Source organism: Rhizobium sullae, assembly GCF_025200715.1.
In the GTDB taxonomy this organism is placed as follows: domain Bacteria; phylum Pseudomonadota; class Alphaproteobacteria; order Rhizobiales; family Rhizobiaceae; genus Rhizobium; species Rhizobium sullae.
Genome location: NZ_CP104144.1, coordinates 1,251,229 through 1,480,629 on the forward strand (window position 1 = coordinate 1,251,229; position 229,401 = coordinate 1,480,629).

Sequence of the window (229,401 nt, forward strand, 5' to 3'; positions counted from 1 at the left end):
TGGTGTCTGGAGAACTGCGCGCGCGTTAGCTCTGGCCGCCTGGAAGCATCATCAAACGGTGAACCAGATCTCCCATCTGTCAAATCGTACGCGCCGCGACATCGGTCTTCCGGAGGTTGACGACGCGCTCGGCGAGATCAGATTCTCCCCTTGGGGCACCCTGCCCTGACGTAAGATGACATCCAGGCCCGGCGGCTTGTTCGCCGGGCCTGGCATCTGCTGATCCTGAAGACCGCCGCGAACCGCTTTCCGGAAATGCTTTCCTGTGGCAATAAGAGAGATCACGCGTTTCGATTTGGGAGGAAGATCGCTGCCGATGAAGGGGATCCGACAGCTTGCCGAGCATCTGGACATATCGATCGGGACCGTTTCCCGCGCGCTGAACGGCAAGCCGGATGTCAACGAGGAAACGCGAAAGCGCGTGCTCGCTGCCGCCGAAGAGCTCGGCTATGTGGCAAACCAGTCTGGCCGCAGCCTCCGGCAAGGCACGACCAACGTCATCGGCTTGATGATCGAATCCAGCAAGGAAACGGTCGAAAACAGCGACAACTTCTTCCTCGGCCTGACTGGCGGTCTGCAGAGCGTGTTTGCGCGGCACAAACTTGACCTCGTGATGCTGCCGTGTCCCAGCGACGAAGATCCCTATGAATATCTGAAGCGCATGGTGGCGCGGCGCGTCGTCGATGCGATGATCATTTCGGCGACGCAGCGGATCGATAAACGCATCGACCTTCTGGTGAAGGCGAAGATTCCCTTCGTCGCGCTCGGACGCAGCTCGTCCGGTGGCAACTACACCTGGATCGACCTTGATTTCGAGGGCGTGGCCGCATCGGCGGTTGATCGACTGGTGGCCAAGGGACATCGCAGGATCGCAATCGCAGCACCCTCGAGCGATATCAATCTCGGCTACATCTTCATCGATGCCTACCGGCAGTCACTCCAGCGGCACGGCATCCCGTTTGATCCGAAGCTGGTCATCCGCGTCAAGTCGAGTGAGCAGGGCGGCTACCAGGCGGGCCACGAATTGCTGCTCTTGGACCACAAGCCGACAGCGATCATCCTGATCTACGAGTTGATGGCGATCGGTCTTTACAGAAAGCTGGTCGAGGCAGGCGTCGTTCCGGGGCGCGATCTGGCAGTGATCGGCTTCCGTGAGGAGCCGCGCGCAAAATTCCTGCAGCCGGCCCTCACCTGCTTTCGCATGTCGCTGCGCGATCTCGGCGTCGAGTTGGCCGAGACCCTGCTTGCGACCATGCCCGCCTATGCGAAATACTATCCGAAGGGCGCCCGCAACACGATCTGGCCGCTGGAGCTGGTCCCAGGTGAAAGCGACGCCTTTTCCCTCAAGTGACGAGAACGACCGCGCCCGACAAGGCCGCGGCCGGGATTGTTACTCGGCAGGAGCGGCGGCGGCGCGGCGGCCAAGTGTTGCCTGCGTCAGGATGAAGGCAAGCAGCGCGCAGGCCGCAATGCCTGCCGCCATTGGAACGGCCGTGCCGTCGGCAAACAGGCTCGATACCACCATTGCGACCGCCGCAATGACGAAGTGCAACGTCCCCATCAATGACGAAGCGGTGCCTGCGATCTCACCGTGATCCTCCAGAGCAAGAACCGCGCTCGTTGGAATGACAAGGCCGAGAAAGCCGTATCCGATGAAAAGGAAGACGGCCAGCACAGGAAGCTGGTTGATGCCCGCAGCCATGACGACTGCCAAGGCGACCATGACGAGGGAATAGGCGGTGACGGCTGTGCGCATGACGCGAACGAGTCCGAAACGCTCGCCGAGCCAGCCGGTCGCCTGCGATACCGCGAAGAAGGAGACGGCGTTGATCGAGAAGGCGAAGCTGTACTGTGTCGGCGTCAGGCCGTAGTGCTGGATGAGCACGAAGGGCGAGTTGGCGAGATAGACGAGGAAGCTTGAAATCCCGAGACCACCGATGAAGCTGAGCGTCAGGAAGTTTTTGTCGCGGAGCAGGAAGCCGTATGCCGACATCGCGCTGCCGAGGCTGCTTTCCTTGCGTTCCTTTGCCGGACGAGTTTCGTCGAGCTGCGTTGCAAGCAGGATGAGCCCGATGAAGGCTGCGATCATCACTGCCCAGAAGACGCCGCGCCAGCCGTAGAACTCTATGACCGCACTTCCGGCCAGCGGAGCGAGGATCGGCGAGATCGAAAAGACGAGCATGAGGAGCGACATCAGGCGGGCTGCCTGAACACCGGTATGCATGTCACGAACGACGGCCCGCGGGATGACCATGCCGGCCGCCCCGCCGATGCCCTGGATGAAGCGGAAGGTAATCAGGGTTTCGATGTTCTGCGCCAGCGCGCAGCCGATGCTGGCTGCGGTGAAGATGCCGATACCCAGATAAAGCGGCAGTTTCCGGCCCCACATGTCGGACAGCGGACCGTAAAGCAGTTGGGCAAGTGCAAAGGAAATGAAGAAGGAGAGAAGGCTCAACTGGGTTACGCTATTGTCGGAGCCCAAATCGGCGCCGATCGAAGGCAGCGCCGGAAGATACATGTCGATGGCAAAGGGGCCTATGGCCGATAAAAGGCCAAGGACGAGCGCAATGCGAAAGAATGAAGCGGTCATTTGGAGATCTTTCATAAAAGCGCAGCGAAGGAGGCAAAATATGTCTCTCCGCCGCATTGCTCTCGAGGGGATTCAAATGATGGTCGGCTGCAGCCACGACGCGCTTGGGAGAAGCGTCAACGAATGCGCACCAGTCCGTCAACTAATTTGGACACGGCTGTAAAATTAGACAGTGTTGTCTAAAAGGTCAAGACGCATTATCTTTAGCGGGATGAAAAACTTCGCGACACCCGAAAAGAGCGCGGACGGCCCGACGCAGCGCGGCCAGTTCAAGAAACGCGCTTCCATTCTGGAGGCGGCAGCCGATGTGTTTTGCCGCCAGGGCTTCGCAGGGGCTAGTATCGATGAGATCGCGGTCGAGGCCAACGTCTCGCGACAGACCATCTATAATCATTATTGCGAGAAAGAGACCCTTTTCGTCGCCGTTGTCGACGACGTGCTGAAGCGCGCCAATTCGATGCTTTTTTCGATGCTGGCAACATTTCCGGCAGATGCGGATAATCTGGAAGAAGATCTTGTCGCCTTTGCGATCCGCGTCAATAAGAACTGTATCTGCAATCAGGATGGAAAATTTCTGCGCCGGCTCGTCCAGAACGAGGGTGAGCGCTATCCGCACCTTTTCGAGACGTGGCGCCAGCAGGGTCCGGGCCGGATCGTTTCGGCGCTCGGCGCGCTGTTTGCGCGGCTGAGCGCCAGCGGTGCGCTGAAGATCGACGACTTCGATGTGGCGGCACGGCAATTTCTTGCGCTCGGGAACGCGGATCTGCAGGTCATGATGCTGTTCGGGCAGACGCCGACGGACGAGCAACTCGAAAGTGCCGCACGCAATGCGGTGCGGACGTTCCTTCGTGCCTATGGTACGGACAAACCGGCCGCGCGGCAAAAACTTGCAGCCCTCAGCGGCTGAGCCTCAGACGAAAGCCAACATCTGCGACGGCACGGCGGCAAGCGCGCCGTTGCGGCGTGCAACGGCATACTTCAGCGACTGTTCGATGACGGCCGGCTTGACCGGCTTCTTGACGACGCCGAGCGTCCCCTTGACGCCTCCGGCAATCATCTCCGGGTTGCCTGTCATGAAGACGACGGCAATGCCGTACTCTTCGGCGAGCCGCCGACCGATTTCCGGGCCGGTCGCGCCATCCGATAGGTTGACATCAACAAAGGCGACGTCCGCTGTCGAGGCAAGACGCAACGCCTGTTCCTTGTTTGCAGCGAGACCCGTCACTTCCACTCCCATGGCTTGAACGGTCGCTTCGAGGTCGAGGGCGATTAGAAACTCGTCTTCAACGATCAATACCCTGTAGTTCATTATGTCATCCCGTAGCCAACTACGAAAAACATTCGTGGCCATGACACCCTCTCCAGTTGACCTAGGCACGCGAAAGACTTCGTACCGAACGGCTTTTGCCGACCGAACTTGGCCAGATAACGGGTAGCGCCGGGATATGTTCCGGGCCGATACGCATGTTTTTTTGATTAACCCTTTGTTAACGCTAATAAAACACTAAGATCGGCATAAGCTTTGATAAAAAGCGGCGAATGCCGCCAGATTTCCGCCTCCGAAAAGTGCTGCTACTGATTGCAGAAACGGAGTTGCCTCGCCCCAGGTCCGGTGGGCCTTCGGCACGTGAGGCTCCCATCGGTCGTTCCGCTTGGTAGTGTGGTGTTGATCCAGATGTGAGGCGGCTCAATGGACTTCCACCCAGGGCGCAAAATACCATAGGCGCAATTCCACCTCCTCGGGTACAATTGCCCAATGGCCGAAGAACGCGTCCAGCGCCGTCTTGCAGCAATCGTCGTCGCTGACGTCGTTGGCTACTCGCGTTTGATGGAGGGCGACGAGGTTGCGACGCTGGCGGTGCTGAAGGAGCGCCGGGCGACAATTCTCCAGCCTATCGTGCGGGCGCATGGCGGCCGGATCGTTAAAGTGATGGGAGACGGGGTCCTCTTGGAGTTCGCAAGCGCGGTCAACGCCATGACCGGAGCGATCGAGTTGCAGCGGAAGATGGCGGATGCGAACGCCGCCCTGCCAGAGGCGCGCCGTATCGTCTTGAGGATCGGCATCAATCTCGGCGATGTCGTCGTAGATGGCGGTGACCTTTATGGCGACGGCGTCAACATAGCCGCACGGCTACAAAGCTTGGCCGAGCCGGGAGAAATCTATGTGTCGGCGGGCATCCGTGATCAGGTCAAACGCAAGCTTGCGTTTGACTTTGACGATCTTGGACCGAAATCTCTGAAAAACATCGCCGAACCGGTTCATGTCTATCGCCTACTCAATGAGCCCGTCGCCAAGGTCGGCCACGAGGGACAATCCGCGCTGCCGCTGCCTGCCAAGCCATCCATCGCCGTGTTGCCGTTCACCAACTTGAGCGGGGAAGCCGAGCAGAACGTTTTCACAGACGGGTTGACCGAAGACCTGATTACCGACCTTTCAAGAAATGCCGGCCTGTTTGTCATCGCGCACCATTCGACCTTTGCCTACAAGGGAAAATCGGCCGACGTTCGCTTGATCGCACGCGATTTGGGCGTCCGCTACATCCTGGAGGGCAGTGCGCGCCGCGCCGCCGGACGCGTGCGCATCAACGTTCAGCTCATCGACGCCGTGGGCGGAGATCACCTCTGGGCCGAACGCTTCGACCGAAACCTCGAAGACATATTCGGCGTACAGGACGAAGTCACAGATAAAATCGTCGAGGCCCTTGTCGGACGCTTGTCGGATTCACCGTCACGCAACCGTCCGAAGAGCCTCGAAGCTTATGACCTTTGTGTCCGCGGGCGAAGTCTGATCTCAGCGTTCAACAGTTCGCCAGAAGCGCTTCGCGAGGCCGAGATACTCTTGAACCAGGCAGTCTCCATGGATCCCGAATATGCGGAGGCATTTCGCTGGCTGGCTTTTGTTTACTGGCAATTGTGGGCGCAGAGCATCGAACCCACGGAAGAGAACCGATCACGAGCCCTTGAACTGGCCCGCAAGGCAGTAGCATTGGACGAGAACGACGCTGCCAGCCATTGGTTTTTTGGATTTTTGTTGGCCCATGAAAGACGCTGGCCCGAGTCCGATGAAGAGTTCGCCGCCGCCTTCACGCTGGAACCAAACAATGCGGATGCCTTAGCCATCTGTTCGGAGCTTGCGGCGTTCGCAGGTCGTGCATCGGAAGCGATCGAACTGACCCAAAGGGCGCTTCGACTGAATCCGCACCCGGCCGGGTGGTATTATTGGCAGCTTGGACTCGCGCATTACGCTGCCTGCCAATATGAAGAAGCCGTCAAGATTTTGCGCATGGAGGCGATCTACCGTAGCCCCTCGCGCCGCATACTGGCGGCTAGCCTTGCCCAACTTGGACGCACAGACGAGGCGATGCGTGAGGCAGCTCTTTTCATGGCGATGACCCCGAAATTCACCATCACTCACTGGGTCGCGGCACAACCCTCGCGCGATCCGGAGACAGTCCAGCGCTTCGTCGAAGGCTATCGCATGGCCGGATTGCCGGAATGAGTGGGAACAGCCTCGATCTGTGGAAATTGCGCTCCGTTGAGTGAGCACGCTCGCAAAGCTCTGCTCTAAATTGAGTGCGACGCCTCGTGCCACCAGTCGGCTCAGCGCTGACGGGATCGCGCCCAGAGCGGTCACGAACGCTCCAGAAATGTCCAAATCAGGCCGGCCACCTTTTCAGGATCTTCCCAATGAAGGTTATGGCCGTGGCCAGGAAGGGAAATGAACTCCGCGCCGACGATGCCATCCTTCATCTTCGCCTGGTGTTCCTCAGTCGCGATCACATCCTCCTCGCCCCGCAGGATGAGCGTCGGCGCGGAAATATCCTGCAGCAGCGGCGACGGATCATAGGCAAGCTGTTCGTAACAGATGGAATGCCAGATTCGTGACGGTATCGCGGCGGGCATGGGCCAGGAAACGCTCTTCAACCGGAACTGCGCTGGAACACCATTCCCGGATGAATGTGCTCTCTGGATCAATCGGATCCCGGAGCATCTGGATGTTCTCCCACAACCACCCCTGACGCTCGCGCAACGCGGCGGATGTGGACATAAGAACGACTTTGCCGACGATGCCGGGCCAGCGCTCAGCGATTGCCTGCGCAAGCCGTCCCCCAAGCGAATGGCCGACTACGTGCGTCGGCGCAGCGCCCAGAAGCTCTATCAGGAACCGGACATCATTCGCCATCTCGGGAATAGTGTAGCAACCCTCAGGCTTGTCGGAATTCCCGTGACCGCGCAGGTCTGGCGCTATGACGCGAAAGCCCGTTGCGAGATAAGGCGCGGTGAGGCTCCAGCTTCGGGCGCTGTCAGTAAATCCGTGTAGCAGGAGGATGGGCGCGCCGTTGGGGTCGCCCATCTCGACGTACGAGAGTCGTAGCCCGTTCGGCAGCATCGCGGTCCGCTTTAGCGCTAGAAAGTGCTCTTGGGAAATCGATTCAACCACCTGTTCACCTTCAATGCTGACTTTGTATTGTCATGACCGTCGCGATTGTAGCGTCCGCTTTGAGGCCACAAGGAGGCTCTAGGGGCTCGTCCCTCCCAAATTCGCCATTTGTGGCATTTGGGACATAACCCCATAAATTTGAAGTTGTATTGACAAGACTTCGCGGCCGCTGGAGAGTGCCCCAATCCAGCGCCAGCGACCGGGGGGAACCTATGTCTGTACGCTCGTTTTTCGCAATCGCCGCTATTGCCCTTTCCGCCATCGCGGCCAGCCTTCCCGCAACAGCTGCGGAGACGAAGCGCGATATTCAGACGATCAAGGACGCCGACTTCTTCGGCTTTGATCTGCGGACGGAACAGAATGTTTCCCTTGAGCAATGCAAGACGTCCTGCATCGGCGACAAGAGCTGCAAGGCCTTCACCTATAACCCAAAGGTGAAATGGTGTTTCCTGAAGTCCGACTTCAAGACCATGAACGCCTTTCCCGGCGCGATTGCCGGCCGGATCGTCGAAACGACGGCAGGGCCGCGGGAGCCCGATATCGGTGCGGCCCCTCGTCTCAGCTTTCTATCTGAAGACGTCATCCAACAAGCGCGCGACTTCAAGGCCAATCTGGCGCTTACCGATACTCAGCCGGGCCAGACCCTCGACAGTCTGACAGCGACGGCGCGCCTTGATCTCACCGCCAACAACCTCGCAAGTGCGATCGATGCGTTTCACCGTGCGCTGGCGCTGACGCCGGACGATGCCGATCTCTGGCTGGAAACAGCCCGCGCCGCAAATTCGCTCGGCGGCACCGGCAGCCAGGCCTTCGGCCAGGCTGTTCTCGATGCGTTGAACGCCTATGAACTGACGCGCACGACCTCGAAGCGTGCCGACGCTCTTGCCGTGCTTGCGGCCTCGCTTGCCAAGAACTCCAATTTCCGCGTGGCCCTCAACGCCTATAAGGCAAGCCTTGCGCTGGCGAGCTCCAGGGAAGTCCAGGCCGCCTATCTCAAGCTCAAGTCGGAACAGGGCTTCCGCATTACCGAACACAATATCGATGCCGACAGCGCAACGCCGCGGGCCTGCGTGACTTTCTCAGAATCGCTCGTCAAGACGGTCGACTATGCACCGTTTGTGACGCTGAACGGACAAGCGCCCAAGGCGCTCGAAGCCAAGGATAAGCAGATCTGCGTCGAGGGCCTGGTTCACGGCGAGAGCTACAAGATTAGTTTCCGCACTGGCCTGCCCTCGTCCGTCGATGAAGTGCTGGAGGCACCCGTCAGCCTAGATATTTACGTCAAGGACCGCAGCAAGGTCGTGCGGTTTACTGGCGACAGTTTCGTACTGCCTTCGTCGGCGCGCCGCGGCATTCCATTGGTCAGCGTCAACATCGAAGCGGCCGACCTCAAGCTCTACCGCATTGGCGATCGCGGCATCGCGCCGCTTCTCACCAGTTCCCAATTCCTGACGCAGCTCGATGGTTATAGTGCGCAGCGCATTCAGGACGAAAGCGGCGAGCTCGTTTGGCAAGGTTCGATCGGGATCGCCAACGACCTCAACAAGGATGTCGTCACCAGCTTCCCCGTCGATGAAGCCTTGCCCGAGCGCAAGCCCGGCATCTATGTGCTGATCGCCTCTCCTACCAATACGCCGGACAATGAATGGGATGCCAAGGCGACGCAGTGGTTCGTCGTTTCCGATATCGGTGTTACCACCTATGCCGGAACCGACGGGCTCAACGTGTTTACGCGCTCGCTCGCTTCTGCCAAGCCGATCGCCGGCGTCGAGCTGCAACTGCTTGCCAAGAACAACGAGGTTCTGGGCACCGCGACGACGGATGAAAACGGCCGAGCCATCTTCACCGCCGGCCTGCTGCGCGGCACGGCAGCACTCACACCCGCCGTCTTGGGGGCCAGGAACGGAGCGTCCGACTACGTCTTCCTCGACATGACACGCGCTGGATTCGATCTGTCCGACCGCGGCGTGACGGGACGGGCCTCGCCCGGTGCGATTGATGTTATGACCTGGACCGAGCGCGGAATCTATCGGGTGGGAGAAACGGTGCATGCCTCCGCCCTTGCCCGCGATACGGATGGCAAGGCGATCGAGAAGCTGCCGCTGACCTTCATCTTCATGCGCCCTGATGGCGTCGAGGACCGGCGCATCGTCAGGCAAAGCAGCGACGCTGGCGGCTATGTGATCGACCTTCCGATCCAGGAAAGCGCCATGCGCGGCAGCTGGACGATGAACGTCCATACCGATCCCAAAGGATCGCCGATCGGCACAAGAACCTTCCTCGTCGACGATTTCGCTCCCGATCGCACCGACATGGAGCTGAAGACCGAAGCCAAGGAAATCGGTCCCGACACGCCGGCAACGATCGCTATCAGCGGCCGGTATCTCTATGGCGCACCGGCGGCCGGCCTGACGCTCGAAGGCGACGTCGTCATCAAGCCGACGCGCGAAAGCCAGGCTTTTTCGGGTTACGTCTTTGGTCTTTCTGACGAGGAGGCGAACGAGGAAAGCCGCCAGGCGATCGAAGGCCTGCCGGAACTGGACGAGAACGGCCAAGCCACGACCGATCTCACGGTCGGCGACCTTCCCGCGACCACGCAATTGCTGAACGCGACGGTCTACATCCGCATGCAGGAAACGGGTGGCCGGGCGCTGGAGCGCTCACTGGTGATCCCGGTCAAAAGCGAGGGACCGATGATCGGCATCAAGCCTGAGTTTTCGGGCGATGCAGCCGAGAACTCGATCGCCGGCTTCAACGTGATCGGCGTCTCCGCAGACGGCCGGAAGCAAGAAATGAAGGGGCTGCGCTGGAAGCTTTCGCTCCTTGAGCGCGAATACCAATGGTATCGGGAAGGCACGGCATGGAAATACGAATCCGCCTTCCACGCACGCCAGGTTGCGAGCGGCACGGTTGATGCCGGCTTGGACGGCGGCAAGATAGCGTCCCAGGTAGGCTGGGGCCGCTACCGCCTTGAAGTAGAAAGCCCGGACGCGGATGGTCCGGTATCAAGCATCGAATTCGATGCCGGCTGGATGGTGGAGGCTGTCTCGACTGAAACGCCGGACGGGCTTGAAATCGCGCTTGACAAAGAAAGTTATAAGGTCGGTGAGACGGCGAAGCTGAAGGTTTCTTCCCGTTATGGCGGAGAGCTGATGGTGACTGCCGGGACGGAAAATCTCGTCGCCGTGCAGAATGCAACGATCGGCGAGACCGGGGGCGAAGTCGAGGTCCCGGTCACCGCCGAATGGGGCGCTGGCGCCTATGTGACAGCAACGCTCTTCCGCCCGGGCGACGCCCAGGACAGCCACATGCCGATGCGCTCGATCGGCATCAAATGGCTGAAGGTCGATCCCGAGCAGCGTGCGCTGCAGGTAAAGCTCGATGCACCGGAAAAGATGCTGCCGCGCGCACCGCTGAACATCAGTCTTGCGGTGACGGGGGCTGGCGCCGATGAGGACGCTTACGTCACGGTTGCCGCCGTAGATGTCGGCATTCTCAATCTGACGCGCTACGAGGCGCCCAATCCCGAGGAGTGGTATTTCGGCCAGCGCCAGCTCGGTCTTGAAATCCGCGATCTCTATGGCCGCCTGATTGATGGTTCGCTCGGCGCGACCGGCAAGCTTAGAACCGGCGGCGACGGCGGCGCGGTGGCGCTGCAGGGCAGCCCGCCGACGCAAAAACTCGTCGCCTTCTTCTCCGGTCCGATGAAACTTGACGCCGCCGGCAAGGCGAACGTCAGCTTCGACATTCCGCAATTCAACGGCACGGCGCGTGTCATGGCCGTTGCCTGGTCGAAGGACGGGGTGGGCCACGGCGTCAAGGACGTCGTCATCCGCGATCCGGTGGTCGTCACCGCCAGCCTGCCGAAGTTCCTGGCGCCTGGCGACAAGGCGGAACTGCGCCTCGACATTGCCAATACCGATGCGCCGGCCGGCGATTTCAAACTGCAGCTGACCGGCAACGAGGCCGTCGGCATCGAGGAAGCTGCAGCTTCCCGGACGATCCATCTGGATGCCGGTGCGAAATCCGATTTCACGCTATCTGTGATCGGCAAGCAGCCCGGCAACGGCGCTGTTTCGATCAACCTCTCGGATGCTGCTGGACTGTCGCTCGATCAGACGGTTGACGTACCGGTCCGCCCATCGTCACTGCCCGTGACCGAACGGCGCGTCATCGCCCTGAAACCGGGGGCGAAACTGAAGATTGACAAGGAACTTCTGGCAAACAGCGTGCTTCCGGGCGCCTCGGTCAGCGTCAACGTCACCCGTTCGGCCGCCTTCGACATTCCCGCACTGCTGATGTCGCTCGACCGTTATCCTTTCGGCTGCGCCGAACAGACGACCAGCCGCGCGCTGCCGCTTCTTTATCTCAGCGAGCTTTCGAAACAGAACGGCCTCGAAGACGATGCAGACGTCAAGAAGCGCGTGCAGGATGCGATCTTTCGCGTACTGTCCTATCAGGCATCGGCAGGCAGCTTCGGCCTTTGGGGACCGGATTCGGGCGACCTTTGGCTCGATTCCTATGTCACGGATTTCCTGACGCGGGCGCGTGAAGAGAAGTACGACGTGCCGGATCGTGCGCTGGTGCAGGCGCTCGAGAACCTCCAGAACGCGTTAAGCTATGACGTTAACGTCAAGACGCAGGGCGATGAAATTGCTTATGCAATCTATGTTCTTGCCCGCAACAGGAAAGCCTCGATCAGCGATCTGCGCTACTACGCCGATACGATGATCAACGACTTCCCGACGCCACTTGCCAAGGCGCATATCGCCGCGGCACTTGCCCTTTACGGAGATGCGACCCGCTCGAAGAATATCTTTGTCGATGCGCTGCAGATGACCGAGGATTCAATGGTTCATCGCGTCAATCTTTCGCGTACCGACTACGGCTCGATCCTGCGCGACGGCGCAGCCATTCTGGCACTTGCCGCCGAAAGCCGCCCTGTCCCGCCGGTCATTCCAGAACTGGCAAAGGCCGTCGGCAAGGAATGGGATCGCAGCAAGTGGACGAGCACGCAGGAGCAGGCCTGGACGCTGCTTGCGGCGCGCGCGATCCTGAGCGGCGATGATTCGCTGAAGGTGGACGTCAACGGTGCGCTGCACACGGGTGCCTACATGGCGAAGATGAGCGGCGACGCGCTGATGAACAATCCGCTGACGCTGACGAGCGCCATGGCCGATCCGGTATCGGCGGTCGTGACGACCGTTGCAGCACCCGTCACGCCGCTGCCTGCCGGCGGCAACGGTTTTGCCATCGAGCGCAGCTATTACACGCTTGATGGCGAGCCGGCGAATATCAGCGAAGCGCGGCAGAACGAGCGCTACGTGGTGGTGCTGCACGTGACCGAAACCAACGCCTGGCCGTCGCGTATTGTCATGACCGATCTGCTGCCGGCCGGCCTCCAGATCGACAATCCGAGCCTGGTCGACAGCGCGCAACTCACTAATTTCGACTGGATCGGCGAACAGACGGCGGCTCATACAGAGTTCCGCGACGACCGCTTTGTTGCGGCCTTCAACCGGACGTCGGACGACAATCGTGACATCAACGTCGCCTATGTCGTGCGGGCTGTCGCCCCAGGCGTTTATGATCACCCGGCGGCGACCGTGGAGGACATGTATCGTCCCGAATATTCGGCTCGCACGGCGACCGGCAAGATGGAGGTTGTCGCAGCACGATAATGCGGCTCTGGCACAAGGTCACGATTGGAACTACGGCCGGTATCCTTCTTGCCGGTGCAGTTTTCTTCGCGCTCGACACCGCCGACAGTGCTTTTCCGCCGCCGCTTGACAAGACCGGTGCGGTGTCGGCCGAAGTGCTGGATGCCGATGGTCAGCTGCTGCGGGCCTTTGCGACGCCGGAAGGCCGCTGGCGTCTGAAAACGACGGTCGCAGACGTCGACCCGCAATTCACGCGCATGCTGATCGCCTATGAGGACCGGCGCTTCTACGACCATCACGGCATCGATCCGCTGGCAATCGGGCGTGCGGGCCTGCAGCTGATCACCAACGGCCGCATCGTTTCCGGCGCCTCGACGCTTTCCATGCAGGTGGCACGGCTGATAGAACCGCGCGCGGGACGTTCGCTTTCGGCGAAATTCCTGCAAATGGTACGTGCCGTCCAGATCGAGCGGCGGCTTTCGAAGGAAGAGATCCTTGATCTCTATCTGACGCATGCGCCCTACGGCGGCAATCTGGAAGGCGTGCGCGCCGCAAGCCTTGCCTATTTCGGCAAAGAGCCGAAGCGGCTGACGGTGGCGCAGGCTGCCCTCCTCGTTGCCCTCCCTCAGCTTCCCGAGCGGCGCCGTCCCGACAGGAACCTGGCGGCGGCGGAAGCCGCGCGAAAACGCGTTCTGGAGCGCGCCGCCGTAGCCGACGCCATCGGCGAGGGAGAGGCCGACCGCGCCGAGGCGACACTCGTTCCGGCAGCGCGCATGCAGCTTCCGGCCCTTGCAGCACACGTTGCCGAAGCAGCGCTTCGCAGAAAACCGAAGGAGCGCGAGCATCGAACGACGCTCAAGAAGCAGGTGCAGGAAGGGCTCGAAGCAACGGCAAAGAATGCCGCCATGAAGCTTGGCCCGAAGCTTTCGCTGGCGATCGTGATGGCCGATGCGCGCAGCGGCGACATTGTTGGCGAAGTTGGTTCAGTGGACTATTTCGATGCCAGCCGCTCCGGCTGGATCGACATGACGCGGGTCAGCCGTTCGCCCGGCTCGACCCTGAAACCCTTCATTTACGGCCTTGCTTTCGAGCAGGGGCTGGTGAGCCAGGAAACGATCATCGAGGACCGACCGGCGGATTTCTTCGGTTACCGGCCGCGCAATTTCGACATGCGCTATCAAGGCGACGTGACGGTCCGTGAGGCATTGCAGCTTTCGTTGAACGTGCCGGCCGTCAGGCTGCTTGACGCCGTCAATCCGGCGCGGCTTCTGGTGCGCTTCCGTCGCGCCGGCGTCCGTCCCACCCTGCCACCGAACGAAACGCCGGGACTGGCGATCGGGCTCGGGGGCGTCGGCATCACATTGAAAGACCTTGTGCAGCTCTATACGGCGCTTGCCAACAAGGGCGAACCGGTTCGGATCGGCGACGGCGTGACGGGTGCGCCCGGCAAGATCGATGGCGAACCGTTGCTGGAGCCGGTCGCCGTCTGGAACGTTTCGGATATCCTTTCCGGCGTCGTCCCACCCACAGGCGCTCCGCAACGCGGCATCGCCTACAAGACGGGGACCAGCTACGGCTACCGCGACGCATGGTCGATCGGCTACGACGGGCGTTATGTGCTAGGTGTCTGGGTCGGAAGGCCGGACAATGGCGCGGTGCCGGGATTGACCGGTTACGGCACGGCAGCCCCCATCCTGTTTGAGGCTTTTGCAAAGTCGGGCATAGCGAACACGCCTCTGTCGCGCCCACCCTCCGGAGCAGTACGCGTCGCCCAGTCCGATCTGCCGGTGAGCCAGCGGCGTTTCTCGATAAATGCCAGCGGGTTGCTTTCCACCTCCAGCCGCGAACAGGCACCACAGATCGTCTATCCGCCGGAAGGTGCGCATGTCGATCTCGGGGCAAAGAGTGGTGACCTCTCGCCATTGATGTTGAAACTGCAGGGCGGCCGGGCGCCGTTCCGCTGGCTTGCAAACGGCAAGCCGCTGCCCGATCTTTCCCGCCGCCGCATCAACCAGTGGATGCCGGATGGCGCTGGTTATTCGAAACTGACGGTGATCGATGCGATGGGGCGTGCGGCGAGCGTCGGCGTCTTCATCGACTAAACCTTGGAATTGGGGGAACAAAGCGCCCGATGTCACCGTTTCGGGCCGTCTCCCTCCGAAGAGCGGGCGACATGACGCTTCCGACATCGACATACCGCATTCAATTCCGCAACGGCATGACGTTCGACCGGGCGATCGAATGTGTGCCGTATTTCAAAGCGCTTGGCATCAGCCATCTCTACGCTTCGCCGATCTTCGCCGCGACGACGGGTTCGACGCATGGCTATGACGTGACTGACGCCAATAAGATCGATCCGGCAATCGGCGGACGGGCGGGTTTTAACCGGTTGAGCAGTGCTTTGAAAGACGCCGGGCTCGGCCTCATCCTCGATATCGTGCCCAACCATATGGCCGCCTCGACGGAAAGCCCCTGGTGGCGGAGCGTGCTGAAGCTTGGGCAGGAAAGCCCCTATGCACGATATTTCGATATCGACTGGAGCGAACGGCTGACCCTGCCCATCCTCGGCAAGCCGTTCGAAGACACCCTGTCGGATGGCGAGCTGCGGCTTGAGCGCGATCCGGAAAATGGCGAACTGGTGCTTGGCTATTGCGACATGCTTTTGCCGTTGAACCCCGGCAGCGCCGAGCTTGTTCCAGCAAGCGCAGATGAGCCGGCGTGGCTTTCGAACGACAAAGAGCTGATCGCTCGCCTGCACGAGGCCCAGCACTGGCGATTGATCCATTGGAAAGAGGCGGCAAGACATCTGAGCTATCGGCGTTTTTTCGAGGTGACGGAGCTGGTCGGTCTGCGCGTCGAGGACGAGCAGGTTTTCGAAGATAGCCACCGGCTCATCCTCGAACTTGTGCGCTCCGGGCAGGTGCAAGGTTTGCGGCTCGACCATATCGACGGCTTGGCAGATCCGAAGCACTACCTGCAAAGACTCCGCGCCGAAGCAGGACCGGAAACCTATATCGTCGTCGAGAAAATCCTCGGTCGCGACGAAAAACTACCCGCAAGCTGGCCGATCGCCGGGACCACCGGCTACGAGTTCATTTCGGCGCTTGGCCATCTCTTCATCGACGGCGGTGGCCTGCAACAGCTTGGCACCGCCTATGCGAATATCGCCCCGGACATGGCCGATATTGCAGCCGGTCTTCGCGCAGCCAAGCAATTGATGGTGGAACGCAACTTCGAAGGCGAGACGACGCGGCTGGTGAAGATCGTCGATGGCCTTTATCCCGACCTTGAGCGCGCCGGGATTGCGGCAGCTATCCGCGAGTTGTTGATCGCCTTTCCCGTCTATCGCATCTATGGCAGCAAAGGTCGGCTTGACACGCGGGATGGGGACGTGCTCGGCAGGGTCGTTTCCAGCGCGGCAGAAAAGCTTGCCGACCAGCGGGCGATCGACGTCGTGGCAAGGCTCTTGAAAGGTGAGGTACGGGGAGCAGACGCGAAAGAATTCCGCCGCCGCTTCCAGCAGTTGAGCGGACCTGTCATGGCAAAGGCAATGGAGGACACGTTCTTTTATCGCTACAATCGGTTACTTGGCCTAAACGAAGTCGGCGGCGATCCGGCTATGACGCCGGGCGGCGTCGAGACTTTCCATACACTGATGCTTAAGCGCGCGCGGTTTATGCCGCACGGGCTTTCAGCGACATCGACACACGATACCAAGCGCGGCGAGGATGCCCGCGCAAGGCTCTATACCTTGAGCGAAGGAGCAGATGTCTGGGTGCAGGCGGTGGAGCGTTGGCGCGAGATGAACCGCGACCATCTGGTCGAATTGCCGAGCGGCTTGACGCCTGAACCGAACGTCGAATGGATGCTCTATCAGGCGCTTACCGGGATCTGGCCGGAGGATTTCTCAAATGGAGAGGCTGAAGCGCTGACAGGACGCTTCACCGCTTATGCGGAAAAGGCGATCCGTGAAGCAAAGCACGGCACGAGCTGGGATGAGCCTCATGCCGGATACGAGGCGGCGGTTAGAGCTTATGCAACAGCGTTGCTTTCATCGACCAACCTCGCCTTTCACGAGGATTTCGGAACGGTGATGCGGCCGTTCATCGAGGCCGGCTATCTGAACAGCCTGTCGCAGACGCTGATAAAGCTGACAGCACCCGGCATTCCCGATATTTATCAGGGCGCGGAGCTTTTCGATTTAAGCCTCGTCGACCCTGACAACCGCAGGCCTGTCGACATGACGGCCTTGTCTGCCAGCCTCTTGGAAGGAGTGCCGGTCGTAAGTCTGACTGTGCCTGCGCTGAAACAGCGCATCGTCGAAATCGGCCTTCATTTTCGAAAGCGGCAACCGGAGCTTTTTGCGAAAGGCGCCTACGTTCCGCTTAAGGTGTCCGGCAGCCGCAAGGATCATGTCGTTGCCTTTGCGCGAGAGTTGAACGGAACCTACGCGATGACCGTCGTTCCACGGTTGATGCTCGGCTGGCTGGATCCAGGCGTTCTGTTCGCCGGGCCGGAATTCTGGAACGATACGATGATCCAGGTGCCTGCCTCCTTCGATGGCCTCCGCTGCGATCTCTTGACCGGTAGGATGCTCGAGCCGGGAGGCGAGCTGTCGCTTTCGGCGCTACTCGGCAGCCAGCCTGTGGCTCTCATCGAGCCTTGGGAGGCCGATATCGAAGAGCATGAAATTATCACTTGACCTTCCAGTTGCTGGAAGGTGCATAAGCCTATCCACTGCCCGTCGGGACAAAGGAGAAGCCTATGAATACGCACGATCACCACCATCACGGCACCAGCAGTTGTTCCTGCGGGCACGGTAGCGCCGACACTGGCGGGGCCATATTTGCCCGCGATCCCGTCTGCGGCATGATGGTAGATCCGGATGCGGACAAGCCGACTCACAATTACCAGGGCCACACCTATCATTTCTGCTCCGACGGTTGCCGTAAGAAATTCGAAGCCAATCCGCAGGATTATCTCACGGCCAAGGATCCGGTTTGCGGCATGTCCGTCGATCGCGCGACCGCGCTGCATTTCCTGAAGTACAACGGCGAGAAATTCTACTTCTGCTCGGCGGGATGCAAGGCAAAGTTCGAGGCCGATCCGGAAACCTATCGCCACGGAAAACGGCTGGCACAAAAGCCTATGCCGAAGGGTACGCAATATACCTGCCCGATGCATCCGGAAGTCGTCAGCGATCATCCGGGCGACTGCCCGAAATGCGGCATGGCGTTGGAACCGATGGGTGTTCCGCCGGCAGACGAGGGCCCGAACCCGGAGCTTGCCGATTTCACGCGGAGGCTCTGGATAAGCGCCGCTTTGGCCATTCCGCTACTCGTTCTCGGCATGGGTCCGATGATCGGACTGCCGTTGCGCGATGCGATCGGCGAGCCACTGGCAAGCTGGATCGAACTTTTGCTCGCAACCCCTGTCGTGCTTTGGGCTGCCCTGCCCTTCTTTCGCCGGGCTTGGAACTCATTCCTCAACCGCAGCCCGAACATGTGGACGCTGATTGGCCTCGGCGTGGGCACCGCTTATGTCTACAGCGTGGTCGCTGTGCTTGCGCCCGGCCTTTTCCCCATGAGCTTCCGGGGGCATGGCGAGACTGCGCCCGTCTATTTCGAGGCGGCGTCCGTAATCGTGGCGCTCGTCTTCGTCGGCCAGGTGCTGGAATTGAAGGCGCGCGAGCGGACGGGCTCGGCCATACGGGCCTTGCTCGACCTTGCGCCGAAGACGGCACGCCGCATCGATGCAGACGGCAGCGAAACGGATATCGAGGTGGACGAGATCGCGAGCGGCGACCTGCTGCGGGTGCGGCCAGGCGAACGCGTTCCAGTCGACGGGTCGGTCATCGATGGGCAATCGACCATCGATGAATCCATGATTACCGGCGAACCGCTACCGGTCGAAAAGACGAAGGGCGATGCCGTCACCGGCGGGACGATCAACCGGAACGGCACTTTCGTGATGACGGCAGAGCGCGTAGGTGCGGAAACAACCTTGTCGCGCATCGTTGACATGGTCGCCAAGGCACAGCGGTCGCGGGCGCCGATCCAGGCCGCGGTTGACCGGGTTTCGGCCTTCTTCGTGCCTGCCGTTGTTGTAACGGCGATCGTCGCCTTCATCGCCTGGGCAATTTTCGGGCCGGTGCCGCCGATGGCACATGGCCTGCTTGCCGCGGTTGCCGTGCTCATCATCGCTTGCCCCTGCGCACTTGGCCTTGCAACCCCGATGTCGATCATGATCGCCACCGGGCGTGGCGCGCAGGAGGGCGTGCTGATCAAGGATGCCGAAGCGCTGGAACGTTTTTCGAAGGTCGATACGCTGATCGTCGATAAGACCGGCACTTTGACGGAAGGCAAGCCCCGCCTTACGGACGTCGTCCCGGTTGGCGGCACAGATGAAAAGAAGTTGCTCCTATTGGCGGCAAGTCTGGAACGCGGGTCAGAACATCCGCTTGCCGAGGCAATTGTCGCCGGTGCGGAAGAGCGCAAGATCAAGCCGATTGATGTCACGGGCTTCGAGGCTATCACCGGCAAAGGCGTGAAAGGCGATGTGGACAACACTGCCGTAGCGCTCGGCAATGCCGCGATGATGAACGATCTCGGCATTGATACCGCGCCGCTTGCCGAAAAGACCCGCGCCCTGCGCGACGAGGGCAAGACCGTGATGTTCGTCGTCATCGACGGCAGTCTTGCGGGTTTCGTTGCGGTTGCCGACCGGATCAAGGCGACGACCGCTGAGGCGATCCGCGCGCTGCACGAAAGCGGGCTGCGCATCATCATGGCGACTGGCGACAATGAGCGCACGGCAAACGCCGTCGCAAAAAGTCTCGGGATCGATGAGGTGCGCGCCGACGTTTTGCCGGAAGACAAGAAGGCGCTGATCGACGAACTGCATGCAAAGGGTGCGGTCGTTGCAATGGCCGGCGACGGCGTGAACGACGCTCCGGCACTTGCCGCCGCAGATGTCGGCATCGCCATGGGAACGGGGGCGGATGTGGCGATGGAAAGTGCCGGCATTACCTTGGTGAAGGGTGACCTCAACGGGATCGTGCGCGCCCGGCGGCTGGCGGAGGCGACGATGCGCAACATCCGCCAGAATCTCGGCTTCGCTTTCGGCTACAATGCTCTCGGTGTGCCGGTCGCCGCAGGCGTGCTCTACCCGGTCTTCGGCCTGCTGCTTTCGCCGATGATTGCGGCAGCGGCCATGAGCCTATCGTCTGTCTCCGTCATCGGCAACGCGCTGAGGCTGAGGCTCCAGAAACTCTGAAAGGACAAAAGAATGAACATCGGCGAAGCATCGGACCGCTCCGGTCTGCCACCCAAGACCATCCGCTACTACGAGGATATCGGTTTGATCCGCCCCGGAAGGGGCGGAAATGGCTATCGCGACTATGAGGCCACCGATGTTCACAAGTTGCGTTTCCTCCAGCGTTCCCGCGGGCTCGGCTTTTCTGTCGAGGAATGCCGGCAACTGCTGGCGCTTTACGAGGACAAAAGCCGGGCAAGCGCCGACGTGAAGGAGATCGCACAAGGCAAGCTCCATGAGATCGACCGGAAGATCCGGGAGATGTTGGAATTGCGGCGCACGCTGGAGCATCTTGTGCATGCCTGCCACGGCAACGACCGGCCAGACTGCCCGATACTGGAGGAGTTGTCGGATGGCAAAAACGTCTAGAAATCAGGGCCAATTGTTTTGAGATCGGTCAGCGTAAAACCGGCGTCCTTCGTTAGGATCGGCATCTTGCCCGCCTTTGCCGCCGCATAGTGAAAGCAATCTGCCAGATTGAGCGCACTGTTGCGACTAGCATCCGGATAACGATGGCGTCCATATTTTTCGAAGGCGCTTAGGGCAATGGTATTTTCAGTAAGCGTTATCGATACGACTGCAATCTCTGCAAGCCGCAGAAACTCCTGGACCTTTGCCTCGGCTTCAGCCATCGGAATCTGTTTCTTGCGATAGATAGCGGCTGCCGCCTCCCATACGGCAAGGACGGAAGTGACAAGCTCACCTCGAGGAACCTCATCGAGGGCTCTCGCAAAACTGTCCCATTTCTGCTCCTGCAAGAGCAGCGCGATGATGACCGACGCGTCGACGAACATCAGTATTCGCCGCTGAGATCGTCGAAGAATTTCTTATCGAGAACGACGTCGCTATCTCTGTAGGATGCGATCTTTTCTTGCAGCGGCCTTAACCGCTCACGAAAAGGCAGCTTTTCGTCTGTGCGGCGAAGCTCGTTTTCAAGCGCGAGCCGCACGGCCTCGGTCTTGTTGATGCGCTTCTTCGCAGCCAGCTGTTCAGCCAGCTGGTTCACAGTCTCGCTTCTTATATTGAGAGGCATGGCGCACGCTCCTGTGTAGACAATTTATAGATAGCGTCTACACAGATCAGAAGCAAGAACTTCATCAGCTTAAATATTTTGAAAAAAGCAGGAATAAAACATCATCGGCAATCGTATACTCAACCATGGAACGGAAAGAACGGCCCTTCGACGTCATCGGGCAGCTCGCGGCGCTCAGGCGCTATGCGCGTGCGCTGGTGCGCAATTCGGATGACGCTGAAGACCTTGTGCATGATGCGCTCGTGCGCGCCTTCGAGAAGCGGCAGAGCTTCCGGCGTGCCGGCAACCTGCGCACCTGGCTGCTTTCCATTTTGCACAACGCCCATATCGATCGGGTTCGTCAGAACCGGTCCGTAGCGCGCCGGCACGATGAAGCGGCTCTTGAGACGGACTCGTCGCTGCCGGCGGGACAGGAACATGCGGTGCGTCTTCAGCAGGTCCGTGACGCTTTCTTCGACCTGCCGGAAGAACAGCGCGAGGCACTGCATCTCGTTGCGATCGAGGATCTTTCCTATCAGGAAGCTGCAGCCTCGCTCGGCATCCCGGTCGGAACGCTGATGTCGCGGGTTTCACGCGCCCGCGCGCAGCTTCGCGAATTCGAGGCAGCAACGCCCCGCGCCTCGCACCTGAGGTTAATCGGAAGGAACGGCAATGAAAGCAGTTGATCCGATCATCGATACCGATCTCGACGCCTATGTGGATGGCGAGCTGGACGTGGCGCGTCGCATTCAGGTGGAATCCTATCTTTCCGAGAACCCGGCGATTGCTGCAAAGGTAATGGCCGATCTCAGCATGAAGGGCGAGCTGCGCCTGGCGCTTGCCGGCGAAAATGCCTTCGGCCGGATCGAGACTCGGGATGCCGCACGGCGTCTGGAGCGTGGTCTCTCTTACGGCCGTATCTTGCATGCGGTTCAGCGGGCCGCTGCCGTCAGCGTGCTCGTGATGGCAGGTTGGGTGGCACATACCTCCTTTGGCGCCTTTACGGCGACGGAGGTTGTCGCGTCCGTTCCAGCTCCGCCCTATGTCGAGGATGCGGTGCAGGCCTACCAGACGGCCAAACTTCGCGAAACGATGCCTTCGCAGACGGCTGCAAAATATAATCCTGACGAGATTCGCGCGGATACCGCGATCGTGATGCCGGAACTGCCGAAGGAGTGGGAGGTTTCCGATGTCCAGATTTTTCGGTCCGAATTCGGCCCGAGCGTCGAAATGGCAATCCGGGAACCGGACGGCAAGCGGCTTTCGCTTTTTGCCGTCCGGCCGGGCGCTTTTGCCGTTCAGCCGGTCAGCCATCTGGCGCTCGACAATGCCGAGGCCGCTTACTGGCAGATCGGCGAGGTCGCCTATGCACTGATCGCCAGCGACAGGGATCTTGAACTCGATCGGGCTGCCGAGGGGCTCGCCCGTTCGCTCTACTAGTTTGAACCAGAGGAGATCAAAATGAATCCGAACAATCCGCGTTACGGCTACGGCTCTGCCGCCAGCTCGCAGGTTCTCTTCGATGAGGGCCTCCGCAAGCACATGCTGCGCGTTTATAACTACATGGGTCTCGGTCTCGTCATCACCGGGATCGTCGCCTTCATCGTCGGCAGCACGCCGGCCCTTTACGTGCCGATCTTCCAGTCGCCGCTGAAGTGGGTAGTCATGCTGGCGCCGCTAGCCTTCGTCTTCTTCTTCTCGTTCCGCATCCAGACGATGTCGGCAAGTGCCGCGCAAATGACGTTCTGGGCGTTCTGCGCGGTCATGGGTCTATCGCTGGCCTCGGTATTCCTCGTCTTCACTGGCACGAGCATCGCGCGCACGTTCTTCATCGCCGCGACGATGTTCGGCGCGACCAGCCTCTATGGCTACGCGACCAAGCGTGATCTTTCCGGCTTCGGCTCGTTCCTGATCATGGGCCTGATCGGCGTCATCATTGCCAGCATCGTCAACCTCTTCCTGGGTTCGAGCGCGCTGCAGTTCGCCATCTCGGTGATAGGTATCCTCGTCTTCGTCGGCCTGACCGCCTGGGACACGCAGAATATCAAGGAACAGTTTTCGGAAAACCACGATCAGGAATCGAACCAGAAGCTTGCCGTCTTTGGCGCGCTCTCGCTCTACCTGAACTTCGTGAACATCTTCCAGCTCCTGCTCAACTTCACCGGCGAGCGGGAATAAAGACCGCGCTTCTGGGGGCAAAGGAAGCGCAAGAGCGCCCGGTCTGCAATCTGTGACAGGATGGCGAGCCGGGCGTTCACCTTAAAAAGACGGCCGGGCTTGATGTCCGGCCGTCTTTCTTTTGTGTCAGATAATGCCCCAGGCGCGGTAACGTCCGCGGCCGGTGATTTCGCGGATGCCGATCTCGTTCAGCAGATTGAGGGCACCCCGGCTCGTGACCTGCAATTGGCGGGCGACCATCGCCGAGGATACCATGGGGCGCGAAAGGACGAATTCCGCAAGCTGCGGCAGACTGCTGTTTGAGCGGCGATCCCGGAAGCGCAGTTCCATCTGGGTGCGGGCAAGAGATAAGCGATCCATCTCCTTAAGCCCGGTCGCAGCGCTCTCCGTCATGGCGTCCAGAAAAGCGAGCAAGCGAGTCAGGCGATCGCGCGAGCGGCGCTTCTCGTGGCGGATGGACTTCAAACCGGCATAGAAGGCAAAGAGATGCGAGGCGACCTTACCCCGGGACCGCAGATAGCCCGAAACAAGGAGGCCGCCCAGCCAGTGCTGACGTCTGACCGGCTCGGTTCGCTCCCAGGCCTCGAAAAGCACTGCGGCGGCCAAGGCAGGAGGCAACTCGTCGGCAAGCGGAATGAGCGCACGCCAATCGGATAGGCGCTGGGCCTCGTCCCATTCGTCGTCGCCGAAGAGGCCGAGCGGATCGGCGCGCGTCTCCTTCGGCCTTTCTTCCACCGCAGGAGCTCCGCCGAGATGGGTATCCAGTAATCGCTGAGAGCGGGCGAGTACGGCGTCGATCTCGGCAAGTTCCACCGATAGCAGCGCTTCGGCTTCCTCCTCCGCTTCATCGGGCGGCGCTATCGCCCCCTTCACTTCTGTTGCGCGCGCGGTTTCCTCCAGACCGGCGCCGGCAAGCGCATTCAATCCGGCAGCACTAAGCGCCCAAGTGGGGTCGGCCGTCCAGATGCGGCGACGCGCCCGCAGGACAGCATGGGCAATCGTCAGCTCGTGGCTCGGCGTCCGGCTGTCCATATGTGCATCATGCAGCACCAGGTCTTCGACATGTACGAGTTCTCCCGCAACCCAGAGGGCGCTTGCGGCATCGAAAAAGTGGCCGCGTTCGGCAAAACCGTCGCCGACAGGCGAACGGGCTGCTCTCTCATCCAGCCTGGCCAGCATATCTTCCGCCAGCGCGATTGCAGGCAGCAGGCTCTTCAGCATTGCGTTGTCGATTTCGTAGCGCATCTTTTATCGGCCGGAAGTCATCTCAACGTTTACTTCCGCTATTTGCAGCATGATTCGCAATAGACGTGCTGCGAATTCTCAGGAGGCCGGGCTGAAGCGCGCGACGAGCGCATGGCGGTCTCCGGGATAGGTAAAGCGCACATGCGTAACCGATCCGGCGCTGCTCCAGGTGCGACGCTCGATAACGAGGCAGGCTGTCGAACGGGCGATGCCGAGCGCTGCTGCTTCCTCAGCACCGGCCTCAAACGCGTAAATTTTGTGCTCCGCCGCACTCCACGGAACCTGTTTTAAGAGCCAGGCGCCAGGGGCGAGCGCGCTGAAGTCGGCATCGGCCGCTTCCGGGACTGCACTAAGATTGATCAGGCGCTGCTCCAGGCAGAAAGGCCGGGTCCCCGCGAAATGGACGCAAACGATCTCTTTCACGAGACCGCCCGCCGGAAGATCGAGGTTGTCTTCGGCCTTTATTTTGCGGCTCACACTTTTCGTGACCGAATAGGAGTAGGGCAAGTTCAGCGACTGAACTTCCGCCTTGATGTCGTGGATTTCCAGTACGGCCGACTGTGCCTGCGGCTGGGTGACGAAGCTGCCGGACTTCTTGCGGCGCTCGATCAGCCCGGCTTTTGCGAGTTGCGTCAGCACTTTGTTGACGGTCATTCGTGAGCATCCATATTGCATGGCGAGATCGACCTCAAAGGGGATGCGATAACCAGGCTGCCACTCGCCGGAGACGATCCGGCCCTCGATCTCGCTCAAGATGCGCTGATGCAGGGTCGCATCCTTGCTGCCGTTCATAACTCACTCCGCTTCGGGTCCGCTGCTCTAGTTGGAACGCAGCGGCAAGAAAAGACTTAGGCTGCGACCAGCTCGTGCATTGCTGCGAGGAAACGCCGATTGATCGCCTCGCGCTGCCGATGACGGCCGGCTTCGACCTGTTTGCGCCCAAGGGCCCAGACGCAATCGACAGCGACGCCGCCGGCAAAGATCCAGTGGTCGAGGATATGGTCATCGGTGAGATAAGGCACTGTGCCACAATCGAGCGCGACGATATCCGCATAGTTACCTTCAGCGAGACCCCCTGCAGCATCGAGAGCCGCACTGCCGCCCGCAAGTGCATTGTCCAGCAGTGCACGGCCCGTCGAGCTGCCGCTCTTGGCAATTACGTTGCGGGCGCGAAGCGCCAGCCGTTCGGAATATTCGAACTGGCGGAGCTCTCCAGGAAGCGAGATCTGCACATTCGAATCCGACCCGACGCCATATCGTCCGCCCTCTTCGAGGAAAAGCGGCGCCTGAAAGGTGCCGTCGCCGAGATTGGCCTCGGTGATCGGGCAGAGACCGGCGATCGCACCGCTTTTCGCCATGCGCCGGGTTTCATCGTCGGTCATGTGGGTGGCATGGATAAGGCACCAGCGGCGGTCGACGGGCGCATGCTCAAGAAGCCACTCGACGGGTCTTGCGCCTGACCATGCGATGCAATCGTCCACTTCTCTCACCTGTTCGGCGACGTGGATATGGATCGGTCCGCCTTCTGCAAGCGGCAGGAGCGTTGCCATCTCATCGGGTGTGACGGCGCGCAGGCTGTGAGGTGCCATACCAAGCTTTCCGCCTTCCAGCTTTTGCGTGACCGCGCGAGCCCGCTCCATCAATTTGCCGAAGCTCTCGAGCGAATTGATGAAGCGCCGCTGGCCCTCGACGGGCGCTGCACCGCCGAACCCGGAATGCGCGTAAAAGACCGGCAGCAATGTCAGGCTTATGCCTGCCGTCTTGCTCGCGGCGCCGATGCGTTCCGCCAGCTCCGCAATATTAGCGTAGGGGCTGCCGTCCTTGTCATGATGCAGATAATGGAATTCACCGACACGCGAAAAGCCGGCTTCAAGCATTTCCATGTAAAGCTGTGCGGCAACCGCCTCCACATGCTCCGGCGTCATCGAAAGCGCGAATCTGTACATGACCGTGCGCCAGCTCCAGAAGCTGTCATTTGCAGGGCCACGGACTTCGCCAAGGCCTGCCATGGCGCGCTGGAAGGCATGGCTGTGCAGGTTGGGCATCGCAGGAATAAGGAGGTGGTGGCGCTCGTCGCTCGCCTCGGCCTTCGCGCCGGCCTCGATCTTCGCGATACGGCCGCCTTCAAGCGACAGTCGTACGTCGCTTCGCCACCCCGCCGGCAAGAGTGCGGTCGCCGCATGAAGTGTCGTCATCGCCTTTTCCCTTCCTGTGAGCCTTCTATCTTTCTTTTCCATGGAAACGCCCAAATTTCCACTTGTCACCCGATTAATATGTATATACATGTTTCGGCATAAGGAAAGGCGTAAAGCTGATGAGCGGGAACAATCTTTTTACGAAGGAGCAGAGACCGAGCCTCTGGCGCAACGGCCGGCTCATGACGCTCGATCCGGGTAAGCCAGGCTTGGGCACCGTCGAAAAAGGCGCGATCGTTACCGATAACGGCCGCATTTCCTATGCCGGTCCGGAAGGCGAGCTGCCCGTTTCGGTCATAGAGCGTGCCGAAATCGTCGACCTTGAAGGCCGCTGGGTGACGCCGGGGCTTATCGATTGCCACACCCACATCGTTCACGGTGGCAACCGCGCGCGCGAATTCGAAATGCGGCTTGCGGGGGCATCCTATGAAGAGATTGCCCGCGCCGGCGGCGGCATCGTCTCCTCGGTCAGGGCGACGAATGCGCTTTCCGTCGAAGGCCTTGTGCAAGCTTCACTGCCCCGCCTCGATACGCTGCTTTCCGAAGGCGTGACGACGATCGAGATCAAGTCGGGCTACGGTCTTTGCATCGCTGGCGAAGTAAGGATGCTGGAGGCTGCCCGAGCGCTCGGCTATGCACGGCCTGTGCGCGTCAACACGAGCTATCTCGGTGCCCATGCGACCCCCACCGAATACAAGGGCCGCAACCGCGATTATATATCCGACATCGTGCTGCCCGCGCTCGAAGAGGCATATGGCAAAGGCCTTGTCGATGCGGTCGATGGTTTCTGCGAAGGCATTGCCTTCTCTGCGGAAGAGATTGGCCTTGTCTTTGATCGCGCCGAGGCGCTCGGCCTCCCCGTCAAGCTGCATGCCGAGCAGCTATCCAATCTGGGCGGCGCCGAGCTTGCCGCCGAGTATGGTGCGCTTTCGGCGGATCATCTCGAATATCTCGATGACGACGGCGTGGTCGCCATGGCGGCAGCCGGAACCGTCGCGGTGCTGCTGCCCGGCGCGTTTTACGCGATCAACGAAAAGCAGAAGCCGCCGGTAAACGCGCTACGTGCCGCCGGTGTTCCGATCGCCGTCGCGACGGATTGCAACCCAGGCACCTCGCCCCTCACCTCCCTGCTTCTGGCGATGAATATGTCGGCGACGCTGTTTGGCTTGACGGTTGAGGAATGTATCGCAGGCGCCACACGTGAAGGCGCTCGCGCACTCGGCCTTCTTGCCGAAACCGGCACGATCCAGGCCGGAAAATCGGCCGATCTTGCCATCTGGGATATCGAGAGCCCGGCCGAGCTTGTCTATCGCATCGGCTTCAACCCGCTTTTTGCGCGTGTCTTCAAGGGCGAAAGGATCGACCGTTGACCATCATCCTCCATCCAGGTTCCGTTTTTCTGAAACAGCTGGAAACGATCTACTGGACCGGCGAACCGGCAAAGCTCGATGCCACCTTCGACGCTGGAATTCAAAAGGCCGCAGCGCGCATCGCCGAGATCGCCGCCGGCAACGCCCCCGTCTACGGCATCAATACCGGCTTCGGAAAGCTCGCCTCGATCAAGATCGACAGCGCCGATGTCGCTACACTTCAGCGCAATCTCATCCTCTCGCACTGCTGCGGCGTCGGAGCACCGTTGCCGGAGAATGTCGTGCGCCTCGTCATGGCGCTGAAGCTCGTGTCACTTGGCCGCGGCGCTTCCGGTGTACGGCTGGAGCTGGTGCGGCTGATCGAGGGAATGCTCGACAAGGGCGTCATCCCGGTTATTCCGGAAAAAGGTTCCGTCGGGGCCTCGGGCGATCTTGCGCCGCTTGCCCATCTGGCGGCGGTGATGATGGGAGAGGCCGAAGCCCTCTTCAAAGGTGAGCGCCTTCCAGGCGGGGAGGCCTTGAATCGGGCTGGCCTCAAGCCGGTTGTTCTCGCCGCAAAGGAAGGCCTTGCACTGATCAATGGCACGCAAACCTCGACCGCGCTCGCGCTCGCCGGTCTCTTCCGCGCACATCGTGCCGCTCAGGCGGCCCTGATCACCGGTGCCATGTCGACCGATGCCGCGATGGGTTCGTCAGCACCATTCCATCCGGATATCCATACGCTGCGCGGTCATCGCGGCCAGATCGATACGGCAGCCGCACTTCGGACGCTACTTGAAAGCTCTGTCATTCGTGAAAGTCATGTCGAAGGCGACGAGCGTGTGCAGGATCCCTATTGCATCCGCTGCCAGCCGCAGGTCGACGGTGCATGTCTCGATCTCCTGCGTTCTGTTGCCCGCACGCTCGAAATCGAAGCCAATGCAGTGACCGACAATCCGCTGGTGCTTTCCGACAACTCCGTCGTTTCCGGCGGCAATTTTCATGCCGAGCCGGTCGCCTTCGCCGCCGATCAGATCGCGCTTGCGGTCTGCGAGATCGGCGCAATTTCGCAGCGTCGTATCGCGCTTCTGGTCGATCCGGCTCTCTCCTACGGGCTTCCGGCCTTTCTCGCCAAGAAGCCGGGGCTCAACTCCGGCCTGATGATCGCGGAAGTCACCTCTGCCGCGCTGATGTCCGAAAACAAACAGATGTCGCATCCGGCTTCCGTCGACTCGACGCCGACGTCGGCAAACCAGGAGGACCATGTTTCCATGGCCTGCCATGGTGCGCGCCGTCTGCTGCAGATGACCGAAAATCTCTTCGGCATCGTCGGTATCGAGGCGCTGACGGCCGCACAAGGCGTCGAATTGCGCGCGCCGCTTGCGACCAGCCCTGAATTGCAAAAGGCGATCGCTGTCATCCGCAACGTGGTGCCGACGCTGGAAGTCGATCGCTACATGGCGGACGATCTACGCGCCGTTAGCGAACTCGTTGCAACCGGCGCGTTGAATACGTCCGTTTCCGAACACATCCTTCCATCCCTGGAGATCTGAGATGAGCAATCCCCGTCACAACATCCGCGAGATCCGTTCACCTCGAGGGCTGGAACTCAATGCCAAGAGCTGGATGACTGAAGCGCCGCTTCGCATGCTGATGAACAACCTCGATCCGGACGTGGCCGAAAATCCGAACGAACTCGTCGTCTATGGCGGCATCGGCCGCGCCGCCCGCACCTGGGACGATTTCGACCGGATCGTCGCGACCTTGAAGACGCTCACCGAAGAAGAGACGCTTCTGGTGCAGTCCGGAAAGCCGGTCGGCGTCTTCCGCACGCATAAGGATGCGCCGCGCGTTCTGATTGCCAATTCCAACCTCGTGCCGCACTGGGCGACCTGGGACCACTTCAACGAGCTCGATAAGAAGGGCTTGGCGATGTACGGCCAGATGACGGCCGGCTCGTGGATCTATATCGGCACGCAGGGCATCGTGCAGGGCACTTACGAGACCTTCGTCGAGGCGGGCCGCCAGCATTATGGTGGCAACCTCAAGGGTAAATGGATTTTGACCGGCGGCCTTGGCGGCATGGGCGGCGCGCAGCCGCTGGCGGCCGTTATGGCGGGCGCCTGCTGCCTTGCGGTCGAGTGCAATCCGGATTCAATCGATTTCCGCCTGCGCACCCGCTATGTCGATGCCAGGGCCGAAACGCTGGACGAGGCGCTCGAGATGATCGGCCGCTGGACCAAGGCAGGCGAAGCCAAGTCGGTCGGCCTTCTCGGCAACGCCGCTGAAATCCTGCCCGAAATGGTTCGTCGCGGCATCCGTCCGGATATGGTCACCGACCAGACCTCTGCGCATGATCCGATTAACGGCTATCTTCCGAAAGGCTGGACGATCGCGCAATGGAAAGCGATGCGCGAAACCGATCCGAAGGCGGTCGAAAAGGCCGCCCGCGCCTCGATGCGCGAGCATGTCGAAGCAATGATCGCCTTCTGGGATGCAGGCATTCCGACGCTCGACTACGGCAACAATATCCGCCAGGTCGCCCAAGACGAGGGTCTCGAAAACGCCTTTGCCTTCCCCGGTTTCGTGCCGGCCTATATCCGCCCGCTTTTCTGCCGCGGCATCGGCCCGTTCCGCTGGGCAGCACTCTCCGGCGATCCGGAGGATATCTACAGGACCGACGCCAAGGTGAAGGAACTGTTGCCGGACAACAAACACCTGCACAACTGGCTGGACATGGCACGCGAGCGCATCTCCTTCCAGGGCCTGCCGGCGCGCATCTGCTGGGTCGGCCTGGGCGATCGGCACCGTCTGGGCCTTGCCTTCAACGAAATGGTGAAGAGCGGCGAACTCAAGGCTCCGATCGTCATCGGCCGCGACCACCTCGACTCCGGCTCGGTTGCATCGCCGAACCGCGAGACCGAAGCGATGAAAGACGGTTCCGACGCCGTCTCCGACTGGCCGCTGTTGAACGCCCTTCTCAACACTGCCTCAGGCGCAACCTGGGTCTCGCTGCATCACGGCGGTGGCGTCGGCATGGGTTACTCGCAGCATTCCGGCATGGTGATCTGCTGCGACGGGACCGATGACGCCGCCCGCCGCATCGAGCGCGTGCTCTGGAACGACCCGGCAACCGGCGTCATGCGTCATGCCGACGCGGGTTATGACATTGCAGTCGACTGCGCTGAGGAGAAAGGTTTGCGGCTGCCGGGGATTCTGGGAAATTGAACCAAGCAACGTCCTCAGAACGGCTTGAGGGCTGGATACTGCAAGACCATTTTGTCGACGGTGATGAGCGGAATACCTTCAATAATCGCCTGAGCAATCAGGATGCGATCGAAAGGATCTTTATGGAGGGTCGGAAGGCTGGCGATGGCGATTGCATGCTCGCTGTTTATCGGAAGCTCGCAATAGCCATTTTCGAGTAGACGGTGCCGCAGAATATAGGGATCGGCCTGAAAATCAGTCCGTCCCTGACCATGTTTCATGGCTGTTTCCCAAATACTTGCCGGGCTGAAGAGAAGTTCGTTTTGCTCCTCTTCAATGAGAGCTTTGATACGATTGGGGATTGCGCCGATATCACCCGCCGCCCAGATCAGAATATGAGTGTCGAGGAGAAATCTCATTTTGGAAAGATATCGCCGCCGTAAGACATCTCCTCGATTTCATCCGCCATCATCGTGTCGAAATCGTCAGGAACCTTTATGAGACCCTTCATGAAGCCGATCCGCCGCTTTTTGGGCGCATCGACATCATCGATTGGAACGACCTTGACCATCGGCTTACCGGCTTTGGCTATGATAAAGGGTTCTCCCTTCGCCGCCTTCTCGATCAGCCGCGAAAGGTGCGTCTTCGCCTCATGTATGTTCACGGTTTCCATAGTGACCTCCAGCGGACTTAGTCTATTAAACTTAGTCTATTTCATCTCCTGACAACAACGGATCATAGCCATGCCGCGTACGGCCATTCTCACCGCTGACACGCACCGGCGCATGCCGTGGAAGAACGGCGGTGGCGAGACGGTAGAGATCGCTGTTTCGCCGCATGGTGCAGCCCTCGACGATTTCGACTGGCGGGTCAGTATGGCCACCGTTGCTTCCGACGGACCATTTTCGATCTTTCCCGGTACTGACCGCACACTTTCAATCCTTGCCGGTAACGGAATGTCCTTGGAAATCGACGTCCATGCGCCGGTCGTGTTGACACAACAGAGCGAACCGTTCGCCTTTGCGGCTGACATTGCCGTCATGGCACGGTTACAGGCGGGACCGATCACCGACCTCAATGTCATGACGCGGCGAGACGGCTTTGTGCATAAGGTCGAACGGCTGCATATCGGACTGAATTGGAGAGGCACTCTACCGGCTGCACTATCGCTTGTGCTGTGTCACGACGGAAAAGCAGCATTCGAATTGGCCGGAGAACGCGGCTCACTTAAAACTGGCGACGTCTTGATGATCGAAGGTCATTGCGGCGCCGCTTTGACACTTGCCGGCGCCGCCCACTGTTATCTCATCGTCATCACGGCCATCTGAAGCAAAGGTGATCTCCTCGTGTTTTGTATAGACAAAAGAAAAGCAGCGTGCCTAGTATGTCCCAATAAACAGGCAAACGCCTTACGTGCCTAAACAAAGAGCAGGGAACTCAGACATGAAAAAAGCACCGATTATTGCCGCGGCCCTAGCCGCCCTTCTCGCTGGCAGCGCGGCGCACGCCGCCGACACCAAGGTCTCCATCGGCATTTCCGGTTGGACCGGTTTCGCGCCGTTGACGCTTGCCAAGGAGGCCGGCATCTTCAAGAAGCACGGTCTTGACGTCAACATCGTCAAGGTCCCGCAGGCAAGCCGTCATCTGGCGCTGGCATCTGGCGACATCCAATGCGCGGCGACCACCGTCGAAACCTGGATTGTCTGGAACGCAGCCGGCGTCGCGACCAAGCAGATTTTCCAGCTTGATGTCTCGCATGGCGCCGACGGCATTGCCGCCAAACCCGGTATCGAAAAGGTCTCCGACCTCAAGGGCAAGTCGGTCGCTGCGTCCGCGCCAGGTACCTCGCCCTATTTCCTGCTCGCCTTCATCCTTGCCAAGAACGGCCTCAGCATGAAGGACGTGACGATCGTCAACATGGAGCCAGGCCCGGCAGCACAGGCGCTGCTTGCCGGCCAGAACGACGCGGCCGTCACCTACGAGCCCTATCTTTCAAGCGTTCGCGCCGCTCCGGACAAGGGCAAGATCATCGCGACCACGGTCGAATATCCGGCCGTCATGGATACTTTCGGCTGCGCGACTGCCTTCCTGAAGGATAATCCGGAAGCCGCCAAGGCGCTTGCCGCGAGCTACTACGATGCGCTTGAGATGATCAAGACGGACAAGGAAAAGTCCTATGAGATCATGGGCAAGGACGTGAAACAGTCCGGCAAGGCATTCGGTGAATCTGCCGCCTATCTCGAATGGCAGGACAAGGCCGCGGCACAGAAGTTCTTCGAAACGACCTTCAAGAGCTTCAACGAGGAAGCCGCCGATCTTCTGCTTTCGGCCGGCGTCATTAAGGTGAAGCCTGATCTTTCGACTCTCGCCGACCCATCCTTCATCAAGTGATCCGCAGACATTCAAGGGAGCGCCGGGACGGCCCAGGCGCTCCCGTTATTCAGTAAGGGCGCGGCATGCATCCACTTCAACCCATCGGAGCCCGCAGTCGGGCGCTGTTCGGCCTGCTGTTCTTCGTGCTGTTCTTCGCGGGCTGGGGCTATGCGACGCTCGGCGGCTATGTGTCGAAAACCTTCCTCGCCGATCCGATCACCATGGTGCAGGACGGCTACGACCTTTTGGTCAACCAGGGCTTCCTCTTCGATATCGGCATGACGATCTGGCGCGTCGGCGGCGGCTTCATCCTGTCAGCCCTCGTAGCCGTTCCGCTCGGCATCATCATGGGCGCCTACAAACCGGTCGAGGCGCTGCTCGAACCTTTCGTCTCCTTCGCGCGCTACCTGCCCGCCTCGGCTTTCGTGCCGTTGCTGATCCTCTGGGCCGGGATCGGTGAGACGCAGAAATTGTTGGTCATCTTCATCGGCGCCGTGTTCCAGATCGTGCTGATGGTAGCGGTCTCGGTTTCCAATACCCGCCGCGATCTCGTCGAAGCAGCCTATACGCTCGGCGCCAAGGACAGCGGCGTTGTCCGCCGCGTGCTCATTCCCGCCAATGCACCCGACATTGCTGAAACACTGCGCCTCGTGCTCGGCTGGGCCTGGACTTATGTCATTGTCGCCGAACTGATCGGCGCCTCCTCAGGCATTGGCTACATGATCATCAACAGCCAGGCGCTGCTTGCGACCGGCCAAATCATCTTCGGCATCATCGTTATCGGCCTGATCGGCCTTGTCTCGGATTTCGCCTTCAAATGGCTGAACCGCTGGCTTTTTGCCTGGAGGCTCGCATGAGCGAACTCGTCATAAAGGGTCTCAGCCGCACCTTCCCCGGTGTTCGCGGCGGTCAGCCGACGCTTGCGTTGCAGCCGACCGATCTTAGTATTCCGCGCAACGACTTCGTCACCATCCTCGGACCGTCCGGCTGCGGAAAATCGACGCTCTTGCGCATCATCGCCGGTCTCGACCGGCCGACGGCCGGCACCGTCGCGCTTGAGGGCAAGGCAGTTAAAGGTCCAGGCGCCGATCGCGGCATGGTGTTCCAGTCCTACACGCTTTTCCCCTGGCTGACGGTGCGCGACAATGTCGGCTTCGGCCTGCGTGAGAAAGGCGTTCCGGAGACGGAAAAGAAGGAGATCGTCGACAGCTACATCGACAAGGTCGGCCTTCGCGGCTTCGAGCATCATTGGCCGAAGCAGCTGTCCGGCGGCATGCAGCAGCGCACGGCAATCGCCCGGGCGCTTGCCAACAATCCGAAAATCCTGCTACTCGACGAACCCTTCGGCGCGCTCGACAATCAGACGCGCGGCCTGATGCAGGAGCTGCTGCTTGGTATCTGGGAGCGTGAGCAGAAGACGGTCATCTTCGTGACGCACGATATCGAGGAAGCCGTCTTCATGGCCTCGCGCGTCGTCACAATGACGGCGCGGCCGGGCCGCATCAAGTCGATCACGCCGGTCGATCTGCCCCATCCGCGCCACTACACGGTCAAGGCCAGTTCTGAATTCTCGGCTCTCCGGCTGAAGCTGACGGAGGAGATCCGAAGCGAGGCGATCGCCGCCGCGACGCATGGATAGGAGGAAGTGTCTGTGGGGGAAATGCCGCTTCACTTGCGCATCCTGAACGATGTCGAAAAGCGGATCCTCTCCGGCGAATGGCCGCCGGGCCACCGCATTCCCTTCGAGCACGAGTTGACTGTGCAATACGGTTGCTCGCGCATGACAGTGAACAAGGCGCTGACGGATCTCGTCAAGAAGGGGCTGATCGAGAGGCGGCGGAAGGCTGGGACCCATGTGAGCTTCCCGCATGTCCAATTTGCCGTCATGGAGATCCATGATCTGCGACGCGAGGTACAAGCGCTCGGCCTCCCCTATCGCTACGAGATCGTCAGCCTCAAGCCCCGGCGTGCGCGGCGCGAGGACAATGCGAGGCTCGACCTTGCAGCCGGCGCCTCGGTGCTCGAAATCGTCTGCGATCACTTCGCCGGCGACCGGCCCTTCTGCCACGAAGAGAGGCTGATCAATCTTGCCGCCGTTCCCGAAGCGGCGAAGGAGACTTTCGAAGAAGGACCGCCCGGAACGTGGCTGCTTGGCAAGGTGCCGTGGAGCTCCGCAGAACACCGGATTCGTGCAGAGGCCGCAAAAGCGAAAATCGCTTCCGCTCTCTCAATCCCAACCGGGAGTGCCTGCCTCGTCGTCGAGCGTACAACCCATTACAGCGGCCTGCAGATCACCCATGTAATATTCACCTATCCCGGCGACAGGCACGAGCTCGTGGCCCAGTTCGCGCATGGCTAAGGGCAATCACGCGCCGCTCAATTCGCTGCGCAGGCGATGCAGGAAGATTTTCAGTTCCTCGTCGTCGATGCCGACGAGGTGGCGCTTTTCCGGATAGGTGCCGCTTTTGACATCTTCGGTGAACTCGGTGAAGGCTGCGATCCGCTCGCGCTGCAGCCGGTCATTTTCGGCGGCGAAATCGCGATAAACCTTGGCGTGGCGTGGGTAGTGGTTACGGTTTGCGCCAAGCACGTCGTCGGCGAAAAGATACTGCGCATCGCAGCCGCTGCCCGCGCCCATGGAAATCATCAGCATGGAGGTGTTTTGGCTGATCACCTTGGCGACATCGCCAGGTACCACCTCGATTTCGGCGGCAAAGGCGCCGGCCTCTTCCAACACTTTCGTCTGCCGCCAGATTTCAAACGCGCTTGCGGCTGTCTTGCCGACGGCGCGGAAGCCGCCGGTCCAGGTCGCCTTCGACGGGATCAGCCCAACATGGCCGCAGACCGGAATGCCCTCGTCGCGCATCCGCCGGATCGTCTGCAAGCTGGCCGCGCAATAGACGGCGTCGCCTCCCGCCTTCAACGCCTTGAAGGCCTCGCGCATATATTCCTCGGCTGAAACATAGTCGCCATATTCGAGCCCCGGTATGGCAAAAGAACTTGGGGCCGCCTCACGAAAGAGCGGACCGAGCAGTGCCGGTGGTACGGAGATGATGTCGATCTTCGCCTTTTCAGCAGCCTCTGCTTCCTCGAGCGTCGTCACGCGAAGCATGGTCAACTGCCGCCCGCCTTTCATCGAAAGCAGATCGGCAACGGTCGGCCGGTTGTGTTTTTTCATGGCGTTTCCTCTGAAAAGATCGACGGCCGTCAGGCGGCGAGAAGGGATTTGAGTTTCACATGACTTGTGGTGAGCGCTGCTGGATCGGGACATGCCCGCGCGGCAATCAGCATTTCCGCAAGCCGGATATCGCGGGCAACGGCATTGCCCGGCCCGATACCGCTTGCCGCAATCAACCGCCCTGTCTCATCCAGATGGAAGAGGATGAAAGCTCCGTCCCCGAGGTCGCGCCGCAGATGGGTGACTGCGCCCTCGGCAAGTCCGGCGATTTGCAAGGTCATGTCGTATTGATCGGACCAGAACCATGGAACAGCCGATACGGCTTCACCGGTGCCGAGCATATTGGCGGCAGCAAGGTTGCCTTGCTCCTGCGCGTTGCGCCAGGATTCGAGCCGTACGCGTATGCCGCTGTAAATATCAAGAGGGAACGAGCAGCAATCGCCCGCGGCAAAGACATCCAGCGCCGAGGTCTGCAGTTGGGCGTTGACAGCAATCCCGTTTTCGATCGCAATCCCCGCCTTTTCCGCGAGCTCGACATTCGGTCTTGCACCGATCCCCACAAGGACAAGATCGGCCTCGACCACGTCGCCGGCAGCAAGCGTGATCACCGCCTTTTCGTCGGCTTCATTCAGCGACTCGATGGAGACGCCGCAGCGAATGCGCACACCTTCGACGCGATGCCGCGCACAGACCGCATCGGCGATCACCTCCGGCACGCCGCGTTTCAATATGCGCTCCAGGCCCTCGAGAACGGTAACATCCGCTCCAAGCTTTCTAGCTGTCGCAGCGACCTCAAGCCCGATGAAGCCGCCGCCAATGATTGCAATGTGCCTGCCTGGCTTCAGCATATGATGCAATGCCATCGCATCGTGATGCGTTCTCAGCGAACGGATACAGGCGCTGCTTTCCGGCATCCCGGGAAAGGGTCGCGCTCTTGCGCCGGTCGCCAGCAACAGCTTGTCGTAGGCGATGATCGCGCCATCGGCGAGCGTGACTATCTTGTTCCTCACGTCGAGATTGATCGCCGTAGCGTCCGTCCGCAGATGGATGCTGCTTTCGGCATATCTCTCCGGCGCGGCGATGAATTTCGGTTGAAGCGCCCCGGCAAGGCCCGCCTTGGAAAGCGGCGGCCTTTCGTAAGGCGCAACCGGCTCGCTGCCGATCAGGGTGACTTCATCGCCAAAACCCTTCTCGCGCAGCCCAAAGGCTGCACGAGTGCCGCATTCGCCTGCTCCGATGATGACATAGTGAGCCACGGCGCACCCCCTAGATGGAAATGAAGACGGTGCCGCCTTCGACCTTGACGGGGTAGGTATTTAGGTTGACGCAGACCGGCGCACCCTTGGCCTCGCCCGTCTTGTAGTTGAAGCGCCCGTTGTGCTTTGGACATTCGATGATCTCGTCCATCACCAATCCATCGGCAAGATGGATGTGCTCATGCGTGCAGAGGCCATCGGTTGCGAAGAACTCGTCGTCGGGACTGCGATAGACGGCAAAGGTCTTGCCGTGATGGTCGAAACGCATGACATCCTCCTCGTCGATATCGCCAGTGGCGCACACTTCGATCCAGTTTCCGCTCATTTTCATCCTCCCAGAGGGCTGGTCTCATTGCGCAGCAGGCGCGAGCTCGTTGTGAAATTCCTCGCGATAGGGCCGCGCCGTCGGCGGCAGCTCACGCTTCAGGAAGTAGTCCTCATTGCGCAATTGGCGCAGAAAGGCCGGGGCCATTTCGCGATAACCCGACCAGATCGACGGGCTTGGCGCCGGCAGGTCGTGCTTGATCATCGCATGCAGCTGCGGCAGCGCATGGTAGGGAACCATCGGGAACATGTGATGCTCGACATGATAGTTCATGTTCCAGTAGATGAAGCGGCTGATGGCATTCATGTAGACCGTGCGGCTGTTCAGCCGATGGTCGATGACATTGTCAGCAAGCCCGCCATGCTGCAGCAGGCCGGTCAACACATGGTGCCAGGCGCCGTAAAGCCGCGGCAGGCCAATCAGCACCAGCGGCAGGAACGAACCCAAAGTGATCGCAAGCGCGACGGTTGCGCCGTAGATCGCCAGCCAGATACGGGCAATACGGATCGCCTTCGGCTGTTCCATCTCTGGAATGAACGTCTTTTCCTCGGCGCTGATCACGCCAAAACCGTTGCGGATCATATCGACCACGGCATGCCAAACGTCGAAAAGGCCAAAGAAATTAAGGATCAGCCGCATAAGATCCGGCGGGCGCATGACGGCAATTTCCGGATCGCGGCCGACGATGACCGTATCAGTATGATGGCGGGTGTGGCTCCAGCGCCAGGTTACCGGATTGCGCATGATCATGAAGCAGGCGATCTGATAGACGGCATCGTTCATCCAGCGCGTCTTGAAGGCGGTGCCATGCCCGCACTCATGCCAGCGGCTATCGGATGCCGAGCCGTAGAGCACGCCGTAAGCAAGGAGGAACGGCACACAAAGCCACGAGCCCCAGAAATAGATACCAAGCCCAGCAAAGGCTGCCATGGCGCCGAGCCAGATCGCCGTATCGCGAATTGCCGGCGCATCGGAACGCTGCATCAGCGCCTTCATATCCTTGCGCGGAATCTCGGTGTGGTACCACTCGGCCGCGGCCAACCCGATCTCAACCGCAGTGCGGCCGCTTTCGCCGAGCAGGCTGTAATCGCGCTTCGTCGCCTTCGTCGTCATGCTTTCCTCCCGGGCCTCCGCACCCATCGCTGATGGACGAGAATAAGTTGACTTTGAAAAGCACTCAATGCAGATTTGATATAATCTATCAAAGAACATCATGAGTGAATTGCATTCGTGATGGAATTCCATCAGGATTAAGCGTATGCGCCGACCGACCATCTCCGATCTCGCCCGCGCTTCCGGCGTCAGCGTTGCGACTGTCGACCGCGTGCTGAACGGTCGCCATCGTGTGCGTGAGGAAACGGCAAGACGTGTCTATGATGCGGCGGAGTCGATCGGCTATCACGCGCTCGGCCTCATCCGTCAGCGCGTCTTCGAAGACCTGCCGCAATACAAACTGGCTTTTCTACTGCAGAAGCCGATGCAATCCTTCTATCAGAATTTTGCAAGAGAGATTGAAACTGCAGCACGCGGGGTGGCGACGGCGCGCATTCAGACGCAGATCGATTTTCCCGCGGCGTCCACGCCCGCCGCGATCACCGAAAAGATAAAGGCGCTTGCAGCACGCAGTCACGCCATTGCCCTTGTCGGTCCGGATTATCCTGCTGTGGCAGGCGCAATCGACGAACTCAAAGAGAAGGGTGTACCAGTCTTCTCCCTTCTTTCAGATTTTGCCGCCGGCGTGCGCAAGGGCTATATCGGGCTCGACAACAGCAAGGTGGGCCGGACCGCTGCATGGGCAATCGCCAAAACGGCGCCGCACCCAGGAAAGGTTGCCTGCTTCGTCGGCAGCCATCGCTTTCACGGTCATGAACTGCGGGAAATGGGCTTCCGATCCTATCTTCGCGAGAATGCGCCGGAATTCGAGGTGGTCGAGACGCTTATTAATCTCGAGACTTCGGAAATAACCCATGAGGCGACTCTGACGCTTCTGCAAAAACACCCGGACCTCGTCGGGCTTTATGTCTGCGGTGGCGGGATGGAAGGTGCTATTTCGGCAATCCGCGAGGAAGGGTTCGTCGGCAAGATCGTGCTGATCGTCAACGAGCTGACGCCGGAAAGCAAGGCAGGGCTCGCCGATGATGTCGTCACGATGGCGATCTCAACGCCACTGCCCGCCTTGTGCAAGGAAATGATGACATTGATGACGACCGCCGTCGAAAACGGCGAGGCTGCCGTTCCCGGCCAAACCTTTTTGCCCCTCGAAATCTACATTTCAGAAAATATCTGAAGAATGATGGAATTCCATCATTTCTTTGGAAATTCTTGCATAAATGATGGAGTAACAGGCCCGATATGGCGTGGCTTGCGATAGGATTTCCATTAGAGATTGCCCTGACGAAACCATATAGGCTCATCAATTGATGTGCCTTGGGAGGAGAGACTGAAATGACATCCATCCCCTTTGCGCTGAACCATATGTCGGCGCCCGCGCTGAAGATCGGCGAATTTTTCGCGCTCGCAAAGCGGCTCGGCGTCGACGCCGTCGAAATCCGCAACGATCTGTCCGGCAATGCCATTCTCGACGGCACCAAACCGGAAGCGATCAAGCAGGCGGCGGCCAATCATGGGCTTTCGATCATCTCCATCAACGCGCTGCAGCGTTTCAACGAATGGAACGAGACGCGCGCGCACGAAGCTGCGGAACTGATCGGCTATGCAGCCGCCTGCGGGGCCGAAGCGCTTGTGCTTGTACCCAAGAATGACGGCACCGGCCGCGAAGATGGTGCGCGTCAGGCCATGCGCCAAGCGCTGCAAGCGCTAAAGCCGATGCTGGAGGCCGCCGGCATCATAGGCCTCGTCGAGCCGCTTGGTTTTGAAATCTGCTCGCTGCGCTCGAAAACAGAGGCAGCCGATGCGATCGAGGCGCTTTCGGCGCAATCGACGTTCAAATTAGTCCACGACACGTTCCATCATCACTTAGCCGGCGAGGAACCGATCTTCCCGCATCTGACCGGCCTCGTTCATATCTCCGGCGTCAGCGATCCGGACGTTTCCGTCAGCGACATGCGCGATCCGCACCGCGTTCTCGTCGACGCCTCCGACCGACTCGACAACGCCGGGCAGATGCGCACGCTCTTGCAGGCAGGCTACAAGGGTCGCTTCTCCTTCGAGCCCTTTGCGGACGAAGTGCATGGTTTGACAGATCTTGCGGCAGCCTTGAAGGCAAGCATGAACTATCTGTCGGCAGCGATCTGAGCGTTAATGACGAGCCGGCGATCCGGCTCGCTATTCTCTACCCCTGAACCGCCGCTGATAGGCGGGGTCGTAAAGCGCGCTTTCGCGAAAATCGCGGGCAGAAAGCGTCGGACCGACGAAGATGATCGCCGTGCGTTCAACCGGGTCGAGAGCGACTCTCGCCTCGATATCGGCAAGCGTGCCGTGCAGAATACGCTCGTCAGGCCAGGAAGCCTTGACGACGATGGCAACAGGGCAATCGGCGCCGTAAAGCGGCGTCAGTTCTTCGACGACCTGCCTGAGCGCATGAATTGCCAAATGGATCGCAAGAGTCGAGCCCGTCGCGCCGAATTTGGCAAGTGTTTCCTCATTCGGCATCGGCGAGGCGCGGCCTGAGACGCGGGTCAGCACCAGGCTCTGCGCAACAGCCGGAATCGTCAGTTCGCGGCCAAGTGCGGAGGCGGCCGCGGCAAAGGCCGGAACGCCCGGCGTCATCGTGTAGGCGATGCCCAGTTTTTCGAGGCGTCTTGTCTGCTCGGCAACCGCGCTCCACACGGAAAGATCGCCGGAATGCAGGCGCGCCACGTCCTCGCCGGCCTTGGCGGCACGCAGATACTCCGCCTCGATCTCATCGAGCGACATCGGCGCGGTATCGATGATGCGCGCATCCGGCGGGCAGTATTGCAGCAGTTCCGGGGATACGATCGATCCGGCATAGAGGCAGACCGGGCATCTGGAGATGAGGTCGCGCCCGCGAACGGTGATGAGATCGGCCGCACCCGGGCCTGCTCCGATAAAGTGAACCGTCATCCTTCAATCCTTGATCCAGCGCCATTGCACCACGGGCATTGCCGGGCGCCAGCCGCTCATTGCGCCGAGGGAGCCGGCGCGGGAAATCTCAATCCTTGTCAAAAGACCGCCGCGCCTTGCCTGTTCGGTAAGCAGCACGGCCTCCATTTCCAGCGTCACCGCGTTGGCGACGAGGCGTCCGCCGCTTTTGAGCGAGGCGATTGCTGCGTCCATGACGCCCGGCTCGCTGCCGCCTCCGCCGACAAAGATGGCGTCCGGTACCGGCAATCCGCCCAATGCCGCAGGTGCTGTTCCCTCGACAACAGCGAGCCCCGGCACGCCGAAAGCGAAAGCATTGCGGGCGATCCTTTCCGCGCGCTCGCGTGATTGCTCGATGGCGACTGCCTTCAGCGACGGATCGCTGAGCATCCACTCGATGCCGATCGAACCAGAGCCGGCTCCGATATCCCACAGCAGTTCCCCGTGGCGCGGCGCAAGCGCAGACTGTGTCAGAGCGCGGACTTCACGCTTGGTGATCTGCCCGTCATGCTCAAAGAGTTCGTCGTCCAGGCCGGCGGCAAAAGGCAGGATGCGAGCCCCTTTACCTGCCTTGACCTCGACACCGCAGACATTGAGAGGATCTATATCGGAAAGCCGGAAATCGTCTGCGGAGGTACTGAGGATACGCTCGCGCGCGCCGCCAAGCGCCTCCAGAACAATCATGCGAGAATGGCCGAAGCCGCTGTTTGACAGCAGCGCTGCCAGTTCCCCCGGCCCCCTCGCGTCGGAGGTCAGTGCAATGATGCGCCGCCCGGAATGCAGATGCGGGCGGACGAGATCGATGGAACGGCCATGAAGCGAGAGGCAGGCAGTTTCCTGCAAAGGCCAGCCGAGGCGCGACGCGGCCATGCTGAAGGCCGATGGAGCTGGAATGGTGAGCATCTCATCGGCGTTCACGTGCCGCGAGAGTGTCGCGCCGATACCATAAAGAAAGGGGTCACCGGAAGCCAGCACGACGACCGGTGAGCCCCGCCGGCTAAGGATTGCATTGATCGACTTTTCGAAGGGGCTTTGCCAGACAAGCCGCTCACCTGTAATCAGGCTCTCCATCAATGCATGATGCCGTTCGCCTCCGAAGACGGCAGGTGCCGCAGAAATCAGCCGCTTGGCGTGCTCGCCAAGTCCTTCTGGACCATCCTCGCCGATACCGATAATGACTAGCCAGGGTTTCGTGGTGTGACTAGGCATATCAGACATGGCAAAAATCCGCGGACTGATATTGGGCGGAACGACCGAAGCGCGTGCTTTGGCGCAGGCGCTCTCCAAGAAGGCCGGTTTTGACATCCTGCTGTCTCTTGCCGGCCGCACAGAAAAACCGTCCAATCAGTCTGTTCCTGTTCGCATTGGCGGTTTCGGCGGAGCCGACGGCCTCGCGTCTTTCCTGCGCGATGGAGGCTTTGACCTTCTCGTCGATGCGACACATCCCTTTGCCGCCCGCATCTCCGCCAACGCCGACGGCGCTGCACGTCTGTGCGGAATTGCGGCGCTTGCCCTTCGCCGGCCCGAATGGGTCCAGCAACCGGGTGATCAATGGATCGCGACTAGAAACATTCAGCAGGCGATTGGTGCGCTTGGCCCTGGCGCTCGCCGCGTCTTCCTGGCGACCGGACGCCAGGAGGCGCACTATGCAGAGGCGGCGGCGCATCATTTCTACCTTGTTCGCAGCGTCGATCCCGTCAATCCACCGCTCAATATTCCGAACGTGGAATATATTCTCGATCGTGGCCCCTTCGAAATCGACCGCGAGATCGGGCTTCTTGCGTCTCATCGCATTGATGCGGTCATTGCCAAGAATAGCGGCGGTGCGGCGACCTATGCGAAAATCGAGGCAGCACGCTATCTCGGCATCGAAGTCTTCATGATCGCCCGTGCGCCCGCGCCTGCCATGAGAGCGGTCGAAACCATCGAGGAAGCGCTCCGCGCGATCGATCACCTGTTTCCTCCCGCCATGGAACGGGGCGTGTAGACGAGCTCCGGCTTGCCGCCGCCAGAAATGATCCGCGTTTCCGGCGAGCCGATGATGATGCAGGTCGCCATATCCGCAACGGAGGCGTGGGCGTCGCCGAGCGGCTGAATGATGATCCGTTCATCGGGACGTCCGGCTGCGCGGCCGAAGATCACCGGTGTCTGCCGCGGCAGGTGCGCGCGCAGCACCTCGAAGGCCTTGCCGAGCTGCCAGGGTCGCGCCTTGCTGATCGGGTTGTAAAGGGCGATCACGAAGCCCGCCTTTGCAGCCAATGCCAGGCGTTTTTCGATGATATCCCAGGACTTCAGGTTATCCGAAAGCGAAATCGCGCAGAAATCGTGCCCGAGCGGGGCGCCGACGCGGGCTGCAACCGCAAGCATTGCAGTAATGCCCGGCACCACGACCAGCTCGACGGATCGCCATTCCGCCGGACCCGTATCGATTGCTTCGCAGACAGCCGCGGCCATAGCGAAAACGCCGGGATCGCCGCCGGAGACGATACAGACCTTGCGGCCGCTTGCCGCCATCGTCAAAGCGTCCCCTGCCCGTCTCATCTCCTCGCGGTTGTCGGAGGGATGGCGTTTTTGATGGGCGCTGAACTGCAGCCGGTCGAGATAAGGACCATAGCCGAAGAAGTCGGTCGATGCCGAAACCGCCGAATGCGCTTCCGGCGTCATCTGATTAGGGTTGCCAGGGCCGGTGCCAATGACAAACAGGATTCCACTCATCGGTTCGCCTCCCAGCCGGGCACAAGCACCAGCGAGAAATACGGCGCGTCGCCGTCCGGCCGTTCTGCAAGCTTCAGCATCGCGGAATTCGCCATCGTGCCGCGCTCGACATAGACTGCTTCGCCGAGCCGCCCCGCAGCTTCAAGCGCGCGGCGGATCTTCGCAAGATTGCGGCCGACCTTCATGATGACGGCTGCCTGGGTATCGCCCAGCCGTCGCGTCAGTTCTGCTTCCGTCATCGTGCCCGGCAGCACGGAAAGCACGTCGTCGCCCTGGACGATCGGCATGCCGGCAAGCGACCAGCAGCCGGACATGGCGCTGATGCCTGGGATCACCTCGACCGGGTAGCGATCGGCAAGGCGCACATGCAAGTGCATGTAGGATCCGTAGAACATCGGATCGCCTTCGCTGAGGACCGCGACCGTTTTTCCCGCATCGAGGCATGCTGCGACCACGGCTGCAGAACTATCATAGAAAGCGGTGATCTGGCTTTGATAGAGCGCTTCGCTCTTTTCGATTTCGGTGGTCACCGGATAATAGAGCGGCAGCAGTTCGGTTTCGGGTCCGATCAGGTGCTGCACGACAGCCCGGCCGTTGCCCGCCCTGCCCTGTTTGGCGAAATAGGCAATGACGTCCGCGGCTTCGATCGCCTTGATTGCCTTGATGGTCAGCAGATCCGGGTCGCCTGGCCCCGTGCCGACGCCGATGAGACGGCCGGGCCTGGTCATAGTCCGGACCTCGCCAGCGCGTTGATTGCGGCTGCCGTCATAGCACTGCCACCCAGGCGGCCTCGAACGATCGCGAAGGGCACGCCATAGGAATTTTCCGCCAACGCATCCTTGGATTCGGCAGCACCGACGAAGCCGACCGGCATACCGATGATCGCAGCAGGCTTCGGCGCGCCGCCACGCAGCAGTTCGAGAAGATGGAAGAGTGCCGTCGGGGCATTGCCTATCGCGACGACGCTGCCCGCCAGGCGATCGAGCCAAAGCCCGATGGCCGCCGCCGAGCGCGTGTTGCGGCTTGCTACAGCCAGTTCCGGGGTGCGGGGGTCGCGCAGCGTGCAGATCACGTCGTTTTCGGCCGGCAGCCTGGCACGCGTAATGCCATGCGCGACCATTTCTGCATCGCAGAAAATCGGAGCCCCCTTCTTGAGCGCGCCGCGCGCCGTGATCACGAAATCCGGCGAGAAGTTGAAATGCGCGGCGGCTTCGACCAGCCCGCAGGCATGAATCATGCGCACGGCAATCTCGGTTTCTTGCGGTGAAAAGCGCGAAAGATCGGCTTCGCTGCGGATGATTGCAAAGGAGCGTTCGTAGATCGCCTCGCCGCTGCGGATATAATCGTAATCTGGCATCCCTATTCCTGTTTCAGCGCGTTGGCGATCGCCTGGGGGCCGAGCCGCGTCAGGCAGGCAGCCGCCGATTCGCAAGGGCTCTTGTTCTTCCCGACAAGCCGGGCGAGCTTCTCTATAGCGGAATCGATCTCGCTGCCAGCAATCGTTACATCCGGCCTGTCGCCCGCCCGTCCGTTCAACACAATACCATAACCGCCGGGCATCCCAATGATTGTGAGAGCTTGCCGCGGATGAGCACATCCCTTGGCACAGCCGGAAAGGTGAACCGCCAGCGATCCGTCGAGAAGGGCCGATGCATGCTGCAGCAGATGCTCTGCCCGCACCTTCGTTTCATAAAAACCCGAGGCGCAGGCCCCCGCGCCAGCGCAAGCCGCAATCTTTGCAAACGAATCGTTTGGATCGGAGCTAAAGCCAAGATCCGTTGCTACCTCTTGCAACCGCTCTGCACTTTGTGGGTTCAAACCGGTCAAATAAAATAGCCGGCCCGGCGCCAGCCGAATTTCTGCTGCCGCGAAGCGCTCGGCCTCTCCCAGAAACATCGACAGATCGCTTGCATTGATCTGGCCGAAATGTGGCCTGAGGCCAAGGACAACGCTGCGATTGGCAAGCTGATGAACTCCGGGCCTTGGCGTTTCTGAATGAGGCGCGGTGACAAATTGCGCCTCCATTGCCGGAAACATGTCGCGCAAGGCAGCCGGTCCGATGTCGCGCGCTCGAAGATGCATGCCGATTTTCACGAGCATCGCCAGCAATTGCCCGATCGTCCGGACAGCGTCATCCGCCGAGCCGATGCAAACAGGCACGGCCGTTTTACCATCGCCGTCTATCGCAACCCGCCAGCGGCCTTCGCCCAGAGCGGCAACGCGGATATCGGCTGAAAGACCGGATAGACCGAAACGTCCTCCACCGTCGACGATGATGGAGAGCTTCGGGGCCAGAAGTGGTGAAGACAGCGCAATCCTTAGCTCATCACGCAGCCGCGCTTCGATGGCGGCGGGATTTCCTATCTCGCGCGGGTCGATGCCATGTAGGGGCGAAAGCTCGATCGACGGACCTGCCGGAACAAGAATTCCTGCCGCTTCGACATCAGCAGCAAGCCGATCGACAGTCTCCGGCCGCAGACCGCGGACTTGCAGACTTCCGCGCGCGGAAATTTCCAGAAGACCGTTGCCGTTTGCCGCTGCGGAGGCTGCAAGCATCTTGAATTGCGCAGGCGTCAGCGCGCCGCCGGCCGGCCGCAACCGCACGAGCAGGCCGTCGCCGGTCGCCATGGGTGCGGCAAGCGTCGGACAGGCGCCGCGGCGCGATTCTTGCGCGGCAACGACGTGCGCTTCCCTGTCGATCTTTCTTTCGCCGGCAAAGCCCATGGCTCGTCCTTTCATTCCTGCCCTTACAGGACGGCGGCCCCCCGGCAAAGCGCCGCGACTAGTTCTTAACGTCGCAGCCTTTGCGCAATAAGTAGATGTCCATGATCCAGCCATGCCGTTCGCGCGCTTCAGCGCGTGCCCTGACGATATCATCGGCGACATCGCCGAGGCGCCCGGCACGGACGATTTCGTCTTCCGTGCCAAGATAGGCTCCCCAGAAGATTTCCGTGTCCGGATCATCGACCGTCGTAAACGCCTGGATTCCATCGAGCATTACAACCGTACTTTCCGTCTTGAGCCCCTCTTCGGCAAGCCTACGGCCGGTCGTAATTTCCACCGGCTTGCCGACGAGATTGACGGGGATGCGGTGGCTCGCGGCGAGCGCTTGAATGCTGGTAATACCCGGGATGACGGTGATCTCAAATTCCACTTTATCCCGCACCCGCTCCAGGATGCGCAACGTGCTGTCGTAGAGGCTCGGATCGCCCCATACGAGAAAGGCGGCTGTGCCGTTTTCCGGCAGATCGCCGACCAACTGACGATAGGTTGCAGCGATTGTCTCATGCCACTCATCGACGCTCTGCCCATAACTGCGCTCCTTCGTCTCGCGACGAGGCACGGCGAATTCGATGATCTTGCTGTCCGCCTTGTTGAGATATCGCGCACAGATTTCGCGGCGTACATCTGCAAGCTCTTCTTTCTGTGCGCCCTTTGTGGGGATAAAGACGTGATCGGCAGCGTTCATGGCGTTGATCGCCTGGATGGTCATATGTTCCGGGTTTCCGGTGCCGATGCCGATGACGTAAATATTCTTCACTGAGCCTCCTTGCGGGGTTTGCGCCGCTTTTAACGGATCAGGAGCGCGGTGCCGAAAAGCCCGATCGCGAAAACGGTATGCGCGAGCAGATTGAGTGCACGTACCTTGTTCGGGTTTAGCGTCTTCGACGCGGCCCAGCCGATGCCGAGCCCCGGCTGCAGCAGAAACCAGCCGGCCCCGACGGTCACAATACCGAGGATCCAAGCGGGGATGAAAGTTGGCGCTGTCAGCCAGGATGGCCCCATGAGAACCGCAAGAACAAGGCCATAGACGATGCCGGTTGCATAATGCCCGATCCAGCCCAGCGCCAGTTCGTGCCTATAGGGCTCGGCATCGGCAATATTGTCGTGAAAAACCTTGCCGCGCCCGAGGTGCCAGAACCACCGTCCGACAGGCGCCCAGTTGGCAGGCGCCTGACCGAAGGCCCGGAAAAGGACGATTGCCCAAATATCCATGAGGATCGTCGCGCCGATCCCCATTGCTATGCCGCGCCATAAAATATCGAACATGATGACGATCCCGAATGGTAGAATTGCCGGACTGTCTTAAACACGGGCGGCAAACCCTGCAACATCGCTCTTACACTCAGGGGGCCGGTTCCGGTACTGCGCGAAATGACACCCCAAGCGCTTGCCTCAGTTGGCCACAGATATTCTCCGATCAGCAATGAAGGCTGAACCGGAGGCGAGAGGCTGACCCGGTCCGCACCTCGTAACTATCGAGAGGCAATGTGCCCAAGGGCGGCCCGTAGCGGCCCGTCCGAGACGTGGATGACACCGAGATACGGATGCGCCATGTCGATGACAAGGAAGACCCCTGCAGCGACCGACAGCGAGCAGACCAGCATGACGCCGATCACGGTCGGATTGGCCGGAGCCTGGAGCCCGAAGGTCAGGAACAGCCACGCGAGCCAAAAGACAAGAATGACGAGAAACGCGGTCGGCAACCCTTCCGAACTGCTTTCGACGAGCATCCAGTGGGCTTCGGCCAAGAGGCCGCTGACCTCGAGGGCGCGAGCCTGAAGCAGTCGCTGCGGCTCGGTCGCCGGAACGAGGTTGCGAAGTTCACCCTGTACAGGCTCGATGCCTTGGTTTTCATCATACGGTTCGATTCCCGCCTGCTCGGCCGCGGTGCCCCACCCCTGAACAAGTCTGTTCTCGACTAGACGATGCAGCCGGCTGCGTGCATCCGCCGTCTCTGGGCCGTACTGCGCCATTACCCGGTCAAGTAGCAGCAAGCGGGCAACCGAGGTCCGCAGTTCGGCTTCGGCGGTGTTGTAGACGGTGTTCGCGGACGCAATCAGCAGCCCGAGGGCAAGGGCAGACAACGTGCCGACGACCGCCGTCGACAAGCGGATCACGTCCTTGGATTCGGCATCCAGGTGATGGGCTGGCAGGCGGTTACGGACAAGGATGCCGATGAGCGATGCCCCGAACAGGCAGATGAAGACGAGCGTGCCAAGGGCGATCGAACTCAAACGGGCGCCTCCTGCTATCTCTGCGTCAGGCACGCCGGGGCGGTCGGCATCGCCGCGCAATTCTTGACCGCAACCTTCTGCCTTCCGCTGACTTGTCCGGTCAGGCCGCCGACATGATTGGCGTCGTTGCCGCGAGTATCGGCGTCAAACACCGCGACGGGGGCGGTCAGTACGAGGCCCGCGGCACTTCCGGCGGCAGCGGCCACCTCGGTTGTTCCGGCAAGGATGGTGTCGCCGAGACCGACCCGGCTGTCGGTCAGCGTCTGCCCTTCGGACAGCCGCGCGCCGATGAGCTGGACGACTTCCGGGGATTCCGCGAACTTGCTGTGATTGAGATCGTCGCTGACCTTGATCTTGGTGAGGTCGATCTCCGAAATCTTGTAGTCGGCAAGCTCCGCCTTGTACGGCGCGGTTTCGGGATCGATCGACCCCTGGCGCGGAATGTTGCCCCAGACCCGTCGCGAGAAAGCGAGCGCCTTGTCGTCACGGGAGACGAACAGAGTGAACTGCGGGTGCGGGTCGCCCATGTCCTCGATCTGCGCAAGATATGGAAGAAGTCGCCAAATACGACCAGCAGTCAACGAGTTAAACAAGCGCAAGTCATCCCCCATTAGCATTCCGACGTCGGCTCGCAGTCACATTCCCGAAATCAGACAGTAGTTTGTGGATGCGACAGACACTTGTGCTGTTCGCGTGACATGTTCCGTCGCCACATCAGGGGGCGAGGATCTTCTCAATCATTTACGTGGTGCTTCTGCCCATGAGACGGCGCGAGGCATAGTCTTCCACCTGCTTGTGTATCGCACTGACCCTGTCTGCGGTTGTCTGTCTAAAGCTGTCGTCGTCCGTCCTCAAATTTCATAGCACGTTATCGCGGCCAGACGTCACAGAAACCTGTGTTCTCGGTGCTGTCGGCACATGCCAGACTGCGGCGGCGTTCCGGCGAGGGAGGCCGCGCCTGCGATGCACGGGGGACTTCGGCCGGGGTCGGAGCGAGCATTGGTACGGCCACCATCATCAGGAGATCCGTAGCCGTGGTGGCGTTCTGAAAGTGCTTAATGAGCTTCACGTTCCGTCCTGTTTAAAGGCGCAGGTGAAACTTCACCTAGCGAATTCCTGAGAGGGCGCACCATGCCTCAATCATCGCGATTTCCTCAGTATGTTACTGGTGGTTACGGCGTAGCGACGGCGGCCGGGGCGGGCACGCCGAGACGGATTGCCTTCGAGAAGTTGGGCGATAATCCATCCGCCCGCGCCCGCTCGTCGATTTTCGAAATTTCTCGCAATCGGGCGAGCGGCATCGACGTGTCGATGGCTCCTCGGTCATAGGCGTAGTCGGGAAGATAACCGTTGACGATCAGCCGCCAGTCGAACGGCACCTTGTCTCCGGCGACACGCATCAGCTTGGCGACGGTCGTCGTGCAGTTCGTCGTGATCGAGTTGTAGAACTGCGGAGTCTGGGCAAGGGCGTTGGCCCCGGCGACGTATTCGAGAAGCAGATTTCGTGCCTGCTCGGGACTGGCTCTCAGCCGATAGATTTGCACGTCCTCGCCCCGCACATTGGAGCGGACGCCGACAACGTCACGTTCGTCCGCGGCAAGGATTACAAGTGGGTCGTTCTTGAAGAGATCGGCAAGGGGAGAAAACGCGCCACCGACCTTGTGGCGTACCTCGATCGACCAGGCGAGCTGCTCGCCGCCTTCGAAGCCGAAGCTGAAGATGACATGTGCGATCTTCGGCCCCGCCCAGTATGACATGAACAGGTCGACGGTCTTCACCTTGCTGACATCGTAGGTTCGTGTCGTCCAGCGCTCCGTGAAGTCGGAATTGCTTCGCCAGCCGAAGTCCCGGACATCAGTCAAGGTCAGCGAATTTCCGTCGACACGACCCGTGACCTGCCGGGCGACATCTGGTGCCCATGCAGCGTTCGCTTCCGGCTTGATCGAGTTCCACCAGAAGAGAACCGGGGCGAACACGACAGCGAACGAAAGGATGGCTCTCATGCGCAGCCGGCTGGCAAGCGCCGCTACAGTAAAGAGACCGAAGACGAGGAAGACGCCAGCGCCAATTGCCCGCCCGGCATCAGGCAGTGGCAGGCGATACCAGAGGGCCAGTGAACACCAGGCTGTCAAAGCCGCCATGATTACGGCGACCGCGAAGTTGAGGATGAGCGCCATCAGTCGAGGCATGTTATTCCTTTTCTGTAGCCGCGGCAGTGCTGCGACGATTCGGCGATCGCGCGTTCAACGGCGACACAGAATGGCACGACCTTGGCAAGATCCAGCATGGTGCGGATCTCTTTGCCGAGGCCATCTTTGAGGTCGAGCGCCTCGGCGTAACGTCCGTCTCGCTCCGGAGCCGTAGACGACTCCCACTCTCGCACGAGATGGTCCGCAATGGAAAAGTCGTTGTACGGTTCTCCGAATCTTCATTGCGGGAGGCAAGCGCGTCGATCTCCAGCGCCTGCTCGGAAAACCTGCGCTTGGTGACTCCGTGTCGTATCCATTCCTTCGCTCCCGGACAGGCAATGTGAGGGGGGCCCGCACATCGCGCAGTCGTCATGAATATGACACAGAATCCGACCGACACCATGTAGGTTACAGTAACACGGCGAGTTTCTTGCGGTGCGCGGCCACCGTGGCTTCAGGCCATCGCCGCAGCGGGAGCGACCGCATGGGGGTCCTGATGGCATCGGAACCTGCCGATCGGGTTGGGCAAGGGATCTCGCAAACCAAGCGACCGTAGGTCGTGTCATACGGATTCGTTGCCGGAAAGGATGCTCGGTATCCTTGCGACGCTCAGATCAGATCCTTGCTGTGAACATCACTGTCTGAATTGATTTCCAGGCCTGCAACCAAATTGCCGCAGCCCGGTTTGCTCGATTGAGAAAGACGGAAACGAGCGTATAGTGATTTCAGTAATTTCTGAAATCACAGGAACAACGGAAATTGGCATGAACCTTCCGCCGCTCGTTCAATCCTTCGTTCTGCATTTCGGTGAGATGGGCTCGCGTTGGGGCATCAATCGCACGGTCGGCCAGATTTATGCGCTTCTTTATGTCTCGCCGTCGCCGCTCTGCGCCGAAGAGATCGTCGACGCGCTCGGCATCTCGCGTTCCAACGTGTCGATGAGCCTGCGCGAACTGCAGGCCTGGAACCTCGTGCTTTTGAAACACAAGCCCGACGACCGCAGGGATTTCTTCACCACGCCTGACGATGTCTGGCTCATCCTGCGCACGCTCGCCGAAGAACGGAAGAAGCGCGAAGTCGATCCCACCCTTTCGGTTTTGCGCGAAATCCTCATGCAAAGGCCTGCCAGCGAAGCCGAACGCTTCGCCCAGCAGCGGATGAGCGAAATGCACGGCTTGATCGAACAACTGACACATTGGTATGAGGACGTAAAACAACTTGAAACAGAGCGCCTCGCAACGCTACTCTCTTTGGGAGCAAAGGTTACGAAGCTTCTGGAAGCCAAGGACCGGGTGGTATCGCTCGGCCGCGGGCGTCGGCCTGCGAACAAGAGCTAGCGCAATGGGGAGTGCTTTCTTCGACGAGGAAAAAGCGCGCGCAGCCGGAGCGCCAGCGATTGGCTCGCCGGTGCTTTCGTCCAAGCCTTCACGTCTTCGTCATGCCGCTACGGTTCAAACCGCTGCCGCCCTCTTGTGGATCCCGCAAGCTGGTCTACTTGCTTACGCCGTCGGCCGCACTGCGGATGGCGGCGGTCTTCGCGATGTCCTTTGGCCCGCCTTTTTTGTCTTGGTACTCGGCATTGCAAAGGCGCTGCTTGACGCGGCTGGCGGCCAGATCGCCTTCGACAGGGCGCGCACTGAACTGGGTTTGAGGAGACAGATTGCCGTTGCAGCGCTTGCCCGGCGATCGCCGATCGACGGCACGCGTCCTGCTTCCGGGCGGGTTGCGAGCATTCTCGGCGAGCAGGCGGAGCTGATCGTTCCCTACCTTTCGCGCTTCCTGCCGGCTCGCTTCAAAGCGAGCGCCATTCCTCCCATCATCCTCATCTGCATCTTGCCGATCTCCTGGGTCGCGGCACTTGCGCTGTTCATCGCAATGCCGCTTATTCCACTTTTCATGGCGCTCATCGGCTGGCGGGCGCAGGCAGCGAGCGAAAAGCAGCTCGCCGCAACAGGCAGCCTCAACGCATTTCTTCTCGATCGGCTCCGCGGACTGGCCACGATCCGGTCGCTTGATGCGGTCGGGCTGACTGCCACGCGGCTGCGGGCAGATGCAGAGGACCTCAAGACACGCACCTTGGCGGTGCTGAAAATCGCCTTTCTCTCCTCAGCCGTGCTGGAGCTCTTTGCAGCGCTCGGCGTTGCAATGGTCGCGGTCTATGTGGGCTTCAGTCTTCTCGGCGAACTCCGCTTCGGAACATGGTCGGGAAAGCTCAGCTTGACCGAAGGTCTTTTCATTCTCCTGCTTGCGCCCGCCTTTTTCGAGCCCTTGCGCGAACTTTCCTCAGTTTGGCACGACCGCGCCGCCGGAGAAGCGGCAGTGAAGGCGCTTGATAGCCTTTCCGATTGCGGCATGGAGATCGTCGAGTTGGAGACGGCCGGCTCGGCGCCGCGCACTTATCGGTTCGACATTGAGTTCAACGACGTCAGCTTCCGTTACGATCGCTCGCGGCCCTTCGCGCTTGCCGGCTTCAACTGTCTTTTCACAGAGGGCGAGCATGTCGCGCTTGCCGGTGCGAGCGGTGCGGGAAAATCCACGCTGCTTGCGCTGATCGCCGGTCTGGCACCACCTCTGACGGGTCAAGTCCTGATCGGCGGCCGGCCTGTCGATGCGGGCGCGCGAAGGGCCATGGCCTGGATCGGGCAGGCGCCACATATATTTGCCGGAAGCTTGGCCGGCAATGTCTTGCTGGGCAGGCATCGCGGCATTCTGCACGAGGCTTTGGCGCTTGCCAGGCTGGACGGCGTCGCGGCTGCCTATGGCAAGCGGCCGCTCGGCGAAAGCGGTACCGGCCTTTCGGGCGGCGAGGCGTTGCGGCTTGCGATCGCACGGGCGGCTGCCAATCCCGACATTCGCATCATCCTGGCGGACGAGCCGACGGCACATCTCGACGCGGTGACCGCAGCGGAGATCACGGAGAGCCTGCTTACGCTTGCCAGGGGCCGGACGCTCATTGTCGCGACACATGACCCGCGTTTTGCGGCACGCATGGGCCGCAGGATCGCCATCGGCACACAGTTCTTACAAGAGGCGGCTGAATGAGAAACCAGTTCCGGACCCTTGCGCCGATCCTTGAGCTTTTCTTCGCTGAAAGACCGCGCAGCCTGCTGACCGGTGCTTTGCTTTCGGCCGTCACGGTTATCGCCGGCCTTGCCCTGCTCGGCCTGTCAGGCTGGTTCATCACCGCCGCATCGATTGCCGGACTATCGGCGGCGGCGATCGCCTTCGACGTCTTTGCGCCAGCAGCTGCAATCCGCATGCTTGCGATCGGCCGCACGGCCGCGCGTTACGGCGAGCGGATAACGACGCATGACGCAACGCTGGGCATACTGGCAGCACTTCGCGAGAAGCTTTTTCGCGGCTGGGCTGGCCCAGGAGCAGCGCGCCATCTGCTCCGTCGGCCCTCCAGACTGCTTTTTCGCCTGACGGCCGATATCGATGCTCTGGATTCGCTCTACCTCAGAATTCTTGTTCCGATCGTTGCCGCGATAGGCGCTGCACTTGTCGCCGTCATCACGCTCGGCATCATGCACCCAGCATTCGGTCTCGCAGTCGGTGGGCTGTTGATCTGCTCCGGCATCGGTATTCCGCTCGTTGCCGGTTGTCTTGCCCGAAGGCCTGCCCGCCGGCGCGCCTATGGCATCGAGGCGCTTCGCTCACGCGCCATCGATTTGACCGCCGGCCAGACGGATCTCCTGATGGCATCGCGCATTCAAGCGCAATGCGCTGCCGTCATCGCAGCCGATGCTTACACGGCCAAGGCCGATCGTCACCTGAACCGGATCGAGACAGGTGTCATCTTGAGCTTCGGTCTCGTCACGGCGATCCTGCTCGCCGGCTCGCTTCTTGCGGTGGCAGCACTCACTGAAGCAAAGGCGATCACCGCGCCGGTTGCCGCATTGGGGCTATTGATCGCCTTTGCAGCAGTCGAACCCTTCACGGCCCTGCGGCGAGGCGCCTTGGAACTCGGGCGGATCCTTGTCGCCGCTAGGCGTATCGGTCCGCACCTTGCTGAAGAGCCGTTGCGGCCGAAAGGCCGTGCGGCTGAAGCCGGCATGGCTCTTTCGTTACAGGCCGCAGGCGTCAGGCATGATGGCTCCGCCAGAGATGCGCTGCATGCAATCAGCCTGGAATTGAAGCTGGGTGAGACTCTGGCCGTGATCGGCCCGAGTGGTGCCGGAAAATCGACCCTGCTGTCGGTTTTCGCGGGCGAAATCCAGCCCCGCTTCGGGACTGCCGCATGCATGGACGCGACGCGTCTGACGCAAAGGACCGAGCTCTTCCAGGATACGCTCGAGGGCAATTTGCGGCTTGCCAAGCCACAGGCGTCCGAAATGGAACTGCGCGAAGTGCTTGCCGCCGCGGGGCTGCTTTCAGATGTCGATGCTCTACCGAAAGGTCTTAGGACCCCTCTTGGCGAGGGCGGTTTCGGTCTGTCGGGCGGCCAATCCCGCCGTCTGGCGCTTGCGCGCCTCTTCCTTCGGGATACGCCGCTTTGGCTGCTCGATGAGCCGACGGAAGGTCTCGACAGCGCAACAGCACGTGACGTGGTGGCCCGTCTCAAGGCGAGGGCACATGGCCGGTCGCTCGTCATTGCAAGCCATACCCGCCGGGAGGCGGCGATCGCCGATCGGATCGCGATCATTGAAGGCGGCCGGATCACCGAAATCTCGCGCCGCGGAGAGGCGGCGTTCGAAAGCGCGCTCGAACGGCTGAGGCCGGATTGAGTGCTGTGCGTAACTGCGGACGCCGGCCGGCGCCCGTGGAATTCTCGACATCCCGTGGGACCGTGGGAGAAAGACAATGGAACTAGATATCGTCGCGCTATCGCGCTTCCAATTCGCGCTGACGGCACTTTACCACTTCCTGTTCGTGCCGCTGACGCTCGGTCTGTCGGTGCTGCTCGCGATCATGGAGACGACCTATGTGATGACCGGCCGCCAGATCTGGCGGCAGATGACGAAATTCTGGGGCACGCTCTTCGGCATCAATTTCGCACTGGGCGTGGCTACCGGCATCGTCATGGAATTCCAGTTCGGCATGAACTGGAGCTATTACAGCTATTATGTCGGCGACATCTTCGGCGCACCCCTGGCAATCGAAGGGCTCATGGCCTTCTTCCTGGAAGCGACCTTCGTCGGCCTCTTCTTCTTCGGCTGGGACAAGCTCTCGAAAGTCGGGCATCTGGTCGCAACCTGGGCCGTGGCGCTCGGCTCGAACTTCTCGGCACTGTGGATTTTAATTGCCAACGGCTGGATGCAGAACCCGGTCGGCTCGGCGCTCAATCCGCAGACCATGCGCATGGAGATCGTGAGCTTCTTCGACGTCGTCTTCAATCCCGTCGCGCAGGCGAAATTCGTTCATACCGTCTCGGCCGGTTATGTCTGTGCCTCGATCTTCGTGCTCGGCGTTTCGGCCTGGTATATCTTGAAGGGCCGCCATATCGAGCTTGCCAAGCGCTCGATGACGGTTGCCGCCTCCTTCGGCCTTGCCTCGGCTCTCTCGGTGGTCGTGCTCGGGGACGAGAGCGGTTATCTTGCGACGGAAAACCAGAAGATGAAGCTCGCGGCAATCGAGGCGATGTGGGAGACGGAACCGGCGCCGGCAGCCTTCACGGCCTTCGGCTTTCCGGATCAGCAAACCCGCGAAACGCATTTTGCCATCCATATCCCGTGGGTCATGGGCCTGATCGGCACGCGCTCGCTGACGACCGAAATTCCGGGCATCGACAAGCTGGAGAAGCAGGCCGAAACCCGTATCCGCGATGGCATCAAGGCTTACAATGCGCTGATGCAAATCCGCTCGGCCCCGACGCCGGACGGCATCGCGCAGGAGGTTCGCACCTCCTTCGAGGATCTCGGCCACCAACTCGGCTATGCACTTTTATTGAAGCGCTACGTCGACGACCCCCGTCAGGCAACGGAAGAACAGATCGCCCAGGCTGCACGGGACACGATCCCGCATGTGCCGACGCTTTTCTGGTCGTTCCGCATCATGGTCGGGCTCGGCATGTTCTTCATCGTCCTGACGGCAGTCTTCTTCTGGCTGTCGGCCCGCCGCCATCTCGACAAATATCCGTTGCTCTTGAAGATCGCCGTCTTTGCCATACCGCTTCCCTGGATTGCCATCGAGGCAGGCTGGATCGTCGCCGAGATCGGCCGCCAGCCCTGGGTCATCGAAGGGGTATTGCCGACGGCGATGGCGGTCTCCAGCCTGGGGGCAAGCACGGTGCTCATCACCATCATCGGTTTTGCCGCACTTTATACGACGCTGATCGTCGTCGAAATGAGCCTGATGCTAAAGGCGATCAGGCAAGGCCCGGAACCGGATGACGAGCCGGGCGCCGCCCTCATTTCCGAAACCCTCGCACCGGCAGCGGAGTGATCGCCATGATCCTTCATGAACTCATCGACTACGAAACCCTTCGTGTGATCTGGTGGCTGCTGCTCGGCGTGTTGCTGATCGGCTTTGCGGCAACCGACGGCTTCGACCTGGGTGTCGGCACGCTTTTGCCCTTCGTCGCGAAGACCGACACGGAGCGCCGTGTCGCTATCAACACGATCGGCCCGATATGGGAAGGCAACCAGGTCTGGCTCATCGTTGGCGGCGCCGCCACCTTCGCCGCCTGGCCGCCGCTCTATGCCGTTTCCTTCTCGGGCTTCTATCTTGCAATGTTTGCGGTCCTCTTGGCGCTCATCCTGCGCCCGGTCGGCTTCAAATACCGTTCGAAGCGTGAGAGCGCCCGCTGGCGCAACAATTGGGACTGGGCGCTCTTCATCGGCGGCTTCGTGCCGTCGCTGATCTTCGGCGTTGCCGTCGGCAATGTGTTGCAGGGCGTTCCCTTCCGTTTCGCCGACGACATGCGCATCTTCTATGAAGGCTCGTTCTTCGGCCTTCTCAATCCATATGCGCTGCTTTGCGGCTTGCTCTCGGTCGCCATGCTCGTCATGCACGGCGCATCCTGGCTGGTGCTGAAGGCGGGCGGCCCCGTTGCCGAGCGCGCCAGAAACTATGGAAGCATCGCTGCCCTTTGCGTTATCGTGCTCTTTGCGCTCGGCGGCCTCCTCCTGGCGCTTGGCATCGATGGCTATCGCATCACCAGTCCTATCAGTCCGGCCGGTCCGTCGAATCCGCTCTTGAAAACCGCGGAGCATGGCGGTTCATGGCTTGCGAACTACAGCACCCATCCCTGGCTGCTGATCATTCCGGCGTTCGGCTTTTCGGGCGCCGCACTTGCGTTTGCGGCAATGCGGGCCAGGCGGGAGGCCTCGACCCTGCTCTTCAGCAAGCTCTCGATCTTCGGCATCATCTCGACGGTCGGCGTCTCGATGTTTCCCTTCATCCTGCCCTCCTCGCTCGATCCACGCTCGAGCCTGACCGTCTGGGACGCGTCGTCGAGCCATATGACGCTCTTCATCATGCTCGTCGTGTCGCTGATCTTCCTGCCGATCATTTTTGCCTATACCGCCTGGGTCTACAAAGTGCTCTGGGGCAAGGTGGACGAGAAGAGCGTCACGGACAAAAGCGGCCACGCATACTGAAGGAGAAAAACAATGTGGTATTTTGCATGGATTCTGGGGCTCCCGCTCGCAGCCGCCTTCGCCGTCCTCAACGCCATGTGGTACGAACTGGTCGACGACGAAGCCAAGAAGAAGAAACAATAACGCACAAAAAGGTCAGGCCCTGCGGCCTGATCTTTTTGAATGCGTCCTGTCGAACCGCCGCTCACCAGCGCTGACGCGTTTTTGGTTAATCTGGCACAAGGATTGCCTCTTAATATCTATCGGAATATGGCGCGCCGGCAGGAGAGGATATCATGGTGTCAGTCACGGATATGATTGGTGCAACCTGGCGTCTCGAAGATGCGATCCGGGAAGTGATCGCCGACCCACAGGCTTTCTCCAATGAAACCAAACCCATGAAGCAAAAGGCTAAAGTTCTGCCGCACCTTCTGGTGCAGAAGTATCCGCATCTCTCCGATATTGAACACGAACTGCGCGGCGTTTTCGAAACCTGCCGCCTGGCCATTGATCACAAATCGATCAGTCCGGTCGTTGCGAAGGCAGCGGTTGCCATTGCCGACGAATATCGGGAGATCATCATCAAGTTGAAGCACTGAATTCGCCTGGACGCCCGCGCCCCTAAAACTTGGGGACAGGAACGTTTCCCACGCTGCATTTGCTTGACCTTGCGTTATTCATGGTTGACGCGGCGTTCCTGGGACACTAGCACGCTTCTCGAAGGCATTCTGGGGACGTTTCCATGGAAATCTTTACTGCTGCGGGCCTGACTGCACTCCTGCAAGTCATCGCGATCGATCTTGTTCTTGCCGGCGACAACGCCGTCGTCATTGGCCTTGCTGCAGCCGGGCTTCCCGCCGTGCAGCGCAAGAAGGCCATTCTGGTCGGTATTCTTGCCGCCACCGTTTTGCGTATTCTGTTTGCATCCGTGACGGTTCAGCTTTTAAGCATCGTCGGCCTGCTGCTTGCCGGTGGCCTGCTGCTGCTCTGGGTCTGCTGGAAGATGTGGCGCGAACTTCGCTTGCAGCATGCGAACGGTGGCGAGTTTGGTCAGGAAGGTGCTGCCTCCACCGGGCCCAAGAAGACCTTCATGCAGGCTGCAACCCAGATCGTGATCGCCGACGTGTCGATGTCGCTCGACAACGTGCTGGCGGTTGCCGGTGCTGCCCGCGAGCACCCGACCGTGCTGGTCCTGGGCCTTGCACTGTCGATCGCCATGATGGGCGTCGCGGCGGGCATCATCGCCCGGCTGCTCAACCGCCACCGCTGGATCGCCTATGTCGGCCTGCTGATCATCCTCTACGTCGCGCTCGACATGATCCATCGCGGCATCCTGGAAGTTTGGCCGCACCTGCAGCCCTAAGAGCTGACGCAATTGTGATTGAGGGCGGATCGGCGAAAGCCGGTCCGTTTTAATATTCCCAGAAGACAGCGATGCTCATGAGACTGGCGATAGCGATGTCGGTCCCAACGGAACCTTCACGTGTGTGATGACCGCCTGGGAACCGCTCTGCCTGGCAGTGCTATTTTCTGCCTTGGATGCCGGCCGAACGGGGCGAGGCCTGCTTCAGGTGCGGGCGATCGAAACAACAGGTGCCGGGCGCCGCGGGACGGCGCACAAAACTCGATGCCTACGGTCAGGGTCATCGTGCAGTGATCGAACGGACGCAATCGCGCTATGTTAGTTTGCCTTCAAACACCGCGCGCTCGCGGATGAGGCCCTCACCGACAATATCGAAAAACGCGCGCACGCGAGCAGTGCCCTTCAGGTCGGTATGGGTTACGATCCAGAGCTCGCCCGCCAGTTCCGCGATGGGGTCGGCGAGTGCGCGCGCCAGTTCAAGGTCGCTGTCGCCGAGATAACAGGGAAGCAGTGCAACGCCTATCCCGGCTTTGGCAGCTACCAGTTGATTGACCAGACTGCTCGTGCGATAGACAAAGGCGGCTGCCGGGGCGTGACGGCCGAGCCAGTCGGCAGCAGCGATCCCGGCCACATGTTCTTCCCAGCCAATCAACGGATTCCGGACGGCATCCGGCGCCCGCGTCAACGGCCCCCCGATGGCCTCGAGAACCATCGGTGATGCATAGAGCATCCAGCCGACATCGGCGAGTTTGCGTCCCCAAAGGTCACCTTCTCTCGGACGAACCGGACGGAGCGCGATGTCGGCCTCGCGGCGGGACAGGCTGAGCACGCGGTTATCGATCAAGAGCTCGACGACAATCCCCGGATGCACTTGGCGGAACGCAGCGAGGTGCCGTGTCAGCATGCTGTATGCAAGCGTTTCGGAGGAAGTGACGCGCAGCTTGCCGGAGAGCTGGTGATCGCGGCCCGCAATGTCACGATCGAGCGCAAGCGTCTCGTCTTCCATCCGCTCGGCAGCGGCGGCCATTCGTTCACCGGCCTGCGTCACCTGATATGATCCACCCGGAAGGCGTTCGAACAAACGCACGCCAAGTCTCTTTTCCAGCGCATTCAAGCGGCGAAACACGGTCGAATGATCGATAGAGAGCACGCTTGCCGCCGCTGTGAGACTGCCTGTCCTGTGCACGGCCAGGACGAGACGCAGTTCGTTCCAGTCTTCCATTCCAGCCTCCATTCGAGGTCGATAACATATCACGCGCTTGCAACTGTGCAAGCAGGGCTGGCAAAACTCCAACGAGCTTTGCGTTCGTACTGGGCCTATCCTTGCGCTTGTCGAATGACCCATGGGGTCTTCGTCGAACCGCGACAGCACTCGGCACAAGAAGTGACGATTAACCGAAAGGACCCGCCGTGAAGCTCTACTACGCCCCCGGAACCTGCGCGCTATCCCCGCACATCGTCGCCCTGGAAGCTGGAATTCCGATTGAACTCGAGCGGGTGGATATCCGCAAGACGCCACACCTGACCGAAGCGGGTGTGGATTTCGCTGTGATCAATCCCAATCTTTACGTACCGGCGCTAGAACTCGACGACGGCTCGGTGCTGACCGAAGGTACCGCCATCGTCCAGTTGATTGCCGACCTGAAGCCGGATGCCGGTCTGGTTCCGGCATTTGGTTCGCCGGAGCGATATCGCTTGCAGTCCTGGCTGAATTTCATCGCGACCGAACTACACAAAGTGTACAGCCCTTGGCTGTTCCACCCTGAATATGGAACCCAGGCGCAGGACGTGGCGCGCACGAAGATCACCGAGCGTCTTGAATTCGCCGAGGATCATCTCGCCAGGAGCGGGCCGTTTCTGATGGGCGATCGGTTTTCTGCTGCGGACGCCTATCTCTTCACAATCGTCGGCTGGTCCGAATTCGCGAAGATCGACCTTGCCGCTTTTCCCCACCTCCGCGACTTCATGAGCCGGGTCGGTGCGCGGCCGGCGGTTCGTGCGGCAATGGCGGCGGAAGGCATGAAGGTGGCGGCATGAGCAAGTTACAGTGGTTCAGCGCGGCTTTAAGTTCCAGTGTTGTCAAAGCAAAGCCGCGTAAGTGCTTTCAATGAAAGGAGACTTCCATGGGCGCTCCATCCCCCGAACTTTGCAATCTCTGGCTCGCCCGCGCCTTCAACGCTCACGATGTCGTAGCCGCGGCGGCAATGTATCATCCGGAAGCCTCGATCGTGCAGGTCGATGAGGTCCACGGCGGAACCACGATTGCCCGCGGGGCCGACGGCATCCGCCAAACCATGGCTGCCTATATCGGCCTCAAGCCGCACATGGATGTGGTCACCCATCACACCACGATCGCCGGAGACTTCGCCATGACCCGTTCGCAATGGTTAATCAACGGCATTGACGAGGACGGCCAACCAACTGAAGTGCATCATCATGGCATGGAAGTTCACCGCCGGTTGCCCGATGGAAGCTGGGTGTTTTACCTGGATCATCCATTTGGAGCTGATCCAAGTTGGGCTGTCGGCGCACCCCCGCATACCGAATAGCGATGCCGCCATCATCGACGCGCCTGCTGCCGCGTGAGCAGCCAAATCAGATACGGGCCGCCGATCAGCGCGGCAAAGAGCCCTACGGGAACCTGATAGGGATAGATGACGACACGCGAGAGCCAATCGGCGAAAATCAGAACGGCGGCACCGATAAGGATGCTTGCCGCAAGCTGATGCGCCTCTTTCTGGAAGCCCATCAATCTCGCAAGATGCGGGGCCATCAGACCCGTCAGGCTGAGAGGACCAACGAGGTAGGAAGCAATGGCCGTCATGAGTGCTGCGATCGTTGCAAGGACAAGGCGGCTTATGCTCACTGAAAGGCCGAAGGCGCGAGCCGCCGAACCGCCGAGCGGCAGGATGGTCAACCATCGGCTCAGGAAAGGTAGCGGCGCTGCCAGAACGGCCAAGGCGGCCACGGCGGTCCATGCGTCGAACGGTCCCGCCCGATTTGTCGAGCCCGAAAGCCAGGTCAGAAGGGTGTAGCCGCGCATGTCGCCCTGCGCGAGGACCATCGTCACGACCGCCATAGAAAAGGCGCTGATGGCGATGCCGGCAAGCAGCATGCGCTCCGGAGCAAACTGCGCGCGCGCCGCAATCGCGATCATGATGAGCAAGGAGGTAAACGCACCCAGCGCCATCGCGGTCAGCATGACTGTCGGCGACGGAAAGCCGAAAATGAAGAGGGCAACCGTGAGCCCTGCCCCGCCGCCGGCGCTGACGCCCGATACTTCCGGACTGGCAATCGGATTGCCGGTCACGCGCTGCATGATGAAACCTGCCGTTGCCAGCATCGCACCCGCACCGCCGGCGGCAGCCGTGCGCGGCAGGCGAAACGGCAGGAGGTCCGCGAAAAGCGCGCCGCTTGCGATGTGCCATCCGTCATCGGCGGGAGCCACCATCAATGCGAGCGCAATGACCCCCGTGAGTGCGACCAGCAGCACAACCAAGCCGGCGGAAGGCTTGCGGATGCGGCGAAAAGCAGAGGGAGACTGAGGTGCGACCGCCGAGAAGGAATGAATGCGCGGCAGCAGGTAAAGCAGCAGCGGACCGCCGAGAAGTGCCGTTGCTGCTCCCGCAGGCGCAAGATCGGTGAAGCCGGGGCCTAGCAGCTGCGTGATGCAGTCGGTAAAAAACAGCAACCCGGCGCCCGTCAGCGGCGCTGCTATCATGATTTGTCCGGTGGTTCGCGCGCCGGCGAGGCGCGCGATCGTCGGCGCCGCAAGCCCCATGAAGCCAATGATTCCCACACGAGCGGTGACCGAAGCCGAGAGCCAGACCGCCAAAGCCAGCACCGCAAAACGCGTCGCACGAAGAGCCACGCCGAGGCTTCTTGCTCCCGTATCATCCAGCGACAAAACTCTGAGTGGCCGAATAAGCAAGGCGGCGGCGGTGAAGCCGATCGCAAGCCGCGGCGCGAGCGAAATGACTCCGTCCCAGTCCTGCTGGCTGAGCGACCCGGCACCCCAGATGTAGATCGACATCGCATATTCGCCGCGGGCGAGGACGACGGCAACGCTGAGGGCCGACGCAATCAGCGTGATGATCATGCCCGATAGAGCGACGGTTACCGGATCGAGCCCGCGCCGCCAGCTCAAAGCCAGGACGATGGCGACGGCGGCAAGCCCGCCTGCAAAGGCCGCAAGCTCGCGCGAGATGCCCGGCAACGGGGGTGAAAAACTCATCGCCAGCGTGAGCGCCAGCTCAGCACCGGAAGCGATACCCAACGTCGAGGCGTCGGCGATCGGGTTGCGCAGAACTCTCTGCAGAAGCAGGCCGGAAAGCCCAAGAGCAGCGCCGGCGATCAGCGAAAGCACGGCGCGTGGCATCAAGCTCTGCCAGAGCAGGATTGAGTCAAGCGCTGCCTCATCGTCTGGAAGCCTGGGGCGAAGCAGGACGAGCAGCGCGAACGCGACAAGGCAAAGGCCCGCCAGCACGAAACCGGCTGCAAACGGCTGCCGGGTTTGGCATGCAGCAATCGTGCGGTCAGCCATTCCATGCATCGGAAAGCGCCTCCGCGAGAAGATCAGCAAAACGCATCGCTGCCGGTAGCGCGCCGTAGGGGTTGATGGAACCGAGCCTCATCACCCGGCCTTCACGAACGGCAGGAAGCGCGTTCCAGAAGGCGCTGGCGCTCAAAGTCGCCAGCGCATCTTCGGGGTGCGGCGGGATCAGGACGATCCAGGCATCCGGCATGGCGGCGAGCGTCTCGATCCCGACCGGCGCCGTGGCGGAATAGCTGGTCGCGCCCTGCCAGGCATTCGTCAGCCCTGTGCGGTTCAGGACGGCACCGAACATGCTGTCTGAACCGAAGACGCGATAGTGGCGCGAATCGCCGAGATTGATCGGGATGACGGGACGCCCGTCGCCTTGAGAAAAGATGGCGCGATAGCGCTGAAGTTTCGCAGCCAGTTCTTCCGTGAGCTGCCTTGCGGCCTCAAGCTGAAGCCGTTCACCGATTGCCAATGTCGTCTGCTGCGCAAGTGCGTATGGGTCTTCGCCCGGTTTGTAGATCGCGTGATTTTCAACCGATGCGATCGGGCTCATGCGTGCATCCGCCCAGGCATAGAAATTCGAGTTGAAGATCAGGTCGGGTCTGGCGAAACGCAGCACTTCGAAATTCGGTGTGCCCCGCAGTCCCAGGTCGGAAACAGATGCCGGAATCTCGGGCTTCACCACGACCTGGCGGAACTGACGGAGCTCGGTTCCGGCAACTACATTTGCGCCGATTGCAAGCAGCGTTTCGAGCAGCGCCCAGTCAAGCGTCGCGACCCGTGGCGCGTCAGCCGCCCTGACAAAAGGCGGCGTTGCGAGCACAGCTGTCAGCGCCATGAACTGCCTGCGGGTAAAGTGCGCTATGGCCGTCACAGCAGATAGCTGACGGGTTCGCCGCGTGCCGGATGCGAAAAAACGCCCATGCCGACGCCGAAAATCGCGTGCAGCAGGTCGGCGTGCATGATCTCAGCCGGCGTTCCCTGCGCGGTGATGCGCCCGCGGTTGAGCGCGATGATCTCGTCACAATAGCGCGCAGCAAGGTTGATGTCGTGCAGCACGATCACGACGCTCAATCCGCGCTCATGGCTCAGCGACTGGACGAGCGAAAGCACGGATGCCTGGTGCGCGAGGTCGAGCGCCGAGGTAGGCTCGTCAAGCAGTAGGCAGCGGGCGTTCTGCGCCAGCATCATGGCGATCCAGGCGCGCTGGCGCTCGCCGCCGGACATGTTCGCCACCATTCTGTCGCTGAATTCATCAAGATCCGTTCGTGATATGGCGTCATCGACCAAATCACGATCCACTTTTCCGAACCGGCCAAGCGTGCCATGCCATGGAAAGCGGCCGAGCGAAACAAGCTCGCGCACCGTCATGCCGTCGGTTGCCGGCGTGAATTGCGGCATATAGGCGATGTTGCGCGCAAAGGCGCGGCCGCCCCATTCCGCCGCCGCTCTGCCCGCAAGCGTGAGTGTGCCGGAGACGGGCGCGATCTGTCGGGCGATGATTTTCATGAGCGTGCTCTTGCCGGAGCCGTTCGGTCCGACGAGCCCGTAGATGCGCCCGTGCTGCAATGTCAGATCGATGCCCGAAAGGATCGTCCTTGCGCCCGCCGCATAGCCGATGCCCGACATCGTCAAAAAGGGTGTGGACACGATCAAAACCTCCGCTGCCGCATAAAAAAGCATTCGGGAGGGCAAATACCCTTCCGCCTCGCGTTTCCTGCAAAACTATACTTCGATTGTCAACTTACCACTTCTTGCTGAGTTTGAAGGTGATCGTGCGCGCATCGCCGTAGCCGCAGACCGTCAGCCCTCGGCAAGCCGTGACATATTCCTTGTCGAATATGTTGGCGACGTTGAGAGAGGCGCCCCAGTTTTCCTTCTCGTAGCGGATTGCTGCATCGAAGACCGTGGCGGCGGGGACCTTCTTGGTATTGGCTTCGTCTGCCCAGGACCAGCCCTGATAGCGGACACCTGCGCCAAAGCTCATGCCCTCGAAGACACCTGTCGTCAGCGTATAATCGACCCAGAGCGAAGCGGTAACCTTAGGCACGACATAGAGCGAGTTGCCGACGAGCGCCGGGTTGCCTGCATTTTCGAGGACTTCCGTGTCGGTATACGCGATGGAACCGAGCGCCTTCCAGTTCTGGTTGACGTTCACCTTGCCTTCGAGTTCGGCGCCGCGCGACTCGACCTTGCCGAGCTGGGTCTGAGCGAAGGTCACCGGATTGCTGACTGCGTTGTTCCGCTTGGTTATATGGAAGAGCGATGCAGTCAACGAGCCGTCAATGAACGTCGGATCGTATTTGATGCCACCCTCGAACTGCTGGCCTTCTTCCGGCTTGAGCGGCCCGGAAACGCCGGTGCCGATCAGCGGGTTGAAGAAAGTTGCCGCGCTGAAATAAGGTGTCAGACCGTTTTCGAATTCATAAGCAAGGCCTACGCGGCCGCTCACAGCGCTATCGTTCGAGGCATAGGTGGTTCCAACGACAGCATCCGAATTGGTATCGACGTAGTCATAGCGGCCATTGAGCGTCAGCAGCCAACCGTCGCCGAAATGGATGCGGTCCTGAGCATAGACGCCGATCTGCTTCTGAGTCACGACTTGATCGATCCCAACGCCATTTGCCGGCTGCGGCAGTCCGTAGATTGGGTCCGTCGCGCTGATCGGCGTTGCGGTGATCGGCCAGGTCGGCCACTTCTGAATATGATCCAACCTATAATATTTATAGTCGACGCCTGCGAGCAGATTGTGCGTCGCGCCGCCGAGTTCTGCTTCGCCCTCAAGCCGGTTGTCGATCGCAAAAGTATCGACGGCCGAGCGGCCTTCGAAGCCGATGCGGGCGAGCAGGTAGTTCGGCCCAGCCGGGACACCGCCGACCCAACCGTTGAGATACGGGCCGATTTCATGCTTATCGAGGTGGCCGTAACGGAAGTTCTGCGAGAATTTGACGCCGTTGTCGAATTCGTGCTCGAACTCGTAACCAATCATCTTCTGCACATAGCTGCCGTCGTCGATATCCGGCTCGCCGTAAAAAGCGTCACGGTCGATCTTGCCGAAGGGCGCGTCCTCAACGGTGCCGACATAAGGGAAGAAACCGTTACCGGTGTGCACTTGGTCGAGACCGGAAAGGTAGGCCCAGGCGGTAAAGCGAGTGGAAGCATCCGGCGAGACGGTGATCTGCGGCATGATGAAGCCGCGCAGGTCCTCCGAGAAATCCGAATAATTGTCGCCGCCGGCAACCTTGCCGGTGATGCGGTAGGTCATCGTCTCGCTCGAGCCGACCTTGTCGGAGACGTCGAAGCCTGTGAAGGCGTTGCCGTTACTGTTGATGCCGATGTCGGTATAAAAGAGCGGCTCGTCCAGCGGTCGCTTGCGGACCAGGTTGACGATGCCGCCGGGATTGGCACCTCCGTAAAGAACAGACGCCGGGCCTTTCAATACCTCGACGCGCTCCAGCATGAACGGATCGAGCTGAAATCCGCCGAAACCGTAACTGAAGAGCGTGAGGTTATCGAGGAAGACGCCCGTCTGTGTCGCGTCGAAGCCACGGATGTAGAACCAGTCGGTGTCGCCGTCGGTGCCGAAAGGTTGAGTGGTCACGCCCGGAGTATAGCGCAGTGCCTCATCCACCTTGTTCACGACACCGCGGTCATTCATCTCCTCAGCCCCGACAACCGAGACAGACTGCGGTATCTCATTCAAAGGCGTGTCCGACTTGGAACCCGTCGCAGAGCGCTTCGCCGCATAACTGTTCACCGGGCTCGTCGCGGTTGCCTCGGAGTCGCCACTTCCTGCCTCCCCCTGGATGACGACTGGTTTCAGTTCGGTTGTTTCCTGCGCCCCTGCCGGCATCGCGGCCGCCAGCCCGATGGCGGCAACACCGGTCAATAGTTGCGCCTGGAAGATAAGCCCCTTGGTTTGCCCACCCATATTCGTTTACCCCACTTGCACCGCGAAGCTTTGAATACCGCGGCCAATGCCCATTTTGATAAGATGAGCGTTTAACTCAAATTTAAGGGTGTGGATTGTCACATTCGGTGGAATTTGAATGTTTTTGGGCAAATTTTCGCACTGCACGCAAATGCTCGCAGGGCGTTGTTTTCAGGCAACGTGCGCCTTTTTCCAATGGGCCGGCGTGGTGCCCAAATTCTTGCGGAAGACACGTGTGAAATGCGCCTGATCGGAAAAGCCGGTCTCGGCGGCGATCGCCGGAAGCGTGAATTCGCCCCGTGAAAGCAGTTGTTTGGCCCTGTCTAGCCGCGCATTCGTCTGCCACTGGTGGGGCGCAATGCCGGTCGACGCTTTGAAGGCATGGCTAAAATGCGATTGCGACAGGCCGGTGAGATTTGCAAGCTCTTCCAGCCTGATATTGCGAAGGCAATTCTGTTCAATGAATTCCGTGACGCGGCGGAGCTGCCAGCTCGCAAGCTTGCTTCGTTTGCGGGCTGGCGCTTTCGTCAGCTTCATCACGTCGATGATCAGCGACAGGCAAAGCCCGTCGCCGTAAAGATCATGCAGCGGCTCGGGATTGATGCATTCGGCGGCAATCAGATTTGCCAGCGTCAGAACGCGCTCGTCGTGAAAAAGCAGCTGCGCGTCGTTCAAGCGCTTCGGATCGATATCTTCCATTAGCCGACGGCCGACGATCTCAGCGTCGAAATGGACGTCCAGATGCCGGACGAACTGCACATCGACGAGATCGGCCCAAAGCTCCATGCCTGCCGGAACATAAGAGATCGGCCGCCGCGCCGTATCCTGCACTGCGCCGCTGCTCTTCGGCGCCAGTTTGACCTTGGAATTGCCTGCACCGCGCAAGTCGAGAAGAATGAAAAGCCGTGGGTCGCTGGCGACATAATAGCCGCCCGCGTAAGGCGCACACTCGACATCCCACACGTCTGCGACGATGCCGTTCCAATTCCGGCGGTTCATCCCACCGACAACGGAAAAGCCTTCGATCCTGTTCTGCATCCGCGGTTGAAATGTCATATCCGATCCCGCGCCGGTGGGGTCACGATTAAACCTTCTTGCAATACTCAAGTTTCCGTACCGAAAACGGGAGCGATTAGCAAGAGGCAAACCGGGCACGGGAAGCCATCGCACCGCGAGATAAGCGTCATCTTCGAGCCTCTCAAAGCCCGTAGAAGCGCTCGCCGTTCGATGCCCAGATCTTTTGCTGGTCGGCGGGCGGCAGGTTCGTCATGGCATGGCCAAGCGTTTCGATCCAGCGGCTGTAGTCCGCGACCAGATTGACGACCGGCCAATCGCTGCCGAAAACGAGACGATCGGGACCGAAGATTTCGAAGACCGCCTCGAGATAGGGCTGAAGGCGTTCCGGCGTCCAATCCGGACCATCTTCGGTCACGATGCCGGAGATCTTGCAATGGACATGGCGAAGATCGCGGAAGCGTTCCATCTCCCGCAGCCAGGGCTCGAAGCTACCGCTTCCGATTTCAGGCTTGGCCATGTGGTCGACGATCACCGGCAGATCGGGGTAGCGCTCGATGAACCGGATCGTGTTGAGGATATGCCGCGGCTTGATCAAGGCGTCGAACCGGAGCCCGAGGTCGAGCATCGCTCGGACGGCCGGATCGAGCTCTTTCTTCAATATCCAATCGTCTTCGGGCAGATCCTGCAGATAGGGACGGATGCCCTTCAGCTTGGCAAATCGTGCCCAACAGGCAAGGTCGGCTGCGGCCGTCGGCGCAAGAAGATCGAGCCACGCAACGACGCCCTTGATGAAGTCCCGCCCGTCGGCAAGGCCGAGAAGGTAGCCGGTTTCATGAACGGAAGACGCTGCGGATACGACGACAACGCCCTCGACGTTGTTCTTCTCCATCAACGGAACCGCGTCGCGCGGCCCGTAGTCGCGATAAAGCACCTTGTCATCCGGCGACATCCAGAGCGAATAGTAAGGCTCCATGGCCAGTGTCCAGAAATGCATATGGCAATCGACGCGCCGCATCGTCTCCTCCTCAAACGTCTCTCCGCGCGACAAAGAAGGTCAGAAAAGCGTCGGGACGGCAAGTGCAGCGATACACGAAATCGGATTGAAATTCCTCAAGCATCGGATAGGGTTCGGAGGCTTTTTTCATAATCCCGATCTTCCTGGATAGCATACGCCCATGAGCTTCGAATCCGTCCGCGCGTTTTTCAGCGCACATGCACCTGACATCGAAATCGTCGAAACCGCCGAAAGTTCTTCGACGGTGGCACTTGCGGCCGAAGCGCACGGCGTCGAGCCGGCGCAGATCGCCAAGACGATCTGCCTCAGGGTCGGGAACGAAACCATGCTGGTTGTTGCAAGCGGCACTGCCCGCCTCGACAACCGGAAATTCAAGGATGCTTTCGGCGGCAAGGGCCGCATGCTCGGACCGGAGGAAGTCCTGGAGGTTACAGGCCATCCGGTCGGGGGCGTTTGCCCCTTTGGATTGCCCGCGCCGATCCCGGTGTATTGCGATGTTTCTCTGAAGCGTTTCGACGAAGTCGTGCCCGCCGCCGGTTCCACGAACTCGGCGGTGCGCATCCCGACGGAACGGCTGGCCGAACTTACCCGTGCCAAATGGGTCGATGTCTGCCAATAACTCGGCTCGCCAACTTCACATCATCAACAGAATACCTATATTACATCGCAAACATGCCGTGGTTGTGCATGACAGGAGATAAGATGCCGAGTGCCGTTTCGCGTTTTGCCAAGATAGCGGCGATAGCCGTTCTGACGAGCGCTTCCGTTTTTGCTGCCTATAGCGATGCCGAGGCGCGCCGCGCCGGAGGTTTCGGCGGATTCGGCAGCCGCGGAACGCGCACATTCGACGCGCCGCCGGTCACGCGCACCGCGCCTGCACCGGCCGCACCCATGGAACGGACGATGACGCCGCGCCAGCAGACGCCCGCTACCGCTCAGCAGCCTCTTAATGCCCAGCGTCCGGGCGGCCTCTTTGGCGGCTTTGGCCGTTCGATGATCGGCGGCCTGATTGCAGGCGGCCTGCTCGGCATGCTGCTCGGCCATGGCTTCGGCGGCGGCTTCGGTTTTCTTGGCATGCTGCTGCAGATCGCCCTGATTGGTGGCGCGGTCATGCTTGCCATGCGCTTCTTCGCCAATCGCCGCCAGCCGTCCTACGGTGCGGCAGGAGGCCGCGGTCAATCCTTTAACAACATGTCCAGCAACATGTCGTCAAACAGCAATTCGTCCAGCAATTCGTCGTTTCGCATTCCGGCGATCGGCTCAGGCACTGCGGGTTATCAACAGCAACAGCAGCCTCGCGCCGACCGGCCGAGCGACGAAATCGGGCTGGCACAGGCCGATCTCGACCAGTTCGAGGAACTGCTGACCAAGGTGCAGACCGCCTATGGCGCCGAGGACTATAATACGCTTCGCAAGCTGACGACGCCCGAAGCGATGTCCTATCTTGCCGAAGAACTTGGCGAGAATGCCACAAACGGCGTGCGCAACCGCGTCTCGGACGTCAAGCTTCTGCAGGGCGATATCGCCGAAGCCTGGCGCGAGAATGGTCAAGACTATGCAACGCTTGCCATGCGCTATTCGTCAATCGACGCAATGGTCGACCGTGACAGCGGCCATGTCGTTTCCGGTGACGATCGCCAGCCGAGCGAGAGCACCGAGATCTGGACCTTTGTGCGCAAGACCGGCAGCGACTGGAAGCTTGCCGCCATCCAGGGCACGGAGCAGCGTGCCGCCTGAGATATCAAGTCTTGAAGGTGTAGTCGGTGATCGACTGCGCCTTCATTTCAATCGAAAAACCTGGTTTTGACGGCGGCATATAGGCCGCGTCCCTGATCACGCACGGGTCGAGGAAGTGTTCGTGCAGATGGTCGACATATTCGATCACGCGCCCGTCCTTGGTCGCGGACACCGCGACATAGTCGATCATCGACAGGTGCTGTACATACTCGCAAAGACCGACGCCGCCGGCGTGCGGCCAGACTGGCAGACGGTATTTGGCGGCGAGCAGCAGCACGGCCAGAACCTCGTTCAGGCCGCCCATGCGGCAGGAATCGATCTGAACGATGTCGATCGCACCTTCGGCGATGAACTGCTTGAACATGATGCGGTTCTGGCACATCTCGCCGGTTGCCACCTTGACCGGGCCGATGGCATCGCGGATCTTCCGGTGTCCGGCGACGTCGTCGGGACTTGTCGGTTCCTCGATGAAATAGGGTTTGGCAAAAGCGAGTTCCTTCACCCAGCCGATCGCCTGCCCGACCTCCCAGACCTGATTGGCATCGATCATCAGGTAACGATCCGGGCCAATCACCTCGCGGGCAATGCGCAGCCGGCGGATATCGTCTTCAAGATCGCGGCCGACCTTCATCTTCACGTGGTTGAAGCCGGCATCGATTGCCTCCTGGCAAAGGCGGCGCAGCTTTGCGTCGTCATATCCGAGCCAGCCGGCAGACGTCGTATAGCAGGCGTAACCTTCCTTTTCGAGCGTCGCGATCCGTTCCGTCTTTCCGACCTCGGCACTCCTTAGGATCGTAACCGCCTCGTCGCGCGTCAGCACGTCGGTCAGGTAGCGATAGTCGACGATGTCAGCGATCTCCTCGGGGCTCATCTCCGCAACCAGCCGCCACACAGGCTTTCCCGCCTGCTTGGCGAGAAGATCCCAGACCGCGTTGACAACGGCGCCTGTCGCCAAATGGATGGCCCCCTTCTCCGGACCGATCCAGCGAAGCTGGCTGTCGCTCGTCAGATGCCGCCAGAATTTGCCCGGCTGGGCGAGGACGTCGGCAAGGTCCGCGCCGACAACCAGATGCGCCATCGCCTTTATCGCCATGCAGCAGATGTCGTTGCCGCGGCCGATCGTGAAGGTGAGCCCGTGGCCCGAAAGCCCTGGCTCATCCGTATCCAGAATGACGTAAGCCGCTGAATAATCGGGATCCGGGTTCATAGCATCGGAGCCGTCGAGGCTTTGCGAGGTCGGAAAACGAAGATCGGAAACACGAATGCCGGTTATGCGGGTCATGGGCTCCTCCCGAACTGGCCGGGCAGTCAGATCGTCCAGCCGCCGTCGATGGCGAAGGCCTGTCCGCTGGTATAGGTAGCACCGGCGAGATAGACGGCAAGATCGGCAATTTCTTCCGGCGTGCCGAGGCGGCCCATCGGCTGGCGGGAAATGAAGGCGGCCCGTGCTGCGTCGTAGTCCCCCTGCGCGCGCATGCGGTCCTGCAGCGAGGGGCTCTCGACGGTTCCGGGGCAAATGGCGTTGCAGCGGATGCCGTTCGAAACGTAATCGGCGGCAACCGATTTCGTAAGGCCGATCACCGCCGCCTTGGTGACGCCATAGGCAAAGCGGTTCGGCACGCCCTTGATGCTGGAGGCGACCGAAGCCATGTTGATGATTGAGCCGTCCTTCCGCTCCAGCATGCCGGGAAGCACAGCGCGGATCGTGCGGATCATCGCCTTGACGTTGAGGTCGAAAGCGAATTCCAGATCGGAATCCTTCATTTCCAGGATGGATCCGGCATGAACGAAACCGGCGCAGTTGAAGAGCACGTCGACCGCGCCGATTTCAGCGACCAATGCCTTCACGGCCTCCTCGTCGAGCACGTTCAGCTTGTGTGCCGACACCCCGGTCTCGGCGGCAAGAGTTGCCAGTGCATCCGTATTGATATCTGTCGCATGAACCGTGGCCCCGGCGTTCTGAAAGGCAATCGCGCTGGCACGCCCGATGCCTTGGGCCGCCGCTGTGACGAGAACGGTCTTGCCGGAAAGAGTGATGGTCATGTCTTGGCCTTTTCATGGTTTTTAATGCGTGAGGAAGCGCATTTGGCGCCCGGCTTCATCGGTGCAGAAACTGAACGGCGGCTCTTATGGTGTCAATCGAATAGTGAAATCCGCCAACGCGGGCTGTCTACCGCTGCCATTGACGCAACGCCACTAACCGTTTTCGCCCGGAACTTCTGTTTGCAGAGCAAGTTTGCACAAAAGGAGGCATTGGCAATGACAGTCGGCGCCGTTCAGTTTCTCGCCATTACCATTTCAGCGCTTGCACTTGTCCCGTCAGGAGCACATTTCGCGGCCCTGCCTAACAAGATCGCGCTGCCGCAATCCGAATATTTCACCGTTCAAACCATCTATTATGGATGGGCAATTTTGGGTTTGCTTTGGCCTGCTGCGCTCATCATGAATGCGCTGCTCGCTGTCGTTGTTCGTTCGCAGAAATGTCCATTCTGGCTTGCCGTGGCTGCCGCGCTCTGTTTTGCCCTCATGTTTGCGATATTCTTTCTTTGGACGCTTCCCGCCAATCAGGCGACGAACGATTGGACGACAGCTCCCGAAAACTGGGAAACGTTCAGGCGGCAGTGGGAGTATTCTCATGCCGCAAACACAATCATTGTGTTTGTCGCACTATGTTTCACGACCCTGTCGGCGCTTTCGTGGCGGGAGACAGGTTCGCCTTGAAGGCACTCCCGCTGTCGGACGGAGGCCAGCCTGAGAAGCTCATCGGCGAATAGCGCCGATCCGCGCAAGAACTTCGCCGGGAATCCCATACCGCGCGATGACGTCCCGGTTATTGCGGAGCCCGCAGACCTCCCGCTGAATGAACAATGCCCAGACCGCTTCCGAGGCCTCCTCAAGGAGGCTTTCCCGATCAGCTATGCGATGATCGTTCTCCGACGAGGCGGCAAGCTTCGCAAGTGCCGCTTCGACTTTGCGGCCTTGGCGGCCAAGTGCATCGGCCCGCTCCGAGGCGAGTTCGTACTCCAAGGGGTTGAGTGCAGTGCTCGGCCGATCCGAAAGCGATCGCGGCGGTCTGAAACTCACGAGGGCCTCTCAGGAAACAGAGGAACAGTTACGACCTATGGAAGTTTGGTTCTTTACGAAGCGGGATCAAGAGGAGGAGACCGTGTGGACAATCTTGATTGGTGCTATTTTCGTCATATGCGGCATACTTCTCCTGTGTCGGGAGGCACTCGGCCGGCGGCCCCTCAGCGATCCTCACCGATCACCCCTTAGCGAGCGGACATTGGAACCCAGGGGACAAGGCGTTCGATTTCTGGGACTGACGAGGAACTGGCTGGGTGTCGCCATGATCGCGGCCGGAGCAGCGCTTTTACTGCTGGTCTCATTCACGTAGCGCTCGCTTTCTTTGCCGCGGTCTCCCAGTTCTGGTAGGGGAGACGGAAGGTGGGAAGGCGATCTGCGACGCAGGCGAGCTTCTCGAAGGGCTTGTGAGGCTCTGCCTGGTACCAAAACGCGACCGAGGAAATATCGTCCGATCGGCGGTTTGCATGGCCGTGCGCGATGGTGACGCGAATGGTTTTTTGGAAAATCGCCGGATCTTCGATATGCCAGCGGTAGAGCGTGACGGGTTCGGTCCAGTTCGGCCCGCCGGCTGCGATGATACCGTGATAGGGCCGGCTGTATTCTTGCGTCGGGCACCAGGCGGTGTTGAAATAGTCTTCCGTGCCGGTCCCGTGCAGCGTCGCTGGCCAGGCATCGTTGGCGCCGGGCGTGCTTTCGCCGCGCGGCTCGATGAGTGCGGCCTTCGGCCCGATGCGCGGATCCGGCTTGCGCACGGTATCTGATACGGAGAGCCCCAGTTCGCCGTCGATGAAGATCATGTCGTCTCCTTCGCCGTACCAGTCCCAGACGCCGGAGCGCCGGCGGGAATAGACGCTGAAGAGAACGCCGACATAGTGCCCTTGCCCCTCGGCTTCCAGAATAGTGGAGTTCTTCCTTCCGTCGGTCGTCTCTCCGCCGAACAGGAACTGTTCGTTGGTGAGCCCATCCTCGCTCTCGGCATGCGCAGTTGAATTTGCACTGCGCTGCCACGAAAAGGCTGGCTTCGGATGTGAGAACATGCGCCGCGTCGAATTGCAGAATGGGGTCTACATTCTGCAATGGCTCGGGAGCAGCGCCATTTAATTGTCTTTCCGCTGCTTCAGGGCGCTCTAATTGCTTCGGCAAACCCATCAGCCGGTAAGAAATGGCAAACACCGCAGACAATTCAAAAGAAACTGGCAGCTCAAAGCAAACTGGTGATCGCACCGCCGCCGGATCTGCGCATCCGCCGAAGGTCGAAGGATTTCCGGCTGAGGGCGCTGAAGAAACAAGCGGCGATCACGAGGGTTCATCCGGATCATCATCATTGCCAGAACAGTCCGAAAGGACCGCGGCCCCTCCCTCGCCTTTTGGACAAAGCGCGCGAGCCATTCAGGACCTGATGGCCGCCCTCCGTCATGACTTCCGTGCTGCTTTGCGAAGCAGCCAGGCCTCGATCAGAAGTGGCATTGGAGCCATCATTGAAAGACACCAGACGCTTCGAGCTCGGACATCAAATAAGAGGATTCCGCGGGTGTCTGCATTTGCAGCGCTTTCTTCCAAAGCGCAGTCCCGCATGGCGGCGATCCGAGCGGGAAAGACCGGCAGAAGGCAGGTCATTCCCCTGAAACTGCGATCATGGAGGGTGCTGCTCGCACTCGTTCCGTTATTCGGCTTCCTGATCGTGGCCGGCGTTTTGACTTGGGCCTTGAAGGATGTGCCGTGGCAAGAGATCGCTGACGGTTCCATGAAGCCGGTCATCGTATTGGAAACGGCGGACGGCGGGCCTCTTGTCCGGCAGGGGCCGTATCAAGGACCTTATGCAGGTTACGAGCAATTCCCTCCACATCTTGTGAATGCCGTCCTTTCAATCGAGGACCGCCGGTTCATGGATCATCACGGCATCGACCCGAAAGGAATTGCGCGCGCTCTAATCCGGAACTTTGAGGCAGGCTCAATCGTCCAGGGGGGAAGCACGATCACACAGCAGTTGATCAAGCTGCAGTATCTCGAAAGCGACCGAACGCTGAAACGAAAGATCCAGGAACTGGTGATCGCCTTCTGGCTGGAATGGAAGCTCGGCAAGCAGGAGATCCTGACGCGGTACCTGAATTCGGTCTACCTCGGTTCCGGCGCTACGGGAATGCCGGCAGCAGCACGGATCTATTTCAACAAGGATATCGGTGCGCTCGATGTTCCAGAATCGGCGATGCTGGCAGGTCTGTTGAAGGCTCCGAGCCAGTTGAACCCAATCGACAATTTCGAGCCCGCACGTCAACGCACAGCAACGGTGCTCGACGCCATGGTCGCCAATGGCAAGCTTACGCAGCAGGAAGCCGATGCCGCCAAGAATGAATTCGCCGAACTGCACCCGACAACGCCGACGCCACGCTCAGGCAGTTGGTTCGCCGATTGGGTTTCGGCACAGGCGAGCGAGATCGCAGGCACTTCTCCGGGCTCGACGACAGTACGCACGACCTTGGTTCCGCGCCTGCAGGAAATTGCCGAACGGGTGGTGAAGCGGGTTCTCGATGAAGAAGGAAAGGCGCGCGGCGCATCGCAGGCAGCACTGGTCGCCATGACGCCCGATGGCGCGGTTGTCGCAATGGTCGGCGGGCGCGACTACAAGACCAGTCAGTTCAACCGAGCCGTCACGGCGATGCGTCAGCCCGGCTCCACATTCAAGCTGTTCGTTTATTACGCCGCGTTGAAAAAGGGCCTGGCCCTGTCGGATCAAGTGCTCGACGCACCTATCGAAATCAATGGGTGGTTGCCGCAAAACTCCGGGGGCGCTTACCGAGGTTGGGTGACGCTGGCGGAGGCTTTTGCTCGCTCGTTGAATGCCGCCACTGCTGCCCTTGCGCAGGAGGTGGGTTTGGACAGTGTCGCTGCGGCTGCCAAGGAGCTCGGCATCAACGCAACCCTGACGACGGCGCCCGCCTTGTCGCTTGGCGCCTCGGAGGTAAGCTTGCTCGATTTGACCGGCGCCTACGCATCGGTCCGCCTAGGGCGGGCGCCCGTTGAGCCGTGGGGCGTTATCGAATTTCAGGCATCGGGCCAGCCCAGAGGCTTCCGAGTGGGGCCGCAAGTGACGGCGTCTATCGACCTCTCGCAGTATCAGCCGGACCTTCTGGCGTTACTGCAGTTGGTGGTCGAGCGTGGGACTGGCCGCGACGCCGATCCCGGCATGTTTGCGGCCGGCAAGACAGGCACCAGTCAAGACAACCGCGACGCTTGGTTCGTCGGGTTTACAGAACCCTTGGTCGCCGGGGTCTGGGTCGGCAACGACGATGACGCGCCGATGAAGGGTGTCACGGGCGGGGCACTTCCGGCTCGCATCTGGCGGGAATTCATGCAGGCGGCCATGGCTGAGCCTGCACCGCAGATCGATCCAAATACGGGAATGATGACCAGCGAGGAGAACGCCGCTCCGTCCTGCAATATCACCGCATGCTCTCGCAGCTATCGTTCTTTCCGCGCTTCCGACTGTACGTACCAACCATATTATGGCGATCGGCGCCTGTGCGAGAAATAGCCGTACCACCTGTTGCCCGCTTCGATAAGGATTGGAAACCGAAGAGGGCCGATAGCGCGATGCACGAACGCGAGAAAGAAGCACGAGCTGGGGGTCACAGAAGGTATGCCAATGAACTCCTTAGTGAAAATGCTTCTCGCCTTCGAGGCCTTCCTGTTTACCGCCGCATCGCTGGTTCACGCGGGCCTCTCTTTGGCGGTTACGAGCACTGGCGGGCAGCGACAGCGGAGGGCGTGATCGCGGCGGTTTTGGTGTTTGGCCTATTCGCACGCCTCATCCGGCCGGCTTCAGCGCGCGTGACCGCCCGTGCCGTCCAGATCTTCGCGTTTTTGGGGACCTTGATCGGGGCCTTCACCATCGCCATTGGGATTGGCCCGCAAACAACAGTCGACCATGCGTTTCATCTTTTCTTGCTGGCGGTGCCGGCGTCGGGACTTGTTGCCATCTTCAGATCAAACAGGTGATGACGAACAATGGTTGGCGCTTCATCGCGAAGGACACCAAATCGCTACTGCCACAAGGCGGCCGGATGGCTGGAACATCCGCAGCGCGATTGGGTTCTCTTATCGAAGGAGGAGAATGAGATGCGGACCTATTACCGATACAAGGAAGGCGAGGCTGCCGCCGGTTCGATCGTCATCAAGTTCTACCGCTCCGGCGATCAAATCCGAGGGTTCATCAGAAAGGTTACGGAGCCCGGTCAGCACGACACGGTATTTTCAAGCGAAGAACTGCAGGTCAACAAGGCATTTCTCATAGCTGACAACAAGCATCGGGAGGCCCCGGACACACCCATCTTCGTCGAACTCACAGAAGGTGTCCGCTGGAATCCGGCTTGGGGGCAGTTGAACTAGCAAAACGGCATTTCTGCCGATCCGCAGCGACGGTTCTTCGCGTAGATAACAGATAAGAACGCGTGGCGCCGATGATTGGCCAGCCGTTTCCTTCTGGTCTTTGTGCGACCCCTGCTCGTCTTGCGCTACGAGACCGTGTTTTCGACCTTTGAAGCCGCAGTCGTTGTGCCGAAAAACGGCGCTTGCAATGTTTTTCGACCGGTTCATAATAATTTTTGTACACGTGCTCAATTTTGTCACTCGGTCGTTACGCAAGCCCCTTAGAGCGGGATCCGTTCGCGCTTTTCATGGGACCTCCGGGCGGCCGTCAGCAATGGTGATGGCCCACCAAGAGGCTCACATCTATCTCTGGGGAGATGAAGAGATGACTATTCTGCCGACATTGAAGTGCATGAGCGTCGCTGCCGCCATCCTGGCCTCGACCAGCGCCCTCTCCTTTGCCAAGGACCTGACCGTTACAGTCTGGGCCGGCGGCACAGGCCCGAATGACGTCTATCGCCTCGACGCGATCGACATTGCAGCCGAGCAGCTTCAGCGGGAAGCCGCAATCAAGGGCGAAGACCTTAAGATCAAGGTCGAAAAAAAGGCCTATAGCGGCTGGGAGGACTTCAAGCAGGCGATGACGCTTGCCGCCGAGGCCAAGACCGCTCCGAACATCGTCGTCACCGGCCACGAGGACATCGGCCCCTGGGCACAATCCGGCCTGGTTGTGCCGATCGAGGACTATGTTGACCTCGACTCGTGGCCGCTCAACAACATCTACGAAAACCTGATGGACATTGCCTCCTTCAACGGCATGGTCTACGGCATTCCGCAGGATGCCGAGTCCCGGCCGATGTTCTTCTGGAAGCCGCACATGAAGGCGATTGGCTATAGCGATGCTGATCTCGAGGCGCTACCCGAGAAGGTCCAGGACGGCAGCTACACGATGCAGAACCTGCTGCAAGACGCCAAGAAGATGCAGGACAAGGGCCTCGTGCAGGCCGGCTATGGCTTCTATCCCCGCTACACAAACGGTCCGGATTTCTGGCAGTTCTACACGAGCTTCGGCGGCACGATGGAAGAAGACGGCAAGCTAGTCTTCGACAAGGCTGCGATGCAGCGCGCGTACCAGTTCTTCGCCGACGCCGTGAAGCAGGGCGTTACCAAGAAGAACCATATCGGGATGCCGGCCGACCAGTGGTGGAAGGAAGTGGCGTCCGGCAAGGCCGGAATCTGGCACGGCGGTACCTGGCATTACGCCCGCTACGTCAACCAGGAAGGCCTGAAGGATTTCTTCGGCAACGTCGTTTTCACGCTGATCCCGGCCGGCGAAGGCGGCAAGGCCAACACGCTGACGCACCCGCTCGTCTATCTTATGACCTCTGGCCACGACAAAGACGACACCGAGATTGCTGCCCAGCTGATCAAGATTGCGTCTGAGCCGCGCATCAACGTGCTGCATGCGGTCAAGTCCGCCCATCTCGGCATTTCGAAGTCGGAAACCGAGATCGAGCTTTACTCATCGGACCGCTGGACGCGCGAAGCCACCGAACGTCTTCTGCCCTACGCCAACGCGATGCCAAACAATGCCGACTTCGGCACCTACTGGAACATCATGTGGAAGGGCCTTGAGGCCTCATGGACGGGTGCCAAGAGCGTCGATGCCGCCGTCAACGACGTCGAAGGCGAGCTGAAGAGCACGCTTGGCGACAAGATCGTCATCCGCTAAGCGCAGGCAAGCCTCCGGGCGGTCTTACCCGCCCGGACCTTTTGCGGAGACTTTCATGAGAACGTCGAGAACGCTCGGGCTCATAATGATCGCGCCTGCCGCGATCATGATCGTGCTGTTCTTCCTGATGCCGGTGGTGTTGACCGCCGTCTTTTCCTTCACGAGCATGTCGACCGCCACGGGCATTTCGGGCGGCGCCTACCAGATCGTCCCGAACGCGCTCATTGCGCTCAAGGAGGAAATGCCGGAGGTCGTGCAGCAGCTTACCGAACCCCGCTACGTGATCGACGAGGCGGGCATCAAGGGCGTCGAGCGCATCGAGCTTGAGCCCGGTATCGCCACGGAACTACGCGAAAACCATCTCGGTGAGGTCTTCCCTTCCCGCCGTGAAGCCGAGCGCGTGATCAAGGGGCTCAACGACCGGCCGTCGACCCGGGAGGTCAAGCAAATCTCCGAACAGTTCAACCGCTCCGTTGCCAATCTGCGCTTTTCGAGCAAGGAGGAGCTCTTCGCCTCGCTCGACAAGCTCGGCTTCAAGATAACGCCGGAACAGAAGGAAAGCCTCGCCGACGCGACCTATACCGGCTGGAGCTGGACGACAGAGAACTTCTCGCGCATCGCCTCTTCGCCTGACATGGCGCAGGTCCTTTTCAACACATTGCTCTACGTCGCCCTTGTCCTCATGCTTTTCAACACGAGCTACGCCATGCTGCTGGCGATCTGGACACACTACATGCCCGACGCGCCGGCAACGATTTTCCGGTCCATCTGGCTCCTGCCCCGCATCACGCCCGTCGTCATCTATGTGCTGATGTGGAAATGGCTCGCCTGGGATACCGGCTTCATCTCCACCTTTATGGGCAAGTTCGGCTACGCTCCGAAGAACTACCTTCTAGACAACGCCTACAACGCCTGGCTCTTCGTCGTGCTGATCAATGGCTTCATCGGCGCCTCGATGGGCATGCTGGTCTTTTCCTCGGCGCTGAGAGCGATCCCGAAAAGCCAGTTCTTCGCAAGCGAGGTGGATGGCGCCAGCCGCTGGCAGCAGATCCGCTACATCATCCTGCCGCAGATGCGCTGGCCGATCCTCTTCGTCACCTGTTATCAAACGCTATCATTGCTTGCCTCCTTCAACGAAATCCTGCTTTCGACCCGCGGCGGGCCGGGCAAGGCGACCGAAGTCTGGTCGCTTGCCGCCTATCACACGGCCCTCAACAACTATGCGGGCAATCTGGAGTATGGCCTCGGCGCCGCCATGGCGTTGGTCCTCGTGATCATCGGCATCATCCTGTCGCTCGCCTACCTGCGCGTCTTCAAATACGCCACGCTGGTTGCGCGGCCGCTCATCGAGGACTGATCATGGCGGAGAAATCGCAACCCTCGGCAAACTACCGCATCTGGCCGGTCATCCTGGCGCTCACTATCGTCAGCCTGCCGCTGGTGCTCATGTATGCCTATCTCTTCATCGATACGATCACCGACAAGCAACCGGCGGCTCTGATGCCGGATACGCTCACCCTGCGGCACTGGACATTCCTCTGGCAGACCCCGCCTGGAAAGCCGAATATCTGGCTGGTGACGCTGAACACGCTGATCTTCACGGTGAGCACGACCACGGTCGTACTCCTCGTCTCCTCCATGGCCGGCTATGTGCTGTCGCGGCTGAACGTGCCCGCCCGCGGCTTCTTCCTTGCGGGGGTCATGGTGCTGCACGCCTTCCCGTCGGTTACGCTCATCATCGCGATCTTCATCGTGCTGCAGATGGTCGGCCTCTATAATTCATTGATCGGTGTCATCCTTGTGAAGGCTGCGATCGACCTGCCGCTCGGCATATGGCTGATGAAAGGCTTCTACGACAGCGTGCCCTGGGAGATAGAGATGGCAGGCGTCGTCGACGGCGCCTCGCGCTTCCGCGTCTGGCGCAGCCTCGTGCTGCCGCAGGTGCGCCCCGCGATTATGGCGCTGGGGCTTTTCTCCTTCCTTTCGAGCTGGGGGGAATTCATCCTGCCGCAGGTCTTGGCGCCGGGCAGTCAGGTGCAGGTACTGTCGGTCTATCTTTCGGCGCTGATTGCCGACGACAACAATTTCGACTTCGGCACCTTTAAGGCTGTGGGCGTTTTCTACGTGATCCCGGTGCTTTTGCTTTACGGCTTCTTCCACAAATATCTCATGAATATCTACGGTGGCGGGAGCAAAGGCTGATGCGTATCCTCCTCGACAACTTCTCGAAGAGCTTCGGCGCTACCAAGGTTATCGAAAACATGAACCTGGAAGTGGCGCATGGCGAGATGCTGGCCCTGCTCGGCCCTTCGGGCTGCGGCAAGTCGACGACGCTTTTCGCCGTCTGCGGCATCCATCGCCCGACCGGCGGCCGCATCCTCTTCGGCGACCGCGATGTGACGGATCTCCCAAGCCAGGTGCGCAATGTTGGCGTCGTCTTCCAGTCCTACGCGCTCTATCCGCACATGACGGTTGCCGAAAACATCGGCTTTCCGCTGAAGGTCAAGGGAATGGCCTCGGCCGATATCGGCAGGGAAGCCGACCGCATCGCCGCTCTCGTGCAGATAGGAAACCTGATGGGCCGCCGCCCCTCCGAGCTTTCGGGGGGACAGCAGCAGCGCGTGGCACTCGCCCGGGCGTTGATCCGCAAGCCGGACGTCCTGCTTCTCGACGAACCGCTCGCCAATCTCGACGCAAAGCTGCGGCTGGAGATGCGTTCGGAAATCCGCCGCATCCAGCGCGAGACGGGCATCACCGCGATCCTGGTCACCCACGACCAGGTGGAAGCCATGAGCATGTGCGATCGCATCGCCATCATGAAAGAAGGTGAGATCGTACAGATCGCCACACCGGCGGAGATGTATAACGACCCGCGCACCGCCTTCGTCGCCAGCTTCCTTGGAAATCCGCCGATCACCTTCCTGCACGGCGTGGCGGCAGAAGGTTTCTTCTCCATCCCAGGCAGCCAAATCAGGATTCCGCTTCCCGTTTCGGCCGCCGCCGCCGACGGGACAAAGCTGATGCTCGGCGTGCGGCCGGAGCACTACAATCCGGCGGGTGACGTGCCGGTCATAGGCATCGTGAACTTCGCCGAAACGCAAGGCCGTGAAAACCTCTATGACGTACAGCTTGCCCAAGGACCGCTGCTGCGCTCCGTCCAGCCGGTCCGCCACGACATCAGGATCGGCGACGAGGTCACCTGGGCAATCGACAGCCGCAACGTGCTCGTTTTCGACGAAAGCGGACGGAGGCTCTGATGCAGCGCGACTTTACGTCCTTCTTCGAACGCTTCGGCTGGCCCAAAGACAAAGGCACCCTGCCCTTCTGCATCGGCCATCGCGGCGCAAGCGGGCATGCCCGCGAAAACACGCTTGCTGCCTTCCGGCTCGCGGCGGAACTCGGCGCGGAAATGTGGGAGCTTGACACGCAGTTGACCAAGGACGGCGTCGTCGTCGTCTCCCATGACGACCATCTCCAACGCGTCTTCGGCGTGGACAAGCGTATTTCGCAGATGACCGCGACCGAGCTTGCGGCGCTGGACGGCGTCGACGTACCGGCCATCGAGGAGGTCGCCGCCCTTGGCAGTGAGACCGGAACCGGGCTCTACATCGAATTGAAGGCTCCGGGAAGCGGCCTCCGCTGCTGGCAGCACCTGATGGAAAAGGGCGAGCGCTTCGCGTGCCTCGGCTCCTTCGACACCGCACAGGTCCGCGAGCTTCGCGAGGCGGGCTGCGACTACCCGCTCTCGGTGCTCGTTCGCGTCGGCGATAATCCAAATGCCGTCGGCGACGAGGCGGGTGCTGACATCCTGCACCTCTGCTGGGAGCGCGCCGGCGAGCGGCCACAGGATCTGGTCACGCCGGCGCTGATGGACCGCGCCTTCTCAGCAGGCCGCGAGATCGTTCTGTGGCATGAGGAAAGACGGCCGATCCTCGATGAGATAATGAAGCTACCGGTGCTCGGCATCTGCACGGATCTGCCGGACATGATGCGCACCATGTCTGGTGGGGAAGGAAAATTTGGCAGACAGAGATAAAGGACCAAGCAGAGTAACGTCCTTCGACGTGGCGCGCGTGGCCGGCGTCTCGCGCGCTGCCGTATCGCGCGCCTTCACGCCGGATGCGAGCGTCTCCCCGAAGACCCGCGAAAAGGTCTATCAGGCCGCCAAGGAGCTGGGCTACCGCGTCAACTATCTCGCGCGCGGCCTGACGAACAAGCGCTCCGATCTTGTCGGCGTCGTCGCGGCCGGGCTCGACAATCCGTTCCGCACCCTTCAGATCGAGCATCTCGCGCGCACGCTCATTTCCCGCAATTTCCGTCCAATCCTGCTGCCGACCTCGAAGGAGGCGGATACGTCGACCGTCATCGGCCACCTTCTGCATTATGCCGTCTCCGGCGTTATCGTGACATCGGACGCGCCACCGACGGAGATCTGCGAGCAGTGTGCCGCCGAGGGCGTACCGATCGTGTTGATTAACAAGGGCGACGACATTCCCTTCGTCGACCGTATCATTTCCGATGACCGCACCGCTGGACATCTGGCCGCCGACCACCTGATCGATCAAGGCGCCAAGCGCCTCGCCGCGATCGCCGCGTCCTCCGTCTCCTACACGGCACGCCGCCGCAGCGAGGCCTTTCTTGCGCGCTGCCGTGAGCGCGGCCTCGAGGCACAGCTATTCACAGTCGCCATGAATGACTATCGAAGCGGCTTCGAGGCGGCATCCGAGATTGCCTCCTTCGGTATCGACGGCGTCTTCTGCGCCAACGACTACATGGCCTGCGGCGTGATCGACCGGCTGATGTCGGGCCGTGGCCGCGAAGATGTGCCCGCCACGCGCGTGATCGGCCATGATGATATCCCCCAGGCGAGCTGGGCCGCCTATGAGCTCACCACCATCCGCCAGCCCTGCGACCTGCAGGCCGAACAGGCCATCGGCCTGCTGATCAGCCGGATGGCCAAGCCTGGCATGATGGCGCGCGTAGAATTCACGCCCGTTTCGCTGATCAAGAGAAGGACTGCCTGATGAGTTCCGCATTCGATTCCTCCGTCCTTGAGGCCCGTGCCGCGGCTGCGATAGAGATCGCCCGTCGCGTCGGCCGCGAGGCAGCCCGCTTCCGCACGGAAATGGGTTCGGGATTGAAGGTCGAGAATAAGGGCCTGCAGGATTTCGTCACCGTCGCCGACCGCAATGCCGAGCGGGCCATTCGCGACGGGCTGCTTGCGCGGTTTCCGCAGGACACCTTCATGGGGGAGGAAACCGGCGGCCGAGCCGGCAGCGCCGGAACCTGGGTGGTCGACCCGATCGACGGCACGACGAACTACATCCGCGGCTTCCGCCACTGGGGCGTATCGATCGCCTTCTGCGCCGAAGGCCGCCTGGAGATCGGCGTGGTTTACGACGCCGCCAAGGATTCCGTTGTCTCGGCGATCCGCGGCAGGGGCGCCTTTCGCGAGGGGGCGCTCATTCTTGCCGCAGCGACGAACGATCCGGCCAATGCCATTTGCATCCTCGGCCATTCGCGCAAGACAAGCTTCGACGAACACCTTGCCGTTTCCCGGCGCCTGCATGAGCGCGGCATGGATTACCGCCGCATGGGCGCGGCGGCGATCGACCTTCTGCGTGTCGCAGAGGGTGCTGCCGACCTCTATTACGAGCGGCATCTGAACGCATGGGACATGCTCGCGGGCGCGTTGATCGCTTCTGAAGCGGGCGCGAAGGTCGTCATGCCTGCATTGTCGGCGCTTCTGTCCGAAGGCGGCCCTGTCGTCGCCTATTCGCCAGGGCTTGCCCGGGAATTCGAATTCATCCTGGAGATCGAGGGCCTGGCGCCAATGGCGGACCGGTCAGACTTCTAGGCGCCGCGACAGGCGCGCCGACAGCACCTGTCGGTAGAGCGACCGCATAAGGGGAGACTGCCAATGAAGACCGTCTTTGTTCTCTTCGATTCCCTCAATCGCCATATGCTTGGCTGCTACGGCGGATCTCGAATACCAACGCCGAATTTTGATCGCCTCGCCGGACGCTCGATGGTCTATGACAAGCATTATGTGGGCTCGCTGCCCTGCATGCCCGCACGGCGGGATCTTCTGACAGGACGTCTGACTTTCCTGCATCGCAGTTGGGGGCCACTCGAACCGTTTGACAATGCCTTTCCCGAGCTTCTCAAGGAGAAGGGCGTGCATAGCCACCTGGTCACCGATCACTACCATTATTGGGAAGACGGCGGCGCGACTTATCATAATCGGTATTCGACGTTCGAGTTCGTGCGAGGTCAGGAGTCGGATCCGTGGAAGGCACTGGTGCAGCCTCATTGGGAGCGCCTTCGGGAGAAATATCACGAAGCACAGACCGGCGGCGGCCCGATCAGCAAGTATGGGCCGTACATGATCAATCGAGAGTTCATCAAGCAGGAAAAGGACTTTCCCTCCGTACAGTGCTTTGCGCATGGTTTGGAGTTTCTCGACCTCAATCGAAAGGCCGACGACTGGTTACTCCAGATCGAAACATTCGATCCGCACGAACCTTTTTTCGCGCCGGAGCGCTTCAAGGAACCCTTCAGAACCGGATGGAACGGGCCGATCCGTGACTGGCCTCGCTATGGACGACTTGAGGAGCTGCCGGAGGAAGCTGATGAACTGAGAGCAAACTACTACGCAATCGTGTCGCTATGCGACTTTCTGCTCGGCCAGTTGCTCGACGACTTCGATACGCACGATATGTGGAAAGACACGACCCTGATCGTCACAACCGATCACGGGTTTCTTCTCGGAGAGCACGATTTCTGGGCCAAGAACCGTATGAACATGTACCAAGAGATCGTACAAATCCCCTTGTTCATCCATGATCCGCGCAGACCTGGTGCTGGAAGGATCGACCGGCTAACCCAGTCGATCGACGTGGGGCCGACATTTCTCGATATCTTCGGTGTAGATGCCCCGCCTGAAACGGAAGGGGAGTCGCTGCTGAAGCCGAATTCCAAGGATGCCGTTATCTTTGGCTATTTTGGCGGCGCGGTCAACGTAACCGATGGCCGTTATACCTACCATAGGTTTCCAGCAGATCCTCTGAAACAGGATATCTATCAGTATACGGTTATGCCTACGCACATAACGAGACCATTCACGCCGGAAGAACTATCGCGGGCGACGTTAAGCAAGCCGTTTTCGTGGACCAAGGATGTTCCTCTGCTGCGGGTACCGGTGACCGAACGATCGCCGATGTTCAACAACTACGGGCCTGGAGCGCTGCTTGAGAAGCAAACGCGTCTCTATGATCTGGCGACCGATCCCGGACAAGAGGCGCCCCTTGAAGATCCAGCGCTGGAACTGCGGATGCTTGAGCTGATGAAGGCCCGGATGCGATCAAACGATGCGCCTGCCGAGGCTTTCAAGCGCCTCGAATTATAAGCGACCTCATCGCGCCAGCGCTGCCGTCTTCGCAACGAGCCTACCGCGGACTGGCGCCGCACGCGTTCCGCCGGCTTCATCTCTTTTCCGGAAGCTCAGCATTCACGCCAGCGGTCGGCGCAAGCGTTCGGCCGCGAAATGCACGAAGGCACGCACCCGAGCGGAAACGATGCGCCCTTCCACGCTCGTAATCCGCAAGCAGGCTCTTGAGCCGACCGGCGCCCAACCTCGTCCATACCGCTTCGACGCCCGATCACCCTTTCGAAAGGCCTCTTGAAGGAGCCGAACGCTACTGGCGTTTCCGTCCACGCCGCGTTATCTGGCGGGCCGACGCACTGCCGGTCCACTACGACTTTGCCGGATGGTTACCGTTCGCGCGCGCCACCGGCATCGCGTAACTGTTGCCAAGAAGGCGGGAGTGGGCAATCGGGATTGCCATCGCATCTTCATCTGAATCTATATCTAAAGCATTTGCTAATTTAGATGGTCGATTTCCTTGCGGTGCGGTAAAATTAAATGTCGGGCGCCCTAACCGGGAGGTGATCGCGCTCTGGGTTAGCGCTTCTCGCGGAAAAACGTCATTCTTGTTTAACGGCAAATGGTATGGAACAGAGACTAGCCGCGATCATGGCGGCCGACATGGCAGGCTACAGCCGGCTGATGGAGACCGATGAAGCCGGCACGCTCGCTCGCTTGAAAACCCATCGAATCGAGCTGATTGACCCCGCGATTGCCAAGAACAAGGGTCACATCATCAAGACGACGGGCGATGGCATGCTTGTCGAATTCCAGAGTGTCTCCGATGCAGTGAAGTGCGCCGTGGAAATCCAGCAGCGCATGAAGCGGCGCAATTCCGACGTGCCGCAAGATCGGCGGATCGAATTCAGGATCGGGATCAATCTCGGCGACATTATTTTTGACGATCAGGATGTTTTCGGCGACGGTGTGAATATTGCTTCTCGGATCGAGCAATTGGCCGACGTCGGCGGCGTCTGCATCACGGCGGCAGTAGCGACACAAATTGTTGACCGGCTTGAAGTTGCCATCGAGGATTTGGGAGAGAAGACGCTCAAGAACATAAGCCGTCCGGTTCATCTCTTTCGTGTCGGGCTCGAGGTATCTGCCCTGCCCGCTCAGTCGGATGACCCGGATGCGAAACGATATGTCGCGAAACCTTCAATCGCTGTGCTGCCATTTATCAACATGAGCGGTGATCCCGATCAGGAGTTTTTCGCCGACGGTCTCACTGAAGACATCATCACTGAACTTTCCCGCCGTCACGAGTTGTTCGTCATCTCGCGCAACTCGAGCTTCGTCTATAAAAACCACGCTGTGAACGCACGAGAAGTCGCGGAAAAGCTTGGCGCTCGGTACTTGGTGGAGGGAAGCGTTCGCAAGATAGGCGACAGGGTGCGTGTGACCGTCCAGCTCATCGATGCAGTCAACGATGCCCATATCTGGGCCGACAAGTACGATCGCAAGCTTGACGACATATTCGCCATACAGGACGAGGTGACCGGAGCGATCGTGGCCACTTTGCCCGGTCGCGTCGAAGCAGCCCAACGCGACCAGCTCGAACGAACAAAACCGGCGAACATGGCCGCGTACGAGTGCGCGCTTGCCGCCAAGGTGCTGCATCACAGGAGCACTACGTCGGACAACCAGCAGGCGCAGCTGCTCATAGACAGGGCGGTCACGCTTGACCCAGGTTATGCCCACGCCCATGCGTGGCGAGCATGCATTCTGGGCCAAGCTTGGGTCAACGGCTGGTGCGAAGACAAGGATGCTGTTTGGGATGAGATCGTTGCCGCGCTAGATCGGGCGCTGGCGCTGGATGACAACGACGCGGACGTCCACCGAATTTTAGCTGCGGTGAATGTGAACAACAATGCCCTGACCACAGCGCGGTATCACCAGGAGCGCGCGCTTTGCCTCAATCCGAATTATGACTTAGTCGTGGTTCAGCAAGGCGAGCTGTTGACGTGGCTAGGGCGGCCCGAAGAGGGGATAGAATGGATCCGCAAGGCAATGCGGCTCAATCCGCATCACCCCGAGCGGTTTTGGAGCCACCTCGCAAAATCACATTTTGCTGCGCATCAATACGGCGAGGCGATCGAAGCATTCATGCATCTCTCAGCTTTGGATCACGTCCAGCACGCATTCGTCGCTGCATGCTACGGCTGGCTCGGTGATGGACTCGCTGCGGCAGGTCATCTCAAGAAAGTTAGAGCGCTTGCCCCACAATTTGACATAGACGCATTTCTTGCAACGATGCACTATGCTCAGGAATCCGATGTTCAACATCTTCGCGAAGGCCTCGTCAAAGCGGAAGAGAACACAGACGACGGTCGCTAAGAAGACGAAACCGCAATCGGCGAATGCCATCCTCACCTCAAAAGTCCCCGGCCCATCAACGCTCACGACTGTCTTGCTTGCACGGTTCGCTGCAGCCGGATGGGCTTGCCGAACATGATGACGTTGCCGCCGAGCGCGAAGATGAGGCCGAGCACGGCCTCGGCGGTCCAGACATAGCCTTCGAAGACCGTCGAGACCGTCAAGGCGACGAGCGGAAACAGCACTGTCGCATAGGAGGCTCGCGCCGGGCCCCATTGGCCAACCAGCGCCAGATAGGCGAGGAAGCCGATGACACTTCCCGGAATGGCGAGATAGAGCAGCGCGGCCGTGTAGGCCGGCGATGGATCGAAGGTGAGAGGCAGCCCGCGGGCAAGCACGAGGACGCCCAGCGCCGCCACGCCGCAGACCATCGCATAGGCCGTCGTCGATGGGAGATCGAGACCCAGCGTCTGATGGCGAGCGGAGAGGAAATTTCCGAGCGAGAAGCAATAGGTGCCGGCAAGTGCCAGCAGCAGGCCAAGTCCGCCCTGAGGCGCAGTGCCAAGGGCGCGCAACTCGTCTGCAAAAAGAAGCATCAGGCCGAAAAGCCCAACCGCGCCTGCCAATATCACGCGTCCACTCGGGCGATTTCCGTGCAAGAGCCAACCATTCGCCGCGTTAAATAGGGTTGCCATCGCAAAAACGACTGAGACGATGCCACTCGGCAGCATGCCGGCGGCATAATAGAAGCAGAGAAAATTGCAGCAGAACAGGCAAAGGCCCTGAGCGCCGACCGTCAGCCAATGCTGAAATGGCGGTGGCGCCAGGCGCCGGCGAAGCGCCAGCAATCCAAGCAGCAGAATGGCTGCGAGCGCGAAACGGTAGAGGATCGAGACCTCGGCGGGCACGATGCCGACCTGCAGCTTGATCGCATACCAGGTCGTGCCCCAGATAAGAACGGTGAGAATGAAGAGAAGCGGCGCCATTCGTAGTCTTTCTATGTCGGAGGCATCAAATGGCGTCTTCTATGACACTGCACCACCCGCCGCTATCACCGGCTTGCGCGACTATCCAAATCTTGCGGTCTTCGGTAGTGGCCAGTTGCAGCAGATGCCTCCGCGGCCTTATGAGAAAGCATGCAAACGCGATCGATCTCATCCGCTTTGGAAGGTGTAGGCGCCAAGCTGCTGCGGCAGGTTGATCTCGGCGGCGGGCTGGCGATTGCGCAATGGCGAAACTTCGCCAACAGCCGCCTTTCCTATCGCGATCCCGGACACCACACGGTTAGCCTTTATCTCGATGGTAGCGTGCGCCGCATGGACAACGGGCAGACGGGGATAGGCTCGTCGGGAGCGCTCTGTCTGCTGCCGGCAGACGGCGACAGCGCCTGGCATGTCCTCCGCGACGTCTATTTCTGCCATATCTACATCTCTCAGAGCCGGTTCCAGCGGCTGGCCGGAGAAGTCTTCGATCGCGACAGCCGGACCTTGACGCTTCCCGACTTGAGCTTCTTTTCCGATGGTTTTGTGGCGGACATCATCAACCGGGCGATCCTGCCGAATAACTGGTCAGAAAGCGCCAATCGCCTTTTGCTTGCCCAAGCGGCTGATCTCATCTTGCTCGAAGTGCTGCGCAAGAACGGTCCGGTGCGATCCAGCAGCCTTCTGCTTCAGGGTGGGCTTTCGCCCCATGTCTTGAAACGTATTGTGCAATTGATCGATGCCGATCTTGCCGGCGACCTCAGCCTCGACCGGCTTGCCGCGGAGGCAGGGCTCAGCTCCTATCATTTCGCCCGGATGTTCAAAGCGACGACGGGCCAAACGCCACACCGCTTCGTGCAGGAGCGGCGGCTTGCGGTGGCCTACGAGTTTGTGCGGGCCGGCAAGGCCAGCATCACCGAAATCGCAGCCGCCTGCGGATTCTCCACACCGGCGCACTTCGCCGCAAGCTTCAAGGCAAAGTTCGGCACGAGTCCGTCGGCCATCCGCCTCTGACGGCACGGGAGAATGTCCCCGTTGAGATGCGAACGAAGCAGGCCGCTCCGTTTTATGTCGGTCGCTGAGCCGTCGGACGGCTGGCCCCTTGAACGACCGACTTTCCGATTTCCTTAAAGAAGCGCCCGCTCTTCGCCGTGCTGATGAGGACCATGGCGGTGGGTTCACATGGCTGTGGTCGCCCAGGCGCCAACGAAAGTCGCGGGCATGAAGCATGCCTGCCGTTCGACGGCTTCCCCGCGCAACCGTTCGGCCAGAGTGTCGATCTCAACCTCGGCGGCGGCCGTAACACCGACGCGTTCAGCGGCCGGCAGCAAGCTGCGTACAGTTTCTGCGATGTAGTTGTAGATCAGCGAATCCGGCCCGCCGCCGATGATGCCGGCGAAATTCATTTGCGGTGCGGGCAGCCCGGCAGCGGCAAAGGTCATCGGCAGCTTGCCACCCATATCGGTTTCGAAACCAGCCCGCTCGATGGTGCCGACGATCCAATCGCGGCATTGGCTGAAAAGCGGCCCCTCGGGAACACTGCGGGCGAGCGGCATCGCCAGTTCCTGGAAGGCGACAACGCCACCTGGCCGAAGAAACCTCGCGAGCCTGCGCAGGGTTGCAGCCGGATCGGGGAGATACATCAGGATCAATCGTCCGATCACCGCATCGAAGAGTTCGTCGCAGTAGAACGTGTCGAGCTCAGCCGTCGCAAAGCGTGTCCAGTAGCATTGCCCAGCTTCGGTCGCTCGCCGGTCTGCGATATCGATGGCATCTGCCGAACGGTCGATGCCGAGCACCAATCCCTTTGGGCCGACCAGCTTTCCGGCCAGTATGGACACGTCGCCGACGCCGCAGCCGATATCCAGTACGCGCATGCCGGGTCCTATCCCGGCGCAGCGCAGGACATCTTCCGTGAGCTCGTGAAGGAGCGCTCCCTGCAGCTCCAGCCGACTGAATTCGCGTTTCGTGTAGCCCAGTGCATAAGGGCGGGTATCCGCAATGCTCAGATCGCGGTTGATCGTCTGTGTCTGTTGGACAAGCGGATTGTACATTACCTAACTCCATGATCGATTGTCCGGCCGAGGCAGCCGTGCGACCGCCGCTGCCTGGACTGATACGATCGGAGATCGACGCTACAACGTGATTTCAGAAATCGGGAATTTCCGTTACGGCTGAAACACAGGCCGTTTGTGACAGGGTGGCGCCTGCATAGAGGGTGCCTATGACTTCGGCGCCCGCGGCTCGAACACGATATAGGGCGTCTTGGGTGGGTGGCCTGGCGGAGCATAGTCCGGGACAGGGTTGTCGTCTGCCGGCAGCGAGAGCACAAATCGATGGATGGCGCGCAGGTCGGCCTCTGTCATGGCACGCAAGTTAAACCATGGCATGGGGGGCCGTGTCTTGGTCGTTTGCGCGAGCTCGACCCAGTCGTCCTCGCTCATCGTGCGCAAAAGGCGGCGAAGATTCGACGGATAGGTGGTTCCCCACGGCCCGTTGAAGCCGAGGCGATCGCCAACCAGCCACCGATGCTCAGGCACGTCGCCGGCCTTTGCCAGATAGCCTGGCGTATGGCAGTCGTTGCAGCCGCCGATTTTGACCAAGTATCGGCCGCGCTCGATCGAGTCGTCGGCCGTGGCTGCGCCTACCCCTGCCCCGGTCCAGTGGAATGTCGTGATCGTCAGAATTCCGCCCAGGCTGAGGGCGGCAATTCCTATTGGAGCCCATCGTGTCATCAGCTTTTCCCTGTGCTCAGCCGCCATCGGCTACTTGATTCCCACGATCATCGAATGGGGGCCGGCGAGATGTTCGAAGCGCACGTCGGTAAAACCTGCCTCACGCATCCAGCCAATGCCGTTGGCGCGGGTGTAATCGAACCCGCCCCGCGTATTGACCAGCATATTGAGGCTCATCAGCAGCCCTGCGGCGTTCTGCCTTCGCTCGTCGTCGATGATCTGGTCGTGGACGATGAGCGCGCCGCGCTTCGGCAAGGCTGCGTAAGCCTTCGCCAGCAGCGTGCGCTTCACCTCAAGATTCCAGTCGTGAAGGATATGCCCCATCACCAGCACGTCGGCCGGAGGAAGCGGCTCCTTCAGGAAATCGCCGGGATGGAACCGGAGCCGGTCGGCAAGTCCGCGCCGCTCCGCATAGGCCTCGAATACCGGCCGCATCGGCGGCAGGTCGTAGCCGCCGCCTGTCAGGTGCGGATGGGCGCTGGCGATCTCGACGGGAACCCTGCCCTCGGCGGTGCCGATGTCGATAAAGGTGCGATAGTCTGTCCAGGGGAACCGCCGGGCAAGCGCCTCAGCGGCCTGAAGACTGCCGCCGGTCATCGCCTGCGCGAACATGACCAGATTGTCCGGATTGGAATAGAGCATGTCGAAGAGGTCTTCGTCGTCTTCGGTGCCGTTCTGCGGCTTGCCGGTCCTGAGCGCTTCGGTAAGCGAGGCCCAGTTGGCGTAGATCCGCGTGGCGGCCACGGCGAGCATTCCGCCCACATAGGTCGGCTTGCCGCGGTCGAGATAGCGGTCGGTCGCCGGGGTATTTCGATAGATGTCGCCCTCGCGCTCTAGCATGCCGAGCGCGACAAGCGCGTCGAGGAAATCCCGCGCTCCGCGCCGATGCAATCCAAGGCGCTTTTGCAAGGCTTCCCCATCAAGAGGTCCGGAGGCCAGCTCCGTGAAAAGCCCGAGTTCGACGGCGCTTAGCAACGTCTTCGATGCCCAGAAACCGAGACCGAGCTGCAGGATGCCTTCCGGCGAACAAGCTTCGCTCTCCGCAACTGTCATGTGATTAGCAGCTGTAGTGCTCATCGGTGCCTCCATGTCATGCGCGGCCGCGCGACAGGCCTGGCTGGACCGGTTGTCGCGTTCCGCAGATAGGCGAGGTGTTTTATCGAGCGACGCGGCGCCGATGGCGCCTTCTGAGTGAGGCGTCGAGTTTCTCGTGGAGAGGCTGCAGCCGCGACTGAATGTCAGGATCGGTCACACGCCTACCGGCCCTTCTTGCGGAAATCTCGATTCCCTTGATCTGCCCTTCAAGCGCTCTGCGCACTTCGTGCGGAAAGATGCCGTTTCGATACATTTTCACGCTCCTCGTTTGGAGTACGGAGCCCGATGATCGAACGATTGAGCTACGGGATGATTTCAATGGAATCGGAGTTTGATTACAGCTGTAATGGCGGGAGGCCCCTTGCGCCGCAATTGCGGCGCCCCGGTCTTAATGAAGATGGTGGGCGAGACAGTGCGCGATCGCGTTCGACAGCAGCGGCTTCCTGATGACCTCGCTTATGCCTGCCGCCTTGAGCTGACGCGAACTCAGCGGACGGCCGTATCCCGTCATCAGGACGATCGGCAGATCCTGCCGGATCTTGTGCAGTTGGCCGGAAAACTCGATGCCCGTCATCTCCGGCATGATCTCGTCCGTCAGCACCAGGTCGAAGCGTGCCGGATCGGTGCGGAATGCACTGAGAGCGGCAGGAGGCCGGTCGAAGCCGACCGGCTCGTAGCCGAGCGCGGCAAGCATCTCCTCGGCAAGCCGCACGAGCGGCGTATCGTCGTCCACGACAAGGATCGTCTCACCGTTGCCGTGGTGGACAGAAGTCTCGACGGTCTCGGCCTCATCTTCCTCCGGGGCGGCGCCTTCGATCCGCGGGAAATAGATCTCGAAGGTCGTGCCCTCGCCAATCTGGCTCTTCACGTCCACTGCGCCCCCGAGCGCGGCGATGATGCCGTGTACCGTCGAAAGGCCAAGCCCCGTGCCCTGCCCCGCCGGCTTGGTCGTGAAGAACGGCTCGAAGATGCGCTCCATGGTCGCTCGATCCATGCCGATGCCGGTATCCCTGACAGTCAGGCGAATGTAGTCGCCGGGAGGCATGTTGCCGTGCGACAGCGTCAAGGGCACTTCGGACTCCAGCGTACCGAGGTCGATCTCCAGCACACCGCGGTTGTTCATCGCCTGCGCTGCGTTCGTGCCGAGATTCATGACGACCTGCTGAAGCTCGGTCGGGTCGCCCATCATCGAGGCAGCCGCAGCCGCAAGACGTGTCTCCACCAAGAGTGTTGCGGGAAAGGAGGCGCGCAGCAGGCCGACCGTCTCCACGACGACGGGCTCCACCCGAAGGGGCTGATAGTGCCGCTCGCGGCGGCGGCCGAAGGCGAGAATTTGCTCCGTGACATTCTGCGCCCGCGCGCCGGCCTTCATGATCTGTTGCACATAGCTGCGCGCGCGCGACTCCTTTAACAGGACCGCCAGCGCCATCTCGCCATAGCCGAGAATGGCCCCGAGGATATTGTTGAACTCGTGTGCGACGCCGCCGGCAAGCGTTCCGATCGCTTCCAGCCGCTGCGACTGGTTGAGGCGCGCCTGAAGCGCTTCGCGTTCGTGTTCGATGCGCTCGCGCGCGATTGCGTTTGCGAAAATCTCGGCTGCGGTGCGCAGGAGAGCAATGTCGTCGTCGGCCCAATGTTTCTCGTCCGTTACGGAATCGAGCGCCAGAAAGCCCAGCCGCTCGCCGGCATGCGACATCGGTATGCCGAGCCAGGCTCGCAGTTGATATGCCTGCAGGCGCGTCTTCTCCGGCCCCTCCGGAAGCTCGCTGACACGCGGAACGTAGATCGCGCCCTGACGCTCGTAGTCCTTCAGCGTCCAGGTCGACGCGAGCTCCAGAATATCCTCCGGCGGGCATGGCGGCGTGTTCACGCCCGGGCGGCGATAGGCGTAGCCGCCGTTGCCGTCGCAGGTGTGGCTGACGGCGATCTGCGCGCCATCTGGGCCGGCGTGCTCCACTAGGCGCTGGAGGCCCTTGCTAATGTCGGCACGGATCCGGCCACGCGGAAGATTGATGAACTCGGTCGAGATCGAGGCGATCAGGCGCTCGAAATCGAGCCGCTCCTTCAGGGTCTGCGCGTTGTGGCGCAGACGGACGAACAAATAGGCGATATAACCCACGAGGACCAGCGCAGCGACATAAAGCAGCGCCTGAAACATTGCGGCGCGCGCGGCAGCCTGCCCATGTGCCTCGAGATAAACGTCCTGAAGCGCCCGTGCGCGCTCGCTCGTGGGGGAAGCCTGGAGGCGGGCGACAAGACCGTCGACTGCGGGCAGCGTCGTGACGATGAGCCGGCCGTGAGAGACAAGCGAGCGGACCTCGCTTGCCAATGCCATGTCGAGGGATGGCCTGGCAAGCCTGTCGAGCGGGGCGGCAACGGCTCTTGCCGCCTCCGGTTGGGGATCGTTGATAAACCGCGACATCGCGATCGTCAGAGCCCCGATCTCGACGGCTCGGAGACCGTCTCCTTCGGCAGCGAGCCGGCCGCTGGTGTAGTTGAAATAGTTCAGCGAGTTCTGGAGCAGCGCGTTGCTCGATTTGAAGGACTCGACGAGCGTTTCCTCGTCGCGCACCGCAGCGGCCACGTCGGCGACGCGCCGATCGATCTCAACCCTCGCTTCACCGCTTGCGACCTCGCTGGCGGCCGCCAAGCTCGCCATCGCCTCATCGAGCCTCGCAATCGCACGGACGAGCGGATCGTAGCTGCGCAGAAGTCCCGCCCGGGCCCGCAGCACGTCACGCTGGAGGGCCGCGTTGTACAGGATGACGGTTCTCACCGCATCGAGCGTGCGTTCGTGGCGCTGAGTGTCAGGCGCCGCACCTTGTACCAGCAGGTAGGTGAGCATGATGAGCAGGCCGGCAACGATCGCGGCCAGGGGACGCAGCGACGTCATTGCTCGAGACGCTCGGCTGCGCTGGTCAGCGGCCGGCCGCGATATTCACCGGTCAACGTGCCCAGGAATTTGACGATGAGATCGGCATCGCGCTGATCGAGCTCCCGGCCGAGCTGGTTACGCGCCATGATCTTCACCGCCTCGCCGAGGGATCCGGTGCGGCCGTCGTGAAAATACGGAGACGTCACGGCAACATTGCGCAAGCTGGGGACACGGAACACATGTCGGTCGGCCTCGGCGCGGGTGATCGCGAAGCGGCCCTGATCCGCCTCCGAGAGTGCTTTCTGGCCGGCAAACGGATCCTGGAAGATGCCGAATTTCTGGAAAAGGTTGCCGCCCACATTTGCGCCCTGGTGGCACGCGACGCACCCATATGCCTTGAAGAGCTGATAGCCGTGCTCTTCGTCCGCCGTGATGGCGTCGCGCTCGCCCTTGAGATAGCGGTCGAAGCGCGCATCGGGCGTGATCAGCGACCGCTGGAAGACGGCCAGCGCGTCGAGCACCGTCGCCCTGCTGGCAGCCTCGCCGTAGATCCTGGCAAAGCGCTCTGCATAATTCCGGTCGGAGCGCAGCTTCGGCAGCAATTCATCCCAGCTCGTGTTCATGAGCTTGTCATCGAGCAGGACCGCCTCGTTCTGCTCCTCAAAGGTGTCGAAATTGCCGCGCCAATTCAGCCGGAAGCTGAAGGCCGAATTGAAGACGGTCGGGGCATTGAAATCGAGCGATTCTCCGTCTGCTGCCACGGAGCGGGCCTGGCCGTCGTCACCGCTGAGCTCGAGCCTGTGACAGGAGCTGCAGGCAAAGACACCGTCGTGCGACAGCCTGGCGTCGTGGAACAGACCCTCGCCAAGCGCAATCTTCGCCTGGTCGGAAGGCCCGGCCGCTACGAGCGGAGCAATCGGCTCTTCGGGCAAGGGCGCAGGCTGTTTCATCAGGGCCAGCGCCGGTGCCGCCATTGCCAGGCAAAGCGGAACAAAAAGCCCCGCCCAATCCTTACCAATATGCCCATGCGTCATCGAGCAAGCCTGTGGTAGGGGCGTTCGGCCGTGACGATTATCGGCACCCGGCCAATAAATCGCCGAAGATCGATGTTTAATAAAGCAGCGACTCGGCCAGAGGTTCCACGTTTGCGGACGGCGGACATGTCAGCTGCACAAAACACGCATCAGGATCAGCCGCCGAACGGCGGAGCCGAGCCGGGAACGGCATCGAAGCATATCCTCGTCGTTGACGACGATCCCGACATCCGCGATATGCTGACCAACTACCTCGTGGCCGAGAACTTCAAGGTCACCGCCGTCGCCGGCAGCCAAGCCATGGCGCGGATCTTCAGCGAACGGCCGGTGGACCTGTTGATCCTCGACATGAGGCTTGCCGGCGAAGACGGGCTCGACATCATGCGCCAGCTTGGCAGCCCGCCGGAGGCCCCCATCATCATCATCACTGGCCACCGGCGCGACGAGGCGGACCGCATCGTCGGCCTGGAGCTCGGAGCCGACGACTACATCACGAAGCCCTTCAGCCTCAGGGAGCTGCTCGCGCGGGTTCGCGCCGTGCTCCGGCGATCGCAGGTGGCACAGCGGCATTCGGGCAGCAAGAAGCGGGTACGATGCCGCTTCGCCGGCTGGGAGCTCGACATGCGCACGCGGCGCCTGATATCGCCGGCCGGCGAACCAACGCCGCTGACCACCGGCGAGTTCAACCTGCTTGCCGCGTTTCTGCAGTCGCCGCAGCAAATCCTCAGCCGCGAGCAGCTTCTCATTGCGAGCCGGATGCACGACGAGGAGGTGTTCGACCGCAGCATCGACGTGCAGATCCTGCGCCTGCGCCGCAAGCTCGAGGTCAACCCCAGCGAGCCGAAGCTCATCACCACCGAGCGGGGCGCCGGCTACATGTTCGCCACTGCCGTCGAGCTGCTGTGATGTTGTTGTCGTATTCCGCTTTCATTCCCATAGGTGCTCGCGGAGTGAAAGGTCGAAGCAAGCGCGAAGCATCGGCCGAGTTGATGGTGAGGCATGAGGCGGTCGTAGTACGAATTGGACGGACAGCGTAGGATGCTCCCGTACGGTTTGCTCATCAAAAGTCCGCGATTAGGTACTGCCACCAACCATCGAATTGCGAATCTCTAGCCTTAAGATAAAGGGCGCCGTCGCGCGAATGTTTCACGTCCCATTGACCTTTCCTCGTTACTATTCCCGGTCTCTGCAATATTGAAGACAAACCATGCTGATCCGCCAAGGGCACGAACGTAACGACCAGATTGACAGAAAGCTTGCCTCTTGCCTGGCGGCGATAGCCGGCGCGCTCAACGCGGCTGCATTTTACGCAGTCGGCTTCTTTTCCGCGAATATGACCGGAAACGTCTCCACCTTTTCCGACCATATTGCCGTCGGCGCGTGGCTTTCTGCCCTGTTTTACCTTGCGATCATCGTCACCTTCATCCTGGGCGCGACCGTCTCGACGCTGCTCATCAATGCCGGGCGCCGACGCAATATGCATGCGATCTACGCTTACAGTATCTTGACGGAAGGGATACTGCTTGCAGTACTCGGCTGTGCCGATCTTTGGCTGCTCGGAGAATGGCGCGCACCGGTTCTGGTGATTGGCCTCGCTTTTCTCATGGGCCTTCAAAATGCAGTCGTCACGCGCATTTCTAACGCGCGGGTGAGGACTACGCATATTTCGGGCATGGCAACCGATATCGGCATCGAGCTTGGAACGGCGTTCGACATCCTGCGCGGAAGCGAGCGGCCGAGTGAGGCGCAACAGAACCGTGCCAAGCTCCTTTTGCATGCCCAGACGATCCTTGCCTTCCTGTTCGGCGGGATCCTGGGCGTCCTGGTCTATCGCGCCGCCGGCGGCTTCCTGCTTATCGCAACTGCTGCACTGTTGCTGGCGATTGCCATGACCGGCATTTCCCGCGTGCGGCAGCAGCGCGCGCAGGCCACTTCGTGACTGCTCCGTAACTATCTCGCTCAGCGCCTTCGGCGTGTCCGATCTGACCCGTGAGGACAGCGACATGTTCGCTGGGCGCGCGCCACATGTCGATTTATTCCTGACAGATCCTCTGCTGCGTTCGAAAAAATCCGGCGAAAATGCATCGTTAAGCGCCAGACTTAAAAGGGGAAGTTGAACTTTTCAGAACGACAAAAGCGACTTTGGGAATAGCCCTGCGCCACATCGGAAGCAAAGCTTTAAAAATTTACCGTAAGATGATGTTATGTAAGTAATATATCAATTAAAGATCGGTAGGTGGCCGCGGTGCGAAGCCATTTCGGCTGCGCGCGCACCGCATCGCGCTGCGTCAGAGGCGCTGCAGGCAGAAGGAAAAATGCGCATCCGGATCCAGTGTCATATATTCGAAACGCCATGCGTATTCCGCGCAGAACTTGTTGACGGCTTCCACGACGCCATAAACGATCGGCTTTACGGTGTTACCGGTGCAGAAATCGTGGCCCGCAATGCGCCCGCCACGATTGACCTTGCTGTTTGCTAGGACCAGCTCCTTCCAGGTGAGATCGAAGGAATGGTCCGTGTCGATATAGAGCCAGTCGAAAAAACCGTCGTCGAACGTGCTCAAAGCGTCGAGCGACGTACCCTGCCTTATCACCACCGTTCCGTCGGCTATTTCATCAGCGAATTTCTCGCTCACCGTCGTGATACCCGCCGAGTAGCGATCCATCCCCCACGGATCGATCAGGAACAGCTTTGCGGGGTGATTCCGCTTGAGAATTTCAGACGTGAACTCGCCTTCGGCGACCCCGATCTCGGCCGCAACTGCATGATTCGGAAGGCGATAGAGAAGCTCGTTTCGATCAGGCAGCAGCTTGGCGCCTTCGGTATGGACAAAATCGAGCTTTGTACGAGGTGTGCTGTTCCTTAGGCGTAGCCGCTCTTCGCGCGTTTTCACTCTATGCTCCAGTACGGATGGTTTCTTCTGACACGGCACAACACCGGTGTTGCCGCGACCCAGCCCATCTCTATACGCAAGTCCCGCATCGCGAAAGCGTGCGAGACCAAGGAGTCGTCCTTTGCGGTTCACAATAATCTGACGCGTACGTGCATCGCACATGGCCTGATGATGGCGGGTTTGAAAAAATTGGAGAAAAAACCCGGCGATGGTCTTGCAGTTCTGCGCCGATATCGGTAGAGAGCCTTCACGCTGGATGTTGCGGCATCGAGGGCGATTAGCTCAGTTGGTAGAGCGCCTCGTTTACACCGAGGATGTCGGGAGTTCGAGTCTCTCATCGCCCACCATTCCTTTATTTACTCATTGATTATTCATCGCTTTTTCCCTCGTTTGTCTCAGCGAGCGATACCTCGTTGGTATCGTTCGCAAATCGCACTTCACCCTTGAACCCACCGCCGCCTTCTCGATGAAAAGCTTAAATAAGGCGGCGACGGCTCCGGACCAGACGGCACGGGTATCGTGTGCAAAAATTCGAAATTGCATTCAGAGCGTGAACGGACAGGTCAAGCCGCGCATCAGTGAGCGTACCGACACCGGGTTGGCAGCTCCTGCGAAGGACATCTGAAGATAGGCGCGCGCCCCCTTGGCACGGACATCGACCAGGAACCGCCGGCCGGCCTCGCGGGGCCGCAGGCGCGACCCGTCCAGAAACCGCAACAGGCCCCATGGACCGCTTGCGCTCTTCTTCTCGACCGCAGGACCCGTATCGAAGGATATCTCAAAGCCTTGCCCGGGCGAGGCCCCGGGCCAGTTCAAGGTGACCGACTCTCCGGAAGTGACGACCGGAGCATGAGCGCCGCCGATCGAGACGGTCGCGGCTCCTCGTTGGGCGAGCGCCTCCAGCACAATCGGGACGTTGGGCGATGCTCCCTTTTGAAAAAGGGCCTCGCCAACGGCAACCGCCCTTTGGAGAAAGGCCGCGCTTTCGGGTGAATAGCCCGAAAGCCGCGCTTCCGGCTTCCAGCGCCACGGTGTCGTCGACGTGTCCATCAAGTGTGCCAGTTGAGCCCGGAAATACCTTTCTATGCTGCCGTCCGGCGCGAAGATCCGCGCGACTTCGGCCATGTCCGCATCCGGCCCATCAAAGAACGGATAATGGCCGCTTACGGCGGCCTGGCAGGCGGCCGCAACCTGAGAGCCCCAAGGTGATTGTGGTGACTGTGGAGGCTGCGGTGCCTGAGGTGTCTCTTTTGGGACATGATCCGCAGCAACCTCCGGCGCTTTTGGGGCAGCCGTCTGAGAGATCACGTCCTCGACGATCTGGACGACCAGAAGCGGGGCTTGCTGCAAGGCAACGATCGAGTTGGCGCGCTCCTGTGCGTCCATGAGGGATTTCTTGCCGATCTCCGCATCCTCATCGAGAACGGAGAGAGCCACGTTCAGCGAGACAAAGAGCTGCGAGATCTCCGACATCCGGCTCTGCTCCACGAACTGAATAGCCGGACCCAATGCCGCTGCGATCCTAAGCTGGTTGGCATGGCTTCGGCTGCGATCGTTCCCGCCGGACTGGCGCCATGCCTCGCGGATAAGTGCCGAGAGCGGCGAGTTGCGTGCGCTCAGCGCACCGCTGATCACGACAGCAGTGGGTTGGTCTGTGAACGGCCTCACGCGAAGCTCACCCAGATACTGCGTCCATGCCTCAAGCGTACGCTTTTGAAGGAGATCCATCACCGCTTCCGTGGTCGTCGTGCCGCCCGAGGAGAGCACCGTTACGGCCTCGGACGTTGCCCGGCGGATCGCGTCGGCGGCGTCCGACTTCGCATAGTTCCATCCAGCCTCCGTATAGAGACCGGGAACTCCACGCTCGATCGGCAGGCCTGACCGGTGGATCAAGATCGTGTCGAGACCGGGGGCCGCCTGACCGAGAGACCAGGGAGGAAGAGCTGCCGTCTTTTCGGCACGTGTCAGTTCGAGCAAGGCCCGCTCACTCGCCAAGCCTTCAGCAGCGAATTGCCGCGCCTGGGCGATCGTTTCGGGATCTGGAGATGGAAGTCCCGGCTGCGCCTTCGGCATGGCAGCAACATGCTCGGCCAGTAAAGCAAGTTCGGGGAAGGTCTCGACGCGATCGGCGACCCAGCCCCCCAGAAACCTGGGCTGCCAGTCCGATGTCCCCTTCAGTATCGACCAAGCGCGGAGGGAATCGTAGAGCGCATTAGCCTCCCCTTCCGTGGCAAGCGCAACAGCCAGTGCCTCGGCGAGTGGCTCGGCAACCAAGGCTTCGGCCGCCTCGCCATAGCGACGGCGCGCCGCCGCAGCGGGATCGACCATCTCGATATGGTGAATGAGGCCAAGCGGTGAGCGGGCGGCCTCCTGCTCAACGAGCCGGACCGCCGCCACGAAGGCATCGAGCTGAGCCGCCCGCGCTGCTGGCGTGGCGGCCTTGCCAGCTTCCACAACGCTCCGGACGTCGGGCAATTGTGCCAGCCGCCGCTCTCGAAACTGCCATTCGGCCCACCCGGCCCAGGCGACCAGCATCGCGAAGAACAGAGCCACCGCAAGAAAGACAAGGCCGTGATCTGCTCGCGTTCTGTGCTGCTCCTCCTTCGACTGTGCAGCCTGAACGGCTTCACTGCAATGCCCGAGAAAACGCGCCAGATCGCGCCGCGCCAGACCCCCTTTCGCGGCCTGGACGGCCCTTTCGGCGAGACCATCGGCGCCAATCATGTGGCTGATCGGAAGGGCGGCCGCGAGCGCACGCTCCCATCGTTTGATTGGCAGCGCCGGATTGCTGCGCGCACGGACATCGAGCAAAGCGACGAGCGCGTCCCGCGCATCCAGGATCCAGTCCGGCGGAACGTTCCTGCGGCGTCCTTCTTTCTCGAACTCGGCCACGAGCATGCGGGCGGTCGCGGCTAACTCCTGCGGATCGGGCCGCTTCTCGCTTTCGGCCCGCTTCGCGAGGCCAAGCAGCGGCTCGGCCAATGCCGGAAGCACGTCCGCTCCCGCACCATCGCGCCCCGGAGGTTGGACATAGTCTCTCACAGTTTGCCCTCCGCGGCCCATTTGCGAAGCAGCGCTTCACCCACTTCAAAATGCATGGAATCTTCGCGGCTATAGCCAGCACCCCAATACCAGCCGGCATCGTTGAAGAACTCTGCGAGCACCACAAGTCCGAACTGCGTGCTGCTATCTCCCAATCTGTCGAGGTTCTTCTTGAGTGTCAGATCGACGGCCGCGCCCCAGGCATGCGACGACACAGACCTGTTCGAGCCTCGCACATAACGCACGCACAGCGCACCAGCCGTGCCGATCGCGGCATAGATATCCGGTTCCTCCTTTCGGAGACGCTCCATGATCTGCCCCAGCGAATCGAGGGCGGGCCTGATCATCGTCAGGCGGAAATGTCCTATGTCTCGGCTTTCCAGGGTTTTCAGCAATTTCGGGTTGGTGACCGGCTGGCAGCTTGTGGAATACACACTTCGCGGCTCGCCAAGGATTTGGCGGAGCACTGCCGGGGTCGGGCGTATGATGCCCTCGTTGAAGCGCTTCTTCGCCAGCTGCATCGGCTCTGTCATATTTTCGGTCTCCTCGGGCGGCGCCATACCGCCGAACTGGTCGATCGAAAATGACTGCTGGCTCAGAGGTTCCCCGGGCGGCGGGCTGACGGCGGTGCTTGGCGGGACGGGCTCGGGGCGCGGCGCCTCCGCCAGTTCTTTCACTTTTCCCTCTAGTTCTGTCACCTTTCTTTTGACCGAGTTCAGTTCAGCTCGCAGCGACTGGATCTCTCTGTCCTGCTGAGCGAACTGTTGAGTTAGCCGATCGATCCTTCCTGCATTCGGATCACGGTCCGTGTCTCGAAGCAGGTCGCCAACAAACGCGAATACGGCCGCCGCAAGAATGACGCTCATTCCAATGACGACAGCCGCAATCGGATTTAGTGGCCTCAAGGCGCTACATCTCCGTCAATCCGAATCACTATCACAGAGACATTGTCTGGAGCGCCGTGATCGAGAGCGGCGGCTACCAGTCGCCGGCAGGCGGCATCTGGGCTCGGCGCGTTCAAGTGAGCGATGATCTCGGGCTCGGCAAGACAATCGGTCAATCCATCGGAACAAAGGAGCAGAAAATCGCCCGGCTCCAGCGCGACCTCGACGGAGTCCACGTCCAGACGGTCGGCGGCGCCGATTGCCCGAGTAACAACGTGGGATTGTGGGTGCTGCCGGACAGCGGCGGGGCTAAGGTGCCCGTCATCGAGAAGTTCCTGCACCACCGAATGGTCGCGCGTGAGTTGCAGCAGCTCACCTCCTCGCGAACGATAGGCCCGGCTATCTCCCACCCAAGCGATTGTCGTCGCTCCGCCGTCGATGAGTGCCGCGACCACTGTAGCACCCATCTGTGCCACATTGGCCGAAGCCGCCCACCGCCGGACGGCTGAATTGGCTGACTGCAGCGCAGCAACGAGGTGACCGCCGGAAACGGGAGTGTGCGGGATTAGCGCGAGCTGTTCGATGACCAGGTCAGCCGCGACGTCGCCGTAGCCGTAGCCGCCCATTCCGTCAGCTACTGCCCAAAGGACGCCCGAGGGATCGGTGAGAATCGCGTCTTCGTTGTTTGTTCGCACATGCCCGGTATGACTTAGTCCCGCTCCTTGCGGCCTGCCCGGCCGGTTAGGCACGCGCGTCGAAGCATTGTCCCGAGAATCCGGGGTCATGATCGGATGAACCCCATTAAATCGATCCGTCGCGAGAGCGGCTAGCGGATCGGTTGCCGCCAAAGTCATCCTATAGTAATTTCATAGGAGGCGAAACCTTTTTGCCAAAGGAGCGTAAGATGAAGCGCCTGCTGACCACCAAGCTGACGGTGTTTCTCGCTCTATTCTTCGTGACCCAAACTGATTTGGGTGCGCAGGAACTGAACGATTCGGCGCTTAAAGAGCGCTTTCAGCGACAGATCGAGTTGTTCAAGGCAGCACGGCTCGGAGCCACGCGTGGCCTGGTTCTTACCAACTCCAACTCCACGCCCAAAGCCGCGGCCATACCGGTGACAATTGCCACGCCCGAAACCGGCGCAGCCAAAACCGCTCCGGCTCCCGCTGCCCCTGCAGCCATTGCGCCCCAAGGGACCGAAGCTGCTCCAGCTGTCCCCGATGTAGGTCAGCCATCAACCCCGCAACCGACGGCGACATCACCGACAACCGCCGTATCCGCAGCGGCGACAAGCGATCCGCAGACATACTGGAAGCTGCCGCCCGACGACCAGATCAACGTCCGCGTAAATTTCGACTTCGATTCAGCGGCCATCGCTCCGCAGCAAAAGGCGATGCTGCAGAAGCTTTGCGGAGTAATAAAGGATATGGACATCAAACTCGTCCGTATCATCGGTCACACGGATGCTGTCGGAGGCGCAAGCTACAATCAGCACCTATCGGTGCTGCGCGCGAAGGAGGTAACCCGCTTCTTCACGGATGATTGCAACATCGCTCGGGAACGGCTCGAAGCAGTTGGCGCAGGCGAGCAGTTTCTTCTCAACCAGGAAAATCCGAAGGCCGACGAGAACAGGCGCGTAGAATTCCAGGCTGTGAGCTAACGGCGGCCGCAGCTGCTAGCGGCGTGAGCACGTTTCTTATTCAAACGCGTAAGTGAAGCCTTCGGCAGATGCTCCGACCGTGGCCTTGGTGAGGCGTTTGCCTTCGAGCGCCCAGTTCAGTACGCCTTGGCTCAGCGTCGGTAGAAGCGTGTTTGTCAGGATCGCGTCGATCATGCGCCCGCCCGATTCAACTTCGGTGCACCGAGCCTTGATCAATTCCAGAACCCCGTTCCCGATCACCAGTTCGGCGTCATGGCTGGCGCGCAGGCGGCGCGCGATCTCGGCGAAATGATGTTGTGTGATCGCATCGATCATTGAATCCGAGAGCGGGTAATAGGGCACGACAATCACCCGTCCGAGGAACGCTGGCGGAAACACTTTCAGCAGTGGCGGCCGCAGTGCGCTTTCGAGTTCCTCAAGCGGCGGCCGCGTCCTGCCGCCGTCTGTTCGCTTCATGATTACGTCCGAACCGACATTCGACGTCAGCAGGATAAGGGTGTTCCTGAAGTCGATCCGTCGGCCCTCGCTGTCGTCCATCATTCCCTTGTCGAAAACCTGGAAGAAGATCTCGTGCACATCCGGGTGCGCCTTCTCGACTTCATCGAGCAAGATGACGGAATAGGGTCGCCGCCGCACGGCTTCGGTCAGTACCCCTCCCTTGCCGTAGCCGACATAGCCGGGAGGGGCACCCTTGAGAGTGGAGACTGTGTGTGCCTCCTGAAACTCCGACATGTTGATGGAGATCAGATTCTGTTCGCCTCCATAGAGCGCTTCGGCGAGCGCCAGCGCCGTTTCTGTCTTGCCGACGCCTGAAGGGCCGCACAGCAGGAAAACGCCCACAGGCTTTTCAGGTGAGCCAAGTCCCGCACGGCTGGTTTGCACGCGCCGCGCGATCGATTCCATTGCAAACTCCTGGCCGACGACGCGCTCTCCCAGAACCTTGGCGAGCTGTAGCGCTTTTTCAGTCTGGCTGGTCAGCATCCGGCCGACGGGAATACCCGTCCAGTCCTGCACGACGGAGGCCACAGCGTTCCTGTCGACGGAAAGCAGGATGAGCGGCGTCTCGCCCTGAACGCCTGCAAGTTCCGCCATTAGCACCTTGAGCCGTGCAAGATCGGCGCCCTGGTTCGGGAGTACGCTATCGCCGCGCTCCTGCTCGGGGAGATCCACGTCGGCAGCCGCCGGCAATTCCGCGTCCGCCTCTCCCTCGGCCAGCACCGCATCGAGCTTAACTCCCTTTCCCCGTAGCCTTGCCCGTAGATCGAGGATTTTGGAGACCATTGACTGTTCTTTTTCCCAGCGGGCCTTTGCGGCAAGCAACGCGGATTCCGTCTCGGCGAGCGAGGCTTCGACCTTCGACGGGCGCTCTGCGACCTCGATGCCGATCGCAGCTTCGCGCCCGATGATGCCCTGCTCGACCTCGAGAGACTGCTTGCGCCGCAGAAGATCTTCGACCTCAGCCGGTGTCGCGTGCTGCGATACCGCCACGCGCGCGCAGGCCGTATCGAGTAGGCTGACTGCCTTGTCCGGCAGTTGGCGCGCGGGGATATAGCGATGCGAAAGGCTGACGGCTGTCTCGATGGCTTCGTCCAGAATCTGCACCTGGTGGTGCTTCTCCAGCACGCCTGCCACACCACGCAACATCAGGATGGCGGCTTCTTCATCAGGCTCTTCAACCTTGACCACCTGGAAGCGGCGGGTCAAAGCCGGGTCTTTCTCGATATGCTGCTTGTACTCTGCCCATGTCGTTGCAGCGATCGTGCGAAGCTCGCCACGCGCCAATGCCGGTTTAAGAAGATTTGCCGCGTCTCCCGTTCCCGCTGCCCCGCCTGCCCCGATCAGAGTATGAGCTTCATCGATGAAGAGGATGATCGGAGTTTCTGATGCCTGGACTTCCTCGATGACTGTCTTCAGCCGCTTCTCGAACTCACCCTTGACGCTCGCCCCCGCCTGCATCAAACCGATGTCCAGCAGGTGAAGCGCCACGCCTTTCAGCGGCGGCGGCACATCTCCTTCTGCAAGGCGGAGTGCAAAACCCTCGACCACCGCCGTCTTGCCCACTCCGGCTTCGCCGGTCAGGATCGGGTTATTCTGGCGCCGGCGCATGAGGATATCGACGATCTGACGGATCTCGGGATCCCGGCCCAGGACCGGGTCAACTTGGCCGTCGCGTGCGCGCCGGGTGAGGTCGGTTGCGTATTTCGCCAATGCGGAATCACCGCCCGCCGGGCGTTTTTTCCGGGACGGTTCTGGAGCTTCGGCCTTGCCGGCATTTTCGAGTGATCCGGCCAGCACGTCGTCCAGCCGGGGGATGACGGAATCCGCCTCGATCCGATCGAATTCGGCGCTGATCTTCAACAGAAGCCCGTCAAGTACCGCTACCTTTCTGCAGGCCAGCAGAACATGCACGCCGCGAACCTCTTCAGATCCGAACTGCAGGCTTGCCAGGCTCCAGGCCTCCTGGATGGCATGAAAGATGTGATCCGAAAACTCCTCGATGGAGGTCGCGCCATAGGGAAGCTTGTCTATCGCCCTCGCCATATCGGCAGCAAGCCGGCCGAGATCCACGCCAGCATCGTTGAGGATAAGCTGAAAATCTGCGCGGTCGACCAGGGCCAGCTGTTCGATCCAGTGAACGAGTTCGACATAGGGATTGCCGCGAAGCTTGGCCGCGTCGGCCGCCGCCTTGAAAGCGCGCAAGCAAACGGGATTGAGTTTGCCGACCAGTTCCTTGCGCTTGAAGCTCTGCTGCATGTCGGTCGGCTCCTATCATGTGATCTTGAATAGGGCGTCGCTGGTCTTCGATCGCTAGTCACAGCGTGCCACATTAGAGTATTCTTGACAAATATTCGACCCTCGTGTTCTTGATGAATATTATGTCGCGTGGTTCCCACTGGGTGCGCTGGGAGGCTCCAGATGATTGATCCTCTGCCTGGCGACATCTTCCGCAAAGGACAGGTGCTCAACAACACCTACGAGATCGAGGGTGTCCTCGGCCGCGGTGGAACAGGTGAAGTCTATCGAGCAAGCAACCGGATCACCCGCCGCGTGGTGGCGCTTAAGGCGCTGAAGCGGGAGCTCTCGGCAAATGCCGGCTATCTGGAGCTTATGAAGCGAGAGGAGGAAATGCGCAGCATCTCCCACCACGCGGTCGTGCGCTACACCGACTGCAGCCAGACCGGCGACGGCCACGTCTATCTGGTGATGGATTATGTTGCCGGCACGCCGCTCAGTGAGTGGCTCGAGCAAGGCGGGGCTTCCCCGCGGGATCTGCTAGTGGTGGCACACAGAGTGGCCGAAGGTCTTGTCGCAACGCACGAGCGCAAGATCGTCCACCGCGACCTTTCCCCCGACAACATCATCCTTCGCGACGGCAGGCCGGAGGAAGCCGTTATTATCGATTTTGGCATCGCCAAAGACAGCAACACAGGGGCGCGCACAATCGTCGGTAACGAGTTTGCGGGCAAGTACGAATATGCTGCGCCGGAGCAGATGCATGGGCAAGCGGAGCCGCGCTCCGACCTTTATGCCTTGGGCGCATCGCTGCTCGCAACCTTTCGGGGAAGGGTTCCAGACGTCGGAAGGAGTCCGGGCGAGGTCGTCCGTCATAAGGAGCGCCGGCTTGACACCTCGGGCGTTCCAGAACCGCTTAAGACACTGATCGACGACCTCACTCAGCCTGACCCGGCCCGCCGGCCACCGAGTGCCGCCGCGGTCGTCAATGAAATCGGAAGGTTGCTGCAACCTGGTCACGCCAAAGCACGGCCGGGCGGGCGCGACACGGGGCCCAAGTTGCGGCCATTGCTTCTAATTCTGCCTCTCGCGGCGCTGGCCGCTATCGGCGGACTTTGGTTTCTCGGGGTTTTTCAGAGCTTGTCTCCGACTGCCCTGCCGATCGCGACGCCCTACAAACTCACTGCCGGGGTGGACGCGCAAGGGCGGCTCACGCTTGCCGGTTTCGCTCCCGACGCCGACCAGCATCAGGCAATCCTAGCGAACTTCACCCGCACGGTCGGGCTTCCGCCGCCCAATGACGCCCTCACACTCGCCCAGGGTGCTCCATCCGAACGGTGGGCGCAGGACATCGATGTCTTTTTTGCGGCCGCCGTTCCGCTTGACGAGTGGAAGCTTGAAATAGCTGATCGAACGGTCCACCTCACGGGCCTCGCGCCCGATAAAGCGGGACGCGAAGCTGCGGTCACACGATTCAATGCGGCGGCAAAAGCGGCCGGCTACCAGCCTGTCGCCCGTATTGCGGCCGGTCCGCGAGATCTGTCGCCGGACCAACTGAAACCCCTTATCGTGCCGCTGGAGACCTGCGGTCCACTCCGCGTTCAACAACCGGAGGGCGGCACCTTTCCCCTCGGATCGACGATCTCCGTCCAAGGAGACGTCGCTTCAAGCGGCGACCTCGAAGCCCTCCAGCAGGCACTCGCACCCCATGTCGGAGATCGCGAGCTGCGCTTCGATGCCACGGTACTCAGCGACCAGCTGTGCGTTGTTCAAGAGCTGTTGCCGGATACGCCGCAAGGTCAGATGACGATCGTTCTTGGCTATGGCGACAGATCCGAGCCGAACATGTCGGGCATCTATTCGGTTGGCGACAATCCGGTTATCGACGTGCTTGCGCCGGCCTCGCTCGACAAGGGGTACTTGTGGGTCGCCATCGCCGACGTCACAGGCAATCTCTTCAATGTACTTCCGAACATCAAGAGACCCGATCATGCACTCGCCGAAATCGGGACCGTGTCGGATGGCATGCGCACCATTCGGGTCGCCTATCCAACGGCAGAGGGTGCGGCCGACCCCGCAAAGCTCACCTTCGCCGTCGACAACACCTTCGGCAGAACGCTGATAATTGCTATGCAGACCGACCAGCCGCTTTTCCCGCAGCTTCGGCCAACAACCGAGTCCACCAAGTCCTTTGCCGAAGATTTACGTGCAGTGGTAGCGGCCGGTCATGTCTCGATGCTGTCAATGACGACCCGGTTAATCGACACGCGCAAATAATTGCAAGTCGAAGAAATCTGCCATTAGTCTAGAACAAGAAGTTGTGGTAAAAGCAAAAGTAGGGGAATACTAGTCGGTTAACAGGGGGATCTGTTGTTTAACTCGGCTCTCTGGTTAAGTCCACTGAACGGCGACAACCCGTCGGGCGAAAGCTTGCGGAATGATGCACGATTCCACGAGTTGGAACGCCTTGTGCAACCGCAGATCGAGATCAGCCGCGACGAACGCAACAACCCGGTCTCACGGACCGAGGTCCCGGTCGATTGGTCGATCGTCCTTCGAAAATCAGAAGAGTTGCGCCAGCACGGACGGGATCTGAGGCTCCTCGTGATCGTGACCCGCGCCCTTGCAAATGAACAAGGTCTTGCTGGCCTCGCGGAAGGCTTGAACCTGATCACCGGAAGCTTCGACATGCATTGGGAAACGATGCATCCGGAACTTCGTGAGGGCTTGCCTCTACGGGATGCCGCAATACGCCGGACTAATGCTCTTCTCCAACTCCAAAACGAGAAGGATGGGCTACTCGGCGATCTTCGGAAGATGACTTTCTTTGCGCCACGGAGCGTCGGCCCTGTCACAGGGCGCGATCTCGAGCGCGGGGCTCTCGACACCCGAACCGTTCTCAACGAGGCTGCACCCGGACTGAGCGACGCTGAGAAGGCGTCGCTCGTAAGCGAGCACGACCAGTTACTCAATCGCGTGAGGATCGGCTGCGCGGCGTTTGCGGAACAAGCCGGGGACGAGGCGTCCGCGCTCATCGTCAGCGCAAACGCTGCCGCCACAGCGATGGAAGCCCTCGAGACATCGCTCAATCGGCGACTCGGCGGGGATGTGCGCGTGACCTTGCCGGATCTGAGTCGCTTCCTGCAGCGAGTGATCTCTACGCTTGAGCGTGCCAAGCCCAACCCCAGGCAGGAAACTGCAAACGAGGAAACGCTCGATCGTGAGACCGCGGCTGCAAAAACGATCTCTGACGCAGCTCCGGCTTACACCGGAGCAACGGCAGTCTTTCCGTCGCGGCTTACCTCGCGCGAGGAGGTCACAAAGTGCATCGACCTCATCATTGCCTTCTACGACCGCACCGAACCGTCTAGTCCTATTCCCCATCTGGCGCACAGGATCAAACGTATGGTGCCGATGGATTTTCTGGAACTCATGGAGGACCTGGCGCCCTCCGGTTTGAAGGAATTCCGGCTTCTGGCCGGTGTGCCGGAAAGAAAAAAACCTGTCCCTGGGACGAAAGGTGATCACCAATGAGCGAAACTAAGGCCAAGGTAATTGAACGAAACCGGGCGCCTCGCGTCCAGATCGCTTACGAAGTCGAAACTTACGGCAGTCCGACCACCATCGAATTGCCGTTCGTCATGGGCGTGATGGCTGATCTCGCCGGCGCCTCCCAGACGCCGGAGGCCCGCAAGTCCGTCCGGGACCGCTCCTTTGTCGAAACCGACGCAAACAGGTTCGGTCGTTTCATGGAAGCACTCAGCCCGCGCGTCAAAGCTCGCGTGAAAAACACCCTTCCCCAGCCTGCCGGCGAAGAGCGCGACGAAGAGCTTGCGCTAGACCTGACCTTTACGAGCATAGCCGATTTCGCGCCGGATCGTATTGCCGAACAAGTTCCGCAGCTTGCAGAACTCTTGAGAATGCGCGGCCAACTTGAGGAATTGCTCGGTTTCATGGATGGCCGCATCGACGCCGAAAAACGCATCGCGCAACTTTTGAACAACGAGCCCCTGTTGGGAAAGATCGCCGATCAGGCGCTCGAAGATAGCAGCAAGTCGGAGGTCTGAGCCATGGCCGAACAGGAAAGAACCGCTGCGGTTGGTGTCACGGAAGCCAAAGAAGTCGACCTTCAGGAATTCAGCGAACTTCTGGAAAAGGACTTCAAGGTCAAAAAAGATGACAGCGACAAGCTTCAAACCTTGGTCAGAAATCTGGCGCTTGCTGCGCGCGGCCGTACAGAATCGACCGTCATCTCTTCCAACGCGATCAAATCGATCAAGTCCTTGATTGCCGGCATTGACAAGCTGCTGACCGAGCAGACCAACGAAATTCTCCATGCGCCTGAAGTGCTTCAGATGGAGGGGACATGGCGCGGACTGTGGTACCTCGTAAACAATACCGAGACGGATCAAAAGTTGAAGATCCGCGTCATGAACATTTCGAAGGAGGAGTTGGCTGATACCCTTGAGGATTACGAGGGTCAGATGTGGGACCAAAGCCCCATATTCAAGAAAGTCTACACCGACGAATACTCGATGCTCGGCGGTAACCCCTTTGGCTGCCTGATCGGCGCCTACGAATTCTCAAATCACCCGAAGGATGCCGGTCTCCTCCGCAACATGTCCGGCATCTGCGCCTCGGCGCACACCCCCTTCATCGCAGCCGCCGCCCCCCGTCTGTTCCGCATGGAAAGCTGGCAGGAACTGCCGAACCCGCAAGACCTGCAACAGATCGTGTCGTCGCCGGCCTATGCCTCATGGCAGTCACTGCGCGAGAGTGAGGACGCCCGTTACATAGGGTTGACAATGCCACGCGTACTGGCGAGGCTGCCTTATGGCGCAGACACCGTTCCTGTGAAGGGCTTCGCCTTCGAGGAAGAGGTCCAGGGCGACCATCACCGATATGTCTGGATGAACGCGGCCTTCCCGATGGGGGTCAACATCAACCGCAGCCACAAGCTGTTCGGCTGGGGCACGCAAATCCGCGGGGTCGAGAACGGTGGTGCAGTGATCAATCTCCCTGTCCACAACTTCCCGACCGACGACGGGACAGTGGCGATGAAATGCCCAACCGAGGTCGCCATTGACGATCGGCGCGAGGCCGAGCTCGCCAAGCTCGGGCTGATGCCGATCCTCCATCGCAAGAACACTGATATTGCCGCCTTCATCGGCGCCCATTCGTTGCAAGACGACGAGGCGCGAGCCGGCCGTCTGGTCGACCCGGATGCTCAGGCCAATGAGAGACTGAGCGCAAATCTGCCCTACCTTTTCCCGGTTTCCCGTTTCGCCCATTACCTGAAAGCGATCGCCCGGGATAAGATCGGTTCATTCAAGGAACGTGCCGACATGCAGATTTGGCTGACGGAGTGGATCAACCGCTACGTTCTCGCCAACCCTGCCTTCGCCGACGAAAAAGCCCGCGCAAAACGTCCCCTTGCAGCCGCCGAGGTCCAGGTTGACAGCGTGGAAGGTCGCCCCGGCTGGTACAATGCTCGGTTTTATCTGCGGCCCCACTACCAGCTGGAAGGCATCAATGCTTCGCTCCGGCTCGTTTCGGAGCTGCCGTCTATGAAGTCTTGAACAACATTTAGCCGATGGGAGGTTATTCATGAAAATCGACGGTTTTCTCAAGGTACCTGACATCACGGGGCCGAGCGTTCGCGACGGCCACGTAGACGAAATCGAGGTGCACGGAGTGGAGTTTGAAATGCAGGCTCCTTTCGATCCGAATTCGCTATCGCGGAGAGGCCGCGTCAGCATGGGCATGCTCAATTTCATCAAGCACTACGACAAGGCCTCGCCCTATCTGAAGAAGGCTCTGTTCGAAAACAAGCTTCTGGACGAGGTCAAGTTTTCAGCGCGCAGAACGATAGAGGGCGAAACGAGCGACTACCTGGTCATCACGTTGAAGGACGCTTCGGTGACCAACTACACCATGAAGCCGAGTGAGGAAGAGCCAGATGTGATCGAAGAGCGCGTCGGCTTCGCTTACAAGAACATCACTTTCAATTACGACGACAAGGACGAGGTCGAGATGGATGTCTATGTCGGCAAGTGACAGCTGGCAAAAAGGATTTGGAAGGAAGGTGAGACCCGGCGGGCACCTGCGGGCGACTCGAGAAGCGATCCAGCCGTCCTTGTGGGATCGCCTGGTGAACGACCTGCCGGGGCTCAACTCGGAAATCAACCAACTTCGGCAGGCGATCCAGAAAGAAATAGACCCCGAACGTCTGAACGGGCTGGTTGCCGCAGGTCTTCACCAAATGGAGGCCGCTGCCGATATCAGCGCCGAGCAGAAGAAGAGCATACACCGTCTGTTCTCTCTCGAGCGACGCCAGGCAGAACTGGAAAGTCGCGGCGTCGTCGTCTCGACCGATGTGCTGCGCGAGGCAGTGCGGCGCGACATCGAGGCGCTTTTTAATGCCCAACGCTTCGAATCCACGCCGCTCCTGACGGACTTCGAGGCAGATCAGGCTGGCGACAACCCTCCGTCGCTTGAGGATTTCCCGGAAGTTCGCCGCAGCGTGATCAATTATGGCGTTCCCCCCTTCTCCGGCCGTTCCTCCCGTGACTTCGACCGGGATGAACTGTCGAAGGAAATCCGAAGCGTGCTCGCCGCGTTTGAACCTCGGCTGAAGGAAAGCGCGACGAAAGTTACCGTCAGCCTCGGCGACAGGGCAACCGGCCTCAGGATTGACATCGACGCACTGCTGCTTACCTCGCCGGCGCCGGAACGGCTGCTCCTGCGCACGATACTCAACCTCGACGACGGTTCGGCGCGGACTGAACTGAAGGACACCTGACCATGGACCGGGTCTTCCTGGAGTATTACGAGGAAGAACTCACCCACATCCGTGCGCTTGCCGCCGAGTTTGCAGATATGCATCCCTCGATCGCACGCAACCTTTCTCTTGATACAGTCCCGTGTCCCGACCCCTTCGTCGAACGCCTGCTGGATGGAGTGGCTTATCTCGCCGCGCGCACCCGACAGAAGGTGGATGCAGAAAGCTCCCGTTTCGCACGAAGCGTGCTTGAAAATTTCTATCCGGATCTCGTTTCGCCGACGCCCGCAACCGCCATGGCTTTGCTGAAGCCGGGCCAGCAGGTTCAAACGATGCTCGCAGGACACCTTGTGAAGCGCGGGACCCGGCTGGTTTCGAGCGTCCGTCCGGGCATTTCCACCCGGTGTATCTATACCACGGCGCAGGATGTGATGCTTTGGCCGCTCGCGATCACCTCGGTCACCTACATCCAGGATCGAAGTGCACTCGCAGCAGCGGGGATTGCTCCGGTTGACGGGTTAAGCGGTTCGGCGGCATTGAGCATCACCTTCAATCGAACTGGCAAAGGCAAGCTCAGCGACTTGTCGCTCGACCGCCTGGATCTGTATTTTGGCGACAAGAGCAAGGCGTCGCTGCTCTTTGATACGCTCTTTGGCGCTTGCGCTGCGACCGGCGCCCGCCCGGAAGGACGCGATAACGCCCTGAGCGCACTTCCGGAGCCGGAGATGATCGGGATCTCGGACGACGAAGCGCTTATGCCGCGCACGCGCGAAACATTCGAAGGCTACAGGCTTTTACGGGAATACTTCATTGCGCCGGAAAGATTTCACTATGTGCGCGTCAAAGGGCTGCAGCCGGTCGTTCGGCGTTGCGCGGCTGGTCTGGAACTGCTCTTTCTGTTGCGGCGTCCCATCCCCGAGCTTGCGAATATCGCAGCGAAAGATTTCGAACTCTTCGCAACGCCAATCATCAATCTGTTCGAGCGCGGCTGCAACGTCATCGAACTCGATGTGCGGCGCACTCGGCAAGTGCTTCACGCCGATCGCACCCGTCCACGAGATTTTGAGATCTATCGCGCAATCCGCGTCGAAGATGCCGATGCCGAGCGCCCCGACGCCGAGGTGCCGGCTCTGTTCAGCCTAGGCCAGAATCGTGGAAACGGCTGGGTCTATTTTACCGAACGCCGCCCGCGGCGCCCGAGCGAAGACGAGCTTCGCCAGGGGCAAACGCGGACCTCCTATCCAGGTGACGATGTCTTCATCACGCTTTCGCGCCCGGCTCAGTCGAAAGCTGACCGGCCACCGAAGCGGATCGAGGTGACGGCGCTCTGCACGAATCGCGATCTACCGATATTGGACGACACGCCGTCCCTCACGCTCGAGAGCGGCGATCCCGTCGAGACTATCCAGCTCCTTGGCGCCGTGCGGCCGCCGTGGCCCTCGATTCCAGCGACGCTTCCGGCCGGAGCAGTGGAAGGCTCCAGAGCCGATGAACTCGCCTGGCGGCTCATCGCGCAACTCTCGCTGAATTTCCTCAGCCTGGCGGAGGAGGGCCGCGGGGTGGATCCGCTTCACGCTCTACTTGAGCTTTACGCGAACCGCGGGGATCCAAGCCTAAGCCGGCATGTGCGCGCCGTCGCCCGCGTCGAGGCTCGACCCTTGATCGAGCGCTTGGCAATTGCCGGGCCAATGTGTTTCGCGCGAGGCACCGAGGTTACGCTTCATATCGACCAATCCGTGCTTGCCGGGCACAGCACGTTGTTGCTCTCGGCGCTGCTGGCAAGGCTTTTTGCTCGCTATGCGGCAATCAACGCATTCGTGCGAACCCGCACGCGGATCATACAAAAGCAGGAGGATGTGCTATGGCCTATAGCGCCGGGCAATCGCTTCCTGATCTGAAGGACGCGGCTCCATCCCTTGAGGCGTTCGACTTTTTCGAGCTCCTGCGGCGCCTCGAAGACGACGGACGGCTTTTCGGGCAGGCCGGCCGGCCGGACCGGGAGCCGGCGCGACTTGGACAGCATGTGCGGCTTGGTTTTGCCGTGCAAGATGTCGCGAAGGTTGAGCCGGCCACCGAAACCACGCCGGCTCGCGTCACGGTCTCGAACCTCGGATTGCTTGGGCCAGAGGGTCCAATGCCCCTCTATCTAACGCGTTGGGTGCTGGATCGGCTGTCGCAGCGCTGGTTTGCCAGGGCGGACATGCGGGAGGTCAGCGATACGACCTTCGTCGATTTCGTGAATATTCTTCAGCATCGCATGATCGCGCTCTTTTACCGGGCCTGGGCCGACGCTCATCCGGCGGTGCAGGTCAGGCGCCACGACGGCGGCCGTATTCGAGCAATGTCGGCGGCCCTGGCGGGCCTTGGCTTGTGTGGGAGGGGGCATGGTGAGTGCGCGGCTATCGATGCCACGAAGCTCTCTCACGCGCCGTCGCTCGCCCATCAGGTAGACGGGCCGGAGAGGCTCACCCTGTTTCTTGCCGACCTCCTAAAGGTGCCGGTTCGACTTCGCGAATTTGTCGGCACCTGGATGCCTATACCGAACGGGCTTCAGTCCCGGCTTGGCGACGCGCACGTGCAACTCGGACGAAGCGCCACGATCGGACCGAGGACGTTCCAGCGACAGCAAAGAATAGAGCTTTCGATCGGCCCGTTGACGCTTGCCGAGTACGTGGCTTTCCTGCCCGGCTGCGAACGACGCGAAACCCTGCAAACCGCGATCCGCGATCTCGTGGGACACGGGCTTGATGTCGACGTAAGGCTCGTGCTCAGGCGAGACGAAGTTCCCGCGGCCAAAATGGGAACAGCACGGATCGGACACATCGCTTGGCTCGCTCGACCGAAAGATCGCAGTGATGCAGATGATCTGTGCATACGCACCATCATTGGCTGGCGGCCGGAAATGCCGGAGGCTGCGGCATGAGCCTGATCCTTACTCTCGAGCACGCGCCCCGACCCCAAGCCGTTCGCCAGATGCGGCTCGTCGAGGGAGAGCTCGTCATCGGTCGCAGCGCAGACGCCGACTGGCGGATCGACGATCCCGACATGTATATCTCACGCGCTCATTGCACGATCGGCTGCGTTCGCGGCCAGTATGTGGTGACGGACACCTCCACCGGCGGGCTTTTCATCGATGGGTCGCGCACGCCGCTTGGGCTTGGGAACTCCGCCCCGCTGCATGACGGAGCGCGGCTGCAACTCGGCAATTATGTCGTCCGCGTTGACTTCCAGGCAACGCCGACGGACCGGGTATCTGAACAGCCGGCTTCCCTACCGCCGGTCGGCTTCGAGCGTGACGGCTTCTTCTCCGAGCGCAGAGAGCCGGCAGCGCCCACCCCGCGGCCGGCGGGATTGCCAGACCCATTCGAACAACCAGCCGCAGGGGCATTCGCCGCGGCAAGCAGGAGCGAGACAGCAAAAGGGACGCCCACGTTCGACGATCCCTTCAGCCTTGATCCGCTGCCAGCATCGGGTCAGGACAAAGAGGCTTGGGATTTTTCTTTACCCAGTACCACGCCGCCCGAGCAGCCTGTCACAGAGCCCCCAGCCGAACCGCGTCCTGCCCCGGAACCACAAGCGAGGCCGATGCAGGAAGGGACGGCACAGACCGAAACCGCCTTGCGCGACGCCTTCCTGCGGGGACTGGGGCTCGGAGCCGATGAGTTCACGACATCCGATCCGGTCGCCCAGATGGAGAGTTTCGGCCGGGAATACCGGATGATGCTGGAAGGGCTGATGCATCTCCTGCGCAAGCGCACCGAAGAAAAAGGCGAAGCGAGGATCGCCCAGACTGTCGTTGGAGCATCCGAGGTAAACCCTCTTAAATTCCTGCCCACGGTGGACGATGTGATCGCGACCTTCCTGGCTCAGCGGCAGGCCGGTTTTCTTCCTCCTGAGGCCGCCATCGGCAGTTCCATCCGCGATCTCGCACACCACCATGTAAGAACATGGCGCGGTGTCCAGGCAGCGCTCGCCAGGATGATTGACCGCTTCGACCCGGCGACCCTGGAAAGCGAACTGAAATCGCATTCGGCGTTGGATGCCCTGCTTGCGGGTGGCCGGCGGGCAAAGCTCTGGGAGCTTTATGAGAAACGCTATCGCGAGATCGCCAAGAGTGCGTCGACGCGCTTCCTGGGCGAGATCGGCAGCGACTTTCGGGACGGCTATGAAGAGAGGGAGAACGACTGATGCTTAACCGACGCGACTTTCTGATGGTGATCGGCGCGACAGGCGCGCTTTCCGCCTGCATGGGCGGCCCGCCAAAATCGTCGACCGTAACGGTCACGGCGACGGGACAAGCGGGGATGAATGCTGCCGCTGGTGGAGGGGAACGTCCGGTGACTCTCCTTGTTCTTCGGCTGAAGGATGTCGGCAAATTCAACTCTGCCGATATTTTCGCCCTTCAATCCGATCCGGCCGGTGCGCTCGGAGCAGACCTCGTCGGTTCCGAGCAAATGACGGTCGCCCCGGGTGCAAGCGCCTCAAAGACGGTCGCGTTCCCGCCAGAAGCCACATTCCTCGGACTTGTTGCACTGTTCCGGGAACCAGGCGGTCGCACTTGGCGAAGGAGCGTCCCGATCAGGTCGGAATCGACGGTGACGGCGAATGTCGTACTCAGCCGCGGCGGTATGGCGCTCGCGCTCGCCTGAATGGAGGGCGTTCAGCATGACGGATATCAACAAGGTGCTTTGGTCCGAGGGGCTCTTCCTCCGGACGCAGCATTTCCAGCAGCAGGACCGTTACACCGAAGCCTTGGTGCGGGGCGCGCTGCAGGCTGGACGGCTGCAGACCTTCGGTTTCAGGTCCCTCACGCTCGATGCCGCACAGCTGGAAGCCGGGCGGGTGGCGGTAACGTCGGCGCGTGGCATTTTTCCGGACGGCACCCCGTTTGCCATACCCGAAACGATGGACGCCCCCACACCATTGACAATCACGGGGGACATGGGCGCGGGAGCGGTGCAACTCGCCCTGCCCTTGGAGCCACCCGGCGGCGCCAGCTTCGACCCGGCTCACCGCGAACCAACCGGAGCGCGGTTTAGAGGACGGATCGAATGGATACGCGATGCCGTCCACGGGGGCGCTGATCCCGAAGAGATCGAGATCGCCCGGCCGCAAGCCCTCCTCCTTTCTCCGGCGCAGGCGACCGGTGGCTACACGGCAATGCCGGTGACGAACGTTACCGGCCTGCTTTCCGATGGCAGTGTGGCGTTGTCCGAAAATTTCCTGCCGCCGGCGCTCGCAACCGGTGCGGTGCCCTTCTACGGCCAGCTCCTGCAGGAGGTAATCACGGGGCTCGACCGCATAGCCGAAGCGCATGGCAAGATGGTGCTTGGCGGCCCCGGCCGCAGCGTGGAAAATCTGCTGGTGCTCGATCTTGCCAACAGCGCGCGCCCGCGACTGGCCCACATGCTTCCTCAGGAGGTTTTTCATCCGGCCGAGCTCTTTCTGGAGCTCAGTGGACTGGCTGGGCGAATGGCAACCTACGGATCGGGCTCACGGCGGCTGAGCGAACTTCCCACCTATGAGCATATGGCGCCGGGACCGGCCTTTGCCGCACTCGCCGACACATTGCGCTCGCTGATCTTGAGCCTGCGCTATGTTGAGCCGAAGTCGCGGGCGCTGCCGGTTCTGAAGCACGCGACCAATGTCTGGAAGGTCCGCGTCGACAATCCCGAACTGCTAACGGCAAGCCGCATCGTTGTGCGCGTCGGGTGCGACATGTCCGACGAGGCATTGCGCCAGATCTTCGTCAATCAGGTGACGGTCGGTGCTGCAGACGAATTCGAGGCGCTGTGGAAGTCTCGACTGCCCGGCATCCGCCTAAAGCCCCTTCACTCGCAGCCTCGCGAGATCCCCTACGACGGGGACCGTCTCTGCCTTGAGCTCGATCAACGCAGCGAGCATTGGGAATCGCTTCTGCGCTCACCCGGTTTCGTGATCGGAGTTTCCGGCGTTTTGCCCAGCGAACCACAGGTCGACTGCTATTCGGTAAACAGGTAGCACCATGACAAGTGAGGATCCATTCGGCCTTTCGGAAGATCAGGGCCGCACGCGCATCCGCCCGCCGGCGGGGGCAATGCCCCCTGTCATTCCCACCGGCGCATTGGCGAGACGCGCGCGATCCCACCCCAACACGCTGATCAACGCTTTCGCCACCTTGCTTGAATTTGCGCCGGAACTCGAGAATGCATTGCCACCTGGCAATCCTGAAGCGCTGCGGACGAGACTGATGGAGGAGCTCGTTTCGGCGCGCGATGCGGCCGTGGCCGCCGGCGCGAGCCTGGCACAGGCAGATGCGGCCGCGTGGGCTGTCGCCTCCCTGCTCGACGATCTGGCGCTCAACACGCCTTGGGGCGGCTCCAGCGCCTGGCCCCGCCAGCCGTTGGTCGTCATGCTCCGCGGCGATGTGGACGCCGGAGCACAGTTCTTCGCCAGGCTGGAGGAGCTGGAGCGCTATCCTGGCCGCGATCGTGAACTGCTGGAGTTGCAATACTTCTGTCTGGCGCTTGGTTTCCGCGGCAAGTATCGGGTGCCAGGACGTGCGGGCGATCGCTCCATCAGCGCCGTTCGCGCTGCAGCGGCTCGCTTCCTGCGGGACGCAGATGCCGAAGGCGCGCCGCTCTCGCCCAGGTGGGAGGGTGTCGCGGCAGCCGACGAGCCTTCCCGCTTTGCAGTTCCGATCTGGGTGCTTGCAGTCGTGGCTGTGGCCCTCGCGACGGCGATTTACGTGCTTCTGTCGATGCGGCTAAGCGCCAGGGCAGAAGAACTTGCCACGCTCGTTCGGGCGCTACCGCCGCCGGAGCGTGCCGAGATCTATCGGCCGGAAAAACGTGCGCCGGCACCGGATGCGCCCCCGGTCGAACCTGTCGTCCTTGAGCTGCTGCCGGAATTCCGTGCCGCCGCACCTGCTGCGCTTCTGCCGGCCTTGAAGGGCAATGAAAACGCCTCTCGGGTCACACTCCTGCTTCAGTCGAGCACTCCGGAGCTTTTCCAGTCTGCCCGGCCCGAATTGACGAAAAGCTTCGAGCCGCTGGTCGCCTCCGTCGCAGCTGTTATCAAGGAGAATGCCGAACTGATCAGAAGTGTCACGATCATCGGACATACTGACAATGTTCCGCTCCAGACCTCTAATCCTCTATCCAACAACCAACGCCTCTCCGAGGCGCGCGCCGCAACGATTGCCGCTTTACTGCGTGCAAGCGGCTTGCCGCCTGAGCGCTTGAAATCGGAAGGACGTGCGGCAACGCAGCCCCTTGCCAGAAACGACACTCGCGAAGGCCGGGCTGCCAACCGCCGCATCGAGCTCCTGATCGAGAAGGGGCTTTGAGATGGCGATCTTCCGTTTCCTCTGGGCTATCCTAACCTCGCGCTGGCTCTGGACCTTCATCGGGCTCGTGTTGCTGTCCCTGATCGTCTGGATCTTCGGCCCGATCGTCAGTGTCGGAGAGAGCGCGCCATTAGCGTCCGAGACGGTGCGATTGGTCATCATAGGCCTTCTCTTCGTTCTGTTTCTCATCTGGTGGATCGCTGTACAACGCCGGGCAATCCGCGCCAATCGCCTTTTCGTTTCCGAAATCGCCCCGCCACCGGAAGCGCCCCCGAGCCCGGCTGAGGAAGGCGTCGCCTCCGTGGGCGCAAAGTTCCGGGAAGTGATGTCGGAGTTGAAACGCCACAAAATCGGCGGCCGAAAGTTTCTCCGGGAGATGCCTTGGTACGTGATCATCGGCCCGCCTGCGACCGGCAAGACAACGGCACTGCGGCAATCTGGACTTAGCTTCCCCATCGACCTCTCCGACGATTTGCATGGCGTGGGCGGGACGCGCAACTGCGACTGGTTCTTTTCCGAAGAGGCGGTGCTGATCGACACCGCCGGCCGCTACGTTCAACAGGAAAGCCAACCCGACGTCGACGCAGCGGAATGGTTGGGCTTCCTCGATCTTCTGAAAAAGCACCGGGGCCGCCGGGCCTTGAACGGCGTCATCGTGGCACTCGCCATCGACACGCTTTTAGAAGGCGACGCGGCCATTCGCGCGCACGGCCGCCAGATCCGCAAACGGCTAACCGAACTTCAGGAACGGCTCGAGATCCGCCTGCCCGTCTACCTGATGCTGACCAAGGCCGATCTCATAAAGGGGTTCGAGACGTTCTTCGGAGGGCTGTCGACGGCCGATCGCGAGCAGGTCTGGGGAGCAACCTTCCCGCCCGGCGCGAGCATCGACGGCAGCGAAGTCACGCGGGAACTTGCAGCATTGGCCGGCGAGCTCGAACGACGCCTCGTTCCCCGTCTGGAAGGCGAAGAAAACCTTACCGCGCGCGCGGAGATATTTCGTTTCCCGGCACAGGTTGCGAGCCTCTCCGAGCCTATTCGCGTGCTGGTCGAAACCGTTTTTGGTGAAAGCCGCTATGCCGAGAGTGCCTGGTTGCGTGGTATCTATTTAACCTCCGCCACTCAGGAAGGCACAGCAATCGACCGGCTGACGGCAGCCCTCGCGTCCTCCTTCGGCCTTCCGGCACAGCCCGCCGCGCCGATGCTGCGGGTTGAGAAGCGCAGCTTCTTCCTGAAGGACCTGCTCACCAAAGTGATCTTCAAGGAGGCGGGTCTCGGCACGTTCGATCCTGCCGCAGAGGAACGGCGTATCTGGATATGGCGCGGCGCTGCAGTGGCCGCCGCGGCATTGGTTGTCGTCGCCGGCCTGGCCTTTACGGTTTCCTATCGGAAAAACAGCGCCGCTCTTTCGGCACAGGCCGAACAGCTGGAGGCCCTGCAGCTTCCGCTCACTCCGGTCGCTGCACGTCAGGCGCCGCTGGAACCGCTCGACCTGGATGTGGCGCTCGAGGCCGCAACCGAAGTATCGAATGCCCGGACCGAGCCGCCAGGCGGGATTGCTGCGTTGATCGGCCCTTCCGCGGCGACCGAGATCAGACAGGCGCAGGAGGACGCCTATCACCGCTCGCTTCGCAACATATTGGAGCCACGCATGGTTGCGCTGCTCGAGGCGACGATGTGGCGTCAGATCCGTGACCCGGAGTTCCTTCTCGGCGCCTTGAAGACGTATCGCATGATGACCGGATTGTCGCCGATGGACCCCGAATTCGCCAAGCAATGGTGGACTGAGCGGCTGCCTGAATTCGCGCCTGCGCCGCCCTTCCGGACCGAGATGGCCGCCGACCATCAACTCGCTGCAATCGACAACATGGCGGCGGACCAAGCCCTTATCCAGCCCGATGAGGCGCTGGTGGGCGAAGCATTGCGGAGCATCTGCTCAATTCCGCTTCCGGTGCGTGCCTATAATGCACTGCTCTCAGATCCGGAGGTCAGAGCGCTTAAGGATTGGATCCCGGCGGACCACGTCGGCCCAAACGGCCTTAAGGTTCTCGCTCGACGCTCGGACAAGACCCTTAGAGTGGGCATCAGCGGCGCCTTCACCTATGACGGCTTTCACAACGGAATTCTTGCACGGCTGGAGGACGTCGCCACTCAGGCTGCGCTCGATCGCTCCGTCTTTGCCGGAGGGTGTTCGGAAAATGCCAGCCCGTCGGTCGCCGCGCTTTCCCAGGACATCCTCAAGCTTTACTACGACGATTATATCGCGAAGTGGGACAGCTTTCTGCGCGACGTAAGGCTCGCGCCGCTGGTAGACCTGCAGACGGCGAGCGAAAACCTCAAGGATCTCTCCAGCGCAGATTCCTCGATGAAGCGACTGCTGAACGCCGTCGTCCAGGAAACCGAACTTACCCGTTCCGAAGATGACGCTGGGGGCAAAGTCCCTCCGGCAGCAGCTTCCAAGCTTTTGTCCAAACTCGGCAAGATCGGCAAGCTTGCCAAAAAGGGCGTGAAGCTGATGCCCGCCCCCGGCTCCAAGGCTGAAGTGGACCTCTCGGGCGTGCTGGTTGCCGAGCATTTCAAACCCATCAAAGCCGCGATCGCCGAGGTCGACGGCCAACCTCCAGCACTCAATGACGCCGTTGCAGCGCTCACTGCGCTCTCGAACATGCTGCAGACGGTATCGGCAAGTCCCGATGCCGAGGATGCAATAAAGAGACAGGGCGGCCTGGCCGAACTCACAGGGGCGGTGGCAAAACAGGCCATATCCCTCCCCGACCCGCTCGACGACTGGCTGGCCGGCATCGCCGGCGACACGAGCGGCCTTACAACGGAAGCGGTCACCTCTGAACTTAACGCCATCTGGCGCGCCGATGTGCTGCCTTTCTGTCAGGCGGCCCTGGCGAACCGCTATCCGTTCATCCCTGACAGCGCAATCGATGTCAACGTGGTCGACTTTGCGCGGGTCTTTGGTCCGGGCGGGCTGATTGACAGCTTCATCAACAATCAGCTGATCAACTACGTCGACATGACGCGTCACCCCTGGAAATGGCGCGCGGACATCCGGCTCGATTCGTCAGCTTTAGCTGCCTTGGAACAGGCCCGGCTGATCCGCGACAGCCTCTTTCCAGGTGGTGCCGGACCGATCCTGACCTTTACGCTCGAGCCCAAGGACCTTTCGCCGACCGTCGGCCGCGTGACGCTGAACGTCGACGGCCAGAGCCTCACCTATTTCAACAACCCAACTCGCCCGCAGCCAATGACGTGGCCGGGCAAGGATGGGACGGGCGTAATTACCCTCGCCTTCCAGCCCCTCGACGGCTCGCCGGAAGTGATGGTCAGCGAGACCGGGAGCTGGGCTTTCCTGCGGATGCTGCGTGCCGGCCGGCTGAGCGGGACCGAACTTCCGGAACTCTACAAGCTGCGGCTTGCCGCACAGGGCCACTACGCCGATTTCGAGCTTCGGGCCGCGAGCGTGGCCAATCCCTACGACCTGAAAATGTTTGCGAGGTTTTCGTGTCCGACGCAACTGTGATCCTGCCAGGCTTCTTCGGAAAACTGCCCGCGATGGGGGATTTCGTCACGCGCGGTCTGACGGCATCCTTCGTTGGCCCATGGGACCGCTGGATCACCCGGCATCTGGTTCACCGATTTTCGGAAGGTTCGGTGTCGGCTCATCTAGCGTTGCGATTTATCCTCGGGCCGGAAGCCTTCGGACCCATGACCGGCGTGGTGATGGCAAGCGCCGACCGCGCGGGTCGGCGGTTTCCGTTGACTATCGCGGCTGTGCCGCCGACCGCCACAACTGAAATCGCCACCCTCGCCACAGACTGGCTCGATGCGCTGGAAGCTGCGGGAAAGTCTGCGCGCGACGGCGAGATGGACAGTGACGGACTGGCTGCCCGCCTTGGATCCCTGCCCTATCCCGCGATCGCGGCGTGCGGCGCCCAAGTCCGGCGCATGACATTGTGGATGGGTGAGTGCGAGGCAGTCGAGGTTGATCCCGGCGCACCTGAAGCAGCGCTGCGCCACCTCTTCCCAGAAGGTCTGGAGGCCGGCTGATGCAGATCTGGAACCAAACCGGCTTTCCGACCGAATTCACGATGGGCATGGACAAAGAGGGCCGCGAGTACATCGTCGTCGTCGTCAAAGGAACCTTCGATTTTCCGGAAACGCCGGGTGGCTCCGTGCGAAAATCATCCGTGCAGGTGCCGCTGGTGATGGCCGACACGCATACAGGTGAGCCCGGGTTTTCGGCCACCCTCTGGGAAACCGACTTCGCCTTCCGAAAGCCGCGTTGCGACGTCATCGCCAACGGCTGTGCCTATGCTCCCGGGGGGCGTCCGGTCGACCGTGTCAGCGTCGGAATCAAGATGGGCAACTGGTCAAAGATCTTCGATGTGGTCGGGCATCGCGAATGGCGCGCCCGCGGACCGCTCTTCGTCGCCACTGCCCCGCAACCGTTCCTGCGTCAACCCTTCTCCTACGACACGGCGTGGGGAGGCACCGACCGCCTCGACCCGGACGACAAGCTGCCCGCAAGCTACCCGCTCAACCCGGTCGGCATCGGCTGGGCGCGCACGCGAAACCAGCATCTGATCCCCGGCCTCCCCCTTCCCCGCACCCAGGCGGTCGGCGAGGAGATCCGCTCGCCCTTCGGCGACTACCGGCCGATGAGCTTCGGACCCTATGGCCGAGGCTGGCCGGGCAGGATCGAATTCGGCGGCACTTACGACCAGAACTGGATCGACAATATCTTCCCGTTCCTGCCGCCGGATTTCGACGACCGTTATTTCCAGATGGCGCCGCCTGACCAGCAGATCGATCCTCCGAAGGGCGGCGAAGAAGTGGTGCTGGTCAACCTTACGCCTGCCGGACGCGAGAGCTTTCGCCTGCCGACCACCAGCCTTCCGATGACGCTGTTCAAGGACCGTGAGAAAGCCTTCGAGAGTGCGATACCGCCCGATACCGTTTTGTTTGATCCGGAGAACCGGCGCTTTTCGCTGGTCTGGCGTGTGTCTCAGCGCATCCACCGGACGATCCTCGACTTCAGCGAATGCTGGGTCGGACATCCAACCGAATCCATGCAGAGGGCTCGCGCGACGGGCCGCGCCTTTGTGCGCGCAAACGGCGCGCTTTTGCCGGAAGACGAGGAAGAAGAGGCATGAACACGCCAATCGACATCGTCTCGATCGGCATGGTGACGGCCGTCGGTCTCGATGCGCCCTCTACATGCGCGGCAATGCGCGCCAAGCTCGACGGCTTCCAGGAAACGCGCTTCGTCGGATCGGGCGGAGAGTGGATCATCGGCGCGCCGGTGCCGCTGCCGCGCAACTGGATCGGCAAGAAGCGGCTGGCGCATCTGGCCGCGGGCGCGATATGCGAGGCATTCGAGGCGGTTCCCGATGCGCGCGGCCAGGCGGCGCTGATCCTGTGCCTCGCAGAGCACGACCGTCCGGGGCGGCCCGTCCACGACGATGCCGACCTGCTCCGGCGCATCGCCGAGATCGTCGAGGTTGAGCCGCACGCCCGCTCGCGCATTGTCGCGTACGGACGGCCCTCAGGACACGTAGCGCTCGACCAGGCACGCAGGCTGATTGTATCCGGCGAAGCCCCCTATGTGATGATCGCTGGGGTCGACACCTACCTGACGTCCCCGGCTGTCGGCCACTATGTTTCCCAGAAGAGGATCCTGACCCCCGACAATCCCAACGGCTTCATTCCCGGCGAGGCTGCGGCGGCGGTGCTCTGCGCGCAAATGGGCAATAGCGGCCTGCGGCTCTACGGGCTAGGTCTGACGCGGGAGCGAGCTTCAATCTACAATGCGGAAGACCTTCCGTTGCGCGGCGATGGCATGATGAATGCCTATAGCCTCGCGCTGGGTGAAGCCGGCATCGAGATGAACCGGCTCGGCTACCGCATCTCCGATCTCATCGGGGAACAATACTGGTTCAAGCAAACGGCTCTCGCCAGCCTGCGTCTGTTGCGTGGGCGGCATGAGTTCCAGGACCTCTGGTCACCGGCGGAGTCGCTCGGCAACATCGGCGCTGCGTCTGTTCCCATGATGGTCGGCATGGCGTGGACCGCCGCCCGCAAGGGTTATGCGGCCGGCACCCCAGTGCTGATAGAGGCGGCGAATGACGCAGGTGCCTGCGGTGCCGCGCTTCTCGGCGACAGGATGACGCAATGACCGTCTACGCCAACGGGCTCGAGATCGCCTGCAAGGCACAGTCCAACAAGGTCATAGCGGCCTTTCCTGATGTCTGTTTCACGCCGCCCGAGAATCCAGCAACGCCGCCCGGCGTGCCCGTTCCCTATCCTTCGTTCGGCTTCGACTCCGACACTGACAATGGCACCGGCACCGTCAAGATAGGTGGCCAAACGATCACGCAAAAGAACAAATCCTACTACACGAGGACGAGTGGAACCGAGGCGGGCTGTGCTGCCAAGAAGGGGATTATCACCTCGGCCAACACCGGAAAGGAATATGCGCGGGCCTGGTCCGGCAATGTAAAGGCGGACGGAGAACCGGTGAGCCGGTTCTCCGACCTCTCAACCAACAATCATTCTTCGCCAGGTTCGAACACGGGACCATATCCAAAGATCGGGAAGATGGTTCTGACGCCCGACAACTGCGCCAAGTTGCTCCAGAAGTTCGGCCTCAGCATCACCCGCCATGACAAGAATGACTGCCCAAAAGATACCATGGAGTCCGAGCACTTCATGGAAAATCAGTTCATGCAGAAAGAATCGATGCGTGGCGGTGTCGCCGGCACGGTGGCGCGGTTCAAGAACTATGACGAAGGGTCGGCGCCATGCATCTGCATGGTTGCTCGCAAGCGGAAGAAAGGCGTAGACAAGGCGAACTGGCCGAAGGTCGGAACCCCTCATCACGGCAAGACGGCCCAGGTTCGCAACTTCCTGGCCAGTCGCAGAACGGTCCCGACCATAGATGAGGCGCTGAAGGAATGCTGCAAAGCCGTCGTCGACAATCACGGACCGACGAAGGGACTCAGTTCAGGCACCAAAGCGCAGAAGGAGAAGGCGGAGCAGATCATGAAATGCCTGGAGCTCATATTTATCCGGCATCTGACTACCAAGATTAACGAAACCCGTCGTAGCGACAATAAGATAACCCAGGCCGAAGTACGCGCATTGAAAATCCGCTGAGCAAATGACTTTTGAGGAGGTGGCATGAAAGAGGCCGCGCCTACTGAGAGAACGGATCCACAGATCGAATAAGATGGATATGACCGAGGGACAGTCACGCTTCGAGCCTTTCGCCTTGCCTTATTGGGGTTCTGCAGATCTCAATAGAGGAGTTGGAAGCATGACTTCGTCTTATGATTACCATATCGGCGTCGACTACCACAAATCCTATAGCCACCTGGTGGTTCAGGACAGCAGCGGCAAGACGCTACGATCCGGCAGGGTGAAGAACGATCGCCAGTTGCTCGGCGGGTTTCTCGAACGCTATCGCGAGAAGTCGCATGCGGTTGTCGAAGCGACCCGCAACTGGATGGTGATCTACGACTGGCTCGACGACATTTGTGATGATGTCGTTCTCGCCCATCCATTGAAGGTCAAGGCGATTGCCGACGCCAAGATCAAGACCGACAAGATCGACGCCACCGTGCCGGCGCATCTGCTCCGGGCCGACCTGGTGCCGGAAGCACGGGCTCCTGGCGAAAAGGCGCAAGAGTTGCGCGTCGCCCTTCGCGAGCGGATGTTTTACGTGCGGCTGCGCACGATGACCAAGAACCGCATCGTGACGATCTTCAATCGCTATTCGGAGCAGACGGCGCAGCTGAAGAAGCTCGGTAATCTGTTCGGCAAGGCCGTCCGTGTTCAGCTGGCTCAGGTGAACGTATCAGAGATCGACCATATCCAGATCGACCGAGGCCTTGCCTTCATCGGCGACATCGATGTGCGTATCAAGCAGTCGGAGACAACGATCCGGACGATGACCAAGGCCAATACCGGTCAAAACACAACCGAACCCAAGGAAAAGCCGCCAAATGGAGCCGTTTTACCCCCTGAGTTCTTTCATTGGAGGCTACCATGACGAGAAGCAGGAATAGTTTTGTCGCACCTGATGACGCGCACGTGGAAGCGATCCAGGCTTGGCAAGGTGAAGACGGGAAGTGCCGTGTCCTCTACCATTTCAGCGACCAAAACATGACGGTAAACGAGGCAGCTATATACGAAATTGACTCCGAGCGTTTGCCGAGTTTCGAGTTACTGCATGCCTTCAACGAATTCCCGCTGTCGTTGTATGTCGCCTCTCCGCAGGACTATTTTGTTCTGGACGCAGCCGGTGCCGTCCATGAATGCCACAACTCTGCTTGGACAAGTAACAAGTTTGCAGACAGCATGATGCTTCGCGTCTGGGGGCTGGGACGCCGGAATGTCTTTTTGTTTGGCACGGAAGGAAATGCCTACAGATATGACGGCGCACGCTGGACGCACTTCGACATGCCGACGGAGCAGCGGCTGAACGATATGCATGGCCTTTCGGCCGACCGCATCTATGCGGTGGGAGACCTCGGAGCCATGGCGAGATTCGACGGCTCACGCTGGCACACCGTCGACGCCGGCGTTGAGAACGAATTGCGCGCGGTATCGGTCGGCTCGGACGGAGCGATCTATGTCGGCGGAGCCGAGGGAACCTGCTTTCGCCTGCAGGACGAGGAGCGTTACGACTTCGACGTCCCGGACAGCATGTTTCAGACGATCTGCGAGTTTCAGGGGAAACGTTACTGGGGCGATGACGAGACCGGCGTTTTCAGACAGGAGAGGACGCGGCTCAGATTGTCCAAAGACATAGATTTTGCGTACTACATGACTGCCAGCCGGAAAACAATGGCAGTAACAAGCGGTCCGCAAGTCGCCTTCTTTGACGGCAAGGAGTGGACGGCTGTAGAACTGCGCCACAGCTCCGATGGCTGGGGGTTCGTGACCGTCGAAATCTGACGCGTTGCGACCTGCGCAAGTTATGAAGCCTCTCGGGAACTCGTCATTTGCTTCAGGACGGCCCGGACCTTCGCGAGGTCGAGATCGACGACCCGCGGCGCCTCCTTCACGGACAGCATCCTCAACACGAACAACTCCCCCGCCTCCGGAAACTCAGCGTACCGCTCCTTCGCGATCTCCAGCCCAGCCGCTCCCGCCACTCTGAGCCCGTCGAGATGCGCCTCGAGCCGCTCGACCAAGCGCGCAAGCCGCTCCTCATCCATGTCAGGGTTCTCGTCCGGATGGAGCAAGTGGTAGTCGTAGACCGTCCACAGGAAAGCGGCCTGCTCGGCGTGCTGGCGGACGATTTCGCGAAGAACAGGCGCAGCAGGCATCAGTTGAGGTTCACCGAGCCGCCACGAATACGGTTCGCGGCGCTGGCGTGGCTTGTCACATAGGTGCCGCGGATGGTGATGTGGCCGTCCTTTTCCATAATGATTGTCGCCTTGCCGCAACGAAGCTCGATGCGCTCGTGGCCGGTGATCCGCACGCGCTCGCCGTCACGCACGACATTTGGCGTCGAAGACTTGCGCGCCGTCTCCACGATCCGGCCGACGATCAGCGGTCGCGTCGCGTTTCCGCCCTCGAAGAGCAGCGCTACCTCGGCACCGATCATCGCTGACGTGAGCTCGGCCAGGCTCCGCGCAGGCATCGCGGTTTCCCGCGGATTGCCGGGAAATACCACCAGGGGCACGCCTGCCTCGAAACCCAGCAACACGCCAATCACTACTCCTTCGATACGTTCCCGTGTGTCGGACATCTCGAGTCCCCTCAATTATGATTGATCTTGCTGCCCTTCCAACTGACCTCGCCCGAAGCCTTGCCGTTGAACTTGCCATTGGCGTTCACCGAAATATCCTTGCCTTCGATCGAGATCGTACCATCCTTCTTCATTGTAATGGCCGCCGAGCCGCACTTGATGACGATCGAGTCGCCGGCTTCGATCAGCAGATCCTCTCCAATCTTGATTACCCCGTCCTCACCCACCTCGACCGCGCTTCCCTTGGCGACCTTCACCACCCGGCCCCCCCCGATCTCGGTTGCATCGTCCTCGCCGATCTTCGCGTTGCGCCCCTTGCCGATTTCGCTCGTCTGTCCCCCGCCGATCTCTACACTTTGATTGGTGCCGATCTTCCAGTTGTCGGATGCACCGATGTCATGACTTTGGCTGATGCCAACGCTGACCGACCGCGACGCGCCGATGGTGTTCATCTGTGCCGCCCCGACTGTTCGGGCTTCAGCGGCTCCGACCGTATCGATCCGGCCCGCACCCACGGTGATCGTCTGGACGATGCCAACTGTCTGGGTGTGGCTGGAGCCGATCGTCTCGGTGGAATTCGCGCCGATGCCGATCGTCTCGTCAGCCCCGACGGTAAGGGAGCGGTTGATCCCGACCGTCTCGGTGTCGTTGGAGCCGATATTGACGGTGCGGTCGACGCCAACTTTTGTCGTCTTGTTGTTGCCTACGTCCTCGTCGAGATTCACGCCGACAGAATGCTTGGCGTTGTTGTCGATGCGGTCCGACTGGTCGTGCTGGACCAGCTTGCTGCGGTCGTTCTTGATCAGCAGGTTGTGGTCCTTCTGCGCCTGGAAATAAACCTCTTCCGATCCTGCCTTGTCCTCGAAACGCAGCTCGTTCCAACCGCCGCCGCCGGGCGAGGAATTCGTCTTCAACCCGGATTGGGTGGCATTTCCCGGCAGCTCATAGGGGGGCATCTCCTTACCGTTATAAACTCTGCCGGTGATGATCGGCCGGTCGGGATCTCCCTCGAGAAAGTCGACGATCACCTCCTGGCCGATGCGTGGGATCTGGATGAAGCCCCAGCCCCCACCGCCCCAGGTTTGCGAGACCCGCACGAAGCAGGAACTGTTCTGGTCCTTCTTGCCGAGACGGTCCCAGTGAAACTGCACTTTCACCCGCGCATACTTATCTGTGAAGATTTCCTCGCCCGAAGGGCCGACCACCGTCGCGGTTTGCGGGCCCCGCATGATCGGACGGGGCGTGGTTCGCGGCGGCCGGTAAGTGACGGAGGTCGGAGCAACGTGGAGCGCCGCGCGGAAGGTTTCTTCTCCCGCATAAACAGCGGGGCGGTAGCCCGGGTCGAACAGGCGGTAATCGGCGCTGAGGACGACATGGTCCGTGTTCTGATCCTTGCGCGGGAAATTTTCCAGTTTGAAAGTGCAGCCTGAAGCCAGTCCCCGCACGGTGCCGGCGGCGGCGATACGCTGATGCGCTGCCTGAAGCTCCTCGCGCCGAACCACGGCGACGGTGTCACCGCGTCCTACGGTTAGATGGGCGCCAGGATGACGATAATGCTCTCCCTGCGATTCCGCGTGAGCGAAGGGCTGCGCCGACTGCGCCATCAGGTCGGCGCCGGGCTTGGTGAAATCGTAATCCGTGTGGGCATAGGTGCCCGGGTGGACGGAACTGGTCGCCACCCACTCCGTGATATATTCCTGGTCTCGGCGCAGTGGTTCTCCTTCGGCGCGGAACTGGACCGTCGCATAACCCGGCGCAGGCTTCAGCTTGTTCATGGCGTCGGCAAGAATGAGGGTGTGCTCTCCCTCGCCATATTCGAAGAAATACATGATGCCTTCATGCTCAAGCAGCCGCTGCACGAAATCCAGGTCGGTCTCGTCATACTGCACGCAGTATTCCCGTGCCTCGTAGGAACCCTGCAGCCGCTTCTCGAATTTGGCGGGCTTATATTTCGAGAATATTTCCTCGACGATTTCCACCACACTCATGTTCTGGAAGATGCGGCAGTCAGTGGTGTTGCCCAGCAACCAAAGCCAAGGCCGCAGCTCCGCCTCGTAATAGGCAAATCCTTCTTCGATGCGGGTCAGGCGAAAGTCTGATACGAGCCCGCTGAACCACCGTTTCGGGTCTCCTGCCTCGCCTTCAACCGAAATTGGCTTTCCGAGAAGCTTTAGGGCATCGACGTTCGCGTCGGGGCTGACGAACCCAACGGTGAAGGCAAAACACCTGCTGATCTCATCATGGCCGACAAGGTGCGTGAAGGTCAGCGTCTCTGGTCCAAGCGGCGTCTGGACGGTTGTCTTGCGTTCTTCGGCCATGCGGAGAGTGCCCCTGTTCGTGACGCCGGCAGTCCTGGATCATGAACCTATCATAAAGACCCGGCACCTCGAAAGCAGCATGGCAATAGCACCGGGTTTATCCTCTTGGGGCAAATAATCTGGCCAGAAATGCAACAGCCTGGACTCGCAAAGCCATTTTGGGAGCGGCTCCCGTCTTTGATCCTTTTCCCCCATGCGCAGTTGCAAAAATTGCATTACTATGGAGGCATTATTCTTGCCGCTCATCAGGACAACGAAGTCAACAACCTGGGCTTACCTGCCATGATGCAAAGAAGTTCCTGCTTTCGGCCGAAGTGGATTTTCCTGATCCCGCTGTTGGCGCTGTTCTTAACGGCATTTTCGCAGATGGCCCATGCGGAGCGGCGAGCCGCCATCGTGGTGGGGAATGGCGAATACGAGTTTGCGCCTCTCGCTAACCCAAAAAACGATTCCAAGCTGATTGCCGCGACGCTCACGGAGCTTGGTTTCGATGTCCTGCTTTTCTACGACGTCAAGAAGGCCGCTGTCGGCGACCTCGAAAATGCCACCCGCGCCCATCTTCTCGGCGCTGATCTGGCTATCCTCTACTACGCGGGACATGCGCTGCAATACGAAGGGCGAAGCCTGTTGCTACCCGTCGATGTAAGGACCGGATCGGCCAAAGAAGTGGTCGACGACGCCATGGTTCTCAATGACCTCATAGACATCGTCAAGGACGACCCGGTCGGCGTCAAGTTGATCATTTTGGACGCCTGCCGCAACAACCCACTGACCTCGGAAAAGGGACTGCAGCAGGGCTTGGCAAATATCGAGGCCGGCTCGGGCCAGGTCCTCATCGCCTTCGCCACAGGCGCCGGCGAAGTGGCTTACGACGGCACCGGAGTGAACAGCCCGTATTCTTTGGCGCTGGCCAATGCGCTTCAGCAGCCGGGCCTCGACATCTACGACACGTTCAGAACGGTGCGTGGAGACGTGCGCCTTGCCACCAGCGGATCGCAAATACCGTGGATCACAGGCTCAATCGAAACCAAATTCGTCCTGAAGCCGGGCGGCGCCGACAAACCAACACCCGAGGTCCGGGGGGGCGACGGCGCGCTGACTATTGACCAGGTCCTTTGGTATTTCATTCAAGACAGCGCGGATCCAACCGATTTCGAACGTTTCGCAAAAGTGTTTCCGAAGAGCCAGCTTGCGGTCGAAGCGCTCAAACGCAGCAGTCTCCAGGTTGCAGAGTTGCAGAAGCGCGGGCTGTTTGTCAGCGGCGCACTTGCCGCCACCGCGATTTCAACCGAGCCCCCGTCCGACGAGGCTACTGCAGCCGCTGGAGCGGAGTTTGTTTTTCAGCAGGCTGGCGAGCGCGCCGTCAGCGAGACTTTTCGTATCTGGCCACGCGAAATGCCCGACACACAAAGCGGCATGAAGACACTCGTTACGGATTGCGATCTGTATGCAGCCGATCCCAACGATCCTCAACGCGTGGTACCCGGTGTCACGAACGGGCTGGTGAACGTCCGCGACGGGCTGCGCTCCTGCGGCTATGCGCTCGCTGCAGATCCCAGCAACCCACGCCTGCAGTTTCAGTTAGCCCGCGTCCTCGAAATAGCGAAACGCTATGACTGGGCGGAGCATTTCTACGAACTTGCCAGCCAGCAGCAATACAGCGCCGCATTCGTCAATCTCGGTTACATGGCCCGGGCCGGTATCGGCCGCGAGGTCGATTACAAGCGCGCCTTGGACTTCTACATGAAGGCGGCACCGCTCGGAAATCTCAGAGCAAGGACGAATGTGGGAACGGCTTACATCCGCGGTCAAGGCGTGCCTCAAAATCCCGAAGAGGGGATCCTGTGGTACAGACTTGCAGCATCAAGCGGCTGGTCGAATGCTATCACTGCGCTCGGCGACAGCTTCCGTCGCGGTACCGGCGTGAAGAAAGATGATGTAGAGGCGACGAGGCTTTATGCCGCGGCGGCCGATGCCGGTCAGATCGACGCCATGACCAATCTCGGCCGTGCCTATGTCAGCGGCTTGGGTGTCAAGAAAGATGTCAAGCGGGGTTTTGATCTGATGATCCGCGCGACGGAAATGGGTAACCAATATGCGCCCTTCTACGCAGCACGCCTTCTCGTGAAGGGCGAAGGCAAAGTTCCTCGCGATGCCAATCGCGCACTTACCCTGTTGGAACTGTCAGCACGCCGAGGCTTCGAGGACGCCTATCTCGAACTTGCCAAGGGTTACGCGGAGGGTGGTTTTAGCCGTGGAAAGCCGGATTTGCAGAAGGCATATTTCAACGCAACGCTCGCCACTCGTTTCAAGGTCGAAGAGGCAGAACGGACCAAGTCTTCGGTGGGTGAAAAACTGAACGCTGCCATCCGAAAGGAAATCGAAGGAGAAGTCGAACTTTTTGTTCAGCAAAATGGACTTTGAGGAACACAGGAATGGCTTTGCGCTGGATTATAGACAAAGTTGGCTGGTTTTTGCCGTTCGGCAGGCGCAAGAGAATTGGGAGGATCGTCGATACGGCCGATGAAGAGGACAGCCTTCTTTATGTCCTGCAAGATCCGGTGGAGGAGGCCAGGCCCAGGAGCCTTATCTCTGTCCTCGGCATGATGCCGGCCAATCTTCCCGAGATTCTTGATACGGCCATGGAGGCTTGCAGGGCTAATGGCGAATTTCCTGTTGTCGTTCTGTCAGAGCTGCGTCCCGATCTGATCGCTGCAAGTTCCGCCCCTTTGGAATTTCTCCCTACCCGGAGCTACCTGCCTTTGCTCTCCCCCGAAATCTATGGCAGATACGCTCGCCGGCGCTGGTCATTGATCCTCGCGAAATGGGACATCTCCAACGAAATCGCACTTTCATCAACCATCGACGAGTTTCTTGCCGACCAGGTGAGCGCCGATGCGTCCCTTAGTTCACCTGCGAGCAATCGAGGCATGCAGCGGGCGGTCAGCGCGGATACTGAAGACAAGCTGCTCGATCGCATTCGCGGCCATGGCGGCGCCATTGACGTAACTCACGCGAGCTAATCGTCGGCGAACCTCGGTGCGGAAGGCGTCAGATAGTGCCAGGTCGAGGGTTGTCTCCACACGATCCAACTCCGAGTACCGCAGGCAGAGACCCAAGCCTGCTGTTTGGGCATAAACAGCGCGAAGATGCTGGTCATCCATTTCCGGAGCTTCATTGGGCACGAAGATCGAAGGGATTCCTCCCAAGATGCTTTCATGGAAGCTGTTATACCCGGCGGTGGTGACAAGAAGATCGATCGCGCTGCCATATTCAGCCAAGGGGTAAACGCTTGTGCGCAAAACGCCCCGCCATTCCTGCTTGGAAGGTTTCGCGAGCGGATTGAGAATCTGAACTGTTTGTATATTCCGCCTCACCAGGCCGGCGAAAATCAGGCCGGGCAAATCCTCAAAGTCAAAGTTGCGTTGCGAGCCTAGTTGTACCGCGACGGTGAAGCGGCCAGGGTCGACGCCTAGCTTGTCAGCAGCTTCGCTCCTGGGCAGTCGCGTCCCTGGATCCAACAGAAGCAGAGGAGGGACGGCAACAGATCCCACCATATCGCGGGTCGGACCATGGTCTTCGTCATGAGCAAATTCGCCCGGCTCGATCACCATATCGAATATATCCTGGGAACCTGGATCAAAGTCGTGGTCAAGGCGCCACAAGGCACGCCGGATCCAAATCCAGGCTAGGTCGCGACGGCTTTCGGCAACGGCAATCAATCCTGGAAACGGCCTGTTCCCATCGAACACCACCGCCGAAACATCAAACGACTCCACGGCCGTCAGTAGCTCTTGCGCATATGCCCTATTCCAACTGTCGTCCGTCACTCCGATCGCCAAGCCGGAAGGAGTGTAGTCAACAGCGTGACCTCGCGCATAAGCCAACGCGGATCCGGACGATCGGGTAAAGAAAATAGGATCCGTGTCATCGGGCAGACGCTCTGCGATAGCCATCAGACGCGTGATATGTCCGAGCCCAATACCGTTTGTCGCGACGAAAAGTATCCGCCGCTTTTTGCCCATACGCCGCGACAATGATCCTGGCGCTTTGTCTTCGGCGGTTTTGCCAGTTAGATAGCGCTTGCCCGCGGTTCGGCTGCATTTCAGGGCGGAGGGGCTGGACAGTTCAAGATCATCGCAGAGGCGCGCCATGCGTTGCGGGTATTGATCGATCGCAAACTTTCTCCGGACAAGCTCTCGCGCGGCATTTGATTGTTGGAGATAGGTCGAAGGTGAGGCGACAAATCGCTCGATGACGTTCCGCGTTTCGGCAACGTTGCAATAAACGGCGCCATCTTCGAAGAGGCTTTCAAATGAAGGATCGAGCATCGTCACCAAGCCGCTCGCCATTGCTTCCGCGATACATAATCCGAATGCTTCCACCCACCGCGGGCTGTGAAAATAAACATAAAAATCCAAGCGCCTGAGAAAGTCCGATACGCTGTTTTGCGCGAATGGACTGATCTGCCAGTTCGAGCCTATCCAGGGTTGGATTGACGTCGGGGCACCGCCCAACACCTTGATGGCGAAATTGGGTGTGTCGGGATAGGCTGCCCGTAGCTCATCTGCGGAACTGGGCCATTTCGCCGGGTCCGCTCTCGTGTGGCGCCCCACATTGATGGTGCCTGTTGGAGCTGTTCGCTGGGGAGATGCCCATTCAGCAAGGTCAATCATGTTCCACAAATCGTGCTGAAGCAGCGCAGGACTCTCGGTCCCAATACTGTCGAACTGGGATCGGACCTTCGGCCCAACAGGAGCAAACACGACCGGAACACCAAAGAGCCGATCCAACACGCGTTCCACGACTCCCAGATCGTATTGGGGAACGCGATTGCCATCGAACAGAGGATGATGGACCACACAAACGACGCGGCGAGGCTGCAAACGCACTGGCGAACGCGGCATTCGCTCGAACACTGCAGGATGGTGAGCCAGAAGAATGTCGCAGGTCGCCTCTTCGGATCCTGTGAGCCAAACAGTATTCGATTGCTCGATAACTGCGGCTGTACGACTGTCGAAGACGCCGAGCTCACGCGTGCGCTGCCCCAAAAAAGGCAGCAGGCCACAGCTCACCCCCCACTGTTTCGCCGCCTTCAGCTCGGCTCTCAGTGCGCTCGACGTACCGCCGTGAAAGCGCGGGTCAGCAGCATGAACAACGTCAAAATGCACAGCTAACCCCACGATTGTATCCGACGCTGAGCTTCGCGGCCTGCCGCCTATCCCTCAATGAGATCGAAGGGTATCCCCAGGTTTCCAGATGCGGCTGCACATTGCCCCTCGAAAAACGCAGTCTATGAAGCAGAGCAGACAGCGCTAGTAGACTCGCCGTCCCCAGAAGTCTCGCCGAGGTTGGGTCGCCAATTTCCGGACTGTGACAGGCTGCTTTTGAACCGTCGTCTTCACCCTCTCGACGGCCAAAGTCCCGTAGCAGCTGCGAGGATATTCAGCGAGGAAAGCCTGGTAGGATTGACGTGTATTCAGCCTTTGTGCCCGGCGCCAAGCGGCAGATTCAGCTGCGCTCGGCCGTGTGTTTTGACAGTTGCTGGCATTGGGTGGAGCCAATGTTAGGTTCGGCCAGGACGGCACACATCCCGTTAGAGCGACCGAGAAAAGGACGGCAATACGTTTCAGCATTGCGAGAACGCTCCAATCCAGGATAAGGCTAAAAGCCCACAAGAAAGAGTAGAATAACTATTGCTAAATAACAAGCTCCGTAGATCACGGGGGCTTCCAACAGCCATCCGGTGCGACTAGTACTCAAGTTGAATTCGAGAGCCGCAAGATCATCGCCCACCATTCCCTCAGTGCCACGACGAGCCAGCGGGAGGGAACGCGACGGGATCCGTATAAACCTTCGCAATAAGAACGCCAGCGGCCGAATGGGCTCCTGTTGCGTCTTAGCAGGGGACCGACTTCGACCAATTCGCACACCAGTCCCTCCGCGCCTGCCAAAAGGCGGCCTTCGGCTCATTGCGGACCCTTATTGCCTCCGGCGCAATCCACAGAGAGCTTGCGCCGGGGACGAGACGCGCGCGAAGCACACTTCTTCAACACGGATGGGAACCATTGGGCCGCCGCCTACGCTGCCGGTGGACGATACCGAATCGACTTCGCCTTTTCCAAGGCTTCGATCGTATCCTCGACGCTGAGGAGGACAGTGGTCTCAATAGAGCTGAGCGCTCCTCCTGCGCCGATGGCAAGCGCGACAGCCGCCATCGACACGTTATCAGGCGCCTCCCACAGATTCCAACCATCATGCTCGCCAAAGGCGTACCAAAATCCATGGAGCTTTCCGCCCACGGATTCAATGTAAGTACGTGCCGCCTCTCGGCGATCCTCGGGGTTTTCGATCATGCGCGCCCATGTCTCGGGCGTGTAGCTGAAGCGCGTGAGATACATGGCCATGGTTTACCTCCTCGGTCAGAACAACAGTTAACGCTCAAGCCCGGGAGAATGCGAGTCATTTCCAATGTGCGGATCAGGCGTCCCTGCCTGTTTGGTTCGCAACGAGGGTCGCGAGAGTGAGGGGGCAGGATGTCGCGGAAAGCCGCCTTACGTTCATTGAGGACGTAACAACTACGGCGGGAGCGATACCGGACGCCTACCGGATGGCTGCCGACGAAAGGGCTCAAGGTCTTGCAGTTGTCTTTGCTAGCAGTGGTGAAGCTCCCCTCACATCGGTGACGTGCCCGAAATTGCCCTATTCTCAGTGTACACGCATCCGACTTGGCCAATGCGCAATGTGTCTTGGTGTCCCGGAGCCTTGTGAGTTCGAGCGGCGACCGCCTCATTTTCTCGAGAAGCTATCCGATGCCATGTTCGACGCCGCCATCATGAAACCTTTTGATTTTTAAGCCGTTGTCGTGCGTATGGCCGACGCTAAATTCAATCCGAAATCGGTCGACGGCACCGACCCGCACGGTGCCGAGAAGTCGCGCCAAGAGAAGGCATCGACTGTCGAGGTCGCGCCGCCCCCAAATGTAATCGAACCCGATACAGAGTTGACGCCTGAGGAGGCCGAGCAGGCGCGCAAGAGGTATTTGCTAACGCGTTTCTGGATCAGCGCGCGCGGTTACTGGAGTCGCGGCGGCGACAGGCTCGCTTGGCCGTGCTCAATCGGGCTATTGACCCTGATCTGCATCAATGTCGGCTTCCAGTATGGAATCAACGTCTGGAATCGCGCAATTTTTGACGCCATAGAACAACACAATGCCCGCACCGTATATATTCTGAGCGCTATATTCCTGCCGCTGGTGTTCGGAACCGTCGTCCTTGTCGTTGCACAAGTCTCCCTTCGTATGACCATTCAGCGCCGCTGGCGTTGCTGGCTCACTACCGCAGTCATCGCGCGTTGGCTCGCAAACGGCCGTTACTATCAGTTGAACCTCATCGGCGGCGACCACAAAAACCCCGAAGCGCGCGTCGCGGAAGATTTGCGGATTGCCACCGAATCACCCGTCGATTTCATCGCGGGTGTCATTTCCGCGTTTCTGTCGGCCTCGACCTTCATCGTGGTGCTCTGGACGATCGGCGGAGCCCTCAGTCTGACAATCGCAGGTTCGACCATCACTGTTCCTGGCTTCCTCGTCATCACCGCGGTACTCTACGCCGCGATCACGTCGAGCTCGATGGCGGTCATCGGCCGCCATTTCGTCCACGTCTCTGAGGTCAAAAATCAGGCGGAAGCCGAATTTCGCTACACGCTGACGCATGTACGGGAAAACGGCGAGAGTATCGCATTGCTCGGCGGTGAAGAAGAGGAGCGTAACGACGTCGAGAAGACGTTCGCCAAGGTGCTCAGGCAATGGGCGCTCCTTGCGCGCCAACACATGCGCACAGCGCTTGTGTCGCAGGGGTCGAGCTTGTTTGCTCCAGTTGTGCCGGTTTTGCTTTGCGCTCCAAAGTTTCTCGAAGGCAGCATGACCCTTGGACAGGTGATGCAGGCCGCCTCAGCCTTCGCTATCGTTCAAAGCGCGTTCGGATGGCTGGTCGACAACTACCCCCGTCTCGCCGATTGGAACGCCTGTGCACGCCGCGTCGCTTCGCTGATGATGTCGCTCGACGGGCTCGAGCGCGCGGAACAGAGCGACGCCTTGGGACGCATCAAGCGCGGTGAAACTGAAGGCGACACGATGCTCAGCTTAAACGATCTCTCCGTGTCGCTTGACGACGGCACCGCCGTGGTCAAGGAAACCCAGGTCGTGATCGAACCAGGCGAGCGGGTGCTCGTAGCCGGAGAATCCGGTTCAGGCAAGAGCACGCTGGTGCGGGCCATCGCAGGTCTTTGGCCGTGGGGTGACGGCAGCGTCAATTTCCACGCCGACAGACAACTGTTCATGTTACCGCAACGGCCTTATATCCCTTCCGGGCCGCTTCGCCGTGCAGTCGCCTATCCCGGCGCCGCCGATAGCTGGACGCTGGATGAGATCAAGGCCGCCCTCGAGAAGGTGGGACTCGATTATCTGAACGACAAGATCGAGGACGACGCGCCATGGGACCAGACGTTATCGGGTGGCGAAAAGCAGCGGCTGGCGTTTGCGCGTCTCCTGCTACACACTCCCGATATCGTTGTGCTGGATGAAGCAACGTCAGCACTCGATGAGAAAAGTCAGGACAAGATGATGGAGATGTTGATCCATGAATTACCGAAGGTCACCATCATAAGCGTAGCGCATCGAGCTGAGCTGGAAGCCTTCCATAGCCGCAAGATCACATTGGAGCGGCGCGAGGGCGGCGCAAAGCTTGTCAGTGATATTGATCTTGTCCAGCGCAAGAGAAAACGGAACTTGCTGCTACGCCTTTTGGAGAACCGGCGCTCCTCACCGAAAGGGGGCACGACCTCGAGTAACGCGGCGCTGCCCCAGAACAGAAATTGAAGTCCGCCCAGTCGGGGTTCCCGGAAGGTGGCCGAGCCTGCCTTTGGAAGTCCAGGACCATTAGTTGCGCAAACCCGCCCTTTGAGCGACCATCTCTAGCACTAAGGAGCGCTATCTAAATAAAAGGTGCGGGCTCGATTGAAATTCGATAACGAAATCAAAGCCACGTTTTTGGGTGTGCGGGCAACTAAGCTATTGCACTTGGCCGATAATCGCACATTCGCATCGCCCACCATTCATCTTGTTGAAAACATTAAAAGCAGCCGCTCAAACTCGCCGTGCCTCATCGGCTGTCAGTGCGTCCTCTCGCGTGCCCGACACGATGATCTCAAGAACCTCATGCTCGTCGGTGTTCTTGATGTAGCGGTCGCCGACATATTCGCCACGCTTCAGCACCATGACGCGGTCGCCGACGGCGAAGATATCGACGAGGCGATGCGAGATGATGATTTGTGCAACCCCCTGTTTCTTTAGCTCCAGCATGGTTTCGAGCAGGCGCTCGGTCGCCATCACGGAAAGGTTGGCTGTCGGCTCGTCGAGAATCACGACGCGCGGATCGAAAGAAATCGCGCGGGCAATGGCGACGGATTGCTGACGGCCACCCGACAGGCTTTCGACCTTCTGATACACGGAGTTCACGTCGACCTTGAGCCGTTTCAGCACGTCGTCAGCTTCCGCATACATTTTGCGGCGATTGACGAAAGGGCCTTTGAGCGGCCAGCGGCCTAGGAAGATATTCTGGCCGACATCCATGTTTCCGCATAGCGCGAAGTCCTGGTAGATCATCTCGATGCCGACGTCGCGGCTTTCGTGCGGGCTCTTGAAGTACGCCGGTTTCCCGGCGACGAAGATTTCGCCGGCATCGCGCTGATAGGCGCCGGTCAGGATCTTCATGAGCGTCGATTTGCCGGCCGAGTTGTCGCCGACTAGGCCGAGTATCTCGCCGGGATAGAGCACGAGGTCGACCTTGCGGAGTGCCTGCACCGCGCCGAAGGCTTTCTCGATACTCCGCATTTCCACAATCGGATCGGGTCGTGTTATGTCAACCATGAACGATTTCCTTGCCCCTGCGCGCTCTTGCGAGGCGGGCTAGCAGGTGTCCGAATATATTGGCTTGGCGCACCCATATGTCGATCAACACCGCAACGATGAGGATGAGGCCGATGAAGACGTTGATCCAGTGCTGCGGCATATTAAATCCCTGTACGTTGAGCTGCATGAGAGCCCGCACCAGCGTAATCACCGCCGCGCCTGCGAGTGCGCCGATCATCGTGCCGTAGCCGCCGAAGATCGAGCCGCCGCCGATGATGACGGAGGCGATGGCGTCAAGCTCGCGGAACTGACCGGCAACCGGGTTGAAGCTCCGAAAATAGGCGATGTTGATGACCCCGGCCATGGCTGCACAGAGCGCCGCCAGCATGAGAGCGATGAAGCGCACCCGGTTGGTGTGGATGCCGGCATAGGCCGCGGCGCGGATGTTTCCGCCAGTGGCGCGGACCTTGTGTCCGAACGGCATGTAAGCGAGTACGACGCCGGCCATCAGGGCGACGAAACACATCCAGATCGTCTGGACGCTGACGACTTCGGCTACCGTGCGAAGGATGCCGGGCGGCAGCGAGACGCGGAAATGGAGGAGGATATCGTTTACCTTGCGGCCGATCAGGTTGTAGCCTTCCGGCCAGCCCGCCAGCTGCTGTCCGGCGACGAACCAGGCGGCCAGACCGCGTGCCATGTAGTACATGCCAAGAGTGGCGATGAACGCTGGCAACTTGAAGCCAACCGTCACGACCGCATTGACGAAACCCGCGGCCATTCCCGCAAGAAGACCCATCGCGATTGCCGTGATTGGATCGGCGCCGAGAACTTTCAGGAAGTAGGCTGCAGTGCTCCCGGCAAGTGCAAGGACCGATCCGACGGAGAGGTCGATATCGCCGGCGGCGATAACATAGGTGAGCCCGATCGCGATCAGCGCCAACTCGGTATAGTTGAGCAGGATCGCGAAGCTGTTCGACAGGTTCCACCAATAGTCGGGCCTGAGCGCAACACCCGCACACCACAGCAAGACAGCCAGGATGATAGCGAGCGAATCGCGCCGGCCAAGAAACCTTCCGAAGGTGGTCGGCGACATTGCCATGTCGGTCGCCATTGCTCCTTTGGTCTGAACGCCCTCGAGCGCAACGCCGCCGATTTCGTAGGCCAGCGGCGGCGGCTTGCCGCGAAGCCACGCCCAGAAACGTGTTGCAAGCTGGCGCCGAATGAGATGGGGTTCGATCAGCACGGCGATGATGAGAAGTAGTCCGATGAAAACCGGCACCGCACCGACCGGCAGCGAAAAGATCGCATTGACCGTAATTTCCTCATCGCCGATTTTGATGATGCGCGTGATCGGCCAGCCCTCGCGTAGAACCTTGTCGAGAAGGACAACCAGCAAGGCACCGAGGCACGATCCGGCCACGCGGCCGCGGCCGCCAAGAATTGAAGCGCCGCCGATGATCACGGCGGCGATGACCGTCAGCTCGCCACTGACACCGTAAAGCGGCGTCACACCCTTATCCTGGGCGGCGGACATCAGGCCGGCGAGCGTCGCGCAGAGCGAGGAGATCAGGTAGGCCCGGATACGCACCCAGTTCGTCGGTATGCCGGCATAGACCGCTGCCTGCTCATTGCCGCCTGTGGCGAAGGTCTCGTAGCCCCAGCGTGTCTTCGCCAGCACAAGGGCGCCGATCACCGCGACAATGGCAAAGATCACAATCTGGTTGTTGAAACCGAGGATATTTGTCTCACCGAGGTGGAAGAACAGCGGATATTCTTTCGCCTTGCCAGGATAATAGATCGCCTGGCCGTGGGTGAGCGCCAGTACGAATCCGCGGCCTATAAAGAGAACCGTCAATGTGGCAATGAATGCGGGCACCTTCAGGATAGTGACAAGCAGGCCGTTGGCGAGGCCTATCACAACACCTAAAATCATACAGAGGATTGTCGCTGTCAGGACGTTCAGGTCGAGAACGTTGGATGCGAACAGTCGGGCAAAGACGACGGCGACCAGGCCATAAGTGGAGCCGACCGAGAGATCGAGATCCTTGTTGACGATGACGAACGTCATTCCGACTGCGATGATGGCCACACGCGAGGTATCGCGAAGCAGCGCATGGAACGCCTCCGCCGATCCGAAGAAGATGGGATTGACAATCGCGCCGCCGAGATAGAGCAGCAAGAGCAGCCCAACGAGCCCCACCTCCCAGCCGCCGATCAGCTGGGAAGGTGCGCGGTCTGGCCGGGTCGTCGTATTAGGCTCCATAAGCTTCTTCTATTCGGCTTTTGAGACGCCGGGTGCTGTGGGGAGAGCGCGCGCCCTCCCCCAGCGATCTGGAGCATTGCGCGTGACATTAATTCTCGAAGCGTTTGCCGACATCTCCCACAGTCTCCTGGGTCACGAGTTGGGCACGCGTATCGAGATTGGCCGCCGCGATGCCGCGATCGATCTGCAGATAAAGCTGCATGACTGGCCAGAAGCCTTGTAGGAACGGCTGCTGCCCGAGCGCGCCCGTCAGGTCGCCGCTCTTCAATGCATCCTGCTGAGCCGGACCGAGATCGAAGCCATAGGCACAGATCTTGCCGGTCTTTCCGGTCTGGGCGACGGCCTTGGCAAGGGCCGGCGTGAAGACGTTGTTGCCGGCGAAGGCGCCGACCACATCGCCGCGGGATTCAAACAGCGTGACGATACCGTTCACCGGATCATTTGGGTTGGTGTCGATGCCGGTGTTCTCCGGCCCCGCATCGACCTTGAAGTTCTCCAGCTTGCCTGCATCCTTAAGTCCTTTGACGATCGCGTTGAACGCCGATGTCACACGGTTGTTCACCTCGATGTTTCCCATGGCCGTCGACGAGGGCAGCACGATCGAACCTTTCTCGATGCCTTTGTCCGCCAGGCACTTGACGAGCGCCTCGCCGGCAATCGCGGCCGCGGACGCGTCCTGCCCGGTATGGCTCAGGCTATTGCGGTTGAGAATGGTTCCATCGAAGGAATTCGTCGTGGCAACCGGGATGCCCTTCGCTTCGGCGGTTTTGACGATGTCGTTATAGGCGCCGGCCTGCGGCGTTGTCATGATCAGCCCGTCGATCGTCGGGTCCTGCACGATCTGGTTCAGGATTTCGATCTCGCGGGCAGGATCGTCGGTCGGTGATTCCGAGCCTAGCAGCAGGATTTTGGCGCCGATCAGATTGCCGGCAACCGTCGCGCCGACATAGACAGGGTCGAAGAATCCATTGCCAGCCGTATGCGTCACAATCGCGAATGTCAGATGGCCGTCGGCAGAATGGAAATCCTTCGTGCCGGCCGCCTCCTTTGCGGCTTCTTCGAAACCGTAACCGCCAACCGCTTTCTCGACGCTGCCCGATTGCGCGAAGGCATACGAGACGCCGAGCGATACCGCCGCGGTCGATGCCGCGAGCAACAAAATTCGCCTCATGATTGGTCCTCCCTGACCCAGAATTGGAGTCATCCGAGCGCACTTGTCGAGTTGTTCGAATGCCCCTCTCCTCGTAGTTGCTAACATTCTAATATGCTGCGCAAATCCGCCGGAAGTAAATGGCGAACTCATCGTATCGACGAATTAATTCGAGTCCGAAGCGTCCGATGACAAAGCCTGGCCGTCCGTCTATGAATAGCTCATGCAAAATGGCTTTCAGATAAACGGCCGTGACGACGCCGAGTTTACAGTCCTGCTTGCGCATGGTGCCGGCGCGGCGATGGATTCGACGTCAATGACGGCTGCGGCCGAAGCTCTCGCGTCCGCCGGCTTTCGGGTCGCCAGGTTCGAATTCGCCTATATGGCGGCAAGGCGAACGCCCATGGGCCGCAAGCCGCCGCCCCGCGCCGACAAACTCATTCCGGAATATGTTACCGCCGTCGAGCGGCTCGGCGCGCGCGGGCCTTTGATCATTGGCGGAAAATCGATGGGCGGCCGCGTTGCCAGCATGATTGCTGACGAGCTATTTGCCAAAGGCAAGATCGCCGGGCTCCTCTGCCTCGGCTATCCGTTTCACCCCCCAGGCAAGCCTGATGAGCTTCGCACGAAGCATCTCGAAACGCTGAAAACGCCGGCGCTGATCGTCCAGGGAACGCGGGACCAGTTCGGCACAAGGCAGGAGGTTCAAGGCTACGGGATATCCGACAAGATAGAACTGGTTTGGCTCGAAGACGGTGACCACGATCTGAGGCCCAGAAAGAAGATATCGGGCTTCTCGTTCACCGACCATCAGGCGAGCATGGCGGCGGCCGTCAAAACCTGGGCATCGTCGCTGGCGCCATAGCCATGGCGGGGCACCGTCGCGGCGGGGCTATATACACATAGCGAATTTCCTATACGAAACACGCAGGAAAGTTAGGAATGAACCGGCAACGAGGGCCGAAAGCCATTGATGTTCGGCTTTCGGCCGGGCAGGTTTTAGCGGTGAATGTGGCGGTTGTGATAGCCGCCAGCTTGAGCATCGGCCGCCCATCGACCACCCCTATCTCGATGGGCGGTCCCCGTGAGCACTCGGTCACATTTCGATAGCCGATGAATTTGCCTGGCCGTCACTTTCCTGCCCTTGCGAACCGGCGCGTCTCCGTCGGCATTTCCCCGAACGTTTCCCGGTAGAGGATGGAGAAGCGCCCGACATGCCTAAAGCCCCACTGCCGGGCGATATCGGAGATGGATACGCTGTCCTGGTGGCCGAGAAGGAGGTCTTTTCGCGCTCCCTCCAAGCGAAGCTGGCGGAGGTAGTTCAATGGTGTCGTATTCTTGAATTGCTTGAACGCGGCCTGGAGGGCGCGGGTGCTGACACCTGCATCGCGCGCGACCTCCTCGACGCTTACCGCCCTTGCGATGTTGGCCATCATGTAGTCGATGGCCCGCTTCATCTGCCTTGGCATGGCAGGCGACACGGGGCGTTCCAACAACGCCGAATAGCGATGTGGCACGTTTTCGAGAAGCGTGACCATGATCGTTCGGAAGAAGAACTCCGTGGAACGCGCCGAGATGGCGCCCGCCGGTTCGCTTATCAAATTGTTCCAGAGCAGGTGCACCATCGCGGCGAGTTTCGCACCCGCACCCGAATGTGCATCGTACTCGGCAAAGAGCTCGATATCGTGGGTGACCGGCGCATCAAGAAGTTCGCTCAGCTGGCGGGTGACGGACTGGCGGCTGAAAGCGATTCCGATGTGGCTGCGTTCGTTATGCAGCCGCAGTATGGTGGCTTTTGAAAGGTCTGCGGCCAGAAGTGTCCCGGGCGTCGACGTGAGCTGATGCCCGCGTCCAGCCATCTCCATCGCACCCGCTATCGGAACGTAGAGCGCGTAGGCGTCCGGCGGCTCCGAGAAATTGACTTCCATTCCAGACCGGCAAAGGCCCGACCAGATGTCGAAATCTCCAAGGGAGAAATGGGTATCTTCCACGGAAATGGTACTGCTGCGGTCGATCGGGCTAACCTGGACCGGCTTCAAAGTATTGGCATAGTGTTCGCGCAGTTCGTCGACATCGGCTTCGAAGATGCTGAAACGGGAGGCGTGTAGGTTGCCTGTCATCATCTAAACTGGCCCGAAACAACCGAAGCAGTCACACGCAACCGCCCAGGATTAGGCGATGCCTTGACCGAGGAGGAATAGGCGGCTGCGCCGCACAGAGATTCACGAAGAATGCGCCATTCTCCCCGGTTGACAAGTCTCCTCCGACTTGTGCGGCTGCGCTTGCATTAATATTACTTTATGCACACATTAGTGTCTTCGTAAATATCTGGCTCGATTGAGCTGTATCCAGAGAACGAATGGAATGTCTGCTAGGCGTTGGATTGTCATCGGACAATCTCGAAGGTGCGACGAGCCCTGGCCAGGTCATACATCGGATCCCAAATACCTTTTGCGCTCCATCGGGGCTTCCGATGATGCTATCGCTTTTCCCCGTTTTCTCTTTTTGACCTTCTCTGCCAATCCTCGGCTGCAGTGATCATGGGCAGGAGTAGAGACATGGCAACGGCTGAAATTTCGAATTCAAGGATTTTGATTGTCGGCGGCGGTTCTGGAATGGGCCTGGCGCTGACAAAACGCTCTCTTGCCGCCGGTGCGGAGGTCGTCATTGCCGGACGGAACGCCGATAAACTGAGACGCGTCAGCGAGGATTTACAGAACCCCGAGGCGCTTCGCACGGCCGCGATCGATATAGCACACGAGGATCAGGTCGCCGATCTGTTTCGGCGGATAGGTCGGTTGGACCATATCGTCAGCACGGCCGCCGATATCGAAGGAGCCTATCAGCTGCTGCCTTCGCTCGATCTGAAGGCCGCGCAAAGGGTCGTCGAAAGCAAAATTTACGGACCGCTGCTGCTGGCAAAGCATGGTGGCCCCCTGCTCTCCGCCAACGGCTCAATTACCTTCACCTCCGGTATCGCGGCCTATCGTCCATCCGCACGCGGATCGGTTGTCGCTGCCGTCAATGCGGCGCTGGAAGGATTGGTCCGGGCGCTTGCAGTTGAACTCGCACCAATTCGTGTCAATGCAATCTCTCCCGGCTGGGTCGACACACCCATCTGGACAGTCGTTGCCGGCGACAAGAAGGACGACACATTGAGCGCCATGGCAGAACGGCTGCCGGTCGGACGCGTGGGACGGGCGGACGATATCGCCGATGCTGTCTGCTTTCTCATGGGCAATGGCTTCACGACAGGGACGGTATTGCATGTCGAGGGTGGGCATCGACTGATTTAGCTGGCGCAAATCGATCGCTCGCGGCTGCCAGCAACAATCTCAGGGCCGGTGGCTGAACACGTCTGCGCCGCCAGATCATGACAAGCAAAACTGCTTGCATGCCCGGCCAGGACACCTCACTTACTTCGCCGCGGCAAAGGGCCTCGACGACCGCAAGGCGCGGAACCAGGCTTAGGCCCGCGCCCGCCGCCACCAGCTGTGCAATTGCGCCTATGCTGCCAACTTCGGCTCCAATCCTCGGTGCCGCTGCGCCTGCCTCTTCAAATGCCTTCTCGAACAGATACCGGTAGACGCATCCGGCTTCAGTCGCCACGAAGCTCGCCGAGGCGAGCGTGGCCAAGTCCGGTTTCGTCGTTGCGAATTCACATCCAGGAGGCGCAATGAGGACCAATGGCTCTGCGGCAATTGCCCGTTTGGCGAAACGTTCGTCAGGGCCGCTTTGATCAAAGCAGAAGGCGGCATCGATTTCGCCCGCTTCGAGCTTTCGCCGCAGATCACCGCTGCCGGCGACCTTCAGCTTGATATTGATGTCAGGATGACGGTGCTGAAATCCGGACAGCCATCCTGGCAGCTTGACCGAAGCGATCGTCTCAAGCGCACCGATCGTTACCGACCCAGGGTTTTGCACACAGACCGCCGCTACGGCGGCGCGGGCTTCGTCTGACAGCATCAGTATGTCTACGGCATAGGAACTTAACACCTGGCCTGCTTGCGTCAGTTCCAGACCTGACCTCGATCGGGTAAAGAGTGCCGTGCCAAGTTCAGCTTCCAGGGATTGGATCTGATCACTCACGCTCGATTGGGCGAGATGAACTTCTTCGGCGGCCCGGGTGAAATTTCGTTGCCGGGCGACTGCGAGGAATGTCTTGAGGAATCTGGGATGCATCGACGGACCGAAGTGTCAGAGCCACAGCATAACCATAAAGCGCTGGGACGACGCTTGCCACACCGCTTGTGTTGCCGTCAACCTGTTCGAACATAAAGGACCAACGCCCAGCCATCCCCACGTCGAACTCAAAGAATTATCGAGGTTTGCATGCGCTTATCGCGTAGCGGTGCTGCAGGCCTCTCGAAAGCGCCTTGAGGTAGTTCCAGTGGCGGGCCTGAGCTCTGTGCACGTCCCGCAGGTCTTCGTCGATCCGGACATCTTCGAAGCCGGCGTTCTTCAGAAGCGCGGCGATGCGGTCGGCCCGCGCGCCCTTTGAGAAGTAGACCCGTGACAGGATGCTCGTATGGATCTCGGCCATGCCGGGCGCATGCATCGGATCGGCCTTCAGAAGTCCGGCACGTTCGAGCAATTTCATCACACGCCTCACCAGCCGCCCGGCAAAACTGGCGCTGACGAAATCGCCGTCGACGATCAGCAGCGTCCCGCCAGGCTTCAGCACACGTATCCATTCTGCAAAGGCCTTTTCCGGATCGACCAGCGTCCACACCAGATGGCGGGTCACGATGACGTCATAAGCTCTATCCGGCTCCATGGTGTTTTCGACATCCGCCATATGGAAACTGATCGTGCGGCCACGGCTATTGGCTTTGGCACGGGCACGCTCCAGCATCGGCTCGGCCCAGTCGAGGCCGGTCACCTTGAAGCCGAGATCGTCCATGAGATGGGAGATGACGCCGGCGCCGCTCGCAAGATCGAGCGCACGGCGTCCCTCTCCCGGCCCAAGATGCTTCACGATGAGCCGATGCCAGGCTTCCCGTTCCGATTCGCTGAAAATTTCATGACCCGGCGACCGGTCGAAAGTCTCGGCCCGGGCCGACCAGTAGGCTTTGATCTCGTCACGAAGCCCGTAATTCTCACCGACCGCCATTTGTCCGTCCATTGCCATCATCCCTGTCAGTCTCAATTTGAAATCGTTCTAATAGATATAACTTGACGATTACATTCATAAAATAATAGACGGCATTTCAGTTTTCCACGGAGTGAATATTAATGCGCATTACAGGCAAAGCGGCCGTTCTTGCAATGGGCCTTGTCGTCACCGCGGTCTGGCCGGCATTTGCCGACATGATCACCGTCAAGGACGTCACCGGGCGCGATGTCGAGGTGAATGCGCCGGTCAAGCACATGATCCTCGGTGAGGGCCGGCAGATCTATTTTCTCGCGGCACTCGATAGGGAGGCACCCTTTCAACATGTCGTCGGCTGGCGCGATGACCTGCCAAAGGCCGACCCTGAATCCTACGACGCCTATCTCGCGAAATATCCCGAAATCGCCAAGTTGCCGACTTTCGGCGGCATGAAGGACGGCACCTTCGATATCGAACAGGCCGTTGCGCTGAAGCCCGACGTGATCCTAATGAATATCGACGCGAAAACCGCGACCGAAGAAGCCGGATACATCGAAAAGCTCGGCAAAGTCGGCATTCCGCTCGTCTATGTCGACTTCCGCGAAAAGCCGATGGAAAACACCGAACCCAGCATGCGCATCATGGGCAAGCTGATGGGCAAGGAAGCGCTCGCCGAAGACTTCATCAAATTTCGCGCCGACAGCATCCGCCAAGTTACCGATGTGCTTCAAAAGGCCAACCCGCCGAAGCCTGTCGTCTTCGTCGAGCGCGCCGGCGGCTATTCCGAGGATTGCTGCATGTCCTTCGGCAACGAAAACTTTGGCAAGATGGTCGAAATTGCCGGCGGCACCAACATGGCCAAAGACATCATCCCCGGCACGTTCGGAACGGTCAATCCGGAGCAGATCATCGCGTCCAATCCGGATCAGATCATCGTCACCGGCGGCAACTGGGACAAGTATGTGCCTGGCGGCAACTGGGTTGGCGTTGGCTATGGCGCGGATCTGACGGAAGCTCATCGCAAGCTCGAAGCACTGACCAAGCGGCCCGCCTTCACCGGCGTCAAGGCCGTCGCAGACAATAACGTTCATGCGATCTGGCATCAGTTCTACAACAATCCCTACCAGTTCGTCGCTATCCAGGAGATCGCAAAGTGGCTTCATCCGGACCTCTTTGCCGATCTTGATCCCGAAGCAACCTTCAAGGAACTGCACGCCCGCTTCCTGCCGCTTGACTACAAGCCGGGATATTTCGTCTCGCTGAAGGACGAGTGAGCATGAGTAACCGGGCCGGCGGCGCTGAAGCGAACCGCCGGCCCCCGCCCATTTCTGTCGCCGATGCGAATTCCGCGTCGATAGGAGCGCCCCATGCGGTTTTCTGCAATCCGACACATCGCCGCCGTCCTTCTTGTCCTGGTCTCGGCACCCGCCATGGCAGCCGAGATCATCGATGTTGCCGGCCGCACGCTCGAGATCGACCTGCCGGCAAAACGCGTCATCGTTGGCGAGGCACGCCAGATCCATGTCATCGCCCCCCTCAAGGGTGACAAGACCTTTGATCAGATCGTCGGCTGGCGTGATGATCTGATCAAGAAGGATCCAGACAGCTACGCAGCCTATGCCGACGCCTTTCCGCAGATTACCGACCTGCCGCGTTTCGGTTACCTGCCGCAGGGCGAATTCAGCCTCGAAGCTGCAATTGCCCTTTCACCCGATGTCATCACCCTCAACCTCGAAGCTGAAAAATCCGCCAAGGAAAGCGGTTTCGAGGAACAGGCAGCCGCCGCCGGTATAAAAATCGTGTATCTCGATTTCCGCCTCGATCCGGTTCGCAACACCGAGGCGTCGATCGAACTGCTCGGCCGACTGTTCGGCGCCGAAGATCGCGCCGAGGAATTCATTGCCTATCGGCGCGCTGAAATCGCCCGCGTGGCCGACAGGCTCGCAAAGATCAAGGACCTGAAGCGCCCGAACGTGTTTGTCGAGCGGGCGCCGGGCATTTCCGGGGAGAACAACTGCTGCCGCACCTTCGGACCGGTCAATTTCGGTGCCATGGTGGAAGAGGCCGGCGGCCACAATATCGCATCCGATGTCCTTGCCACGACCTTCGGCGATCTCAACCCGGAACAGCTCGTCGTGTCCGATCCCGAACATGTGATTGTCACCGGCTCGAACTGGAAAGCCGAATCCGACATCAACCAGTTCGTCCCGGTGGGCCGTAATGCGGATATGTCGCTCGCACGCGATAGGCTCGCAAAGCTGATGACGCGCACGCCCTTTCCGGCGCTGAAGGCTGTCAAGAACGGACAGGTTCACGCCGTGTGGCACCAATTCTACGGCGCACCATACGAATTCTATCCGATCCAGCAGTTCGCGAAGTGGTTTCATCCCGAGCTGTTTGCCGATCTCGATCCCGACCGGACGTTCAAGGAATTCCACGAAAAGTTCCTTCCAGTCACCTTCAAGCCTGGGTATTTCGTGTCGCTGGAACGAGGATCGAACTGATGGCCGAGGCAACAGAAACACTTATCGAACCGGCGGGGCGCGAGCGATATCGCGCGCTTGCGGCACGCAGAATCCTGATCCTCAGCGGACTGGTTGCCGCGCTGTGCCTCAGTGTTGCGGCCGACATGGCGCTTGGCCCGGCGCGTTATGGTCTTTCGGAGGTGATCTCGGCAATCTTCAGCCCCGGCGACGTGGCAAACCAATTGCGGGTCGTTATCTGGGACATCCGCATGCCCATCGCGCTGATGGCGGTCACCGTTGGCGCCTCGCTCTCGGTCGCCGGTGCGCAGATGCAGACGATCCTCTCCAATCCGCTGGCAAGCCCCTTTACGCTGGGCATTTCGGCGGCCGCCAGTTTCGGCGCAGCTCTCGCGCTCGTTGGCGGTGTGGCCCTGTTTCCCGGCGCCATCGAATACATGGTGCCGCTTAATGCCTTCGTGATGGCGATGGTCGCGGCCCTCTTCATCCACTTCGCGTCAACGATGCGCGGCGTCAGCGTCGAAACCATCATACTGCTCGGCATTGCCCTGGTCTTCACGTTCAACGCGGCCCTCTCCCTCCTCGAATATCTGGCCTCCGAACAGGCGCTTGCGGCGGTCGTCTTCTGGACCATGGGCAGCCTGACGAAGGCCACCTGGGCCAAGGTCTATTTCACCGGGGCCGTACTTCTCGTCACTGTACCTCTCTTCATGAAGGATGCCTGGGCGCTGACTGCCCTTCGCCTCGGCGATGACAAGGCGGCCAGCATGGGCGTCAACGTCCGCCGGCTGCGGCTGCAGACGATGATGATCGTCAGCCTACTTGCGGCAATTCCGGTCTCCTTCGTCGGCACCATCGGCTTCGTCGGGCTTGTCGGACCGCACATCGCCCGCATGCTGGTTGGAGAAGACCAGCGCTTTTTCCTTCCTGGAGCCGTCATCTGCGGCGCACTTCTCCTGTCGGTGACGTCGGTCGTCAGCAAGATGCTCATTCCCGGTGCGATCCTTCCGATCGGCGTGATCACCGCGCTGGTCGGCGTTCCCTTCTTCTTCGTCCTCATATTCAGCAATCGGAGGCGCGCATGGTAGCGCTTGCGCTTCAGGACGTCGGCGCCGCATACGGCCGCAGGACGGTGCTTTCCAGCGTTAGTACGGACCTGCTCCAGAGCGGCAGCGTGACGGCGGTGATCGGCCCCAATGCCGCGGGCAAATCGACATTGTTCAAACGCATCGCCTCGTTGATCCCCGGGCCGGGGCTTGTCGAGCTCTCCGGTACGGAGCGCGGACCGAGAACGGTGTGCTACATGCCGCAGGATACCGGAGCCAACGCGGTGCTAACGGTCTATGAATCGATCCTATTGTCGGCCAAGCAGGGCGGCGGCTGGCGCGTTCACGACGATGAGCTCGCGGAAATCGACGCCGTCCTGAAAGCACTGCGGATTGAGGATCTCGCGTTCCGGGAGCTTGGAGAGCTCTCCGGCGGGCAGCGGCAGTTGGTCTCGCTGGCGCAGGCGCTCGTGCGCCAGCCCGAGGTTCTTCTCATGGATGAGCCGACCTCGGCGCTCGATCTGCATCGCCAGGTGGATGTCCTTACCTTCATCTCCGATCTGGCCGCACGCAAGGGCATGATCGTGCTGGTCGCTCTCCACGACCTCAACCACGCTCTTCGTTACTGTCAGAATACGATCGTGATTGCTGACGGTTCGATGGCGATCAGCGGCGAGACATCGGCTGTCATCACGGCCGAAATGCTCCGCGACATCTACAAAGTAGCGGCCCGCATCGAAACCTGCTCACAGGGACGAGCGCTCGTCATCGTCGATAACGCCATATAGGCAGCTGAGCTTCATGACATCCATGGATGTCATGTATGCATGCCCCTCGACTTAGACGGGCGTGTCAGGGCACGGTGCGCGCATCTGTCTGTCTGAACTCATCGGCCGTAGCCAAAATGGGTACATCGAAGTATTTTGCGCAGGCATAATGGAGGCAATCGCCAAGGTTGAGGCCGCTGCGGCCCGAACGATAGCGATGCGCAGCGGAAAGAGCGAGACCGGTCGTTTCGCTCGCGGGCGGAAGATCGCGGACTTCGATCCCGCGTTCGTCGAGGAACTCGATTACGATGGGCTCTACCTCTGCCACGACGAGACCGAACTTGTCGGGGCGGGCGAGGCCGAGCACCGCCTCCATCACTGCGACCGGGGACGTGAAAGCGTCCTTCGCGGCCACAATAGCATCAGAAACACGCTCCGCCTCCGGCTCGTCGGAGAGGAGCGCGATGATGGCGCAGGCATCGACGAACATCAGTTTTCCCACATTTTGTCAAAAGCCTCGCGTGAAAGCGGTTTTCTCGCCGAAGAGCCGAGCGTAACCCCGTGCTTTTCGCGGAGCCGGGCGGCGGTCTGAAGCGGAGTCTCGACTTTCCGCCGGCGTTCGATCGCCTCTTTCATGGCAATGACGATCGCGTCGGTGACACTGACGCCGGCCATATGCGCGAACTTCCGCGTAAGCGTGTCCGCTTCGGGATTGTTGACGTTGATTGGCATGGACCCTCCATGTAGGTAAACTGAAAATGAATGTAGATTATCTAATCTACATTCACTAGGACAGAGGTGCTGAATTGGGGTTCCGGAAATCGGACCGGCGTTTTTAGCGGAAGTTAAGTCACGGATCGCTTCCGATCCGTATTCCGGCCCCTGAACATTAAAAGGGAACCGATATACGGTAGAAAGTTCAAATCATGAACAGCCGACGTGCTTCCGCGCGGGAGGGCGGAACTTTACTCTTCGACTCGCCGATCGGAACGAGCAAAGAGCGGAAGTTCCCTCGATCCTGCGTGATGCCGGTTTTCGCCCCGAGGGCGGTCTAGAAAGTCCGACTACTTGTCTGCGCTCGCGGTACGGATCAGCGACCGGGCCGCTTCCCCCGCGGCTTCGATGTATGCCGGATCGCGATGTAACAGAACGAGGGCGAACGAGCCATCCAGCAAGAGGACGATCTGTCGGGCAAGTTGCGGCGCTCCTGTCCCGATTCCTGCCGCCTCAAGAATGACCCGTAGCCAGTCCTCGACTTTCTTCTTGTGGGCAGTCCCGATTTTCATCGCGGGATGGCCGGGCATGTTGGCGAGTTCCGCTGCGGTACGCAGGAAACCGCAGCCTTTCCATTTCGGGTGGCGTGCCGAGCGGGCAAGATTGCGAAAGATGCCTTCCACCTTGTCTGCCGGTTCACCCTCGGTTTCCGCGAACCAGCGTTTGAACAAAGCGAGATTGGGCTGGTCGCGCGCTTCGAGATAGGCCCCTATGAGGTCGTCCTTGCTCGCGAAATGATAGTAGAGGGTACGCTTCGTGACGCCCGCCTTCTCGGCCACCGCATCGACGCTGACGCTTCTGATCCCCTCGTTGTAGAACAGCTTGGCTGCCGCCGAGATAATGCGTTCGCGCGTCGGGATCGTATCTGAGGCCATGCAATCATGTATACCGACTAGTGAATATACACAAGCGTCGGCTGGTGACATGTTCAGCGGGTTCAGCATGCCGGAAAGGAAACCGAATGACCGACACTGTTCTGATCGAGAGCCGCGATGGAGTGGCCACCCTCACGCTCAATCGCCCCGAAAAACTCAACGCGCTCAACTACGCCCTGATCGACCGACTGCTCGCGATCCTCGACGCCATAGAAATTGACGACTCGGTTCGTGCAGTCATCCTGACCGGCGCGGGCGAGCGTGCGTTCTCGGCAGGCGGCGATATCCACGAATTCTCCGAAAGCGTGGCGCGCGGCGGCGATGCCGCCATGCGCGATTTCGTCACCCGCGGGCAGCGACTGACGGCGAGACTGGAAGCGTTCCGCAAACCCGTCATCGCGGCTGTCAACGGCCTTGCCTTTGGCGGAGGCTGCGAGATCACCGAGGCTGTCCCGCTCGCCATCGCCAGCGAACGTGCCCTGTTCGCCAAGCCCGAGATCAATCTCGGAATGCCGCCGACCTTTGGTGGAACGCAGCGCCTGCCGAGGTTGGCCGGACGCAAGCGTGCGCTCGAATTGCTGCTGACGGGCGACACGTTCTCGCCGCAGCGCGCCCTCGAACTTGGTCTGGTCAACCAGGTGGTCCCGCATGACGACCTGAGGCTTGCGGCGCATGAGCTCGCACGACGCATCATGCGTCATTCCCCGTTGGCAGCCGCGAGTATTCTGACGGCGGTAACGCGCGGTATCAACCTGAGTATCGCGGAGGGGCTATTGATCGAGGGCGAACAATTCGCCCGTATGGCACCAACCGCCGATCTGCGCGAGGGGCTTGATGCCTGGATTGCGCGACGCAAGCCGAACTATCCCTGTTCGTGGTCTGCGGCGGCTTCGGCCGTAAGGCGGAAGCCGATTTCACCGTAGACGCCGTGTCCCCGTCCAAGGAAGTGGAAGGCCGTCCAGTCAAGATGATCTGGTGCCGCGAAGCCGACATTCAGCACTGCAAGTTTCGGCCGCTCGAGGCATAGCAGGTGCGGGTTCTCCTTGATGCTGCTGGCGATATCGTCGGTTGGCGGCACCGGGTCGTGGTGGACTCCATTTCCGCCCACACTCTTCCGGAAGTATTCGAAGAGGATGGCGGGGCGGGCTGACGAATGTCGCTGGCCGAGAGGAACGGTGGCGCATCTCACCATTCATTAGAGGCGCCAAACTTCAATTGCGGTGGCTCTATGGGGCCCCTCCCTTGAGCCCCATCCAGCCGTCCGAACATCAATTGCAGCTTGAGCGTGACCTCTTGCGATTAGCCGGCCGGCTGCCTCGTCTTTCTCAGGTATGGAAGGACGGTGTCAAAGGAGCCGAAGCGCGTAATCGCATCTTCGTTCGAAACAGCGGCCGTTATGATCACATCTTCGCCCAGCTGCCAGTTTGCCGGCGTCGCCACCTGGTGCTTGGCCGTCAACTGAATGGAGTCGATGGCGCGCAAGATTTCGTTGAAGTTGCGGCCCGTCGTCATCGGATAAGTGAGGATGAGCTTGATCTTCTTATCGGGGCCGATGATGAAGACGGAACGCACGGTGGCATTGTCGGCAGGCGTGCGACCTTCGGAGCTCTCGCCTGCGCCAGCCGGCAGCATGTCGTAGAGCTTGGCAACATTGAGATCCTTATCGCCGATCAGCGGATAGCCGACATCGAATCCGGTGGCCGTCTTAATATCGCTCTTCCACTTACCGTGGCTTTCGACCGGATCGACGGATATGCCGATGATCTTGACGCCACGTTTGCTGAATTCCTGCTCGAGTCCGGCCATTGCGCCGAGTTCTGTCGTGCAGACCGGCGTGAAGTTTTTCGGATGCGAGAACAACACCGCCCAGCCGTCGCCGATCCACTCATGGAAACGGATCGGTCCCTGCGTCGTCTCGGCGGAGAAATCTGGTGCAATATCGTTGATACGAAGGCTCATGGGTCGGTTCCTCTATCGTTGGATTGCGGTTTGAATTCTATTTCCCGCTAGCGATATACGCTCATCGTCACCGACGGCAAGCGGCTTGAATCCGGTTGGACGCTTCAAACATTGGTGACCAGTAGTGTAGGTTCAACCTTCCGCCGATGGCGGCAGCGGCTCTTCAAAGTCGCAAGCAGACCGTATCCGCTCGGCCAGCGCCCGAAACCGCTTGCAACATTGATGTGTCCGCCCAATCCGATGTTCCTGAGGTCAGATTTCCAGAGGCGCGCAAACATCGTCAACCGGTCAAGGCTCATGTAACTGTCGTTGAGACTGCCGACGACTATGCTTGGAAAGGGTAGCGCCTTGGTCGGCATCGTGCCGAAGTCCAGGTGGCCGGGATGGAGTGCTTCGGTCGATGGCAGATCGCATGGTGCAACAAGAAGAGCACCCTTGACACGCTGAGCCGATAGCCGTCCTGCCAGCCGGGCGGCCAAAACGCAACCGAGACTATGGGCAACGATGTAGGCATCGTCCTCATCGGCTAGCGCCTCCTCAAGTCTGAGCATCCAGTCGTGCAAACGGGGCCTATCCCAATCGTCCTGTTCGACGAGGCGGCTGTCCGGATGCTCCTTCAGCCAATAGTGCTGCCAGTGCGTCTCGCCTGATCCAAAGAGGCCGGGGAGAATGAGTATCCTGCTCATCACGATACACCCCTTCGCAAGTCACAACTCGAAATGCCGCGCCAATATTTCGCGGCTGGGCGCAGGCTTGTCTGCATCGGATCATCCCCGTATCCGGTAAAAGATATCAAGCCGCTGAACGCTATTCGGCGGCCGCGAGAACCGGATTGGCTACGGGAAAGAAAGCCGCAAGTTCGCTCACAACCTCGCTAATCCTCTTTGAGAGAGGCTCCGACGAGACCTTGTAATCGGCAAAATCGCGATCCGATGCGTATAAGGCTGTCGGCAGAGTGTGCGACATGAAGAACCCGAAGAGCGGTCGCAATTGATGCTCGACCATCAGAGCATGCCGGTCGCCGCCGCCGGTTGCCGTGATGATGATCGGCTTTGCGCGCAATTCGTGGGGATCAATAAGGTCGATCAAATGCTTGAAGAGACCCGGATAGGACCCTTTGTACGTCGGCGAACCGATGACGAGCACGTCAGCGCTGACGATCGCATCGATGACGCCCTTCGCCTGATCGTCCAGATCCTTTCGCCATAGCGCAGGGCCGAGCGATGGGCCGACATCGTGCAGATCATATACGGTACGGTCGAAGCCATATCTTTGCGCCGCACGATCCGCAACGTCTTGAACGAGCGCGTAAGTCTTCGAAGGGCGATTGAAGCTGCCGGCAATCCCAATCAGGCGCAGTGCGGCCATCTGTTTTCCTTTCCAATTCGAATGGTGAAACATACTATTGTCTATAAAATTAATAGATAAAAGGAATGAGTATTTCCGGTCACGGGCAATCGGGAAATTTCTTTCTGGCTGGAGTCTGAGCGGCTGCTATGAACCTGCTGGCGGGATTCAAAGAATTAGACGAAGCTCCGGGTAGACGTCTTCAATCCGAGCGGCCTCTATGACGGCGCCATACCGGCGAACTCTTTTCGCCGGCGCGTTGCGGTGCCGCGCCGGGCATTATCTTTCAAGGCCCGCACGACGCGCTTGGCGCGCTGTGGCATAAAAATGCCTCCGCACGGCGGCGGGCGGCGCGTATATGGTGCGGCCTCTTCATGCTGATAATAGGCTCAACGCTGTCGCCACGGGTAGATAGAGGGTTCGTGGTCGGCCAATCAAAGGTATGAAGCGAAGGCCGAGTAGAACGATGCAGTTGTCGTCGATAGCATCGGCGAAGATGGCATGCGCTCCAATGGGCGAGGTCGCGACCCGGGCGGGCGTATAGATGTTCAGTCATCGGCACCGCAGGTTGCGGTAGAGATTTCAAAAGTCCTTGGCGACCAGAGACATCGGATCGGAGGTCTGGGATCGGCAATGGCAGCTAGCCATATGAAGGACGCTAACGGACTTTACCCTGCCATGTCAGAAAGAGGATATCCGCTCAGAAAAGCAGCCACTTGTTCCGCAACGTCCCCCGGCGCGGAGTCCGGGAAAAAAATGGCCGCCCTTGATGGCGTGGGCCTCCATGGTGGTGCAGCGATCCGCCCAGGTCGCAGGCAAGTTATAGAGCCATGGCGCCCGAGGCTCCGTAGAGGACCAGTGCGGGAGCGGATATGCGTTTCCCCTCGGAAACTCACCTTCAGAGGTTCCCGGCTTATGCGTTTTCGATGGGGTTGAGGTCAGGACTATAAGGCGGGAGGAACAAGAGACATGCCCCTTTCGCTCTGACCAATTCTTCGGCTCTTTCGCTTTTGTGAAAGCCGACGCGTCGGTGGCCATATCACTGAGTTCGTCCAGCACTTCCGGAGGCTGTCGATCTGCTTTTCACCTCAGCGCGATCCAACCTTACTCGGTTTTAGAGAGGTTGTACCGGCGCAGGATTGCCGCAATTTCGGCGTCCTGTTCCTTGTTCGGCAACAGCGCGGGCTGGCGGCTGGCGCCGACAGAGGCATCCTGCAAATAAAGGGCGCGCTTGACCATCGCCGGCGGGAAGCCGAGCGCGTAGAGGTCCGTGCGGAAGGCGGCGAAGGTCGCCTGCTGACGTTCAGCTTCGGCAATGTCGCCCGAATTGACAGCCTTCAGGATGCCGGCGAGCACGTGAGGCATGGCGTTGCCAAGGCCCGAAATGCAGCCCGCAGCGCCGTTCTGCAGCGCCCAGAGCACCAATTGGTCCGGCCCCGAATAGACCTTGAAGCCATCGACATCCCTGGCGACGGCAAGATAGGCTTCCAGCGTTTCCTTGGCACCGCCGGAATCCTTGATGCCGGCAATGTTGCCGTGGCCGGCCAGCACGCGGGCGGTCTCCGGCTCGATGTGGTTCTGCGTTCGGGCCGGAATGTCGTAGAGATAGACCGGGGTTTTCACCGCATCGGCGACGGTCGAGAAATGGCGAATGAGGCCGTCCTGCGTGCAGGCAATGAAGAAGGGTGTGATGACGGCGATGCCGTCAACGCCAATGCGATCGAATTCGCGCGCCAACTTCACCGTTTCGAAGGTCGCCGGCATGCCGGCATTGACGATCACCTTGACGCGGCCGCCAACCTCATCGACCACTTCTTCCGTCAGGTGCACCTTCTCCTCGAAGGTGAGCGCGGAAAAATCGCCGTTGGTGCCGGCGCACATGATGTTGTTGCCGGCCTTGACCTGACGGCGGACCTGGGCGCGGGTCGCCTGGCAGTTAATGGTCTCGTCCTCGTTGAAGCAGGTCACGAGGGCCACAAAGGCTTGTTTGGTCATGGGAATGTTCCTCTGAATGGAGCGCTCAGGAGGCGCGTTCAAGGCGGGCGGCGCGATGGGCGGCCTGCACGTCGGGATCGGGGTCGAGGCCAGCGGCGAGAAGGGCGCGTGTATAGTCCTGCCGCGGCGTGTCGAAGACCTCGCGCACAGTGCCGGCTTCGACAACGTTGCCCTTCTGCATGACCATGACATGGTCGGCGAAATCGCGCACGACCGGCAGGTCGTGGGCGATGAAGATGAAGGCGATGCCCATCTCCTTGCGCAGTTTGTCGAGCAGCGCGATGACCTGCGCCTGCACCGAGACGTCGAGCGCCGACACGGCCTCGTCGCAGATGATGAGCTGCGGTTCGAGCGCGAGTGCCCGGGCAATGGCGATGCGCTGGCGCTGACCACCGGAGAACTGGTGCGGATACCGCCCCATATGTTCGGGGCCGAGGCCAACCTGCACCAGCAGTTCGGACACGCGCGCGCGCCATTTCGCCTTGGGCAGAATCTCCGGATGGATGATCCAGGCCTCGGAAATCAGCTGATACACGGTCATGCGCGGATTGAGCGATTGAGTCGGATCCTGGAAAACCATCTGCAAATCGCGGCGCAGCTTGTAGAGTTCGGAGGGCGACATCGTGAAGAGGTCATGGCCCTTCCAGAGCGCGCTGCCGCTGTCTGGCTCATCGAGGCGCAGCAGGATGCGGGCGAGCGTGGATTTGCCGGAGCCGCTCTCGCCGACGATAGCCATCGTTTCCCCGGCCATCAAATCGAAGGAAACGCCCTTGAGGGCCTCGAAGGAGCCGTAGCGCTTGCGCACGTCGCGGACGGAGAGAACGGGTTCGACACGTGCTGCCGGTTCGTGCATAACGCCCTTGCCGGGCGCGGCGGCGATTAGCTTCTTCGTATAGGGATGCTGCGGGTTCTTGTAGACCTCGCGGACCGTACCGGCTTCGACCAGTACGCCCTTCTCCATGACTACGACACGGTCGGCGATCTCGGAAACGACGCCGAGATCGTGGGTGATGATCAACACGGCCATGCCGGTCTCTTCCTGCAACTCCTCGAGCAGGGCGAGAACTTCCGCCTGCACGGTCACATCGAGTGCCGTTGTCGGCTCGTCTGCAATCAGGAGGTCGGGCCGAAGCGCCAGGGCCATGGCGATCATGACGCGCTGGCGCTGGCCGCCGGAGAATTCATGCGGATACTTGTCGAGCGAGTGCTCGGGGTCCGGAATGCCGACACGCGTCATGAGTCGCAGGGCTTCGGCCCGAGCCTTGGCGGAGCTGGTTCCATGCGTAGTCAGCGCTTCGCGGATCTGCCAGCCGACGGTGTAGACCGGGTTGAGATGGCTCAGCGGATCCTGGAAGATCATGGCGATGCGGCGCCCGTTTACCTCGCGCCGCTGATGCGCCGGCATTTTCAGAAGGTCGACGCCGTCGAGCAGGATCTCCCCGGAGCTGATACGGCCGGGCGGCATGTCGATGAGGTTCATGATCGCCGATGACGAGACCGACTTGCCGGAACCGCTCTCGCCGAGGATCGCCAGCGTCTCGCCGCGATCGAGGTGGTAGGACATGTCACGAACCGCCTTCACCACGCCCATCGCTGTGTGGAACTCGACCGAGAGATTGCGGACTTCGAGGAGATGGTCAGCCATTCTTGCGACCCTTCATTTCGAGGCGCCAGCGCTGCACCGGATCGAGCGCGATGCGCAGCCAGTTCGATAGGAGGTTTAGCGACATGGTGGTGAGGATGATCGCGAGGCCAGGCCAGAACGACAGCCACCAGGCATTGGTGAGATATTGCCGCCCCTGCGAGATCATCAGGCCCCAGGTGATTTCCGGCGGCTGGATGCCGATGCCGAGGAAGGACAGCGCGCTTTCGGCGAGCATGACATAGGCGAAATCGAGCGTGGCGAGCGTTGTCAGCGTCGGCAGCACGACCGGCAAAATGTGCCGGAAGAGGATGCGCTTCGAGGACGCCCCCATCACATAGGCGGCCTGCACGAACATGCGCTCGCGGATTTCCAGCACTTCCGCCCTCGTAGTCCGGAGATAGACCGGAATGCGGGTGATCGACAGCACTAGCATCAGGTTCAGAATCGACGAGCCGAGAATATAGAGCACGATTACCGCGATCAGCAGAGACGGGAAGGACATGATGACGTCGGCAAGCCGCATGATCACCTGATTGACCCGTTGCGAGGAGAAGCCCGCAATGAGCCCAAGCACTGTGCCGACGACAGCGGAGAGAACAACGGCCCCTGCCGCCACCATCATCGTGTTCTGCGTGGCGACGATAATGCGGGCAAGTAACGGTCGGCCGAGCGCATCCGCGCCCATCCACCAGACCCAGCCGCGTTCCCAATCGAAGGGCGCAGCATTGCGGCCGCGAAGGTTCTGCCTGGTCGCAAGATCGCCGAGCCAGCTCGGCCCGACGATAGCCAGGACAATGATGAATAGCAGGAAGATCGCCGCACACAGCGCAAATTTGTCGGCAAGCAGCATGTGGAACATGCGTTTTGCAAAATGCGATTCTTCGGTGATGGTCGTCTGTAAGGTCATGAAGGCGTTCCTCAGTGCCGGATTCGCGGATCGAGTAGCGCATAGGCAAGGTCGATCAACAGATTCATGAGGAAGATCGCCAGCGCGGTGATGAGGATGGCGGCCAGGACGACATTGAAATCGCGCTGCAAAATGGAATCGATCATCAGTTTGCCGACGCCCGGAAAGCCGAAGATGGTTTCGACGATAACGGCACCGTTCAGCAGGCTCGCCGCCTGATCGCCGATCACGGTGATGACGGGCAGCATGGCGTTTCGCAACGCATGAACGAAGATGATCGGCCCCGATTTAACGCCCTTGGCGCGTGCCGTCTTCACATAGGCGGACGACAGCGCGCCGATCATCGAGCCGCGCACGACCTGCACGATGATGCCGAAGGGCCGGATGAACAGCACCGAGATCGGCATGATCCAGTGCAGGAGGGAGCCCGTGCCGGAGGTCGGCAGCCAGGCGAGGTTGATGGAAAAGACGACGATCGCGACCACGGCCAGCCAGAAATCTGGGACTGATGCGCCGATGAGTGAGATGACGGAGGACATCCGGTCGAAAAAGCCGCCGGCACGGAAGGCGGCGAGCGAGCCGACTACGATGGCCGCCCCGGTGACCAGCGACATGGTAATGACCGCAAGCCAGAGCGTCCAGACAAAGGCCTCCAGCACGACATCTAGCGCCGGACGGGCCTTTCGCAGGGATTCGCCGAAATCGCCGGTCACGACGTCGCCGACATAACGCATGAACTGCGTTAGCAGGGGATCGTTCAACCCATGCAGTTCGCGGAACTGCTGCTTCATCTCCGCGGACGCTTCGACCGGAAGGAACAACGCGGCCGGGTCCCCCGTCAAGCGCGAGAGAAAGAAGACCATGACGATCAGTCCGACAAGTGAGATCAGACTGGCCACGGCGCGTTTTCGAATGAAACTCAACATGGCGCCCTCAGAGGAACTGGGCGGCGGATCATCCCGCCGCCTTGATTGCTGTCGTGGCTGGCAAACATGGCGTTCGCCAGGACAAGTTTACTTGATCTTGATCTCCGAAAGCTGAAGCGTCGAATTGGTCGCCATGGTCGGCTTGAAATCCAGACGTTCGGAGACGCGCGAGAAGCCGACCATGTGGAAGAGCAGGACGTCGGCGACGACGTCGTCGTGTACATAAGCGATCACCTCCGACCAGAGCTTCGCCCGCTCTTCGCCGACGGCGGCCGAAGCGCGCTTGATCAGGTCGTCGACCTTGGGATCGGAGAAGCCGGACTGCGTGCCTTCGGTCGCATACTTGAAGAACATCGAGAACGAAGGGTCGCCCTTCGAGTTGTCGTGCATGGCGGCGACGAGCTGCGGACCACGGCCTTCCTTAAACGGCTTGGAATAGTATTGCTCGTGCTCGGCGACCTCGACGAACTTCAGCTCGACCTTGAAGCCGACGTCCTGCAGCTGTGCTTGGATGGCTTCCATGATCTCGGTGACGTTCGGGAAGTTGGCCGAGCGGGCGATGATGGTGATCGGCGTGTCGACCTTGACGCCGGCGGCCTTGGATTCCTCGAGCAGCTTCTTTGCACCTTCAGGATCAAAGGGGAAATTCTTCACATCGGGGTTCCAGCCGAGCGTCGGCGGCGGCACGATTGCGGTCGCCAGCAGCGCGCCTTCTGGAACGAGCGTGCCGATAAAGGCCTGGCGATCGACCGCCATGTTGAGGGCCCGGCGAACCCGGACGTCATTCAGCGGCTCGATATTGTGGTCGATGCGCAGATAGACGGTTTCGCTGTCGAGATAGGAGAAATCGGTCGCCGCATTGGTTGCATCGAGCTGTGAGATCGACGGCGATAGGTCCGCCTCGCCGGTCTGCACCATGGCGGCACGAACGGACGGATCAGCACGGAAAAGGTAGGTCGCTTCGGTCACCTCAGGCTTCGTGCCCCAGTAGTCATCGCGCCCCGTCAGGACGATCTGCTGGCCCGGTGTCCAGTTGGTCAGCTTGTAGGGTCCGGTGCCGACCGGCTCGCGCACGAATTCCAGCTGCGTTTCCTCCGGCACGATGGTGACGAGCGACATCAGGAGCGGCAGGATCGGCTGAACCGGATCGGCCTTGAAATCGATCGTGTGGTCGTCGACCACGGTCGGCGTGACCGTCATGCCGCCGAAGTAGCGGCGCGATTCACAGGCGTTCTTGTCGCTCATGATACGGTCGAAGCTGTGCTTGACATCCTTGGCGTCGAAGGCCGTGCCGTCGGAGAACTTGACGCCCTGGCGCAGATGGAAGCGCCAGCTGCCGTCGGCGCTCTGCTCCCATTTTTCGGCCAGGCGGGGCATCACGCCCTTGTCGCCGCGCAAATCCAGCTCGGTCAGCGTTTCGCTGACGTTCTGCATGATGACGCGGCCGATGTTGGAGCGAGTCGCCATGCAAGGTTCGAGCAGGTCCGCCTCTTCCGGCAGCACGATCTTGATCGGGCCGGACCCGGCAAAAGCCGGCGATAGAGCGGCGCCCAGCATGAGGGTACCCCAGATAAGCATTTTTTTCACGACGTTTCCTCCCTTGTGAAATCTTGTTCAGCCAAAGTAGCTTTTCCCGATCGTGCAGCAATCAACGCCGCGCAATAAATGAGCCCGCCACCGCAGAGCGTGGTGGGTGCCGATGTCCACGAGCAGTGCAAACCCGCCAACGGCGACGAGCGGCAGGCGCAGAAAATCGACAGGCGCGGCGACCGTTGCGGGAGCCAGCGCAAAGGCATAGGTCATGATGCCCAGGCAGACTCCGTTGACTCCCTGAAGCGCCAGGAGACCCCTCTCCCTCGCCCCGGGCGTCGTCGGCCAGCGCCAACCGCCAAGGTGACAGCCATCGTAGCCTCCCAGGAGCCGACACCTGCGGCATGAAAGTCCTCCTCTCCGGCATTTTCTCGCCGGCTGCAGAGACCATCTCTTTTCCGAGCAAGTTTGTCAAATTGTTTTGCGATGTAAATTTACATGTTTCAATGAATTAAAAATAACGTTGATTTATCACTAACTTAATGACGACCTCATCGGAGGAGCCAGCTGGACGTTACATTATTAAACTTGACAACTTAGAAAAATGAACGATTTTCGACGTCAGTAGGAGGATCAGATGAACCCCGAGAAAATAGCCCGCGGCATGAACGGCCTGCTTAAGCCCGCGTCGCACGGGCGCGTGGAAGCACTATTGCCTTCGCCTATGATCCAGAATCATGCAGCGTTTTTGCACCTGCTTTCCGATGACACTCTCGCCTGCGCATGGTTCGGCGGCACACTTGAGGGAAAGTCGGATATCTCGATCTTTGCCTCCGTGCTGACGACGGACGCCATCGCCTGGGGGCCGCCCCAGCGCTTAAGCTTCGACCTGTCACACTCGGAGCAGAATCCGGTATTGTTCACGGCCCCCGATGGCAAGCTCTGGCTTTTCCATACTTCTCAGCCGTCCGGCAACCAGGACGAGTGCCGGATCCGCATGGCCGAAGTCCTGCGCGATGCATCCGATCCGCTGACGCTGACGACCTCTGATGGCCGATATCTGGACCTGCCGCGCGGCTGCTTCGTCCGCGCGCCGTTGGTCGTGCGTGACGATGGAGCCTGGCTCTTGCCGATCTTCCGCTGCGTCCAGCGTCCCGGCCAGAAATGGAACGGCAGCCACGATACGGCCGCCGTCGGTGTTTCGCTGGACCAAGGCAGGACATGGCAGCTGGAAGACCTCGACCAGTCCACAGGTTGCGTTCACATGTCACCCGTTCCGCTGGGCGAACGGCGCGTCGCCGCTTTTTTCCGACGCCGGCAGGCGGACTTCGTCTACAGGACCGATAGTACCGATGGTGGACGCAGCTGGTCGGCTCCCCGGGCCACCGACGTGCCCAACAACAATTCTTCGATCGCTGCGATACGCCTTGCCGACGGACGGGTTGCCCTGTTCTGCAATCCAGTAAACGCCGCCCAGTCGGTCGACCGACGCGCCTCGCTCTACGACGAGCTTGGCGAGGACGATAGCCGCCCTGACGCGGACCCCACCGGCGGCTGCGCCCCGATCTGGGGCGTACCGCGTGGGCCGGTCGCTCTCTGCCTGTCGGACGATGGCGGCAAGACCTTCCCCAGCCGCCTGGTGATCGAAAATGGTCCGGGGACGTGCCTCTCCAACGACTCGACTGATGGCCGCAACAAGGAAATGTCCTATCCCTGGCTTCTCGAAGGGCCGGACGGTACGCTGCATCTCGTCTACACCTATCATCGGCGCGCAATCAAATATGTCCGCTTGGCCCCCGGCTGGGACAGTGCCGCCGCACGGAGTTCTTCATGAGCAATATCATTGGCATAACCATGGGCGACCCCTGCGGCGTCGGCCCAGAAATCTCAGTCCGCGCGCTTGCTGGCATGTCTCCCGAAGAGCGTGACACGACCCGCATCTACGGCAACCTCTTGACGATCGAGGCGGCCCGAGCGGCTCTCGGCCTCGATGTAGATCTTGCCCCGCATGTCGTGGACCTGCCCATTGACGGCGCGCCGCTGACATGGGGACAGTTGAGCCCCGTCGCCGGCGACGCCGCATTCCGCTTCATCGAGAATGCGGTTCGCGATGCGGAGGCCGGTGTCATCGGCTGCATCGTCACCGCACCGATCAACAAGGAAGCGCTGAATCTTGCAGGCCACCATTATGACGGCCACACCGGCATGCTGCGCAGCCTGACGGGCGCCACGGCGGCGTATATGCTGCTGGCGTCCGAGCGGCTGAAGGTCATTCACGTCTCGACCCATGTGTCGCTGCAGGAGGCGATCCGACGTGCGACGACCGAGCGGGTGCTTGCCACCATCCGCGCCGGCAATGCGCATCTGAAGCGCATCGGCTATGCCGCACCCAGAATCGCCGTCGCCGGCCTTAATCCCCATTGTGGCGAGAACGGCCTGTTTGGCACCGAAGACGACGACCAGATCGCGCCGGCGGTACAGGCTGCGCGGGCGGAAGGCATCGACGTTCATGGTCCGATCTCGGCTGACACGGTCTTCTATCGCGCCTATTCCGGCGTTTTCGATCTCGTCGTCGCGCAGTACCACGATCAGGGGCATATCCCGATCAAGCTTGTTGCCTTCGACACAGCCGTGAACGTCTCGGTGGACCTGCCGATCGATCGCACCTCCGTCGACCACGGCACGGCCTTCGATATCGCCGGGAAGGGTATCGCCAATCACGGCAACTTGAACTCCGCCATCGCCTACGCCCGCAGGCTTGTGGCGGACGCGGCAAAACGAGAATCACGCTGATGACCATTGCTCCCATAACCCTTCATCAACCTCGCCGCCTGACCGTCGGCGTCGGCGCAATTGCGGAAGTCGGCACCTGGGCCGCTGATGCCCGATCGGTGCTGGTCATCGCGACACCCATCACGGCAGGTTTCGTCGACCGCCTGAAGCTCTCCAGTCACGTCACCGTGTTCGACGCCATCCCCGGCGAGCCGGATACGGGGACGCTCGACGCCGCGCGTGACGTTGCGCGGCACAGCAAGCCGGACCTGATCGTCGGCCTTGGCGGGGGCTCTGTCCTCGATGTCGCCAAGCTTGTGGCGGTGCTGTGGGATGGCGAGCAGACGCTTGCTGATGTCGCCGGGCCGAACCGCGTCGCCGGTCGCCGCACGCGCCTCGCCCAAGTGGCCACCACGGCTGGAACAGGCTCGGAAGCCGGCATTCGCTCACTCATCACCGATCCCGGCAAGGGCAACAAGATCGCGGTGGAGAGCCCGCACATGATCGCCGATTTCGCCGTGCTCGATCCGGAACTGACCTATTCCGTGCCGCCTGCCGTGACGGCGGCCACCGGCGTGGATGCCATGGCGCACTGTGTCGAAGCCTTCACCAATCGCCGCGCGCATCCAATGATCGACGACTTCGCCCGCATGGGCTTCCGCCTCATTGGCAAATATCTGGCACGCGCGGTCAAAGACGGTGCCGATACCCAGGCGCGCCAAGGTCTGATGCTTGCCTCCTACTACGGCGGCATATGCCTCGGGCCGGTGAACACCGCGGCCGGCCACGCGATCGCCTATCCGCTTGGTACGCGACTTCGCCTGCCGCATGGCCTGGCGAATGCTATCATCTTCCCGCATGTCCTGGCCTTCAACCAGTCGGTCGCAGCGGGCAAGACGGCCGAAGTCGCAGAAGCGCTCGGGCTCGACGCAGGCCTCTCCAAGGCGCACTTACTCAGCGCCGCCTCCGATTTCTGCAACGGTCTCGGTATCGAGATGTCGCTTGCGGCTCATGGCGCGAAGGCGGACGACCTGCCGCTTTACGCCAGCGAAGCGCATGCGATCCGTCGTCTGATGGACAACAATCCGATCGATATGAGTGTCGAGGATGTTCTCGGCGTCTACAGGGCAGCCTTCTAAAACGCGTCGCCGAACATTGTGCGGCGGGCTGCGCGACATACCTAAAATCGAGACTTGAAGGCGGCGATTCCCTGTCGACCCCCCTGCCTGAAGCCAGGGTTTTCCAAGGGGAAACTACTTTGTCGCCAGAAAGAGACGTTCGCGGGACCCGGTGAGATGCGCATGCATGAATTGTTTTGCCTTTGCGGCGTCACGCGCGGCGATGGCTTCAGCGATCGCCTCGTGTTCGGCAAAAACCCGCATCAGGCCGGCTGCTTCGCGTTTAACCGAGGCGCCGTGGAACTTCATGCCGACGGCGATGTGATCCTTGAGCGCTTCCATGGCGGTGTAGAAGTAACTGTTCCCGCCGGCGCGCGCGATCGCGAGATGAAACTGGAAGTCCGCATCTTCTCGGTGGGATTGCCGGTTAGTGGCGTCCCGCATGAGTTCAAGTGCCTGACAAATGGCAGCGAGGCTTGTAGCGTCGTGACGATCCGCTGCCGCTGCCGCTGCCGCTGGCTCCACGGCCAAGCGGAACTCGTAGCAGTTCAGAAGATCGGCGACATTTTCCAACTGTCCGAAACCGAGCGGCTCGCGCATGCCGACGGCGCGAACGAAGCTGCCGGCACCACGGCGCGAATAGATGAACCCCTGCTCGCGAAGACGTCCAAGGGCTTCCCGAATGATCGGGCGGGAGACCTCGAACTCGATTGCAAGATCGTGTTCTGTCGGCAGACGTTCGTCGGGCTTATACGCACCGGACTTGATTGCCCGGTGCATGCGCTCGAATACTAGATCGCCAAGACTCCTGCGTGCTGTTCCGCTCTCCAATCCCATCTGTCATCCCATATTGCGAAGCATTATGCCCGCGATCTCTTTCAACGTATCCGGATGCCCAAATCCTCCGGATTTTGCAATGATGCAATGTCCATGGGCGTGAGCCAAGCCCAGGCCGGGCATGCATTCCCCAAGCAGACGGAAACGCGTTATGCCCATTCTTTCGAGTACGGCCTCCGCCGTCGCGCCGCCGGCAAAGAGCAATGTCGAGGCTTTGTTCGTTAAATCTGGAAACACACTTTCGGCGAGGAAACGCGACACATCATGAGAGCCGACGACGCCCTCTCCTGGCACGGCCTGGACAAGGGTGATCACACTGCCATCGGACCGGTCTCCTCCCCCGGCAAGGTGGCCGTTGGGCGCGGGCAGGTAGCGAAGGGCGAAAGCCGCACGAAGCGCATCAATCTGGGCAAGGGTGATCGGATCGCGGGAGCCGATGACAAACAGCGCCTTGCCACTTGGTATCCCAGCAGTCCGCGCGGTTGCATTGCCGCTCAGGCGTTCGGCAAGCGCTTCGGCCAAGCCCCGCGCTCCGATCAGAAGATCGAAGCCAGAGCTCTCCGACTGATCGAGCCAGGCATGCATCTCGCTCTGGCTGGACATATCGGGGATCGTGGCACAAGCAGCGTGGTGTCCGAGCTTTTCGGCAATGGAAATTGGCGTGTCCACCCCGAAGCCTGTCACACAGCCGTCCTTCACGACGCGCCCGAATGCAGGGATCGCTGGCGCCGCCAGAGCTGCCCGAAAGGACATGGCATCGAGCTCGGCCGCGATATGCCCCTTGAGACGCGAGTCTACCTTCTTGAAGAGCCGCGTTCCCGCCGGCAGCGCGGCAAGTGCCATCTCCACTTGCCGCCGCGCGGCCGGAGCGCCGATCTCGCGTGAGCCTAGATTGATCGACAGGACACCCGGCGCCTCGCAAAGAGCCTTGCCAATGGCTCCGGTCGCCAGAGCCACTTCCACATGCATCCCCCGCGTCGCGAACGGCGCGGCACTATCCAACGCGCCCGTCAGATCGTCGGCAAGAATCGCCAGCATTGCACATCCCAAATTGTTGTAATCTTAATAACGCTATTCTCTGTTGAAATGTCAATGATATCTGATGCGGCATTACAAATATCCGAGTAGTCGCGAGCGGGAAATCATCCCTTTTTACATCTTCTTCCATGACTTGGTGTCCACCGCTTTTCAGATCGTGCAAAAACTCTGGGGAAGATTCCAACGGCAAGCGAACTGTAGTATTTTTCCGCATGGCGCATTTATCTGGCTCAGATCGCTCGCAACTACTGCTTCTTCCTTGATGATGTCGGGTGATTACTCCCCGGCCTGAAGGCCGGAGCTTCTGGTCTTGATCAGGCCGCTTGCGCGACCTGACTGCTACCGTCTTCTTCCTGCTTCCGACCTCCAGCGAGGTTCGATCCACAGGCCATCCCCGGGCCGGCGTTGTGGTCGGCGCAGGCGGCGTGGCCGCATCTGACGCATTCGAACCGGTCGCGGTCGATCCGGTTCTTCGGATCGACATGCCCGCACTCGGCGCATCGCTGCGACGTCCGTGCGGGGTTGACGTAGAAGACGGCGCCGCCGCGGCGGCGCATCTTGTATTCGAACTGCAGACGCGTCGCTCCGGGCGACACGTCGAGGATCGCCCGGTTCAGTCCGGACTTCTGCGCGACGTTGGTGCCCGGCTCCTCGACGGTCCCCTTGGCCGAGGCGGTCATGTTCTTCAGCTTCAGGTCCTCGAGATAGAGGACGTCGCAGCGACTGACGACGTCGGTCGTCATCTTATGCTTCGCGTCCCGTCTGCGCCGGACGATCCTGGCCCTGAACCGCCTGAGATCGCGCTGCGCCCGCAGACGGTTCTTCGAACCCCTGCTGCGGCGCGAGACGCGCCTGGCGAGGTTCGCCTCCCTGCGCTTCTCCTTCTCGGTCATTCTTGGCAGGTCGTAGACCGTGCCGTCGGAGAGCGCGAGCGCGTTGACCACGCCGAGGAAGGGCCGATGGAGAACCAGCTTCACCCAGCCCGCCTTCGGCAGCAGGATTCCCTTCTCACCGAAGGAGATCTGCTTCGGGTCTGGGAAGCGGAAGGATTCGTTCTGGAACTTCCGTCTCGCCTTCGGGTACGCCGCGTGGCCCTTGAAGAAGTTCTTGAACGCCTTGTCGAGGTCGACGGCCGCCTGCTGCAGGCAGTGGTTCGGAACGTCCTTGAGGAACGGCAGATGGGCCTTCAGGCCCGGCAGTTCCTTGATCTGGTCGAACGAGGACAGGCGGTGCCTGGACGGCATCGCATACGCCATGCTCCGCTGCTCGAGGCAGAGGTTGTAGACGAGGCGGCACAGCCGACGGTCTGGCGGAACAGCCGCGCCTGCCGCGCGTCCGGGTAGATCCTGTATCGGTAGCCCAGCCGTTCCTTCATCGGAACGACCATAGGAGGTTCTTCATATGTTCCGCAAGCGCCGGCGGATGCCGGACCTCAACCCACGCGAGGCAAGCCCGTAGAACACCGCGAAGAAGGCGACGACCAGCACGATCACCACGACGATCGGCAGGCGGTTGAGCCGGCGGATACCGGCTTCGGCTTCCTGGTTTGCAGCGCTGCCTAGCTACAGCTAGCCTAAACGTCCGCTCCTTCCGTGGAGCTTCGCGTCGCCAAGATCTTGTCGATGCGCATGCCGTCCATATCGATAACCTCGAACCGCCATCCGTCGAACTCGAAAACCTCACCGGTTTCCGGGATGTGCTGGAGCTGATGAAGGGCAAAGCCCGCGAGCGTATGGAAATCCGCGTCCGGTCTGTCACGCAGACCTAGTCTTTCGAAGGCGTCGAAGGCAGGCATCATTGCATCGACGAGTAGCGAGCCGTCCTCGCGAACGACGATGGCCGGTTCCTCGTCGGACCCCGGCAGTTCCCCGGCGATTGCCTCGAGCAAGTCCGTCTGCGTGACAATCCCCTCCAAGCTGCCATATTCGTCGATGACGATAGCGAGGTGGACCGGTGATGCCTTGAAGCTACTGAGCACGCGGACGACCGAGGTTCCTTCATGAAGCACCAGCGGCTGCTTGATGACATTCATCGGCCGGATCTTGCCGCCGTCCAGAACCTGATCGAGCAGATCCTTCTTGAGAACCATGCCGATCGGCTCGTCGATCGAGCCGCGGGCGACGAGAAGCTGTTCGTGCCGGCACTCCCTAATTGTCTTCAGGATTTCCGCCTCGCTATCGTCGGCATCGAACCACTCGACATCGAGACGCGGGGTCATGACGTCGGAGATCGGCCTCTCGCCGATATTGAGCACGCGCTCGACGAGCTGCTGCTGCACCTGGTTGAGAAGGCCCGCCTCCTGACTCTCGGCCACCAGCAGCTTCAGTTCTTGCGGAGAATGGAAGGAGGATTCCCCAGTTCCGGCATGAAGACCGAAAGTACGAAGCACCAAGTTGCCCATGCCATTGAGAGCGAATATCGCAGGCTTGAATATGACAAGAAAAAACCCAAGCGGCCGGACCACGGCCAATGACGTTCCCTCGCTACGCTGTAGAGCGAGGCTCTTCGGCGCCAGTTCGCCGAGGACGATGTGAAGCGCCGTTATGATCACGAACGCGATGACGACGGCGATGGCGTGGGAACCCCTCACCATCCATTCGCCGGGCATCCACGTCAACAGCGGCTCGATCAAATGAGCGAGCGCCGGTTCGCCGACCCAGCCTAGGGCAAGCGACGAGATCGTTATGCCGAGTTGCGTGGCCGCAAGGTTAGAATCGAGATTGTCCACGGCGCGCTGAAGCGCCGAAGCATTCATCCGGCCTGCGGCCGCGAGCTCGGTAACCCGGCTGCGTCTGACGGAAACCAATGCGAATTCGGCCGCCACGAAGAAACCGTTGGCACCCACGAGAAGAAACACGGCAAGAATCCCGACAAAATCAAGAATACTGCCATCCTGGCCCGTCATGAGTTGATCGTCCCTAATTGTTGAAGGAAACGGCATCGTAGCATGCGCAAGCGCAAACGGGCACGCGGCAACAGAGGCTGTATCGCCTTTTCCGAGAGGAAATGCACAATTCCAGCTGCGATCTTCGGAAAGCGGCAGCGGCGGGGACTCTCTTGCGCGACAGCTGATATCTAAAAGGAGAGGTCGAGAGCCCGGCCCTCGAAAAGACGGTCTCGCGATCCTTCGAGATGGGCTCGCATCAGGTCCCGGGCATCATCCGCCCGGCCCTCGGCAATCGCCTTGTAGATTTCTTCGCGTTCCTGAAACACTTTCTGGAGGCCTTGCCGGGGGCCGAGAAGCGAGAGCCCGTGCAAATGCATACCGACCGCGATATGCGGTTTGAGGGCATCCATCGACGCCGTGTAATAGTGATTGTTCGCAGCCTCGGTAACGGCCCGATGAACAGGGAATCGGCGTCCGTTCGATGCAGCAGGTGGTTTGTCGCCTCGCGAAGATCCGCAAGCGCCGTTGCGATCTTCTCAAGCGCCGAACCGTCGCGGCGCTTGGCGGCAAAGTAGGCCGCGGCGGGCTCAATCGTCAGGCGGAACTCGTAGCAGCGCTGAATGTCAGCGATCGTCTTGACAGGCGAGTAGACCAGTTGCGTCGCCGGTGAACCGTGAGCGCTGACGAAGGTTCCTGCGCCCTGCCGGGCATAGACCATGCCCTGGTGCAATACCGAAGCGCTGGAGCGTGCCGGCCGGACGAGCGGCATCGATCTGCGCTTCGGCCCTTTGGCATCCGAAGACGGCGCCGTCAGTGCCGTCGATGAAGTGACGCTCGACGGCGGCCGGGCACCACTTCGACGGCCACACCGGCCTGCTTGCGCATCTTCGCCCTTCCCGAGATTGGCAAGGTCAGCCCGGTCACCGGCGACGCTTCCGTTCGCTACATCAGCCGCGCCGTCGATCTTGCGATGTCGGGCGATGCGGACGTCATCGTCACCGCGCCGATCAACAAGGAAGCCATGAACCTTTAACGGGTTCGAAAAGCTCTTTCATGCTGCTCGCCTCGGAACGCCTCAACACGATCCATGTTTCGACGCATGTCTCGCTGCGGGGCGCGCCATAGAGAGCGCGACGGACCGTGTGCTTGCGACGATCGAGGCCGGCTATAACCACTTTGTCCGCCTTGGCAAGAGACCGCGGATCGCCGTAGCCGGCATCAACCCGCATTGCGGCGAAAACGGCCTGTTCGGTACGGAAGATGCGGAGTTCCTCGCGCCGGCCGTCGAGCTCGCTCAGGTCAAGGGCATTGACGTGGTTGGCCCTATTTCGGCCGACACCGTCTTTGCCCGCGCCTATAACGGCGCCTTCGATCTGGTGATTGCCCAGTATCACGACCAGGGCCACATACCGATCAAGCTCGTTGCCTTCGAAACCGCCGTCAATGTCTCGCTCGGCCTTCCGATCGACCGCGTCTCCGTCGACCACGGCACGGCCTTCGATGTTGCGGGGACCGGCAAGGCAAATCACGCCAACATGCTTTCGGCGATCGCCTATGCGCGACTTATGGCGCGGTCGCCTCGGCGGCTGGCATAGTTCCGATCCACCCATTGTCCGGGGAGATTTGAGAAAATAACCCGGGGATTCGAGAGAACTTGTTTGCACCGGGTGCCTTCAGCGGACGCGGCGTTGATTTCCGCTTTGCAAGTGGCGCGTCGCCGCTGTACCGTATCAAGCTGACAAGTGCGCAAAGTGCTCAGTGCATAGCCGGGCAAGGTCCGGTCGCACGTTTCAACCGATGAATAAGTAGCCGCGGATCATGGAACTTATCGTCGCCCTCGGCCTGATCGTCTTCAAGGTCGCGTTTCTAATCGCGATCTTGCTGCTGTTGCCCTTGCCGCTGACCTGGCTGGAACGCAAAATCGCCGGGCATATTCAGCAGCGGATGGGGCCGATGCGCGTGGGGTGGCACGGGTTGCTGCAGCCGGTGGCGGACGGAATCAAGCTCTTAACGAAAGAGGACCACATCCCGGCTGAGGCCGACCGCTTTCTGTTCAAGCTGGCCCCAATCCTGGCACTCGTACCACCCTTTGTGGTGTTCGTCGCGATCCCCTTCGGCGAAACCGTATCGGTCTTCGGTGCCGAGATCTCGCTCTACGTCTCCGACATGAATGTGGCGCTGCTTTTCGTGTTCGCGGTGATTGGGATCGAGGTCTATGGCGTCATCTTCGGCGGCTGGGCCGCTAACAGCAAATACGCTGTCTTGGGCAGCCTCAGGACCTGCGCGCAGATGATCAGCTACGAGATCCCGATGGGGTTCGCTGTCATCGGCGTCGTCATGCTGGCGCAATCCATGAGCCTGCTCGAGATCGTGCGGGCACAGGCCGATGTCTGGAACATCGTTTACCAACCGATCGGCTTCTTCGTGTTCTTCGTCGCCGGACTGGCCGAAGCCCAGCGCATTCCCTTCGACCTTTCGGAAGCCGAAGGTGATCTGGGGGCCGGATTCCATACCGAATACAGCGGTATCCGCTTTGCGTTTTTCATGATCAGCGAATATGCCATCGTGTTGCTGGTGTCTGTCCTGGTGGTGATCCTGTTCTTCGGCGGCTGGAACGGCGTACTGATCCCCTTGCCACCGCTCCTCTGGTTTGTGCTCAAGGTCTCGTTCTTCGTCTACTTGTTTATCTGGTTCCGCTTCACTTTCCCCCGCTACCGCTACGACCAACTGATGGCGATCGGATGGAAAGTCTTGCTTCCTTTGTCGATGGCGAACATAATCATAACCGGAATTGCTTTCTTTTAGGGGCCGCAACGGCTCCGGAGCGGGGCGATGATGTCGCGCGCGCAAGACAGAATTGGAACATGGATTGGCTGGGCGTTCTTCGCCGATCTGGCGAGAGCTTTGACCCTGACCTTCGGCTACATGTTCTCCAAATCCGTCACCATGCAATATCCGGACAAGGAAAAATGGCTGCCCTACTCGCGCCACCGCGGGCATCACTTCCTGAAGCGCGACGAAGAGGGCGAGATCAAATGCGTGGCTTGCGAACTCTGCGCTCGGATTTGTCCCTGCGACTGCATTGAAGTTGTCCCCTACGAGGATGAGAAGGGCAATCGTCGCCCGGCAAAATTCGAGATCGACACGGCCCGCTGCCTATTCTGCGGGCTGTGCGAGGACGCCTGCCCGGCGGACGCAATTGCGCTTGGCCAGCAGTACGAATTCTCGAGCTTTTCCTCGCGTGATTTGGTGATCGGGCGCGACGGTCTGCTCGCCAAGCCGGGCAAGGCGGCAACCGGCGGCGGCGTGATTGCCGCGCGCCTCAATACGAAGAAGGACGTGCTCGTCGAGACGAACGAGACGCAGGGCTACAACTGGTGGCGGAATATCCGGCGAACGTGAACGCGCGCCAGCTGTCAAACCGAAGCGCTCAGACAGGAGGCTCAGATGTTTGTCGGCGAAATCATGAAGAACAAGGGTGTCGGGGTCATCTCGGTCACTCCCGATCAGACGATGGTGGAAGTCCTGCGGCTGTTTCGGGACAACAATATCGGCTTCGTCGTGGTCAGCCAATCGAACGACGAATACCTGGGTACGCTGTCAGAGCGCGATTGCTGCAATGCGGTAGCCGAATATGGGGCCGAGGCGGCACGGATGCGAGCCGCGGACATCATGAACCGCAATGTGGCGATCTGTTCGACACGGGATTTGCTGCCCGTCGCGATGGGGATCATGACCCGGCGGCGCACGCGTCATGTGCTGGTCATGGATGGAGACGACGTTGTCGGCGTGGTCAGCATCGGCGATGTGGTTAAACACAGGCTCGACGAAGCGCAGCGCACCGAGCAGGATCTGCAGGATTACATCTGCGGGAACAGGTATCACTGACATGGCGATGTGACGACGCTGGGTCAGGGCAGCTTGCCGGAGCCTTGCGGTCCCCGATCTTCAGACGCCACGCCAGATCCGTCTTGTGCTATCGACCTCAAGGGTGGGATGCACCTTCTCGACCTCCACCGGGCATGGGTATTCGCCCCGCCGCATCAAGCTGTTGAGACGTAAGGCCCTGTAATTTTCCGGTACGAAGACAAGGCCCTTGGGAAACTGTCTGCTGACCTTGAGTTGCGCCGTCAGTTCGCCTCGGGCAGAACGCACAACCACTTGATCGCCATCCGAAAGGCAAAGCTGTGCGGCATCCTGCGCGCTCATCTCGACATAGGGGTCATTGGCAACCGTATTCAGGACCTCTGAGCGTTCGGAAAGATATCCGTTGTGGAACAGGCAGTTGCCGGTGATCAGCATGAGCCCATCTGATTCTGTCGGGGCAGGCGGCGGCGCGGAGAACTCGCCAGGCCGTGGCGTTGGCACCACCTTGGTAAATGCGCCATCGGCGCCAAGCCCCTCCTGCGTCAGCCCCGCGTAGGGCGGAAGCAGCCAGGTAATTTCTCCGAAAATTTCGCCTTCTGTCGATGATGGCAGCGCTTTGTTGCGGAGCGCAGCGACGAAGGCGAAGATCGCCAGATTGCCTCGCGCCTCGAAGACGGGTTCGCGGAATTTGCGGACTTTCTGGATCCGGCCCTCGTTGTTGGTGAACGTGCCGGATTCCTCGCCGTAGCCCGCCGCGGGCAGGACGACCTCGGCTAAGCCCGCCGTATCCGTGAGGAAGGTGTCCTGTACGATTAGGAGATCGGCCGCACGAAGCGCCCGCGTCACGAAATCCCTGTCGGGATAGGCGATCAGCGGGTCGGTCCCGGCGATGTAGAGCGCACCCATCCGCCCGCCGACGCACAGCTCCAGCATGGCGTCGAGATCCACGCCGGGTTCAGACGGGATTTCAGCGCCCCAGTTCCGTGCAAGAGCTGTGCGTGCCGCGTCATCGGCGACCGCCTGCAGTCCCGGCAGAACCCCCGGCAGAACCCCCATATCCCAGGCGCCCATCTGGTTGGCACGGTCGAAGAGAAACTGCATCGCTGGGCCCTTGCCGAGCAGGCGAAGAACCTGCAGCAGGTTGTTGATCTGCTGCAGCGTCGCGCGTGCTGCGGGTGATCTCAGGAGGTCGACGCAGACAAGCACGGTGACGCTTCGGCTTTCCATGAGCGCGTTGGCCAGACGGTCCGCACCATGACTGTCGGCGGCTCTCGGCCAGCAGGTTGCCGCTCGGATGTCCGCAAGAACCTCGACGGGCAGGGCCTGACCGGCCGCTGCCACGAGACCGGCCACCACCGAAGCAAGGCTCGCCGCTTCTCCGCCCGGCGGAACTCGAACCACCACCCGCGCATCAGCATCCAGACGGGATGGCCGCGTCGCGAGCATGAGCAATTCTGTCTGTTTTCGTCGCGCGCCGTCCCGCAGCAGGTATTCGGTGACCGGGTTCTCCTCGGTTACGTTGCCGCCGACGACGAGCACGCAGTCGTTGGCGATCACGTCGTCCAGCGGTGCGCGGCTGTAAAAGTCAGCGACCAGTGGACCGAGCGCATCGAAGGGCGTGAACCAGCGCGACGAGCAGTCGATGTTGTTGGTCCGGAACACTGTGCGCATCAGCTTCTGGAACTGATAGAGTACCTCGTTGGGCAGGCGCGGTGAGGCCAGCCCGCCAGCCGCCTTGTCCTCGACGGCCGACAGCCGCCGGCGCAGATAGTCCCCTGCTTCGTCCCAGGAAACCGGAACCAGGGCGCCATTGCGACGGATCATCGGCCGCTTGATCCGGTCGCTGCTAGAAACGAAATCGAGGCCGAAGCGTCCCCGCGCGCAGAGCGTTTCGCGGTTGAGCCCCTCGTCCCACTTCGAACGCACCCGCATGAACTCGCCCTTGCGCGTGCCCACGGTAAGCTGGCAACCCGTTCCGCAATGCGGGCAGACCGTGTCGGTCTCGACAAGGTCCCAGGGCCGCGCCTTGTAACGGTAGGGGAAGCTCATCAGCGCGCCGACCGGACAGACCTCGACGCAATTGCCGCACTGATCGCAACTCGCAAGACTACCCTCGAAGCCGGTGACGGCCGTATCCATGCCTTTTTCGACGGTGCCGAGCGCGACCGCGCCGACGACCTCCTCACACATCCGGACGCAGCGCTGGCACTGGATGCAGCGGTTGACGTTCATGATGATGACCGGGCTAAGGCGGATGTCCTGGGAATGGAACACACGCTTGGGATCGTGGAACTCGCTTTTGCGGGGGCCATATGCCATCACCATGTCCTGAAGCTCGCATTCGCCGCCCTTGTCGCAGATCGGGCAGTCGAGGGGGTGGTTGGCAAGCAGCATGTCGAGCATGGAAGATCGCGTTTCCTCGATCAGCGGCGTGTTCGTCCGCACGACCATGCCATCGGTGATCGCGGTGGCACAGGAAGGCTGCAACCGCCGCATGCCCTCGATCTCCACCAGGCACATGCGGCACGATGCCAGAGGCGGCAGCCGCTTCAGATAGCAGAAGGTCGGGATATCGATGCCCAAACGCTCTGCGGCTTGCAGCACCGTCGAGCCGACCTCAACTTCCAGCGTTTGTCCGTCGATCGTAAAGCTAACCATAGTTCCTCGCAGTCCTGTCGCAGCGCGCTCCTTCAGTGAAACGGGCACTTCCGCTCCTCGATATGGGTGACGAACTCGTCGCGAAAATGCTTAAGTGCAGCCCGCAATCCCATCGCCGCGCCGTCTCCCAAGGCACAAAACGTATTGCCGAAGATGCCTTTGCAGAGCATCTCCAGCTGTTCCAGATCGCCGGGCGCGCCCTCCCCGGCCTCGATCCGGCGCAGGACCTTTACGGCCCAGTTCAATCCTTCCCGGCATGGCGTGCACTTGCCGCAGGACTCATGGTGGAAAAACTCGATGATCCGTGTGGTGATCTTGACCATGCAGGTCGAGTCGTCGACCACGATCACCCCGGCTGAGCCGAGCATCGAACCGGCGGCAGCAAGCGAGTCGAAGTCCATCCCAACGTCCAGACCGTGCTCCGGGATGACCGGCGCCGAAACCCCGCCCGGGATCACCGCCTTGATCCTGCGTCCCGGCAGCGGGCCGCCGGCGTGGTCCTCGACCAGTTGACGCAGCGGTATGCCCATCGGCAACTCGTAGAGGCCGGGTTTGCGCACTTGCCCGCTGAGGCAGTAGAGCTTCGGGCCGGGGCTCTTGTCCGGGCCAATGCCCCGAAACCAGTGCGCGCCCCGCATCACGATATGCGGCACACAAGCGAGCGTCTCGACATTATTGATGACAGTCGGGCTGGCGTAGAGTCCGGCTGCTGCCGGAAACGGCGGTTTCAATCGCGGCTGCGCCCGCTTGCCCTCAAGCGACTCAAGCATCGCGGTCTCCTCGCCGCAGATATAGGCGCCGGCCCCGCAATGGATGTACACGGCGAAATTGAAATCGGAGCCCAGAACGCCCGTTCCCAGATAACCTTTTTCGTGAGCCTCGGCGATCGCCCGCTCCAGGCGACGGATCGCTGTCACATATTCTCCGCGGATGTAGACATAGGCGGTCTTGGCCCCGATCGCGTAGGCGCTGACCGCCAGCCCCTCGATGAGTTGGTGCGGGTCGCGCTCCATGATGATGCGGTCCTTGAAAGTACCCGGCTCGCCCTCGTCGGCATTGCAGCAAAGATATTTCGGCTTGTCGGCGAGCTTCGGCACGAAACCCCATTTCATGCCCGTGGGAAATCCGGCGCCGCCGCGGCCGCGCAGATTGGACTGCTTGACGAGATCGACGACCTCGTCAGGCGTGTGCTCGCGCAGCACCTTTGCCAGCGCCCGGTAGCCGCCGCCGGCCTCATAGGTCGACAGCCGATGGCCGTCCGGCACGTCGATGTTTCTGAGAAGGACCGGTTCGAACATGGCGCTACTCTCCCGGTGGTGCTGCGGCGAGATCGGCGCCACTTGCTCGCCCCGCCGCCGCCCGCAGCCTGTCCAACAGCGCGTCGATCCGCGCGATGTCGAGGTCGCCGTGATAATCGTCGCCCACCTGCATCACCGGGGCCATCTCGCAAGCGCCGAGGCATTCGACGGTGGAAAGCGTGAACAGCCGGTCCGGGGTGGTTTGGCCCTTGGTAATACCGAGGACCGCCTCCAGATGCCGCAGCAGGTCCTCGGATCGCCGCAGCATGCAGGAGACGTTATCGCAGAGCTGCAGGTGGAACATGCCCACCGGCTCGGTATGAAAGAGCGTGTAGAAGGTCGCCAGCTCGTAGACCCAGATCCGCTCGACACCGAGGATGTCGGCGACCTCCTCCAGCACCGGACCGGGCAGATGGCCATGCTGCCTCTGCGCGATCAGAAGCGCGGGCATGATCGCCGAGCGCTGGTCGGGATACCGCGCCGCTGCCTCTTCGATCTTTTCGCGCATGGTCATCACGTCCAAGTCCCCTGCTACTTGTCCACCTCCGCCATCACGGGATCGAGGCTGCCGAGCACGGCGATCATGTCGGCCAGGTAGCGCGCGTTGGTGACCCCGAAGAGCGCCTGAAGGTTGACGAACGACGGTGCCCGCACCTTCATGCGGAACGGCTTTGGCGACCCGTCGCTGATGATGTAGAAGCCGAGCTCGCCCTTTGGCGCCTCGATCGCCGAATAGACCTCGCCCTTCGGCACCTTGAAGCCGTAAGCAGACAGGTCGAAATGCTGGATCAGCGTCTCCATCGAGCAGTGCACCCGAGCCTTGTCCAGCGGGAAGGCGATCGTCGGCATGTCGACCTGGAACGGCCCCTCGGGCATCTGGTCGAGACATTGCTCGATGATCCGCATGCTCTCGCGCATTTCCTCGACCCGGCACTGCCAGCGCGCGTAACAGTCGCCCTCGTTGCGGGTAATGATGTTGAAATCGAGCCGATCGTAAATCTCGTAGGGCTCGTCGCGGCGGATGTCCCAATCGACGCCAGAGGCGCGCAGGTTCGGGCCGCTCAGGCCGAGATCGACAGCGTCCTCGCCGGTAATCACGCCGATCCCCTGAGTGCGATTGAGGAACACCCGGTTGTTCTCGAGCAGCCGTTCATAGTCGCGGATACGGTTCGGGAAGATGTCGCAGAACTCGCGGATCTTGGGAAGGAAGCCGTCAGGCAGGTCCTCGCGCACCCCGCCAACCCTGCAAAATGATGTGTGCATACGCGCACCGGTGACCATTTCCATAAGATCCATGATCATTTCGCGCTCGCGCATGACGTAGAGCAGCGCGGTCATGGCACCGAGGTCCATCGGCAGTGCGCCGGTGATCAGGAGATGGCCGGATATCCGTGCCAGTTCGGCCATCATCACACGGATATACTGCGCCCGGACCGGTGCCTCTATGCCGAGGAGTTTCTCCACCGCCAGCGCAAACGCCAGGTTATTCGAGGGCGGGCAGAGATAGTCGAGCCGGTCCGTCAGCGGGAAGATCTGGGTGTACGTGAAGCTCTCCGCCAGTTTTTCGGTGCCGCGGTGGAGATAGCCGATATGCGGGTCGACGCGTTCGACGTACTCGCCGTCCAGTTCGAGGACGAGCCGAAGAACCCCGTGAGTGCTGGGGTGCTGCGGGCCGAGGTTGAGAAGCACTTCCCGAGTATTGAGTGCTTCGCCTTCCGGCCTGCTGAACTCGGTGACTTCGGTCATTTCAGTTTTCCGGCGTAGAACGGCCTCCCTTAAGGAATATCCCTGGTGGCGAGGTCAGGCTGTGTTGGCGGCGGACCTTCGGCACCGAAAGGGTTCAACTTGTCCTTGTAGCCCCGCAGAGGGAAATCCTTGCGCTGGGGAAAACCCTTGAAGCCTTCCCACATGTAGATCCGGCGCAGATCGGGATGCCCCTCGAACCTGATACCATACATGTCCCAGGCCTCGCGCTCATGCCAGTTGGCGGTGCGCCAGACCCCCGTGACCGAGGGAAGCTGCGGCGGATCGCCAAGCCGACACTTGATGCGAACCCGCCATTTGTTCGGCAGCGAATAGAGGTGGTACACCGCCTCGTAGCGCGGCATTGCGGGATAGTGATCAACCCCACAGATATCCGAGAGGAAATTGAACTGCAGCGCCGGATGTTCTTTCAAGAACCGGCAGAAGTCGACGATCTTCTCTGGTGGAACGGCAAAGGCGTGAATGCCGTGCGCGGCACCGAGGTCCTCGATTGCTTTCCCGAAGCGCTCCATGATCAAAGCATGATTGAGAAGCGGCCCCACGCTCATGGCATGGCAACCCGATCCAGAGGCGTCCCGGCCAACGCGCGGGACCTCTTGATCTTCTCTTGAAGCAGAAGGAAGCCATGCATCAGCGCTTCGGGCCGCGGCGGACAGCCGGGCACATGCACGTCGACGGGCACGAAGGTTTCCGACCCCTGCACCACGGCATAGGTGTTGTAGACGCCGCCAGAAATAGCGCAGGTACCCATCGCGATCACCCAGCGCGGTTCCGGCATCTGATCATAGAGCCGCCGCACGACGGGCGCGAATTTCCGGGTCACTGTGCCGGCGATGATCATCACATCGGACTGTCGCGGCGAAGGGCGGAACACCACGCCGAACCGGTCGAGGTCGTAGCGTGCGCAACCCGCCGAGATCATCTCGATGGCGCAACAGGCAATGCCGAAGGTCTCAGGCCATAACGCCGAGCTTCGGCTCCAGTTGATGACACTGTCGGCCGTTGTGAACAGCACGCTGTCGCGGATCGTGTTGTTTACGCCTCCCATTCCAGCGCTCCCTTCAGCCACGCGTAGGCGAAGCCCACGAGAAGCAGCAACATGAAGACGAACATCTCGACGTAACCGACAAGCCCGATCTCCTTCAGCACAACGGCCCAGGGAAAGAGGAACATCGCTTCGACATCGAAGACCACCAGCAAGATCGCAAGGATAAAGAACGGCACCCTGAAGCGCCCTGCCGCCGCCTCGCCCGACGGGTCCATGCCGCATTCATAGGGCGCGTTCTTCGCGGGATAGGGATTAGACGGGCGCAGTAGCGAGGAAACAAAAAGCGTCGCCATCGCCACCAGAACAATTCCGGCGATCATGACGAGAACTGGCAGGAATTCCATTGCACTCATGTCGCATTTCCCCGGTCACCCACCGAGGGCCTTGCTCAGGCCGCGACCGGCCTCTTTCGGGCCGGATATGCGGTCGCCCCAGTAAGTGACTTGGGCGCTCCTTTCTTTGGTAGTCAGTCTATTCCGTCGGGGGTGTCATTGCAAATCCAATAGATCAGCCGCCAAACACCGCGCCTTGAGCAAGTCTTAGGAACCATTCCGGAAATATGCCGATTCCGAGCGTGCCGATGGCGGTGAAGGCTAGCGTAGCGCGGACCAAGGGCGTCAGCGCGGGGTCGAACACCCTTTGCGGCTCACGCATGTAGATCACCATGACGATGCGGATGTAAAAATAGGCGGCGACGGCGCTCAGGAGCACTGCGATCACCGCCAGCATGACAAACCCCCGCTCGACGAGTGCGACCAGCACGTAGAACTTGGCGAAGAACCCGGCCGTCGGCGGGATGCCGGCCAACGAGAACAGATAGACAAGCATCAGAAGTGCCAGCCCCGGATGCGACTTGGCGAAACCTGCGTAGTCCTCGATAACTTCGCCCGAGAAATCGCCGTTGCGCATCATGATGACAGTGCCAAAAATGCCGAGATTCATGAAAGAGTAGATCAGCAGGTAGAGCATCACGCTGGCGATCCCGTCCGCGCCGCCGGCCACCACGCCAAAAATGGCGAACCCGGCATGGGCGATGCTGGAATAGGCCAGGAGGCGCTTGAAATTGTCCTGCACGAGCGCCACGAAGCTGCCGAGCGCCATCGTCACCACCGCAATGACCGCGACGATGATCCAAATGTCGGAGGCTGCGACCAGAGGGTTGAGGAACACCCTGAGGATTACCGCGAACCCCGCCGCCTTGGGGGCCACCGACATAAAGGCGGTGATCGTCGTCGGCGCCCCTTCATAGACGTCCGGCACCCACATGTGGAACGGCACCGCACCGACCTTGAAGACCAGCCCTGCGACGATGAAGACGACCGCCAGCAGCAATCCGGGATCGAGCGGATCCCCGGTCACAGCAGCCGCCATGCCGTCCAGTCGCGTCGTGCCGGTGAGCCCGTAGATCAGCGAAACGCCGTAGAGGAAAATCGCGGTCGAAACCGCGCCAAGGATCACATATTTCAGTGCCGCTTCGTTCGACCGCCGCTCTTGCCGTAGAAAGCCGGTCAGCACATAGGTGCAGAGCACCATCAGTTCGAGGCCCACGTAGATCGACAAGAGATCGATCGCCGACGCCATGATCATCATTCCCGAAAGTGCAAAGAGCAGCAGGACATAGTATTCGCTGCTCCCGATCCCTTCGATATCGGCATACTTCCGCGAAAGGAGGAATGTCAGAACGGTGGCTAAGTAGAACACGAACTTGAAGAACACCGCGAAGCGGTCGGCGATGAACATGCCCGTGTAGGCTGGGCGCACCTCGCTCGCCAGCATGAATGTCGCCAAGGCGGCAATCAGCACGATAGCGACGGAAGCCCCGACAAGGAGATGTTCCTGCCCCTTCCGCACAAATTGTCCCAGGATCAATAGGATGCAGGCCCCGGTGACCACAATGATCTCGGGCAGGCTCGCCAGGACGGACTGGAAAAGCGCGGCGGCGGTCATTGGCCGCTCCCCTTGCCGTGCACGTGCACCAGCAGATGCTTCACCGAGACGTCGATGATGTCGAGAAAGGGTTTCGGATAGAGCCCGACCCAAAGTACGAAGACGGCCAGCGGCAGGATCGCGGCCATCTCGCGGGCGCTTACGTCGCGTATCTTGAACCGGGCGGTGACTTTGGCTGGACCAAGAGCGACTTTCCCGTACATGCCAAGCAGATAGGCAGCACCCAGCAACGCACCCAAAACGGCGGCCGCGCCGGCGGCCAGATTGGCCGCAAAACCGCCTGAGAGCACCAGCAGCTCGCCCACGAACGAATTCGTTCCCGGCAGCGCCATCGACGACAGGGTGAACAGCGCAAGAAATACAGTGTAGACCGGCGCCGCCTTCATCAGCCCGCCATAGTCCGCGATGCTGCGCGTATGTGTCCGCTCGTAAATCAGACCGACGAGCAGGAACAGAGCACCCGTCGTCACGCCATGGTTGAACATCTGCAGGATGCCTCCCTCAAGGCCGCGGAGATTCAGCGCAAAGATGCCCAGCGTCACGAAGCCCATATGGCTGATGCTGGAATAGGCCACCAGCTTCTTCAGGTCGTCCTGCGCCAGCGCAAGCAACCCGCCATAGACGATCGCAAGTGCCGAAAGCGCCAACATCAGCGTCGAATAATACATCGACGCCTCTGGCAGCATCGGCAGCGAAAATCGCAAGAAGCCGTAGGCGCCCATCTTCAGAAGCACTCCGGCAAGGATGATGCTGCCCGCTGTCGGCGCCTGCACATGGGCGTCAGGTAGCCAGGTATGAACGGGAACCATCGGCACCTTGACGGCGAAGGCGATCAGGAAGGCGAAGAACAACCAGGACTGGACCGGGAATGGCAGATCCTGCGCTGTGAGAATGAGGATGTCGAAGGTCTTGCCGCCCTGGAAATAGAGCACGATGACACCGATCAGGAACAGGAGGCTGCCCGCCAGCGTATAGAGGAAGAACTTGACTGCCGCATAGACCCGGCCCTCGCCACCCCAGATGCCGATGATCAGGTACATCGGGATCAGCATCGCCTCCCAGAACACATAGAACAGGAAAAGGTCGAGCGCTGAGAACACCCCGAGCATCAACGCCTGCATAGAGAGCAGACTGACCATGAACGCCTTCACCTTACGGTCGATCGCGACCCACGAAGCGAGCACGCAGATCCAGCCCAACAGCGCGGTCAGGAACACGAAGAGCGCACTTATTCCGTCAACGCCGAGCGCGTAGGTGATCCCGAGCGCCGGTACCCACGGGCGTATCTCGGTGAACTGCATCTCGTGGGTCGCGGTGTCGAAGCCGGTCAGCATCGCGATAGTGAGAGCGAAATCGAGCAAGGTGAAACCGAGCGCCGTCCACCGCACCGCATCGTCACCGCGCATCAACATTAAGACCGCTGCCCCGGCGGCGGGCACGAAAACGATGAGGCTGAGCAGCGGGAATCCCATGGCGCCCCCTACCGCCACACAACTGCGAAGATGACGGTTGCTGCGATCACACCGGCGATCATCGCCAGCGCGTAATGGGTCACGACGCCGGTCTGCAACCGCCGCAGTGCCCCGCCGCCGCGCAGAGCCGAGCGGGCGACGCCGTTCACGACGGCGTCCACGCCATTAAGGTCGAGCCGTAGCCCCGCCCTCGCCGACCCGTACATGAAAGGCAGCGCGGCTGTCTCAGACACCTCGCTCATCGCCTTCTCGTAGCGCGCCAGCGGCCTTTCGGCGATCCACATGAAGTACCGCGCGCCCTTGCGGTAGAACCAGTCGGTGTCCAGGCTGATCGTGTTCTCGGGATCGAGCGCTCGTAGGAAAATGACAAAGCCCAGTGCCGTGAACATCAGCACGCCAAGGCTCTCGGAGACATGGACGCCGGTGTAGGGTTCGAAGTCGACCGTATACGGCAGAAGCGCATAAAGCGGCTGGGGGAATACCCCGATCGCCATACAGAGCACCGCCGCTATGCCCATCGCAACCAGCATGTTGCGTGGCGGCTCCCGCGCCTCCAGTTTCCGGTCGGTGCCGAAGAACATGTAATAAGGGAGCTTGAGCCCGGTGTGCAGGAAGGTCCCCGACGAGGCCATCGTCAGCGCCAGGACCACCAGCGCGCGGTGATCCAGCCCGGCGGCGGCCACCACCATCGATTTGGTGACGAAGCCCGAGAAGAACGGAAATGCCGAGATCGCGAAGGCTCCAACCATGTAAAGCGCCACTGTCAGCGGCATGGTCTTATAGAGCCCGCCGAGCTCTGTGAGCTTGCGGCGCCCGGTGACGTAGATCACCGCCCCCGCACCCATGAACAGAAGCGCCTTGTAGAGGATATGGGCGAACGCATGGCTGGTGGCTCCGTTCACCGCCATTTCGGTCCCGATGCCGACGCCCGCCACCATGTAGCCCACCTGGCTGACGATATGATAGGCAAGTAGCCGGCGGCAGTCGTTTTCCAGCACCGCGTAGACAACGCCGTAGAGCGCCATCGCGGTACCGAGCCAGACGAGAAGCTCGGTGCCCGGAAACGCCCGCGCCAGCACATAGACGGCAGTCTTGGTGGTGAAGGCGCTCATGAATACCGCCCCGGTAACGGTCGCCTCGGGGTAAGCATCGGTCAGCCAGGCGTTGAGTGGCGGCACCGCGGCGTTGAGCATGAACCCCGCAAGGATCAGATAGGCGCCGGCGCCCATGGCCCCGGCCATCGGGCCGAAAAGCAGCGAGCCTGTTGAGAGCCCGTTGAGAATGATGCCGCCCAGCAGGACGACGCCGCCAGAGATATGGACCATGAGATATCGGAACCCGGAGGCGATCGCTTGCCGGCCGCCTTGGGCGAAGACGAGATAGGCAGAGGCAAACGCCATGCCTTCCCAGAACAGGTATAAGGTCAGGTAGTCGCCGGCGAACACCACGCCGAGCGCGCTGCCGACGTAGACGAACGCAGCAACATGCTGGCCAGGGCGAGGCAGATGCAGCGCGTAGATCGTTCCGATCAAAGCCATGATGGTGAAAACAGTGGCGAAGACGATACTCAGCTTGTCGACGTTCGCGATCAGTATGTCCTGCCCGATAAACCGCCCCTCGCCATAACTGCCTGGCTGCATCGTAACCACGGCGAGGATCGCGAGGGCCGGGATCAGCAGCAGATAGGCCTTGCGGATCGATCCTTTGAGGAACGGGATTGGCAGGGCGCCGAAAATGAAGAGCAGAGCCGGATGGATGAAGTCAGTCATAATAATCCTCGCGCCGCATCAGCCCGACCCGATGGCCGAGAAACTTGGAAACGAAGATAAGCAATACGCAGGACACGAAGCCGTAGACGGCGGACCAGCCAGGCAGACGCTCCCACAGGTATTCGGCGTGTTCGCGAAAGACCAGAATGTCGGCGACGACGATCAGAACAAGTGCCAGATAGAACAGTCGGCGGCGCTGCCTTGCATATTCTTCGTCGCCAAAAAAGTCGACCACGCGCTTGATCATCTGATCACTCCGTCCGCAAGGGTAAGAAAATAGTCCGGGAAGATGCCCATCAGCACCGACAGGATGGCAGTCGCAACCAGCGGGATCGCAACCATCGGAATTTCACGAACCGTCGCCGGGCTCTCTTGCGTCTCCGTCCCGAAGAAGGCGATATAGCTGACCGGCAGGAAATAGGCGGCGTTCAGGATCGAGCTCACGAGGAGCACGGTCAAGAACGCGGTCTGCCCAGCCTCCACGGAGCCCAACGTCAAATACCATTTGCTGACGAATCCGGCGGTCGGCGGCACCCCGATCATGCTGAGCGAAGCGATGAAAAACGCCCCCATCGTCCACGGCAGCCTGCGCCCGATACCGGCCATATCGCTGATGTTCCGCTTGCCAGACGCGCAATAGATCGAGCCGGCACAGAAAAAGAGCGTGATCTTGGAGAAAGCGTGCGCCGCGATATGGATGATCCCGCCGACCATCGCGACCGGCGAGAGCAGAACCGCGCCCAGCACAATGTAAGAGAGCTGGCTGACCGTCGAATAGGCGAGTCTGGCCTTCAGGTCGTCCCGCGTCAGGGCGTAGACGGACGCCATCAGGATCGTGAAGGAGACCAGATAGGCCGTGGCGATGCCGAGCCCCAGCCCGCCCACCAGCCCGACGCCGAAGACATGGAACACCACCCTGAGCACGCAGAACACGCCCATCTTGACAACGGCCACCGCATGCAAGAGCGCGCTGACCGGCGTCGGCGCCACCATTGCAGCAGGCAGCCAGGCGTGCATCGGCATCACCGCAGCCTTGGCGAAGCCGAAAAGATAGCAAAAATAGACAACCGTCAGCAGCGCCGTAGGGGCATTGATCCTCGCCAATAGCCCACCTTCCACAAAGTCGAGCGACCCCGCAATGGAATAGGTCAGCGCTAGCGCGGCGAGCAGTATGCTTTTCGACGCGCCCATCAAATAGACGATGTACTTGCGGCTGCCCGTCCATCCCTCTTCGTCCTCGTGGTGATAGACGAGCGGATAGGTAACGAGGCTGAGCACCTCGTAGAAAATCACCAGCGTGAACAGATTGGCTGCGAAGGCGCCCCCGACTGCCGCCGCAAGACTGGTGGCGAAACAGGCGAAGAAGCGGGTCTGCGCATGCTCCTTCAGGTGTCGCATGTAGCCGATGGAATAGATCGCAGCCACAATCCATAGGAGTGACGAGACGGTGGCGAACACCATGCCGAGCGCATCGGCGCGGAACGCGAAGTCGATCCCGGGCAGGATCCCGAACAGGCGCAAATCGACGGTGCCGCCCGCCAGTACCGTGGGCGCCATCGAGGCGACAATCGCGAACAGGGCGATCGCGGCCAACGGCGAGACGAGATCGCGGAGTTTCTCACGGTTGTTCAGAAGGAGAATTGCCAGGGCCGCCAGACCTGGGACGGCGACGGCAAGCAGCGGCCTGATCGATGTCATCGGGTCCAAGCCGCTATCCTTTCATCATGGTCACGTCGTCGACCTTGAGGGTGGATTTGTTCCTCACAAGCGCGACCAGGATGCCGAGAGCAACGGCAACCTCCGCCGCAGTGATTGCGATGACGAAGATGGCGAAGATCTGTCCGCGGAAGTCGTCGTGGATGCGCCCGAAAGCGATGAAATTGATGTTGACCGAGTTGAGCAGCAACTCCAGCGACATCAGCACGACCAGAATATTGCGCCTGAGCAGCACGCCCGCCGCTCCGATCACGAACAGAACCACCCCGAGCAAAATATACCACGAGAGCGGAACCATCACTCCCGCTCCTTCCGCGCCAGCACGATGGCACCGACCAGCGCGGCCAGCAGGATGACGGAGGCAGCCTCAAACGGCAGGAGATAGTCGGCGAAAAGTGTCGTGGCGAGCTGCCTGATATCACCACCGCCGCCGATCGGGACGGGCTCCGAGCCCGAAAAGCGGTCGCTCCAGAACACGAGCACAGACATCTCGACGCCAAGCAAGACGAGCAGCACCAGGGCCGGCAGGTTCCCGCCCGGCAAGAAGCGCTGCAACACCGCTTCGCGCACATCGATCATCATGATCACGAACAGAAACAGGACCATGATCGCGCCGACGTAGACAAATATCTGTATAACCGCCAGAAAAGGCGCCTCGAGCAAGATGAAAATTGCGGAAATCTGCAAGAAACAGGCCATCAGCGCCAATGCGCTGTGAACCGGGTTCCGCGCCAAAACCACCGTCAGGGCCGTGATCACGGACACCGTAGCGAACAGAAGAAAGAATCCCTGATCCATCGACGCGACCCTCCCACGCGAGCTGTCACTCGGCGCGAGACGGCCGGATTGTGATCGCTTCGTACTTCAGGTGCATTCGCAAAATTGTGCCCTAGTATCGGATTTTTCACAAGATTATTGTCACTGGCCGAGCAAAGCCGAGCTAGACCGCATGTTCCAAAGCAATTCACATAGTGTCGGGGCGTGAGAGAGCGACCTTGATCGCGTCGTGACCATCGGGAGGACCGTTGGTAGCGGCGGCTGGAACCCGTGAGTATCGAGCCTTAGTTGGCCGGCTCGACCGAGAAACGCCCTGAACGACGCATCGCGGCGGATTTGCAGTCTTTGAGGGATAGAGGCCGAATACAAAATATCGCCGCAGCGATCATCTAGTTTGGTCATGTTGCCGGCGCGCCTCCTCGATCACGTTCCGATTTGAATCCGCCCAGGTCACCAAGGCCATGACTGGGGCGAGAAGCGACCTGCCGACTTCAGTCAGCTCGTAATCCACGCGCGGTGGGATCGTCGGAAAGTGGGTGCGACTGATCAAACCGTCGCGTTCCAATTGACGAAGCGTAATCGTGAGCATCCTCTGCGAGATGCCGTCGATCTGCCGTCGCAATGCATTGAAGCGGACCGGCCCATCCTTCAGGGCCACGAAGATGTAAAGACTCCACTTATCGGCAATGCGATCGAGGATCTCCCGAACGGGACGGCAGTCGGCGTCTTCGCTTGGGGTAGGAAACTCTATGTCACTGAGTGTCATGAATGTGCCTTCTTGCGAACAGTGAAATAGTCACCTTAATAGTGTTGGTCACAGTTTGATACTACCCCCAAGGAGCCACCAATGACCAACATCCTCCTCGTTACCTCTAGCCCACGCGGTCCTCAGAGCCTTTCCACCCGATTTGCCCGTGACATCGCTGAAAGCCTCAACGCCCGTACCGGCGGCACAATTGTCGAACGTGATCTTGGGGCGGCACCAATGCCGCATATCACAGCGGCCTATATCGACGGCCGCATTGCGCCGCCCGAGACACGTACACCCGAACAGATCGAAGCCGTCAATCTCGCTCAAAGCCTCGTTGACGAGGTCCAGGCTGCCGACGTGATCGTCATTGGCTCGGGCATGATCAACTTCGGCCCGCCGACGCAGCTCAAGGCTTGGTTTGACTACATCACTTGGCCTGGCGTCACCTTTCGCTACGACGCAACCGGTGTGATGGGATTGTTGCCCGCCAAGAGAGTCTATCTCGTGACGGCAACTGGCGGCGTCTTTTCGGAAGGCAAGAATGCCCCGTTAGACTTCCAAACCACCTATCTCGCGCATCTTCTCGGTTTTATCGGACTGACGGATATCGAAGTGGTCCGCGTGGAAGGGACACTCGTAAGCCCGGACGCAGCCAAGGCTGCGATCGCCTCCACCGAAGCACAGATCCGGGCTGCACTAGAGCGTGCCGCCTGACCCGCAAACCCATCAGCCAGCTACCGAAGAAATCGGCGAATGGTGTGATGCGAGCGGGTATGGCAATGGCAAGGATGGCAGGGCTGCCTTGCAGCTGCTGCCCTCCCCGGCTCATGGTGTGCAGCGGCCGGCCAAGCAGCAAGCGATTGGGCATTCAGATATCGAAATTGGTCGGCAGCACGACGACATCCCGAATTGTGACATTTCTCGGCCTTGTCAGCATGAAGATGATGGCATCGGCCACCTCGGACGGCTCGATGAGGCTTCCGGATTCCTTGGCCTTTTGCAGATTTTCTTCGGGCCAGTCGGCAAGGAGCGCGCTGATTACCGGCCCGGGCGAAACCGAGCCCACCCGGATGCCTTTCTTGTTGACCTGGCGCCGCACGGTCTGGACGAAGCAGGTCATGGCCCACTTGGAAGCCGAATAGACGGGCTCCCAAGGGACGGGATAATGCCCCGCGACTGAACTCGTAATGATAATGTCGCCCGAGCCGCGCGCGATCATGTGCGGCAGAACGTCATGGACATTCTTCATGACCGCGTTGACGTTGAGGTTGAGCATCCGGTCAATAATGGCCGTGTCGGCCTCAATCAGATCGCCCCCGATATAGGTGCCCGCATTGGCATGGAAAATATCGAGTTGGCCGGTCAACTTCTCGATAGACGGCATGAGGGTTGCGCAACTGGCGGGATCGAGAAGATCGATTACCAGGGGGATCGCGACATCGCCGAGCTCCGCGCAAACCGCGTCCAGCGCTTTCTGGTCGCGATCGACGAGTACCACGCGCGCGCCTTGCGCAATCATCGCCCTCGTGCTCGCCAGTCCAATGCCGGAGGCCGCACCCGTAATCGCTGCCACCATGCCTTCCAATTGCTTGACCATGCTCGTCTCCTTCTGCCTCAGATCAAATATCGAAAATCCCGCCGTCGATCCGCCGTCAACGGCTGCCCCACTGGCGTGCCAGGTCGAGGCATTGTTTCCACCCGACGACACCGTCGGTCGTGCCCGCGCTCCGCAGCGAGCAGGCGGCCGCGGCGTGACCGAGCCAAAGGCAGTCCTTGATCGCCCAGTGCTCATGCAGGCCGTACATAAAGCCAGCCGCGAAGGCATCACCCGCACCGTTCGGTCCGACAATCACAGTCTGCGGCACCTTCACCGACGCCACGAAAATCTTCTCTCCAGGCCGCGTGACGGTGATCGCGCCTTCGGGAAAGTGGACTGTGACAAGCCGCATCGCGCCCTTTTGGAGAATGGCGGCCGAGGCCGCCGCGCAGGCATCGATATCCGTCCTGCCCGCCCGCGTAGTCTCCGTCTCCGCCAGCGCGCCGATCTCGCTGTCGTTGACGATGAGCGTATCGAGATGTGGTAGGCAGGGCAGGATCAGGCCACGCAGGCATTCCGGCGTGACCGTGCAGAGTTCGAGATTGGTTTCGAGACGAGCGGCGCGAGCGGCTTTGAGCACCGTCACCCATCCGTTGCAGTTATCGCCCCAGGGTGCATCCATCGTGGGATGGATGCCGGGAAGCCCAAGATGCAAGAAGCGCGCGGAGGTCCCGGAGAAATCAAAATGGTCCGGCGAAAGCAGCGCCGAAACTCCGAGGTCGGAAATATGTGTTCGCAGTCCACTTGCCTGCGAGATGAAGGCCTCGGTCGTATGGGTGGGCGCTTCGTCGCTGACGTGCATTTGCCGATGGCCGAGACCCGCCCGTTCGGCTTCAGTGATGAGCTTTCGCCCGGCCTCGTCGTTGCCGACCAGTCCGATGGTTTCGACGGGGATCGACGGGTCGAGCCTCTTGATGTCGATGGCGAGATTGCAGGCAGGGCCGCCGCCGCGTTCCTCAAGCCCCCAGGCGATACCGACGCTGTCTTCCCGCGGCCACGCGTCGATTCTGCGGTTTCGGTCCAGGCACCAGGTACCACCGGCGATGAAGCCGCGCCTGCTCGTTCCAGCCATGGTCTCCTCCCCTGCCGGGCTCAATTCATCAGGACCTTCTCTGTGATAGCCATGTCGTCGGAGAGGCTCCGCATCGGCTTCTGCCCGCCCGCCTGCAGAGCGCCGTGATAAGCCCTGACCGCCTCTTCCGGCCCGAGATCACCATCTGCTACGGCGCGCATGAATTTCACCATGGCGAGCGGGTCCTCGGCGAGATTGATCTTGCGGCCGAAGAGCGCTACGCGGGCGCCGTATTTCTCCGCCTGATGGATGAGTTCGAACGTGTCGCGCGCGGTCCCTGCACCGCCACCCAGCACGCCGACGACCAGGCTCGGGTCGTAGGAGGTGAGTTCCTCCAGCGCCTTCGGCCCATTGAACGGGATCTTCAGGAACTGCGGCCGCCGGGCACCCGTCAGCCCGGCGAGCGCCCGGCATATGCAATCATTCACGAAATGCGGCTGGAGGTCGGGCGCAATCCCGGTATCGACGTTCGGGTTGAAGACTTCGAGGAAATAATTGAAGCCGTTGTCGTCGGCATCCTCTACGAAATCCAGGAAGGCGAGCAGCGAATTGTAATCCGCATCTAGATCGTTGTTGAAGGTGATCGAATAAAGGCCGAGATCGGTATGGCGCCGGTTGACCGACAGCGAAGCGGTGCGATAGGGCCGAGACGGCTGGCTGGCATAGGCCGCGCCGCGCCCTACCCAGATATCCGTCGCATCATTGGCGCGAATGGCCGGTTTGACACTGCTGCCGGCATAAGCGCCGCTCTCCGTCAGCAGTTCGAGATTGGAGGCGGAGGTCAGCATGATATCAACGATGTCCTGGGTGATCACGGCCTTGATCTGGCCGAGGAACTCCGCCCGCGTCCGGTAGCGCGTGTAAGAGCAGTCCTTTTCGAGCTTGGGGCCGCAGGATGGAATGCTGGGACCCATATCGCCATCCTTGGCGTCCGCGATGATGAAATCCGTTCGCTTGTAGTTGCCGGCCCTGATCCTGGCGATTTTTGCGTCAAAGCGTGTCATGCGCTGATCCTTGAGAAAATCTGGGGCCGCCAGTCCGGCGGCGGGAAGGTTTACAAATTGAGGCATCCGCCTCGGACAATCGTCATGCGATCATGTAACCGCCATCCACGGGCATCGACAGGCCGTTGACCATGGCTGCCTCGTCGGAGAGCAGGAAAAGAATGACCTCGGCGATGTCGCCGGGATCGGCGAAACGGCCGACCGGAATGCGGTTGAGCATGCCGGCTGCCTTTTCCGGATCGCTCCAGGCCTTGATGGCCATAGGCGTGAGTGTCACGGTGGGATGCACGCCGTTGACGCGTATGCCCATCGGCGCAAGCTCCTTGGCCATCACCCGGGTCAGCCCGTCGAGACCGGACTTGGAAGCGCAATAGGCCGCGTGATCGGGAATACCCACAAAGGCGGCGACGCTCGATACATTGACGATTGCGCCTTTCCGGCCGTTCTTCACCATGTCACGGGCATATTCCTGCGAAACGATCATCGGTGCCCTCGCATTGACGGCATAGAGCAGGTCGAAGTTCTCGACCTTGAGATCGAGGAAAGGTTCAAGCTCGGTCGTGCCGGCACAGTTGATCAGAAAATCGGCTGGCAGCGCCTGAAGGGCTGCGGCGCGCGTTGCGTCCGGATCGGCAAGATCGACCGCAATCGCGATGCATCCGATTTCACTCTTCAGTTCCTCAAGATCGGCCACCGAGCGCGACAGCGCGGTCACCTTGGCCCCACGCTTAGCCAGCATGACGGCGGTCGCACGCCCGATGCCCTTGCCGGCGCCGGTCACCACCACACGCCTGTTTGAAAAGTCCATTTCCAATACCTCCTACCAGCAAGTGAAGCCGCCATCAGCCTTGACGGTCGCGCCGGTGATCAGGCTCGATGCGTCGCAGGCGAGAAAATGCACGACCGACGCAATCTCATGGGGCTGGCCCATCCGGCCCATCGGCGTGTCGCGCAGCCAGATGTCCATCATCGACTTGTCGACCACGGATTTCGTCATTTCGGTTTCGATATAGGTTGGTGCCACGGCATTGACGCGAACGCCGCGGTCCGCCCATTCCACGGCGAGTGACGCGGTCAGGTGGTGGACGGCCGCCTTGGAGGCGTTGTAATAGGTCTGGAGTTGCGGCCGGTTCGCGATATAGCCTGACATCGATCCGATATTGACGATCGCGCCATGGCCGGCCTTGAGCATATAGCGGCCGAAGGTGCGATTGCACCAGAAGACGCCGTTGTAGTTCACATCGTTGACATTGAGCCAGAGTTCGTCCGGCGTATCCTCTGCCGCCGTGCCGGTGCGGGCAATGCCTGCATTGGCGACCAGCGCGTCGATGCGACCATGTTTTGCGAAGATATCTGCCGCGGCTTTGTCGACGGCCGCCGAATCCGTGACATCGAGGACCAGCGCATCGGCTTCGATACCCTTGCCGGCCAAGGCCTGCCTGCCGGATTCGGCGACCGCTTCGTCGCGATCGATGATGACGACACGGGCGCCCGCCTCGGCAAGCGCTTCGGCGCAGGCAAGGCCGATACCGCGCCCGCCGCCGGTCACCACCGCGGTTTGGCCATCCATCCGGAACTTCTCAAAGAACATGTCTTGCTTCCCTGGCTATGCGGAATTAGAGGCGCCGGCCGCTCTTGGCATCGAAGAGATGCACGCGGGCCGGATCGATCCGGAGGGAGATTGCCTCGCCCGGCAGCGCGACGATGCGGTCGCGAACCGCCGCCATGATGGCATCGCCGCCCAGATGTGCAAAGATCTGCGTTTCCGAGCCGGTGGGTTCGAGAACCGAGATCGTCGACGGCATCCCGTCGGGCCGCACGTCGATATGTTCCGGTCGGATGCCGTAGAGGACAGGTTCGCCGTGGCTCGGCGTACCCTCCGGCACCGGCAGCACGGTGCCCTTGTCGCTGACGAAGGCCAGCCGGCCGCTTTCCATCGACAATCTGCCGGGAACGAAATTCATCGACGGCGAACCGATGAAACCTGCCACGAAGACATTGGCCGGACGGTCGTAGAGATCAAGCGGCGCGCCGATCTGCTCCACCCGCCCTTCGCGCATCACGACGATCTTGTCGGCCATGGTCATGGCCTCGATCTGGTCGTGCGTCACGTAGATGGTGGTCGTCTTCAGGCGCTGATGCAGTTCCTTGATCTCGACGCGCATGGTCACGCGCAGCTTGGCGTCGAGATTGGAAAGCGGCTCGTCGAACAGGAAGACCTGCGGATCGCGTACGATGGCGCGTCCCATGGCGACGCGCTGGCGCTGGCCGCCTGAAAGCTGCTTCGGGTAGCGGTCGAGCAGTTTGCCGAGATCGAGGATTTCGGCCGCCCTGCGGACCTTCGTTTCGATCTCGCTTTTCGGCGCGCCCTTGAGCTTGAGGGGAAAGCCCATATTGTCTGCGACCGTCTTGTGCGGATAGAGCGCGTAGTTCTGAAACACCATGGCGATATCACGGCCCTTGGGAAGGACGTCGTTGACCACCCTGCCGCCAATGGCGACCGTGCCGCCGGAGATCGTCTCGAGCCCCGCGATCATCCGCAGAAGCGTGGACTTGCCACATCCGGAAGGCCCGACCAATACGACGAATTCGCCATCGGCGATGTCTATGCCGACGCCGTGGATGACCGGCAGCGCGCCATACTTCTTTGTAACGTCCTTGACGGTGACGGGAGCCATATGAATTCCTCTATTGCGGCAGTGCGATCTGCATCTTGACTTCGCCTTTCGGGGCGGACGCCGCGATCTCGAAAGCACGGACGCTTTCGTCGAAATCGAATGTGCGGGTGATGAGCGGCTTCACGTCGATCGCGCCTGATGACAGCATGGCCACGCAGCGCGGAAAGACATGGGCATAGCGGAAGACATGCTCCACTCGCGCTTCCCGCACCATGGCCTTGCCGACATCGTAGTGGATCGGATGGACCTGCGAACCGATGAAGACGACGCGGCCGCCGGGCGAAAGCGGGTCGAACACGCCCTCGGCGCCCTTGGGATGGCCCGAGCACTCGAACACGATCTCAACGCCCCAGCCGTCGGTGGCGGCAAGGATCTCCTTGGCCAGGTCCTGCCTTGCAACATTGACTGGTGAGATCGGACCGAGCTTGGCGGCAAGCTCCAGCTTGGCGTCGTCGATGTCGCTCACGAAGACCCGTGCGCAGCCGGCCGCGACAGCCGAAAGCGCTGTCACCAGACCGATCGGACCGGCACCGATCACCAACGCTATGTCGCCCGGCTTGACCTGGGCCTTGGTCGCCGCATGCACACCCACCGCCAGCGGCTCGACCATCGCGGCTTCGGCGAACGACACATTGTCGGGCAGCTTGAAGGAGAAATCGGCAGGGTGGACGACCGCGGGCCTGAGCACGCCATGGACGGGCGGCGTCGCCCAGAAGCGGACCGCCGGATCGACATTGTAAAGTCCCATGCGCGTCGCGCGGCTGTTGGGATCGGGGACACCTGGCTCCATGCAGACCCGATCGCCCGCCTTCAGCGAGGTCACCTCGGCACCGGTCTCGATCACGGTGCCGGACGCCTCGTGGCCGAGGATCATCGGCGCTTTCACCTGGAACACGCCGGTGCCACCATGCGCATAGTAATGCACATCGGAACCGCAGATGCCCACCGTGTGGAGCTTGATCCGGACGTCGCGCGGACCCAGCACCTCTTCACGCTCGATCGGGAAATCCCGCAGCGACAGCTTCATCTTCTCTTCCAGTACCAGCGATTTCATTGTCTCTGTCCTATCTTTCAAGAAGCAATCAGCCGCGCCATACGATCAGGACCCCGAGCGCAACGGCCAGAACGTGGCAGACCGTCAGCGGAATCGATTGTTCGAGGAACCGCATCCAGAGGAGTTCGAGCGCGACGAACAGGTAGATGCCGACGAAGACGCGGTCGAACCAGTTGGTGGTGATCGGCAGGAAGCCGGCCGGCTCGGGCTTGCGGCCCGCCACGTCCGGTTCGGCATCTGTCTGCCCTGGGTCGAATGGCTCTTGCATCGCTCTACTCCTTGACCGCGCCGAAGGTGAGACCCGCCACGATATGACGCTGGACCACGGCGAAGATGATGAGCGCGGGAATGAGCGTGATAACCGCGATCGCCGCCATCGCCCCCCATTCGGTTCCTGTCGTCGTCACATATTCCGAAAGGCCCGTCGTGATCGTGCGCGCGTTGAAGCTGGTCAGGGTCGCGGCGAGCAGGAACTCGTTCCAGGCAAACACCCAGGTCAGGATCAGCGTGACGGCAAGGCCGGGTCTGGCAAGCGGGAAGATGACTTCGTAGATGACCTGCCAGGTCGAGGCGCCGTCGACGGTCGCGGCCTCGTCGAGTTCTTTGGGAATTCCGTCGATGGTGGGCCTCAGCGTCCAGATCGCGAAAGGCAGGTTGAACGTGCAATAGAGCAGGATCATGCCAATCTTGGTGTCGTAAAGCTTCCAGTCGCCGAACGTGATGATCTGGGTGAAGAGCAGGAAGAACGGCAAAAGGAACACCGCCGCCGGTGCCATGCGGTTGGTGATGGTCCAGAAGAAGATGTTCTCCTTGCCCGCAAGGTCGAAGCGCGAGAGCGCGTAGCAAGCCATGAAGGCCAGCACCGTGACCAGTACCGCGTTGCCGCTGGATATGATCATCGAATTGAGCATGTAGCCACGCAGCGTCTCATTGCCTAGGACGTTGACGTAATTCTTCCAGTAAATCACGTCGAGAAACAGGCTCGGCGTCGTGAAGAGATCGACCGCCGGCTTCACCGAAATGATGAAGAGCCAATAGATCGGGAAAAGCGTCAGCAGGCTGAGGAGCAGCCAAAGCGCCACGTAGATAAGGGGATTGCGGCCCTGCATCAGAATGTCCTCTTCCGTTCGCGTCGAGCCACGAGGGCGACATAAAGCAGCCAGCACATCACCAGCGTGAGGTAGAGCACGATCACCGAGATCGCAGCGCCATAGCCGTAGTCGGTCTTTGGGAAGACGATCTTCCAGATATGCAGCCCGACATAGCGGGTTGCCGCACCCGGGCCGCCGGAGGTCAGCATCCAGACTTCATCGACGGTACGCAGCGCGTCCATCAGGCGAATGAAGACCGTCGCGAGAATGGCCGGGCGGATCATCGGCAGCGTGACGTGCCAGAAGATCTGGCGGCGGTTGGCGCCATCGATCTGCGCCTGTTCGAACGGCTCTTTCGGCAGGGCAAGCAGCGCGGCAAGCAGTGTCAGCGTCACCAGCGGCGTCCAGTGCCAGATATCCATGATAACGGTCAGCGCAAAAGCGGTGGTGGCATCGCGGCCAATGTTGAGGTCGTAGCCAAACCAGCTTCTCAGGAGATAGGGAATGATGCCGATGCTGGGCGTCGTCATCAGGCGCCAGACCGAGCCGACGACGATGGGCGCGACGATCAGGGGCAGTGTGTGGATCGTTCGGAAAAAGCCACGTCCGGGAAATTCCCTCATGAAAAGCTGCGCGAGCAGATAACCCAGTGCGATCTCGCTCAGTACCGCGAAGAAAGCGAACTTCATCGTGAAGGCAACAGAGGTCAGGAACTCGGCATCGAAGACAAGACGACGGAAGTTGTTGGCGCCGTTGTAGATCATTTCGGAGCTTGCGCCGAACGGGTTCCATTGGTGGAATGCCACGTAGAGCACGTATATGAAGGGTATGATGCCGAAGATGCCGAGGATCGCGATCGTCGGGGCGAGCATCAGCCAGCCGACAGTGTTTGAACGCATGAATTCGTGCTCCCGAAGATATTCACGCAGGTCAACAGCCTGCAGTAACCGGCAACTGCGCCCGGGTGGCGGTCTTGGGAGATGCCACCCGGACGCAGGCTCTTGCCGGTCTTATTTGCGGTAGCCGAGGTTCTTCAGTTCTGCTTCGGCAGCCGCCGCCATCTGGTCGAGGCCTTCGTCGGGACCGACTTCACCCAGCAGGATCTTGTAGAAGATCGGCGCCGTGGCTTCACGCACCTGCGCATGGAAGGGGAAAGGCGGCGCACCGGCAAACAGCTTTCCCTGATCCTTGAGCATGGTGTAGTAGCCGTTCAGCTTCTTATCCATGTCGATGACCTTTGGATCGTCATAGGTCGCCGTGTTGGTGATGCGCGGTGCCGCGATCGCCCAGTCGGCCTGGACAGAGTCTTGGCCGATGAACTGCAGGAAGAGCAATGCCGCCTCGTTGTTCTTCGACGTGACCGGCAACCCGAAGGCGCCGCCGTCATAGTAGCCGAGATAACCTTTGCCGGCCTCGACCTCCTTGAGGACATTGGGCTCGGTGGGCGGCAGCGCGACGCCGACATTGCCGACGACCTTGGACTTTTCCGCATCCGACGCGATCCAGGCGGCGTTCTCGCCATAAACCAGGCCCTGTGCGACACGGCCGGCGGCGAATGTCGTTGCGACTTCCGTCCAGGTTGATGCAGCAGATTCAGGCGGAGCGATGTCGCGCAGATGCAGCCAGTACTTCATGGCGGCCTTGGCCTTGTCACTGTTCATCTGGCCGCCATTCTCGACCGAGGCGGCATAGTTGTTGGCCGCGTCGATACCCCAGTTGTAGACGCCGTATGTCGGAGCGATCGACTCGAAGAATTCGTACCAGGACGCCGGATGGCCGGTATGCGCCTGGGCCGTCGTGCCCCAGAGCTCCATCCCGTTGTCCTTGCCGTATTTCGTGAAGAATTCGGCAATCTGTGTATATTCCTCATGGGTCTTGGCCGGAGCCAGATCTTTGCCGGTCTCCTTCTTGAAAGCGTCCTTGACCTTCGGGTCGTTGAAGAGGTCGGTGCGATAGAGGTAGACCTTGATGAAGGCCTCCATCGGGATGCCGAAGAGATCGCCACCGGCATTCTTGAAATAGTTGGCGAATGTCGTGAAGTGGGTTTCGTCGAATTCCGGCGCCTTCAGCGACGGGTCGTCCTTCAGCGATTTCGAGATGTCGACCAGGAAGTTGCGCGCCAGATAGGCATAGATGATGTCCTGCTCGATATAGACCATGTCATAGATGCCGGTCTTGGCTTCCATGTCCTTGATAGCCTTGTCGTACATCTGGTCCCAGGACGTGGTCTCGATCTGGACCTTGATGCCGGTCTTCTTCTCGAACTCGGGCGCCAGCACGTCCTTGATGTAGTTGGACGGGGGCGTGCTTTCGGTCACGCCGTGCAGGACGACGCCCTTGTATTTCGCGCCGGCATCCGACCAGAAATCGGCCCGTGCGGGCATCACGCCCGCAACAAGACCGATCGCAAGCGCGGCAAGTCCAATTCCACTTTTCCGGATCATAATTCCTCCTCCTTGTGCCTTTGCACCGCTTGCGGCCGCTGGCCGGCAAGCACGTTCCCACCCCCCGACGCCTGTCGGATCCTCCCGGGCTCCGGCAGCACGGCTCCTCCCGGCTTCCAGACACGGTTCGCCTTTAAGGATTGCGACCTCCGGGTCGTTTCCCAGCGATCGTTCCTGTTGGCGTGACCGGAGCTTAGTATGCGCTCTTTTGCTCTGCCACGCGTGGTTTGCTGGCAACCTATACTTTTTCGCCGACCGCGATCCCCGCCGGATAGGCACGGATTTCCCGGAAGGGGTCGCTTCGCGCCTCTGTTCCGATCTTGTGTGCGTTGCGCCGGTAGTCCGACGGCGTGCGTCTGCAGATCTTGAAGAACTGCCTGTTGAAATTGGCGATGTTGTTGAACCCGACCTCGAAGCAGATCTCGGTGATCGGACGATACGTTTGTGTGAGCAGCGAGCAGGCGGCATAGATGCGTGCGAGGATCACGTAGCGCGCGAAGGTATGACCGGTCTGGCGCTTGAAAAAGCGCGAGAAGGCCTGCGGCTCGAGACCACAGACCCTTGCGACCGACGCCAGGTCGATGTCGTCGCTGTAGTGCTCCAGCACATAGCGCATGGCAACATCCAGCTCATGCGGCAGGTCCACCTGGGAGGAGGTTGGCGCAAGGCGCGATAGCCTGCGCCGCTCGGCGGGATTGCGCGCCAGCGCAATCATCAGCTGTAGAAAGAGCAACACGCGCTCGGCGCCGTGGGCAGCACCCATCTGCGCCAGTAACCGCCGGCCCGAAAGCGCCGTGGAGCCAAAGAATTCCACGCCGTAGACCGCATCCTCATAGAGCGGCTTTATCGTGCCGAGCTCGGGGCAGAAGGAGGCGACGCGATCGGCCCATTCAGGGGTGAACTGGATCAGCATGTCCCGGTTGCGGATGAGCTTGCCCGGTTCGATGTCGCTGACCCAGTTGTGCGGTACGTTCGGACCCGTCAGCACCAGGCAGCCAGGCTCGAACTCGCCGATATAGTCACCCACCATCATGACGCCCGATGTCGTCCGGGTGAGATGCAGTTCGTATTCAGGATGATAGTGCCACTTCGCCCGGAAAAAGGGATAGTCATGCATGTTCCAGCGAAAGGATTCTGCTGGCGGGCAGATGATCATCTCGAAATCGGGTACGATCCGTAAATCGGCTTTCATCGATAACCTCCTCCCGACAGGCAGGTCTGGTGCCCCAGGCGACAATGCCGGCATGCATGCCAAAGGCGCTTGTCGTAGCCCGGCTTCCTTGAGGTAATAGCAGTTCAGACCAGGCCAACCACCGGCTCGAACACGCCATCCCACGCCCGCCTCCCCGGCGTTGCGCCTCCTATATGTTGCCTTGAAAAACAAATTAGTTCATTTAGGAAAGCTGTCAACAGCAATCTCGATCGATGCGGGAATGCCCGAATTCCAGCCTCTGCTGGCGCGGAAGTTGCTCGTTTGAAATGCAGTTGCAAAGCATTTGCCCATCCGCGTATCGAGTGCCGGATCGCAATCGGAACGGAATCTGCTTGACAGATCCAGCTGAAGTTTTATTTGTTGCATTATGCAACATAGTATTGGATTGGGTGAGACATGGGCCGGTTAGGTATTCATTCTTTCGTGTGGACGGGAGGGCAAACCCAGCCCATGCTCGAGGAGGCGATGGAAAAATCCGCGTCCTGCGGCTATAACCTCATTGAATTCGCTTACCTGCGACCGGAAAATTTCGATCTCGACGCGCTCGCCAGGCGAGCCGAGGCGCTGAAACTCGACATCGCGGTCACCATGGGCCTTCCGTTCAGCCACGATGTATCGAGCGAAGATGTGGACGCGGTGCGGGCGGGCGAAGGCATGCTGGCCGACGCCATCCGCGCAGTCCGCGACATAGGCGGGAGCAAGCTCGGAGGGATCCTCTATTCGGCCCACGGGAAATATTCCCGGATGCCCACCAGAAAGGGATGGGACAGCAGTGTCGCGGCCATCGCCAAGACGGCTGATCTCGCCAAGTCTGCAGGAGTCGACCTCGTTCTCGAAGTGGTGAACCGTTTCGAGACAAATCTCCTCAACACCACCGCCCAGGGGCTCGCCTTCATCGAGCAGGTAGGCTCTACGCATGTGCGGCTGCACCTCGACACGTTTCACATGAACATCGAGGAAGCGAACCCGGCGGCGGCCATCCGCCTTGCGGGCGACAAGATCGGCTATTTCCACATTGGTGAGAGCAACCGCGGCTATCTCGGCGACGGCGTCATCAATTTCGACCTGATGTTCGATGCCTTGCTCGACATCGACTACAAGAACGACATCACATTCGAATCCTTCTCGGGCGCCGTCGTCGATGAAGGATTGTCGCTTGCCTGCGCAATCTGGCGCGACACCTGGACCGAAAACATGCCGCTCGCGCAGCACGCGAAGCAATTCATCGACCTCAAGATGGACGAGGCGAGACGTCGTCGCGCGACCGTTGCCCGGCCGTGACGGCGAAAGGTGTGGGAAAGGTTGCGTTCGGCTCATGTCGGGCGTTTCCGGCCCGGTTATGTTGTGTCAGGGGTCGGCGAAGAGAGGCAAGGAGGATCGCTCGTGAATGAAGTGGGCCCCATCGCGTCTCCGAGCGGGATCCGCCAGCGCAATGAACTCGCTGCGATGCGGGCGCTTTATCGTCACGGCCGCTTGAGCAGGGCGGAGCTTGCGCGCATTTTAGGCCTCAATCGCTCCTCATCCGGCCATATCATCGCCGGATTGACGGCCGATGGCCTCGTGCGCGAGGTGGGAACCACCGAGCAGGCACAGACTGCTCACGCGGGGCGGCCGGGCATCATGCTTGAACTTAGGCCTGGAGCCGCCTTCTTTCTCGGCATCGAGATCGGCGTCGAACACATCACGGTGGTTGAGGTCGATCTCGCCTGCCGCATCGTCAACAGTCGCATGGAGCCCTTCGACGGCCCGTCCGTCGATGTCGATACTGCAGTTTCGCGCGCGATCGCGATCGCCTTCGACACTTTGCCGGCCGACCATCTCGACCGCTGCGAAGGGTTGGGCGTCGCCGTGCCGGCGCAAATGGATCGCAAGGGACTGATCAACACCGCTCCCCTGCTCGGCTGGCAGAACATACAACTCGCCGATCTCGTGCGTGCGACCGTGCCGGCGCAAATGCCGGTCATGGTCGAGAATGACGCAAACGCCTTCGCGACCGGCGCGAGCTACGGCGCTGGCGAGGCCCATTCGGGGGTCACGCTCTATCTCGTCATGGAGAGCGGCGTGGGCGGCGGCATCGTCGTCGATGGGACCGTTTTTCGAGGCGCGCGGGGACTTGCCGGCGAAATCGGGCATCTGCGCGTCGATGGTGCCAGTGCGCCCGGCCGCAGCCTTGAACGTGTTCTCGGGCTGGAATGCATCCTGAGCGCCTACCGTTCCGTCTCGACGCAGCCGGAACCGAGCTTCACGACCTTCCTCGCCGATGTGCGCGACCGCGTTCCGGGCGCCGTCGCCATAGCCGAAGACTGGGCGCGCGCCCTGGCTTACGGCCTGATCCAGGGCTGCAGGATCATCGATGCCGACAGGGTCGTGCTGGGTGGTTCAGTCGCCGCGCTCTATCCGCTGATGGCGGCGCGCGTCCTGCATCACATTCGCTCCATGCAGGAGGAGAGCTTTCCGCTGCCCGTGATCGAAACAAACGAGGATGAGACGGTAGGGCCGGCCTTCGGCGCTGCCTGCATGCTTCACCAGCGCTATCTCCTGACCGACAGCGCTCGCCTTGGAGAAGATGGCGCATGACACCGACCGCGTTTGCTCCCGACGCCCTTGGACCAACGATAACGATCGGCGAGATCCTCGTCGAGATCATGGCGACGGATCGCGGTGCGGGCTTCCTCGAGCCGATCACGCTCATAGGCCCCTACCCCAGCGGAGCGCCGGCGATCTTCATCGATCAATGCGCGAGAATCGGCGGTTCGGCCGGCATCATCGGCTGCGTGGGCAACGACGACTTCGGCCGCGTCAACGTCGCGCGCCTGCGCGCCGACGGCGCCGACGTCTCGGCCATTTCGACGAGCCCCGAGTTTCCGACCGGCAGCGCCTTCGTGCGCTACCGGCATGACGGTTCGCGCGATTTCGTCTTCAACATCGCAAGATCCGCCGCCGCCCAGATCGACCTTACCCCCGCAGCGCGCGCGCTCATTGCCCGGTCGGGGCACCTGCATGTGATGGGGACCGCCTTTGCGATACCCGGCGCCGCTAGGATTATCGAGCATGCGATCACGGCGATCACGGCGCGCGGCGGCAGCATCTCCTTCGATCCGAATGTCCGCAAGGAGTTGCTCGGCCAAGCCGAAACCCGCGCACGCTTCGCAAGGCTCGTCGATATCGCCGACCTGATCCTCCCGTCCGGAGAAGAGCTGTTCGTTGCGGCCGGCATGGAAGCCGAAAGCGAGGCGGTCCAAGCACTCCTCGGGCGCAACGCCAGCGAAGTGGCGCTCAAGCGCGGCGCCGACGGTTCGACCGTCTTCACACGGGACGGCAGACGCATCGACTGCCCGGCCTTTGCTGTCGAGGAAATCGATCCGACCGGCGCCGGAGACTGCTTCGGTGGCGCCTATGTCGCGTGCCGCCGGCTCGGTATGCCGATCGAACAGGCGCTCACCTACGCCAATGCCGCCGGCGCCCGCAATGTCACCGCCAAGGGGCCGATGGAGGGAGCCGGCACCCGCGCCGAGCTCGACGCCTTCATCGCCGCTACACCGGAACGCCGCACATGACATCCGTTCTCGACAACTTGGCTCGCAGCCGGCGCGCGGGCAGCCCCGCCGGCATCACGTCCGTTTGCTCGGCTCATCCCATCGTGATCCGTGCTGCGCTCCGGCATGGCGTGCTTCGCGACGGTGCGGTATTGATCGAGGCGACCTGCAATCAGGTCAACCAGTTCGGCGGGTACACCGGCTTGAAGCCCAGTGATTTTGTGGCACTGGTGGAACGGATCGCCAGCGAAGAGGGTCTGCCGCCAGACAAGGTCATCCTCGGAGGCGATCATCTTGGTCCCAATCCATGGCGCGGAGAATCTGCCGAGGTCGCCATGAACAAGGCCGAAGAGATGATCGCGGCCTATGTCGAGGCCGGCTTCCGCAAGCTCCACCTCGATACGTCTATGGGCTGCGCGGGCGAACCGGTCGCGCTCGACGACGCTATGACCGCGGGGCGCGCAGTGAGGCTGGCGGCCGTGGCGGAACGGTGCGCGGCCTCTACGGGCGGCGAGCCGCCGGTCTATGTCATCGGCACCGAAGTACCGCCACCCGGCGGCGCCAATCATGTGATCACCGCGCTCGAGCCGACGAACATCGACGCGGCGCGCAAGACTATTGCGCTGCATAGGACGCGGTTTGACGAAGCGGGCCTCGGCAAGGCCTTCGCCCGCGTGCTGGCGCTCGTCGTCCAGCCCGGGGTCGAATTCGGCAATGAAAATGTCATTGTCTACAACCGGGCGAGAGCGCACACCCTTTGCGCGCTGCTCGGCGAGGAGCCCGCGCTCGTCTACGAGGCGCATTCGACTGATTACCAGGGCGCGGTGGCGCTGCGCGAACTCGTCGAGGACGGGTTCGCCATCCTCAAGGTCGGGCCGGAATTGACGTTTGCGCTGCGCGAGGCGCTCTACGGCCTCGACCTGATCGCCAGCGACTCCGTCATCGGCTATCCGAGCCGAAACCTCATGGCCGTGATGGAGGCGTTGATGCGAGAGGAGCCCGGCCACTGGAAGGGCCACTATCACGGTTCTAAGGCCGAGCAGCATATCCTGCGGCACTACTCCTATTCCGATCGTATTCGCTACTACTGGAATCACCCGGCGGCGGAGGCCGCCGTCTTGCGGCTCGCGAGAGCGCTCGACCACCGGATTATCCCGGCACCTCTTTTCCGGCAGCATCTGCCCCGTTTGGTAGGACACGCAGGAAAGCCGCTTAACCCGCAGGAATTGCTGATCGATGCCGTGCGGGCGGTCCTCGAGGAATACCAGAGCGCCCATCAACCCGGCCCTCAATCCTTGGCATGATCCCGACGGAAGCATGCTGCTTCCTCCGTCGAGGGGAACCGCCGCTCTATTTGTAGTCCACCCATATCCCTCCAGCATCGGCAGAGCGCACGCAGTTTTCAACCCAGCGCACCCCTTCAAGACCCGCATCTATGTCCGGGAAAACGAGATTCCGGACGCCTGCGGGAGCAAGTCGGCTATTTCCGCTGATCGCGAGGTCGAAGCGGCGGTAAAGGTTCGCCCAAGCCTCGAACAGGCCCTCCGGATGTCCGCCGCCGATGCGGTCGTCGATCCGTGCTTCCGGATAAAGGTAATCCATGCCGCGTTCGAGGACGCGGACCGGTTCGCCCTGGATCTCGTAGGAGAGCTGGTTCGGCCGCTCGTCCCACCATTCGATGCTCGCCTTCTCGCCGACGATGCGTACCTTTTGTCCGTGCATAGAGCCGGCGTTGACGGCGCTCGACCAGACCGTAGCAATGGCACCGTTGTCGTATTCCATCAGCGTAACGGCATTGTCTTCCAGCGGCGCGCGGCTTTTGACGAAGCTCTGCCGGGTACACATCAGCCGCTTGATCTTCAAATGCGGCAGGATCACTTCCGAGATATAGAGCGGGTGCGTACCGACATCGCCGAGCACATAGCTTGGGCCTGCGAACCTCGGATCGACGCGCCAACGCGTGGAAGGATTCTGCTCCTCAACGGGCGCACTGTGAAAACCATGGGCAAATTGCAGATTGACGATGCGGATCTCGCCGAGATCGCCGTTCTTCACCATGGCCCGTGCCTGCTCGATCATCTGATGACCGGCATAGCCGTAGGTAACGCCGACGATCTTACCGCGCGCCTGCGACAGCGCCTTCAGCTCTTCCGCTTCGGAGACGGTGAAGCAGAGCGGCTTTTCGCAGATGACATGCAGGCCGTGTTCGAGCGCTGCCGTGCAGATCGCAAAATGGGTGTTGTTCGGCGTGGCGATCGACACCGCCTCAATGCCATCCGGCCGTTCAGCCTCTGCAGCGAACATCGCCACGTAGTCCGGATAGCTGCGAGCCTCGTCAAGGCCGAGCTCGACACCGAAAGCGCGCCCACGCTCCGGATCGATATCGAATGCACCGGCTGTGAGTTCGAACGTGCTGTCCCTTAGCGCTGCCGAGCGGTGGATATAGCCGATCTGGCTGCCACGTCCGCCGCCCACCATGCCCCAGCGGATCGGCCTTGTCTTGCTTGCTGACATGTTCAGTCTCCTCTTGTCTTAGAAGCCGACTGACCGGAGGTAGTCGCGACTTTCCTTCACGTCTTGGAGGCTTCCTGCCACCCTCTGCGGATCGCGTTCCTGTTCGACGGTGATGAAACCGTGATAGCCGATCTCCTCAAGCACCTGCTTCACGGCCGGATAATCGATGACACCGCGCCCGATCGGGCACATGACCCCTTCAGCGCAGGCCGCGAAGAAACGGATCTTCTCGCCGAGCACGCGCTCGAACACGGCCCGGTCGATATCCTTGAAGTGCACATAGTCGAGCCGGGCCGCGTAGCGGCGCAGTGTCTTAACCGGATTCATGCCGGCATAATAAGTGTGGCCGGTGTCGAGGCAAAAGCCTGCGATTTCTGCCGGGACATCGCTTGCGATCCGCTCTATCTCATCAGCAAATTCGACGTAGCCGCCGGCATGGGGATGGATGACAGCGCGAACGCCATATCGGCTCCTGGCAAGTGCGGCGATTGCCTTGATGTTGGCGACCATGCCGGCCCAGGCTTCGTCGGAAAGCCGAGGCGCTCGATCAAAATGACCCGCGGCATAATCCCGTTCGTCATGACCCCAGTCCATGACGGTCAGGTAAGGCGTCTTAAACTGCTGTCCTGCAACTTGAGCGGGCTGCGGTAACCTGGTGATAACAGCGCAGATTTCGTCCGTCTGGCGCAGCAGGTTCTCCCGGTTGGCCGGAGAGACGAGATCGTCGAAAATCGTGCCGGCGACGATGAAAAGGCCGCGCTCGGCAAGCGCCTTTCCCACCTGTTGATGATCGAGCGGTACGTAGCCGTAGGGGCCGAGTTCGAGGCCACCATAGCCGGCGGCGGCCGCCTCATCGAAGACGCGCTCCCAGGCCGGCAGGTTCGGATTATTGACGTCGTCGACCCCCCAGCAGCATGGAGCGGTCGTGATGGTGATGGTCATGGGGTTATTCCTCGCAAAGGGCCGGTCATGTCGTGGTCTTTGCTCAAGTGCCCTTTACCGGCCAATACTTGTCGACATATTTCTGGATCTCGGAGCGCATGAAGCGGCCGGATGCATCGGCCCGGTCTTCCCAGCCGAAAACGCAAGCCGTGACGATGCCGTCAAAGCCGATCTTGGCCAGCGACCCGAAGAAGACATCCCAGTCGATCTCGCCCTGATGCATGTCCATGTGCTGGTGGATCGTCACCTTCGCACCGGGAGGATTGATGATGTAGCGAAGGCCGGACGAGGCCTTGTGGTTATAGGTGTCGGCCACGTGGACGTGGGCGATCATCGGACCGGCCTCTTCGATCATCCTCGCCATGTTGTCGCCGAAGTAGAAAGTATGCGGGGCGCAATAGAGGAACTTGACATTCTTCGAGCCGATGGTCTTCAGCATGTCGAGCGCCGGATGAAGCGTCTCGCACCAGTCTTCCGGATGCGGTTCCATGTTGAGGGTCACGCCGTGCTTTTCGAAGACCGGCACCAGTTCCTCGATCGACCGCCACCAGGCGGCCTCGCTGGATTCGTGCGTATAGTGCCCGCCGCAGCAATTCGACTTGTGGCCGCGATCGGGCGACGGGCCGCGGCCGAACTCCGAGTTCATCGTATCGCAACCCATCTCGACGGCGATCTCGATGGCCTGCTTCCAGTAACCGACCGCGGCCACCCGCTCGTCTTCATGCGGGCTTGCCCAGCGGTACATCGGAAGCAGCGAGGCGAGTTTGACGCCGTGATCTGCAAGCGCCATCTTGAACTGAGCAATCCGCTCCTTGTGGGCGCGCGGGCGCACCCACCAAGGCAAAAAATCATCCCGCGGCGACAGCTCGATATAGTCGTAGCCGAGCTCTGCCGCCTTCCGGCAAAGCTCGTTCGGGCCAAGATGGCGATGCATGTGCGGGTCGAGTGCGATTTTCATGATGTCTCCTCCTTCATCCGACAGCATTCGGGCCAGCGAACGATCTAGCTTGGCTTCGGTATCTCCTCCCGAATTACCGGCGAGATTACGCGTGCTTGCGGGCCACGAGCCAATGCTTCCTTGATCAAATTTGATCATTGACCTTGTGCCGCGCAGATGCTGAAGTTCGTCACGGGAGACGGAATAAAACCATGGCAAAGATCACCCTGAGGGATGTGGCGAGAGAAGCCGATGTCGGTACCGCGACGGTCGAGCGGGTGATCAATGGTCGTGGCGGTGTGAGACCTGAAACGGTGGAGAAGGTCTTTCTGGCGGTCAGGAAGCTCAACTATCGGCATGTGATGCCAGAGGCCCATCGCGGCCTTGTCCGGATCGAAGTCATCCTCGTGCGCCCGGAAACGAACTTCTATTCACGTATGAACCAGGCGTTCGAGAGGATCGCCGCCCTGCTTGACCACAGCATCGTCGTTCACCGGACCTTTGCCCGCGAAAACGATCCCGCGGATTTCGCCCATTATATCGCAAAGCCGAAGAACCGGCGGTCCGCGCTGATCGTCGTCGCGCCCGATCATCCGGATGTCGTCACGAGTGTCCGGCAAGCAGCGGCCCTCGGCATACCCGTCATCCAGATCATGACGCGACCGGCGACGGAACTGCCCTATGTCGGGATCGACAATTACGCTGCCGGCCGTACGGCCGCCTATTACATGTCGCGCATGCAGGCGGGCAAGGCAGGTTCCTTCGTCGCTCTCTGCCACAGCGGCGCCTACGAAAACCACAAGGAGCGTATCCGGGGCTTTTCCGAATATCTCGCCGAGCATGCCGACGGGGAACACGCCCTTGTGGAGGTGATGTTCGATTTCGACGACGAACACAACACGATGGAACTGTTGCGCCACGCCCTTCGCAGGCACCCGGACGTCATTGGCGTCTACAGCGCCGGCGGCGACAACGTCGCCGTCGCCTCGGTCCTCAAAAATCAGCAGGCACGCGCGCTGTTTTGGGTTGGGCACGAACTGAGCGATCAGACACGGAGCTATCTGCGTGAAGGCATCATGGCGGTCGTACTCGATCAGGTACCGGAAATTCAGGCCCGCAGATCAATCGATTTGACATTGAAGGCGCTTGGCCTGATTGAGGTCGACGTCAGTAAGGAGCCTGTGCGCTTCTTGACCGTAACACCCGAAAACGTGTGAGTTCGAATCCCTGACTTAAAGCTTGCTTGCGAATGCGGAAGTCATTGGGCCGGCCTTCAAATATTGCCATGTTATAATCACGATTATTGTAATAGGCGCGCAAGAATGCGGTTCGTCGGCAGAGCATCTGCATAGATTACTCCTCAACCCACCACCCAGCTTAGCCCAAAGCCTGGCTTGCCAACGCGTAAGTCATCGGGCGCGCTTCGGGGATCAGGCTGTCCTCCGGAATCCAGCGCTTTCCGAGCGACATCGTCGTAACTGTATCGAATACGGGCATGCCGCATCGGGACAAAAACGCGGCGAAGGCTCCGTCTTTCTGGCGGGTATCAAGACGGAGGAAATGGCCGGCATGCTCTGAAACATGCGGCCGGATCACCGCAATCGCATCCTGGTCGCCATTGGCGACCACCGGGCCGATAACATGCCCGCGGCCAAAGGGCCTGCAGAGCGAAAATGCGTCAAGCCGATCATTGCGAAACAGGCCAAAACCCTTGGAGTGCTTCAGCAAGCCGGCGAGAACCGGCATGCGGTCCGCACCATATGCCTGGCGATCGAGCTCGGCCAACAAAGCAAGATCGGCAATATCAATGGCGCGCAAATGCGCCCCGTCCGGCGTTGCACCCGGAGGGCCAGGCTCGTGAGCCTCGCCTTGACACTGGTAGACGATCTTCTCAGCCGCAAAGCCAAGGGAAAGATATAGCCGCCGTGCTGCGCGCGTCGCATTGAGACCGAGAGTATAGCCCGCGAGCCTGGCAAAGGCATGCTGCATCAGCCACCGTCCGGTCCCGTTGGCCTGCAGGCGAGGTGATGTAATGACCATTCCGACAGTGGCAAAATTACCGCCATGTGGAAACCACATGGCCGAACCGAGAACGCGGCCGATGTCGTCCATGGCGACAACGCCCTTACCGACGCGCCGCAGAAACTGCCAATCCTCCGCGCGATGCGGCCAGCCGACGGCAATCGACAACGCATGCAATTGGTCGAGTTCCGCCTCAGCAATATCGCCAATTCTCATCTGCACGGAATCGACGACCATGGATTCTGACGCCGTTCGTTCCACTCCAACCTCCCCGACTACATCTGAACCGCAGATAATTCGCGCATCCCGCGCAAAACGCCGGCCCCATTCAAAGTAGATATTAGGCGGCCGGCGCCGGTACAATCCGCTCCAGGAGCCTCGCCGCCCGCAACAATTCACTGAAACCGAGCCGATTTCGGCACGCAATCCGGTGCGGCGGCTTTAAGCTTCGCAACTAGGCCTTCCATGTGTATCCCGACGGGGCGCCGGCCATGTTTGCGAGAATCCTATGATGCACGCCGTTGAGATCCTCGAGCGCCTGATCGCCTTTCCGTCCGTCGCCGGACAGGCCAATGATGCGATCGTCGAGTGGATCCGTGCCTACATTGAAGACTGCAATGCCACGGTCACAGTGCTGCCAGGGCCGGAAGGAAACCGTGCGAACCTCTTTGCAACTATCGGCCCGGCAGACGTTCCTGGCTACATACTCTCAGGCCACATGGACGTGGTACCGGCCAACGAACCTGCCTGGTCGTCAGACCCTTTCACTCTTCGCGCGGAGGCAAATCGCCTCTACGGACGCGGCACCTCCGACATGAAGGGCTTTCTGGCGGCCGCGCTCGCCGCCCTGCCCGCGCTTGCAGCGAAGCCGCTTGCTCGCCCCATCCATCTTGCCTTTTCCTATGACGAGGAGGCAGGCTGCCGGGGCGCACCCCACATGATCGCGCGTCTCGCAGAACTCTGCGCCAGGCCTGAGGGCGCGATCATCGGCGAGCCAAGCACGATGCGCGCCATCCGCGCGCACAAGGGAAAGGCTGCGGCACGCGTCGAAATCCACGGCCGTTCGGGACATTCCTCGCGTCCCGATCAAGGATTGAATGCCGTCCATGCCATGGCGGAAGTGCTGGCGGAAGCTGTCGTAAGCGCCGAACGCGCGTCTCAGGGTCCTTTCGATACGGCCTTCGAGCCCGCCTATTCCTCCCTTCAGGCGGGCACGATCAAGGGCGGCCAGGCGGTCAACATCATTCCTGACCTGTGCATCGCCGAGTTCGAAGCCCGGGCGGTTTCCGGTGTTTCCCCGACCGAATTGCTGGCTCCCCTCAAGGCGAGGGCCGAGAGCCTGCGAGCCAAAGGTTTTGAGGTGAATTGGGAGCTCACGAGCGCCTATCCCGGCTTGTCGCTTTCAGCCGATGCGCCGCTCGCGTGCCTACTTGCGGAACTGACAGGCGAGGAGCCGCTCGCCGCTGTGAGCTACGGGACGGAGGCCGGACTTTATCAGGCCGCCGGAATCGACGCCATCATCTGCGGCCCCGGCGACATTGCACGTGCGCACCGGCCCGACGAGTTCATTCTCACCGACGAATTGACGGCCTGCCAATCCATGATCGAGGCACTGGGCAACAGGCTTTGCCCTTAGTGAGGCAGCAGCCCATGCGAACAATGACCGAGGATACCGAAACGACGGGAAAATGCCGATGACTCTGCTCTTCAATTCCGACGCCGAGCGCGGCCGCATTTTCCGTGATGCTTTCGCAAGGGAGCTTCCAGACCTTGCCTTTTCGATGGATCCGGCCGCGGTCGATCCGCAGGCGGTCCGCTATTTGCTAACCTGGACAGCGCCCGCCGACCTTCTTCGATATCGCAATCTTGAGATCGTCTTTTCGATCGGCGCGGGCATCGACCAATTCAGGCTCGACAGCCTGCCGGAAAAGGTCAAGCTAGTGCGCATGGTCGAGGACGGCATCATCCGCATGATGCAGGAATATGTGACGCTCGCCGTGCTTATGCTTCACCGCAATCTGCCCGCCTATCTCGACCAGCAGGAGAGGCAGTCGTGGCGCCCGATTCCGCAGAAGCAGGCCTCAAGCCAAAATGTGGGTGTTCTCGGTCTCGGCATGCTCGGCAACGCCGTGCTGGAGCGGCTCAAGCCCTTTGGATTTATGCTGTCCGGCTGGAGCCGCAGCCCGCGTGAGATCGACGGCGCGACCTGTTACAGTGGCCAGCAGGGACTGAAGCCTTTTCTGGAAAAGGTCGATATCCTGATCTGCCTGCTGCCACTGACGGACGAAACGCGCGGCTTCCTGAATGCAGATCTGTTCAACGCACTGTCGCCTGGTGCTGGCCTCGTCCACACGGGCCGTGGTCCGCAGCTCGATCATGAAGCGCTGATCGAAGCGCTGGATAGCGGCCAACTCTCCGGCGCCGTGATCGACGTGACCGATCCCGAACCGCTGCCGCCGGCCCATGCCTTCTGGTCACATCCGAAGATCATCCTGACGCCGCATATCGCAAGCGTCACCCAAGCCGAAACAGCCGCATGCGCCGTCATAGACAACATCAAGCGCGACCGCGCCGGTCTCGATCCGGTCGGTTTGGTCGATCGCACACGCGGCTACTGACATTCAACGACGAAAGGTCCTCCATGTCTCTGCTCAAAACTATCGACACCAATCCCTCGACCGCCCCTCGGGAATCAAAACCGCTTCCGGAACGCCTCATTGCCGGGGATCCCGCCTTCAAGACCTGGGCGCAGGATGTGGCGCGCGGAGAGATGATCCATACCGGGGTCTGGGAAGCGACGCCGGGCGAGACCCGCTCGATCAAGGGCGAAACCTTCGAATTCTGCCATATCCTTGCCGGCGTTGTGGAGATCACGCCCGATGGCGGTGAGCCTGCCGTCTACAAGGCCGGCGACAGCTTCGTCATGAAGCCTGGCTTCACTGGCATGTGGAAGACCATCGAAACTGTCCGCAAGATCTACGTGACTGTGATGTGATGCCGACGCTGCCCGGCGTGGGTCGGGCGGCATCATCCGCCGAAGATTCAACCGGCAACCGCTGATAAACAGGATTTTCCTCCGTCCTGTCCGCCACAGTCGACGCATGCTGCCGGAGCCTGAACGCTAACCTTGCGCAAACGCCCAGCAAGGACATTTCATGACCCTCAGCTTCGATCCAGATTCACTTTCTCTGCCGAATGGTCACTTCATCGGCAGCAGGCTGATCGAGGCAAGAGGCGAGCTGCCGACGCACCGCCCCTCGGATGCGAAGGCATATTGGGATTGTCCGGTTGCCTCTGCGGATATCGTCGACCAAGCGGTCGACACTGCGCAAAAAGCCTTGAAGGAGAGCGGCTGGGCGTCGCTGCGTCCGCGCGAACGGACCAAAGCGATGCAGCGCTGGGCAGATCTCATCGAGCAGGAGGCCGTGCCTCTCGCGAAGATGGAAGCTGTTGGCTCCACTCGCCCCGTTGGGCATTTGATTGCCGGCGATATTGCAGTGACTGCCGAACAGATCCGCTTCTTCGCCGAATTCGCTGACAAGGAAGGCAGCGACCTCGTCCCAACCGCTGACGACAGCCTCGGCATGATCATGACCGAGGCTTATGGCGTCGTCGGTGCGATCACGCCTTGGAATTTTCCCTTGTCCATGGCCGGCTGGAAGCTCGCTCCGGCGCTCGCCGCCGGCAATGCGGTCGTCTTGAAGCCCTCCGAAATCACGCCGTTCTCAACACTTTATCTTGCCGAGCTTGCGGTGCGGGCCGGTCTGCCGGCGGGCCTCATCAACATCGTCCTGGGCGATGGCCCAACCACAGGCAGTGCGATCACCGGCCATCCGGGCATTGCCAAGGTGAGCTTTACCGGCTCGACGGCTGCCGGCGCTGCCATCATGACCAATATTGCTAGAACAGGCGTAAAGCCGATGACGCTCGAACTCGGCGGCAAGAGCCCGCAGCTCGTTTTTGCCGATGCCGACCTCGATATGGCGGCGGGCGCGATCGCGACCAGCCTTCTTGGCAATGCCGGACAGGCCTGCGTGGCCGGATCGCGGCTGATCGTGGAGGCCAAGGTGGCGGACGTGCTGGTAGACGCCATCATCGCCAGGCTGGCCGCCATCCGCCCGGGTCCCACCTGGAATGAGGCCACAGACTATCCGCCGATCATTTCGGAGCGGCAGATCGGCCGCATGGACAGCATCGTCCGCGCCACCGTCGACGGTGGTGCAGAGTGCCTGGCTGGCGGGAAGCGCCTGGATTGCGAAGGCTACTTTTACGCCCCGACGCTGATCTCCGGCGTGACGGCAACATCGCCGGCGGTTTTGGAAGAGATTTTCGGGCCGGTTCTGACCATTCAGACGTTCGAGGATGAGGAGGAAGCGCTGACCCTGGCAGACCACCCAACCTATGGTCTGGCGGCTGGCCTTTTCACCCGTGACCTTTCGCGTGCCATCCGTCTCACACGGCGCCTGCAGGCCGGCACCGTCTGGGTCAATCGCTACGGCCGCTCGCGCGACCACATCCTGCCGACCGGCGGCTACAAGCAATCCGGCATCGGTAAGGATCTTGGACGCGAAGCCTATCTCGCCAACCGCAAGAGCAAGAGCGTGCTCATCAGCCTTTGAGGACCGACGATGAAGATCTATCAGATTGCGCTTCTGCCTGGAGACGGCATCGGACGAGATGTCACCGATGCAGCCTGGGCGGTGCTGGAAAAGGCATCCAACGCCGCTGGGTTTGCCTTGTCGGGCACCAGCTATCCGTGGTCCTGTGACTATTACCTCCAGCATGGCAGCATGATGCCGGCCGATGGCATCGAGACGCTGAAAACCTTCGAGGCCATCCTGCTCGGAGCTGTCGGCTGGCCGGCAAAAGTACCGGACTCCGTCTCGCTGCACGGACTGCTTCTGCCCATCCGCAAAGCTTTTGTACAGTATGCAAATATCCGTCCGCATCGGCTGCTACCCGGGGTTCAGGGGCCGCTGAAATCGGACCACTTCGATATTCTCTGCATCCGCGAAAACACCGAGGGCGAATATTCCGGCGCCGGCGGCCGCGTGCATCAAGGCACGGATAACGAAGTGGCCGTCGAGACCACGATCTTCACCCGCAAGGGGGTGGAGCGCATCTTACGCTTCGGCTTTGAGCAGGCACGAGCCCGGCGCGGCAAGCTCGCTTCTGTGACGAAGTCAAACGCGCAGAAACATTCCATGGTGTTCTGGGACGAGATCACTCGAAAGCTTGCCGGCGAGTTTCCAGATGTCGAGGTGACCAGTTATCACATCGACGCGATGGCCGCCCGCATGGTCATGGCGCCGGAAAGCCTGGATGTCGTGGTCGCTTCCAATCTGTTCGGCGATATCCTGACCGATCTTGGCGCCGCCATCCAGGGCGGGCTCGGCTTTGCAGCCTCCGCCAACGTCAATCCCGACCGCACCGCGCCGTCGATGTTCGAACCCGTCCATGGCTCGGCGCCTGATATCGCCCATCTCGGCATTGCCAATCCGATCGCCGCCATATGGTCCGGAGCGATGATGTTCGAACATCTGGGAGAAATTGCAGCAGCCAGGACTGTGATGGCTGCGATCGAGACGACGACAGCGCGCGGTATCGGCGCAATCCCCGGCAAGGACAAGACAGACACAATCACCAAAGCCGTGCTTTCGGCGCTGGACTGACGGAAAAGAGGATAAGATGAACGAGTTGAAGGACACCAGCCTGTTTCGCGAACACGGGCTCATCAACGGTGAATGGCGTGGCGCTGCGGCAGGGCGCACGATCGAGGTCTTCAATCCTGCAACGCAGGAAGCACTCGGTACGGTACCTGACATGGACGGTAACGATACACGCACGGCGATCGAAGCGGCAGAGAATGCCTTTCCATCGTGGCGCAAGAAGACCCACGCCGAACGTGCCGCGTTGCTGGAGGCCTGGCACGACCTGATGATCGACAACCTCGAAGATCTTGCGCTGATCCTCACTAGCGAGCAGGGCAAGCCGCTTGCAGAAGCACGGGGCGAAATCCGCTACGGCGCCTCGTTCGTCAAGTGGTTCTCCGAGGAAGCCCGTCGCATCGGTGGTACCACTATCCCCTCGCCGACGGCCGACCGGCGGATCGTTGTCCTGAAGGAGCCGGTTGGGGTTTCGGCAATCATCACGCCCTGGAATTTCCCCAATGCAATGATCACTCGCAAGGTCGGGCCGGCGCTTGCCGCAGGCTGCACCGTCGTGATCAAGCCGTCAGACCTGACGCCATATTCGGCGCTTGCGCTCGCTGTCTTGGCCGAGCGCGCCGGCATCCCGAAAGGCGTCATTAACATCGTCACGGGCATGCCGGCCAAGATCGGCGACGAGTTGTTGACGAACCAGACCGTTCGCAAGATCTCCTTTACCGGTTCTACTCGCGTCGGCTCGCTTTTGATGCGT

General features: G+C 60.6%; 204 protein-coding genes, 1 tRNA gene and 9 pseudogenes (2 of these 214 cut by a window edge). 103 read left to right on the forward strand and 111 right to left on the reverse strand.

Annotated elements, in window-relative coordinates:
- Both N2599_RS26730 and N2599_RS26735 read left to right on the forward strand, forming a co-directional pair.
- Positions 1-169, forward strand: the 3' portion of a protein-coding gene (locus N2599_RS26730; RefSeq protein WP_027509664.1) for a DUF1127 domain-containing protein. The gene continues 68 nt to the left of window position 1, outside the view; only the last 169 of its 237 coding nucleotides appear in the window; its start codon lies beyond the left edge, outside the window; the stop codon is at positions 167-169.
- A gap of 147 nt (positions 170-316) precedes the next feature.
- Positions 317-1,351 (forward strand): substrate-binding domain-containing protein, encoded by a 1,035-nt coding sequence (locus N2599_RS26735; protein ID WP_027509663.1) that lies wholly within the window; start codon positions 317-319, stop codon positions 1,349-1,351.
- Positions 1,352-1,390: 39 nt separating this feature from the next.
- Here the strand turns inward: N2599_RS26735 and N2599_RS26740 are convergent, their stop codons facing one another.
- Positions 1,391-2,590, reverse strand: coding sequence for a multidrug effflux MFS transporter (locus N2599_RS26740; protein ID WP_027509662.1), 1,200 nt, complete (start codon positions 2,588-2,590; stop codon positions 1,391-1,393).
- A gap of 175 nt (positions 2,591-2,765) precedes the next feature.
- Here N2599_RS26740 and N2599_RS26745 point away from each other — a divergent pair, with 175 nt between their 5' ends.
- Complete coding sequence (locus tag N2599_RS26745; RefSeq protein WP_027509661.1) at positions 2,766-3,497, forward strand: TetR/AcrR family transcriptional regulator; 732 nt, start codon at positions 2,766-2,768, stop codon at positions 3,495-3,497.
- A gap of 3 nt (positions 3,498-3,500) precedes the next feature.
- Here the strand turns inward: N2599_RS26745 and N2599_RS26750 are convergent, their stop codons facing one another.
- Positions 3,501-3,941, reverse strand: coding sequence for a response regulator (locus N2599_RS26750; RefSeq protein ID WP_027509660.1), 441 nt, complete (start codon positions 3,939-3,941; stop codon positions 3,501-3,503).
- A 405-nt stretch (positions 3,942-4,346) separates the two neighbouring features.
- Between N2599_RS26750 and N2599_RS26755 the strand changes: the two genes are divergently transcribed.
- On the forward strand, positions 4,347-6,089 hold the full coding sequence (locus N2599_RS26755; RefSeq protein ID WP_027509659.1) for an adenylate/guanylate cyclase domain-containing protein: 1,743 nt from the start codon (positions 4,347-4,349) through the stop codon (positions 6,087-6,089).
- Between the two features lie 131 nt (positions 6,090-6,220).
- Here the strand turns inward: N2599_RS26755 and N2599_RS26765 are convergent.
- Positions 6,221-7,031 (reverse strand): annotated as a pseudogene (locus tag N2599_RS26765) (alpha/beta fold hydrolase).
- 212 nt (positions 7,032-7,243) lie between these two features.
- Here N2599_RS26765 and N2599_RS26770 point away from each other — a divergent pair.
- The 5 genes from N2599_RS26770 to cueR all read left to right on the forward strand — a co-directional run bounded on the left by N2599_RS26770 (position 7,244) and on the right by cueR (position 20,374).
- Positions 7,244-12,712 (forward strand): alpha-2-macroglobulin family protein, encoded by a 5,469-nt coding sequence (locus N2599_RS26770; RefSeq protein WP_027509658.1) that lies wholly within the window; start codon positions 7,244-7,246, stop codon positions 12,710-12,712.
- On the forward strand, positions 12,712-14,793 hold the full coding sequence (pbpC, locus tag N2599_RS26775; RefSeq protein WP_027509657.1) for a penicillin-binding protein 1C: 2,082 nt from the start codon (positions 12,712-12,714) through the stop codon (positions 14,791-14,793). Before N2599_RS26770 ends, pbpC begins: the two co-directional genes overlap by 1 nt.
- A gap of 71 nt (positions 14,794-14,864) precedes the next feature.
- On the forward strand, positions 14,865-17,393 hold the full coding sequence (treY, locus tag N2599_RS26780; protein WP_027509656.1) for a malto-oligosyltrehalose synthase: 2,529 nt from the start codon (positions 14,865-14,867) through the stop codon (positions 17,391-17,393).
- Between the two features lie 62 nt (positions 17,394-17,455).
- Positions 17,456-19,966, forward strand: a complete 2,511-nt coding sequence (locus N2599_RS26785) for a heavy metal translocating P-type ATPase (protein ID WP_027509655.1) — start codon at positions 17,456-17,458, stop codon at positions 19,964-19,966.
- A gap of 12 nt (positions 19,967-19,978) precedes the next feature.
- Positions 19,979-20,374, forward strand: a complete 396-nt coding sequence (gene cueR, locus N2599_RS26790; RefSeq protein WP_027509654.1) for a Cu(I)-responsive transcriptional regulator — start codon at positions 19,979-19,981, stop codon at positions 20,372-20,374.
- Here the strand turns inward: cueR and N2599_RS26795 are convergent.
- On the reverse strand, positions 20,371-20,799 hold the full coding sequence (locus N2599_RS26795) for a type II toxin-antitoxin system VapC family toxin (RefSeq protein ID WP_027509653.1): 429 nt from the start codon (positions 20,797-20,799) through the stop codon (positions 20,371-20,373). The genes cueR and N2599_RS26795 overlap by 4 nt on opposite strands.
- Positions 20,799-21,038: a type II toxin-antitoxin system VapB family antitoxin gene (locus tag N2599_RS26800; protein ID WP_027509652.1), complete on the reverse strand. Its 240-nt coding sequence runs from the start codon at positions 21,036-21,038 to the stop codon at positions 20,799-20,801. Before N2599_RS26800 ends, N2599_RS26795 begins: the two co-directional genes overlap by 1 nt.
- A 125-nt stretch (positions 21,039-21,163) precedes the next feature.
- Between N2599_RS26800 and N2599_RS26805 the strand changes: the two genes are divergently transcribed.
- The 3 genes from N2599_RS26805 to N2599_RS26815 are packed head-to-tail and all read left to right on the forward strand — an operon-like array spanning position 21,164 to position 23,195.
- Complete coding sequence (locus N2599_RS26805; RefSeq protein ID WP_027509651.1) at positions 21,164-21,703, forward strand: sigma-70 family RNA polymerase sigma factor; 540 nt, start codon at positions 21,164-21,166, stop codon at positions 21,701-21,703.
- Entirely contained in the window at positions 21,690-22,457 is a 768-nt protein-coding gene (locus N2599_RS26810; RefSeq protein ID WP_027509650.1) for an anti-sigma factor family protein, read from the forward strand. The genes N2599_RS26805 and N2599_RS26810 overlap by 14 nt, the downstream gene beginning before the upstream one ends.
- 21 nt (positions 22,458-22,478) lie before the next feature.
- Positions 22,479-23,195 carry a Bax inhibitor-1/YccA family protein gene (locus N2599_RS26815; protein WP_027509649.1) on the forward strand — a complete coding sequence of 239 codons (717 nt, stop codon included), beginning with the start codon at positions 22,479-22,481 and terminating at the stop codon, positions 23,193-23,195.
- A 126-nt stretch (positions 23,196-23,321) separates the two neighbouring features.
- On the opposite strand, the gene N2599_RS26820 is transcribed toward N2599_RS26815, so the two are convergent.
- From N2599_RS26820 to N2599_RS26830, 3 genes are all read right to left on the reverse strand, one after another.
- On the reverse strand, positions 23,322-24,440 hold the full coding sequence (locus tag N2599_RS26820) for an RHE_PE00001 family protein (protein WP_027509648.1): 1,119 nt from the start codon (positions 24,438-24,440) through the stop codon (positions 23,322-23,324).
- Positions 24,441-24,518: 78 nt separating this feature from the next.
- The gene (gene hutC / locus N2599_RS26825) at positions 24,519-25,232 is read right to left on the reverse strand and encodes a histidine utilization transcriptional repressor HutC (protein ID WP_027509647.1); all 714 of its coding nucleotides are present in this window, start codon (positions 25,230-25,232) and stop codon (positions 24,519-24,521) included.
- 56 nt (positions 25,233-25,288) lie between these two features.
- A complete protein-coding gene (locus N2599_RS26830; protein WP_027509646.1) occupies positions 25,289-26,635 on the reverse strand; it encodes a formimidoylglutamate deiminase in 1,347 nt (448 codons plus the stop codon).
- A 119-nt stretch (positions 26,636-26,754) separates the two neighbouring features.
- On the opposite strand from N2599_RS26830, the gene hutI reads away from it, so the two are divergent.
- From hutI to hutU, 3 genes are read left to right on the forward strand one after another with little or no spacing between them, the layout of a single operon-like run.
- Positions 26,755-28,005: an imidazolonepropionase gene (gene hutI, locus N2599_RS26835; RefSeq protein WP_027509645.1), complete on the forward strand. Its 1,251-nt coding sequence runs from the start codon at positions 26,755-26,757 to the stop codon at positions 28,003-28,005.
- Positions 28,002-29,537, forward strand: a complete 1,536-nt coding sequence (gene hutH / locus N2599_RS26840; protein WP_027509644.1) for a histidine ammonia-lyase — start codon at positions 28,002-28,004, stop codon at positions 29,535-29,537. Before hutI ends, hutH begins: the two co-directional genes overlap by 4 nt.
- 1 nt (position 29,538) lies before the next feature.
- Positions 29,539-31,212: a urocanate hydratase gene (gene hutU, locus N2599_RS26845; protein WP_027509643.1), complete on the forward strand. Its 1,674-nt coding sequence runs from the start codon at positions 29,539-29,541 to the stop codon at positions 31,210-31,212.
- Positions 31,213-31,226: 14 nt separating this feature from the next.
- On the opposite strand, the gene N2599_RS26850 is transcribed toward hutU, so the two are convergent.
- Complete coding sequence (locus N2599_RS26850) at positions 31,227-31,610, reverse strand: type II toxin-antitoxin system VapC family toxin (RefSeq protein WP_027509642.1); 384 nt, start codon at positions 31,608-31,610, stop codon at positions 31,227-31,229.
- A complete protein-coding gene (locus N2599_RS26855) occupies positions 31,607-31,864 on the reverse strand; it encodes a type II toxin-antitoxin system Phd/YefM family antitoxin (RefSeq protein WP_027509641.1) in 258 nt (85 codons plus the stop codon). Before N2599_RS26855 ends, N2599_RS26850 begins: the two co-directional genes overlap by 4 nt.
- 70 nt (positions 31,865-31,934) lie before the next feature.
- Between N2599_RS26855 and N2599_RS26860 the strand changes: the two genes are divergently transcribed.
- The 5 genes from N2599_RS26860 to hutC (N2599_RS26880) all read left to right on the forward strand — a co-directional run bounded on the left by N2599_RS26860 (position 31,935) and on the right by hutC (N2599_RS26880) (position 35,923).
- Positions 31,935-32,519 carry a HutD/Ves family protein gene (locus tag N2599_RS26860; RefSeq protein ID WP_027509640.1) on the forward strand — a complete coding sequence of 195 codons (585 nt, stop codon included), beginning with the start codon at positions 31,935-31,937 and terminating at the stop codon, positions 32,517-32,519.
- Between the two features lie 115 nt (positions 32,520-32,634).
- Positions 32,635-33,582 carry an ABC transporter substrate-binding protein gene (locus N2599_RS26865; RefSeq protein ID WP_027509639.1) on the forward strand — a complete coding sequence of 316 codons (948 nt, stop codon included), beginning with the start codon at positions 32,635-32,637 and terminating at the stop codon, positions 33,580-33,582.
- Positions 33,583-33,647: 65 nt separating this feature from the next.
- The gene (locus N2599_RS26870) at positions 33,648-34,421 is read left to right on the forward strand and encodes an ABC transporter permease (protein ID WP_027509638.1); all 774 of its coding nucleotides are present in this window, start codon (positions 33,648-33,650) and stop codon (positions 34,419-34,421) included.
- A complete protein-coding gene (locus tag N2599_RS26875) occupies positions 34,418-35,203 on the forward strand; it encodes an ABC transporter ATP-binding protein (RefSeq protein ID WP_027509637.1) in 786 nt (261 codons plus the stop codon). Before N2599_RS26870 ends, N2599_RS26875 begins: the two co-directional genes overlap by 4 nt.
- A 21-nt stretch (positions 35,204-35,224) precedes the next feature.
- Positions 35,225-35,923, forward strand: a complete 699-nt coding sequence (gene hutC / locus N2599_RS26880; protein WP_027509636.1) for a histidine utilization transcriptional repressor HutC — start codon at positions 35,225-35,227, stop codon at positions 35,921-35,923.
- 6 nt (positions 35,924-35,929) lie between these two features.
- Here the strand turns inward: hutC (N2599_RS26880) and N2599_RS26885 are convergent, their stop codons facing one another.
- The 4 genes from N2599_RS26885 to N2599_RS26900 are packed head-to-tail and all read right to left on the reverse strand — an operon-like array spanning position 35,930 to position 39,436.
- Entirely contained in the window at positions 35,930-36,742 is an 813-nt protein-coding gene (locus N2599_RS26885) for a 3-methyl-2-oxobutanoate hydroxymethyltransferase (RefSeq protein ID WP_027509635.1), read from the reverse strand.
- Positions 36,743-36,771: 29 nt separating this feature from the next.
- Positions 36,772-37,998: an NAD(P)/FAD-dependent oxidoreductase gene (locus tag N2599_RS26890; protein WP_027509634.1), complete on the reverse strand. Its 1,227-nt coding sequence runs from the start codon at positions 37,996-37,998 to the stop codon at positions 36,772-36,774.
- 10 nt (positions 37,999-38,008) lie between these two features.
- The gene (locus N2599_RS26895) at positions 38,009-38,323 is read right to left on the reverse strand and encodes a MocE family 2Fe-2S type ferredoxin (RefSeq protein ID WP_027509633.1); all 315 of its coding nucleotides are present in this window, start codon (positions 38,321-38,323) and stop codon (positions 38,009-38,011) included.
- Positions 38,324-38,347: 24 nt separating this feature from the next.
- Positions 38,348-39,436: a fatty acid desaturase family protein gene (locus N2599_RS26900; RefSeq protein ID WP_027509632.1), complete on the reverse strand. Its 1,089-nt coding sequence runs from the start codon at positions 39,434-39,436 to the stop codon at positions 38,348-38,350.
- A gap of 145 nt (positions 39,437-39,581) precedes the next feature.
- Here N2599_RS26900 and N2599_RS26905 point away from each other — a divergent pair, with 145 nt between their 5' ends.
- Entirely contained in the window at positions 39,582-40,610 is a 1,029-nt protein-coding gene (locus N2599_RS26905) for a LacI family DNA-binding transcriptional regulator (protein ID WP_027509631.1), read from the forward strand.
- A gap of 158 nt (positions 40,611-40,768) precedes the next feature.
- Entirely contained in the window at positions 40,769-41,578 is an 810-nt protein-coding gene (locus N2599_RS26910) for a TIM barrel protein (RefSeq protein WP_027509630.1), read from the forward strand.
- 30 nt (positions 41,579-41,608) lie between these two features.
- Here N2599_RS26910 and cobM read toward each other — a convergent pair whose 3' ends face one another.
- Positions 41,609-42,367, reverse strand: a complete 759-nt coding sequence (gene cobM, locus N2599_RS26915; RefSeq protein ID WP_027509629.1) for a precorrin-4 C(11)-methyltransferase — start codon at positions 42,365-42,367, stop codon at positions 41,609-41,611.
- 3 nt (positions 42,368-42,370) lie between these two features.
- A complete protein-coding gene (locus N2599_RS26920; protein ID WP_027509628.1) occupies positions 42,371-43,603 on the reverse strand; it encodes a bifunctional cobalt-precorrin-7 (C(5))-methyltransferase/cobalt-precorrin-6B (C(15))-methyltransferase in 1,233 nt (410 codons plus the stop codon).
- Here N2599_RS26920 and N2599_RS26925 point away from each other — a divergent pair.
- Entirely contained in the window at positions 43,602-44,372 is a 771-nt protein-coding gene (locus N2599_RS26925) for a cobalt-precorrin-6A reductase (protein WP_027509627.1), read from the forward strand. The two genes, N2599_RS26920 and N2599_RS26925, sit on opposite strands and share 2 nt — an antisense overlap.
- Here the strand turns inward: N2599_RS26925 and N2599_RS26930 are convergent.
- From N2599_RS26930 to N2599_RS26975, 10 genes and pseudogenes are all read right to left on the reverse strand, one after another.
- Positions 44,336-45,100, reverse strand: coding sequence for a precorrin-3B C(17)-methyltransferase (locus N2599_RS26930; protein WP_027509626.1), 765 nt, complete (start codon positions 45,098-45,100; stop codon positions 44,336-44,338). The genes N2599_RS26925 and N2599_RS26930 overlap by 37 nt on opposite strands.
- Positions 45,097-45,828 carry a precorrin-2 C(20)-methyltransferase gene (locus N2599_RS26935; RefSeq protein WP_027509625.1) on the reverse strand — a complete coding sequence of 244 codons (732 nt, stop codon included), beginning with the start codon at positions 45,826-45,828 and terminating at the stop codon, positions 45,097-45,099. Before N2599_RS26935 ends, N2599_RS26930 begins: the two co-directional genes overlap by 4 nt.
- The gene (locus N2599_RS26940; protein ID WP_027509624.1) at positions 45,825-46,457 is read right to left on the reverse strand and encodes a precorrin-8X methylmutase; all 633 of its coding nucleotides are present in this window, start codon (positions 46,455-46,457) and stop codon (positions 45,825-45,827) included. The genes N2599_RS26935 and N2599_RS26940 overlap by 4 nt, the downstream gene beginning before the upstream one ends.
- A 2-nt stretch (positions 46,458-46,459) precedes the next feature.
- On the reverse strand, positions 46,460-47,839 hold the full coding sequence (gene cobG, locus N2599_RS26945) for a precorrin-3B synthase (protein ID WP_027509623.1): 1,380 nt from the start codon (positions 47,837-47,839) through the stop codon (positions 46,460-46,462).
- A 43-nt stretch (positions 47,840-47,882) separates the two neighbouring features.
- The gene (cobF, locus tag N2599_RS26950; RefSeq protein ID WP_027509622.1) at positions 47,883-48,641 is read right to left on the reverse strand and encodes a precorrin-6A synthase (deacetylating); all 759 of its coding nucleotides are present in this window, start codon (positions 48,639-48,641) and stop codon (positions 47,883-47,885) included.
- 29 nt (positions 48,642-48,670) lie between these two features.
- Complete coding sequence (locus tag N2599_RS26955; protein WP_027509621.1) at positions 48,671-49,150, reverse strand: DUF2938 domain-containing protein; 480 nt, start codon at positions 49,148-49,150, stop codon at positions 48,671-48,673.
- Positions 49,151-49,356: 206 nt separating this feature from the next.
- Positions 49,357-50,118 (reverse strand): bestrophin-like domain, encoded by a 762-nt coding sequence (locus tag N2599_RS26960; protein WP_027509620.1) that lies wholly within the window; start codon positions 50,116-50,118, stop codon positions 49,357-49,359.
- 14 nt (positions 50,119-50,132) lie between these two features.
- Positions 50,133-50,666 (reverse strand): annotated as a pseudogene (locus N2599_RS26965) (alpha/beta hydrolase); the annotation flags it as partial.
- A gap of 624 nt (positions 50,667-51,290) precedes the next feature.
- Positions 51,291-52,307: an Lnb N-terminal periplasmic domain-containing protein gene (locus N2599_RS26970; RefSeq protein WP_027509619.1), complete on the reverse strand. Its 1,017-nt coding sequence runs from the start codon at positions 52,305-52,307 to the stop codon at positions 51,291-51,293.
- The gene (locus tag N2599_RS26975) at positions 52,295-52,501 is read right to left on the reverse strand and encodes a hypothetical protein (RefSeq protein WP_245209228.1); all 207 of its coding nucleotides are present in this window, start codon (positions 52,499-52,501) and stop codon (positions 52,295-52,297) included. The genes N2599_RS26970 and N2599_RS26975 overlap by 13 nt, the downstream gene beginning before the upstream one ends.
- Positions 52,502-53,071: 570 nt before the next feature.
- Between N2599_RS26975 and N2599_RS26980 the strand changes: the two genes are divergently transcribed.
- The 8 genes from N2599_RS26980 (at position 53,072) to N2599_RS27015 (ending at position 61,190) form a co-directional block, all read left to right on the forward strand.
- Positions 53,072-53,644, forward strand: coding sequence for a GbsR/MarR family transcriptional regulator (locus N2599_RS26980; RefSeq protein ID WP_027509618.1), 573 nt, complete (start codon positions 53,072-53,074; stop codon positions 53,642-53,644).
- 4 nt (positions 53,645-53,648) lie between these two features.
- Positions 53,649-55,349, forward strand: a complete 1,701-nt coding sequence (gene cydD, locus N2599_RS26985) for a thiol reductant ABC exporter subunit CydD (RefSeq protein ID WP_027509617.1) — start codon at positions 53,649-53,651, stop codon at positions 55,347-55,349.
- Positions 55,346-57,034 (forward strand): amino acid ABC transporter ATP-binding/permease protein, encoded by a 1,689-nt coding sequence (locus tag N2599_RS26990; protein WP_027509616.1) that lies wholly within the window; start codon positions 55,346-55,348, stop codon positions 57,032-57,034. The genes cydD and N2599_RS26990 overlap by 4 nt, the downstream gene beginning before the upstream one ends.
- Before the next feature lie 76 nt (positions 57,035-57,110).
- Positions 57,111-58,691 (forward strand): cytochrome ubiquinol oxidase subunit I, encoded by a 1,581-nt coding sequence (locus N2599_RS26995; RefSeq protein WP_027509615.1) that lies wholly within the window; start codon positions 57,111-57,113, stop codon positions 58,689-58,691.
- A gap of 5 nt (positions 58,692-58,696) precedes the next feature.
- Complete coding sequence (gene cydB, locus N2599_RS27000) at positions 58,697-59,848, forward strand: cytochrome d ubiquinol oxidase subunit II (protein WP_027509614.1); 1,152 nt, start codon at positions 58,697-58,699, stop codon at positions 59,846-59,848.
- A 12-nt stretch (positions 59,849-59,860) separates the two neighbouring features.
- Positions 59,861-59,971: a cytochrome bd-I oxidase subunit CydX gene (gene cydX / locus N2599_RS27005; RefSeq protein ID WP_027509613.1), complete on the forward strand. Its 111-nt coding sequence runs from the start codon at positions 59,861-59,863 to the stop codon at positions 59,969-59,971.
- A 152-nt stretch (positions 59,972-60,123) separates the two neighbouring features.
- Positions 60,124-60,426, forward strand: coding sequence for a hypothetical protein (locus N2599_RS27010; RefSeq protein ID WP_027509612.1), 303 nt, complete (start codon positions 60,124-60,126; stop codon positions 60,424-60,426).
- A 143-nt stretch (positions 60,427-60,569) separates the two neighbouring features.
- On the forward strand, positions 60,570-61,190 hold the full coding sequence (locus N2599_RS27015; protein WP_027509611.1) for a TerC family protein: 621 nt from the start codon (positions 60,570-60,572) through the stop codon (positions 61,188-61,190).
- Between the two features lie 313 nt (positions 61,191-61,503).
- On the opposite strand, the gene N2599_RS27020 is transcribed toward N2599_RS27015, so the two are convergent.
- Positions 61,504-62,412, reverse strand: a complete 909-nt coding sequence (locus tag N2599_RS27020; protein WP_051336529.1) for a LysR family transcriptional regulator — start codon at positions 62,410-62,412, stop codon at positions 61,504-61,506.
- Positions 62,413-62,600: 188 nt separating this feature from the next.
- On the opposite strand from N2599_RS27020, the gene gstA reads away from it, so the two are divergent.
- The gene (gene gstA, locus N2599_RS27025; protein ID WP_027509609.1) at positions 62,601-63,227 is read left to right on the forward strand and encodes a glutathione transferase GstA; all 627 of its coding nucleotides are present in this window, start codon (positions 62,601-62,603) and stop codon (positions 63,225-63,227) included.
- Positions 63,228-63,313: 86 nt separating this feature from the next.
- Entirely contained in the window at positions 63,314-63,739 is a 426-nt protein-coding gene (locus tag N2599_RS27030; RefSeq protein WP_027509608.1) for a YybH family protein, read from the forward strand.
- Between the two features lie 11 nt (positions 63,740-63,750).
- Here the strand turns inward: N2599_RS27030 and fhuB are convergent, their stop codons facing one another.
- The 6 genes from fhuB to N2599_RS27060 all read right to left on the reverse strand — a co-directional run bounded on the left by fhuB (position 63,751) and on the right by N2599_RS27060 (position 71,696).
- Positions 63,751-65,733: a Fe(3+)-hydroxamate ABC transporter permease FhuB gene (gene fhuB / locus N2599_RS27035; RefSeq protein ID WP_037141704.1), complete on the reverse strand. Its 1,983-nt coding sequence runs from the start codon at positions 65,731-65,733 to the stop codon at positions 63,751-63,753.
- A complete protein-coding gene (locus N2599_RS27040) occupies positions 65,726-66,571 on the reverse strand; it encodes an ABC transporter substrate-binding protein (RefSeq protein ID WP_051336528.1) in 846 nt (281 codons plus the stop codon). Before N2599_RS27040 ends, fhuB begins: the two co-directional genes overlap by 8 nt.
- 32 nt (positions 66,572-66,603) lie before the next feature.
- A complete protein-coding gene (locus tag N2599_RS27045; RefSeq protein ID WP_425327112.1) occupies positions 66,604-67,362 on the reverse strand; it encodes an ABC transporter ATP-binding protein in 759 nt (252 codons plus the stop codon).
- A gap of 115 nt (positions 67,363-67,477) precedes the next feature.
- Positions 67,478-69,664: a TonB-dependent siderophore receptor gene (locus N2599_RS27050; RefSeq protein ID WP_027509604.1), complete on the reverse strand. Its 2,187-nt coding sequence runs from the start codon at positions 69,662-69,664 to the stop codon at positions 67,478-67,480.
- A gap of 171 nt (positions 69,665-69,835) precedes the next feature.
- Positions 69,836-70,720 (reverse strand): helix-turn-helix domain-containing protein, encoded by an 885-nt coding sequence (locus N2599_RS27055; protein ID WP_027509603.1) that lies wholly within the window; start codon positions 70,718-70,720, stop codon positions 69,836-69,838.
- Between the two features lie 142 nt (positions 70,721-70,862).
- The gene (locus N2599_RS27060) at positions 70,863-71,696 is read right to left on the reverse strand and encodes an amidohydrolase family protein (protein WP_037141701.1); all 834 of its coding nucleotides are present in this window, start codon (positions 71,694-71,696) and stop codon (positions 70,863-70,865) included.
- A 160-nt stretch (positions 71,697-71,856) separates the two neighbouring features.
- Between N2599_RS27060 and N2599_RS27065 the strand changes: the two genes are divergently transcribed.
- Both N2599_RS27065 and N2599_RS27070 read left to right on the forward strand, forming a co-directional pair.
- Positions 71,857-72,315, forward strand: a complete 459-nt coding sequence (locus N2599_RS27065) for a YbaK/EbsC family protein (RefSeq protein ID WP_027509602.1) — start codon at positions 71,857-71,859, stop codon at positions 72,313-72,315.
- A gap of 83 nt (positions 72,316-72,398) precedes the next feature.
- Complete coding sequence (locus N2599_RS27070) at positions 72,399-73,433, forward strand: Tim44 domain-containing protein (protein WP_027509601.1); 1,035 nt, start codon at positions 72,399-72,401, stop codon at positions 73,431-73,433.
- 4 nt (positions 73,434-73,437) lie between these two features.
- On the opposite strand, the gene N2599_RS27075 is transcribed toward N2599_RS27070, so the two are convergent.
- Positions 73,438-74,715 carry an L-fuconate dehydratase gene (locus tag N2599_RS27075; protein WP_027509600.1) on the reverse strand — a complete coding sequence of 426 codons (1,278 nt, stop codon included), beginning with the start codon at positions 74,713-74,715 and terminating at the stop codon, positions 73,438-73,440.
- Positions 74,716-74,741: 26 nt separating this feature from the next.
- Entirely contained in the window at positions 74,742-75,476 is a 735-nt protein-coding gene (locus N2599_RS27080) for an SDR family oxidoreductase (RefSeq protein ID WP_027509599.1), read from the reverse strand.
- Positions 75,477-75,479: 3 nt separating this feature from the next.
- Here N2599_RS27080 and N2599_RS27085 point away from each other — a divergent pair, with 3 nt between their 5' ends.
- Positions 75,480-76,154, forward strand: a complete 675-nt coding sequence (locus tag N2599_RS27085) for a hypothetical protein (protein ID WP_260308583.1) — start codon at positions 75,480-75,482, stop codon at positions 76,152-76,154.
- Between the two features lie 39 nt (positions 76,155-76,193).
- On the opposite strand, the gene N2599_RS27090 is transcribed toward N2599_RS27085, so the two are convergent.
- Together N2599_RS27090 and N2599_RS27100 are read right to left on the reverse strand one after the other, a co-directional pair.
- The gene (locus N2599_RS27090) at positions 76,194-76,517 is read right to left on the reverse strand and encodes a DUF6665 family protein (protein ID WP_027509597.1); all 324 of its coding nucleotides are present in this window, start codon (positions 76,515-76,517) and stop codon (positions 76,194-76,196) included.
- 305 nt (positions 76,518-76,822) lie between these two features.
- Positions 76,823-77,488: pseudogene (locus N2599_RS27100) on the reverse strand (glycoside hydrolase family 172 protein); the annotation flags it as partial.
- Positions 77,489-77,596: 108 nt separating this feature from the next.
- Here N2599_RS27100 and N2599_RS27105 point away from each other — a divergent pair.
- The 12 genes from N2599_RS27105 (at position 77,597) to N2599_RS27160 (ending at position 90,025) form a co-directional block, all read left to right on the forward strand.
- Positions 77,597-77,920 carry a hypothetical protein gene (locus N2599_RS27105; protein ID WP_156915256.1) on the forward strand — a complete coding sequence of 108 codons (324 nt, stop codon included), beginning with the start codon at positions 77,597-77,599 and terminating at the stop codon, positions 77,918-77,920.
- A gap of 344 nt (positions 77,921-78,264) precedes the next feature.
- A complete protein-coding gene (locus N2599_RS27110; RefSeq protein ID WP_375714155.1) occupies positions 78,265-80,052 on the forward strand; it encodes a PBP1A family penicillin-binding protein in 1,788 nt (595 codons plus the stop codon).
- 233 nt (positions 80,053-80,285) lie between these two features.
- Positions 80,286-80,516 (forward strand): hypothetical protein, encoded by a 231-nt coding sequence (locus N2599_RS27115; protein WP_084606437.1) that lies wholly within the window; start codon positions 80,286-80,288, stop codon positions 80,514-80,516.
- A 120-nt stretch (positions 80,517-80,636) separates the two neighbouring features.
- A complete protein-coding gene (locus N2599_RS27120; RefSeq protein WP_027509594.1) occupies positions 80,637-80,906 on the forward strand; it encodes a hypothetical protein in 270 nt (89 codons plus the stop codon).
- Between the two features lie 364 nt (positions 80,907-81,270).
- Complete coding sequence (locus tag N2599_RS27125) at positions 81,271-82,617, forward strand: ABC transporter substrate-binding protein (RefSeq protein WP_027509593.1); 1,347 nt, start codon at positions 81,271-81,273, stop codon at positions 82,615-82,617.
- Positions 82,618-82,672: 55 nt separating this feature from the next.
- A complete protein-coding gene (locus N2599_RS27130; protein WP_027509592.1) occupies positions 82,673-83,974 on the forward strand; it encodes a carbohydrate ABC transporter permease in 1,302 nt (433 codons plus the stop codon).
- A gap of 2 nt (positions 83,975-83,976) precedes the next feature.
- Positions 83,977-84,819, forward strand: coding sequence for a carbohydrate ABC transporter permease (locus N2599_RS27135; RefSeq protein ID WP_027509591.1), 843 nt, complete (start codon positions 83,977-83,979; stop codon positions 84,817-84,819).
- Complete coding sequence (locus N2599_RS27140; protein ID WP_027509590.1) at positions 84,819-85,874, forward strand: ABC transporter ATP-binding protein; 1,056 nt, start codon at positions 84,819-84,821, stop codon at positions 85,872-85,874. Before N2599_RS27135 ends, N2599_RS27140 begins: the two co-directional genes overlap by 1 nt.
- Positions 85,874-86,653, forward strand: a complete 780-nt coding sequence (locus N2599_RS27145; protein ID WP_027509589.1) for a glycerophosphodiester phosphodiesterase — start codon at positions 85,874-85,876, stop codon at positions 86,651-86,653. Before N2599_RS27140 ends, N2599_RS27145 begins: the two co-directional genes overlap by 1 nt.
- A complete protein-coding gene (locus tag N2599_RS27150; RefSeq protein WP_027509588.1) occupies positions 86,637-87,641 on the forward strand; it encodes a LacI family DNA-binding transcriptional regulator in 1,005 nt (334 codons plus the stop codon). The genes N2599_RS27145 and N2599_RS27150 overlap by 17 nt, the downstream gene beginning before the upstream one ends.
- Positions 87,641-88,474, forward strand: a complete 834-nt coding sequence (locus N2599_RS27155; protein WP_027509587.1) for an inositol monophosphatase family protein — start codon at positions 87,641-87,643, stop codon at positions 88,472-88,474. The genes N2599_RS27150 and N2599_RS27155 overlap by 1 nt, the downstream gene beginning before the upstream one ends.
- Positions 88,475-88,537: 63 nt before the next feature.
- Positions 88,538-90,025, forward strand: coding sequence for a sulfatase (locus N2599_RS27160; protein ID WP_027509586.1), 1,488 nt, complete (start codon positions 88,538-88,540; stop codon positions 90,023-90,025).
- 102 nt (positions 90,026-90,127) lie between these two features.
- On the opposite strand, the pseudogene N2599_RS37670 reads toward N2599_RS27160, so the two are convergent.
- Positions 90,128-90,245, reverse strand: a pseudogene (locus tag N2599_RS37670) (LysR family transcriptional regulator); the annotation flags it as partial.
- 49 nt (positions 90,246-90,294) lie between these two features.
- Between N2599_RS37670 and N2599_RS27165 the strand changes: the two are divergent.
- Both N2599_RS27165 and N2599_RS27170 read left to right on the forward strand, forming a co-directional pair.
- Positions 90,295-90,423, forward strand: a pseudogene (locus N2599_RS27165) (flavin-nucleotide-binding protein); the annotation flags it as partial.
- Between the two features lie 205 nt (positions 90,424-90,628).
- Entirely contained in the window at positions 90,629-92,380 is a 1,752-nt protein-coding gene (locus tag N2599_RS27170; protein ID WP_027509585.1) for an adenylate/guanylate cyclase domain-containing protein, read from the forward strand.
- 62 nt (positions 92,381-92,442) lie between these two features.
- On the opposite strand, the gene N2599_RS27175 is transcribed toward N2599_RS27170, so the two are convergent.
- Positions 92,443-93,345, reverse strand: coding sequence for a DMT family transporter (locus N2599_RS27175; RefSeq protein WP_027509584.1), 903 nt, complete (start codon positions 93,343-93,345; stop codon positions 92,443-92,445).
- Positions 93,346-93,495: 150 nt separating this feature from the next.
- Here N2599_RS27175 and N2599_RS27180 point away from each other — a divergent pair, with 150 nt between their 5' ends.
- The gene (locus N2599_RS27180) at positions 93,496-94,353 is read left to right on the forward strand and encodes a helix-turn-helix domain-containing protein (protein WP_051336527.1); all 858 of its coding nucleotides are present in this window, start codon (positions 93,496-93,498) and stop codon (positions 94,351-94,353) included.
- A 164-nt stretch (positions 94,354-94,517) separates the two neighbouring features.
- Here the strand turns inward: N2599_RS27180 and N2599_RS27185 are convergent, their stop codons facing one another.
- The 5 genes from N2599_RS27185 to N2599_RS27205 all read right to left on the reverse strand — a co-directional run bounded on the left by N2599_RS27185 (position 94,518) and on the right by N2599_RS27205 (position 101,078).
- Complete coding sequence (locus tag N2599_RS27185) at positions 94,518-95,393, reverse strand: class I SAM-dependent methyltransferase (protein ID WP_051336526.1); 876 nt, start codon at positions 95,391-95,393, stop codon at positions 94,518-94,520.
- 168 nt (positions 95,394-95,561) lie between these two features.
- Positions 95,562-96,074 (reverse strand): hypothetical protein, encoded by a 513-nt coding sequence (locus N2599_RS27190; protein ID WP_037141694.1) that lies wholly within the window; start codon positions 96,072-96,074, stop codon positions 95,562-95,564.
- Between the two features lie 30 nt (positions 96,075-96,104).
- Positions 96,105-97,151 carry a methyltransferase gene (locus N2599_RS27195; protein WP_244564513.1) on the reverse strand — a complete coding sequence of 349 codons (1,047 nt, stop codon included), beginning with the start codon at positions 97,149-97,151 and terminating at the stop codon, positions 96,105-96,107.
- A 406-nt stretch (positions 97,152-97,557) separates the two neighbouring features.
- On the reverse strand, positions 97,558-100,062 hold the full coding sequence (locus tag N2599_RS27200; RefSeq protein ID WP_051336525.1) for a two-component system VirA-like sensor kinase: 2,505 nt from the start codon (positions 100,060-100,062) through the stop codon (positions 97,558-97,560).
- A complete protein-coding gene (locus tag N2599_RS27205) occupies positions 100,059-101,078 on the reverse strand; it encodes a cytochrome-c peroxidase (protein WP_037141691.1) in 1,020 nt (339 codons plus the stop codon). The genes N2599_RS27200 and N2599_RS27205 overlap by 4 nt, the downstream gene beginning before the upstream one ends.
- A gap of 126 nt (positions 101,079-101,204) precedes the next feature.
- On the opposite strand from N2599_RS27205, the gene N2599_RS27210 reads away from it, so the two are divergent.
- The gene (locus N2599_RS27210) at positions 101,205-101,984 is read left to right on the forward strand and encodes a response regulator (RefSeq protein ID WP_084606435.1); all 780 of its coding nucleotides are present in this window, start codon (positions 101,205-101,207) and stop codon (positions 101,982-101,984) included.
- Between the two features lie 301 nt (positions 101,985-102,285).
- Positions 102,286-103,017 carry a YoaK family protein gene (locus tag N2599_RS27215; RefSeq protein WP_027509578.1) on the forward strand — a complete coding sequence of 244 codons (732 nt, stop codon included), beginning with the start codon at positions 102,286-102,288 and terminating at the stop codon, positions 103,015-103,017.
- 349 nt (positions 103,018-103,366) lie between these two features.
- Here N2599_RS27215 and N2599_RS27220 read toward each other — a convergent pair whose 3' ends face one another.
- Complete coding sequence (locus N2599_RS27220; RefSeq protein ID WP_027509577.1) at positions 103,367-103,972, reverse strand: class I SAM-dependent methyltransferase; 606 nt, start codon at positions 103,970-103,972, stop codon at positions 103,367-103,369.
- Between the two features lie 271 nt (positions 103,973-104,243).
- Between N2599_RS27220 and N2599_RS27225 the strand changes: the two genes are divergently transcribed.
- Positions 104,244-104,319: transfer RNA gene (locus N2599_RS27225), tRNA-Val, on the forward strand.
- A gap of 196 nt (positions 104,320-104,515) precedes the next feature.
- Here the strand turns inward: N2599_RS27225 and N2599_RS27230 are convergent.
- The 3 genes from N2599_RS27230 to N2599_RS27240 are packed head-to-tail and all read right to left on the reverse strand — an operon-like array spanning position 104,516 to position 108,683.
- On the reverse strand, positions 104,516-107,014 hold the full coding sequence (locus tag N2599_RS27230; RefSeq protein WP_027509575.1) for an ImcF-related family protein: 2,499 nt from the start codon (positions 107,012-107,014) through the stop codon (positions 104,516-104,518).
- Positions 107,011-107,880, reverse strand: coding sequence for a M15 family metallopeptidase (locus N2599_RS27235; protein ID WP_051336539.1), 870 nt, complete (start codon positions 107,878-107,880; stop codon positions 107,011-107,013). The genes N2599_RS27230 and N2599_RS27235 overlap by 4 nt, the downstream gene beginning before the upstream one ends.
- A gap of 35 nt (positions 107,881-107,915) precedes the next feature.
- On the reverse strand, positions 107,916-108,683 hold the full coding sequence (locus tag N2599_RS27240; protein ID WP_027509573.1) for a PP2C family protein-serine/threonine phosphatase: 768 nt from the start codon (positions 108,681-108,683) through the stop codon (positions 107,916-107,918).
- A gap of 119 nt (positions 108,684-108,802) precedes the next feature.
- On the opposite strand from N2599_RS27240, the gene N2599_RS27245 reads away from it, so the two are divergent.
- Positions 108,803-109,558: an OmpA family protein gene (locus N2599_RS27245; protein WP_027509572.1), complete on the forward strand. Its 756-nt coding sequence runs from the start codon at positions 108,803-108,805 to the stop codon at positions 109,556-109,558.
- Between the two features lie 36 nt (positions 109,559-109,594).
- Here N2599_RS27245 and tssH read toward each other — a convergent pair whose 3' ends face one another.
- Complete coding sequence (tssH, locus tag N2599_RS27250) at positions 109,595-112,312, reverse strand: type VI secretion system ATPase TssH (protein WP_027509571.1); 2,718 nt, start codon at positions 112,310-112,312, stop codon at positions 109,595-109,597.
- A 162-nt stretch (positions 112,313-112,474) separates the two neighbouring features.
- Between tssH and N2599_RS27255 the strand changes: the two genes are divergently transcribed.
- The 19 genes and pseudogenes from N2599_RS27255 (at position 112,475) to N2599_RS27345 (ending at position 135,369) form a co-directional block, all read left to right on the forward strand.
- Entirely contained in the window at positions 112,475-114,568 is a 2,094-nt protein-coding gene (locus N2599_RS27255) for a serine/threonine protein kinase (RefSeq protein WP_027509570.1), read from the forward strand.
- A 93-nt stretch (positions 114,569-114,661) separates the two neighbouring features.
- Positions 114,662-115,825, forward strand: coding sequence for a type VI secretion system protein TssA (locus tag N2599_RS27260; RefSeq protein WP_027509569.1), 1,164 nt, complete (start codon positions 114,662-114,664; stop codon positions 115,823-115,825).
- Complete coding sequence (gene tssB / locus N2599_RS27265; protein WP_027509568.1) at positions 115,822-116,358, forward strand: type VI secretion system contractile sheath small subunit; 537 nt, start codon at positions 115,822-115,824, stop codon at positions 116,356-116,358. The genes N2599_RS27260 and tssB overlap by 4 nt, the downstream gene beginning before the upstream one ends.
- A 3-nt stretch (positions 116,359-116,361) precedes the next feature.
- A complete protein-coding gene (gene tssC / locus N2599_RS27270) occupies positions 116,362-117,870 on the forward strand; it encodes a type VI secretion system contractile sheath large subunit (RefSeq protein WP_027509567.1) in 1,509 nt (502 codons plus the stop codon).
- Positions 117,871-117,898: 28 nt separating this feature from the next.
- A complete protein-coding gene (locus N2599_RS27275) occupies positions 117,899-118,348 on the forward strand; it encodes an Hcp family type VI secretion system effector (RefSeq protein WP_027509566.1) in 450 nt (149 codons plus the stop codon).
- A complete protein-coding gene (tssE, locus tag N2599_RS27280; protein ID WP_027509565.1) occupies positions 118,335-119,093 on the forward strand; it encodes a type VI secretion system baseplate subunit TssE in 759 nt (252 codons plus the stop codon). The genes N2599_RS27275 and tssE overlap by 14 nt, the downstream gene beginning before the upstream one ends.
- Positions 119,094-119,095: 2 nt before the next feature.
- Complete coding sequence (gene tssF / locus N2599_RS27285) at positions 119,096-120,970, forward strand: type VI secretion system baseplate subunit TssF (RefSeq protein WP_027509564.1); 1,875 nt, start codon at positions 119,096-119,098, stop codon at positions 120,968-120,970.
- Positions 120,934-121,995: a type VI secretion system baseplate subunit TssG gene (tssG, locus tag N2599_RS27290; protein ID WP_027509563.1), complete on the forward strand. Its 1,062-nt coding sequence runs from the start codon at positions 120,934-120,936 to the stop codon at positions 121,993-121,995. The genes tssF and tssG overlap by 37 nt, the downstream gene beginning before the upstream one ends.
- Entirely contained in the window at positions 121,992-123,260 is a 1,269-nt protein-coding gene (tagH, locus tag N2599_RS27295) for a type VI secretion system-associated FHA domain protein TagH (RefSeq protein WP_027509562.1), read from the forward strand. The genes tssG and tagH overlap by 4 nt, the downstream gene beginning before the upstream one ends.
- Positions 123,260-123,721, forward strand: a complete 462-nt coding sequence (gene tssJ, locus N2599_RS27300; RefSeq protein WP_027509561.1) for a type VI secretion system lipoprotein TssJ — start codon at positions 123,260-123,262, stop codon at positions 123,719-123,721. Before tagH ends, tssJ begins: the two co-directional genes overlap by 1 nt.
- A gap of 16 nt (positions 123,722-123,737) precedes the next feature.
- Positions 123,738-125,072, forward strand: coding sequence for a type VI secretion system baseplate subunit TssK (gene tssK / locus N2599_RS27305; protein ID WP_027509560.1), 1,335 nt, complete (start codon positions 123,738-123,740; stop codon positions 125,070-125,072).
- 4 nt (positions 125,073-125,076) lie between these two features.
- Positions 125,077-126,399, forward strand: a complete 1,323-nt coding sequence (icmH, locus tag N2599_RS27310; protein WP_027509559.1) for a type IVB secretion system protein IcmH/DotU — start codon at positions 125,077-125,079, stop codon at positions 126,397-126,399.
- 1 nt (position 126,400) lies between these two features.
- Positions 126,401-129,931, forward strand: a complete 3,531-nt coding sequence (gene tssM / locus N2599_RS27315) for a type VI secretion system membrane subunit TssM (RefSeq protein ID WP_027509558.1) — start codon at positions 126,401-126,403, stop codon at positions 129,929-129,931.
- Entirely contained in the window at positions 129,913-130,458 is a 546-nt protein-coding gene (gene tagF, locus N2599_RS27320) for a type VI secretion system-associated protein TagF (RefSeq protein WP_027509557.1), read from the forward strand. The genes tssM and tagF overlap by 19 nt, the downstream gene beginning before the upstream one ends.
- Positions 130,458-131,564, forward strand: coding sequence for a DUF2169 family type VI secretion system accessory protein (locus tag N2599_RS27325; RefSeq protein ID WP_027509556.1), 1,107 nt, complete (start codon positions 130,458-130,460; stop codon positions 131,562-131,564). Before tagF ends, N2599_RS27325 begins: the two co-directional genes overlap by 1 nt.
- Positions 131,561-132,586, forward strand: a complete 1,026-nt coding sequence (locus N2599_RS27330; RefSeq protein ID WP_027509555.1) for a beta-ketoacyl synthase N-terminal-like domain-containing protein — start codon at positions 131,561-131,563, stop codon at positions 132,584-132,586. The genes N2599_RS27325 and N2599_RS27330 overlap by 4 nt, the downstream gene beginning before the upstream one ends.
- The gene (locus tag N2599_RS27335) at positions 132,583-133,566 is read left to right on the forward strand and encodes a DUF4150 domain-containing protein (protein ID WP_027509554.1); all 984 of its coding nucleotides are present in this window, start codon (positions 132,583-132,585) and stop codon (positions 133,564-133,566) included. The genes N2599_RS27330 and N2599_RS27335 overlap by 4 nt, the downstream gene beginning before the upstream one ends.
- A 160-nt stretch (positions 133,567-133,726) precedes the next feature.
- Positions 133,727-134,374, forward strand: a pseudogene (locus tag N2599_RS27340) (IS110 family transposase); the annotation flags it as partial.
- Positions 134,375-134,502: 128 nt separating this feature from the next.
- Positions 134,503-135,369, forward strand: coding sequence for a hypothetical protein (locus N2599_RS27345; protein ID WP_156915255.1), 867 nt, complete (start codon positions 134,503-134,505; stop codon positions 135,367-135,369).
- Between the two features lie 20 nt (positions 135,370-135,389).
- On the opposite strand, the gene N2599_RS27350 is transcribed toward N2599_RS27345, so the two are convergent.
- The 3 genes from N2599_RS27350 to N2599_RS27360 are packed head-to-tail and all read right to left on the reverse strand — an operon-like array spanning position 135,390 to position 138,486.
- Positions 135,390-135,743 carry a hypothetical protein gene (locus N2599_RS27350; RefSeq protein WP_027509552.1) on the reverse strand — a complete coding sequence of 118 codons (354 nt, stop codon included), beginning with the start codon at positions 135,741-135,743 and terminating at the stop codon, positions 135,390-135,392.
- Entirely contained in the window at positions 135,743-136,168 is a 426-nt protein-coding gene (locus tag N2599_RS27355; RefSeq protein ID WP_027509551.1) for a DUF6484 domain-containing protein, read from the reverse strand. Before N2599_RS27355 ends, N2599_RS27350 begins: the two co-directional genes overlap by 1 nt.
- An 11-nt stretch (positions 136,169-136,179) precedes the next feature.
- The gene (locus N2599_RS27360) at positions 136,180-138,486 is read right to left on the reverse strand and encodes a type VI secretion system Vgr family protein (RefSeq protein ID WP_027509550.1); all 2,307 of its coding nucleotides are present in this window, start codon (positions 138,484-138,486) and stop codon (positions 136,180-136,182) included.
- Positions 138,487-138,768: 282 nt separating this feature from the next.
- On the opposite strand from N2599_RS27360, the gene N2599_RS27365 reads away from it, so the two are divergent.
- Together N2599_RS27365 and N2599_RS27370 are read left to right on the forward strand one after the other, a co-directional pair.
- Positions 138,769-140,910, forward strand: coding sequence for a caspase family protein (locus N2599_RS27365; protein ID WP_027509549.1), 2,142 nt, complete (start codon positions 138,769-138,771; stop codon positions 140,908-140,910).
- Between the two features lie 11 nt (positions 140,911-140,921).
- Positions 140,922-141,509, forward strand: coding sequence for a hypothetical protein (locus tag N2599_RS27370; RefSeq protein ID WP_244914883.1), 588 nt, complete (start codon positions 140,922-140,924; stop codon positions 141,507-141,509).
- Here N2599_RS27370 and N2599_RS27375 read toward each other — a convergent pair.
- Together N2599_RS27375 and N2599_RS27380 are read right to left on the reverse strand one after the other, a co-directional pair.
- On the reverse strand, positions 141,396-143,669 hold the full coding sequence (locus N2599_RS27375) for a glycosyltransferase (RefSeq protein ID WP_244914885.1): 2,274 nt from the start codon (positions 143,667-143,669) through the stop codon (positions 141,396-141,398). The genes N2599_RS27370 and N2599_RS27375 overlap by 114 nt on opposite strands.
- A gap of 897 nt (positions 143,670-144,566) precedes the next feature.
- Positions 144,567-144,893 carry a GYD domain-containing protein gene (locus N2599_RS27380; RefSeq protein WP_027509547.1) on the reverse strand — a complete coding sequence of 109 codons (327 nt, stop codon included), beginning with the start codon at positions 144,891-144,893 and terminating at the stop codon, positions 144,567-144,569.
- A 464-nt stretch (positions 144,894-145,357) separates the two neighbouring features.
- Here N2599_RS27380 and N2599_RS27385 point away from each other — a divergent pair, with 464 nt between their 5' ends.
- Positions 145,358-147,364 carry an ABC transporter ATP-binding protein/permease gene (locus tag N2599_RS27385; protein WP_027509546.1) on the forward strand — a complete coding sequence of 669 codons (2,007 nt, stop codon included), beginning with the start codon at positions 145,358-145,360 and terminating at the stop codon, positions 147,362-147,364.
- Between the two features lie 267 nt (positions 147,365-147,631).
- Here the strand turns inward: N2599_RS27385 and N2599_RS27390 are convergent, their stop codons facing one another.
- The 3 genes from N2599_RS27390 to N2599_RS27400 all read right to left on the reverse strand — a co-directional run bounded on the left by N2599_RS27390 (position 147,632) and on the right by N2599_RS27400 (position 151,833).
- Positions 147,632-148,414 (reverse strand): ATP-binding cassette domain-containing protein, encoded by a 783-nt coding sequence (locus N2599_RS27390; protein WP_027509545.1) that lies wholly within the window; start codon positions 148,412-148,414, stop codon positions 147,632-147,634.
- On the reverse strand, positions 148,407-150,662 hold the full coding sequence (locus tag N2599_RS27395; protein WP_027509544.1) for an ABC transporter permease: 2,256 nt from the start codon (positions 150,660-150,662) through the stop codon (positions 148,407-148,409). The genes N2599_RS27390 and N2599_RS27395 overlap by 8 nt, the downstream gene beginning before the upstream one ends.
- A gap of 88 nt (positions 150,663-150,750) precedes the next feature.
- Positions 150,751-151,833: a substrate-binding domain-containing protein gene (locus N2599_RS27400; protein ID WP_027509543.1), complete on the reverse strand. Its 1,083-nt coding sequence runs from the start codon at positions 151,831-151,833 to the stop codon at positions 150,751-150,753.
- Positions 151,834-152,035: 202 nt separating this feature from the next.
- On the opposite strand from N2599_RS27400, the gene N2599_RS27405 reads away from it, so the two are divergent.
- On the forward strand, positions 152,036-152,677 hold the full coding sequence (locus N2599_RS27405) for an alpha/beta hydrolase family protein (protein WP_027509542.1): 642 nt from the start codon (positions 152,036-152,038) through the stop codon (positions 152,675-152,677).
- 265 nt (positions 152,678-152,942) lie between these two features.
- Here N2599_RS27405 and N2599_RS27410 read toward each other — a convergent pair whose 3' ends face one another.
- Positions 152,943-153,935, reverse strand: a complete 993-nt coding sequence (locus N2599_RS27410; RefSeq protein ID WP_244914887.1) for an AraC family transcriptional regulator — start codon at positions 153,933-153,935, stop codon at positions 152,943-152,945.
- 435 nt (positions 153,936-154,370) lie between these two features.
- On the opposite strand from N2599_RS27410, the gene N2599_RS27415 reads away from it, so the two are divergent.
- The gene (locus N2599_RS27415; RefSeq protein WP_027509540.1) at positions 154,371-155,108 is read left to right on the forward strand and encodes an SDR family oxidoreductase; all 738 of its coding nucleotides are present in this window, start codon (positions 154,371-154,373) and stop codon (positions 155,106-155,108) included.
- On the opposite strand, the gene N2599_RS27420 is transcribed toward N2599_RS27415, so the two are convergent.
- A complete protein-coding gene (locus N2599_RS27420; RefSeq protein ID WP_027509539.1) occupies positions 155,059-155,994 on the reverse strand; it encodes a LysR family transcriptional regulator in 936 nt (311 codons plus the stop codon). The two genes, N2599_RS27415 and N2599_RS27420, sit on opposite strands and share 50 nt — an antisense overlap.
- Positions 155,995-156,130: 136 nt before the next feature.
- Positions 156,131-156,937: a class I SAM-dependent methyltransferase gene (locus N2599_RS27425; RefSeq protein ID WP_375714137.1), complete on the reverse strand. Its 807-nt coding sequence runs from the start codon at positions 156,935-156,937 to the stop codon at positions 156,131-156,133.
- Between the two features lie 110 nt (positions 156,938-157,047).
- Here N2599_RS27425 and N2599_RS27430 point away from each other — a divergent pair, with 110 nt between their 5' ends.
- The 4 genes from N2599_RS27430 (at position 157,048) to N2599_RS27445 (ending at position 161,221) form a co-directional block, all read left to right on the forward strand.
- Complete coding sequence (locus N2599_RS27430) at positions 157,048-158,178, forward strand: ABC transporter substrate-binding protein (RefSeq protein WP_027509537.1); 1,131 nt, start codon at positions 157,048-157,050, stop codon at positions 158,176-158,178.
- A gap of 93 nt (positions 158,179-158,271) precedes the next feature.
- A complete protein-coding gene (locus tag N2599_RS27435; protein ID WP_027509536.1) occupies positions 158,272-159,408 on the forward strand; it encodes an ABC transporter substrate-binding protein in 1,137 nt (378 codons plus the stop codon).
- The gene (locus N2599_RS27440) at positions 159,408-160,475 is read left to right on the forward strand and encodes a FecCD family ABC transporter permease (RefSeq protein WP_027509535.1); all 1,068 of its coding nucleotides are present in this window, start codon (positions 159,408-159,410) and stop codon (positions 160,473-160,475) included. The genes N2599_RS27435 and N2599_RS27440 overlap by 1 nt, the downstream gene beginning before the upstream one ends.
- A complete protein-coding gene (locus tag N2599_RS27445; RefSeq protein ID WP_027509534.1) occupies positions 160,469-161,221 on the forward strand; it encodes an ABC transporter ATP-binding protein in 753 nt (250 codons plus the stop codon). The genes N2599_RS27440 and N2599_RS27445 overlap by 7 nt, the downstream gene beginning before the upstream one ends.
- 64 nt (positions 161,222-161,285) lie before the next feature.
- On the opposite strand, the gene N2599_RS27450 is transcribed toward N2599_RS27445, so the two are convergent.
- The 3 genes from N2599_RS27450 to N2599_RS27460 all read right to left on the reverse strand — a co-directional run bounded on the left by N2599_RS27450 (position 161,286) and on the right by N2599_RS27460 (position 162,849).
- Positions 161,286-161,690, reverse strand: coding sequence for a type II toxin-antitoxin system VapC family toxin (locus N2599_RS27450; RefSeq protein ID WP_027509533.1), 405 nt, complete (start codon positions 161,688-161,690; stop codon positions 161,286-161,288).
- Positions 161,690-161,932, reverse strand: a complete 243-nt coding sequence (locus N2599_RS27455) for a type II toxin-antitoxin system VapB family antitoxin (protein ID WP_027509532.1) — start codon at positions 161,930-161,932, stop codon at positions 161,690-161,692. The genes N2599_RS27450 and N2599_RS27455 overlap by 1 nt, the downstream gene beginning before the upstream one ends.
- A 332-nt stretch (positions 161,933-162,264) precedes the next feature.
- On the reverse strand, positions 162,265-162,849 hold the full coding sequence (locus tag N2599_RS27460; RefSeq protein WP_027509531.1) for a TetR/AcrR family transcriptional regulator: 585 nt from the start codon (positions 162,847-162,849) through the stop codon (positions 162,265-162,267).
- An 86-nt stretch (positions 162,850-162,935) separates the two neighbouring features.
- Here N2599_RS27460 and N2599_RS27465 point away from each other — a divergent pair, with 86 nt between their 5' ends.
- Positions 162,936-163,772, forward strand: coding sequence for a crotonase/enoyl-CoA hydratase family protein (locus N2599_RS27465; RefSeq protein WP_027509530.1), 837 nt, complete (start codon positions 162,936-162,938; stop codon positions 163,770-163,772).
- Here N2599_RS27465 and N2599_RS27470 read toward each other — a convergent pair.
- The 11 genes and pseudogenes from N2599_RS27470 to N2599_RS27520 form a co-directional block, all read right to left on the reverse strand.
- Positions 163,712-164,041, reverse strand: coding sequence for a hypothetical protein (locus N2599_RS27470; RefSeq protein WP_260308487.1), 330 nt, complete (start codon positions 164,039-164,041; stop codon positions 163,712-163,714). The genes N2599_RS27465 and N2599_RS27470 overlap by 61 nt on opposite strands.
- 107 nt (positions 164,042-164,148) lie before the next feature.
- Positions 164,149-164,808 carry a peroxiredoxin gene (locus N2599_RS27475; RefSeq protein ID WP_027509528.1) on the reverse strand — a complete coding sequence of 220 codons (660 nt, stop codon included), beginning with the start codon at positions 164,806-164,808 and terminating at the stop codon, positions 164,149-164,151.
- Positions 164,809-164,912: 104 nt separating this feature from the next.
- On the reverse strand, positions 164,913-165,494 hold the full coding sequence (locus tag N2599_RS27480) for an RBBP9/YdeN family alpha/beta hydrolase (protein ID WP_027509527.1): 582 nt from the start codon (positions 165,492-165,494) through the stop codon (positions 164,913-164,915).
- 121 nt (positions 165,495-165,615) lie between these two features.
- Positions 165,616-166,176: an FMN reductase gene (gene msuE / locus N2599_RS27485; protein ID WP_027509526.1), complete on the reverse strand. Its 561-nt coding sequence runs from the start codon at positions 166,174-166,176 to the stop codon at positions 165,616-165,618.
- A gap of 895 nt (positions 166,177-167,071) precedes the next feature.
- A pseudogene (locus N2599_RS27490) lies at positions 167,072-167,170 on the reverse strand (transposase); the annotation flags it as partial.
- Between the two features lie 89 nt (positions 167,171-167,259).
- A complete protein-coding gene (locus N2599_RS27495) occupies positions 167,260-168,150 on the reverse strand; it encodes a dihydrodipicolinate synthase family protein (RefSeq protein WP_027509525.1) in 891 nt (296 codons plus the stop codon).
- Between the two features lie 25 nt (positions 168,151-168,175).
- The gene (locus N2599_RS27500; protein ID WP_027509524.1) at positions 168,176-169,795 is read right to left on the reverse strand and encodes a dipeptide ABC transporter ATP-binding protein; all 1,620 of its coding nucleotides are present in this window, start codon (positions 169,793-169,795) and stop codon (positions 168,176-168,178) included.
- On the reverse strand, positions 169,788-170,702 hold the full coding sequence (locus N2599_RS27505) for an ABC transporter permease (RefSeq protein ID WP_027509523.1): 915 nt from the start codon (positions 170,700-170,702) through the stop codon (positions 169,788-169,790). Before N2599_RS27505 ends, N2599_RS27500 begins: the two co-directional genes overlap by 8 nt.
- An 11-nt stretch (positions 170,703-170,713) precedes the next feature.
- Positions 170,714-171,628 (reverse strand): ABC transporter permease, encoded by a 915-nt coding sequence (locus N2599_RS27510; protein ID WP_027509522.1) that lies wholly within the window; start codon positions 171,626-171,628, stop codon positions 170,714-170,716.
- Between the two features lie 87 nt (positions 171,629-171,715).
- A complete protein-coding gene (locus N2599_RS27515; RefSeq protein ID WP_027509521.1) occupies positions 171,716-173,215 on the reverse strand; it encodes an ABC transporter substrate-binding protein in 1,500 nt (499 codons plus the stop codon).
- Positions 173,216-173,242: 27 nt separating this feature from the next.
- A complete protein-coding gene (locus N2599_RS27520) occupies positions 173,243-173,431 on the reverse strand; it encodes a hypothetical protein (protein ID WP_027509520.1) in 189 nt (62 codons plus the stop codon).
- Positions 173,432-173,795: 364 nt separating this feature from the next.
- Here N2599_RS27520 and N2599_RS27525 point away from each other — a divergent pair, with 364 nt between their 5' ends.
- The 3 genes from N2599_RS27525 to N2599_RS27535 are packed head-to-tail and all read left to right on the forward strand — an operon-like array spanning position 173,796 to position 177,069.
- Complete coding sequence (locus N2599_RS27525; RefSeq protein ID WP_027509519.1) at positions 173,796-174,992, forward strand: sialidase family protein; 1,197 nt, start codon at positions 173,796-173,798, stop codon at positions 174,990-174,992.
- Positions 174,989-175,951, forward strand: a complete 963-nt coding sequence (gene pdxA, locus N2599_RS27530) for a 4-hydroxythreonine-4-phosphate dehydrogenase PdxA (protein WP_027509518.1) — start codon at positions 174,989-174,991, stop codon at positions 175,949-175,951. The genes N2599_RS27525 and pdxA overlap by 4 nt, the downstream gene beginning before the upstream one ends.
- The gene (locus tag N2599_RS27535) at positions 175,951-177,069 is read left to right on the forward strand and encodes an iron-containing alcohol dehydrogenase (RefSeq protein ID WP_027509517.1); all 1,119 of its coding nucleotides are present in this window, start codon (positions 175,951-175,953) and stop codon (positions 177,067-177,069) included. The genes pdxA and N2599_RS27535 overlap by 1 nt, the downstream gene beginning before the upstream one ends.
- Before the next feature lie 114 nt (positions 177,070-177,183).
- Here the strand turns inward: N2599_RS27535 and N2599_RS27540 are convergent, their stop codons facing one another.
- The 6 genes and pseudogenes from N2599_RS27540 to N2599_RS27560 form a co-directional block, all read right to left on the reverse strand.
- Complete coding sequence (locus N2599_RS27540) at positions 177,184-177,885, reverse strand: FadR/GntR family transcriptional regulator (protein WP_027509516.1); 702 nt, start codon at positions 177,883-177,885, stop codon at positions 177,184-177,186.
- A 3-nt stretch (positions 177,886-177,888) separates the two neighbouring features.
- Positions 177,889-178,923: a four-carbon acid sugar kinase family protein gene (locus tag N2599_RS27545; protein ID WP_027509515.1), complete on the reverse strand. Its 1,035-nt coding sequence runs from the start codon at positions 178,921-178,923 to the stop codon at positions 177,889-177,891.
- 314 nt (positions 178,924-179,237) lie between these two features.
- A complete protein-coding gene (locus N2599_RS27550) occupies positions 179,238-180,167 on the reverse strand; it encodes an RNA-guided endonuclease InsQ/TnpB family protein (protein ID WP_260308488.1) in 930 nt (309 codons plus the stop codon).
- Positions 180,110-180,310 carry a helix-turn-helix domain-containing protein gene (locus N2599_RS37945; protein ID WP_084606465.1) on the reverse strand — a complete coding sequence of 67 codons (201 nt, stop codon included), beginning with the start codon at positions 180,308-180,310 and terminating at the stop codon, positions 180,110-180,112. The genes N2599_RS27550 and N2599_RS37945 overlap by 58 nt, the downstream gene beginning before the upstream one ends.
- A 186-nt stretch (positions 180,311-180,496) precedes the next feature.
- On the reverse strand, positions 180,497-181,828 hold the full coding sequence (locus tag N2599_RS27555) for a hemolysin family protein (protein ID WP_027510223.1): 1,332 nt from the start codon (positions 181,826-181,828) through the stop codon (positions 180,497-180,499).
- Between the two features lie 170 nt (positions 181,829-181,998).
- Positions 181,999-182,582: pseudogene (locus N2599_RS27560) on the reverse strand (FadR/GntR family transcriptional regulator); the annotation flags it as partial.
- Between N2599_RS27560 and N2599_RS27565 the strand changes: the two are divergent.
- The 4 genes and pseudogenes from N2599_RS27565 to N2599_RS27580 all read left to right on the forward strand — a co-directional run.
- Positions 182,539-183,405, forward strand: a pseudogene (locus tag N2599_RS27565) (PdxA family dehydrogenase); the annotation flags it as partial. The pseudogenes N2599_RS27560 and N2599_RS27565 overlap by 44 nt on opposite strands.
- Before the next feature lie 223 nt (positions 183,406-183,628).
- Positions 183,629-184,615 (forward strand): NADH-quinone oxidoreductase subunit NuoH, encoded by a 987-nt coding sequence (gene nuoH / locus N2599_RS27570; protein WP_027510226.1) that lies wholly within the window; start codon positions 183,629-183,631, stop codon positions 184,613-184,615.
- Between the two features lie 30 nt (positions 184,616-184,645).
- Positions 184,646-185,212 (forward strand): NADH-quinone oxidoreductase subunit I, encoded by a 567-nt coding sequence (locus N2599_RS27575; protein ID WP_027510227.1) that lies wholly within the window; start codon positions 184,646-184,648, stop codon positions 185,210-185,212.
- A 45-nt stretch (positions 185,213-185,257) separates the two neighbouring features.
- Entirely contained in the window at positions 185,258-185,698 is a 441-nt protein-coding gene (locus tag N2599_RS27580) for a CBS domain-containing protein (protein ID WP_027510228.1), read from the forward strand.
- A gap of 60 nt (positions 185,699-185,758) precedes the next feature.
- Here N2599_RS27580 and nuoG read toward each other — a convergent pair whose 3' ends face one another.
- From nuoG to N2599_RS27655, 15 genes are all read right to left on the reverse strand, one after another.
- Positions 185,759-188,335, reverse strand: a complete 2,577-nt coding sequence (nuoG, locus tag N2599_RS27585) for an NADH-quinone oxidoreductase subunit NuoG (RefSeq protein ID WP_027510229.1) — start codon at positions 188,333-188,335, stop codon at positions 185,759-185,761.
- A gap of 32 nt (positions 188,336-188,367) precedes the next feature.
- A complete protein-coding gene (nuoF, locus tag N2599_RS27590) occupies positions 188,368-189,633 on the reverse strand; it encodes an NADH-quinone oxidoreductase subunit NuoF (protein WP_027510230.1) in 1,266 nt (421 codons plus the stop codon).
- A gap of 4 nt (positions 189,634-189,637) precedes the next feature.
- A complete protein-coding gene (gene nuoE, locus N2599_RS27595; RefSeq protein WP_027510231.1) occupies positions 189,638-190,147 on the reverse strand; it encodes an NADH-quinone oxidoreductase subunit NuoE in 510 nt (169 codons plus the stop codon).
- Positions 190,148-190,164: 17 nt separating this feature from the next.
- A complete protein-coding gene (gene nuoD / locus N2599_RS27600) occupies positions 190,165-191,379 on the reverse strand; it encodes an NADH dehydrogenase (quinone) subunit D (RefSeq protein ID WP_027510232.1) in 1,215 nt (404 codons plus the stop codon).
- A 29-nt stretch (positions 191,380-191,408) separates the two neighbouring features.
- Positions 191,409-191,945: an NADH-quinone oxidoreductase subunit C gene (locus N2599_RS27605; protein WP_027510233.1), complete on the reverse strand. Its 537-nt coding sequence runs from the start codon at positions 191,943-191,945 to the stop codon at positions 191,409-191,411.
- Positions 191,942-192,445 (reverse strand): NuoB/complex I 20 kDa subunit family protein, encoded by a 504-nt coding sequence (locus N2599_RS27610; protein WP_027510234.1) that lies wholly within the window; start codon positions 192,443-192,445, stop codon positions 191,942-191,944. Before N2599_RS27610 ends, N2599_RS27605 begins: the two co-directional genes overlap by 4 nt.
- Complete coding sequence (locus tag N2599_RS27615) at positions 192,433-192,798, reverse strand: NADH-quinone oxidoreductase subunit A (protein ID WP_027510235.1); 366 nt, start codon at positions 192,796-192,798, stop codon at positions 192,433-192,435. Before N2599_RS27615 ends, N2599_RS27610 begins: the two co-directional genes overlap by 13 nt.
- Positions 192,799-192,952: 154 nt before the next feature.
- On the reverse strand, positions 192,953-194,392 hold the full coding sequence (locus tag N2599_RS27620) for an NADH-quinone oxidoreductase subunit N (RefSeq protein WP_027510236.1): 1,440 nt from the start codon (positions 194,390-194,392) through the stop codon (positions 192,953-192,955).
- Complete coding sequence (locus tag N2599_RS27625; RefSeq protein WP_027510237.1) at positions 194,389-195,864, reverse strand: NADH-quinone oxidoreductase subunit M; 1,476 nt, start codon at positions 195,862-195,864, stop codon at positions 194,389-194,391. The genes N2599_RS27620 and N2599_RS27625 overlap by 4 nt, the downstream gene beginning before the upstream one ends.
- Before the next feature lie 8 nt (positions 195,865-195,872).
- Complete coding sequence (locus tag N2599_RS27630) at positions 195,873-197,633, reverse strand: Na(+)/H(+) antiporter subunit D (protein WP_027510238.1); 1,761 nt, start codon at positions 197,631-197,633, stop codon at positions 195,873-195,875.
- Complete coding sequence (locus N2599_RS27635) at positions 197,626-197,880, reverse strand: hypothetical protein (protein ID WP_027510239.1); 255 nt, start codon at positions 197,878-197,880, stop codon at positions 197,626-197,628. Before N2599_RS27635 ends, N2599_RS27630 begins: the two co-directional genes overlap by 8 nt.
- Entirely contained in the window at positions 197,877-199,340 is a 1,464-nt protein-coding gene (locus N2599_RS27640) for a monovalent cation/H+ antiporter subunit D family protein (protein WP_027510240.1), read from the reverse strand. Before N2599_RS27640 ends, N2599_RS27635 begins: the two co-directional genes overlap by 4 nt.
- A 4-nt stretch (positions 199,341-199,344) precedes the next feature.
- Positions 199,345-199,647 carry an NADH-quinone oxidoreductase subunit NuoK gene (gene nuoK / locus N2599_RS27645; protein ID WP_027510241.1) on the reverse strand — a complete coding sequence of 101 codons (303 nt, stop codon included), beginning with the start codon at positions 199,645-199,647 and terminating at the stop codon, positions 199,345-199,347.
- Positions 199,647-200,147 carry an NADH-quinone oxidoreductase subunit J gene (locus N2599_RS27650; protein WP_027510242.1) on the reverse strand — a complete coding sequence of 167 codons (501 nt, stop codon included), beginning with the start codon at positions 200,145-200,147 and terminating at the stop codon, positions 199,647-199,649. Before N2599_RS27650 ends, nuoK begins: the two co-directional genes overlap by 1 nt.
- A 364-nt stretch (positions 200,148-200,511) precedes the next feature.
- Positions 200,512-200,892, reverse strand: coding sequence for a winged helix-turn-helix transcriptional regulator (locus tag N2599_RS27655; protein WP_027510243.1), 381 nt, complete (start codon positions 200,890-200,892; stop codon positions 200,512-200,514).
- 81 nt (positions 200,893-200,973) lie between these two features.
- On the opposite strand from N2599_RS27655, the gene N2599_RS27660 reads away from it, so the two are divergent.
- Positions 200,974-201,591 carry an FMN-dependent NADH-azoreductase gene (locus N2599_RS27660; protein WP_027510244.1) on the forward strand — a complete coding sequence of 206 codons (618 nt, stop codon included), beginning with the start codon at positions 200,974-200,976 and terminating at the stop codon, positions 201,589-201,591.
- 154 nt (positions 201,592-201,745) lie between these two features.
- On the opposite strand, the gene N2599_RS27665 is transcribed toward N2599_RS27660, so the two are convergent.
- The 12 genes from N2599_RS27665 to N2599_RS27720 all read right to left on the reverse strand — a co-directional run bounded on the left by N2599_RS27665 (position 201,746) and on the right by N2599_RS27720 (position 213,009).
- Complete coding sequence (locus N2599_RS27665) at positions 201,746-202,474, reverse strand: SDR family oxidoreductase (protein ID WP_027510245.1); 729 nt, start codon at positions 202,472-202,474, stop codon at positions 201,746-201,748.
- A 55-nt stretch (positions 202,475-202,529) separates the two neighbouring features.
- Entirely contained in the window at positions 202,530-203,546 is a 1,017-nt protein-coding gene (locus N2599_RS27670; protein ID WP_027510246.1) for a carbohydrate kinase family protein, read from the reverse strand.
- Between the two features lie 20 nt (positions 203,547-203,566).
- Entirely contained in the window at positions 203,567-204,550 is a 984-nt protein-coding gene (locus N2599_RS27675) for a beta/alpha barrel domain-containing protein (RefSeq protein WP_027510247.1), read from the reverse strand.
- 82 nt (positions 204,551-204,632) lie between these two features.
- Positions 204,633-205,358 (reverse strand): SDR family oxidoreductase, encoded by a 726-nt coding sequence (locus N2599_RS27680; RefSeq protein ID WP_027510248.1) that lies wholly within the window; start codon positions 205,356-205,358, stop codon positions 204,633-204,635.
- Positions 205,359-205,370: 12 nt separating this feature from the next.
- Complete coding sequence (locus N2599_RS27685) at positions 205,371-206,141, reverse strand: SDR family NAD(P)-dependent oxidoreductase (protein WP_027510249.1); 771 nt, start codon at positions 206,139-206,141, stop codon at positions 205,371-205,373.
- 25 nt (positions 206,142-206,166) lie between these two features.
- Positions 206,167-207,228: an ABC transporter ATP-binding protein gene (locus tag N2599_RS27690; RefSeq protein ID WP_027510250.1), complete on the reverse strand. Its 1,062-nt coding sequence runs from the start codon at positions 207,226-207,228 to the stop codon at positions 206,167-206,169.
- A gap of 10 nt (positions 207,229-207,238) precedes the next feature.
- On the reverse strand, positions 207,239-208,282 hold the full coding sequence (locus tag N2599_RS27695) for an NAD(P)-dependent alcohol dehydrogenase (RefSeq protein ID WP_027510251.1): 1,044 nt from the start codon (positions 208,280-208,282) through the stop codon (positions 207,239-207,241).
- 28 nt (positions 208,283-208,310) lie between these two features.
- Complete coding sequence (locus N2599_RS27700; protein WP_037142038.1) at positions 208,311-208,550, reverse strand: DUF2160 family membrane protein; 240 nt, start codon at positions 208,548-208,550, stop codon at positions 208,311-208,313.
- Between the two features lie 4 nt (positions 208,551-208,554).
- The gene (locus N2599_RS27705) at positions 208,555-209,391 is read right to left on the reverse strand and encodes a carbohydrate ABC transporter permease (protein ID WP_027510253.1); all 837 of its coding nucleotides are present in this window, start codon (positions 209,389-209,391) and stop codon (positions 208,555-208,557) included.
- The gene (locus N2599_RS27710) at positions 209,391-210,272 is read right to left on the reverse strand and encodes a carbohydrate ABC transporter permease (RefSeq protein WP_027510254.1); all 882 of its coding nucleotides are present in this window, start codon (positions 210,270-210,272) and stop codon (positions 209,391-209,393) included. The genes N2599_RS27705 and N2599_RS27710 overlap by 1 nt, the downstream gene beginning before the upstream one ends.
- A gap of 111 nt (positions 210,273-210,383) precedes the next feature.
- Positions 210,384-211,757 (reverse strand): extracellular solute-binding protein, encoded by a 1,374-nt coding sequence (locus N2599_RS27715; RefSeq protein WP_245209250.1) that lies wholly within the window; start codon positions 211,755-211,757, stop codon positions 210,384-210,386.
- A gap of 298 nt (positions 211,758-212,055) precedes the next feature.
- Positions 212,056-213,009 carry a helix-turn-helix domain-containing protein gene (locus N2599_RS27720; protein ID WP_027510256.1) on the reverse strand — a complete coding sequence of 318 codons (954 nt, stop codon included), beginning with the start codon at positions 213,007-213,009 and terminating at the stop codon, positions 212,056-212,058.
- Positions 213,010-213,426: 417 nt separating this feature from the next.
- Here N2599_RS27720 and N2599_RS27725 point away from each other — a divergent pair, with 417 nt between their 5' ends.
- The 4 genes from N2599_RS27725 (at position 213,427) to N2599_RS27740 (ending at position 217,870) form a co-directional block, all read left to right on the forward strand.
- Complete coding sequence (locus tag N2599_RS27725) at positions 213,427-214,311, forward strand: sugar phosphate isomerase/epimerase family protein (RefSeq protein WP_027510257.1); 885 nt, start codon at positions 213,427-213,429, stop codon at positions 214,309-214,311.
- Positions 214,312-214,413: 102 nt separating this feature from the next.
- Entirely contained in the window at positions 214,414-215,607 is a 1,194-nt protein-coding gene (locus N2599_RS27730; RefSeq protein WP_037142041.1) for an ROK family transcriptional regulator, read from the forward strand.
- Positions 215,604-216,587: a tagatose kinase gene (locus N2599_RS27735; RefSeq protein ID WP_027510259.1), complete on the forward strand. Its 984-nt coding sequence runs from the start codon at positions 215,604-215,606 to the stop codon at positions 216,585-216,587. Before N2599_RS27730 ends, N2599_RS27735 begins: the two co-directional genes overlap by 4 nt.
- Positions 216,584-217,870, forward strand: coding sequence for a D-tagatose-bisphosphate aldolase, class II, non-catalytic subunit (locus N2599_RS27740; protein ID WP_027510260.1), 1,287 nt, complete (start codon positions 216,584-216,586; stop codon positions 217,868-217,870). The genes N2599_RS27735 and N2599_RS27740 overlap by 4 nt, the downstream gene beginning before the upstream one ends.
- 46 nt (positions 217,871-217,916) lie before the next feature.
- Here the strand turns inward: N2599_RS27740 and N2599_RS27745 are convergent, their stop codons facing one another.
- Genes N2599_RS27745 through N2599_RS27755 form a run of 3 tightly spaced genes read right to left on the reverse strand, consistent with a single transcriptional unit; the run spans position 217,917 to position 220,980 of the window.
- A complete protein-coding gene (locus N2599_RS27745) occupies positions 217,917-219,080 on the reverse strand; it encodes a Gfo/Idh/MocA family protein (RefSeq protein WP_027510261.1) in 1,164 nt (387 codons plus the stop codon).
- 18 nt (positions 219,081-219,098) lie between these two features.
- Complete coding sequence (locus tag N2599_RS27750) at positions 219,099-220,022, reverse strand: TIM barrel protein (RefSeq protein ID WP_027510262.1); 924 nt, start codon at positions 220,020-220,022, stop codon at positions 219,099-219,101.
- A 43-nt stretch (positions 220,023-220,065) separates the two neighbouring features.
- Positions 220,066-220,980, reverse strand: a complete 915-nt coding sequence (locus N2599_RS27755; protein WP_027510263.1) for a sugar phosphate isomerase/epimerase family protein — start codon at positions 220,978-220,980, stop codon at positions 220,066-220,068.
- A 191-nt stretch (positions 220,981-221,171) separates the two neighbouring features.
- Here N2599_RS27755 and N2599_RS27760 point away from each other — a divergent pair, with 191 nt between their 5' ends.
- Complete coding sequence (locus N2599_RS27760) at positions 221,172-222,176, forward strand: LacI family DNA-binding transcriptional regulator (RefSeq protein ID WP_027510264.1); 1,005 nt, start codon at positions 221,172-221,174, stop codon at positions 222,174-222,176.
- A gap of 160 nt (positions 222,177-222,336) precedes the next feature.
- Here the strand turns inward: N2599_RS27760 and N2599_RS27765 are convergent, their stop codons facing one another.
- Positions 222,337-223,242: a GNAT family N-acetyltransferase gene (locus tag N2599_RS27765; RefSeq protein ID WP_027510265.1), complete on the reverse strand. Its 906-nt coding sequence runs from the start codon at positions 223,240-223,242 to the stop codon at positions 222,337-222,339.
- Positions 223,243-223,492: 250 nt separating this feature from the next.
- On the opposite strand from N2599_RS27765, the gene argE reads away from it, so the two are divergent.
- From argE to N2599_RS27795, 6 genes are all read left to right on the forward strand, one after another.
- On the forward strand, positions 223,493-224,617 hold the full coding sequence (argE, locus tag N2599_RS27770) for an acetylornithine deacetylase (RefSeq protein ID WP_027510266.1): 1,125 nt from the start codon (positions 223,493-223,495) through the stop codon (positions 224,615-224,617).
- Between the two features lie 58 nt (positions 224,618-224,675).
- Positions 224,676-225,599 (forward strand): 2-hydroxyacid dehydrogenase, encoded by a 924-nt coding sequence (locus N2599_RS27775; RefSeq protein WP_027510267.1) that lies wholly within the window; start codon positions 224,676-224,678, stop codon positions 225,597-225,599.
- A gap of 23 nt (positions 225,600-225,622) precedes the next feature.
- A complete protein-coding gene (locus N2599_RS27780; protein ID WP_027510268.1) occupies positions 225,623-225,976 on the forward strand; it encodes a cupin domain-containing protein in 354 nt (117 codons plus the stop codon).
- 160 nt (positions 225,977-226,136) lie between these two features.
- On the forward strand, positions 226,137-227,600 hold the full coding sequence (locus N2599_RS27785; protein WP_027510269.1) for an aldehyde dehydrogenase family protein: 1,464 nt from the start codon (positions 226,137-226,139) through the stop codon (positions 227,598-227,600).
- A gap of 9 nt (positions 227,601-227,609) precedes the next feature.
- Positions 227,610-228,653: a tartrate dehydrogenase gene (locus N2599_RS27790; protein ID WP_027510270.1), complete on the forward strand. Its 1,044-nt coding sequence runs from the start codon at positions 227,610-227,612 to the stop codon at positions 228,651-228,653.
- A 16-nt stretch (positions 228,654-228,669) separates the two neighbouring features.
- Positions 228,670-229,401, forward strand: partial view of an NAD-dependent succinate-semialdehyde dehydrogenase gene (locus N2599_RS27795; RefSeq protein ID WP_027510271.1) — the 5' portion only. The gene runs 726 nt beyond the window's last position; 732 of the gene's 1,458 nt are visible here — the first part of the coding sequence; its start codon is at positions 228,670-228,672; its stop codon lies off the right edge, out of view.

What these genes read in the sequence shown, in the direction of transcription:
- N2599_RS26735 (WP_027509663.1), top strand. Translation starts at nt 317, where the DNA reads ATGAAGGGGATCCGACAGCTTGCCGAGCATCTGGACATATCGATCGGG.
- N2599_RS26740 (WP_027509662.1), bottom strand. Translation starts at nt 2,590, where the DNA reads ATGACCGCTTCATTCTTTCGCATTGCGCTCGTCCTTGGCCTTTTATCG.
- N2599_RS26750 (WP_027509660.1), bottom strand. Translation starts at nt 3,941, where the DNA reads ATGGCCACGAATGTTTTTCGTAGTTGGCTACGGGATGACATAATGAAC.
- N2599_RS26755 (WP_027509659.1), top strand. Translation starts at nt 4,347, where the DNA reads ATGGCCGAAGAACGCGTCCAGCGCCGTCTTGCAGCAATCGTCGTCGCT.
- N2599_RS26770 (WP_027509658.1), top strand. Translation starts at nt 7,244, where the DNA reads ATGTCTGTACGCTCGTTTTTCGCAATCGCCGCTATTGCCCTTTCCGCC.
- pbpC (WP_027509657.1), top strand. Translation starts at nt 12,712, where the DNA reads ATGCGGCTCTGGCACAAGGTCACGATTGGAACTACGGCCGGTATCCTT.
- treY (WP_027509656.1), top strand. Translation starts at nt 14,865, where the DNA reads ATGACGCTTCCGACATCGACATACCGCATTCAATTCCGCAACGGCATG.
- N2599_RS26785 (WP_027509655.1), top strand. Translation starts at nt 17,456, where the DNA reads ATGAATACGCACGATCACCACCATCACGGCACCAGCAGTTGTTCCTGC.
- cueR (WP_027509654.1), top strand. Translation starts at nt 19,979, where the DNA reads ATGAACATCGGCGAAGCATCGGACCGCTCCGGTCTGCCACCCAAGACC.
- N2599_RS26795 (WP_027509653.1), bottom strand. Translation starts at nt 20,799, where the DNA reads ATGTTCGTCGACGCGTCGGTCATCATCGCGCTGCTCTTGCAGGAGCAG.
- N2599_RS26800 (WP_027509652.1), bottom strand. Translation starts at nt 21,038, where the DNA reads ATGCCTCTCAATATAAGAAGCGAGACTGTGAACCAGCTGGCTGAACAG.
- N2599_RS26805 (WP_027509651.1), top strand. Translation starts at nt 21,164, where the DNA reads ATGGAACGGAAAGAACGGCCCTTCGACGTCATCGGGCAGCTCGCGGCG.
- N2599_RS26810 (WP_027509650.1), top strand. Translation starts at nt 21,690, where the DNA reads ATGAAAGCAGTTGATCCGATCATCGATACCGATCTCGACGCCTATGTG.
- N2599_RS26815 (WP_027509649.1), top strand. Translation starts at nt 22,479, where the DNA reads ATGAATCCGAACAATCCGCGTTACGGCTACGGCTCTGCCGCCAGCTCG.
- N2599_RS26820 (WP_027509648.1), bottom strand. Translation starts at nt 24,440, where the DNA reads ATGCGCTACGAAATCGACAACGCAATGCTGAAGAGCCTGCTGCCTGCA.
- hutC (WP_027509647.1), bottom strand. Translation starts at nt 25,232, where the DNA reads ATGAACGGCAGCAAGGATGCGACCCTGCATCAGCGCATCTTGAGCGAG.
- N2599_RS26830 (WP_027509646.1), bottom strand. Translation starts at nt 26,635, where the DNA reads ATGACGACACTTCATGCGGCGACCGCACTCTTGCCGGCGGGGTGGCGA.
- hutI (WP_027509645.1), top strand. Translation starts at nt 26,755, where the DNA reads ATGAGCGGGAACAATCTTTTTACGAAGGAGCAGAGACCGAGCCTCTGG.
- hutU (WP_027509643.1), top strand. Translation starts at nt 29,539, where the DNA reads ATGAGCAATCCCCGTCACAACATCCGCGAGATCCGTTCACCTCGAGGG.
- N2599_RS26850 (WP_027509642.1), bottom strand. Translation starts at nt 31,610, where the DNA reads ATGAGATTTCTCCTCGACACTCATATTCTGATCTGGGCGGCGGGTGAT.
- N2599_RS26855 (WP_027509641.1), bottom strand. Translation starts at nt 31,864, where the DNA reads ATGGAAACCGTGAACATACATGAGGCGAAGACGCACCTTTCGCGGCTG.
- N2599_RS26860 (WP_027509640.1), top strand. Translation starts at nt 31,935, where the DNA reads ATGCCGCGTACGGCCATTCTCACCGCTGACACGCACCGGCGCATGCCG.
- N2599_RS26865 (WP_027509639.1), top strand. Translation starts at nt 32,635, where the DNA reads ATGAAAAAAGCACCGATTATTGCCGCGGCCCTAGCCGCCCTTCTCGCT.
- N2599_RS26870 (WP_027509638.1), top strand. Translation starts at nt 33,648, where the DNA reads ATGCATCCACTTCAACCCATCGGAGCCCGCAGTCGGGCGCTGTTCGGC.
- N2599_RS26875 (WP_027509637.1), top strand. Translation starts at nt 34,418, where the DNA reads ATGAGCGAACTCGTCATAAAGGGTCTCAGCCGCACCTTCCCCGGTGTT.
- hutC (WP_027509636.1), top strand. Translation starts at nt 35,225, where the DNA reads ATGCCGCTTCACTTGCGCATCCTGAACGATGTCGAAAAGCGGATCCTC.
- N2599_RS26885 (WP_027509635.1), bottom strand. Translation starts at nt 36,742, where the DNA reads ATGAAAAAACACAACCGGCCGACCGTTGCCGATCTGCTTTCGATGAAA.
- N2599_RS26895 (WP_027509633.1), bottom strand. Translation starts at nt 38,323, where the DNA reads ATGAGCGGAAACTGGATCGAAGTGTGCGCCACTGGCGATATCGACGAG.
- N2599_RS26900 (WP_027509632.1), bottom strand. Translation starts at nt 39,436, where the DNA reads ATGACGACGAAGGCGACGAAGCGCGATTACAGCCTGCTCGGCGAAAGC.
- N2599_RS26905 (WP_027509631.1), top strand. Translation starts at nt 39,582, where the DNA reads ATGCGCCGACCGACCATCTCCGATCTCGCCCGCGCTTCCGGCGTCAGC.
- N2599_RS26910 (WP_027509630.1), top strand. Translation starts at nt 40,769, where the DNA reads ATGACATCCATCCCCTTTGCGCTGAACCATATGTCGGCGCCCGCGCTG.
- cobM (WP_027509629.1), bottom strand. Translation starts at nt 42,367, where the DNA reads ATGACGGTTCACTTTATCGGAGCAGGCCCGGGTGCGGCCGATCTCATC.
- N2599_RS26925 (WP_027509627.1), top strand. Translation starts at nt 43,602, where the DNA reads ATGGCAAAAATCCGCGGACTGATATTGGGCGGAACGACCGAAGCGCGT.
- N2599_RS26920 (WP_027509628.1), bottom strand. Translation starts at nt 43,603, where the DNA reads ATGTCTGATATGCCTAGTCACACCACGAAACCCTGGCTAGTCATTATC.
- N2599_RS26930 (WP_027509626.1), bottom strand. Translation starts at nt 45,100, where the DNA reads ATGAGTGGAATCCTGTTTGTCATTGGCACCGGCCCTGGCAACCCTAAT.
- N2599_RS26935 (WP_027509625.1), bottom strand. Translation starts at nt 45,828, where the DNA reads ATGACCAGGCCCGGCCGTCTCATCGGCGTCGGCACGGGGCCAGGCGAC.
- N2599_RS26940 (WP_027509624.1), bottom strand. Translation starts at nt 46,457, where the DNA reads ATGCCAGATTACGATTATATCCGCAGCGGCGAGGCGATCTACGAACGC.
- cobG (WP_027509623.1), bottom strand. Translation starts at nt 47,839, where the DNA reads ATGAAAGGACGAGCCATGGGCTTTGCCGGCGAAAGAAAGATCGACAGG.
- N2599_RS26955 (WP_027509621.1), bottom strand. Translation starts at nt 49,150, where the DNA reads ATGTTCGATATTTTATGGCGCGGCATAGCAATGGGGATCGGCGCGACG.
- N2599_RS26970 (WP_027509619.1), bottom strand. Translation starts at nt 52,307, where the DNA reads ATGCCTCGACTGATGGCGCTCATCCTCAACTTCGCGGTCGCCGTAATC.
- N2599_RS26980 (WP_027509618.1), top strand. Translation starts at nt 53,072, where the DNA reads ATGAACCTTCCGCCGCTCGTTCAATCCTTCGTTCTGCATTTCGGTGAG.
- cydD (WP_027509617.1), top strand. Translation starts at nt 53,649, where the DNA reads ATGGGGAGTGCTTTCTTCGACGAGGAAAAAGCGCGCGCAGCCGGAGCG.
- N2599_RS26990 (WP_027509616.1), top strand. Translation starts at nt 55,346, where the DNA reads ATGAGAAACCAGTTCCGGACCCTTGCGCCGATCCTTGAGCTTTTCTTC.
- N2599_RS26995 (WP_027509615.1), top strand. Translation starts at nt 57,111, where the DNA reads ATGGAACTAGATATCGTCGCGCTATCGCGCTTCCAATTCGCGCTGACG.
- cydB (WP_027509614.1), top strand. Translation starts at nt 58,697, where the DNA reads ATGATCCTTCATGAACTCATCGACTACGAAACCCTTCGTGTGATCTGG.
- cydX (WP_027509613.1), top strand. Translation starts at nt 59,861, where the DNA reads ATGTGGTATTTTGCATGGATTCTGGGGCTCCCGCTCGCAGCCGCCTTC.
- N2599_RS27010 (WP_027509612.1), top strand. Translation starts at nt 60,124, where the DNA reads ATGGTGTCAGTCACGGATATGATTGGTGCAACCTGGCGTCTCGAAGAT.
- N2599_RS27015 (WP_027509611.1), top strand. Translation starts at nt 60,570, where the DNA reads ATGGAAATCTTTACTGCTGCGGGCCTGACTGCACTCCTGCAAGTCATC.
- N2599_RS27020 (WP_051336529.1), bottom strand. Translation starts at nt 62,412, where the DNA reads ATGGAAGACTGGAACGAACTGCGTCTCGTCCTGGCCGTGCACAGGACA.
- N2599_RS27030 (WP_027509608.1), top strand. Translation starts at nt 63,314, where the DNA reads ATGGGCGCTCCATCCCCCGAACTTTGCAATCTCTGGCTCGCCCGCGCC.
- fhuB (WP_037141704.1), bottom strand. Translation starts at nt 65,733, where the DNA reads ATGGCTGACCGCACGATTGCTGCATGCCAAACCCGGCAGCCGTTTGCA.
- N2599_RS27040 (WP_051336528.1), bottom strand. Translation starts at nt 66,571, where the DNA reads ATGGCGCTGACAGCTGTGCTCGCAACGCCGCCTTTTGTCAGGGCGGCT.
- N2599_RS27045 (WP_425327112.1), bottom strand. Translation starts at nt 67,362, where the DNA reads ATGTCGGGCATCGGCTATGCGGCGGGCGCAAGGACGATCCTTTCGGGC.
- N2599_RS27050 (WP_027509604.1), bottom strand. Translation starts at nt 69,664, where the DNA reads ATGGGTGGGCAAACCAAGGGGCTTATCTTCCAGGCGCAACTATTGACC.
- N2599_RS27055 (WP_027509603.1), bottom strand. Translation starts at nt 70,720, where the DNA reads ATGACATTTCAACCGCGGATGCAGAACAGGATCGAAGGCTTTTCCGTT.
- N2599_RS27060 (WP_037141701.1), bottom strand. Translation starts at nt 71,696, where the DNA reads ATGCGGCGCGTCGATTGCCATATGCATTTCTGGACACTGGCCATGGAG.
- N2599_RS27065 (WP_027509602.1), top strand. Translation starts at nt 71,857, where the DNA reads ATGAGCTTCGAATCCGTCCGCGCGTTTTTCAGCGCACATGCACCTGAC.
- N2599_RS27070 (WP_027509601.1), top strand. Translation starts at nt 72,399, where the DNA reads ATGCCGAGTGCCGTTTCGCGTTTTGCCAAGATAGCGGCGATAGCCGTT.
- N2599_RS27075 (WP_027509600.1), bottom strand. Translation starts at nt 74,715, where the DNA reads ATGACCCGCATAACCGGCATTCGTGTTTCCGATCTTCGTTTTCCGACC.
- N2599_RS27080 (WP_027509599.1), bottom strand. Translation starts at nt 75,476, where the DNA reads ATGACCATCACTCTTTCCGGCAAGACCGTTCTCGTCACAGCGGCGGCC.
- N2599_RS27105 (WP_156915256.1), top strand. Translation starts at nt 77,597, where the DNA reads ATGGCTCGGGAGCAGCGCCATTTAATTGTCTTTCCGCTGCTTCAGGGC.
- N2599_RS27110 (WP_375714155.1), top strand. Translation starts at nt 78,265, where the DNA reads ATGAAGCCGGTCATCGTATTGGAAACGGCGGACGGCGGGCCTCTTGTC.
- N2599_RS27120 (WP_027509594.1), top strand. Translation starts at nt 80,637, where the DNA reads ATGCGGACCTATTACCGATACAAGGAAGGCGAGGCTGCCGCCGGTTCG.
- N2599_RS27125 (WP_027509593.1), top strand. Translation starts at nt 81,271, where the DNA reads ATGACTATTCTGCCGACATTGAAGTGCATGAGCGTCGCTGCCGCCATC.
- N2599_RS27130 (WP_027509592.1), top strand. Translation starts at nt 82,673, where the DNA reads ATGAGAACGTCGAGAACGCTCGGGCTCATAATGATCGCGCCTGCCGCG.
- N2599_RS27135 (WP_027509591.1), top strand. Translation starts at nt 83,977, where the DNA reads ATGGCGGAGAAATCGCAACCCTCGGCAAACTACCGCATCTGGCCGGTC.
- N2599_RS27140 (WP_027509590.1), top strand. Translation starts at nt 84,819, where the DNA reads ATGCGTATCCTCCTCGACAACTTCTCGAAGAGCTTCGGCGCTACCAAG.
- N2599_RS27145 (WP_027509589.1), top strand. Translation starts at nt 85,874, where the DNA reads ATGCAGCGCGACTTTACGTCCTTCTTCGAACGCTTCGGCTGGCCCAAA.
- N2599_RS27155 (WP_027509587.1), top strand. Translation starts at nt 87,641, where the DNA reads ATGAGTTCCGCATTCGATTCCTCCGTCCTTGAGGCCCGTGCCGCGGCT.
- N2599_RS27160 (WP_027509586.1), top strand. Translation starts at nt 88,538, where the DNA reads ATGAAGACCGTCTTTGTTCTCTTCGATTCCCTCAATCGCCATATGCTT.
- N2599_RS27170 (WP_027509585.1), top strand. Translation starts at nt 90,629, where the DNA reads ATGGAACAGAGACTAGCCGCGATCATGGCGGCCGACATGGCAGGCTAC.
- N2599_RS27175 (WP_027509584.1), bottom strand. Translation starts at nt 93,345, where the DNA reads ATGGCGCCGCTTCTCTTCATTCTCACCGTTCTTATCTGGGGCACGACC.
- N2599_RS27180 (WP_051336527.1), top strand. Translation starts at nt 93,496, where the DNA reads ATGCAAACGCGATCGATCTCATCCGCTTTGGAAGGTGTAGGCGCCAAG.
- N2599_RS27185 (WP_051336526.1), bottom strand. Translation starts at nt 95,393, where the DNA reads ATGTACAATCCGCTTGTCCAACAGACACAGACGATCAACCGCGATCTG.
- N2599_RS27190 (WP_037141694.1), bottom strand. Translation starts at nt 96,074, where the DNA reads ATGACACGATGGGCTCCAATAGGAATTGCCGCCCTCAGCCTGGGCGGA.
- N2599_RS27195 (WP_244564513.1), bottom strand. Translation starts at nt 97,151, where the DNA reads ATGAGCACTACAGCTGCTAATCACATGACAGTTGCGGAGAGCGAAGCT.
- N2599_RS27200 (WP_051336525.1), bottom strand. Translation starts at nt 100,062, where the DNA reads ATGACGTCGCTGCGTCCCCTGGCCGCGATCGTTGCCGGCCTGCTCATC.
- N2599_RS27205 (WP_037141691.1), bottom strand. Translation starts at nt 101,078, where the DNA reads ATGACGCATGGGCATATTGGTAAGGATTGGGCGGGGCTTTTTGTTCCG.
- N2599_RS27210 (WP_084606435.1), top strand. Translation starts at nt 101,205, where the DNA reads ATGTCAGCTGCACAAAACACGCATCAGGATCAGCCGCCGAACGGCGGA.
- N2599_RS27215 (WP_027509578.1), top strand. Translation starts at nt 102,286, where the DNA reads ATGCTGATCCGCCAAGGGCACGAACGTAACGACCAGATTGACAGAAAG.
- N2599_RS27235 (WP_051336539.1), bottom strand. Translation starts at nt 107,880, where the DNA reads ATGAGCGTCATTCTTGCGGCGGCCGTATTCGCGTTTGTTGGCGACCTG.
- N2599_RS27240 (WP_027509573.1), bottom strand. Translation starts at nt 108,683, where the DNA reads ATGACCCCGGATTCTCGGGACAATGCTTCGACGCGCGTGCCTAACCGG.
- N2599_RS27245 (WP_027509572.1), top strand. Translation starts at nt 108,803, where the DNA reads ATGAAGCGCCTGCTGACCACCAAGCTGACGGTGTTTCTCGCTCTATTC.
- tssH (WP_027509571.1), bottom strand. Translation starts at nt 112,312, where the DNA reads ATGCAGCAGAGCTTCAAGCGCAAGGAACTGGTCGGCAAACTCAATCCC.
- N2599_RS27255 (WP_027509570.1), top strand. Translation starts at nt 112,475, where the DNA reads ATGATTGATCCTCTGCCTGGCGACATCTTCCGCAAAGGACAGGTGCTC.
- tssB (WP_027509568.1), top strand. Translation starts at nt 115,822, where the DNA reads ATGAGCGAAACTAAGGCCAAGGTAATTGAACGAAACCGGGCGCCTCGC.
- tssC (WP_027509567.1), top strand. Translation starts at nt 116,362, where the DNA reads ATGGCCGAACAGGAAAGAACCGCTGCGGTTGGTGTCACGGAAGCCAAA.
- N2599_RS27275 (WP_027509566.1), top strand. Translation starts at nt 117,899, where the DNA reads ATGAAAATCGACGGTTTTCTCAAGGTACCTGACATCACGGGGCCGAGC.
- tssE (WP_027509565.1), top strand. Translation starts at nt 118,335, where the DNA reads ATGTCGGCAAGTGACAGCTGGCAAAAAGGATTTGGAAGGAAGGTGAGA.
- tssF (WP_027509564.1), top strand. Translation starts at nt 119,096, where the DNA reads ATGGACCGGGTCTTCCTGGAGTATTACGAGGAAGAACTCACCCACATC.
- tssG (WP_027509563.1), top strand. Translation starts at nt 120,934, where the DNA reads ATGGCCTATAGCGCCGGGCAATCGCTTCCTGATCTGAAGGACGCGGCT.
- tagH (WP_027509562.1), top strand. Translation starts at nt 121,992, where the DNA reads ATGAGCCTGATCCTTACTCTCGAGCACGCGCCCCGACCCCAAGCCGTT.
- tssJ (WP_027509561.1), top strand. Translation starts at nt 123,260, where the DNA reads ATGCTTAACCGACGCGACTTTCTGATGGTGATCGGCGCGACAGGCGCG.
- tssK (WP_027509560.1), top strand. Translation starts at nt 123,738, where the DNA reads ATGACGGATATCAACAAGGTGCTTTGGTCCGAGGGGCTCTTCCTCCGG.
- icmH (WP_027509559.1), top strand. Translation starts at nt 125,077, where the DNA reads ATGACAAGTGAGGATCCATTCGGCCTTTCGGAAGATCAGGGCCGCACG.
- tssM (WP_027509558.1), top strand. Translation starts at nt 126,401, where the DNA reads ATGGCGATCTTCCGTTTCCTCTGGGCTATCCTAACCTCGCGCTGGCTC.
- N2599_RS27325 (WP_027509556.1), top strand. Translation starts at nt 130,458, where the DNA reads ATGCAGATCTGGAACCAAACCGGCTTTCCGACCGAATTCACGATGGGC.
- N2599_RS27330 (WP_027509555.1), top strand. Translation starts at nt 131,561, where the DNA reads ATGAACACGCCAATCGACATCGTCTCGATCGGCATGGTGACGGCCGTC.
- N2599_RS27335 (WP_027509554.1), top strand. Translation starts at nt 132,583, where the DNA reads ATGACCGTCTACGCCAACGGGCTCGAGATCGCCTGCAAGGCACAGTCC.
- N2599_RS27350 (WP_027509552.1), bottom strand. Translation starts at nt 135,743, where the DNA reads ATGCCTGCTGCGCCTGTTCTTCGCGAAATCGTCCGCCAGCACGCCGAG.
- N2599_RS27355 (WP_027509551.1), bottom strand. Translation starts at nt 136,168, where the DNA reads ATGTCCGACACACGGGAACGTATCGAAGGAGTAGTGATTGGCGTGTTG.
- N2599_RS27360 (WP_027509550.1), bottom strand. Translation starts at nt 138,486, where the DNA reads ATGGCCGAAGAACGCAAGACAACCGTCCAGACGCCGCTTGGACCAGAG.
- N2599_RS27365 (WP_027509549.1), top strand. Translation starts at nt 138,769, where the DNA reads ATGATGCAAAGAAGTTCCTGCTTTCGGCCGAAGTGGATTTTCCTGATC.
- N2599_RS27370 (WP_244914883.1), top strand. Translation starts at nt 140,922, where the DNA reads ATGGCTTTGCGCTGGATTATAGACAAAGTTGGCTGGTTTTTGCCGTTC.
- N2599_RS27380 (WP_027509547.1), bottom strand. Translation starts at nt 144,893, where the DNA reads ATGGCCATGTATCTCACGCGCTTCAGCTACACGCCCGAGACATGGGCG.
- N2599_RS27385 (WP_027509546.1), top strand. Translation starts at nt 145,358, where the DNA reads ATGGCCGACGCTAAATTCAATCCGAAATCGGTCGACGGCACCGACCCG.
- N2599_RS27390 (WP_027509545.1), bottom strand. Translation starts at nt 148,414, where the DNA reads ATGGTTGACATAACACGACCCGATCCGATTGTGGAAATGCGGAGTATC.
- N2599_RS27395 (WP_027509544.1), bottom strand. Translation starts at nt 150,662, where the DNA reads ATGGAGCCTAATACGACGACCCGGCCAGACCGCGCACCTTCCCAGCTG.
- N2599_RS27400 (WP_027509543.1), bottom strand. Translation starts at nt 151,833, where the DNA reads ATGAGGCGAATTTTGTTGCTCGCGGCATCGACCGCGGCGGTATCGCTC.
- N2599_RS27405 (WP_027509542.1), top strand. Translation starts at nt 152,036, where the DNA reads ATGCAAAATGGCTTTCAGATAAACGGCCGTGACGACGCCGAGTTTACA.
- N2599_RS27410 (WP_244914887.1), bottom strand. Translation starts at nt 153,935, where the DNA reads ATGATGACAGGCAACCTACACGCCTCCCGTTTCAGCATCTTCGAAGCC.
- N2599_RS27415 (WP_027509540.1), top strand. Translation starts at nt 154,371, where the DNA reads ATGGCAACGGCTGAAATTTCGAATTCAAGGATTTTGATTGTCGGCGGC.
- N2599_RS27420 (WP_027509539.1), bottom strand. Translation starts at nt 155,994, where the DNA reads ATGCATCCCAGATTCCTCAAGACATTCCTCGCAGTCGCCCGGCAACGA.
- N2599_RS27425 (WP_375714137.1), bottom strand. Translation starts at nt 156,937, where the DNA reads ATGGACGGACAAATGGCGGTCGGTGAGAATTACGGGCTTCGTGACGAG.
- N2599_RS27430 (WP_027509537.1), top strand. Translation starts at nt 157,048, where the DNA reads ATGCGCATTACAGGCAAAGCGGCCGTTCTTGCAATGGGCCTTGTCGTC.
- N2599_RS27435 (WP_027509536.1), top strand. Translation starts at nt 158,272, where the DNA reads ATGCGGTTTTCTGCAATCCGACACATCGCCGCCGTCCTTCTTGTCCTG.
- N2599_RS27440 (WP_027509535.1), top strand. Translation starts at nt 159,408, where the DNA reads ATGGCCGAGGCAACAGAAACACTTATCGAACCGGCGGGGCGCGAGCGA.
- N2599_RS27445 (WP_027509534.1), top strand. Translation starts at nt 160,469, where the DNA reads ATGGTAGCGCTTGCGCTTCAGGACGTCGGCGCCGCATACGGCCGCAGG.
- N2599_RS27450 (WP_027509533.1), bottom strand. Translation starts at nt 161,690, where the DNA reads ATGTTCGTCGATGCCTGCGCCATCATCGCGCTCCTCTCCGACGAGCCG.
- N2599_RS27455 (WP_027509532.1), bottom strand. Translation starts at nt 161,932, where the DNA reads ATGCCAATCAACGTCAACAATCCCGAAGCGGACACGCTTACGCGGAAG.
- N2599_RS27460 (WP_027509531.1), bottom strand. Translation starts at nt 162,849, where the DNA reads ATGGCCTCAGATACGATCCCGACGCGCGAACGCATTATCTCGGCGGCA.
- N2599_RS27465 (WP_027509530.1), top strand. Translation starts at nt 162,936, where the DNA reads ATGACCGACACTGTTCTGATCGAGAGCCGCGATGGAGTGGCCACCCTC.
- N2599_RS27470 (WP_260308487.1), bottom strand. Translation starts at nt 164,041, where the DNA reads ATGGTGAGATGCGCCACCGTTCCTCTCGGCCAGCGACATTCGTCAGCC.
- N2599_RS27475 (WP_027509528.1), bottom strand. Translation starts at nt 164,808, where the DNA reads ATGAGCCTTCGTATCAACGATATTGCACCAGATTTCTCCGCCGAGACG.
- N2599_RS27480 (WP_027509527.1), bottom strand. Translation starts at nt 165,494, where the DNA reads ATGAGCAGGATACTCATTCTCCCCGGCCTCTTTGGATCAGGCGAGACG.
- msuE (WP_027509526.1), bottom strand. Translation starts at nt 166,176, where the DNA reads ATGGCCGCACTGCGCCTGATTGGGATTGCCGGCAGCTTCAATCGCCCT.
- N2599_RS27495 (WP_027509525.1), bottom strand. Translation starts at nt 168,150, where the DNA reads ATGACCAAACAAGCCTTTGTGGCCCTCGTGACCTGCTTCAACGAGGAC.
- N2599_RS27500 (WP_027509524.1), bottom strand. Translation starts at nt 169,795, where the DNA reads ATGGCTGACCATCTCCTCGAAGTCCGCAATCTCTCGGTCGAGTTCCAC.
- N2599_RS27505 (WP_027509523.1), bottom strand. Translation starts at nt 170,702, where the DNA reads ATGACCTTACAGACGACCATCACCGAAGAATCGCATTTTGCAAAACGC.
- N2599_RS27510 (WP_027509522.1), bottom strand. Translation starts at nt 171,628, where the DNA reads ATGTTGAGTTTCATTCGAAAACGCGCCGTGGCCAGTCTGATCTCACTT.
- N2599_RS27520 (WP_027509520.1), bottom strand. Translation starts at nt 173,431, where the DNA reads ATGACCTATGCCTTTGCGCTGGCTCCCGCAACGGTCGCCGCGCCTGTC.
- N2599_RS27525 (WP_027509519.1), top strand. Translation starts at nt 173,796, where the DNA reads ATGAACCCCGAGAAAATAGCCCGCGGCATGAACGGCCTGCTTAAGCCC.
- pdxA (WP_027509518.1), top strand. Translation starts at nt 174,989, where the DNA reads ATGAGCAATATCATTGGCATAACCATGGGCGACCCCTGCGGCGTCGGC.
- N2599_RS27535 (WP_027509517.1), top strand. Translation starts at nt 175,951, where the DNA reads ATGACCATTGCTCCCATAACCCTTCATCAACCTCGCCGCCTGACCGTC.
- N2599_RS27540 (WP_027509516.1), bottom strand. Translation starts at nt 177,885, where the DNA reads ATGGGATTGGAGAGCGGAACAGCACGCAGGAGTCTTGGCGATCTAGTA.
- N2599_RS27545 (WP_027509515.1), bottom strand. Translation starts at nt 178,923, where the DNA reads ATGCTGGCGATTCTTGCCGACGATCTGACGGGCGCGTTGGATAGTGCC.
- N2599_RS27550 (WP_260308488.1), bottom strand. Translation starts at nt 180,167, where the DNA reads ATGCCGTCCAGGCACCGCCTGTCCTCGTTCGACCAGATCAAGGAACTG.
- N2599_RS37945 (WP_084606465.1), bottom strand. Translation starts at nt 180,310, where the DNA reads ATGGTCGTTCCGATGAAGGAACGGCTGGGCTACCGATACAGGATCTAC.
- N2599_RS27555 (WP_027510223.1), bottom strand. Translation starts at nt 181,828, where the DNA reads ATGACGGGCCAGGATGGCAGTATTCTTGATTTTGTCGGGATTCTTGCC.
- nuoH (WP_027510226.1), top strand. Translation starts at nt 183,629, where the DNA reads ATGGAACTTATCGTCGCCCTCGGCCTGATCGTCTTCAAGGTCGCGTTT.
- N2599_RS27575 (WP_027510227.1), top strand. Translation starts at nt 184,646, where the DNA reads ATGTCGCGCGCGCAAGACAGAATTGGAACATGGATTGGCTGGGCGTTC.
- N2599_RS27580 (WP_027510228.1), top strand. Translation starts at nt 185,258, where the DNA reads ATGTTTGTCGGCGAAATCATGAAGAACAAGGGTGTCGGGGTCATCTCG.
- nuoG (WP_027510229.1), bottom strand. Translation starts at nt 188,335, where the DNA reads ATGGTTAGCTTTACGATCGACGGACAAACGCTGGAAGTTGAGGTCGGC.
- nuoF (WP_027510230.1), bottom strand. Translation starts at nt 189,633, where the DNA reads ATGTTCGAACCGGTCCTTCTCAGAAACATCGACGTGCCGGACGGCCAT.
- nuoE (WP_027510231.1), bottom strand. Translation starts at nt 190,147, where the DNA reads ATGACCATGCGCGAAAAGATCGAAGAGGCAGCGGCGCGGTATCCCGAC.
- nuoD (WP_027510232.1), bottom strand. Translation starts at nt 191,379, where the DNA reads ATGACCGAAGTCACCGAGTTCAGCAGGCCGGAAGGCGAAGCACTCAAT.
- N2599_RS27605 (WP_027510233.1), bottom strand. Translation starts at nt 191,945, where the DNA reads ATGAGCGTGGGGCCGCTTCTCAATCATGCTTTGATCATGGAGCGCTTC.
- N2599_RS27610 (WP_027510234.1), bottom strand. Translation starts at nt 192,445, where the DNA reads ATGGGAGGCGTAAACAACACGATCCGCGACAGCGTGCTGTTCACAACG.
- N2599_RS27615 (WP_027510235.1), bottom strand. Translation starts at nt 192,798, where the DNA reads ATGAGTGCAATGGAATTCCTGCCAGTTCTCGTCATGATCGCCGGAATT.
- N2599_RS27620 (WP_027510236.1), bottom strand. Translation starts at nt 194,392, where the DNA reads ATGACCGCCGCCGCGCTTTTCCAGTCCGTCCTGGCGAGCCTGCCCGAG.
- N2599_RS27625 (WP_027510237.1), bottom strand. Translation starts at nt 195,864, where the DNA reads ATGGGATTCCCGCTGCTCAGCCTCATCGTTTTCGTGCCCGCCGCCGGG.
- N2599_RS27630 (WP_027510238.1), bottom strand. Translation starts at nt 197,633, where the DNA reads ATGACTGACTTCATCCATCCGGCTCTGCTCTTCATTTTCGGCGCCCTG.
- N2599_RS27635 (WP_027510239.1), bottom strand. Translation starts at nt 197,880, where the DNA reads ATGATCAAGCGCGTGGTCGACTTTTTTGGCGACGAAGAATATGCAAGG.
- nuoK (WP_027510241.1), bottom strand. Translation starts at nt 199,647, where the DNA reads ATGGTTCCGCTCTCGTGGTATATTTTGCTCGGGGTGGTTCTGTTCGTG.
- N2599_RS27650 (WP_027510242.1), bottom strand. Translation starts at nt 200,147, where the DNA reads ATGGATCAGGGATTCTTTCTTCTGTTCGCTACGGTGTCCGTGATCACG.
- N2599_RS27655 (WP_027510243.1), bottom strand. Translation starts at nt 200,892, where the DNA reads ATGACACTCAGTGACATAGAGTTTCCTACCCCAAGCGAAGACGCCGAC.
- N2599_RS27660 (WP_027510244.1), top strand. Translation starts at nt 200,974, where the DNA reads ATGACCAACATCCTCCTCGTTACCTCTAGCCCACGCGGTCCTCAGAGC.
- N2599_RS27665 (WP_027510245.1), bottom strand. Translation starts at nt 202,474, where the DNA reads ATGGTCAAGCAATTGGAAGGCATGGTGGCAGCGATTACGGGTGCGGCC.
- N2599_RS27670 (WP_027510246.1), bottom strand. Translation starts at nt 203,546, where the DNA reads ATGGCTGGAACGAGCAGGCGCGGCTTCATCGCCGGTGGTACCTGGTGC.
- N2599_RS27675 (WP_027510247.1), bottom strand. Translation starts at nt 204,550, where the DNA reads ATGACACGCTTTGACGCAAAAATCGCCAGGATCAGGGCCGGCAACTAC.
- N2599_RS27680 (WP_027510248.1), bottom strand. Translation starts at nt 205,358, where the DNA reads ATGGACTTTTCAAACAGGCGTGTGGTGGTGACCGGCGCCGGCAAGGGC.
- N2599_RS27685 (WP_027510249.1), bottom strand. Translation starts at nt 206,141, where the DNA reads ATGTTCTTTGAGAAGTTCCGGATGGATGGCCAAACCGCGGTGGTGACC.
- N2599_RS27690 (WP_027510250.1), bottom strand. Translation starts at nt 207,228, where the DNA reads ATGGCTCCCGTCACCGTCAAGGACGTTACAAAGAAGTATGGCGCGCTG.
- N2599_RS27695 (WP_027510251.1), bottom strand. Translation starts at nt 208,282, where the DNA reads ATGAAATCGCTGGTACTGGAAGAGAAGATGAAGCTGTCGCTGCGGGAT.
- N2599_RS27700 (WP_037142038.1), bottom strand. Translation starts at nt 208,550, where the DNA reads ATGCAAGAGCCATTCGACCCAGGGCAGACAGATGCCGAACCGGACGTG.
- N2599_RS27705 (WP_027510253.1), bottom strand. Translation starts at nt 209,391, where the DNA reads ATGCAGGGCCGCAATCCCCTTATCTACGTGGCGCTTTGGCTGCTCCTC.
- N2599_RS27710 (WP_027510254.1), bottom strand. Translation starts at nt 210,272, where the DNA reads ATGCGTTCAAACACTGTCGGCTGGCTGATGCTCGCCCCGACGATCGCG.
- N2599_RS27715 (WP_245209250.1), bottom strand. Translation starts at nt 211,757, where the DNA reads ATGCCCGCACGGGCCGATTTCTGGTCGGATGCCGGCGCGAAATACAAG.
- N2599_RS27720 (WP_027510256.1), bottom strand. Translation starts at nt 213,009, where the DNA reads ATGAAAGCCGATTTACGGATCGTACCCGATTTCGAGATGATCATCTGC.
- N2599_RS27725 (WP_027510257.1), top strand. Translation starts at nt 213,427, where the DNA reads ATGGGCCGGTTAGGTATTCATTCTTTCGTGTGGACGGGAGGGCAAACC.
- N2599_RS27735 (WP_027510259.1), top strand. Translation starts at nt 215,604, where the DNA reads ATGACACCGACCGCGTTTGCTCCCGACGCCCTTGGACCAACGATAACG.
- N2599_RS27740 (WP_027510260.1), top strand. Translation starts at nt 216,584, where the DNA reads ATGACATCCGTTCTCGACAACTTGGCTCGCAGCCGGCGCGCGGGCAGC.
- N2599_RS27745 (WP_027510261.1), bottom strand. Translation starts at nt 219,080, where the DNA reads ATGTCAGCAAGCAAGACAAGGCCGATCCGCTGGGGCATGGTGGGCGGC.
- N2599_RS27750 (WP_027510262.1), bottom strand. Translation starts at nt 220,022, where the DNA reads ATGACCATCACCATCACGACCGCTCCATGCTGCTGGGGGGTCGACGAC.
- N2599_RS27755 (WP_027510263.1), bottom strand. Translation starts at nt 220,980, where the DNA reads ATGAAAATCGCACTCGACCCGCACATGCATCGCCATCTTGGCCCGAAC.
- N2599_RS27760 (WP_027510264.1), top strand. Translation starts at nt 221,172, where the DNA reads ATGGCAAAGATCACCCTGAGGGATGTGGCGAGAGAAGCCGATGTCGGT.
- argE (WP_027510266.1), top strand. Translation starts at nt 223,493, where the DNA reads ATGCACGCCGTTGAGATCCTCGAGCGCCTGATCGCCTTTCCGTCCGTC.
- N2599_RS27775 (WP_027510267.1), top strand. Translation starts at nt 224,676, where the DNA reads ATGACTCTGCTCTTCAATTCCGACGCCGAGCGCGGCCGCATTTTCCGT.
- N2599_RS27780 (WP_027510268.1), top strand. Translation starts at nt 225,623, where the DNA reads ATGTCTCTGCTCAAAACTATCGACACCAATCCCTCGACCGCCCCTCGG.
- N2599_RS27785 (WP_027510269.1), top strand. Translation starts at nt 226,137, where the DNA reads ATGACCCTCAGCTTCGATCCAGATTCACTTTCTCTGCCGAATGGTCAC.
- N2599_RS27790 (WP_027510270.1), top strand. Translation starts at nt 227,610, where the DNA reads ATGAAGATCTATCAGATTGCGCTTCTGCCTGGAGACGGCATCGGACGA.